Annotated in this window: 201 protein-coding genes, 8 tRNA genes, 3 other RNA genes, 9 pseudogenes and 1 riboswitch (2 of these 222 only partly in view); of the genes and pseudogenes, 97 read left to right on the top strand and 124 right to left on the bottom strand. The window is 63.2% G+C overall.

The window, feature by feature from the left end; genetic code table 11:
* A protein-coding gene (locus KQH60_RS03875; protein WP_237575235.1) for a glycosyltransferase family 4 protein crosses the window boundary here: on the bottom strand, positions 1-6 show its 5' portion. The gene continues 1,059 nt to the left of window position 1, outside the view; only the first 6 of its 1,065 coding nucleotides appear in the window; the start codon lies at positions 4-6; its stop codon lies beyond the left edge, outside the window.
* Positions 7-708: 702 nt separating this feature from the next.
* Between KQH60_RS03875 and KQH60_RS03870 the strand changes: the two genes are divergently transcribed.
* Complete coding sequence (locus KQH60_RS03870; RefSeq protein WP_237575234.1) at positions 709-2,571, top strand: ABC transporter ATP-binding protein; 1,863 nt, start codon at positions 709-711, stop codon at positions 2,569-2,571.
* A 134-nt stretch (positions 2,572-2,705) separates the two neighbouring features.
* Here the strand turns inward: KQH60_RS03870 and otsA are convergent, their stop codons facing one another.
* Both otsA and otsB read right to left on the bottom strand, forming a co-directional pair.
* Entirely contained in the window at positions 2,706-4,106 is a 1,401-nt protein-coding gene (gene otsA / locus KQH60_RS03865; protein WP_237575233.1) for an alpha,alpha-trehalose-phosphate synthase (UDP-forming), read from the bottom strand.
* 34 nt (positions 4,107-4,140) lie between these two features.
* Positions 4,141-4,890: a trehalose-phosphatase gene (otsB, locus tag KQH60_RS03860; RefSeq protein ID WP_237575232.1), complete on the bottom strand. Its 750-nt coding sequence runs from the start codon at positions 4,888-4,890 to the stop codon at positions 4,141-4,143.
* Positions 4,891-5,184: 294 nt separating this feature from the next.
* On the opposite strand from otsB, the gene KQH60_RS03855 reads away from it, so the two are divergent.
* Complete coding sequence (locus KQH60_RS03855; RefSeq protein WP_237575231.1) at positions 5,185-5,814, top strand: SCO family protein; 630 nt, start codon at positions 5,185-5,187, stop codon at positions 5,812-5,814.
* A 202-nt stretch (positions 5,815-6,016) separates the two neighbouring features.
* Here KQH60_RS03855 and KQH60_RS03850 read toward each other — a convergent pair.
* From KQH60_RS03850 to uvrC, 5 genes are all read right to left on the bottom strand, one after another.
* Positions 6,017-6,090: transfer RNA gene (locus tag KQH60_RS03850), tRNA-Cys, on the bottom strand.
* Between the two features lie 8 nt (positions 6,091-6,098).
* Positions 6,099-6,174 (bottom strand) — tRNA-Gly (locus tag KQH60_RS03845).
* A gap of 22 nt (positions 6,175-6,196) precedes the next feature.
* Positions 6,197-6,272, bottom strand: a tRNA-Gly gene (locus KQH60_RS03840).
* Between the two features lie 136 nt (positions 6,273-6,408).
* Positions 6,409-6,996: a CDP-diacylglycerol--glycerol-3-phosphate 3-phosphatidyltransferase gene (gene pgsA / locus KQH60_RS03835; RefSeq protein ID WP_237575230.1), complete on the bottom strand. Its 588-nt coding sequence runs from the start codon at positions 6,994-6,996 to the stop codon at positions 6,409-6,411.
* Positions 6,997-7,094: 98 nt separating this feature from the next.
* Positions 7,095-9,512: an excinuclease ABC subunit UvrC gene (uvrC, locus tag KQH60_RS03830; RefSeq protein WP_237575229.1), complete on the bottom strand. Its 2,418-nt coding sequence runs from the start codon at positions 9,510-9,512 to the stop codon at positions 7,095-7,097.
* A gap of 103 nt (positions 9,513-9,615) precedes the next feature.
* On the opposite strand from uvrC, the gene earP reads away from it, so the two are divergent.
* From earP to KQH60_RS03815, 3 genes are all read left to right on the top strand, one after another.
* The gene (gene earP, locus KQH60_RS03825) at positions 9,616-10,827 is read left to right on the top strand and encodes an elongation factor P maturation arginine rhamnosyltransferase EarP (RefSeq protein WP_237575228.1); all 1,212 of its coding nucleotides are present in this window, start codon (positions 9,616-9,618) and stop codon (positions 10,825-10,827) included.
* 97 nt (positions 10,828-10,924) lie between these two features.
* Positions 10,925-11,482: an elongation factor P gene (efp, locus tag KQH60_RS03820; protein WP_237575227.1), complete on the top strand. Its 558-nt coding sequence runs from the start codon at positions 10,925-10,927 to the stop codon at positions 11,480-11,482.
* Between the two features lie 285 nt (positions 11,483-11,767).
* The gene (locus KQH60_RS03815; protein WP_237575226.1) at positions 11,768-13,126 is read left to right on the top strand and encodes a sigma-54 dependent transcriptional regulator; all 1,359 of its coding nucleotides are present in this window, start codon (positions 11,768-11,770) and stop codon (positions 13,124-13,126) included.
* Between the two features lie 18 nt (positions 13,127-13,144).
* Here the strand turns inward: KQH60_RS03815 and nagZ are convergent, their stop codons facing one another.
* From nagZ to KQH60_RS03705, 22 genes are all read right to left on the bottom strand, one after another.
* Complete coding sequence (gene nagZ / locus KQH60_RS03810) at positions 13,145-14,149, bottom strand: beta-N-acetylhexosaminidase (RefSeq protein WP_237575310.1); 1,005 nt, start codon at positions 14,147-14,149, stop codon at positions 13,145-13,147.
* A 29-nt stretch (positions 14,150-14,178) separates the two neighbouring features.
* Positions 14,179-14,670 carry a holo-ACP synthase gene (gene acpS / locus KQH60_RS03805; RefSeq protein WP_237575225.1) on the bottom strand — a complete coding sequence of 164 codons (492 nt, stop codon included), beginning with the start codon at positions 14,668-14,670 and terminating at the stop codon, positions 14,179-14,181.
* Positions 14,667-15,431 carry a pyridoxine 5'-phosphate synthase gene (gene pdxJ / locus KQH60_RS03800; RefSeq protein WP_237575224.1) on the bottom strand — a complete coding sequence of 255 codons (765 nt, stop codon included), beginning with the start codon at positions 15,429-15,431 and terminating at the stop codon, positions 14,667-14,669. Before pdxJ ends, acpS begins: the two co-directional genes overlap by 4 nt.
* Positions 15,428-16,327, bottom strand: coding sequence for a DNA repair protein RecO (gene recO, locus KQH60_RS03795; RefSeq protein ID WP_237575223.1), 900 nt, complete (start codon positions 16,325-16,327; stop codon positions 15,428-15,430). The genes pdxJ and recO overlap by 4 nt, the downstream gene beginning before the upstream one ends.
* Positions 16,314-17,177, bottom strand: coding sequence for a GTPase Era (gene era, locus KQH60_RS03790; protein ID WP_237575309.1), 864 nt, complete (start codon positions 17,175-17,177; stop codon positions 16,314-16,316). Before era ends, recO begins: the two co-directional genes overlap by 14 nt.
* Positions 17,178-17,337: 160 nt before the next feature.
* On the bottom strand, positions 17,338-18,504 hold the full coding sequence (gene rnc / locus KQH60_RS03785; RefSeq protein ID WP_237575222.1) for a ribonuclease III: 1,167 nt from the start codon (positions 18,502-18,504) through the stop codon (positions 17,338-17,340).
* A 50-nt stretch (positions 18,505-18,554) separates the two neighbouring features.
* On the bottom strand, positions 18,555-19,466 hold the full coding sequence (gene lepB, locus KQH60_RS03780) for a signal peptidase I (protein ID WP_237575221.1): 912 nt from the start codon (positions 19,464-19,466) through the stop codon (positions 18,555-18,557).
* Positions 19,467-19,484: 18 nt separating this feature from the next.
* The gene (gene lepA, locus KQH60_RS03775; RefSeq protein WP_237575220.1) at positions 19,485-21,278 is read right to left on the bottom strand and encodes a translation elongation factor 4; all 1,794 of its coding nucleotides are present in this window, start codon (positions 21,276-21,278) and stop codon (positions 19,485-19,487) included.
* Positions 21,279-21,377: 99 nt separating this feature from the next.
* The gene (locus KQH60_RS03770) at positions 21,378-21,674 is read right to left on the bottom strand and encodes a glutaredoxin family protein (RefSeq protein ID WP_237575219.1); all 297 of its coding nucleotides are present in this window, start codon (positions 21,672-21,674) and stop codon (positions 21,378-21,380) included.
* Positions 21,675-21,690: 16 nt separating this feature from the next.
* On the bottom strand, positions 21,691-23,181 hold the full coding sequence (locus tag KQH60_RS03765) for a DegQ family serine endoprotease (protein ID WP_237575218.1): 1,491 nt from the start codon (positions 23,179-23,181) through the stop codon (positions 21,691-21,693).
* A 31-nt stretch (positions 23,182-23,212) separates the two neighbouring features.
* Entirely contained in the window at positions 23,213-24,178 is a 966-nt protein-coding gene (locus KQH60_RS03760; protein WP_237575308.1) for a MucB/RseB C-terminal domain-containing protein, read from the bottom strand.
* A gap of 85 nt (positions 24,179-24,263) precedes the next feature.
* Complete coding sequence (locus KQH60_RS03755; RefSeq protein WP_237575217.1) at positions 24,264-24,938, bottom strand: sigma-E factor negative regulatory protein; 675 nt, start codon at positions 24,936-24,938, stop codon at positions 24,264-24,266.
* A 51-nt stretch (positions 24,939-24,989) separates the two neighbouring features.
* Entirely contained in the window at positions 24,990-25,589 is a 600-nt protein-coding gene (gene rpoE / locus KQH60_RS03750; protein ID WP_237575216.1) for an RNA polymerase sigma factor RpoE, read from the bottom strand.
* 84 nt (positions 25,590-25,673) lie between these two features.
* Positions 25,674-26,231 (bottom strand): protein YgfX, encoded by a 558-nt coding sequence (locus tag KQH60_RS03745; RefSeq protein WP_237575215.1) that lies wholly within the window; start codon positions 26,229-26,231, stop codon positions 25,674-25,676.
* Positions 26,231-27,469, bottom strand: a complete 1,239-nt coding sequence (gene fabF / locus KQH60_RS03740) for a beta-ketoacyl-ACP synthase II (protein ID WP_237575214.1) — start codon at positions 27,467-27,469, stop codon at positions 26,231-26,233. The genes KQH60_RS03745 and fabF overlap by 1 nt, the downstream gene beginning before the upstream one ends.
* Before the next feature lie 102 nt (positions 27,470-27,571).
* Positions 27,572-27,811 (bottom strand): acyl carrier protein, encoded by a 240-nt coding sequence (gene acpP / locus KQH60_RS03735; protein ID WP_237575213.1) that lies wholly within the window; start codon positions 27,809-27,811, stop codon positions 27,572-27,574.
* Positions 27,812-27,942: 131 nt separating this feature from the next.
* Positions 27,943-28,692 carry a 3-oxoacyl-ACP reductase FabG gene (gene fabG / locus KQH60_RS03730; RefSeq protein WP_237575212.1) on the bottom strand — a complete coding sequence of 250 codons (750 nt, stop codon included), beginning with the start codon at positions 28,690-28,692 and terminating at the stop codon, positions 27,943-27,945.
* A 49-nt stretch (positions 28,693-28,741) separates the two neighbouring features.
* On the bottom strand, positions 28,742-29,674 hold the full coding sequence (fabD, locus tag KQH60_RS03725; RefSeq protein ID WP_237575211.1) for an ACP S-malonyltransferase: 933 nt from the start codon (positions 29,672-29,674) through the stop codon (positions 28,742-28,744).
* An 81-nt stretch (positions 29,675-29,755) separates the two neighbouring features.
* Positions 29,756-30,745 (bottom strand): beta-ketoacyl-ACP synthase III, encoded by a 990-nt coding sequence (locus tag KQH60_RS03720; protein WP_237575307.1) that lies wholly within the window; start codon positions 30,743-30,745, stop codon positions 29,756-29,758.
* Positions 30,745-31,890 carry a phosphate acyltransferase PlsX gene (gene plsX / locus KQH60_RS03715; RefSeq protein ID WP_237575210.1) on the bottom strand — a complete coding sequence of 382 codons (1,146 nt, stop codon included), beginning with the start codon at positions 31,888-31,890 and terminating at the stop codon, positions 30,745-30,747. The genes KQH60_RS03720 and plsX overlap by 1 nt, the downstream gene beginning before the upstream one ends.
* Before the next feature lie 117 nt (positions 31,891-32,007).
* Positions 32,008-32,187 carry a 50S ribosomal protein L32 gene (gene rpmF, locus KQH60_RS03710; protein WP_237575209.1) on the bottom strand — a complete coding sequence of 60 codons (180 nt, stop codon included), beginning with the start codon at positions 32,185-32,187 and terminating at the stop codon, positions 32,008-32,010.
* 118 nt (positions 32,188-32,305) lie between these two features.
* Entirely contained in the window at positions 32,306-32,980 is a 675-nt protein-coding gene (locus KQH60_RS03705) for a DUF177 domain-containing protein (RefSeq protein WP_237575208.1), read from the bottom strand.
* Between the two features lie 212 nt (positions 32,981-33,192).
* On the opposite strand from KQH60_RS03705, the gene KQH60_RS03700 reads away from it, so the two are divergent.
* On the top strand, positions 33,193-33,840 hold the full coding sequence (locus tag KQH60_RS03700; RefSeq protein ID WP_237575207.1) for a Maf-like protein: 648 nt from the start codon (positions 33,193-33,195) through the stop codon (positions 33,838-33,840).
* Positions 33,837-34,547: an SAM-dependent methyltransferase gene (locus KQH60_RS03695; RefSeq protein ID WP_237575206.1), complete on the top strand. Its 711-nt coding sequence runs from the start codon at positions 33,837-33,839 to the stop codon at positions 34,545-34,547. The genes KQH60_RS03700 and KQH60_RS03695 overlap by 4 nt, the downstream gene beginning before the upstream one ends.
* 117 nt (positions 34,548-34,664) lie before the next feature.
* On the opposite strand, the gene KQH60_RS03690 is transcribed toward KQH60_RS03695, so the two are convergent.
* From KQH60_RS03690 to KQH60_RS03675, 4 genes are all read right to left on the bottom strand, one after another.
* On the bottom strand, positions 34,665-35,681 hold the full coding sequence (locus KQH60_RS03690; protein ID WP_237575205.1) for a S49 family peptidase: 1,017 nt from the start codon (positions 35,679-35,681) through the stop codon (positions 34,665-34,667).
* Positions 35,678-36,076 carry a Rieske 2Fe-2S domain-containing protein gene (locus tag KQH60_RS03685; protein WP_237575204.1) on the bottom strand — a complete coding sequence of 133 codons (399 nt, stop codon included), beginning with the start codon at positions 36,074-36,076 and terminating at the stop codon, positions 35,678-35,680. Before KQH60_RS03685 ends, KQH60_RS03690 begins: the two co-directional genes overlap by 4 nt.
* Positions 36,077-36,166: 90 nt before the next feature.
* Positions 36,167-36,826 (bottom strand): HAD-IA family hydrolase, encoded by a 660-nt coding sequence (locus tag KQH60_RS03680; protein WP_237575203.1) that lies wholly within the window; start codon positions 36,824-36,826, stop codon positions 36,167-36,169.
* Positions 36,807-37,817 (bottom strand): RluA family pseudouridine synthase, encoded by a 1,011-nt coding sequence (locus KQH60_RS03675; RefSeq protein ID WP_237575202.1) that lies wholly within the window; start codon positions 37,815-37,817, stop codon positions 36,807-36,809. Before KQH60_RS03675 ends, KQH60_RS03680 begins: the two co-directional genes overlap by 20 nt.
* A gap of 718 nt (positions 37,818-38,535) precedes the next feature.
* Between KQH60_RS03675 and KQH60_RS03670 the strand changes: the two genes are divergently transcribed.
* The 6 genes and pseudogenes from KQH60_RS03670 to KQH60_RS03645 all read left to right on the top strand — a co-directional run bounded on the left by KQH60_RS03670 (position 38,536) and on the right by KQH60_RS03645 (position 46,194).
* Positions 38,536-41,850 carry an Rne/Rng family ribonuclease gene (locus KQH60_RS03670; protein ID WP_237575201.1) on the top strand — a complete coding sequence of 1,105 codons (3,315 nt, stop codon included), beginning with the start codon at positions 38,536-38,538 and terminating at the stop codon, positions 41,848-41,850.
* Between the two features lie 253 nt (positions 41,851-42,103).
* Entirely contained in the window at positions 42,104-43,195 is a 1,092-nt protein-coding gene (moaA, locus tag KQH60_RS03665; protein WP_237575200.1) for a GTP 3',8-cyclase MoaA, read from the top strand.
* 81 nt (positions 43,196-43,276) lie between these two features.
* A complete protein-coding gene (mobA, locus tag KQH60_RS03660; protein WP_237575306.1) occupies positions 43,277-43,897 on the top strand; it encodes a molybdenum cofactor guanylyltransferase MobA in 621 nt (206 codons plus the stop codon).
* A gap of 56 nt (positions 43,898-43,953) precedes the next feature.
* A complete protein-coding gene (gene glp, locus KQH60_RS03655) occupies positions 43,954-45,249 on the top strand; it encodes a gephyrin-like molybdotransferase Glp (protein ID WP_237575199.1) in 1,296 nt (431 codons plus the stop codon).
* Positions 45,250-45,469: 220 nt separating this feature from the next.
* Positions 45,470-45,745, top strand: coding sequence for a hypothetical protein (locus KQH60_RS03650; RefSeq protein WP_237575198.1), 276 nt, complete (start codon positions 45,470-45,472; stop codon positions 45,743-45,745).
* A gap of 68 nt (positions 45,746-45,813) precedes the next feature.
* Positions 45,814-46,194 (top strand): annotated as a pseudogene (locus KQH60_RS03645) (GNAT family N-acetyltransferase).
* 29 nt (positions 46,195-46,223) lie between these two features.
* Here KQH60_RS03645 and rmuC read toward each other — a convergent pair.
* The 5 genes and pseudogenes from rmuC to pncB all read right to left on the bottom strand — a co-directional run bounded on the left by rmuC (position 46,224) and on the right by pncB (position 51,558).
* Positions 46,224-47,651 (bottom strand): DNA recombination protein RmuC, encoded by a 1,428-nt coding sequence (rmuC, locus tag KQH60_RS03640; protein WP_237575305.1) that lies wholly within the window; start codon positions 47,649-47,651, stop codon positions 46,224-46,226.
* Between the two features lie 83 nt (positions 47,652-47,734).
* Positions 47,735-48,031 (bottom strand): annotated as a pseudogene (locus KQH60_RS03635) (D-glycerate dehydrogenase); the annotation flags it as partial.
* A 31-nt stretch (positions 48,032-48,062) separates the two neighbouring features.
* Positions 48,063-49,478 (bottom strand): sodium:proton antiporter, encoded by a 1,416-nt coding sequence (locus KQH60_RS03630; protein ID WP_237575197.1) that lies wholly within the window; start codon positions 49,476-49,478, stop codon positions 48,063-48,065.
* Between the two features lie 23 nt (positions 49,479-49,501).
* Positions 49,502-50,145: pseudogene (locus tag KQH60_RS03625) on the bottom strand (lactate utilization protein C).
* Between the two features lie 219 nt (positions 50,146-50,364).
* On the bottom strand, positions 50,365-51,558 hold the full coding sequence (gene pncB / locus KQH60_RS03620) for a nicotinate phosphoribosyltransferase (protein WP_237575196.1): 1,194 nt from the start codon (positions 51,556-51,558) through the stop codon (positions 50,365-50,367).
* Between the two features lie 259 nt (positions 51,559-51,817).
* Here pncB and fdxA point away from each other — a divergent pair, with 259 nt between their 5' ends.
* The 4 genes from fdxA (at position 51,818) to KQH60_RS03600 (ending at position 53,641) form a co-directional block, all read left to right on the top strand.
* Positions 51,818-52,141 (top strand): ferredoxin FdxA, encoded by a 324-nt coding sequence (gene fdxA / locus KQH60_RS03615; protein WP_237575195.1) that lies wholly within the window; start codon positions 51,818-51,820, stop codon positions 52,139-52,141.
* A gap of 106 nt (positions 52,142-52,247) precedes the next feature.
* Positions 52,248-52,323, top strand: a tRNA-Asn gene (locus tag KQH60_RS03610).
* Positions 52,324-52,794: 471 nt separating this feature from the next.
* On the top strand, positions 52,795-53,478 hold the full coding sequence (locus KQH60_RS03605) for an ImmA/IrrE family metallo-endopeptidase (RefSeq protein ID WP_255779021.1): 684 nt from the start codon (positions 52,795-52,797) through the stop codon (positions 53,476-53,478).
* On the top strand, positions 53,369-53,641 hold the full coding sequence (locus KQH60_RS03600) for a CreA family protein (protein ID WP_237575304.1): 273 nt from the start codon (positions 53,369-53,371) through the stop codon (positions 53,639-53,641). The genes KQH60_RS03605 and KQH60_RS03600 overlap by 110 nt, the downstream gene beginning before the upstream one ends.
* A gap of 279 nt (positions 53,642-53,920) precedes the next feature.
* Here KQH60_RS03600 and KQH60_RS03595 read toward each other — a convergent pair whose 3' ends face one another.
* Positions 53,921-54,328: a hypothetical protein gene (locus KQH60_RS03595; protein WP_237575193.1), complete on the bottom strand. Its 408-nt coding sequence runs from the start codon at positions 54,326-54,328 to the stop codon at positions 53,921-53,923.
* Between the two features lie 306 nt (positions 54,329-54,634).
* Between KQH60_RS03595 and KQH60_RS03590 the strand changes: the two genes are divergently transcribed.
* The 5 genes from KQH60_RS03590 to KQH60_RS03570 all read left to right on the top strand — a co-directional run bounded on the left by KQH60_RS03590 (position 54,635) and on the right by KQH60_RS03570 (position 60,994).
* Positions 54,635-56,041, top strand: coding sequence for an MATE family efflux transporter (locus KQH60_RS03590; RefSeq protein ID WP_237575192.1), 1,407 nt, complete (start codon positions 54,635-54,637; stop codon positions 56,039-56,041).
* Positions 56,042-56,192: 151 nt separating this feature from the next.
* Positions 56,193-57,758, top strand: coding sequence for a phosphatidylserine/phosphatidylglycerophosphate/cardiolipin synthase family protein (locus KQH60_RS03585; RefSeq protein WP_237575303.1), 1,566 nt, complete (start codon positions 56,193-56,195; stop codon positions 57,756-57,758).
* 61 nt (positions 57,759-57,819) lie between these two features.
* Positions 57,820-59,217 carry a class II fumarate hydratase gene (gene fumC / locus KQH60_RS03580; RefSeq protein ID WP_237575191.1) on the top strand — a complete coding sequence of 466 codons (1,398 nt, stop codon included), beginning with the start codon at positions 57,820-57,822 and terminating at the stop codon, positions 59,215-59,217.
* A gap of 162 nt (positions 59,218-59,379) precedes the next feature.
* Positions 59,380-60,216 carry a thymidylate synthase gene (locus KQH60_RS03575; RefSeq protein ID WP_237575190.1) on the top strand — a complete coding sequence of 279 codons (837 nt, stop codon included), beginning with the start codon at positions 59,380-59,382 and terminating at the stop codon, positions 60,214-60,216.
* 280 nt (positions 60,217-60,496) lie between these two features.
* Positions 60,497-60,994 (top strand): dihydrofolate reductase, encoded by a 498-nt coding sequence (locus KQH60_RS03570; protein ID WP_237575189.1) that lies wholly within the window; start codon positions 60,497-60,499, stop codon positions 60,992-60,994.
* A 13-nt stretch (positions 60,995-61,007) separates the two neighbouring features.
* On the opposite strand, the gene pmbA is transcribed toward KQH60_RS03570, so the two are convergent.
* Positions 61,008-62,390 (bottom strand): metalloprotease PmbA, encoded by a 1,383-nt coding sequence (gene pmbA / locus KQH60_RS03565; protein WP_237575188.1) that lies wholly within the window; start codon positions 62,388-62,390, stop codon positions 61,008-61,010.
* A 67-nt stretch (positions 62,391-62,457) separates the two neighbouring features.
* Here pmbA and yjgA point away from each other — a divergent pair, with 67 nt between their 5' ends.
* Together yjgA and mog are read left to right on the top strand one after the other, a co-directional pair.
* Positions 62,458-63,081 (top strand): ribosome biogenesis factor YjgA, encoded by a 624-nt coding sequence (gene yjgA / locus KQH60_RS03560; RefSeq protein WP_237575187.1) that lies wholly within the window; start codon positions 62,458-62,460, stop codon positions 63,079-63,081.
* Positions 63,065-63,694, top strand: a complete 630-nt coding sequence (gene mog / locus KQH60_RS03555) for a molybdopterin adenylyltransferase (protein ID WP_237575186.1) — start codon at positions 63,065-63,067, stop codon at positions 63,692-63,694. The genes yjgA and mog overlap by 17 nt, the downstream gene beginning before the upstream one ends.
* Before the next feature lie 66 nt (positions 63,695-63,760).
* Here the strand turns inward: mog and orn are convergent, their stop codons facing one another.
* Positions 63,761-64,375: an oligoribonuclease gene (orn, locus tag KQH60_RS03550; protein WP_237575185.1), complete on the bottom strand. Its 615-nt coding sequence runs from the start codon at positions 64,373-64,375 to the stop codon at positions 63,761-63,763.
* A 110-nt stretch (positions 64,376-64,485) separates the two neighbouring features.
* Between orn and KQH60_RS03545 the strand changes: the two genes are divergently transcribed.
* Entirely contained in the window at positions 64,486-65,739 is a 1,254-nt protein-coding gene (locus KQH60_RS03545) for a M48 family metallopeptidase (RefSeq protein ID WP_237575184.1), read from the top strand.
* Positions 65,736-66,710, top strand: coding sequence for a ribosome small subunit-dependent GTPase A (gene rsgA / locus KQH60_RS03540; protein WP_237575183.1), 975 nt, complete (start codon positions 65,736-65,738; stop codon positions 66,708-66,710). Before KQH60_RS03545 ends, rsgA begins: the two co-directional genes overlap by 4 nt.
* Positions 66,711-66,741: 31 nt before the next feature.
* Here rsgA and KQH60_RS03535 read toward each other — a convergent pair whose 3' ends face one another.
* The 6 genes from KQH60_RS03535 to rpsP all read right to left on the bottom strand — a co-directional run bounded on the left by KQH60_RS03535 (position 66,742) and on the right by rpsP (position 70,891).
* On the bottom strand, positions 66,742-67,680 hold the full coding sequence (locus KQH60_RS03535) for a CobD/CbiB family protein (protein ID WP_237575182.1): 939 nt from the start codon (positions 67,678-67,680) through the stop codon (positions 66,742-66,744).
* A gap of 167 nt (positions 67,681-67,847) precedes the next feature.
* Positions 67,848-68,522: a CoA pyrophosphatase gene (locus tag KQH60_RS03530; protein WP_237575181.1), complete on the bottom strand. Its 675-nt coding sequence runs from the start codon at positions 68,520-68,522 to the stop codon at positions 67,848-67,850.
* A 62-nt stretch (positions 68,523-68,584) separates the two neighbouring features.
* Positions 68,585-68,974 (bottom strand): 50S ribosomal protein L19, encoded by a 390-nt coding sequence (gene rplS / locus KQH60_RS03525; protein ID WP_237575180.1) that lies wholly within the window; start codon positions 68,972-68,974, stop codon positions 68,585-68,587.
* Positions 68,975-69,098: 124 nt separating this feature from the next.
* Positions 69,099-69,872 (bottom strand): tRNA (guanosine(37)-N1)-methyltransferase TrmD, encoded by a 774-nt coding sequence (trmD, locus tag KQH60_RS03520; protein ID WP_237575179.1) that lies wholly within the window; start codon positions 69,870-69,872, stop codon positions 69,099-69,101.
* Positions 69,873-69,883: 11 nt separating this feature from the next.
* Positions 69,884-70,540 carry a ribosome maturation factor RimM gene (rimM, locus tag KQH60_RS03515; protein WP_237575178.1) on the bottom strand — a complete coding sequence of 219 codons (657 nt, stop codon included), beginning with the start codon at positions 70,538-70,540 and terminating at the stop codon, positions 69,884-69,886.
* A 96-nt stretch (positions 70,541-70,636) separates the two neighbouring features.
* Positions 70,637-70,891 (bottom strand): 30S ribosomal protein S16, encoded by a 255-nt coding sequence (rpsP, locus tag KQH60_RS03510; RefSeq protein ID WP_237575177.1) that lies wholly within the window; start codon positions 70,889-70,891, stop codon positions 70,637-70,639.
* A gap of 154 nt (positions 70,892-71,045) precedes the next feature.
* On the opposite strand from rpsP, the pseudogene KQH60_RS03505 reads away from it, so the two are divergent.
* Both KQH60_RS03505 and KQH60_RS03500 read left to right on the top strand, forming a co-directional pair.
* Positions 71,046-71,141, top strand: a pseudogene (locus KQH60_RS03505) (glucose dehydrogenase); the annotation flags it as partial.
* A gap of 132 nt (positions 71,142-71,273) precedes the next feature.
* Positions 71,274-71,783 carry an NINE protein gene (locus tag KQH60_RS03500; RefSeq protein WP_237575176.1) on the top strand — a complete coding sequence of 170 codons (510 nt, stop codon included), beginning with the start codon at positions 71,274-71,276 and terminating at the stop codon, positions 71,781-71,783.
* Positions 71,784-72,012: 229 nt separating this feature from the next.
* Here KQH60_RS03500 and KQH60_RS03495 read toward each other — a convergent pair whose 3' ends face one another.
* Positions 72,013-72,501: an Lrp/AsnC ligand binding domain-containing protein gene (locus KQH60_RS03495; protein ID WP_237575175.1), complete on the bottom strand. Its 489-nt coding sequence runs from the start codon at positions 72,499-72,501 to the stop codon at positions 72,013-72,015.
* A 128-nt stretch (positions 72,502-72,629) separates the two neighbouring features.
* Between KQH60_RS03495 and KQH60_RS03490 the strand changes: the two genes are divergently transcribed.
* A complete protein-coding gene (locus tag KQH60_RS03490; protein ID WP_237575174.1) occupies positions 72,630-73,922 on the top strand; it encodes a D-amino acid dehydrogenase in 1,293 nt (430 codons plus the stop codon).
* A gap of 185 nt (positions 73,923-74,107) precedes the next feature.
* On the opposite strand, the gene KQH60_RS03485 is transcribed toward KQH60_RS03490, so the two are convergent.
* The 6 genes from KQH60_RS03485 to KQH60_RS03460 all read right to left on the bottom strand — a co-directional run bounded on the left by KQH60_RS03485 (position 74,108) and on the right by KQH60_RS03460 (position 79,999).
* A complete protein-coding gene (locus tag KQH60_RS03485) occupies positions 74,108-75,040 on the bottom strand; it encodes an electron transfer flavoprotein subunit alpha/FixB family protein (RefSeq protein ID WP_237575173.1) in 933 nt (310 codons plus the stop codon).
* Between the two features lie 43 nt (positions 75,041-75,083).
* Complete coding sequence (locus KQH60_RS03480) at positions 75,084-75,833, bottom strand: electron transfer flavoprotein subunit beta/FixA family protein (RefSeq protein ID WP_237575172.1); 750 nt, start codon at positions 75,831-75,833, stop codon at positions 75,084-75,086.
* A gap of 382 nt (positions 75,834-76,215) precedes the next feature.
* Positions 76,216-77,010 carry a MetQ/NlpA family ABC transporter substrate-binding protein gene (locus KQH60_RS03475; RefSeq protein WP_237575171.1) on the bottom strand — a complete coding sequence of 265 codons (795 nt, stop codon included), beginning with the start codon at positions 77,008-77,010 and terminating at the stop codon, positions 76,216-76,218.
* 88 nt (positions 77,011-77,098) lie between these two features.
* On the bottom strand, positions 77,099-77,752 hold the full coding sequence (locus KQH60_RS03470) for a methionine ABC transporter permease (protein WP_237575170.1): 654 nt from the start codon (positions 77,750-77,752) through the stop codon (positions 77,099-77,101).
* The gene (locus KQH60_RS03465; RefSeq protein WP_237575169.1) at positions 77,742-78,776 is read right to left on the bottom strand and encodes a methionine ABC transporter ATP-binding protein; all 1,035 of its coding nucleotides are present in this window, start codon (positions 78,774-78,776) and stop codon (positions 77,742-77,744) included. Before KQH60_RS03465 ends, KQH60_RS03470 begins: the two co-directional genes overlap by 11 nt.
* Positions 78,777-79,075: 299 nt before the next feature.
* Positions 79,076-79,999, bottom strand: coding sequence for a histone deacetylase family protein (locus KQH60_RS03460; RefSeq protein WP_237575168.1), 924 nt, complete (start codon positions 79,997-79,999; stop codon positions 79,076-79,078).
* Between the two features lie 348 nt (positions 80,000-80,347).
* Here KQH60_RS03460 and mltB point away from each other — a divergent pair, with 348 nt between their 5' ends.
* A complete protein-coding gene (mltB, locus tag KQH60_RS03455) occupies positions 80,348-81,511 on the top strand; it encodes a lytic murein transglycosylase B (protein WP_237575302.1) in 1,164 nt (387 codons plus the stop codon).
* 2 nt (positions 81,512-81,513) lie between these two features.
* Here the strand turns inward: mltB and cysM are convergent, their stop codons facing one another.
* The 16 genes from cysM to gyrA form a co-directional block, all read right to left on the bottom strand.
* Positions 81,514-82,416 (bottom strand): cysteine synthase CysM, encoded by a 903-nt coding sequence (cysM, locus tag KQH60_RS03450; RefSeq protein ID WP_237575167.1) that lies wholly within the window; start codon positions 82,414-82,416, stop codon positions 81,514-81,516.
* A gap of 86 nt (positions 82,417-82,502) precedes the next feature.
* Entirely contained in the window at positions 82,503-82,832 is a 330-nt protein-coding gene (locus KQH60_RS03445; protein WP_237575166.1) for a helix-hairpin-helix domain-containing protein, read from the bottom strand.
* Positions 82,833-82,912: 80 nt separating this feature from the next.
* Complete coding sequence (gene rfaD, locus KQH60_RS03440; RefSeq protein ID WP_237575165.1) at positions 82,913-83,899, bottom strand: ADP-glyceromanno-heptose 6-epimerase; 987 nt, start codon at positions 83,897-83,899, stop codon at positions 82,913-82,915.
* 19 nt (positions 83,900-83,918) lie between these two features.
* Positions 83,919-84,962: a D-glycero-beta-D-manno-heptose-7-phosphate kinase gene (rfaE1, locus tag KQH60_RS03435; protein WP_237575301.1), complete on the bottom strand. Its 1,044-nt coding sequence runs from the start codon at positions 84,960-84,962 to the stop codon at positions 83,919-83,921.
* 7 nt (positions 84,963-84,969) lie between these two features.
* On the bottom strand, positions 84,970-86,370 hold the full coding sequence (locus tag KQH60_RS03430) for a UDP-glucose/GDP-mannose dehydrogenase family protein (protein WP_237575164.1): 1,401 nt from the start codon (positions 86,368-86,370) through the stop codon (positions 84,970-84,972).
* A 77-nt stretch (positions 86,371-86,447) separates the two neighbouring features.
* Entirely contained in the window at positions 86,448-87,623 is a 1,176-nt protein-coding gene (gene lapB, locus KQH60_RS03425) for a lipopolysaccharide assembly protein LapB (protein WP_237575163.1), read from the bottom strand.
* A 34-nt stretch (positions 87,624-87,657) separates the two neighbouring features.
* Complete coding sequence (locus KQH60_RS03420) at positions 87,658-87,951, bottom strand: lipopolysaccharide assembly LapA domain-containing protein (protein ID WP_237575162.1); 294 nt, start codon at positions 87,949-87,951, stop codon at positions 87,658-87,660.
* Positions 87,952-88,246: 295 nt separating this feature from the next.
* Positions 88,247-88,576 carry an integration host factor subunit beta gene (locus tag KQH60_RS03415; protein WP_237575161.1) on the bottom strand — a complete coding sequence of 110 codons (330 nt, stop codon included), beginning with the start codon at positions 88,574-88,576 and terminating at the stop codon, positions 88,247-88,249.
* Positions 88,577-88,582: 6 nt separating this feature from the next.
* Positions 88,583-90,316 carry a 30S ribosomal protein S1 gene (rpsA, locus tag KQH60_RS03410; protein ID WP_368669315.1) on the bottom strand — a complete coding sequence of 578 codons (1,734 nt, stop codon included), beginning with the start codon at positions 90,314-90,316 and terminating at the stop codon, positions 88,583-88,585.
* Between the two features lie 194 nt (positions 90,317-90,510).
* Entirely contained in the window at positions 90,511-91,242 is a 732-nt protein-coding gene (gene cmk / locus KQH60_RS03405) for a (d)CMP kinase (protein ID WP_237575160.1), read from the bottom strand.
* A 74-nt stretch (positions 91,243-91,316) separates the two neighbouring features.
* Positions 91,317-92,633, bottom strand: a complete 1,317-nt coding sequence (aroA, locus tag KQH60_RS03400) for a 3-phosphoshikimate 1-carboxyvinyltransferase (protein ID WP_237575159.1) — start codon at positions 92,631-92,633, stop codon at positions 91,317-91,319.
* A 14-nt stretch (positions 92,634-92,647) separates the two neighbouring features.
* Entirely contained in the window at positions 92,648-93,568 is a 921-nt protein-coding gene (locus tag KQH60_RS03395; protein ID WP_237575158.1) for a prephenate dehydrogenase/arogenate dehydrogenase family protein, read from the bottom strand.
* Positions 93,569-93,811: 243 nt separating this feature from the next.
* Positions 93,812-94,894 carry a prephenate dehydratase gene (gene pheA / locus KQH60_RS03390; RefSeq protein ID WP_237575157.1) on the bottom strand — a complete coding sequence of 361 codons (1,083 nt, stop codon included), beginning with the start codon at positions 94,892-94,894 and terminating at the stop codon, positions 93,812-93,814.
* 44 nt (positions 94,895-94,938) lie between these two features.
* Positions 94,939-96,021, bottom strand: coding sequence for a 3-phosphoserine/phosphohydroxythreonine transaminase (gene serC, locus KQH60_RS03385; RefSeq protein WP_237575156.1), 1,083 nt, complete (start codon positions 96,019-96,021; stop codon positions 94,939-94,941).
* A 188-nt stretch (positions 96,022-96,209) separates the two neighbouring features.
* Complete coding sequence (locus KQH60_RS03380; RefSeq protein WP_237575155.1) at positions 96,210-96,809, bottom strand: DUF2059 domain-containing protein; 600 nt, start codon at positions 96,807-96,809, stop codon at positions 96,210-96,212.
* 82 nt (positions 96,810-96,891) lie between these two features.
* Positions 96,892-99,495: a DNA gyrase subunit A gene (gene gyrA, locus KQH60_RS03375; RefSeq protein ID WP_237575154.1), complete on the bottom strand. Its 2,604-nt coding sequence runs from the start codon at positions 99,493-99,495 to the stop codon at positions 96,892-96,894.
* A 579-nt stretch (positions 99,496-100,074) separates the two neighbouring features.
* Between gyrA and ompA the strand changes: the two genes are divergently transcribed.
* The 7 genes and pseudogenes from ompA to ssrA (KQH60_RS03340) all read left to right on the top strand — a co-directional run bounded on the left by ompA (position 100,075) and on the right by ssrA (KQH60_RS03340) (position 105,247).
* Positions 100,075-100,824 (top strand): outer membrane protein OmpA, encoded by a 750-nt coding sequence (gene ompA / locus KQH60_RS03370; protein WP_237575153.1) that lies wholly within the window; start codon positions 100,075-100,077, stop codon positions 100,822-100,824.
* Between the two features lie 252 nt (positions 100,825-101,076).
* A complete protein-coding gene (gene ubiG / locus KQH60_RS03365; RefSeq protein ID WP_237575152.1) occupies positions 101,077-101,781 on the top strand; it encodes a bifunctional 2-polyprenyl-6-hydroxyphenol methylase/3-demethylubiquinol 3-O-methyltransferase UbiG in 705 nt (234 codons plus the stop codon).
* 11 nt (positions 101,782-101,792) lie between these two features.
* Positions 101,793-102,506 carry an HAD family hydrolase gene (locus KQH60_RS03360; protein ID WP_237575151.1) on the top strand — a complete coding sequence of 238 codons (714 nt, stop codon included), beginning with the start codon at positions 101,793-101,795 and terminating at the stop codon, positions 102,504-102,506.
* A 91-nt stretch (positions 102,507-102,597) separates the two neighbouring features.
* Positions 102,598-102,956, top strand: a transfer-messenger RNA (tmRNA) gene (gene ssrA / locus KQH60_RS03355).
* 1,247 nt (positions 102,957-104,203) lie between these two features.
* Positions 104,204-104,386: a hypothetical protein gene (locus tag KQH60_RS03350; RefSeq protein WP_237575150.1), complete on the top strand. Its 183-nt coding sequence runs from the start codon at positions 104,204-104,206 to the stop codon at positions 104,384-104,386.
* Between the two features lie 186 nt (positions 104,387-104,572).
* A pseudogene (locus tag KQH60_RS03345) lies at positions 104,573-104,797 on the top strand (HAD family hydrolase); the annotation flags it as partial.
* Between the two features lie 91 nt (positions 104,798-104,888).
* Positions 104,889-105,247, top strand: a transfer-messenger RNA (tmRNA) gene (ssrA, locus tag KQH60_RS03340).
* A gap of 716 nt (positions 105,248-105,963) precedes the next feature.
* On the opposite strand, the gene KQH60_RS03335 is transcribed toward ssrA (KQH60_RS03340), so the two are convergent.
* A complete protein-coding gene (locus tag KQH60_RS03335; RefSeq protein WP_237575149.1) occupies positions 105,964-106,704 on the bottom strand; it encodes a hypothetical protein in 741 nt (246 codons plus the stop codon).
* 331 nt (positions 106,705-107,035) lie between these two features.
* On the bottom strand, positions 107,036-108,112 hold the full coding sequence (locus KQH60_RS03330) for a substrate-binding domain-containing protein (RefSeq protein WP_237575148.1): 1,077 nt from the start codon (positions 108,110-108,112) through the stop codon (positions 107,036-107,038).
* A 164-nt stretch (positions 108,113-108,276) separates the two neighbouring features.
* Between KQH60_RS03330 and KQH60_RS03325 the strand changes: the two genes are divergently transcribed.
* The 5 genes from KQH60_RS03325 (at position 108,277) to crcB (ending at position 114,216) form a co-directional block, all read left to right on the top strand.
* Positions 108,277-108,828 (top strand): NAD(P)H-dependent oxidoreductase subunit E, encoded by a 552-nt coding sequence (locus tag KQH60_RS03325; protein WP_237575299.1) that lies wholly within the window; start codon positions 108,277-108,279, stop codon positions 108,826-108,828.
* Complete coding sequence (locus KQH60_RS03320; protein ID WP_237575147.1) at positions 108,828-110,447, top strand: NADH-quinone oxidoreductase subunit NuoF; 1,620 nt, start codon at positions 108,828-108,830, stop codon at positions 110,445-110,447. The genes KQH60_RS03325 and KQH60_RS03320 overlap by 1 nt, the downstream gene beginning before the upstream one ends.
* Positions 110,448-110,489: 42 nt before the next feature.
* Positions 110,490-113,429 (top strand): formate dehydrogenase subunit alpha, encoded by a 2,940-nt coding sequence (gene fdhF / locus KQH60_RS03315; protein WP_237575146.1) that lies wholly within the window; start codon positions 110,490-110,492, stop codon positions 113,427-113,429.
* A 21-nt stretch (positions 113,430-113,450) separates the two neighbouring features.
* A complete protein-coding gene (locus tag KQH60_RS03310; RefSeq protein WP_237575298.1) occupies positions 113,451-113,702 on the top strand; it encodes a formate dehydrogenase subunit delta in 252 nt (83 codons plus the stop codon).
* A gap of 133 nt (positions 113,703-113,835) precedes the next feature.
* On the top strand, positions 113,836-114,216 hold the full coding sequence (crcB, locus tag KQH60_RS03305; RefSeq protein ID WP_237575145.1) for a fluoride efflux transporter CrcB: 381 nt from the start codon (positions 113,836-113,838) through the stop codon (positions 114,214-114,216).
* Between the two features lie 8 nt (positions 114,217-114,224).
* On the opposite strand, the gene KQH60_RS03300 is transcribed toward crcB, so the two are convergent.
* Both KQH60_RS03300 and KQH60_RS03295 read right to left on the bottom strand, forming a co-directional pair.
* The gene (locus tag KQH60_RS03300; RefSeq protein WP_237575144.1) at positions 114,225-116,057 is read right to left on the bottom strand and encodes an FAD-dependent monooxygenase; all 1,833 of its coding nucleotides are present in this window, start codon (positions 116,055-116,057) and stop codon (positions 114,225-114,227) included.
* An 86-nt stretch (positions 116,058-116,143) separates the two neighbouring features.
* A pseudogene (locus KQH60_RS03295) lies at positions 116,144-116,439 on the bottom strand (ArsR/SmtB family transcription factor).
* A 182-nt stretch (positions 116,440-116,621) separates the two neighbouring features.
* Here KQH60_RS03295 and KQH60_RS03290 point away from each other — a divergent pair.
* Positions 116,622-118,496, top strand: a complete 1,875-nt coding sequence (locus tag KQH60_RS03290; RefSeq protein ID WP_237575143.1) for a tetratricopeptide repeat protein — start codon at positions 116,622-116,624, stop codon at positions 118,494-118,496.
* Here KQH60_RS03290 and KQH60_RS03285 read toward each other — a convergent pair.
* Together KQH60_RS03285 and KQH60_RS03280 are read right to left on the bottom strand one after the other, a co-directional pair.
* Complete coding sequence (locus tag KQH60_RS03285; RefSeq protein ID WP_237575142.1) at positions 118,493-119,779, bottom strand: MFS transporter; 1,287 nt, start codon at positions 119,777-119,779, stop codon at positions 118,493-118,495. The two genes, KQH60_RS03290 and KQH60_RS03285, sit on opposite strands and share 4 nt — an antisense overlap.
* 28 nt (positions 119,780-119,807) lie before the next feature.
* Positions 119,808-120,785 (bottom strand): annotated as a pseudogene (locus tag KQH60_RS03280) (gamma-glutamyl-gamma-aminobutyrate hydrolase family protein); the annotation flags it as partial.
* A gap of 314 nt (positions 120,786-121,099) precedes the next feature.
* Between KQH60_RS03280 and KQH60_RS03275 the strand changes: the two are divergent.
* From KQH60_RS03275 to KQH60_RS03250, 6 genes are all read left to right on the top strand, one after another.
* Positions 121,100-122,491, top strand: a complete 1,392-nt coding sequence (locus KQH60_RS03275; protein WP_237575141.1) for an amidase — start codon at positions 121,100-121,102, stop codon at positions 122,489-122,491.
* A 55-nt stretch (positions 122,492-122,546) separates the two neighbouring features.
* Positions 122,547-123,065: a disulfide bond formation protein B gene (locus tag KQH60_RS03270; protein WP_237575140.1), complete on the top strand. Its 519-nt coding sequence runs from the start codon at positions 122,547-122,549 to the stop codon at positions 123,063-123,065.
* Positions 123,066-123,443: 378 nt separating this feature from the next.
* Positions 123,444-124,484: an adenosine deaminase gene (locus tag KQH60_RS03265; protein WP_237575139.1), complete on the top strand. Its 1,041-nt coding sequence runs from the start codon at positions 123,444-123,446 to the stop codon at positions 124,482-124,484.
* A 23-nt stretch (positions 124,485-124,507) separates the two neighbouring features.
* Positions 124,508-125,878, top strand: a complete 1,371-nt coding sequence (locus tag KQH60_RS03260; protein ID WP_237575138.1) for an NCS2 family permease — start codon at positions 124,508-124,510, stop codon at positions 125,876-125,878.
* Positions 125,879-125,902: 24 nt separating this feature from the next.
* On the top strand, positions 125,903-127,240 hold the full coding sequence (guaD, locus tag KQH60_RS03255; RefSeq protein WP_237575137.1) for a guanine deaminase: 1,338 nt from the start codon (positions 125,903-125,905) through the stop codon (positions 127,238-127,240).
* Between the two features lie 86 nt (positions 127,241-127,326).
* Entirely contained in the window at positions 127,327-127,908 is a 582-nt protein-coding gene (locus KQH60_RS03250) for a TMEM165/GDT1 family protein (protein WP_237575297.1), read from the top strand.
* A 60-nt stretch (positions 127,909-127,968) separates the two neighbouring features.
* Here the strand turns inward: KQH60_RS03250 and KQH60_RS03245 are convergent, their stop codons facing one another.
* Positions 127,969-128,730 (bottom strand): DUF4136 domain-containing protein, encoded by a 762-nt coding sequence (locus KQH60_RS03245; protein WP_368669314.1) that lies wholly within the window; start codon positions 128,728-128,730, stop codon positions 127,969-127,971.
* Positions 128,731-128,961: 231 nt separating this feature from the next.
* Between KQH60_RS03245 and pepN the strand changes: the two genes are divergently transcribed.
* A complete protein-coding gene (gene pepN / locus KQH60_RS03240) occupies positions 128,962-131,670 on the top strand; it encodes an aminopeptidase N (protein ID WP_237575135.1) in 2,709 nt (902 codons plus the stop codon).
* Positions 131,671-131,763: 93 nt separating this feature from the next.
* Here pepN and metE read toward each other — a convergent pair whose 3' ends face one another.
* Entirely contained in the window at positions 131,764-134,097 is a 2,334-nt protein-coding gene (gene metE, locus KQH60_RS03235; RefSeq protein WP_237575134.1) for a 5-methyltetrahydropteroyltriglutamate--homocysteine S-methyltransferase, read from the bottom strand.
* Positions 134,098-134,194: 97 nt separating this feature from the next.
* Here metE and KQH60_RS03230 point away from each other — a divergent pair, with 97 nt between their 5' ends.
* From KQH60_RS03230 to KQH60_RS03210, 5 genes are all read left to right on the top strand, one after another.
* Positions 134,195-135,136: a LysR family transcriptional regulator gene (locus tag KQH60_RS03230; protein WP_237575133.1), complete on the top strand. Its 942-nt coding sequence runs from the start codon at positions 134,195-134,197 to the stop codon at positions 135,134-135,136.
* Positions 135,137-135,271: 135 nt separating this feature from the next.
* Entirely contained in the window at positions 135,272-136,294 is a 1,023-nt protein-coding gene (locus KQH60_RS03225) for a class 1 fructose-bisphosphatase (RefSeq protein ID WP_237575132.1), read from the top strand.
* Between the two features lie 141 nt (positions 136,295-136,435).
* Positions 136,436-136,511: transfer RNA gene (locus tag KQH60_RS03220), tRNA-Thr, on the top strand.
* Positions 136,512-137,017: 506 nt separating this feature from the next.
* Positions 137,018-137,164, top strand: a complete 147-nt coding sequence (locus KQH60_RS03215) for a hypothetical protein (RefSeq protein WP_237575131.1) — start codon at positions 137,018-137,020, stop codon at positions 137,162-137,164.
* A gap of 158 nt (positions 137,165-137,322) precedes the next feature.
* Positions 137,323-137,622 carry a hypothetical protein gene (locus tag KQH60_RS03210; RefSeq protein ID WP_237575130.1) on the top strand — a complete coding sequence of 100 codons (300 nt, stop codon included), beginning with the start codon at positions 137,323-137,325 and terminating at the stop codon, positions 137,620-137,622.
* Here the strand turns inward: KQH60_RS03210 and KQH60_RS03205 are convergent.
* Both KQH60_RS03205 and KQH60_RS03200 read right to left on the bottom strand, forming a co-directional pair.
* Positions 137,583-138,875 (bottom strand): exonuclease domain-containing protein, encoded by a 1,293-nt coding sequence (locus tag KQH60_RS03205; protein ID WP_237575129.1) that lies wholly within the window; start codon positions 138,873-138,875, stop codon positions 137,583-137,585. The genes KQH60_RS03210 and KQH60_RS03205 overlap by 40 nt on opposite strands.
* Before the next feature lie 196 nt (positions 138,876-139,071).
* The gene (locus tag KQH60_RS03200; protein WP_237575128.1) at positions 139,072-139,275 is read right to left on the bottom strand and encodes a cold-shock protein; all 204 of its coding nucleotides are present in this window, start codon (positions 139,273-139,275) and stop codon (positions 139,072-139,074) included.
* A gap of 797 nt (positions 139,276-140,072) precedes the next feature.
* Between KQH60_RS03200 and KQH60_RS03195 the strand changes: the two genes are divergently transcribed.
* Together KQH60_RS03195 and KQH60_RS03190 are read left to right on the top strand one after the other, a co-directional pair.
* On the top strand, positions 140,073-140,321 hold the full coding sequence (locus tag KQH60_RS03195; RefSeq protein ID WP_237575317.1) for a hypothetical protein: 249 nt from the start codon (positions 140,073-140,075) through the stop codon (positions 140,319-140,321).
* A 351-nt stretch (positions 140,322-140,672) separates the two neighbouring features.
* The gene (locus KQH60_RS03190) at positions 140,673-141,797 is read left to right on the top strand and encodes a porin (protein WP_237575127.1); all 1,125 of its coding nucleotides are present in this window, start codon (positions 140,673-140,675) and stop codon (positions 141,795-141,797) included.
* A gap of 150 nt (positions 141,798-141,947) precedes the next feature.
* Here the strand turns inward: KQH60_RS03190 and greB are convergent, their stop codons facing one another.
* Positions 141,948-142,508, bottom strand: a complete 561-nt coding sequence (gene greB / locus KQH60_RS03185) for a transcription elongation factor GreB (protein ID WP_237575126.1) — start codon at positions 142,506-142,508, stop codon at positions 141,948-141,950.
* A gap of 161 nt (positions 142,509-142,669) precedes the next feature.
* Between greB and KQH60_RS03180 the strand changes: the two genes are divergently transcribed.
* Positions 142,670-142,746, top strand: a tRNA-Arg gene (locus tag KQH60_RS03180).
* Between the two features lie 159 nt (positions 142,747-142,905).
* On the opposite strand, the gene KQH60_RS03175 is transcribed toward KQH60_RS03180, so the two are convergent.
* The 4 genes from KQH60_RS03175 to KQH60_RS03160 form a co-directional block, all read right to left on the bottom strand.
* Positions 142,906-145,233 carry a bifunctional (p)ppGpp synthetase/guanosine-3',5'-bis(diphosphate) 3'-pyrophosphohydrolase gene (locus KQH60_RS03175; RefSeq protein ID WP_237575296.1) on the bottom strand — a complete coding sequence of 776 codons (2,328 nt, stop codon included), beginning with the start codon at positions 145,231-145,233 and terminating at the stop codon, positions 142,906-142,908.
* A gap of 191 nt (positions 145,234-145,424) precedes the next feature.
* Complete coding sequence (rpoZ, locus tag KQH60_RS03170) at positions 145,425-145,628, bottom strand: DNA-directed RNA polymerase subunit omega (RefSeq protein ID WP_076785305.1); 204 nt, start codon at positions 145,626-145,628, stop codon at positions 145,425-145,427.
* Between the two features lie 25 nt (positions 145,629-145,653).
* Positions 145,654-146,337, bottom strand: coding sequence for a guanylate kinase (gmk, locus tag KQH60_RS03165; RefSeq protein WP_237575125.1), 684 nt, complete (start codon positions 146,335-146,337; stop codon positions 145,654-145,656).
* A 9-nt stretch (positions 146,338-146,346) separates the two neighbouring features.
* Complete coding sequence (locus KQH60_RS03160) at positions 146,347-147,288, bottom strand: YicC/YloC family endoribonuclease (protein WP_237575124.1); 942 nt, start codon at positions 147,286-147,288, stop codon at positions 146,347-146,349.
* Between the two features lie 191 nt (positions 147,289-147,479).
* On the opposite strand from KQH60_RS03160, the gene rph reads away from it, so the two are divergent.
* From rph to KQH60_RS03135, 5 genes are all read left to right on the top strand, one after another.
* Positions 147,480-148,211 (top strand): ribonuclease PH, encoded by a 732-nt coding sequence (gene rph / locus KQH60_RS03155; RefSeq protein ID WP_237575123.1) that lies wholly within the window; start codon positions 147,480-147,482, stop codon positions 148,209-148,211.
* Positions 148,208-148,828, top strand: a complete 621-nt coding sequence (gene rdgB / locus KQH60_RS03150; protein WP_237575122.1) for an RdgB/HAM1 family non-canonical purine NTP pyrophosphatase — start codon at positions 148,208-148,210, stop codon at positions 148,826-148,828. The genes rph and rdgB overlap by 4 nt, the downstream gene beginning before the upstream one ends.
* Positions 148,822-150,102, top strand: a complete 1,281-nt coding sequence (gene hemW, locus KQH60_RS03145) for a radical SAM family heme chaperone HemW (RefSeq protein ID WP_237575121.1) — start codon at positions 148,822-148,824, stop codon at positions 150,100-150,102. Before rdgB ends, hemW begins: the two co-directional genes overlap by 7 nt.
* Before the next feature lie 139 nt (positions 150,103-150,241).
* Positions 150,242-150,329 (top strand) — tRNA-Ser (locus KQH60_RS03140).
* A 609-nt stretch (positions 150,330-150,938) separates the two neighbouring features.
* Positions 150,939-151,199, top strand: coding sequence for a hypothetical protein (locus KQH60_RS03135; RefSeq protein WP_237575120.1), 261 nt, complete (start codon positions 150,939-150,941; stop codon positions 151,197-151,199).
* A 326-nt stretch (positions 151,200-151,525) separates the two neighbouring features.
* Here the strand turns inward: KQH60_RS03135 and KQH60_RS03130 are convergent, their stop codons facing one another.
* Positions 151,526-151,684, bottom strand: coding sequence for a hypothetical protein (locus tag KQH60_RS03130; protein ID WP_237575316.1), 159 nt, complete (start codon positions 151,682-151,684; stop codon positions 151,526-151,528).
* Positions 151,685-152,205: 521 nt separating this feature from the next.
* A complete protein-coding gene (locus KQH60_RS03125; RefSeq protein WP_237575119.1) occupies positions 152,206-153,369 on the bottom strand; it encodes an OpgC domain-containing protein in 1,164 nt (387 codons plus the stop codon).
* Positions 153,370-153,736: 367 nt separating this feature from the next.
* Here KQH60_RS03125 and KQH60_RS03120 point away from each other — a divergent pair.
* Positions 153,737-153,961, top strand: a pseudogene (locus KQH60_RS03120) (chloride channel protein); the annotation flags it as partial.
* Between the two features lie 81 nt (positions 153,962-154,042).
* Here KQH60_RS03120 and minE read toward each other — a convergent pair.
* The 3 genes from minE to minC form a co-directional block, all read right to left on the bottom strand.
* On the bottom strand, positions 154,043-154,297 hold the full coding sequence (gene minE, locus KQH60_RS03115; RefSeq protein ID WP_237575118.1) for a cell division topological specificity factor MinE: 255 nt from the start codon (positions 154,295-154,297) through the stop codon (positions 154,043-154,045).
* A gap of 9 nt (positions 154,298-154,306) precedes the next feature.
* The gene (gene minD / locus KQH60_RS03110) at positions 154,307-155,122 is read right to left on the bottom strand and encodes a septum site-determining protein MinD (protein WP_237575117.1); all 816 of its coding nucleotides are present in this window, start codon (positions 155,120-155,122) and stop codon (positions 154,307-154,309) included.
* A 77-nt stretch (positions 155,123-155,199) separates the two neighbouring features.
* On the bottom strand, positions 155,200-155,988 hold the full coding sequence (gene minC / locus KQH60_RS03105; protein WP_237575116.1) for a septum site-determining protein MinC: 789 nt from the start codon (positions 155,986-155,988) through the stop codon (positions 155,200-155,202).
* Positions 155,989-156,166: 178 nt separating this feature from the next.
* Between minC and KQH60_RS03100 the strand changes: the two genes are divergently transcribed.
* Positions 156,167-156,805, top strand: coding sequence for a DUF3005 domain-containing protein (locus KQH60_RS03100; RefSeq protein ID WP_237575115.1), 639 nt, complete (start codon positions 156,167-156,169; stop codon positions 156,803-156,805).
* Positions 156,806-156,895: 90 nt separating this feature from the next.
* On the top strand, positions 156,896-157,072 hold the full coding sequence (locus tag KQH60_RS03095) for a CsbD family protein (protein ID WP_076785315.1): 177 nt from the start codon (positions 156,896-156,898) through the stop codon (positions 157,070-157,072).
* A gap of 575 nt (positions 157,073-157,647) precedes the next feature.
* On the opposite strand, the gene KQH60_RS03090 is transcribed toward KQH60_RS03095, so the two are convergent.
* From KQH60_RS03090 to KQH60_RS03070, 5 genes are all read right to left on the bottom strand, one after another.
* A tRNA-Ser gene (locus KQH60_RS03090) sits at positions 157,648-157,738 on the bottom strand.
* A gap of 113 nt (positions 157,739-157,851) precedes the next feature.
* Complete coding sequence (gene serS, locus KQH60_RS03085; protein WP_237575114.1) at positions 157,852-159,144, bottom strand: serine--tRNA ligase; 1,293 nt, start codon at positions 159,142-159,144, stop codon at positions 157,852-157,854.
* Positions 159,145-159,308: 164 nt separating this feature from the next.
* Positions 159,309-160,625: a replication-associated recombination protein A gene (locus KQH60_RS03080; protein ID WP_237575113.1), complete on the bottom strand. Its 1,317-nt coding sequence runs from the start codon at positions 160,623-160,625 to the stop codon at positions 159,309-159,311.
* A 202-nt stretch (positions 160,626-160,827) separates the two neighbouring features.
* Complete coding sequence (gene lolA / locus KQH60_RS03075) at positions 160,828-161,502, bottom strand: outer membrane lipoprotein chaperone LolA (protein ID WP_255779019.1); 675 nt, start codon at positions 161,500-161,502, stop codon at positions 160,828-160,830.
* 107 nt (positions 161,503-161,609) lie between these two features.
* A complete protein-coding gene (locus KQH60_RS03070; protein WP_237575112.1) occupies positions 161,610-163,925 on the bottom strand; it encodes a DNA translocase FtsK in 2,316 nt (771 codons plus the stop codon).
* 354 nt (positions 163,926-164,279) lie between these two features.
* On the opposite strand from KQH60_RS03070, the gene trxB reads away from it, so the two are divergent.
* Both trxB and KQH60_RS03060 read left to right on the top strand, forming a co-directional pair.
* Complete coding sequence (gene trxB, locus KQH60_RS03065; RefSeq protein WP_237575111.1) at positions 164,280-165,275, top strand: thioredoxin-disulfide reductase; 996 nt, start codon at positions 164,280-164,282, stop codon at positions 165,273-165,275.
* Positions 165,276-165,326: 51 nt separating this feature from the next.
* Complete coding sequence (locus KQH60_RS03060; protein ID WP_237575110.1) at positions 165,327-166,103, top strand: Smr/MutS family protein; 777 nt, start codon at positions 165,327-165,329, stop codon at positions 166,101-166,103.
* 100 nt (positions 166,104-166,203) lie between these two features.
* On the opposite strand, the gene KQH60_RS03055 is transcribed toward KQH60_RS03060, so the two are convergent.
* A complete protein-coding gene (locus tag KQH60_RS03055) occupies positions 166,204-166,542 on the bottom strand; it encodes a P-II family nitrogen regulator (protein WP_237575109.1) in 339 nt (112 codons plus the stop codon).
* A gap of 139 nt (positions 166,543-166,681) precedes the next feature.
* Complete coding sequence (locus tag KQH60_RS03050) at positions 166,682-168,361, bottom strand: NAD+ synthase (protein ID WP_237575108.1); 1,680 nt, start codon at positions 168,359-168,361, stop codon at positions 166,682-166,684.
* Between the two features lie 18 nt (positions 168,362-168,379).
* On the opposite strand from KQH60_RS03050, the gene KQH60_RS03045 reads away from it, so the two are divergent.
* From KQH60_RS03045 to KQH60_RS14975, 3 genes are all read left to right on the top strand, one after another.
* Positions 168,380-169,606, top strand: coding sequence for a GNAT family N-acetyltransferase (locus KQH60_RS03045; protein WP_237575294.1), 1,227 nt, complete (start codon positions 168,380-168,382; stop codon positions 169,604-169,606).
* 1 nt (position 169,607) lies between these two features.
* Complete coding sequence (locus KQH60_RS03040) at positions 169,608-169,907, top strand: GIY-YIG nuclease family protein (RefSeq protein WP_237575107.1); 300 nt, start codon at positions 169,608-169,610, stop codon at positions 169,905-169,907.
* A 161-nt stretch (positions 169,908-170,068) separates the two neighbouring features.
* Positions 170,069-170,551 carry a DUF3331 domain-containing protein gene (locus tag KQH60_RS14975; RefSeq protein ID WP_368669313.1) on the top strand — a complete coding sequence of 161 codons (483 nt, stop codon included), beginning with the start codon at positions 170,069-170,071 and terminating at the stop codon, positions 170,549-170,551.
* 161 nt (positions 170,552-170,712) lie between these two features.
* Here the strand turns inward: KQH60_RS14975 and ppa are convergent, their stop codons facing one another.
* From ppa to hemC, 4 genes are all read right to left on the bottom strand, one after another.
* A complete protein-coding gene (ppa, locus tag KQH60_RS03030) occupies positions 170,713-171,243 on the bottom strand; it encodes an inorganic diphosphatase (RefSeq protein ID WP_237575105.1) in 531 nt (176 codons plus the stop codon).
* 470 nt (positions 171,244-171,713) lie between these two features.
* On the bottom strand, positions 171,714-172,907 hold the full coding sequence (locus KQH60_RS03025; RefSeq protein WP_237575104.1) for a heme biosynthesis protein HemY: 1,194 nt from the start codon (positions 172,905-172,907) through the stop codon (positions 171,714-171,716).
* Between the two features lie 3 nt (positions 172,908-172,910).
* Positions 172,911-175,178: a fused uroporphyrinogen-III synthase HemD/membrane protein HemX gene (gene hemDX / locus KQH60_RS03020; protein WP_237575293.1), complete on the bottom strand. Its 2,268-nt coding sequence runs from the start codon at positions 175,176-175,178 to the stop codon at positions 172,911-172,913.
* A 133-nt stretch (positions 175,179-175,311) separates the two neighbouring features.
* Entirely contained in the window at positions 175,312-176,280 is a 969-nt protein-coding gene (hemC, locus tag KQH60_RS03015; protein WP_237575292.1) for a hydroxymethylbilane synthase, read from the bottom strand.
* A gap of 131 nt (positions 176,281-176,411) precedes the next feature.
* On the opposite strand from hemC, the gene ppc reads away from it, so the two are divergent.
* The 3 genes from ppc to argH all read left to right on the top strand — a co-directional run bounded on the left by ppc (position 176,412) and on the right by argH (position 181,946).
* Positions 176,412-179,414 (top strand): phosphoenolpyruvate carboxylase, encoded by a 3,003-nt coding sequence (gene ppc, locus KQH60_RS03010; RefSeq protein WP_237575103.1) that lies wholly within the window; start codon positions 176,412-176,414, stop codon positions 179,412-179,414.
* 83 nt (positions 179,415-179,497) lie between these two features.
* Complete coding sequence (locus tag KQH60_RS03005; RefSeq protein ID WP_237575102.1) at positions 179,498-180,472, top strand: helix-turn-helix transcriptional regulator; 975 nt, start codon at positions 179,498-179,500, stop codon at positions 180,470-180,472.
* A 64-nt stretch (positions 180,473-180,536) separates the two neighbouring features.
* The gene (gene argH, locus KQH60_RS03000; protein ID WP_237575101.1) at positions 180,537-181,946 is read left to right on the top strand and encodes an argininosuccinate lyase; all 1,410 of its coding nucleotides are present in this window, start codon (positions 180,537-180,539) and stop codon (positions 181,944-181,946) included.
* Positions 181,947-182,089: 143 nt separating this feature from the next.
* Here the strand turns inward: argH and KQH60_RS02995 are convergent, their stop codons facing one another.
* From KQH60_RS02995 to apbC, 4 genes are all read right to left on the bottom strand, one after another.
* Positions 182,090-184,375, bottom strand: a complete 2,286-nt coding sequence (locus tag KQH60_RS02995) for an arginine/lysine/ornithine decarboxylase (RefSeq protein WP_237575100.1) — start codon at positions 184,373-184,375, stop codon at positions 182,090-182,092.
* A gap of 105 nt (positions 184,376-184,480) precedes the next feature.
* A complete protein-coding gene (dcd, locus tag KQH60_RS02990) occupies positions 184,481-185,050 on the bottom strand; it encodes a dCTP deaminase (RefSeq protein ID WP_104076125.1) in 570 nt (189 codons plus the stop codon).
* A 102-nt stretch (positions 185,051-185,152) separates the two neighbouring features.
* Complete coding sequence (locus KQH60_RS02985) at positions 185,153-185,680, bottom strand: superoxide dismutase family protein (protein WP_304611056.1); 528 nt, start codon at positions 185,678-185,680, stop codon at positions 185,153-185,155.
* 89 nt (positions 185,681-185,769) lie between these two features.
* Complete coding sequence (apbC, locus tag KQH60_RS02980) at positions 185,770-186,858, bottom strand: iron-sulfur cluster carrier protein ApbC (RefSeq protein ID WP_237575099.1); 1,089 nt, start codon at positions 186,856-186,858, stop codon at positions 185,770-185,772.
* A 318-nt stretch (positions 186,859-187,176) separates the two neighbouring features.
* Here apbC and KQH60_RS02975 point away from each other — a divergent pair, with 318 nt between their 5' ends.
* Together KQH60_RS02975 and metG are read left to right on the top strand one after the other, a co-directional pair.
* Complete coding sequence (locus KQH60_RS02975; RefSeq protein ID WP_237575098.1) at positions 187,177-187,839, top strand: OmpA family protein; 663 nt, start codon at positions 187,177-187,179, stop codon at positions 187,837-187,839.
* Positions 187,840-188,200: 361 nt separating this feature from the next.
* Positions 188,201-190,309, top strand: coding sequence for a methionine--tRNA ligase (gene metG, locus KQH60_RS02970; RefSeq protein ID WP_237575097.1), 2,109 nt, complete (start codon positions 188,201-188,203; stop codon positions 190,307-190,309).
* Between the two features lie 17 nt (positions 190,310-190,326).
* Here the strand turns inward: metG and KQH60_RS02965 are convergent, their stop codons facing one another.
* Positions 190,327-194,433: a translocation/assembly module TamB domain-containing protein gene (locus KQH60_RS02965; protein WP_237575096.1), complete on the bottom strand. Its 4,107-nt coding sequence runs from the start codon at positions 194,431-194,433 to the stop codon at positions 190,327-190,329.
* A 32-nt stretch (positions 194,434-194,465) separates the two neighbouring features.
* Complete coding sequence (locus KQH60_RS02960) at positions 194,466-196,268, bottom strand: autotransporter assembly complex family protein (protein WP_237575095.1); 1,803 nt, start codon at positions 196,266-196,268, stop codon at positions 194,466-194,468.
* 233 nt (positions 196,269-196,501) lie between these two features.
* Here KQH60_RS02960 and KQH60_RS02955 point away from each other — a divergent pair, with 233 nt between their 5' ends.
* From KQH60_RS02955 to panD, 4 genes are all read left to right on the top strand, one after another.
* The gene (locus tag KQH60_RS02955) at positions 196,502-196,687 is read left to right on the top strand and encodes a DUF3460 family protein (RefSeq protein ID WP_237575094.1); all 186 of its coding nucleotides are present in this window, start codon (positions 196,502-196,504) and stop codon (positions 196,685-196,687) included.
* Between the two features lies 1 nt (position 196,688).
* A complete protein-coding gene (locus KQH60_RS02950; protein ID WP_237575093.1) occupies positions 196,689-197,564 on the top strand; it encodes a ScpA family protein in 876 nt (291 codons plus the stop codon).
* 29 nt (positions 197,565-197,593) lie between these two features.
* A complete protein-coding gene (gene panC / locus KQH60_RS02945) occupies positions 197,594-198,427 on the top strand; it encodes a pantoate--beta-alanine ligase (protein WP_237575092.1) in 834 nt (277 codons plus the stop codon).
* A gap of 92 nt (positions 198,428-198,519) precedes the next feature.
* Entirely contained in the window at positions 198,520-198,912 is a 393-nt protein-coding gene (gene panD, locus KQH60_RS02940; RefSeq protein ID WP_237575091.1) for an aspartate 1-decarboxylase, read from the top strand.
* Between the two features lie 36 nt (positions 198,913-198,948).
* On the opposite strand, the gene KQH60_RS02935 is transcribed toward panD, so the two are convergent.
* Complete coding sequence (locus KQH60_RS02935) at positions 198,949-199,572, bottom strand: ParA family protein (protein WP_237575090.1); 624 nt, start codon at positions 199,570-199,572, stop codon at positions 198,949-198,951.
* A 123-nt stretch (positions 199,573-199,695) separates the two neighbouring features.
* Here KQH60_RS02935 and KQH60_RS02930 point away from each other — a divergent pair.
* Both KQH60_RS02930 and KQH60_RS02925 read left to right on the top strand, forming a co-directional pair.
* A pseudogene (locus KQH60_RS02930) lies at positions 199,696-199,899 on the top strand (PaaI family thioesterase); the annotation flags it as partial.
* A 118-nt stretch (positions 199,900-200,017) separates the two neighbouring features.
* Entirely contained in the window at positions 200,018-200,947 is a 930-nt protein-coding gene (locus tag KQH60_RS02925; protein WP_237575290.1) for a cobalamin-binding protein, read from the top strand.
* A gap of 281 nt (positions 200,948-201,228) precedes the next feature.
* Here KQH60_RS02925 and KQH60_RS02920 read toward each other — a convergent pair whose 3' ends face one another.
* From KQH60_RS02920 to KQH60_RS02910, 3 genes are read right to left on the bottom strand one after another with little or no spacing between them, the layout of a single operon-like run.
* A complete protein-coding gene (locus tag KQH60_RS02920) occupies positions 201,229-202,080 on the bottom strand; it encodes an ABC transporter ATP-binding protein (RefSeq protein ID WP_237575089.1) in 852 nt (283 codons plus the stop codon).
* Positions 202,077-203,066, bottom strand: coding sequence for an iron ABC transporter permease (locus KQH60_RS02915; protein ID WP_237575088.1), 990 nt, complete (start codon positions 203,064-203,066; stop codon positions 202,077-202,079). The genes KQH60_RS02920 and KQH60_RS02915 overlap by 4 nt, the downstream gene beginning before the upstream one ends.
* A gap of 50 nt (positions 203,067-203,116) precedes the next feature.
* Positions 203,117-205,180 carry a TonB-dependent siderophore receptor gene (locus KQH60_RS02910; protein ID WP_237575087.1) on the bottom strand — a complete coding sequence of 688 codons (2,064 nt, stop codon included), beginning with the start codon at positions 205,178-205,180 and terminating at the stop codon, positions 203,117-203,119.
* 90 nt (positions 205,181-205,270) lie between these two features.
* Positions 205,271-205,527: riboswitch (cobalamin riboswitch) on the bottom strand.
* A gap of 119 nt (positions 205,528-205,646) precedes the next feature.
* On the opposite strand from KQH60_RS02910, the gene KQH60_RS02905 reads away from it, so the two are divergent.
* The 5 genes from KQH60_RS02905 to KQH60_RS02885 all read left to right on the top strand — a co-directional run bounded on the left by KQH60_RS02905 (position 205,647) and on the right by KQH60_RS02885 (position 208,004).
* Entirely contained in the window at positions 205,647-205,997 is a 351-nt protein-coding gene (locus KQH60_RS02905) for an ATPase (protein WP_237575086.1), read from the top strand.
* Positions 205,994-206,314: a cell division protein ZapA gene (locus KQH60_RS02900; RefSeq protein ID WP_237575085.1), complete on the top strand. Its 321-nt coding sequence runs from the start codon at positions 205,994-205,996 to the stop codon at positions 206,312-206,314. The genes KQH60_RS02905 and KQH60_RS02900 overlap by 4 nt, the downstream gene beginning before the upstream one ends.
* A 67-nt stretch (positions 206,315-206,381) precedes the next feature.
* Positions 206,382-206,563, top strand: a non-coding RNA gene (gene ssrS, locus KQH60_RS02895) — 6S RNA.
* 57 nt (positions 206,564-206,620) lie between these two features.
* Entirely contained in the window at positions 206,621-207,088 is a 468-nt protein-coding gene (locus KQH60_RS02890; protein ID WP_237575084.1) for an EVE domain-containing protein, read from the top strand.
* A 193-nt stretch (positions 207,089-207,281) separates the two neighbouring features.
* Entirely contained in the window at positions 207,282-208,004 is a 723-nt protein-coding gene (locus KQH60_RS02885; RefSeq protein ID WP_237575289.1) for an SIMPL domain-containing protein, read from the top strand.
* A 96-nt stretch (positions 208,005-208,100) separates the two neighbouring features.
* Here the strand turns inward: KQH60_RS02885 and lgt are convergent, their stop codons facing one another.
* A complete protein-coding gene (gene lgt, locus KQH60_RS02880) occupies positions 208,101-209,012 on the bottom strand; it encodes a prolipoprotein diacylglyceryl transferase (RefSeq protein WP_237575083.1) in 912 nt (303 codons plus the stop codon).
* Between the two features lie 25 nt (positions 209,013-209,037).
* Positions 209,038-209,958 carry a LysR family transcriptional regulator gene (locus tag KQH60_RS02875; protein ID WP_237575082.1) on the bottom strand — a complete coding sequence of 307 codons (921 nt, stop codon included), beginning with the start codon at positions 209,956-209,958 and terminating at the stop codon, positions 209,038-209,040.
* Between the two features lie 119 nt (positions 209,959-210,077).
* Between KQH60_RS02875 and ilvD the strand changes: the two genes are divergently transcribed.
* Entirely contained in the window at positions 210,078-211,751 is a 1,674-nt protein-coding gene (gene ilvD, locus KQH60_RS02870) for a dihydroxy-acid dehydratase (protein ID WP_237575081.1), read from the top strand.
* Between the two features lie 55 nt (positions 211,752-211,806).
* Here ilvD and KQH60_RS02865 read toward each other — a convergent pair whose 3' ends face one another.
* Positions 211,807-212,223 (bottom strand): DNA polymerase III subunit chi, encoded by a 417-nt coding sequence (locus tag KQH60_RS02865; RefSeq protein ID WP_237575288.1) that lies wholly within the window; start codon positions 212,221-212,223, stop codon positions 211,807-211,809.
* Positions 212,224-212,277: 54 nt separating this feature from the next.
* Entirely contained in the window at positions 212,278-213,795 is a 1,518-nt protein-coding gene (locus tag KQH60_RS02860) for a leucyl aminopeptidase (protein WP_237575080.1), read from the bottom strand.
* 220 nt (positions 213,796-214,015) lie between these two features.
* On the opposite strand from KQH60_RS02860, the gene lptF reads away from it, so the two are divergent.
* From lptF to KQH60_RS02845, 3 genes are all read left to right on the top strand, one after another.
* On the top strand, positions 214,016-215,113 hold the full coding sequence (gene lptF / locus KQH60_RS02855) for an LPS export ABC transporter permease LptF (protein WP_237575079.1): 1,098 nt from the start codon (positions 214,016-214,018) through the stop codon (positions 215,111-215,113).
* Between the two features lie 3 nt (positions 215,114-215,116).
* Entirely contained in the window at positions 215,117-216,265 is a 1,149-nt protein-coding gene (gene lptG / locus KQH60_RS02850) for an LPS export ABC transporter permease LptG (RefSeq protein WP_237575078.1), read from the top strand.
* Between the two features lie 70 nt (positions 216,266-216,335).
* A complete protein-coding gene (locus tag KQH60_RS02845; protein ID WP_237575077.1) occupies positions 216,336-216,734 on the top strand; it encodes a sirohydrochlorin chelatase in 399 nt (132 codons plus the stop codon).
* A 147-nt stretch (positions 216,735-216,881) separates the two neighbouring features.
* Here KQH60_RS02845 and cobA read toward each other — a convergent pair whose 3' ends face one another.
* The 6 genes from cobA to KQH60_RS02815 form a co-directional block, all read right to left on the bottom strand.
* A complete protein-coding gene (gene cobA, locus KQH60_RS02840) occupies positions 216,882-217,670 on the bottom strand; it encodes a uroporphyrinogen-III C-methyltransferase (RefSeq protein WP_237575076.1) in 789 nt (262 codons plus the stop codon).
* A gap of 47 nt (positions 217,671-217,717) precedes the next feature.
* The gene (locus KQH60_RS02835) at positions 217,718-219,034 is read right to left on the bottom strand and encodes a sulfate adenylyltransferase subunit 1 (protein WP_237575075.1); all 1,317 of its coding nucleotides are present in this window, start codon (positions 219,032-219,034) and stop codon (positions 217,718-217,720) included.
* A gap of 47 nt (positions 219,035-219,081) precedes the next feature.
* Positions 219,082-220,044: a sulfate adenylyltransferase subunit CysD gene (cysD, locus tag KQH60_RS02830; protein WP_237575074.1), complete on the bottom strand. Its 963-nt coding sequence runs from the start codon at positions 220,042-220,044 to the stop codon at positions 219,082-219,084.
* Positions 220,045-220,070: 26 nt separating this feature from the next.
* Positions 220,071-220,766 carry a phosphoadenylyl-sulfate reductase gene (locus KQH60_RS02825; RefSeq protein ID WP_237575287.1) on the bottom strand — a complete coding sequence of 232 codons (696 nt, stop codon included), beginning with the start codon at positions 220,764-220,766 and terminating at the stop codon, positions 220,071-220,073.
* Positions 220,767-220,831: 65 nt separating this feature from the next.
* Positions 220,832-221,389: a DUF934 domain-containing protein gene (locus KQH60_RS02820; RefSeq protein ID WP_237575286.1), complete on the bottom strand. Its 558-nt coding sequence runs from the start codon at positions 221,387-221,389 to the stop codon at positions 220,832-220,834.
* A 20-nt stretch (positions 221,390-221,409) separates the two neighbouring features.
* Positions 221,410-223,092 carry a nitrite/sulfite reductase gene (locus KQH60_RS02815; RefSeq protein ID WP_237575073.1) on the bottom strand — a complete coding sequence of 561 codons (1,683 nt, stop codon included), beginning with the start codon at positions 223,090-223,092 and terminating at the stop codon, positions 221,410-221,412.
* 219 nt (positions 223,093-223,311) lie between these two features.
* Between KQH60_RS02815 and KQH60_RS02810 the strand changes: the two genes are divergently transcribed.
* Entirely contained in the window at positions 223,312-224,256 is a 945-nt protein-coding gene (locus KQH60_RS02810) for a CysB family HTH-type transcriptional regulator (RefSeq protein WP_237575072.1), read from the top strand.
* Positions 224,257-224,283: 27 nt separating this feature from the next.
* A complete protein-coding gene (locus KQH60_RS02805; RefSeq protein WP_237575071.1) occupies positions 224,284-224,445 on the top strand; it encodes a hypothetical protein in 162 nt (53 codons plus the stop codon).
* A gap of 1,037 nt (positions 224,446-225,482) precedes the next feature.
* Here the strand turns inward: KQH60_RS02805 and KQH60_RS02800 are convergent.
* Complete coding sequence (locus KQH60_RS02800) at positions 225,483-226,796, bottom strand: hemolysin family protein (protein ID WP_237575285.1); 1,314 nt, start codon at positions 226,794-226,796, stop codon at positions 225,483-225,485.
* A 214-nt stretch (positions 226,797-227,010) separates the two neighbouring features.
* Here KQH60_RS02800 and KQH60_RS02795 point away from each other — a divergent pair, with 214 nt between their 5' ends.
* Together KQH60_RS02795 and KQH60_RS02790 are read left to right on the top strand one after the other, a co-directional pair.
* Positions 227,011-227,712 carry a 16S rRNA pseudouridine(516) synthase gene (locus KQH60_RS02795; protein WP_237575070.1) on the top strand — a complete coding sequence of 234 codons (702 nt, stop codon included), beginning with the start codon at positions 227,011-227,013 and terminating at the stop codon, positions 227,710-227,712.
* A gap of 161 nt (positions 227,713-227,873) precedes the next feature.
* Complete coding sequence (locus KQH60_RS02790; protein WP_076787369.1) at positions 227,874-228,065, top strand: hypothetical protein; 192 nt, start codon at positions 227,874-227,876, stop codon at positions 228,063-228,065.
* Between the two features lie 7 nt (positions 228,066-228,072).
* On the opposite strand, the gene KQH60_RS02785 is transcribed toward KQH60_RS02790, so the two are convergent.
* Positions 228,073-229,170 carry an NAD-dependent epimerase/dehydratase family protein gene (locus tag KQH60_RS02785; RefSeq protein WP_237575284.1) on the bottom strand — a complete coding sequence of 366 codons (1,098 nt, stop codon included), beginning with the start codon at positions 229,168-229,170 and terminating at the stop codon, positions 228,073-228,075.
* A gap of 177 nt (positions 229,171-229,347) precedes the next feature.
* Here KQH60_RS02785 and KQH60_RS02780 point away from each other — a divergent pair, with 177 nt between their 5' ends.
* Together KQH60_RS02780 and KQH60_RS02775 are read left to right on the top strand one after the other, a co-directional pair.
* Positions 229,348-230,379 carry a CDP-6-deoxy-delta-3,4-glucoseen reductase gene (locus tag KQH60_RS02780; protein WP_237575069.1) on the top strand — a complete coding sequence of 344 codons (1,032 nt, stop codon included), beginning with the start codon at positions 229,348-229,350 and terminating at the stop codon, positions 230,377-230,379.
* A gap of 302 nt (positions 230,380-230,681) precedes the next feature.
* Positions 230,682-230,686, top strand: the 5' end (the start) of a protein-coding gene (locus KQH60_RS02775; RefSeq protein ID WP_237575068.1) for an acetylornithine transaminase. 1,183 nt of this gene lie beyond the right edge of the window; 5 of the gene's 1,188 nt are visible here — the first part of the coding sequence; its start codon is at positions 230,682-230,684; its stop codon lies off the right edge, out of view.

The following is a 230,686-nucleotide window of genomic DNA, read 5'->3' as shown; positions in this document are numbered from 1 at the left end:
TCGCATGTCGGTAAACTCCTAAAAAAGTCAGGCGAAGTGACTGCTTTGGTTGAATACGGCGCAGGGCCCCCCGGTTTGCCGCCCGGCCCGCCCCACCTGCGCCATCTGCGCGAGCGCGTGCCGGTCTTACTGCAACAGCGCGGTGCAGTTGCCCCATCTCTCGGCCTGATCCGTCTGCTGCGTTCAATGCCATCGCCTTCTGACGGTGCGCAAGCCATAAACGCTCGAAACGTAAAGCCGTTGACTGTTCGGCAAAACTGCCTAGGGACTTAACTGCTTAGGGGCTGACCAGGGCTCGATTATCGATGCCGCATAGCACAAATCCAGACCTGCCTTTCAAAGTCTTTACCTTGTTACAGTATTGATACACTTTGCTAAGCCTTGTTCTAACCGGCTGTTTTAGATTGTTTGCAGGGCTGGCCACGCGGGCCGAGCGTCGGGCTGCGCGATTGAATGCAGTGCAACACGACGCGCGGTCAATCAGCGCAGTCTGCGCCGGTCATTGTATCTTAAAATACAGTGGTATACGGACACGTCATGTCGTTTGCTGACCATGCCCGATCGGCTGCCGTCGGGGCCCATCGCCCTACGTGCCCTGGCCTGCCGATTCGCACGTCGCCCGACTGAACCGTTCCTGGCGCGTTTACAATCCCGCCTTTGGCAGCCCGCCTGCCAGGGTCACCACTGTTCGAGGCCACCGTACTCGCCATGGCAAACACCGATTCGACGCTTTACCCCGACCAGACTGAGCGCCTGACGACGGCCGAACGCAATGCGCGCAATACGCGGCTGGCGAGCTACGCTCATCGTCCGCTGGCATTCCTGTTTCGCTACATCCGGCGTCATCCAGTCGCGCATGCCACCGTACTGGCCAGCGTATTCGCGGCAGTCGGCTGCGCGCTTGCGTCGCAGTATGCGATCAAGCATTTGATCGACGTGCTCAGTCACGGCCGCAATCATCCGCTCGAGCTCTGGGGCGCGTTCGGGCTGCTGGTGGGCCTGATTGCCGCCGACAACCTGCTATGGCGGGTCGGCGGCTGGATCGCCGCGCATACATTCGTGGTCGTCACAGGCGACTTGCGCAAGGACCTGTTCCGCTACCTGAGCGGCCATTCGCCGACCTATTTTGCCGAAAAGCAGCCGGGGATGCTGGCCAGCCGCATCACTGCCACGTCCAATGCCGTCTACACGGCCGAGAACATGATGGCGTGGAATGTGCTGCCGCCTTGTATCGCCGTGTGCGGCGCGATCGTGATGATCTTCGCGGTCAACCCCCTGATGGCCAGCACACTGCTGGTAGCCTCCGCCATTCTGGCGATCGTGCTGTTCAAGCTGGCTCGACACGGCAGCGCGCGTCACCAGGCCTTCGCGACGCGCGCCGCGTCAGTGGACGGTGAACTGGTCGACGTGATCGGCAATATGGCGCTGGTGCGCGCCTTCGGCATGACGCTGCGCGAGCAGCGGCGCTTCGGCATGACCGTGCGCGCCGAGATGACCGCACGCCAGCAAAGCCTGCTGTACCTGGAGAAGCTGCGGCTGTTGCACGCGGTGATCACGGCACTGCTCTCGGCCGGGCTGCTCGGTTGGACACTGTGGCTATGGACGCGCGGGCAGGCAACCCCCGGCGACATCGTGTTGGTGAGCTCGCTGGGCTTCACGATCCTGCACGGCACGCGGGACCTCGCGGTCGCGCTGGTGGATGTCACGCAGCATGTGGCAAGGCTATCCGAAGCTGTGCAGACGCTGCTCGAGCCGCATGAGATGCCCGACCGCAACGACGCCACCGAACTGAACACGAATGGGGGACGCGTCGATTTCGAGCAGGTCACGTTCGCGTATCCGCGACGCCGCCCAATTCTCGATCATTTCGAATTGCATATCGAACCAGGTCAGCGGGTGGGGCTGGTAGGCAAGTCCGGCGCCGGCAAGTCCACCGTACTGACGCTACTGCAGCGCTTCTACGAGCCACAGGGCGGCGTGATCCGGATCGACGGACAGGACATCTCACGCATCACGCAGGACAGCCTGCGCAGTGCCATTGCCCTGGTGCCGCAGGATATTTCGCTGTTCCATCGAACCGTATATGAGAATATCGCCTATGGCCGGCCCGATGCGTCCCGCGAGGAAGTGCTCGCCGCGGCGCGCGAAGCCCGCTGCACGGACTTCATCGACGCGATGCCCGAGGGGTTTGAGACAATCGTTGGCGATCGTGGCGTCAAGCTCTCCGGTGGACAGCGTCAACGCATCGCGATCGCGCGCGCCATCCTGAAGGACGCCCCGATCCTGCTGCTGGATGAAGCGACGTCTGCACTGGACAGCGCATCCGAGGAAGCGATCCAGCAGGCGCTGGACCGGCTGATGCGGGGCCGCACCGTGGTAGCGATCGCGCATCGGCTCTCGACGCTGCAGAACTTTGACCGGATCATCGTGATGAGCGCGGGCAAGGTCATCGACGATGGCACGCCGGACGAGCTGAAGAACCGGCCCGGCCCGTATCGGGATCTGTTGACAAAGCAATCGGGACGCGCAGCGGCCCATGACCCCGAACTGCGACTCGTCGAGCACGCTTAACGAGGCTGGCGCGTCTCTGGCAACACGGCTGGCGCATCTCTGGCGGAGCCCGGCTCGCGCAGTCGTCCCACCGCTACGTGTGGGCGTCGCTGCGTGTGCGTCGCTGCCGTCCTCTTCGACGGCGCGCTAAGCTATCAGCCTGTGCCCGGCGCCGGCAAGCGCAGGTCGCCGAGGAAGTGATCACGCCACACAGACACGTTGTTCTCACGCAACTGCGTCATCATATCCGCGTGACGCTGCCGCCGTTCAACCAACGGCATGCTCAGCGCGCGATCCAATGCCTCAGCCATGCCCGCGAGGTCGGCGGGATTGACGATCAACGCGCCGTGCAGTTCCTGCGCGGCGCCGGCGAAGCGTGACAATACCAAAACGCCCGGATCGTCGGGGTCCTGCGCGGACACATACTCCTTAGCCACCAAATTCATGCCGTCGCGCAGCGGCGTCACGTAGCCCACATCGGATATCCGGAACAACGCGGCCAGCACCTGTCGCTCGTACTGCCGGTGAATGTAGCGGATCGGCGCCCAATCCAATTCGGCGAAACGTCCGTTGATCCGGCCCGCCTCCGCCTCGAGCTGCAGCCGGATGTCTTGGTACGCGTTCATGTCAGCGCGGGTCGGTGGCGCGATCTGCACGAATGACACTTGGTTGCGGCGCGCAGGCTTCGTCTCGAGCAGCTTTTCGAACGCACGGAACCGCTCCACCAGCCCTTTCGAATAGTCCAGCCGATCTACGGCCATGATCAGTTGCCGCTCATGCAGCGTTGCCTTCAAATTACGCACGTAGCTAGCGCTCTCGCCGGCCGCGGCCAATTGCGCGATCTCGTCTGGGTAAACGCCGATCGGATAGGCGCCAACGCGCAGCGTGCGATCATAAGCCCGCACGCTGCATACCCTGGCGTCGATGCTGCGTTCGACCCGCCCATGTGCCTCATGCTCGAGGTAGTCGACGAATGCGCGCAGATCCCCTTCAGTCTGGAAACCCACCAGATCGAAGCAACACAGCGCCCGCATCAGCTCCTCATGCGGCGGGATGGTCAACAGCAACTGCGCGGGCGGAAACGGAATATGAAGGAAAAAGCCGATACGGTTCGCCACGTGCCGCGCACGCAGCGCCTGGGCAAACGGAATCAGATGATAGTCGTGGACCCAAATCACATCATCGGGTCGAATCAATGGCACTAGCTGGTCCGCCAGCCATCGGTTGACCCGGCGGTAGCCGTCAAACTCCTGTCGCTCGAAATGGGCAAGGTCGCAGCGATAGTGGAACGTCGGCCACAGCATCGCGTTCGAAAAGCCGCGATAGTATTGTTCGTAGTCGCGCCGGGACAGCGCGATGGTCGCAAAGGTCACCGGGCCACGCTCGTCGAGCTTAATCGGTCCGATCGGGCCGGACTGCGTGTCGCCGCTCCAGCCGAACCACATGCCGCCGGTCTCTTTTAGCGCGTCATAGACGCCGATCGCCAGTCCGCCGGCGGCGGGCCCCCCCTCAGAAATCGGCGCAACCCGGTTTGAAACGATGATCAGCCGGCTCATACGGCACCGTACAGGTTGCCGGGCATCCGGCGCTTCATGCACGCGTCGGCCGCGCGCCAATCAGCGTCGCGAGCCAATCACGGAACGCGGTGACCGAAGGAAGTCTGGCGCCGGCCCGCGTATCGCCGTCACCAATCTTGATCGACACGCCGCCGCGCGCATTGACCACGTCGAAGCCCTTTTCGTCCGTCAGGTCATCGCCCGCAAAAACCGGTACGCGACCCACGAACGGCGGCTCATCAAGGAATGCTGCGATCGCCCGCCCCTTGTCGACATGCTTTGGCTTGATTTCGTACACCATCTTGCCGGGCTGCAGCACATACGCATCGCTGTACTCAACGCACAACCGCTCGGTCTCGCGTCGTGCCACCGGTTCTCGATCCGGTGCATTCCGATAGTGCAGCGCAAGCGCCGCGCCCTTGGTCTCAAGCAGCATGCCGGGATTGTCACCCACCACGCGCTCGAGTTCCCGTTCGATGCTCGCAAGCCGCGGATCGTTGAACCCCACGCGCAACACGTCGCCATTCGCATCGCGCCGCTCGGCGCCATGCAACCCCGCGATGGGCAGGCTTGCCAGTGCGTCCGACGCGAGCAGCACGTCGATGCTGTCGATGCCGCGCCCGGACACCACCGCGAGCGCGCCGTGCGATGCTTTGCGCAGTCCATCCAGCAACTGGATGAGCACCGGCTCGACGACCACACGATCCGGCGCCCCCGCCAGTTCCACGAGCGTGCCGTCGAAATCGAAAAAAAATGCCGCATCGAGCGGGTTGACCCGAGGCATGGCGGCGAATGAATCGGATAAGCGTTGCATCGAACGGATAGTCTGGATCAAAGAGACAGCGGCACGGGACGATGAACCGGTGACGCGCCTCATGCACATTGCCGCATCGCCCTATTGTCGTGGCATCTTACCGCAACGGCAACGCGCGGCATATTGCCCCACCGCAGCGCATGGGTCGCTGTGCGCAACGAAATGCGCTAAAGTAGCTTATTAGGCGGATGCGTCGATACGCTCCACGCCAAGCCCCTATCCTTGTTCCGTTTTCCGATGTCCATCCCGTTGTCTCAATCGCGTATGCGAATTTTGCACGCGCCCCGCTGTCAATCGGTGCTGCGCCACGTCGTGCTCGCCGCGTGCGTCGGCCTATCGATTGCATTGTCGGCGTGCACGCGGGATGATGGTCAATGGAAACTGACCAACGTCTCCGGCCACCTACCGGATCTCGGCTTCTCGCTGCAGGCGGATAATGGGCAGGCTGCGTCTGGCGCGTCGTTCGCCGGCAAGACCACGTTAGTCTTCTTCGGCTACACGCATTGTCCAGATGTATGTCCGGAGACCATGGCCCGGTTGATGCAGGTTCTCGAGCAACTGGGCGACGATGCCCGCGACGTGCGCATTCTGTTCATTTCGGTCGATCCCCACCGGGACACGCCGCAGACATTACATACCTATGTGCAGGCGTTCGATCCACAGCACGTGGTCGGCCTGAGCGGCTCCGAAAAACAGATTGCTAATTTAGCGCGACGCTATCGCGTCGCGTATCAGACCGAGAAACCCGACGGCAACGGACATTACGAGGTCACGCACAGCTCGGCGATCTATGTGTTCGATCGTACCGGCCGCGCGCGTCTGCTCGCTACCGCATCCGACTCCGCAGACATGATCGCCGACGACCTGAAGCGTCTGATCGAGCAAACGTCCTAACGCCGTTCCATCGTCGGGCTGTGTTCGCGCGACGCACGTCGCATCGCGCGATGCCTGGTTCAGTCATCGATCTCGGATACCTTGAACGTGCCGCCCAGCGACTTGAGTTCCGCGCGCAATGCAGCGACGCAAGGTGACGCAGCACGCGGCCGATGACGCAATCGGCGCAAACAAAAAACCCCCTAAAATCTAGGGGGTTGTCTGGAGGCGCGAGCCGGAGTCGAACCGGCCTAAACGGCTTTGCAGGCCGCTGCATAACCGCTTTGCTATCGCGCCGTGGCACCTGGAGCGGGAGACGAGTCTCGAACTCGCGACCTCAACCTTGGCAAGGTTGCGCTCTACCAACTGAGCTACTCCCGCAAACATCGATTACTGTGCGTCGTGGAGCGGGAGACGAGTCTCGAACTCGCGACCTCAACCTTGGCAAGGTTGCGCTCTACCAACTGAGCTACTCCCGCACGATGCTGTCGCCGTTCACGCGTTGGCGTGTTCAGCAGAGTTCGAGATTATGCTGAAAGTGGCGCGCAGTGTCAAGGACAGAGGCCGATAAAATATCCGTGCAATCAGCATGGATGCCCATTTCACGCCAACCCATCATGCGGCCCGATCGCGGATCTGCGGCCAGGCCAGCTTCATGTAATAGAGCATCGACCAGATCGTCAGCACGGCCGCCAAGTAGATCAACCACTCGCCCACAACGCGCGTGTTGATCGTGAACTGCCCTGGCACGCCAATCGGCGCGTAATACAGCAGCATCGGAATCGCGATCATCTGGCACGCGGTCTTGAACTTGCCCAGCGAGTTGACGGCGACGCTTTTGGATGCACCGATCTGCGCCATCCATTCACGCAGCGCAGAAATCGTAATTTCACGGCCCACGATCACCAACGCAATGGCCGAATCGAGCCGCATCAAGTGCACCAGTACCAGCAATGCGGCGGTCACCATCAGCTTGTCCGCGACCGGGTCGAGAAAGGCGCCGAATGCCGAGGTCTGGTTTAGCTTGCGCGCAAGGAATCCGTCGAACCAGTCGGTCAACGCCGCCAGGATGAAGATGGCCGCAGCCGCTTCGTTCTTGTCCTGCGCGACCAACATCGTGTCTGGCAGATAGTACACGCCAACGATTAACGGGATCAGCACGATCCGTAGCCACGTCAGAAAAATGGGTAAATTGAAAGGCATCGAAGCGAACGGGCGATGAAAGGTTGCGCGAGATTGTCATTGTGCCGCGTGATCCAGCGCGTCACAAGCAAGCGGCTCGCGCGCGCCGGCTGCGATGCTCAGTGCAATTGACGGTAGATCTGCTCGGCTAACGTGCGCGACACGCCTTCAACGCTGGCCAATTCGTCGACGCTGGCGGACATTACGCCACGCAGCCCGCCAAAGCGCGCGAGCAATCGCTGCCGTCGCTTCGCCCCCACCCCCTCGAGTTCCTCCAAACGCGAGCTGTGACGCGCCTTGGCGCGCTTGGCCCGCATCCCGGTGATGGCAAAGCGGTGCGCCTCGTCGCGGATCTGCGCGACCAGCATCAGCGCGGCGCTCCCCTTGCCCAATTCGAGCGGAGCCCGCCCGTTTGCGAAGACCAGGGTCTCAAGACCGACCTTGCGACCCTCACCTTTCGCGACCCCGACCAGCATGCCGGCGTCCAGTCCCAGTTCCGTGAAAACCTGACGGGCGATCTCGACCTGTCCCTTGCCGCCGTCGATCAGCACGATATGCGGCAGCACGCCCGCATCCGCGACCGCGCCCGCCTGCGCCGTGGGCTGCGCGTCACGGGCGGGTGCGGCGCCGCCAGCCGTTTGCACGTCTGCCGGCGAAGCCGATGATGCGCCGGCCAACTGCGATACGATCTTCTCATAGCGCCGCGTGAGCACCTGCCGCATGGCAGCGTAGTCATCGCCCGGCGTGATCCCCGTGATGTTGTAGCGCCGGTACTCGGCGGACTGCATCTTATGATGGTGATAGACGACACATGAGGCCTGGGTGGCCTCGCCCATCGTGTGCGAGATGTCGAAACACTCGATGCGCAACGGTGATAAGTCCTCCAGGTCAATCGACAGCACCTGAGCAAGCGCGCGCGTGCGGGCCTGCTGGGAACCTTGCTCGGACAGCAGCCGAGCGAGCGCGAGTCGTGCATTCTGCTCGGCCATCGATAGCCATGCCCGCTTCTGGCCTTGCGGCTGACGGATCAGTGAGACCTTGTGCCCGCACTGCTGCGCCAGCACGTCGACCAACTCACGCGTGGCCGGCGCATGGCTGACAATGATCACTGGCGGCACCGGGTGGCCGATATAGTGCTGTGCGATGAACGCGTCCAGCACCGCTGCCTCGATGCCGTCCCGCGCCGCCTTCCGTGTGTCACGGTCCGCCGCCAGGACATCAGCGGCTGCCGCAGCGCAGGGTGTCGGGTTGGCGGCGGTCGTCACTTCCGGCCCATCGCCAGCCTCAGACCCATCGCCGACCCTGAACCCATCGCGAACCTCGGACCCATCTCCGGCCTCAGACCCATCTCCGGCCTCAGACCCATCTCCAGCCTCGGACCCATCTCCGGCCTCGGACCCATCTCCAGCCTCGGACCCATCTCCGGCCTCGGACCCATCTCCAGCCTCGGACCCATCGCCGGCTTCCGACCCGTCACCGGCTTCCGTCACCTCGGCAACTTCCGCGCCGTCGTCAGCATCCTGCGCATCGGCGGTTGTCAGCGCCTGACCCACCGGCAGCCTATCGGCGACGCACGCGGTGTTCATGGCCTCCTGCACGCTGAGTTCGTCCGGCGTGGCCAACGCGGTCTCGACGTGGGACGGGAAATAAGCCTTGTCGCCGAGATGGCGGCCGCCACGCACCATGGCCAGGTTCACGCATACGCGCCCTCCTTGTGCGACCACCGCCAGGATGTCGGCATCGCCGCTGCCACGCTCAGTGCCAACCTCGATCGCCTGCTGTTGCAGCACCTTGGACAGCGAACTCATCTGGTTGCGTACCGCGGCCGCCTGTTCGAATTTCAACTCGGCCGCGTAACCATGCATCTTGTCCTCCAGTTCCTTCATGACCTCGCGCTGACGCCCCTGCAGAAAGCGCGCCGCGTTCGTCACGTCGCGCGCATAGTCTTCGTCACTGATTGCGCCGACGCAAGGCGCGGTACACCGGCCGATCTGATGCAACAGGCAGGGGCGGGTACGGTTGTTAAAGACTGAGTCCTCGCAGGTTCGCAATTGGAATACGCGCTGCAGGATCTGGATGCTCTCGCGCACCGCCCAGCCACTTGGGAACGGGCCAAAATACTGGTTATGCTTGTCGACGGCGCCGCGGTAGTACGTGATGCGTGGGAAGCGATGCCCAGTGAGCTTCAGGTACGGATACGACTTGTCGTCGCGGAACAAGATGTTGTAGCGTGGCGTCAACGCCTTGATCAGATTGTTCTCCAGCAGCAGTGCCTCTGTTTCGGAGCGGGTCACCGTGGTTTCGATGCGCGCGATGCGCTGGACCATTAACGCGATGCGCGGCGAGGCCTGCGTCTTGGTGAAATAGCTTGATACACGCTTTTTCAAGTCGCGTGCCTTGCCCACGTACAGCACGGCGCCTTGTACATCGTAGTAGCGATACACGCCGGGCAGGTGCGGCAGCTGCGCAATGACACGCTTAGGGTCGAAATCCACGTCGGACTCGGCAACGGTCGGAGGAACAGACGGTTCAGTCATGTAGCCAATACCGGATCAGTCCCGTGCGGCGCATGGGATCTGTGCTTTAAAATAAGCAGTTTAGATCATTCGTCAAGCGGCCTGCGCGTCGCGCGCGCGTCCTATGTCCTCCTGCCCCGCCCTGCTCGCCAGCACGCGTGCGCTGCTCACATGCGACATTTTCTGCACGGTAATCGACAATTTTGGCGACGCCGGCGTCTGCTGGCGGCTGGCCCGGCAACTGGCGAATGAATACGGCTGGCGGGTGCGTCTGTTCATCGACGAGTTGACCACGCTCGCGCGCCTGGCGCCTGGGTTGGATGTCGGGCGCGAGCGGCAAGTGCTGGCCGGTGTCGCGATCGAGCATTGGCATCAGTCCCCGTTCGCTGAACCCGGCGCGGCGGCACTGAGCATTGCCGATGTCGTCATCGAGGCGTTCGCCTGCGATCTGCCGGCGTCATACCTTGCTGCGATGGCGCGACACTCGTCGCGGGTGGCCTGGATCAACCTTGAATACCTGTCGTCGGAAGACTGGGTGACAAACTTTCACTTGCGCGCATCGCCCCATCCCCGCCATGCGCTGACCAAGACGTTCTTTTTCCCCGGCCTGGGCGCCCACACCGGCGGAGTGCTTCGCGAGCGAGACTTGGACTCGCAGCGTCGCGCGTTCGTCGAATCGGCGGCTGAACGGGCAGGCTGGTGGGCGGCGCTCGGGCTGCCGCGGCCCGATCCAGCCGCCACGGTCGTATCGTTGTTCTGCTACGAGAATCCCGTCCTCGACGCGTTGCTCGAGCAATGGCGCGATGCGACGGATCCGTTGGTGCTACTGGTTCCACAGGGAGCCATCTCCGGCTCCGTGGCGCGGTTCTTCGGCCATCCGGTAGGACCTCGCGCCTTCGCGGCGGGCACGAGCGCGAGCGCAGGCGCGCTGAGCGCGCATGCGTTGCCGTTCACCGACCAGCACGGCTACGACCGACTATTGTGGAGCGCCGATATCAACTTCGTACGTGGCGAGGATTCGTTTGTGCGCGCGCAGTGGGCGCGCAAGCCGTTCGTTTGGCACATTTATCCGCAGGCGGATGATGCGCATCTGCCAAAGCTGGACGCGGCCCTCGCGCATATCGGCTCGGCGTTGGAGCCGCGCGCGCGCGACGCATTGACGCGTTTCTGGCACACATGGAACGGCAATCCAACGCATGGCCTGCCCGATTGGCAAAATTTCATTCAGCACCGACAAGCGTTCGCGACGCGCGCACACGCGTGGGCAGACGAGTTGGCCACCGTTGGCGATCTAGCCGGGCATCTGGCCGCATTTGTCCAAAATACGCTAAAATAATGGGTTTTCAAGAGCTTAGGCTCGCCTGCCGGGCTGCCCAATGCGGGGGCGTGCCGTCAGCCATTCGCCATACCCATTTATCGGACAGGACAGTGTTATGAAGACCGCTCAAGAACTGCGTACGGGCAACGTCATAATGATCGGCAACGATCCCATGGTCGTGCAAAAGACCGAGTACAACAAGTCGGGCCGCAACGCCGCGGTCGTCAAGCTGAAGCTGAAGAACCTGCTGACCGGCGCGGGCAACGAGTCAGTGTACAAGGCCGATGACAAGTTCGACGTGGTCGTACTCGAGCGCAAGGAAGTCACCTATTCGTACTTCGCTGATCCGATGTATGTTTTCATGGATGCGGACTACAACCAGTACGAAGTCGAAAGCGAGATGATGGGCGAGGCATTGCACTATCTCGAGGACGGCATGGCGTGCGAAGTGGTGTTCTACAATGACAAGGCGATCTCGGTCGAGTTGCCGACCACGCTGGTGCGCGAAATCGTCTATACGGAGCCTGCGGTCAAAGGCGATACGTCGTCTGGTAAGGTACTCAAGAATGCTAAGCTAGCTACCGGCTTCGAATTGCAAGTGCCGCTATTTTGCAACATCGGCGACAAGATCGAGATCGACACGCGTACGCACGAGTACCGCAGCCGCGCGTGACAGCGCCTGGCTCATCATCTCCAATGCCGTAATGCAAGCGCTCCGATCGGAGCGCTTTTTGTTTATGGGGGCCAACGCCGCGTATCATGGGGCACTGGTTTGCGGCGGTGGAAAAATTTACGCGCCAAATGAGAAAAATTTGCTGCATCGGAGCCGCGCGCGGATCACCCTGCCACGGCAATGCGTTGATGGGTAAAGCGCTACGAATTGGCACAAAGCATGCTTACTCCGAACCGCCAACGCAGCGCTCAAAAAAATTCGCCGCAGATAATATCTCTTCGCGCTATGCCACACGCCTTGATCGTTGAAGACGACCCTAACAGCTTGTCGGGATTGTCGACCATCCTGAGTACCGATGGTTTCTCCGTCGACACTGCAGCTACGCTCGGAGAAGCGCGCGCCGCGCTGCAGCGGTTTATTCCCGACGTGGTGCTGGTTGACTTGAACCTGCCCGACGGCAGCGGGCTGGACGTGCTGCACTCGCTGCCATCACAGCCGGACGGCGCGACGCCGGTCATCGTGATGACCGGTAACGCGACGGTGGAAAGTGCGATCGAAGGGCTGCGTCACGGCATTTGGGACTACCTACTCAAGCCAGTCAATATCCCGCGATTGCGCAGCCTGCTGGCGCGCATTCCCCGCCCCTACGAGCTCACCGAGGAAGTCCAGAATCTGCGTGCGGCATTGCGGTGCGTCGGTCGCTTCGGCTCAATGATTGGCCGCGGTGCGGCGATGCAACAGGTCTATGACACGATCGAGCGTATCGCGCCAACGGAGGCAGCGGTGCTGATCGTCGGCGAGCCGGGAACCGGCAAGGAGATCGCCGCGCGAACGCTGCACGAGATGAGCCGTCGCAAGAAAGGTCCGTTGGTCAAGCTGGACGGCGCGGCGGCCAGCCACGCAGGCGCCGAGCCGTGGGAAAGCATGCTATTCGGTCACCAGCGCGGCGCATTGGATGGAGCGCAAACGCACGAAGCCGGCGTGCTGGAACGGGCGGCCGGCGGCACGCTGTTCATCGACCGTGTGGATCTGCTGCCGGCCGCCCAACAGGAGGCACTCGCACGAGCACTGGGGGCGCGCACGTTCCGCCGGATGGGCGGCACCACCGATCTAAGCGTCGACTTCCGGGTGGTCGCGGCCACCGTCGAATCGCCGCAACAGGCGCTGGCCCGCGGCACGCTGCGCGCCGACCTACTGCAACGGCTCAACGTGGCGCCGCTGACATTGCCACCGCTGCGCGAGCGCGGCGAGGACATCGAACTGTTGGCCACTTATTTTGTCGACGTGCTGAACCAACGCCACGAGTCGGTCAAGCGGCTCAGCCCGCTGTGCGTGCGCGAACTGCTCGAATACGAGTGGCCGGGCAACGTGCGCGAATTGCGCGACGCGATCGAACGCTCGCATCAGGCGTGCGAGGACATGATCGAAAGCTTGTCGCCGGGCGACGAAAGCAGCCGCCCTGGCCGTTCGCTGTCGAGCAACCAGGTGCAAATCGCGGTCGGCACGCCGCTTGCCGATGTCGAGGAGATGCTGATCCGCGCCACACTCGATGCGGTGGGCGGCACCCGGCATCGTGCGGCGACGCTGCTCGGCATCAGCCCCAAGACGTTGTACAACAAGCTTCAGCGAATGAAGGTGACCTGATGCGCCGGTCCGCCCCATTTACCGTAGACTGTCGATCAGCTTGCGCGCTTGGCAATAGTCGGGTTCGCGCATCAGCTTGCTCCACTCCGGCGCGTCGCCGCGCGGTGCGAGCCGCTTGATGCGACGCCGGGACGCCGTATCGATGACGCGTGCGCGCAGGCGCTGCAGCACATCGTCGGCGTCCTCGGGACGATTGCACGTGAGCACCATGTCGCATCCGGCATCGAGCGCCGCGTGCGCGGCCTCGGCGGTGGTCCCAGCCTGGCGCGCCGCCTCCATCGACAAATCGTCACTGAAGATCACGCCATTGAACCCAAGCCTGCTGCGCAGGATCTGCTGCAGCCACACGGACGAGAAGCCGGCCGGCCGGGCATCGACGGCCGGATAGACGACGTGGGCCGGCATCACCGCGGCCAGCGACAGCCCGAGCCATTGATACGGCTGCGCATCGCAGGCGAGAATCTCGTCGAGCGCGCGGGTGTCGATAGGCGCCTCGACATGCGAATCCGCCTCCACGTAGCCGTGCCCCGGAAAGTGCTTGCCGCAGGCCGCCATCCCGGCCAGCGCCAAGCCATGCGTAACGCTTTTGGCCAACAGCGCGACGACGCGCGGTTCCGCGTGAAACGCGCGATCGCCGATCGCCTTCGAGCGCCCGTAGTCCAGGTCGAGCACCGGCGCAAAGCTCAAGTCGACGCCGCTCGCGCGCAACTCCGATGCCATCACATAACCAATCGCCGTGGCCACTCGGGTCGCCACGAGCGCATCGTCGTTCCATAACGCGCCGAGCGCGCGCATCGGCGGCAGCGACGTGAACCCATCCCCCCGGAAACGCTGCACGCGCCCGCCCTCCTGGTCCACCGCAATGATCACGTCGTCGCGCACATCGCGGATTGCGCCGGTCAACTCGAACAGTTGCGCGCGGCTCGCATAATTGCGGGCGAACAAAATCACGCCGCCGGTCAGCGGATCGGCGATCCGGCGGATATCGTCACGACTCAACGAAGTGCCGACAACGTCGAGCATCACCGGACCATATTGGCACTTGCGGTTGTTCAACTAGGGTTCCTAAGGTCGGTTGCGTGCTGGCCCATCGGCCCGGCACCGGGGCCCTCCATTGACGCGTTGACTTCGACGATGACGAACGACACCGCATAATCGCGTTCGTCGCTGACGGATACGCGTGCGCTAAGTCCGCGCTCCGTTATCCACTGGGCCAACTCGCCAGACGCGACGATCACCGGCTTGCCGCTTTTCTCGTTGAGCGTCTGCACCGCGCGCCACGTCATCGGCCAATGCATGCCGAGCCCGATCGCTTTGGAGAATGCCTCCTTCGCGCTGAAGCGCGTGGCCAAGAACGCCACGCCGCGCGCGTCCGAGCGTGCGGCGCGCATGCGATAGACCGCGAGTTCCTGCGGGCCGAGGATTTTCTCGGCAAAGCGGCCGCCGGTACGCTCCATCACGGCGGCGATGCGGCTGACCTGCACGATGTCCGTGCCGATTCCATAGACGGCGCGGTGCACCATCGGCGCGGCTCCGGTGCTCATGCACGCGCGCCGACACGGGCCGCGACAATGATCGCCTTCATCTCCCGCACGGCGTTGTCCCATCCCGCAAAAATGGCATGCGCGACGATAGCATGGCCGATGTTCAGCTCGGCAATGCCATCGAGCGCGGCAATGCGCTGTACGTTGGTATAGTGCAGGCCATGACCAGCATTGACTTTTAGGCCCAGCGACAGCCCCAGGTCGACACCCGCGGCGATCCGCTCGAATTCCTGTGACTGCCGGGCGTCGTCATCTGCGTCGGCGTAACGTCCGGTATGCAACTCGATCACCGGCGCGCCGCTTTCGTGGGCTGCCCGAATCTGCTCCGGCTCGGCGTCAATGAACAGCGATACGCGCGTGCCCGCATCGGCCAGTTGCCGGCTCGCCGCCTTGACCGCGTCAAAGTGCGTGACCACGTCCAATCCGCCTTCGGTAGTCAGCTCGGCGCGCTTTTCCGGTACCAGGCAAACGTCGTGTGGGCGCACGTCACAGGCGATGTCGAGCATTTCCTGCGTCAACGCACACTCCAAGTTCATTCGGGTCTTGAGCAACGGCCGCAATGCGCGCACGTCGGCATCGACGATATGGCGGCGGTCCTCGCGCAGATGCAGCGTGATCGCGTCGGCGCCGGCGGCCTCAGCTTGCAGCGCCGCGCGCAGCGGGTCAGGATACGAAGTGCCGCGCACGTTACGTAACGTGGCGACATGGTCGATGTTGACACCCAACTCGATGACAGGCGTCGGCGACGAGAAAACGTTCATAGGTTTTGCAGGTCGATCAGAATCTGGCGCGTCGCAAGCGGCGCGCCGCCAAGATAAGTATTCAACAAAAAACGCATCAAGGTCTTGCTTTGCGCGACGGTCTGCGCACGCGAATAATCATCGCGCTCCATGTCGAGCAGCGTTTGCCCGGCGATGACCGGCCCGCGCAACGCGTCCGCCTGGGGCTCGAGCCTCTCGACGTCGCATACGCCCCGCTCAGGGTCGAACACATACGAGCGCCCAGCCACGACATGCTGCCTCGTCACGGTCCGATCGAGCGACATGGCATAACCGGTCTCACGCAGTAAGACGCGTTCGAACGAGCGCAATACCTGCACCGCCGGCTCGTCATGCGCGAGCCGCGTCAACGTCAACAAGTAATGGTCGAACAACGCGGTATGCGGATCTTCCCGTGCACAGAACCTGACAAGCAACTCGTTGACGTAAAAGCCACACAGCAGTGCATCGCCGGCGAGCGGACGCATTCCGCCGACCCATTCAGCCTTAGTCAGCGTCCGCATTTCGGACTTGCCAGCCCATGACAGCGCAAGCGGCTGGAACGTCTGCAGCACGCCGCGCAGCGCCGAATGCGGCCGCTTCGCTCCCTTCGCGACGAGCGCGAGACGGCCGTGCGCGCGCGTGAACACGTCGATGATCAGGCTCGTCTCGCGATACGGGTAGGCGTGCAACACGAAGCCCGGCTGCTCGGCGATACGGTGGTCCGAGCGCGGCGCGGCGGCGCGGCGACGGGTCGGCGCGACGTCACCTGGCGCGGGCTGCGCAACACCGCCCGACGCGCCCGGCGGCGCGCCGTCAGGCGCCAGCCCGGGTGCTGCGCCGGCGTCGAGTTGCCTGGCCTCCTCTGGATGACCCAACCCAACGTCATTCGTACCCATAGGCGCGCAATCTCGCCTCATTGTCCGCCCAGCCGCTCTTAACCTTCACGAACGTCTCCAGATAAACCGGACCATCGAAGAGCTTTTCCATATCGACACGCGCCTCGGTGCTAATCTGCTTCAGCTTCGCGCCCTTCTGCCCGATGATCATTGCCTTGTGGCTGTCACGATCGACGAGAATCGTTGCGAAAACCCGTCGCAGGCGGCCTTCCTGCTCGAATTTGTCGATCAGTACCGTACTCGTGTAAGGCAACTCGTCCCCAGTCCAGCGGAATACTTTCTCCCGCAGGATCTCGGCCGCCAAGAATCGCTCGCTGCGGTCGGTTAGCTCGTCCTCGCCATAGATCGGCTCACCGAGCGGCAACGACGGCCGCAAGATCTTCAACAGCCGCATGATGTCGTCGGGCTGCTTCGCGCTCATCGGTACGACGTCACGGAATGCGCGCAGCGCCGCTGTGCTTTTCAAGAATGGCAGCAGCGCGCTCTTGTCTGAAAGCTTGTCGACCTTGTTCGCTATCAGCACCGTCGGCACCGACGGCGGGATCAATTCCAGCACCCGCTGGTCGTCGGGCCCGTAACGACCGGCCTCGACCACGAACAGCACGACGTCCACCGAGGTCAGCGTCGACGTGACCGCGCGGTTCAACGAGCGGTTCAGCGCCGAGCCGTACCGGGTCTGGAAGCCGGGCGTGTCGACAAAGATGAATTGTGCATCGTCCAGCGTCCGGATGCCCGTAATCCGGTGCCGCGTGGTTTGCGCCTTGCGTGACGTGATGCTGACCTTTTGCCCAACGAGGGCGTTCATCAGCGTCGACTTGCCGACATTGGGGCGCCCGACGATCGCGATCATGCCGCAATGGAAACCGGTTTGTTCAAGAGTCGAATTCATGGCAAGCGGACCTGCAGGAAATACTGCTGACGTGGGCGCGTGGCGCCCGACCTCGGCTGTCGGGTTCAAAGGATAAAGCGCGGCAGGTCATGTGGCGATAGGCCGCATCACGCGGTCGCGCTCACGCGCCAGCATCGGCCTTGCGCGGCGTCGAATGCAACGCCGTATCGCGGCGCTCATCGAGCGCCTGTCCGGGCCCGGCCGGCGCATCGGCAACCACGGTGTTGGCGGCAATCGCTGCCGCCGCCTTGGCTAAGGGTGCATCGGTCCCCGTGACCGCGGCGGCCCCCTTGTCGGCCTGGCGTGACGCCCGCTCGATCGAATGGTCGGCATGCGTGGCGCGCATCATCGCGACGGCGCTCGGCACGCCATGCGACGACGGCGTGCTGCTCGCGCGTTCACGGTCATGATCCCCCCGCTCCATCGGCTGCATCATCCGCTCGGCGAGATGCGCGACGCGCTCGGCGCGGCCCAGCCGCTCGGCCTTGCGATCCAACGTGGGGCGTAAATCGAGCGCGCCCTGCACCCCGGTGCCATGCGACGGTGCGTCCTCGGATTCACGCTTGGCGGCACGTGCCGCGCTCTTCGATCGCTTCGGCTTGCCGAGCAACTGCGGCGCCACCGCCATCACTGCTTCAAGCGCCTTTTTTGCGGCAGCCTGCTCGGCCGCGCGCCGACTGGCGCCGGTGCCAAACACCTTGACCTCGAGCTTCGGCACCGTGCACTCGACCTCGAACTGCTGATTGTGGGCAGCGCCCGTGGTCGCGATCACCGCGTAGCCCGGCAATGCGATCTTGTGGCCCTGCAAATACTCCTGCAACAGCGTCTTGGCATCCTTGCCCAGCGTACGCGGATCGATATGATCCAAAATAGGGACATATAGTCGCTTGATCACCGTTTGCGCCGCGTCGAACCCCCCATCCAGGAAAATCGCGCCGAGCACCGCCTCAAGCGTGTCGGCCAAGATTGACGGCCGCCGGAAGCCGCCGCTGCGCAATTCTCCCTCACCGAGCCGCAGCGCCTCTGCGATATTAAGCGCCTGGGCAATTTCGTACAGTGACTGTTGCTTGACGAGATTCGCCCGCACACGGGACAGGTCGCCTTCGTCGAGCTTGCCAAAACGTTGGAATAAAAGGGCCGCCACCACGCAGTTGAGGACTGAATCGCCAAGGAATTCAAGCCGCTCGTTATGCGTGGCACTGTGGCTTCGGTGGGTCATCGCCTGCCGCAACAATTCCGCATTGCGAAATTCGTAGTGCAGCCGGCTTTCCAGCGGTGACAAAGGCATGGATAGAAGTATAACGCGTGCCGCAGCCTGAGCCGAGCAACGCTCGCGCGTCATTCGAACGAGCCGATTCGCTTCAGGTTTGAGAAGTTTAGCCAGATGAAAAACGCACGGCCGACCAGATTGCGGTCAGGCACGAAGCCCCAGTAACGACTGTCAGCACTATTGTCCCGGTTGTCGCCCATCACGAAATAGTGGCCCGGCGGCACCTTGCAAATCACGCCGCGGTCATTGTAGTGACAATTGTCGCGATAGGGATAATCGTCTGCGCCAATCACGAACGGCGGCACGGCCGGATCGTTGAGCAACGCATGGCGCTTGCCTCCGAGCGTCTCGCTGTACTGCTTGACGTATTTGGCCGGCTGCCCCATCGACAGCCGGTCCTCATCGAGATAATCTGGCAGCGGCGTTTCGAGCACCACCTCGTCATTGATCGTCAGGCGCTTGTCCTGATACGCAACCACGTCGCCCGGCACGCCAACGACGCGCTTGATGTAGTCGATCGACCCGTCCTTCGGGTAGCGGAATACAACGACGTCGCCGCGCTGCGGGTCTCGGTTCGGGATGATCTTCTTATCGATGATCGGCAAGCGCAGCCCGTAATCGTACTTGTTGACCAGGATGAAGTCGCCGACAAGCAGCGTGGGCACCATCGAGCCGGACGGAATCTTGAACGGCTCGACAATGAATGAACGCAGCACGAATACTAGCAGGATCACCGGAAAGAAGCTCGCCGAATACTCGAGCCACCACGGCTGGCGCAGCCGTTCTTCGCGCAGCCTTGCCCGCGTGCGAGCTGCATTTTCGTCGCGAAAGCGCTCGTCCATGCGCTGTTGCTGTTGATCGAACTCGTGCGCGGCGGCATCCGCGGCCCGCCGGCGCTGACGGAGAAAAACCAGTTTGTCCGCTACCCATGCAATGCCGGTCAACACGACCAGGATGAAGAGGATCAGCGCAAAATTCATGGAAATTCCGTTTTTTGGTTATTTGTCTTCGACTTTGAGAATAGCGAGAAATGCCTCTTGAGGAATCTCGACGCTGCCGACTTGCTTCATCCGCTTCTTGCCTTCTTTTTGCTTTTCGAGCAGTTTCTTCTTGCGCGAGATGTCGCCACCGTAGCACTTGGCCAGCACGTTCTTGCGCAGCGCCTTAATGTTTTCGCGCGCAATGATATGCGCGCCGACGGCCGCCTGGATCGCGACATCGTACATCTGCCGGGGAATAATTTCGCGCATCTTCGTGGCCACCTCGCGACCGCGATACTGTGACTGCGATCGATGCACGATCACCGACAACGCATCGACCTTGTCGCCGTTGATGAGCATGTCGACCTTGACCACGTCCGATGCCCGGTATTCCTTGAACTCATAGTCCATCGACGCGTAGCCGCGCGATACGGACTTGAGCCGATCGAAAAAGTCCAGCACGATCTCGGCCATCGGTATCTCATACGTGAGTTGCACCTGGCGGCCGTGGTAGGTCATGTTGACCTGATTGCCGCGCTTGCTCGTGCACAGCGTGATCACCGCGCCGACATAGTCCTGCGGCATATACAGGTTCACCGTCACGATCGGCTCACGGATCTCGGCGGTCTTGGATGGCTCAGGCATCTTCGCCGGGTTCTCGACCATCACCATCGAGCCGTCCTGCATCAGCACCTGGTACACAACGGTCGGCGCCGTCGTGATCAAGTCCATGTTGAATTCGCGCTCGAGCCGCTCCTGCACGATTTCCATGTGCAGCAAGCCTAGGAAGCCACAGCGAAAGCCGAAGCCCAGCGCCTGCGAGACCTCGGGTTCGTATTGCAGCGACGCATCATTGAGCTTGAGTTTCTCGAGCGACTCGCGCAACGCATCATACTGGTTGGCCTCGACCGGATACAGCCCGGCGAACACCTGCGGCTTGACCTCCTTGAAGCCCGGCAAGGGTTCAGCCGCCGGCTTCGCCGAATGGGTGATCGTGTCGCCGACCTTCGCGGCCGTCAACTCCTTGATGCCAGCGATTACAAACCCAACCTCGCCTGCGGACAAGACGTCGCGGTTGTGCGACTTCGGTGTGAACACGCCCACGTGCTCGACCGGATACTGCGCCCCGGTCGCCATCATCCTGATCTTGTCCTTCGGGCGCAACGCGCCATTGATGATGCGCACCAGCATCACGACGCCGACGTAATTGTCGAACCATGAGTCGATGACCAGCGCCTGCAACGGCGCCTGCGCGTCGCCGCGGGGCGGCGGCACCTTGGCGATCAGCGCCTCGAGCACATCCTGCACGCCCAGGCCGGTCTTCGCGCTGCACTGCACTGCGTCCGTGGCGTCAATGCCGATTACATCCTCGATTTCGGCCATCGCATTGTCCGGGTTCGCCGCGGGCAGATCGATCTTGTTGAGCACCGGCACAACCTCGACACCCAACTCGATCGCCGTATAGCAATTTGCGACGGTCTGCGCCTCGACCCCCTGGCTCGCGTCAACGACCAGCAGCGCACCCTCACAGGCGGACAACGAACGGCTCACCTCATAAGAAAAGTCGACGTGGCCCGGTGTGTCGATCAGGTTCAAGTTATAGACACGACCATCCCGCGCCCGGTACGTCAACGCGGCGGTCTGCGCCTTGATTGTGATGCCGCGCTCGCGCTCCAGGTCCATCGAGTCGAGCACTTGCGCTTCCATTTCGCGGTCCGACAAGCCGCCGCACAGCTGGATGATGCGGTCGGCCAGCGTCGATTTACCGTGATCGATGTGCGCGATGATCGAAAAATTACGAATATGATCCATTCAATGCCGATCAAGCGAAAAAGGCGCGCTCAGACAAAAGTGGAGCACGCCTTGCAATAAAATCAAGAATCCGCGCATTTTAGCGGAAAACGCATCCGATCAGGCTCGACCCGCGGGCCATCGCCCCGCATCGAAGCTTGCCAGCGCCCGCGCAACGCGCACAGGGTCGAGCCGGTGGCGGCACAACTCGACGCCGTCCAACAGCAGCACGGGTACCGCCTCGTCATACCGCGCTTGCAGCACCGGGTCCGCGTCGATGTCGACCACCTCGACGGCGATGCCGCTTGTGCTCGGCCACAGCGCATCGAGTTGCGCCCGCATGTCGTCGCACAGATGACACCATGCGCGGCCGTACAGCGTCAGGCGGGGCAAGCGGCGCGAGCCGTGCGCCATCATCGAGCGTCGGCCCGCATTACTTCTTCTGCGCCGGCGCGGGCCGCGGCCTGACCGGGACGAACTGCGTGTTGTCGCCGCGGCGCACCAGCAACGCCGCGGCCTTTTGTGGATTGAGTTGCTGCACGAGCGACTCGAATTGTTTCGTATTTGAGACGTCGGTATCGCCGATTCGCACGATGATGTCGCCCCGCTGCAATCCTGCGCGGGCCGCCGGGCCGTGCACGCCATCGACCTGCACGCCACCTTTCAGATTCATTGATTTGAGTTGCTCCGGCGACAGGTCGCTGACCGCCAGCCCAAGCTGGTTCAATGCACGCTCGGGCGGCAGCGCGCGGCGGCTAGTCGGCGCCTTTGCCGCCTTGTCCGGCTGCATCTCGGCCACGACGACCGACACATCCTTCGTCTGGCCCTTGCGCCAGATCGTCAGCATCGCCTGGGTACCGGGCTTGGTTTCGCCCACCATCCGCGGCAGGTCCGTCGCCGTATCCACAGTGCGCCCATTGAACTTCAGGATAATGTCCCCCGGCTGCACGCCGGCCTTATCGGCCGGGCCGTCCGCTTCGACGCTGGACACCAGCGCGCCTTGCGCCTTAGGCAGACCCAGTGAGTCAGACACGTCCTTGGTCACTTCGCCGACCGCCACCGCGATCCGGCCCCGCACGACCCGCCCGTTGACCTTGAGCTGTTCTGCGACGCGCATGGCTTCGTCGATCGGGATCGCAAACGAGATCCCCATGAAACCGCCGGTACGGCTGTAGATTTGCGAGTTAATGCCGATGACCTCGCCTTGCATGTTGATCAACGGCCCGCCCGAATTGCCAGGATTAACCGCGACATCCGTTTGGATGAACGGCAAATAGTCGCCGGTATCACGCCCCTTCGCGCTGACGATGCCAGCCGTGACCGTGTTGTCCAGCCCGAAGGGGGAGCCGATCGCCACGACCCATTCCCCAACCCGGACCTTGTCCGAATCGCCGATCGTCACCGTCGGCAGGCTCGCCGCATTGATCTTTACGAGCGCCACGTCGGTGCGCTCATCCACGCCAATCAACTTTGCCTTAAATTCACGTTTGTCGGTCAGCGTCACATAGATCGTATCCGCGTCATCCACCACATGCGCATTGGTCATCACATAGCCGTCGGTTGACAGGATAAAGCCGGAGCCCACGCCGCTGCTCTGTTCCGAATCCGACGGATCTAAATCGCCGCCTCCGCGCGGCGGGCTCGGCTTGCCCGGCAACTGTGGCAACGGAATACCGAAGAAGCGCCGGAAAAACTCGGACATGTCGCCGTCATTCAGCCCGGGGGGCAGGCCCGACGGGCCCTGCGGCAGCCCATGCGTCGTGGTACGGATATTGACGACCGCCGGGCCGACTTTGTCGACCAGGTCCGTGAAATCCGGCAGATTGGCGGCGGCTGACGCCGCGGCGGCGCACGGGGGCACCAACGGAATACAGATGGCCATGGCGGCCCCGAGCAGAAATCTGCGCACCGGATGAATACTCATATTGTCGACAAAAAGAAAGAGGCCGCGCGAACTATCGAGGAGCCTTGTATTCTATGGCAGAAGCGAACTGTTGCAGCGTCGTCATCGGTACTTCGCCCAACGCGGTGATCCAATAATCACCATGACGCTTGACCAGGATGTGCGTGGCTCCGCTCGCCCCCGAGCCTTCCTTGCGAGAATTGCGCTCGAATGGCTCGACGAAAATCGAGATCGCACAAAGCCCATCAGAAAACACCGCCTGATCCACGGCGATGGGCGACGACGACGGATCGCGCGCGGCCATCGGCCGGCGCAGTTCCCGCACCTTGCGAAATCCGGGAATCTGATTCGGCCATTGCCAGCCCGCTGCTTCCATGTTGACCGGCTCCACCGGGGGACGCACGCAACCGGATGCTTTGCGCACGGCCTGGGCAATCGCGTTACGGTCCGCCGTCACGCCGAGCCGGACCTGCGAAAAGGCGACCTGCTCAAGCACTTGCCCGTCGCTGCTCAGCGTCTGCTCGCGCAACAGCAGGCCGGTCTTCTGGTCAGCCCACAACTTGTACGTATAGCGCAGCGCGTCCTTCGGACGCAATTCGATCACGGTCGCGTCGAGTCCGGCGACACGGTCTGTCCCCATCAGTTGCGGATCGTAGACAGTCAATACGTGGTCGCTGCTCGCGGACAACAGCGCGGGGAACGAATCCCGGCTCTGCCGATGCTCGAACACGCACAGCTTGCGCTCGGGCACGAACGTGTAGACTTCGTCGTTGTGCCGCAGCATCCTGCGCGGCTTGCCGTCCAGGCTTTCAAGCCTTTCATATTCGCCGTCACCATGATCCGCGACATGCACGATGCTGGACGACTGCACCGCCGAACCGCGCTGGTAGACGAAAATCCCTTCGTAGCTCTGCTGTCGCGCTGCCTGGTGGATCCGGTTCAGCCAATTAGCCGCCTCGCGCCGCGCGATGAGTGGGTCGTCGGTACGCGGCTGAGCGTGGACAGCCGCGCAGACCATCGAAATGAACACGGCTGCGATGAACATGGTTCCCCGCAGCCGCCCCCGTGCGTCGATTGTTTTTGACCGCTGAAGCTGCATCAGATTACTTGCCCTCGGAAACCGCGGCGGCACGGATCCAAGGCGTGCCGGATTGGACCATCGGCTGCTGAGCGAACTGCTGGTGCGCGGCCAGATATTGAGCCAGATCCGCATCGCGAACAATGTTTGCCTCTTGGATGCCTTGCTGCACGCCGCCATTCATCGGCGTGGACGTCAATGCAACGCGCTGCATTGCCTGCCCATCTGAGTCGCTGACCGAAGCGACTTGTGCCGGCGTGCTCACACCGCCAAGGCTCTGCAGTTGCGGCACGACCACCCAACTCAGCGTCGCGGCGGCAGCAGCCACCGCGAACACGGGCAACATGCGGCGCCGTAACGCCAGCCTGCGCCACACGTTAGTTTGCAACGCCGATGGTGCCAGCACGTGCGGCTCATCGGCCAATCGCGCGGAAAACCGGGCAACGAACGCCGCGCTCATCGCGGCATCCTCAGCCAATTCATCGGAGCGCAGCGCATCACCGATCAGATGATAGTCGGTCCACAGGGCCCGCCCGTCGGCATCCAGCGTCGACAGGAACTCGGCAAGCCTGCGCGACACGCGCGCCTGCGCCGCGTGCCCGCCACCTTCCGGCCATTCACCATCCAGCGCCGCGGAAATACGCTCGGCAACCGAAATGTGGCTTGCCGACTCGTTCATTTGCAATGGAACTGACCCCATGATGCTCCCCATCTAACTGACAACCCCGTAGCCCCCGCTTGGCCCTTACCGCTACCACCGCTTTCCTTCGGGGGTATCTAGCAACGGGCGCAACCTTGCCGCAATGGTCTCGCGAGCGCGAAAAATCCGCGACCGGACAGTGCCGATTGGGCACCCCATCATCTCGGCGATTTCCTCATAGCTCAGTCCCTCGATCTCGCGCAACGTGATTGCCGTGCGCAACTCTTCGGGCAACAGCGCCATCGCAGCGTTGACCGTCTGTGCGATCTGTTTGCTCATCAACACTGATTCAGGCGTGTTGATATCCCTTAGTTGGTCGGCATCGGAGAAAGTTTCAGCCTCCTCCGCGTCCGCTTCCGTGGACGTCGGCGCACGCCGGCTCTGCGTCGCAAGGTAATTCTTTGCAGTATTAACGGCTATCCGGTACAACCACGTATAGAACGCGGACTCGCCACGAAATTGCGGCAGCGCGCGATAGGCCTTGATGAACGCGTCCTGCGCAACGTCCTCGACTTCCGCGGGGTCGCGCACGAGGCGCGAAATCAGCCTGATAATCTTGCGGTGGTATTTGGCGACCAGGAGTTCGAACGCGACTTTATCGCCTTTCTGGACGCGCTCGACCAGCGCCTGGTCGATTTCTTTTTCGCTCACCTGAAAAATCCGTTGTCTATATAGATTGCGATGCGAAAGGACGCCTATTGTAGCGCCCCCGTAAGCAGGCAAGCGTTACAACGGTTACAAGGGGCCGCGCGAGCGCGTTGCAGCGCAACGGCTCATCCGGGGCCGCCGGCGCTGACGCGCCAGCGCGATCGCCAACTCGCGGAAATGGGCCGGCTCGATTGCGTCGGCCGCGATCAGCACCGAACCCAGCCGTGCACTGCGCCGCGTCGCCCGCTCGTCATCCGGCGCCAGGCGCAGCACCAGTAGGCCGGCCGCAGGACGCGCGTGTCCGAGAATCCGGTGATAGCGCACCGGCGCACCCTGGCGATGCCACGTGAGCGCACCATCCGGCTCGACTTTGATCGCAACAGGCCTCATGCGTTCCTGCCACTGCGAAAAAACAGCCAACACGAGCGCCACCGCGAGCGCTGCCGCTGCGGCGGCGATGACACCAATGCGCGGCGCCAGCACCAGCATCACCGCCAATGCGCACGCGCACGCGCCGGCCATGCCCAGCGCCGCAAGCATCGACGAGCGCCGCAAAGCCATCGCATCGTCGCGCGCCGTCGGTGCGATGCCGGGGTGCGGCGACGGTGCGAGCAGGGACCCCGCGAAGACGGTGCGATCCGTCATCAGACGCGCTTGAACACCAGCGTACCGTTCGTGCCGCCGAAGCCGAACGAGTTCTTCAGCGCGACGTCGATCTTCATCTGCCGCGCAGTATTCGCGCAGTAATCCAGGTCGCACTCCGGATCCTGATTGAAAATGTTGATCGTCGGCGGCGATACTTGGTGATGCAGCGCCAACACGGTGAACACCGACTCCAGGCCGCCTGCGCCGCCAAGCAGGTGGCCAGTCATCGATTTTGTCGAGTTCACGACCATGTGCTTCACGTGGTCACCGAACGTGCGCTTGATGCCAATGGTCTCCGCCAGGTCACCCAACGGCGTTGACGTGCCGTGCGCATTCAGGTAGTGGACTTCATCCAAGTTCACGCGCGCGTTCTTCAACGCCGCCAGCATGCAGCGGCGCGCGCCGTCGCCATTCTCGAGCGGCGCCGTGATGTGGTATGCGTCAGCGCTCATGCCATAGCCGGCAACTTCGGCATAGATCTTCGCGCCGCGCGCCTTCGCGTGCTCGTATTCTTCGAGCACCATGACGCCAGCGCCCTCGCCTAGCACGAAGCCGTCACGATCCTTGTCCCACGGACGGCTGGCAGTGGCCGGATCATCGTTACGATGCGACAGCGCGCGTGCGGCGGCAAAGCCACCGATGCCCAGCGGCGACACGGTCGCTTCTGCGCCGCCGGCCAGCATCATGTCGGCGTCCCCATATTCGATCAACCGCGCCGCCTCGCCAATGCAATGCAGGCCGGTTGTGCAGGCGGTCACGATCGCCAGGTTTGGCCCCTTGAGACCGTAGCGCATCGACAGGTGACCGGAGATCATGTTAATGATCGAGGCTGGGACGAAAAAAGGAGAAATTCGCCGTGGCCCGCGGTTCAGCATTTCGGTTTGCGTGACTTCGATCATCGGCAAACCGCCAATGCCCGAGCCGACGACTACACCGATACGCTCCAAATCTTCGCTTGCCGTGTCGATGCCCGCGTCCGTCATGGCCTGCACACCAGCCGCAAAGCCGTAGTGGATGAACGTATCCATATGGCGGGCCTCTTTGGCCGCCATGTAGTCCTCGACATTGAAGCCCTTAACTTCACCGGCGAAACGCGTCGAAAAATTCGATGCGTCAAACTTCGTGATGTTTGCGATCCCCGATTTGCCGGCAACCAAGTTCGCCCAACCGTCGGCAACGTTATTGCCAACGGGCGAAATCAGCCCAAGGCCGGTAACTACCACACGACGACGGCTCACGCTATTCCCTTTTTCATACATAACAGAAAATCAAAAGCCACAGCGGCCGCACGGAAACCCGTGAGCCCTGTGGCCGCGACCTGCGACAGAAAACTCAGATGCTTAGGCCTTGACGTTAGCCCGGGCGTAGTCGATTGCTTGCTGGACCGTCGTAATCTTCTCGGCTTCCTCATCCGGAATCTCCATGCCGAACTCGTCTTCCAGCGCCATCACGAGTTCAACGGTGTCCAGCGAATCAGCACCCAAATCGTTGACGAACGAAGCCTCGTTCTTGATTTCCGTGTCAGCCACGCCGAGCTGTTCTGCGACGATCTTCTTGACGCGCTGTTCGATGTTGTCCATGCATCCCTCCAGGGAAAATGAGTTCAAAAATGCAAGTGCGCGCATTTTATCAGGTTTGCCCCGCAAAAATGACGCGCGACCCGTTTCGCCGCAACCATTGCGAGCACCGCGGCAAGCGTAGCCGGCACTCGTCAGGACATGTACATGCCGCCATTGACGTGCAACGTCGTGCCCGTGATGTATCCTGCCTGCGCCGAAGCGAGGAATGCAACCGCGTGGGCAACGTCTTCCGGCGCGCCCAGCCGGCCCAATGGAATCTGCGCGTCGAGCGCCGCGCGCTGCGCTTCGGGCAACACACGGGTCATATCCGTGTCGATGAAGCCCGGCGCCACGCAGTTGACGGTAATATTGCGGCTGCCGATCTCGCGTGCCAGCGCCCGCGTCATGCCAGCCACCCCCGCCTTGGCCGCTGCGTAGTTGACCTGCCCCGGATTACCGGTCGAGCCGACAACGGATGTGATGTTGATGATGCGCCCGCCGCGCGCCTTCATCATCGGCCGCAGCACGGCGCGCGACAGGCGGAACACGGCCTTGAGGTTGGTGTCAATCACCGCATCCCACTCGTCGTCCTTCATCCGCATCGCAAGCTGGTCCTGCGTGATGCCGGCGTTGTTCACTAGGATGTTCAATGCCCCGAACTCCTTGACCACCGAATCGACCAGCGCTTCAGCTGCGAGGCCGTCATTCACGTCCAGCACTACGCCGCGACCGGCCATACCCTCGGCGCGCAACGCGTCACTGATCGCCGCCGCCCCATTGTCAGACGTGGCGGTGCCGATTACCGTCGCGCCGGCACGCCCGAGCACGAGCGCAATCGCGCGGCCAATGCCGCGCGATGCGCCGGTGACCAGCGCAATCTGTTTGTCGAGCGATTTTTCCATCTCGTCTTGGCTCCGAATCAAATGATGAATCCCGAGGACAGTCCGGCATTCAACCCTGCAACAATTTCAGTGTATCGTCGAGCGACGCCGGATCGACGATCACGCCGCCCACCAGGTTGGCATCAATGCGCCGCGTCAGTCCGGCCAACACCTTGCCAGGGCCGCACTCGATCACATGCGTGATCTGCTGCGCAGCGATCGCGCGCACGCATTCGACCCAGCGTACCGGACCGGCGGCCTGGCGCACCAGCGCATCCTTGATGCCGGCCGGCTCCGACACCATCGCCACGTCGATATTGTTGATCACCGGGATTTGCGGCGCGCGCACATCGACATCGGCCAGATACTCGCGCAGGCGCTCAGACGCCGGTTTGAGTAGCGACGAATGAAACGGCGCTGACACTGGCAGCAACACTGCGCGCTTCGCGCCCTTGGCCTTGGCAATCTCGCATGCCTTGTCCACGGCCGCCTTGTGGCCAGCGATCACGACCTGCGCCGGCGCATTGAAGTTGACCGCTTCGACGATGCCGGCCGACCCCGCTTCCGAGCACGCGGCACGCACCGCGTCATCATCGAGCCCCAGGACCGCCGCCATCCCCCCGGCCCCAACCGGCACTGCCTGCTGCATCGCCTGCGCGCGAAAGCGCACCAGCGGCAACGCGTCGCGAAATGTGATCGCGCCCGCGGCGACCAGTGCCGTGTATTCGCCGAGGCTGTGGCCGGCCACGACCGCCGGTGCCGCACCGCCGGCTTGTTGCCACACGCGGTAAATCGCGTATGCGGCGGTGAGCATCACGGGCTGCGTATGAGTGGTCAGGTTGAGTTCGTCAACCGGCCCCTGTGCGATCAGGCGGCCGATATCCTGGCTCAGCGCATCGGACGCTTCCTCGAGCGTCGCCTTTACAACAGGATGATCGCCGAATGCATTGAGCATGCCGATCGATTGCGAGCCTTGCCCGGGGAAAACGAACGCGAACTTCATATCGTCCTCGAATAGAAAAAAGCAGCGAAACGGCATGCAGGCGGACGGCGCAACAAGTACCTGCGCATGCTGTACACGCGTCTACATACGGATGACTGCCGCACCCCAGGTAAATCCACCGCCAACGCCTTCGATCAGCACCCGGTCGCCGGGCTTGATGCGCCCATCGCGCACCGCCACGTCCAGCGCGAGCGGAATCGATGCGGCCGACGTGTTGCCATGCTCGTCGACCGTCACGATCATGCGCTCCGATGGCAACCCGAGCTTACGGCACGTGCCCTGCATGATCCGGATATTGGCCTGATGTGGAATCAGCCAATCGAGCTGGTCCGCGGACATGTCGGCTTTGGCCAGCGCTTCGAGCGCCACCTTCTCGAGCACGTTCACCGCGAGTTTGAATACCGCGGGCCCGTCCATGTGCAGAAACGCACTACCTTGAATCACACCGCCGTTGACGTTGCCTGGTGTGCATAGGATGTGCGCGTGGCTGCCGTCTGCGTGCAGCGCGCTCGCCAGCAGCCCCGGCCGGTCCGATGCGCCGAGCACGACGGCACCGGCGCCGTCGCCGAACAGTACGCAGGTGGTTCGATCCTTGAAATCGAGCAGCCGCGAAAACGTTTCGGCGCCGATCACCAGCGCGTTGCGATGCGCGCCGCTGCGGATCAATCCATCGGCCACCGCCAGCGCATAGGCGAACCCGGAGCACACTGCTTGCACGTCGAATGCCGCGCCGCCGTTACGGATGCCGAGCTTGTCCTGCAGCAGGCAAGCCGTACTCGGAAACACGAAGTCCGGTGTCGACGTGGCGACAATGATCAGCTCGATCGCCTGCAAATCGATGCCAGCCGCTGCGATCGCGCGCTGTGCAGCCACCAATGCAAGGTCGCTGGTGGCTTGCTCGGGCGACGCGAAATAACGGGCACGGATGCCGGTGCGCGCCACGATCCACTCATCGCTTGTCTCGACCCCCTGCTGCGCGAGCCGCTCGGCCAGCGCCTGATTGGTGACGCGCGTCGGCGGTAAGTAGCTGCCGGTACCGAGCACGCGCGAGTAAATAGTGGAATGAACCATCATGCCTTCGGGGATAGCGCGGCCAACGGCTCAGGCGCGGTTCCCGCGGGGCCGTCGGTGGTCGTATTGAAAATGAAAAGCGCTTGTGCGCCGGATACGTCAGGTTCGCCAGAACCGGCGTCGGCGGCGCGAGCGAGCGGGTCGGCATTTTCCTCCAACGCCCGCGTCAGACGCTCGAGAACGCCATTTTTGACGGCATCATACCCGCGTTTGATCGCCCACTCAAACGCGTACGCATCTGCCGAACCGTGACTCTTAATCACCAGATTGCGCAGGCCGAGCAGCGCGGCGCCGTTGTATTGACGCGAATCGACCCGCCTCTTAAAACGCGACAGCACCGGTAGCGCGAGCAGCGCCATGAGCTTCGTGGCCCACGAGCGACTGAACTCTTCGCGAATCATATCGGCAAGCATCCGCGCGAGCCCTTCGGACGTCTTTAACGCAACGTTGCCGACAAAGCCATCGCAAACGATCACATCGACCGTGCCCTTGTAAATGTCGTTGCCCTCGACATTGCCGCGAAAATTAAGCGTGCTCGCGCGCAGCAGTTCGCCGGCGCGCTTGATGATATCGTTGCCCTTGATCATCTCTTCGCCGATGTTAAGCAATCCGATCGACGGGCGGTCCTTGCCCTCGATCGCAGACACCAGCGCGTGCCCCATCTCGGCGAATTGCAACAAGTGCTGCGGCTCGCAGTCGACATTCGCGCCCAGATCAAGCATTGTTGTGTAGCCCCGCTGATTCGGCAGTGCGAACGCGATCGCCGGCCGTTCGATGCCGGCCAGCGTCTTGAGCACGTAGCGCGACACCGCCATCAACGCGCCGGTGTTGCCGGCCGAGATGCACGCTTGCGCATGCCCCTCCTTCACGAGCTTCAACGCGACGCGCATCGACGAGTCCTTCTTCTTGCGCAACGCGACCTCGACGGAATCGTCCATCGCGACGACCTCGCTCGCATTGACGATCGACAGCGTCGGCATGTCGAGCGCCCTGCATCGCTTGAGTTGCGCGCGGATCGAGGCGTCCAAGCCCACCAGCACGAGTTGCGCATCCGGATGCGCACGCGCGAAACTGACCGCAGCGGGAACGGTCACGGTTGGACCGTGGTCGCCTCCCATGCAGTCGATTGTGATCTTTACAGTCATGGGATGCGGCGAATTTCAGGCACAAAAAAGCGGCAGGTCAATGCCGCTTTTTTGACGAACCGATGGCAATTCAATCGCGAACGAAAGGTGAAGCAGGCGACCATTGCCGCCAGGCACTTAGTCGTTCTTGACCTTGACGACCTTCTTGCCGCGATAGTAGCCGTTCGGGCTAATATGGTGGCGCAGATGGGCTTCGCCGGTGCTCGGCTCGACGGCCAGCGGCACGGCACCCAGGAAATCGTGCGAGCGGTGCATGCCGCGCTTCGACGGCGACTTCTTGTTTTGCTGAACTGCCATGGTAACTCCAGAAAAATTTCGTCAATTTTAACACAGGCCCACGCGCCACCCACCACCTGCCAGACAGCTAAGGACAGACCGGCGCGACCGGCCTGTCCTCTGGATCGCGTCCGCCCACTCAATGCGTCGGCCCGGACTTCGATCCGCCACCCTTGAGCGCCTCGAGCGCGGCGAACGGATGCTCGCGTCGCGCTTCGTCACCGGCCGGCGATTCGCCAGCCTCATCGCTGGGATCGCGCGCATGCTCGCCCGCCGCGCCGGTCACCAAGCTCTCGTGTATCTGGGTGCAGACCTCATGCTTGGGCACCAGCGGCAACGACAACAACAATTCTTCCTCGATCAACTCGACGAAATCGAACTGGCGCGAACCTACGATCACATCAAACGACGTGTCGTCGAGCGCGCGTTCATCCGCCTCGTCGTCGCTCTCGACGATCCGGTATTCGGCATCGATGTCCAGTGGCACGCGAAACGGCTCCATGCAACGTTGACACCGCAGCCAGATCGCGCCATGCACGGCCACCCGCAGGTACGGCTCGTCGAGCACGGTGCCATCGGGCCGCAGTTCGCGCACCGATCCACCCTGCGCCTGCCAGCGCAACGCTGGATCATAATCATCGAGCGTCACCGCGTCGGCGGGCACTTCGGCTGACAGCCGGGCCAACTCGCCGACGTCGAACTGTCCCGCCGCTTGCCGACCGGTTCGCACAAACTCGAACAGGTCCAGCGCATGCAGGTTAAGCGCTGCCGCACGGCCAGTCGACGCGCCTCGCTTGTCCGTTGACTCCGCCATCTGAGCCTCCTCTCACGCCATCCCGACCACAGGCGCAGCCGGTATCGCCGGCCACCGCACCGCGACGTTTATAGACCGCGCCGATGAAAAGCCCAGTATCATATCGCTTTTGTCTTTACGAGTCAAACACTTAAACCAGCACCGCGCGCGTTCGCGCCACGCGTCAGGTGCCGGCCGTGGTCAAATCACACATTCCCGGACCGCTTCCGCCCATGCAACCCATATCCACTCCAATCGCCGCGCGTCGGCTGATTCTCGCTTCCAGTTCCCCGTACCGGCGTGCTCTGCTCGAGCGGTTGCGCGTGACTTTCGACGTCGACGTACCCGCCGTCGATGAAACGCCATTGCCGCACGAAGCGCCGGCTGCCACCGCCCTGCGACTGGCCGAGGCCAAGGCCCGCGCCGTGGCTGCGCGCAGCGGCGATGCGCTGGTCATCGGCTCGGATCAGGTTGCCACGCTCGCCGGCCGGCAGATCGGCAAACCTGGAGACCATGCGCGCGCACTCGAGCAGCTACGTGCAATGCGCGGGCGCGACGTCGAGTTTCACACGGCGCTGTGCCTCTATGACCCGCGCGACAACACCGCACGCTGCGCGGACGTCATCACACGGGTACGCTTTCGCAACTTGTCTGATACGGAACTGGACGCTTACTTGCAGCTGGAACGGCCCTACGACGTCGCCGGCAGTGCTAAGTCGGAAGGGCTCGGGATCGCCTTGCTCGAGGCAGTCGAGAGCGACGACCCCACAGCCTTGATCGGCCTACCGCTGATCGCGCTGACCGGCATGCTGCGCCAGGCCGGCGTGATGCTGTTGGGCACCGCCGACGCTGCATCCGAAGCACCGGAGCAAGGGCGATGACCGGCGTGCTGTACCTGGTGCCCAATGCGTTGGGCGGCGCCGCTGCGCTAGCGGACGTGCTGCCCGAACCCGTGCGCGCGCTCGCGGCGCGGCTGACCTATTATGTCGGCGAAAACGCGAAAAGCACGCGAGCGTTCCTGAAAAAAACGGGTGGCACGCTTGCGATCCAGGACATCGAGATTCGCGAATTGAACGTCAACACGCCGGCGAGCGCAATCGATGCGCTGCTCGCGCCGATCATCGCAGGTCGCGACGGCGGGCTGCTGTCAGAAGCCGGGTGTCCGGCTGTGGCCGATCCAGGTGCGCTGCTGGTGCGCCGGGCGCATGAGCGCGGCATTCGGGTCGTGCCACTGGTCGGACCCAGTTCGATCCTGCTAGCGTTGATGGGCTCCGGCTTGAACGGCCAGAGCTTTGCCTTTCACGGCTACCTACCGGTGGATGCCGCGCAACGCACGAAGAAATTGCGCGAGCTAGAGCAACAGTCGCGCCGGGCCCGGCAAACACAGATTTTTATCGAAACCCCTTATCGCAACCGTGCGATGCTCGATGCGCTGTCCGGCGCGTGCGCGCCGGACACGCTCGTGTGCGTGGCCGTCGATTTGACGCTACCCGATGAACAAATCGTCACCCGGCCGGTGTCGGCGTGGCGCAAGGAGCGAATCGAACTGCACAAACGAGCGGCCATTTTTCTGATGTTGGCGAACTGACAGCGACCGACGCGCGGGGCCGTCCGGGCCCCGCGTGTCTATCCCAAGTCAATACGTGGCAGGGCTGTGAGGACTGTGCCCGGTCCACGGCCCAACGCCCCAAGATGACAGCCAGACTTAGCGTATGCTTGGCGCGGCGTCGAGCGCCAGCACACGAAGCGCCGCGCCACTGACCGCCGCGCCGAACTTGCGGGCGACGCGATCGGTGATGCTTTCCTTGACCGTATAGTCGACGATATCCGGTGCCTTGATGACCTCGCGTGCGACATAGTCGGTGCTGCCGAATCCATCGGCCAGCCCGAGTTCGACGCTCTTGTCGCCGGTCCAAAATAACCCGGAGAACACGTCCGGCGTTTCCTTCAGCCGCTTGCCCCGACCTTGCCGCACCGCGGCAATGAACTGCGCATGGATATCATCCAGCATGCGCTGCGCGTGCTGCTTCATTTTGTCGCTCTCGGGCGAGAACGGATCGTAGAACCCCTTGTTCTCACCGGACGTGTGCATCCGGCGCTCGATACCGAGCTTGTCCATCAGCCTGGTGACGCCGAACCCGTCCATCCGCACGCCGATCGAGCCGACGATGCTGGCCTTGTCGACGTAGATCTTGTCGGCAGCGGCCGCCACGTAGTAGCCGCCCGATGCGCAAATATCCTCGACCACTACATACAGCGGCTTGGACGGATACTTGTTGCGCAAACGGCGGATCTCAGCGTGGATAATGCCGGCCTGCACCGGGCTGCCGCCCGGGCTGTTGATCCGCAGGATCACCCCGGCGGTATGCGAGTCGTCGAAGGCATTCTGTAACGCGGTATCGATGTTCTCCGCGCTCGCATTCGAGTTCGTCGCGATCTCACCGTCCAGTGAAACCAGCGCCGTATGGCGTCCGGCCGAAGCCGAACGTTCACCCGACAGGCTGAACACGCTCCAAGTGAGCACGATCAACGCAGCGAGGAACGCGCCGCGAAAAAAAATCCGCCAGCGGCGCGCCGCCCGCTGCTCGCGGATGGCCGCCAGCGCGACGCGCTCGAGCGCATCGCGCTGCCAATCGGCGGGCGTGCGGCCGGCGGCATCGGCTCGTTCCCGCTGGGCGGGCGTAGAGGTTCGCGGGTTGTCGTCAGTCGAATAGTCGGTCATGCGCAATCAGGTCCTGCTTCAAGGGAAAGAGGTCGGATTTCATCGTCGGGCAACCAAAAGACGGCTGGCCCATTGGCCGTGTCGCGCTCCTGAACCTGGAGCGGGCGCAGCCGGCCGCCACGGCAGGGGCCGCCGACACAGTGCCCGGTGTCGGGCGCATAGATTGCGCCGTGCGTAGCGCATATCAAGTATAAGCGCGATCTTTCAAAGAACTCGCCCTCGGCCCAGTCCAGCTCCATCGGCACATGCGCGCACCGGTTCAGATAGCCGTGGACCACGCCGTTGTAGCGGACAAAAAAAACGGTTGCCGGCGCACCGCCTGCCAGCGCGGCGCACCGGATGCCGCGGCCGCGTTCGGCAAGTTCGTGCGAAGCGCAAATCAGAACAGGTTGCATGAGGTCAGCGCAATTTCTGTGAAAACCCCGGCTCGACGCGACGACGGACATCCACTCGCGCCTCGGTCATCCCATAGTCGTGCGCGCCGATCATCCGTGCTCGCGCAGCCAATCGGCCAGCGACGTGACGTCGGCGGCGCAAAAGCGCGGCTCCAACTTGACCAGTTGCTCGGCTGGATGGGCGCCATAGGATACCGCCACGGCGGCAGCCCCGGCGTTAGCCGCCATCTGCAAGTCGTGCGTCGTGTCGCCGATCATCAAGGTACGCGTGGCACCTTGCCCCAATTCCCGTGTCAATTCATGCAGCATTGCCGGATGGGGCTTTGAAAACGTCTCGTCCGCGCAGCGGGTCGCATCGAACATCGTCATCAACCGGACCGAGTCTAGCGCGCGGTTCAGCCCGACCCGCGATTTGCCGGTCGCCACTGCGAGCAGATAGCCCGCGCCGCGTAATTCGTCCAACATCTCGCGCACGCCGGCGAACAACTCGATATGCGGATCACCGCTCAGGTAATGGAAACGGTAGCGCTGCGCAAGGCGTGGATAATCGATCGGATCGAGCGTGGGCGCGGCGATTTGCAGCGCGTCGCGCAACCCCAGCCCGATGACATAGCTCGCCGACAACGCGTCCGGCACTGGCAAGTCGAGGTCGCAACACGCGCGCTGGATGCTACGCGTGATGTGCGCGGTCGAGTCCATCAGCGTGCCGTCCCAGTCGAACACGATCAAGTCAAACTGTTTGCGTGTCATCCGCGCTCAATGTATCCGTCAATTGTTGCAAAAAATCACCGCATTCGGCTGGCAGCGGCGCCTCGAACGCTAGCGGCGTGCCGCTGGTCGGGTGCTTAATGCTCAGCCGCCACGCATGCAGGAACATCCGGCGCAGCCCCGGCCGGGCGCCGGGACGAGCCAGATCCTTATTCAACGAGAAATCCCCATACTTGTCGTCACCGACGATCGGCAAGCCCAGATGCGCGAGATGGACCCGGATCTGATGGGTCCGGCCAGTCTTCAGTTCCGCCTCCAACAATAAATAGTCGCCCAGGCGCCGGCGCAGGTTGAAGACCGTATGCGAGGCCAATCCGTCGGGCTGCACGCGAACCCGCCGCTCGCCGTCGGCGGTCAAGTACTTGTGCAGCGGCGCCTTCACCGCGCGGCGCACGCCCCAGTGCGCGGGCCACGCGCCCCGCGCGCACGCCAGGTAGCGCTTATCCAGCCGGCCCTCGCGGATCTGCTCGTGCAGACTGACGAGCGCAGCGCGCTTCTTGGCCAGCAACAGCACACCGGACGTTTCCCGGTCGAGCCGGTGGACCAGTTCCAGCATGCGGGCAGCAGGACGCGCGGCGCGCATTTGCTCGATCACGCCAAAACTCACCCCACTGCCGCCGTGCACCGCGATGCCGGCCGGCTTGTCCAGCGCGATCAGGCAGTCGTCCTCATACAACACTGGGAACGTCGCAGCCGGCGCACTCACCGGGGAGCCAGCCGGCTGTGCCACCCGTATCGGCGGCACGCGCACGATATCGCCCTGCTCGAGCCGGTACGAGGCGTCGATCCGGCCTTTGTTGACCCGCACTTCGCCGCTTCGCAAAATCCGATAAATATGGCTTTTTGGCACCCCTTTGCATACGCGCAGAAGGAAATTGTCGATGCGCTGGCCGGCTGACGCGTCGTCCACGTTCAGCCACGAAACACGGTCGGCGGCTGCACCCTTTTGCGATATTTTGCCTAACTCATTCATTCTGCATATAATTTGTCAGACAGCCCGTGCGCCGGTGGCGACCCGCCCGGCAAGCGACGGGCTGTTTCGGTGCAAGCGCCCTATGCGTTATTCTACCTTGCACCCCAGGCCGGCTGCTCGCCTGGAAGGCGAGAGCAGCAAGTTGCACGCACGTCGTTGCACGGCGCAGGGATATCGCCCACAGGCGGATTCGGCATCGTCGACGGCAAGCCGGTAACGGAAATTTTGGTCATAAAGAATTTTTTGTGTTCAGCTCACGGCACGCTACGTCGGTCGACGTGGCACGCACGGGCTGGACGGATTGCGAATAACACGCGCGCAGCAGTCGGATCGAGACAGCGCGCGCGAACGAGCGAGACACCCGGGCCACGGCGCCAATGGTCCGCGCACCCGCGCAGGACTCGGTTCGCCCGCGTATTTATTGTGTGACGGCGGCCCGCCGGCAGCAGTGCATCGTACGGTTTGATGCCGCGCGTCACGCGCTTCGATTGCGCGATGCGCGGCTGCACCGCCGTGTTTTGCCGTGGTTTTGGCCTATTCGCAGGTGCCCGCGGCACGCCGCGCCTTGGTTGGCGCGCGTTCCGGTCAAGGCAATTCTCCCCAGCCAGAGTTTCCCGCTCCAGCGTGCTTTTTTTGACAAAAAGAGGCGGCGCGCCGCTGCCCGTTCCGGTTCTACTCTGGACCGTGGCGGGACGCGCAGCCGCACTGGAGCCGTTCAATGAAACGCATGTTGTTCAACGCGACGCAGCAGGAAGAGCTGCGCGTGGCGATCGTCGATGGGCAGAAGCTGATCGACATCGATATCGAAACCGCCGGGCGCGAACAGCGTAAAGGCAATATCTACAAAGGCGTCGTCACGCGGATCGAGCCGTCGCTCGAGGCGTGCTTCGTCAACTATGGCGAGGATCGTCATGGTTTTCTGCCATTCAAGGAGGTCGCCCGACAGTATTTTAAGGATGGCGTCGAAATACGCTCCGCGCGCATTCAGGACGCGCTGCACGAAGGCCAGGAACTCATCGTCCAGGTCGAAAAGGAGGAGCGCGGCAACAAGGGCGCTGCACTGACCACGTTCATCTCGTTGGCCGGCCGCTACCTGGTGCTGATGCCCAATAATCCACGCGGCGGCGGCGTGTCGCGACGCATCGAGGGCGATGACCGGCAGGAATTGCGCGAAACGATGGCGCAGCTCGAATTGCCGGACGGTATGAGCATGATCGCACGCACCGCGGGCATCGGTCGCTGCGCCGAAGAGCTGCAGTGGGACTTGAACTACCTGTTGCAATTGTGGCGTGCGATCGAGGCAGCGGCGAACGGCACGCGCGGGCCACTGTTGATCTATCTGGAATCGAGCTTAGTGATCCGCGCGATCCGGGATTACTTCCAGCCCGACATCGGCGAGATCTTGATCGATACACAGGATATCCACGATCAGGCTCGCGCGTTCATGGAAGTGGTGATGCCGGACAATCTCGGCAAGGTCAAGCGCTACCATGATGACGTGCCGTTGTTCTCCCGGTTCCAAATCGAGCACCAAATCGAGACCGCCTATTCCCGCACCGTGCCACTGCCCTCCGGCGGCGCCGTCGTGATCGACCACACGGAAGCGTTGGTGGCCATCGACGTGAACTCGGCCCGGGCGACTAAGGGCGCCGACATCGAGGAAACAGCGCTGCGCACGAACCTGGAGGCGGCCGATGAAGTGGCGCGCCAGTTGCGGCTGCGCGACTTGGGTGGGCTGATCGTGATCGACTTCATCGACATGGAGGCGACCAAGAGCCAACGTGAAGTCGAGCAACGGCTCAAGGACGCGCTTAAGCACGACCGCGCCCGGGTCCAGATGGGCAAGATCTCCCGCTTCGGCCTGATGGAGCTGTCGCGTCAGCGGCTGCGTCCGGCGCTGTCCGAGGGCAGCCATGTGACCTGTCCGCGCTGCAACGGCACCGGCCACATCCGCGACACCGAATCGTCCGCGCTGCAAGTGCTGCGGATCATTCAAGAAGAAGCGATGAAGGAGCACACCGCGGCAATCTATTGCCAGGTGCCGGTCGAGGTGACCGCCTTCCTGTTGAACGAAAAACGCCAGGAAATCAATAAGATCGAATCGCGTTTCAAGGTCAACGTGGTGCTGATTCCTAATAAGCACCTCGAGACGCCGCACTACAAGCTCGAGCGGCTGCGGCATGACGACGTGCGACTCGACGAGCCGCGCGCGTCGTGGCGCATGGCCGAAGAAGCGGCGCGCGAGCTGGAATCGGAAACCGGCTACAGCAAGCGCGACGGCGACACGAAGCCGAAGCAGGAAGCCGCCGTCAAGGGCATTACGCGGGACATGCCGGCGCCCAGCGCCGCGCCACGCCCGGTGCCACAAGCCCAATCGAGCGCACCGGCCGCGGCAGCCGCGGTGGCCGCGGCAAGTGTCGGATTCATCGGATGGCTCAAGCGCATCTTCAGTGGCGAGCCTCCCGCCCCGCCGGCCCAGGCCACCGTCGAGGCCACGCCGACAAGGCCGGCGCGCGAACGTGCCGGCGGCGAGGCGCGTCAAGGCTCGGAGCGCAACCGGTCCCATCGGCGCGGCCCGCAATCCGGTAGCCGTGACGCGGCGCCACGCGACGTCAATGCTCAACCGGGCCGTGGGCCGCGTCGCGATGAACGCGATACGCGGGACGAGCGGAGCGCCCGTGATACGCGAGCCCCTCGTCAGGAGCGGCAGGCCGATGTCCGCGTGGACGCAGAGCAACCGGCGCGCACCGAACGGCCACCGCGTTTCGAGCGTACCGAGCGCGGCGAGCGCCGTGACCGCAACGAGGCGGCGCGGGGCGAGCGCGCCGAACGAAGCGAACGGGCGGATCGGGGTGAGCGTGGCGGTGAGCGTGCGGATCGGGGCGAACGCGGTGAACGCCACGAGCGCGTTGATCGTGGCGAGCGCAAGCAGCTCGAGCAGCCGCCGGTCGAGTCGCTGCACGACGAGCAGGGAGTCGAACAGGGTCAGGCAGCGGCGCCGGGTGCCAGCGCGGCACCGGAAACCGATCTCGGGCGTGATGGCGAGGAGCGGCGGCGCCGCCGGCGCGGACGCCGCGGCGGTCGCCGCGAACGCGACGAGGATGGCGTCAACCTAACTCATGCCGCAGACGTGGCCGAAGGAGAAGGCGAAACGGGCGCCACTGGGCCGGACGCCGTGTCTGGCACCTCCGCCGCGACGACAGGTGACACAGTAACGGCCCGCGAGTACGAGTACGCGCCAGTGCCAGGATCAGGAGCGGCAGACAAGCACGCCGCGGCCCGCTCCCCCGCGCCGCGGGAAACCGACGAGGCTGGCGGACACCGGGAAACGGCGCAGGTGCCCGTAGCCACGCCCGCACAACCGGCTGCGGTCGCGGCGCAGCCGCGAGTCGTCGAGCCGACGCATGACTTGGGTACAGTCCCCAGCGTCACCGGCGACGTCACACGGCAGCAAACGCGCCTTCCTCAGCCGTCGGTGGCATCAACGGTGGTGACCACCGCCGCGACGGCGGAGCCGGAGCCGCTCGGATCAGCGCCGGTACGACGCGACGAGCCGGCACCGATACGAGGTGATGAACCGACACCGGTAAGCCCGCAGAGGCCAGACGAGCCGACATCGGCGATGCCAGCGCCCCCCCACGCGTCGGCTGCGTCGGCTCAGGTCCTGGCCGTGCAATCAGACGACACGGTAACCGGCCGCGCCGGAGCGGGCCATGGGCAAGCCGCCGTCGGCAGCACACCGGCGGGTGCGCAAGCAGTGCCATCCCAACCGCGCAACGCCGACGAACCGGCTCCGGTCGCCACGCCCGTCTCAACGGCTTCGTCGGCAGGCACGCTGTCGATCGACACGCTGGCACCGATCCTGGAGTCCGCCGGACTGGTATGGGTCAACACCGATGCCGACAAGCTGCGCGCGGCACAGCAGGCCGCGCAAGCTGCCCAGGAGCCGTTGCGCAGCGGCCGTGAACGCAAGCCGTTGCCGCCGCAGTCCACGGAACCGATGCAGCAGGTCGAGACCCAACACGGGGTCTAACCGGACGGGCACGTCGCACCCGTCGTGCGCCGCTTAGCGGCGCATAATCGAGGGCCCTCGCCTTGGCGAGGGCTTTTTATTGGCCCTTCCCGGTTATCCGGCGGTCTCGCGGGGCGCCCTGCCACCGATCATCGCCGCCGCCATATAGGACATTGAGGACATTGCGTCCCAGCAACGCCGTACTCGGCGCATTCGGATAAAATCGTTAGTTGAACCTGGCCTCTCCTTGGCTAAACTGGCTTGCGCGGCAACCATGAATCGACGTGTCATCCCGCTGAACGAACTAAGCGCAGTCCCGGCGTTCTCGAGCGCCCCTGGAGCACCGCGCGGGTCTGTCGTCGACCGGCTCGCTCGTCCGCTGCGCGACCTGCGTATCTCGGTCACCGACCGCTGCAATTTTCGCTGCGTGTACTGCATGCCGCGAACCGTTTTTGGCCATGACTACCCGTTTCTGCCCCACAGCGCGCTGCTGACCTTTGAGGAAATTGAGCGCGTGGCGCGGCTGTTTGTTACGCAGGGGGTCGAGAAGATCCGCCTAACCGGCGGCGAACCGTTGTTGCGCAAGCATCTCGAACGTCTGATCGAACGCCTTGCCGCGTTGCGCACGCCTGACGCGCGGGCGCTCGATCTGACGCTGACGACGAACGGCGCACTGCTCGCCCGCAAGGCGCGTGCGCTGAAAGACGCCGGACTCACACGCGTGACAGTCAGCCTCGACGCACTGGACGATACGTTGTTTAAACGCATGAACGACGTCGATTTCCCGGTCTCAAGCGTGCTGGAAGGAATTGAAGCAGCGCACGCGGCAGGTCTTGGCCCGCTGAAAATCAACATGGTCGTTAAGCGCGGCACCAACGACAGCGAAATCGTGCCGATGGCCCGACATTTTCGCGGATCGGGCACCGTATTGCGCTTCATTGAATATATGGACGTGGGCCGTTCCAATGGCTGGAACATGACTGAAGTGCTGCCGTCCGCGGACGTCATCGACCAAATCAACGCGCATTGGCCGCTTGTGCCCCTGGACGCGCATTATCCGGGCGAGACCGCGCAACGCTGGCAATACGCAGATGGCGCCGGGGAGATCGGCGTGATCTCCAGCGTCACGCGCGCCTTCTGCTCCAGTTGCACGCGCATACGGCTGTCTACTGACGGCAACGCGTATTTATGCCTGTTCGCCGGCACAGGTCACGATCTGCGCGCGCTGTTGCGCGGCGGCGTCTCCGATGAACAGATCGCCGATGCGATCGCGCGGCTGTGGCAAGCCCGCGAGGACCGCTATTCGCAGTTGCGAGGGCAAGCCGCTGGCGGTCCGCGCGTCGAAATGTCGTATATCGGCGGCTAAGCCGATGCACACTGTAATCCGCACGTGATTTCGCGCGCCAATACCATCGGACTGATTCTCGCTGGCGGCCGCGGTACGCGGATGGGTGAACAGGACAAGGGGCTGCAACTGCTGCATGGGCGCCCGCTCGTCGAGCATGTCGCACAGCGCTTACGGCCACAGGTATCGCACCTGATGGTCAGTGCCAATCGCCATGTTGACCAGTATGCCCGGTTTGCCGATCAGGTGCTGACGGACGCCACGCCCGATTTCCTCGGCCCGCTGGCCGGCATTCTCGAAGGGCTGTATGCGCTCGAGCGCCAGGCGCTAAGGCACGGCGCGCTGCTGGTCGCGCCATGCGATTCTCCGTTCGTGCCGCTGGACCTGGCGGAGCGCCTTGCCCAGGCGCTGGAAGTCACGCACGCACCGATCGCCTATGTATGCACCGCATCGCCCGATGCAACTGCGCCGGGTACGCCCGCCACGCCCCCGTCGTCGGCCGACATACCGGCAGCCGGGCACGCTCATTTTGTATTTGCGCTGCTGCGCGCCGGACTGGCAGGCGATCTGGCAACACAGTTGACCCAGGGCGAGCGCCGGGTGCGCGCGTGGTACGCACGCCACATGGCGGTACGAGTACCCTTCGCCGACGAGCGCGCGTTTTACAATGTCAACTCGTTGCAAGAATTATACGAACTCGAGCGGCCGGACATCGAGCGATGAGCGTGCCCGGCGTCCCTTGTCCGATTGTGCCTGCCCCGTTTTCGCCGTTCCATGCCATGACCTCGCTGCAAACAATCGCAAGCTGTATCGCCGACTATGATCCGAACGCACTGCCAGTAAATGCCGCCCAGGCCATTGTGCGCCAGTGGGCAACGCCGGTGGCCACCATCGAGCGACTCGCACTGCGTGACGCGCTGGACCGCGTGCTGGCTGAAGACGTGGTGTCGCCGCTGGACGTACCAGCACACGACAATTCCGCCATGGACGGCTATGCGTTTGACGGCGCCGCCCTTGAGCGCGGCGGAACGATTCGATTGCGCGTGGCGGGCACGGCGCTGGCCGGACGCGCGTACGATGCACGGGTACGCAGCGGCGACTGCATCCGTGTGATGACTGGCGCGATATTGCCGGCCGACTGCGATACCGTGGTCCCGCAGGAGCGGGTTGCACTCGACATCGACGGATCGGTCCAATTCTCGGCCGCCGCGCTAGCCCGCGGTGCCAACCGCCGACGCGCCGGCGAAGATCTGCGCAGCGGACATGCGGCCCTGTTGGCCGGACGTGTGCTGCGCGCGTCCGACCTAGGTCTGCTCGCCTCGCTCGGGCTCGGCGAAGTACCGGTCCGGCGCCGCCTGCGTGCCGCCTTCTTTTCGACCGGCGACGAATTGCGCTCGCTCGGGCAACCGCTTGCGCCCGGATGCGTATACGACAGCAATCGCTATACGCTGTACGGGATGCTGCGCCGCCTGAACGTGGAGGTGATCGATCTCGGCGTGGTGCCCGACGACCGGCACGCGCTGGAAGCAGCGCTACGCAACGCGGCAGCAGCAGCGGACGTCGTACTCAGTTCCGGTGGCGTGTCGGTCGGCGACGCGGACTACACGCGGGAACTGATGGGCCGGCTAGGCGACGTCGCATTCTGGAGTGTTGCGATGCGGCCGGGACGCCCGTTCGCATTTGGCCGCATCTGGTCGAGCGGGCGCGTGGGCGAAGGCCACGATGCGCTCTACTTCGGCTTGCCGGGCAACCCGGTTGCCACGATGGTCGCCTTCTATCAGATCGTGCGCGACGCGCTGATCTCGATGACCGGTGCGCTGCCCCGGCCCGTGCCGCTGATCACAGCGAGCGCGCTGGACCCGATCAGCAAACGTCCCGGACGGACCGAATATCAGCGAGGCGTCGCGCGCCGGCGCGACGACGGACGCTGGGAAGTCGCACTGACCGGCGCACAAGGCTCCGGTATCCTACGCTCGATGAGCGACGCCAATTGTTTTGTTATTCTGGATCATCAACGAGGGCCGGTGGCCGCGGGCGACACGGTCGACATCATGCCTTTTGACGGACTGATCTAGCCTTTGATAGGCTGATTTGGCCTTGGATAGACTGATCTAGCTTTTTGATAGGCTGAACTGGCCTTGGATAGACTGACCTCACCTTTTGACGAGGTGTGCTGGCCTTTTGACGGATCGCTCTAACTTTTGACGGACTCATCTCACGCATACTCGACGTTCTCATACAATTTCCGCGTGCGCCCCGCGCCCCTTTTTCGCGAATGACCGCCAACGCTTCGATATGAAAAAACAAATCTCGCACATTGCCCCGGGGCAAACCGCCAAGGCGTTGATCTTCGTGTACCTGACCTTCAGCGTGCCGATCGTCCTGCTCGGCGTGCTAGTGGCATTCGTGCGCTACGGCCGCGTTGAGCTATCAACGGTGTTCAGCGCGTTGATACTCAACGCCGTGCTTGGCTTCGTCCTGCTATGGATCGCCTGTCACGCATACAATTGGGTAGCATCGCGCTTCGGCGGCATCGAGATCGTGCTCTCCGATGCACCCGAGGAGGCATGACTTCGCCATTGGCCACGCTGTCGGAGGACACGACGATCCGCCATGCGACACCGGCCGACGTGTCTGCGATGCACGCACGGGCCCACGAACTGGCCCAGTTCGAGAAACGGATCGATGTTTTCGTGGCAACCCAATCGGGCTTACACGACGCGCTGTTCGGACCAGCTTCATCGGCTGACGCGGCCTGCATCTGGAGGATCTATACGTGCAACCGGCGCAGCGAGGCACGGGACTGGCCCCCAATGCTGTACGTGCTGGCCACGCTCGACGTCGCGCAGCAATGCACCACTTTGAGTGAACCGTATTGGACTGGAACGCGCCGGCAGTGACCTTCTTATGCGAAGCTGGGCGCGACCGAGCCACCGGATTGGCGCGTCGTGCGCGCGAGCGCAGAGGCCCGGCACCATCTCGCGGGTCTGCCAGCGCCACCTGGCGCTTCGTCGAACTGACGATCCACTTCTGCCACGGTCGCGCTGGCTTATTCGCTGCCGTCGTCTAGCGTCGCTTGCGCTTGCCCGTCATCGCCCAGCAGCTCGGCGGCCTGTTCGCCAGGTAGCGCCTCGACGTCACGCAGCTTTTTATGCATCTGCCGTGTCCGAGTTTCGGCCAGTTCGATAGACCGGGCAACGGTCGCAAGCTGGTTCTTCGTTTTTGCCAGGACGTCGCCGAACTTGCCGAACTCCGTCTTCACCGCGCCGAGCACCTGCCATACTTCGCTCGAGCGCTTTTCGATCGCCAGCGTACGGAAGCCCATCTGCAAGCTGTTCAACAACGCGGTCAGCGTGGTGGGTCCGGCAATCGTGACCCGGTAGTCGCGCTGCAATGCGTCGGTCAGCCCAGGCCGGCGCAAGATTTCCGCATAGAGCCCCTCGGTCGGCAGGAATAGAAGGGCAAAGTCCGTCGTATGCGGCGGCGACACATACTTGTCTGCAATCGCCTTGGCCTCCAGCCTGACGCGTGTCTCCAGCGCGCGGGCCGCCTCCTCGACACCCAGGGGATCAGCCCGATCCTGTGCGTCGATTAACCGCTCGTAGTCCTCACGAGGGAATTTCGCATCGATCGGCAGCCATACCGGCTGCGCATTGCGGTGCTCGCTGTCGCCCCGGCCCGGTAGCCGAATTGCGAATTCAACGCGCTCGCTGCTGCGCGGCACCGTCGCCACGTTCTTCGCATATTGATCGGGCGTGAGCATCTGCTCGAGCAGCGCCTCGAGCTGAACCTCGCCCCAAGTCCCGCGCGTTTTGACATTGGTCAACACCTTCTTCAGGTCACCGACGCCTGCTGCCAGCGTCTGCATCTCACCCAAACCACGATGAACCTGCTCGAGCCGGTCCGACACCAGCTTGAACGACTCGCCCAGACGCTGCTCCAGCGTGGCATGAAGCTTTTCATCGACAATGCGCCGCATCTCATCGAGTTTAGCCGCATTGTTCGCTTCGATATCCTTGAGTTTTCGCTCGAGCGTCGCCCTCACTTCGGCAAGACGTCGCTCGTTGCTCTCCGACAGCACGGCCAACTGCTGGTTCAGCGTATCGCCGAATCGCTTTAATGCAGCAGCCTGCTCCTCGCGCGCATGTTGCGCCTGCTGTTGGCCGGACAAACGAAACGCATCGAGTTGCTGCGCATTGCTTTGCGTCAGTTTGGCCAGTTGCTGCGCGAACCCGTCAATCTGATTGTTTTGCACCGTGGCGATACTCGCGAGTTGCGCCGCGAGCGCCTGTTGTAGCTGCGTGACGCCGGCACCGGCATCGGCGCGCGACACGCGGGCGCTTTCAGTCAGTTCCGCGCGCAACTCGCGCTCCAGCCTTTCCTGGGCGCGCGCGTGCGTGTCGCCCAATTCGCGCATCCGCTCCGTGAGCGCTTGCAGCGATGCCTCAGTCGCGTTGTCGGCATCGCGTTGCCGCATCGCGGCCGCGACAACAAGTAACGCAGCGGCCAATACGGCCACTGCGACTGCCAAGATGATCGTCAGCATGCGCGCATTGCCCCCAGCACGTCACGCGTATTGATGCCGAGTACGCCAGCTCGATTGAACGCGTCCATGTCGAAGTGGTTATAGCCGAGCGCCATGTTCGCCGCCCCCTTCAGTCGCAAAGCGGCAGCCAGCACAGCCGCGTCAATGCGATCGCCCGAGGTCAATGCGCCATTCTTGTCCGCCGCGCGCGCGATCAACTCGTCGCGCGTGAGCAGACGGTCGTCGCGATTCACGACGACATCGAAATACTGCTCAAGCGTTTCGAGTACGTCCAGGAAGATCATCCGCGCCACCCAAACCTTTTGCTTCATCACCGATCCAGTTCAAGTTTGTGTCCGACGTTCAATGCCGGAAAAAGAGCCATGTCGTCATCGCGAATACCGGCAGCAATACGCAGGCCGACCAGCCCATGAAGCCGAAAAAGCTCGGCATGCGCACGCCGCGCGACTCGGCAATGGCCTTGATCATAAAGTTTGGCGCGTTGCCAATGTACGTATTCGCCCCCATGAATACCGCGCCAGCGGAAATCGCCGCGAGTGTCGACGCACCGGACGTCATCAACGTCTGTGCGTCGCCGCCCGCGATGTTGAAGAACACCAGATAGGTCGGCGCATTATCTAGAAACGATGACAACAACCCCGTCACCCAAAAGTACAAGGGCACTTGGCCGTCTTGCAGCGTCCACTGCACCGCGTCGGCGAACACGCCCCGCTGTCCAGCGTGCAGCATCGCGATCACCGGTGCAATCGTCACGAAGATGCCAGCAAAGAGCTTGGCGACCTCATCGATTGGCGCCCAGCTAAAACCATTGCCATCGCGTGCGGAGGATGGCGTCGCGCGCAGCGACACGAACAGCACGACCAGTAGTCCGGCGTCACGAAGCATGTTCTGCAACTGGACTGGCACGCCGAAAATGTCGAATTGCACGCAAGGTTTCCAGATGCCGCTCATCAGCACCAGGACGATGACGCATGCCAGCAATCCAAAGTTCACTTTGCCGTCGATCGCAACGCCGCGCGAATCCGGTGCCAGGTCCGCCCGCGCCGGCCCGGTGTTGCCGTCGCGCCTAAAATAATAGCTATCCAGCACATAAAACACTGACAGCACCGTGGCAGTGACGAACAAGGCCGGCAACGCCAAATGCACAGTCGTCCAGAAAAAATCGACACCGTTCAGGAAGCCGAGAAACAGTGGCGGATCGCCGAGCGGCGACAACGCGCCGCCCGCATTCGCAACCAGGAAAATAAAGAACACCACCACATGCGCAACATGCCGGCGATTGTCATTGGCCCGCAGCAACGGCCGGATCAGCAGCATTGCCGCGCCCGTCGTTCCCATGATGCTCGCGAGCAGCGTGCCAAGCGCAATCAGGCCGGTATTGAGCGCGGGTGATCCATGTAGATTGCCGCGCACGCAGATGCCGCCGGCCACCGTATACAGCGCGGCCAGCAACACGATGAACGGCACATACTCGGCAATGACGGCATGGGCCAGCGACGCGAGCGCTGCGCCGGTGCCGAACGACGCGGCGAACGGCCCCAGGAATGCCAGCGCCCAAGCCGCCGCGATCTTGCCGAAATGGCGGTGCCAGAACGTGGGCGCCAGCAGCGGTAGCAGCGCGATCGACAATAGCATGCCAGCAAACGGCAGTGCCCAATGCAGGCCTAATTGCGAGCCATCGACGTCGGCCGCGCACGCGGCAAGCGGGATACAGGCGAGTACTACACCCGCCGGCAGAACGGCAAAAAACCTCGTCATGTGTCGTATCGGAAAAACAGAAATCACGCGTCACGCACAACGACTGCATGAACGCAGCAGGACCATGCGCACTCAGCACAATGGTGTGTTCGATGTCGCCGGTACGCGACGGACCTGGAATGAAGTTGACCGCGCGCGGTACGCATCAAGGCAAACCCGTCTTCAAGGCCGCCGACGACGCGCGACGCCGGCACGATCGCAATATGCGTCTGCGGCAACAGGCCCGTCGACACGCACGCGTCCTCGCCCGACAACAGGGCTAGCATACCGGTCTCGGCCACCGCGCAAAAGCACTCGGATGCCGGTCAAGTCGCCGTCGCGCGGCATTCTGAATTCGAGTTGGCAGCCGGCATCTGTCCATCCGTAACCAGCGAGCGCGGACCCAAGCGACTGCGGTCGTGGCAAGTTTATGCTCGTGTAGGTAGGCCGCCACCGCAGCCGGCACCTGCTGCGGCCCATCGACGCACGCGACGCTGGTCGCTCTCTTGCGCGATTGCACGGCGAACAGCTCGACGAGATCGCCCGGCAGATCGGGACGCGGGCCGGCCGAGTGCCGCGCCAGATAGTCGGTGAGCGCCTCGCGCTCAACCGCCGCAGGCAGCGCCGGCCGGCGCTGCGCCGCGCGCAGGCGAGCGATGATGTTGCGGCGAGCCGCCGAAGTGTCCATGTAGCGCTCCTCTGTTAGCGTGTTGGCCACGCCTTCGCGCAGATTATACCGGCGCACTATACTGACGAGCGCGGCGCGGCCATTGGCCGGATGGCCATCGAAGATCCCGATGGCCGTGGTGGCATCCAGCTTGCAGTGGGACGCCATCCGCGCGACGCAGTGCGGTGCGATCGCGGGACGCTGCGTGCATGCCGCCGGTGCGTGCCGGCCTGACCTGGTTCAGTGGCTCTCCTCCGATGGCATATCGATCTCGAACACCTGCCGCAAGTACGCGATGTACGCGGGATCGTCGCACATGTTCTTGCCCGGCGAATCGGACAATTTCGCAACGGGCTGGCCATTGCAGCGGACCATTTTCATCACGATCTGCAGCGGCGAATAACCCAGGTCGTTGGTTAGGTTGGTGCCCACGCCAAAAGCGAGTTTGCAACGACTGCGAAAACGCTCGTACAGCTGCAGCACCTTCGGGATATCGAGTGCATCAGAGAAGACCAGGATCTTGGTGTGGGGATCGCAGCGATTCAACTCGTAGTGTTTCAATAGCTGCTCGCCCCATTCGAACGGGTCCCCCGAATCGTGCCGCGCGCCGTCGAAAAGCTTGCAGAAGTACATATCGAAGTCACGCAGGAACGCCTTCATGCCGTAAACGTCGGACAACGCAATGCCGAGATCGCCACGGTATTCTTTGGCCCACATCTCAAAACCGAAGATCTGCGAATCGCGCAGCCGCGGCCCCAGCGCTTGACACGCCTGCAGGTACTCGTGCGCCATCGTGCCCAGTGGCGTCAACCCGTGCTTCATCGCGTAGTAGACATTGCTGGTGCCGGCAAACTGCTCGCCGAGCCCCGCCATCAGCGTCAGGATGACCTCCTCGTGCCACTGCTTCGAAAAGCGTCGCCGCGTACCGTAGTCGGCAATCTTGCAATCAGCGTAGTCGGGCCTCGCGCCGAGCATCGCCATCTTGCCAGTCAGCCGCTCGCGTCCCTCGTGGTACGCCGGCGAGCGCTGCGTATTACGGAAATAGACTTCGTTGACGATCGCCAGCACCGGGATCTCAAACAAGATCGTATGCAGCCACGGCCCGCGCACGACGATCTCGATCTCACCGTTGGCCTTCGGCGACGGCCAGACGCGAATATACTTGTCGTTGAGCTGGAACAGCGCGAGGAAGTCGACGAAGTCGCTCTTGATAAAGCGCAACTGGCGCAAGTAGTCGAGTTCGTCGTCGGTGAAGCGCAACTGGCACAGGCGGCCGATCTGCTCCCGGATCTCGTCCACGTATGGCACCAGGTCGATGCCGCGCGTGCGGCAACGGAACCGGTACTCGACGCTGGCGGCAGGAAAATGATGCAGCACGACTTGCATCATCGTGAATTTGTAGAGATCGGTATCGAGTAACGAAGTGATGATCATGGTCGCACAGCCAGGCACAGGCCGGAAGCTCGGACGGGCCACGGCCGTCTGGCGCGGCACCTCACGTTGATGTTAGCGCAAGCGATGCCACGGCACGTACGCAGCAACCGTGACCGCATATAAAGACATCACCAAAGTGTATAACAGCATCGGGCGGAAGGCGGCGACGCGGTGCGCTACAATAGTTATTTTGCAAAATGGTGGCGTCTGTGGCTACATCGTGTGCCCACATCGCTATACACAGAGTGCAGGAGCTTCAATGACTCACGTTGTGACCGAAAGCTGCATCAAGTGTCGCTATACCGACTGTGTCGACGTATGCCCGGTAGACTGCTTTCGCGAAGGTCCGAACTTCCTCGCGATCGACCCGGATGAGTGCATCGATTGCGCGGTTTGCGTGGCGGAATGCCCGGTCAATGCGATCTATGCGGAAGAAGACGTCCCCGGCGACCAGCAACAATTTATCCAATTGAACGCGGAACTGGCGAAGGACTGGCCCAGCATTACGAGGACCAAGTCTGCTTTACCGGACGCGGAGGAATGGAAAGACGTGAAAGACAAGCTGAAGCTGCTTGAGCGATGAGCGCGACGCGCGCGCGCCGGGTGCGCGATGATCGATGACATCACGCTTTGCGCGCCACCTGTTGACAAGACGATAAAACACCCATAGAATTCCATTTCTCTACTGTTCCCCGATAGCTCAGTCGGTAGAGCGCCGGACTGTTAATCCGTAGGTCCCTGGTTCGAGCCCAGGTCGGGGAGCCAAGAAAATCAAGGGGTTGCATGAAGATGCAACCCCTTTTGCTTTCAGTTAGCCTATTTATATTAGACAGTGTCTAATATTCTTCATAGGAAAACCTCGCCAAATCCTCCTCCTTCGATCTTGCCTAGCAATTTCGTCAAACCCGTCTGTTGCTGACTTCCCACGGATTCGAACTTGAGAACCGCCGTTCTTGCCCGATATCGCATAGGGACCGTGGCCTGACGGCTGAATGTTATACTTGCACCAACTTGGCCGTTGCCCCTCAATAGCACGTTGTTGGAGCGAGCCATGTGTTACAAGTCGCAATTTACTGCACCGCAACGCGCATGGCAGGCACACAGTCTATCTGATAGACCTGCCCGCACTGCGCAGGCCTATCTGAAATCCTATTGGAATCAACAGCTTCCAGTCGACCCAATTGCGATTACTAACGCGGTCGGTGTGCAAGTGTTTGCTAATCGCCCCCTTAAGGCTTGGCCGGATGCTTCAGCTTCGACGACCCATTGAAGCCGGTAATCGAATTCAACGCGAGCGAACCGGCGCTGCGTCAACGCTTCACGATTGCCCACGAACTCGGTCACTTTGCACTGAATCACGGTCCTCGTTTTCGAGACTCCACCGAGAACTTTTCCCTTGCAAACGACGATCTAATTGAAGCAGAAGCGAACAAATTTGCTGCAGAACTCCTGATGCCAGCCGCAGTTGTCAATGGGCTCATTTCCAAGTACGACATTACGGACTTGGACCGGCTAACAGGTATGTTCAAAACCTCAACCGTCGCGATGAAATATTGCTTAAAAAACTTAGATGGCTATGACTCACGACGACTCAAAGACACGACTGGAGTCCTTTCCAAAGGAAAATGGTCAACAGCTTTTTTCGCCGATACCGCCCCTGCTGACGATCTGTCTGCAGGCACCTCTCCGGACATTCCGCAACTGGTTAAAGAAGACCTCTTGGACCGCCAGCGTATTCGCGCCTATCGGCACGTGGCGTTCTATGGGACCGTAACTTTAATCGGCCTCACGTTCTTTGCCCTGTTTAAGCATCAAGCGAACAACGACGGGTGTCGCGCTAGCCACCGCCGCGCTGCTGTGCTGGGGCGCGACAGCCGGTGCAGAAGAGATCGGCAGCGTCAATACGAATTTCCGAATTGAACGAATATCGTTAATCTTCAAGACATTGCATGTCGTGCGCGTGGTCGACCGCAAGCGCAATACGCTAGTCTATTTGATCTACAGCGATCGCGTCGTATCGGGCAGTGCGAAGAACAGCGTGACGGCTGTATCGGTGCAGGGGCAGTCTATCCCGCTCAGGTAACCCGCGCTCGATGCCTAACCTACTGTGGCCGACATCGGGCACGCCACGCCGGGCCAGCCGCTGTGCTGCGCGCGCAAATCGACGACCAGCGCGGCAAACGCCGGCCACACGCGGGCAGGATGAATTCGGCCAATGCGAGCGACGGATCAAACGCACCGCCAGCCCATCGAGGATTCGTGCGGCAATCGCCGAGCCGATGCCAGGCCACTCCAGGCAAGTCGGAGCAGCAGACGACGGGCCGGCGCGCGCCGCCGACGGCGGCGCAACCCGCAATACCGATTAGTTTTGCGCGCCCTTGTCGGCCGCTGCCGCGCCGCCCGATTGCTCATTGAGCGTTTGGGCCGCATCCCGCTTGGCTGCCTTGCGTTGTTCCTTGGCTGCCTTCAACTGGCTGTGGTACTCCTGCTTGAGCGCCTTTTTGTTGGCGCGGTACTGCGCGTTGGCCGCTGCGTCCGTATCGCGCTTCTGCACGAGCGGATCGACGTGACTCGGCGCGACGATACGCTGGCTGGTGCCCGTGCCACCGCTGCCCGCCATGGAATCCGCGCTGCCGTGCGCGCCCACGCCAACGGCTGCGCCAGTGGTCTCGCCGCCGCCTTGAGCCGGCGTTTGTGCAAAAGCGGCAACCGTGGCAGCCACCAGCGCGGTGCCCAGCGCGATACAACGGATTTGACGAATTGCAGTCATTAGATGCCTCCCTATGAAGTCGATCAATGAAACGGCGCAAAGCCGCATGGGCAATCACTCCCACGCACCTGTCGGCCTGCCCGTGCGCGACAGCCTAGCACAGCATGCACGCGTCAGGCCTTTGAACTGACCCGCGCGGGAGCAGGAGGTTCGCCACGGTTTCGATTGTTACCTATCGTTTTGCTTACCAGCGTTTGCTTACAGCCGGTGACCGACCCCGTTATTTCGTATTGCGGACTCACTCAACCGGGGCTCTTCTCAATAGACTGCTGTTAAGATAAACCATTACCTTCCGATCCGCTTTCAATGACCCATCTCGGTACTGCTCAGGACACGCCGGTACACCATCACGGCAAGCCTACACTCGCTCATCATGCGACCGAGACGGCACGCCTGGCAGCGCCGCTCGCCATCGCGCAACTGTCGCAAATGGCGATGGGCGTCACCGACACAATCCTGCTCGGCTCGCTGGGGCCCGACGCGCTGGCAGCCGGAGGACTTGGCGCCATGCTATTTTTCACCATCATGACTCTGCTGCAAGGCGTGCTCCAGTCGGTCAGCGTGACGGTCGCACAAGCGCGCGGCGCCCAGGCAGAGCATCGCGTGCCGTCAATCTACTGGACGGGCCTTGCGCTATCGCTGGTGCTGGCGGTGCCGGCGTTCGTGCTGCTGAGCTTCGCGACACCGCTGCTGGTGATAGCAGGCCAGCCGTCGGCGTTGGCCGAAGATGTCGGCCAATACGCGCGCGTGTTGCGCTGGGCGGCACTGGGCAGCCTGATCGGCATCGGCATGATGCGCGCGTTCCTGCCAGCGATCGGCGCCGCGCGCCGGCTGTTGTGGGTATCGGTGGGGGGCGTCGTGTTGAACGGCTTCCTAAACTACGGGTTGATCCATGGCGCGTGGGGCTTGCCGCGCATGGGGTTTCTCGGCTCCGCGGCGGCCACGGCGATCACGATCTGGCTAACCGCGCTCGTGCTGCTCGCGCTGTTGCACCTGCCCGAACGATTCCGGCACTTTGTCGCCGGCTCGCGCCGCCCGCGTTGGTCCGTGATGTCCGAGTTGCTCGCGGTCGGCTGGCCGGTCGCCGTGACGTACGCCGCCGAGACGATGCTGTTCCTCGCGACAAGCCTGGCGGTAGGCACACTCGGTGCAGCCGCCCTCGCGGCGCACCAGATTGCGCTGAACGTCGCATCGGTCACTTTCATGGTGCCGCTGGCCATTGCGCAGGCCGCCAATGTCCGGGTCGGGTACTGGGCGGGCGCACGCCATCCCGTCGAGGCACGCCGCGCCGGGATCGTCGCGCTGGCGCTGGGAGCCGGCTTCATGGCGGCGTGCGGCACCGTGATGACGTGGATGCCGCACAGCATCATCGCGCTTTATCTGAACCCGCATGAGCCGTCCAATGCGGCGACAATCTCGCTGGCCGCGTCGCTGCTGACGGTGGCGGCCGTGTTCCAGATCGTGGACGGACTACAAACCGTCGGAGCCGGCTGCCTGCGTGGGCTGCGCGACACGCGCGTGCCGATGCTGCTGGCCGCCACCGGCTACTGGGGCATCGGCTATCCAACTGGCTATTGGCTCGCCTTCCATGCGGACCTGGGCGCGAGGGGCTTATGGTGGGGCCTGGCCGCAGGACTGGCCACGGTCGCGTGCCTGATGGTCGCCCGGTTTTACTGGAAAAGCCAGGCGCTCGGACGTGACACCGCGGCATAACAGCGTGGCGGATCGCACCGGCGGCGTCCGCGCGAACGCGCACACCGGCCGACAGACCATACCGGCCCCGGCAACACGCGTGGCCGGGGCCGGCGCGGCGGCACAGCGGCGGGCGATGTTGCCGGCCATGCTGCTGCTCGCGATGTCATCCATGCTGTGTGCCGGCTGCACGACGCATCTACCACAGGCTGACGCGCGTGCGGCGCCGATAACCCATGCACTGTCTGGCGACACCGTCACGCCACTGTCGCGCGCCGTGCAGGCGGCCTCGTTGGCCCATGGCGGCTTGGACGGATTCCGCTTGCTCGCCGACGGCACCGACGCACTGCAGATGCGCGTTGCACTCGCACACGCGGCCACGCGCACATTGGACCTGCAATACTACATCGCTGAAGAAGACAATACCGGCAAGCTGCTGCTGGCTGCGGCGCTCTACGCGGCCGATCACGGTGTGCGCGTACGCATGCTGGTCGATGACTTGAATTTCAAGGACATCGACAAGACGATGGCCGCGCTGAACCTGCATCCGAGCATCGAAATTCGTGTGTTCAATCCGTTCTCGTGCGCTAAGGCCGGCGTGTTGGACAAAATAACGAACCTGCTGACGAATCTGGACAAGCTGACACACCGGATGCATAACAAGGCGATGATCGCCGACAACCAGATCGCGATCATCGGCGGACGCAATCTTGGCGATGCATACTTCAACGCCAACTCAGACCTGAACTTCCGGGACCTGGACGTGTTCGCCGCCGGCCCGATCGTCACCGGCATCTCGGCCAGCTTTGACGAGTACTGGAACAGCGACCTGGCCTATCCGCTTAAAGTGCTCAACCGGCAGCGCTTCAATCCGGACGATGTCGAGAAGGTGCGCGTGGCGCTGCGCCGGCACTGGCGGCAGACGGCCGATGCAATCGGCGCGAGGCCGCTGAACGCGGCACCGCTCGCGCAGCAGATCCGTCTCGGCCAGTTGGGCCTGACGTGGGCACCTGCGCAGTTCGCGGTAGATTCCCCGCGCAAGGCAACGCTGCCGATCGGGCACTATGAGAGTTTGCCGCTCAAGCGCCTGTTGGAGCAGGTTCTTGCCGCGCGCAGCGAAGTGTTGGCGATTTCGCCATACTTCGTGCCCCACGATAGTGTCGTCGCATTGACGCGTCAATTGGTCGGCCGTGGCGTGCGGGTGGCGATACTAACGAATTCGCTGGCGGCGACCGACGCCCCCGCTGTACAGGCGGGTTATGCACCGTACCGCGAGCCGCTGTTGCGCGCCGGCGCACAGCTCTACGAATTCAAGTCAACCGTGCGCAACGGCCGCGTAACGCCTGGCATAAGCGGCTCCCGCTCCCGCTCGAGCCTGCACGCGAAAGCCTATGTGATCGACCGCGAGACGTTGGTCATCGGCTCGATGAACCTCGACCCCCGCTCAGTCCATTTGAATACGGAATTGGCGTTGTTCATCCATAGCAAGGTGCTCGCCGAGCAGCAGGCGCGGCTGTTCGAACGCGCGATCGCCCCAGAATTCAGCTACCCGTTGCGCCTGGCCACGCCCGAGGAACGGGCACAGTTGCGCGCGATCGGCGCGCCGGCTTCACCGCTCATCTGGACCGATTTCGAGGATGGGCATGTCATCACGTATAACTTCGACCCGGACGCCGGCCTTGCACGTAATGTGCTCACCGGCTTGTTTTTCGTCCTGCCGCTGCGTGATCAACTGTGAACGGCCACCGCGGCAGCCCTGTCCGATCACCCTGGACCTCGTGTCCGCACTGGAGCATAAAATGACAGAGAATGTCAGGATGGAACGCGACACGTTTGGCGCCATCGCCGTGCCTGCTGACCGGCTGTGGGGCGCGCAAACCCAACGATCGCTGCAACATTTCAAAATCTCCACGGAGAAGCAGCCATCGGAGTTGATTCACGCGCTGGCGATCGTTAAGCGCGCCGCAGCTGAAGTCAACGAAGCACTTGGCGTGCTACCCGCCAATAAGGCACGCGCGATCATTGCCGCGGCAGACGAAATCCTCGCTGGCGAGCACGCGGTGCAATTCCCACTGGCGGTCTGGCAAACGGGCTCGGGTACACAAACCAACATGAACCTGAACGAGGTCATCGCCAACCGCGCGAGCGAGTATCTGGGCGGTGAACGCGGCGAGGCGCGCCTGGTGCATCCGAACGACGACGTGAATCGCGGCCAGTCGTCCAACGACGTGTTCCCGACCGCGATGCATATCGCCGCCGCACAAGGCATCGCAACGCGGCTCAAGCCGGCGCTGCTCAAGCTACGCGACACGCTCGCGCACAAGTGCACCACTTTCGCCGACATCGTGAAGATAGGCCGCACGCACCTGCAGGATGCCACGCCGCTGACGCTGGGCCAGGAATTTTCAGGCTACGTCGCCCAGCTCGACCAGGGGATGCGCCATCTGGACGCGACGCTGCCCCATCTGTACGAACTCGCGCTTGGCGGCACCGCAGTGGGCACTGGATTGAACGCCCATCCGCAATTCGCGCAAAAGGTCGCCGCGGCCATCGGCCGGCTCACCGGGCTGCCGTTTGTCACCGCGCCGAACAAGTTCGAGGTGATGGCAGCGGCCGACGCGCTAGTGGCCGCACACGGCGCGCTGAAAACGCTCGCCGCAAGCCTGATGAAGATCGCCAACGACATCCGCTGGCTCGCGTCGGGACCCCGCTGCGGGTTAGGTGAACTCACGATCCCCGAAAACGAGCCGGGCAGTTCCATCATGCCGGGCAAGGTCAATCCGACCCAGGCGGAGGCGCTGACGATGCTGTGCTGCCAGGTCTTCGGCAACGACGTGGCAGTCAATTTCGGCGGCGCAAGCGGCAATTTTGAACTCAACGTTTTTCGGCCGATGATCGCGCACAATGTGCTGCAATCGATCCGACTGCTGACGGACGGCATGCTGAGCTTCAACGATCACTGCGCGATCGGCATCGAGCCCAACCGGGCACGGATCGACGCGCTGCTCAACGAGTCGCTGATGCTGGTCACCGCGCTCAACCCGCACATCGGCTATGACAAGGCGGCACAAATCGCCAAGAAGGCACACCACGAAGGCACCACGCTGAAAGCCGCCGCGCTGGCGCTCGGCTATCTGAGCGCTGAGCAGTTCGATGCGTGGGTTCGACCGCGGGACATGGTTGGCACGCGCGGCTAGCCGGCCGCACCGCGGATGCCCGCGCGGCAGTCCTAGGCCTTCGTGCCGCCATTGGCCCGAACACCACTCGTTGATCGGCGCATTGTCCCCGGTCACGTAGAATAATGCATTCGCCGTTTCCAGCCACTTTCCCTGACCGGGTCCGCAACCCGGTTCCAGACCATGGATGCACCGTACCTGTCTATTCTCAAGGATCTGCTCGAACGCGGCACGCTCAAGAGCGACCGCACCGGCACGGGCACGCGCTCACTGTTCGGCGTGTCGTACCGGCATGACTTGTCCACCGGCTTCCCGCTGCTGACCACCAAGAAACTGCACGTGCGCTCGATTCTGCACGAGTTGCTATGGTTCCTGCGCGGGGACACGAACATCCGCTACCTGCATGAGAACGGTGTGACGATCTGGGACGAATGGGCCACGCCCGATGGCGAACTCGGCCCCGTGTACGGCGCGCAGTGGCGGTCGTGGCGCAATCCCGACGGCACCCGGACCGATCAGGTGCAGGCGCTGCTCGACTCGCTGCGCACGAAGCCGGACAGCCGTCGGCACATCATCAACGCATGGAACGTGTCGTTTTTACCCGACGAGTCGAAGTCCCCCGTGCAAAACGCGCTGGAGGGCCGCATGTCGCTGCCGCCATGCCACATCCTGTACCAGTTCTACATCGCCGATGGCAAGCTGAGCTGCATGCTGACCCAGCGTTCCGGCGATTGGTTCCTCGGCATTCCATACAACTGCGCGTCGGTGGCGTTTCTCACCCATATGATCGCGCAGCAACTCGGCTTGCAACCCGGCGAAATCGTCCATTCGATCGGCGACGCTCACCTGTACCTGAACCACGTCGACCAAGCCCGGTTGCAGCTCACCCGCACGCCACGGCCGCTACCGCGGCTGATCATCAAGCGACAGCCGGACACCCTGTTCGACTACCGCTTTGAAGACTTTGAGATCGCCGGCTACGATCCGCATCCCCATATCGTCGCACCCATCGCTGTGTAGCTTGACGGCACCAGGACCTGAGCGATCCCAAGCCCGAGCCGGCCAGCGGCGTCAACCACAATTGCCGTGTTCGTGTCCGCCGCCGCTCGCCGAATGCTGAGCCGCGCCGAGTCGAAGCCACCACCCGTTGGATATCGCTCGTGTCACGCTGTATCGGCTGATGGACGCACACAGGCTTGGGGCCGCTCGGAGCCGAACGATCAACTAAACTGAGCAGTCGGCTACAATCGGGCATGCGGGGCCAGCCCTGCCCCCTGCCTGTCCAACTCACGGTGGATCAATGACGACGCTTTGCCTGATCGTCGCGCGCGCACGCAACGGCGTGATCGGACGCGACAACGCGCTGCCATGGCGGCTGCCCGAGGACCTTGCGCACTTCAAGCGCACCACGATGGGTGCGCCGCTGATCATGGGGCGCAAGACCCACGAGTCGATTGGGCGCGCGCTGCCAGGCCGCCGGAACATCGTCGTGACGCACGATGCGGCGCGACGTTTCGAGGGCTGCGACACCGTCACCAGCCTGGACGCAGCGCTCGCGCTGTGCGAAACGCTGCATGCGCCGCTTGCCTACCTGATCGGCGGCGCCCAGTTGTATCGCGAGGGGATCGGACGCGCCGGGCGATTGATCGTCACCGAGATCGATCACGTGTTTGAAGGCGACGCGACGTTTGCCGCGCCGTCACCGGCGCACTGGCGGGAGGTGTCGCGCGAAACCTATCGCGCAGCCCCACCGAACGACTTCGACTACGCGTTCGTCGAATACGAAAGGCTGCGCTGATCCGTCGCGGGATTCACTGGCCGGCAATCGTCATCTGCTCGATCAGTACCGAGCCCGTTTCTTTCGTCCCGCGCACGATTTTGTCGGCGCCAATCGCGACGATTTGCGCAAACATTCGCTGCAGCGTGCTGGCGACCGTGATCTCCTCGACCGGATACTGGATCTGGCCATTCTCAACCCAGAATCCGGACGCGCCACGCGAGTAGTCGCCCGTGACATAGTTCACACCCTGCCCCATTAACTCAGTCAACAGCAGACCCGTGCCGAGCTTGCGCAACATCGCGCGGAAATCGTCATCCTCGCGCGTCAGCGTGCTGGTCAATGACAGATTGTGCGAGCCGCCGGCATTGCCGGTAGTCTTCATGCCCAGCTTGCGGGCCGAATACGTCGACAGGAAATACCCCTGTACGACGCCGTCGCGCACGACGTCGCGCCGCGTGGTGCGCACACCCTCCTCGTCAAATGGGGCACTGCCCAGCGCGCGGGGCACATGCGGGTCCTCGCGCACCTGCACGTGCGGCGCAAATACAGGCTTGCCCAGCGAGTCGATCAGGAAGCTCGTCTTGCGATATAACGCCCCGCCGCTGGTCGCTTGCACAAACGCCCCCAGCAGCCCAACGGCGAGCGGCGCCTCGAACAGCACCGGGCATTTTCGGGTCTCGAGCCGGCGTGCGCCGATACGCGCCAGCGCACGCTCGGCAGCATAGCGGCCCACCGCTTCGGGCGGGGCCAATTGCGCTGCACAGCGGCGTGACGTGTACCAGTCATCACGCTGCATCTGCTGGCCGCTGCCGGCAATCGGCGCGCATGCGATAGCGTGCCGCGAGTACGGGTAGCCGCCGACAAAGCCGCGGGAGGTGGCCAGCACGAACTGCGAATGCTGCGCGGACACGCTCGCGCCTTCGCTGTTGCGGATGCGCGGGTCGGTGTCGAAGGCCGCCTGTTCGGCGCGGCGTGCGATCTCGACGGCGTCGTCGGCATGCAACTCCCACGGGTGGAACAAATCCAAATCCAGCGGATGCATCTCGAGTAGCTCCGCTTCGGCGAGCCCGGCGCAGTGGTCCTCCGCGGTGAACCGCGCGATGTTGTACGCAGCTGATACCGTATCGCGCAGCGCCGCCGGCGAGAAATCGGACGTGCTCGCATTGCCGCGCTTGTTGCCGATGAAGACGCTCACCCCCATCGTCTTGTCGCGGTTGTGCTCGATCGTCTCGACCTCGCCTCGCCGTACCGACACCGACAAGCCGTCGCCCTCCGAGATCTCAGTCGCGGCATCGGTTGCGCCAAGCGCTTTGGCGTGCCGCAGTATGTCCGCCGCGATGTCCTTCAGTTGCGCCTGGGTGTGCGCAAACACGCGCTGGTGTACTGCCATGTCAGTTCGATCCTCGGTTTTCATGATGCGATCATAACAAGTCGTTTGCCCAACCGCGAGGATGGCACGCGGCACGCGCTAAAATACGCGCATGACGCGCAAGACACGAACCACGGCGGCGACGCAACCGCTCGCCGACCACCAGGGCGGCCGCGATGATACGCGACCGAGCAAATCGCAACTCAAACGGGAAATGACGGCGCTGCAGGCGCTCGGCGCCGAGATTGTTGACCTGCCCAAGGATGCGCTCAAGCGCATGCCGTTACCCGAGGACCTGGCCGACGCGATACACGAGGCGCGCCGCATCACGGACCATGAAGGCAAGCGGCGGCAATTGCAATATGTGGGACGGCTGATGCGCGGCCTTGCGCACACCGACGTGGCGGCGCTGCGCAACGCGCTGGACACCTACAACGGCACGAACAAAGCCGAGACGGCGCGATTGCACTGGATCGAGCGCACCCGCGCGCAGTTGCTCGAGAGCGACGAGGCGCTGACCGAGTTTCTGCGCGCCCATCCGGGCGCCGACGTCCAGCAAGGCCGCACGCTGATCCGCAATGCGCGGCGCGAGGCGGCTCAAGGCAAGCCGCCGCGCTATTTCAGAGAACTGTTCCAGTGGATCAAAGAGGTGACCGGCAATGCAGATCCGCGCGCCGAACACGCTGGAATTTCCGCTTCTTCCGACGACGAGCAAGACGATGACAACACCGCATGAGCGCGCCGACAAACTGGTCGTCGGCCTGGTTTCGATCAGCGACCGCGCCAGTGCCGGGGTCTACGAGGACCAGGGCATCCCCGCGCTACAGGCATGGCTGAGCGACACGCTCACCAGTGCGTGGCGGGCGCACACACGGCTGATCGCCGACGATGCAGCCACCCTCTCACGCACGCTGATCGAGCTCGTGGACGAGGCCCGCTGCAACCTCGTGCTCACTACGGGGGGCACCGGCCCCGCCCGGCGCGACGTCACACCCGAGGCCACGCTGGCGGTGGGCACTCGGACGATGCCCGGTTTTGGCGAGCAAATGCGCCAGATCAGCCTACATTTCGTGCCGACGGCGATTCTGTCGCGCCAAGTAGCGGTCATTCGCGAAACGGCCGATCATGCGGCGCTGATTGTGAACCTGCCTGGTCAACCGAAGTCGATCCGTGAAACGCTCGAAGGGGTGCGCGACGCGCAGGGGAACGTCATCGTCAATGGCATCTTCGCCGCCGTGCCGTACTGCATCGACCTGATCGGCGGCCCGTATATCGAAACCGACCCGGCGCATGTCGTCGCATTCCGGCCCAAGAGCGCGATCCGGCAAAAGTCGCCGGCCGCAACCTGAGCGCGGAACGCACGGTCCCGGCCAGTTCGGCCAGCCCCGACCAGCGCTGCTGACTCAGCCAACGAGTCAGCACACCGGCGGCATTGTGGCGACGTCGGGCGCGCGCAGGAAATGCTCACGGTAGTACTTCAATTCGTCGATCGACTCATGGATGTCGGCCAGCGCGGTATGCAATGCACGCTTCTGGAATCCCCTGTAGACTGCCGGCTGCCAGCGGCGGCACAGCTCCTTGAGCGTGCTCACGTCGAGATTGCGGTAGTGAAAGAATGCCTCGAGCTCCGGCATCCAGCGCGCCATGAAACGACGGTCCTGGCAAATCGAGTTGCCACACATTGGCGACTTACCGGCCGGCACGTATTGCGACAGGAACGCGAGCAATTGCGCGGCCGCGTCAGCTTCGGTGACCGACGATGCACGAACCCGTTCGATCAAGCCCGAGCGGCCATGCGTGCTCTTGTTCCATTGGTCCATCGCATCCAGCGTCGAATCCGACTGATGGATCGCCAGCACCGGACCTTCAACGGCCACCGCCAGGTTCGAATCGGTGACCACCACCGCGACCTCGATGATCCGATCGGTGTTCGGCAGCAAGCCGGTCATCTCCATATCCAGCCATATCAGGTTGAATTCACTCTTGGCCAGCACGGGTTGGCCACCGGGTTGCTGCAGGTCGGGACTCATTCAAACGCCTTAAAATGGATTCCTCGCTATTTTGCCCGAAGCGCCGTAGCGGCGACACTCGTGGCGAACGTGCGAGAATAGACGCATTACAGCCTTCCCACGGATAACGGATGTTTACGATCCTTTTTGTCGTCGCGCTCGTTGCGATGATCGCCACCCGGCTGTGGCTCGCGAGCCGACAGATCCGGCACGTCGCCGGCCATCGTAATGCGGTCCCGGACGGGTTCCGCGACACGATTTCGCTGCAAGCTCACCAGCGGGCGGCCGACTACACGGTGTCGCTGACGCGGCTCGCGATGCTCGAAATCGGCGTGGGCGGCGCATTGCTGGTCGCGTTGACATTGTTGGGCGGCCTGCAATGGTTGGATACCCTACTCAGTGGGTGGCTGGGTCGCGGATATGCGGGTCAAATTGCACTGGTGGCCACGGTCGCCGTCATCATCGGACTGGTCGATTTGCCATTTGATTATGCGCGGCACTTTGTCATCGAGGCACGGTTCGGCTTCAACAGAATGTCACGCAAGCTTTTTTTTGCCGACCTAGTGAAGGGAACGTTGCTCGGCGCGCTGTTCGGCCTGCCGCTGGTGTTCGTCGTGCTGCGGCTCATGCAGCAGGCCGGCGCGATGTGGTGGATCTGGGCGTGGCTCGTCTGGGTCGCGTTTAGCATCGGCGTGCTAATCCTATATCCGAGCGTGATCGCACCGCTGTTCAACAAATTCGAGCCGCTGACCGACGCATCGCTGCGTGAGCGCATCGAATCGTTGATGCACCGCTGCGGCTTCGCCGCCAAAGGGCTGTTCGTGATGGACGGCAGCCGGCGCTCCGCACATGGCAATGCCTACTTTACCGGCTTTGGCACGGCCAAGCGGATCGTGTTCTTCGACACGCTGCTCAGCCGGCTCGATGGCAGCGAGATCGAGGCAGTGCTGGCGCACGAACTCGGTCATTTCAAACACCGGCACGTGCTGAAGCGCATGATCATCACGTTTGCATTGTCATTCTTGCTGCTTGCGTTGCTCGGCTGGCTCGCCCAACGTCCGTGGTTCTACACGAGCCTGGGCGTTATGCCGTCGATGACCGGCTCGAACGACGCGCTTGCCTTGATTCTGTTCTTTCTCGTGATGCCGGTCTTTCTGTTTTTTGTGACGCCGCTCACCAGCCTATCATCGCGCAAGCATGAGTTCGAGGCCGACGCCTTCGCTGCGACGCAGGCACGCGCGCAAGCTTTGGTCAGCGCGCTGGTCAAGCTCTATCAGGACAATGCGTCGACGCTGACACCCGACCCGGTCTACTGCGCGTTCTACTATTCCCACCCGCCCGCGGCGCAGCGCATCGAGCGGCTGCTGGCACACACGCGCGCATGAGCAGCCGTACAGCGCGCGGCGCACCGCATCGCACGGCCTCGGCAACACAACGCGGCAACGATCACGACCGGATAGGGGGAGGCGGCAAGGGCCGGGTCATCGCCGCGCACGGCCGGCATTATGTGGTTCAACCCGACAATGGTAGCTCGCTACTGCAGTGCTTTCCACGCGGCAAAAAAAGCGAAGTCGCAGTGGGCGACCGCGTCAGCTTCGAGGTGACCTCCGCAAACCAGGGCGTCATCGTCGCGGCCGATGCGCGACGCAACCTGCTTTTTCGCTCGGACCAGTTCAAGTCGAAGCGCTTTGCCGCTAATCTCGATCAATTGCTGATCGTACTGGCCACCGAGCCGCATTTCAGCGAGGATCTGCTCGGCCGCGCGCTGGTGGCCGCCGAAGCGCATCAGCTCGAGCCAGTGGTGCTGTTGAACAAAGCCGACTTGCTCACTGCACTGCCGCTTGCCCGTGAACGTATCGCATCCTACGCGGCACTCGGCTACCGGATCGTCGAGGTGTCCGCGACCGGTGCCGCCGACGCCGCGCACGCCGCGCTCGCACCGCTGCTCGCCCATCGCGCTACCCTGCTGCTCGGCCAGTCCGGCATGGGCAAGTCGACGCTGGTGAATCTGCTGGTGCCGCACGCAAACGCCGCGACGCGCGCCATTTCATCGGCACTGAACAGCGGCCGCCATACCACCACGTTCACTCGCTGGTATGCGTTACCGAACGGCGGGGCGTTGATCGACTCGCCGGGCTTCCAGGAGTTCGGGCTGTATCATTTGACCGAAGGCCAACTCGAACGCGCCTTCCCCGAATTCCGCCCGCTGCTCGGCGGTTGCCGCTTCTACAATTGCCATCATTTGCACGAGCCGGGTTGTGCGATATTGGACGCGGTGGCGCAAGGCCGCGTCGCGCCAGCGCGCCATGCGTTGTATGCGCAACTGCTGCACGAAGCAAGCCAGGTGGTCCGATAGCGTGCCGTGGATGCGTCACGATGCCGCTCGTTTAGCCGGCCCACACCGCCACGGTCAGCATCAGCAACAACAGCATCCATAGGATGACGGCGCGCCAGACGAGGCCCACCGCCGATTGCAGTGCCCGCGGCGTGCAATCCTCACCCACCGGCACCGGGCCGCCATCGGTGGAAGACAGCGCGTCGACACTGGACGGCTCGGCTAGCGGGCCCGCCAGCCGAGCCCCTAGTGCGCCGCTGCCGGCAGACAGCAACACGCCCTCGTTGGAATCCGGCCACTGCTGCGAGGTATTGCGCCAAGCGTAAATCGCGTCCTCGAAGTTGCCAACAATCGCGAAACCCATGGCGGTCAGCCGCGCCGGCATCCAGTCGATGAGAAAGAACGCCTGCCGCGCAAACGCGGCAAATGCTGGCGTGCGCTCCGATACCGTATCGTTCCAGGTGCGCGCCAAATGCTCAGCCACCCGATAGAGAACAGCACCGGCAGGTCCGATCGGCACGACGAACCAGAAGAACACACCAAAAACATGCCGGTGCGAAGCGATCACCGCGCGAATCAGCGTATGGCGCACGACCTCGGTCACTGGCATATCGACTGTATCCAGGCCAGTCCATTGCGCGAGGATTTCACGCGCACGCGGCACGTCATCGTTGTTTAGCGCGAGATGAATGTCGGTGAAATAATGGCTGAACTGTCGGAAGCCGAGCGTCAAATAGACGACCACCACATTCCAGAGGAACGCCAGTACGAAACTGATCCGATACAACAGGTAGTAGATCAGCGCGACCACCAAGGTCCACGGAACAGCGACGGAAAGCCACGCAAGCAATCCGTGCTTGCGCTTGCCAGCATCGAACGCTTGCCCCGCACTGGTCGCGTGATAGTGAAGCAGCATCGACACAGGATTGTGCGGCGACAGCGCCCGCAACTGTTCAATGATCAGAGCCAGCAATACGGAAAAAAAGGTCATGCGCAGCGCCGTAATACGGTTTGGGACAAGGGTACCGATAAAGATGGCGTAAAGATAGCACAGTGCCTCGGCCCGACGCTCACTGATCTGGACCCTGTTACGCAAACGCGATAGACAACAGGTGGACAACGCGGATCATGGCGCGACGCGCGGCGGGATACCGGCTGCTATGCGGCTAGGAATCGATATAAGTTGCGCAGCATGCCTGCGGTGGCGCCCCAGATGAAATAGTCACCGCGGCCGTTCAATCGTGGATACGGCATTGCAAAAAAACGGCGCTCCACATTTTCCGAGCGGAAAACGCGTATTTGATGATGGGACGGATTCATCAGAAAGGCGAGCGGCACCTCGAAAATTTCTGCCACTTCATAGCCGTCAGCCACCGTTGAAAAGGGTAGATGGACCAAGCCGACGACCGGCGTGACATGAAATCCCGTGCCGGTCAGATACTCGGGCAACGTCCCCAACACCTCGACGCAATCCCCCGGCAGGCCGACTTCTTCCCGTGCCTCACGCAACGCCGTCGCGGTCGCGTCTGCATCATCCGGCTCGCATCGCCCGCCTGGAAAACTGACTTGCCCAGCATGGTCAGTCAGCCTGTCTCCGCGCTGCGTCAACAACACCGTGACGTCGTCGCGAATCACCAACGGCATGAGCACCGCGGCCTGCCGTGGATCGCCGCGCGTCCATCGCGCCTCATGCGGCTCCGGAGTCCAGTTAAGTTCTTGCTGGAACCGCTCGCGCAAGCCGTGCGGCGTCAACCGACCTGGGGCAACCGGCGCCAAGTGCGTATCGCTCGACTCGACGGGCAGCAACTCAGGATTGAAGATCAGCCGGCTCATGGTGCAATAGGCTCATCAACGAAAAAAGCACCCCGTCGGGGTGCTTTTTTCCGGTGCTGCGCTTACTCTTGGGACGCTGCGCGTTCCTTTTTGTAAGACAGCTTTTCTTTGATCCGAGCGGACTTGCCCGAACGCTCGCGCAGGTAATACAGCTTCGCACGCCGCACGTCGCCACGGCGCTTCACAACAATGCCCGCGATCAATGGCGAGTACGTTTGAAACGTCCGTTCGACGCCTTCGCCCGACGAAATCTTGCGGACGATGAACGACGAGTTCAGGCCACGATTGCGCTTGGCGATCACCACGCCTTCATACGCTTGTACACGCTTGCGATTGCCTTCGACCACGTTCACGTTGACTACGACCGTGTCACCCGGCCCAAAGGCTGGGATGGTCTTGCCCGCGAGCACGCGCTCGATTTCTTCCTGCTCGAGTTTTGCAATCAGATTCATCACTGACTCCTGTAACCATCTTGCCGGCGTTTTCTTACCCCGATCACGATCGAGGTCCCGGTAGAGGATGGGTTGACTTCCGGCAGCCGGCTCCGGCCACCGCCTTGCCCTCGCACACCGGCCATCAATGCTCCGATGCCACGAGGGTTGCGAGCCATGCCTCATCGGCACGACTCAACATCTTGTTACGCCGGGCGCGCTCAATCAGATCGGGGCGCTTGAGCAGCGTATTGCGCAGCGCCTCGCGACGCCGCCACAGTTCGATCTGCGCATGGTGCCCGCCGAGCAGCACGTCCGGCACCCGCATGCCCTGATACTCTTCCGGGCGTGTGTAATGCGGGCAGTCGAGCAGCCCATTGACGAAGCTGTCCTGCATGGCCGACTGCGCATCGTTCAATACACCAGGCAACTGCCGAATCACCGCATCCATCAGGGCCATCGCAGGCAACTCACCCCCCGACAACACAAAATCGCCGAGGCTCACTTCGTCGTCCACCTCGTGATCGATCAGCCGCTGGTCGATCGCCTCGTATCGACCGCACAATACGATCAACCCAGGCAGCGCCGCATACTCGATCACCTTGGCGTGGTTCAGTGGACGGCCTTGCGGCGACATCAGCACGACGCGCGCGCGATACGGCGGTGACCCGGTCTCATCCGCGCATTGCGCCTCCCGGGCGGCAGCGATCGCATCGGCGAGCGGCCGGGCCAGCATCACCATGCCGGGACCACCGCCGTACGGACGATCATCGATCGTCCGGTAGTTGTCCGTCGTGAAGTCGCGGGGATTCCACGTACGCAACGTATAACGCTGTTGCTTGGCGGCCCGGCTGGTAATCCCCCAGTCGGTCAGGGCGCGAAACATTTCCGGGAACAGCGTGATGACATCGAATTGCATCGCGCGCTCCATCAATAGTCCATCCCCCAGTCGACGACGATGCGTCGATCCGACGGATCGACCGTTTTCACGTAAGCGTCGACAAACGGAATCAGCCGCTCCGCCTTCGTGATACGCCCGTCCCGCCCGATCTCATCGTACTGCACGCGCAGAATTGAGTGTGCGCCGTTATCAATCAGGTCTACGACCTGGCCCAGCGCGTCACCGGACGCGCTGACGACCGCCAAGCCAATCAAATCGACCCAGTAGTACTCGTCACGCCCGAGCGCCGGAAAATCCGCGCGACGCACGTGCACCGTGGCGCCGCGCAGCGCAAGCGCCTGATCACGATCCGCGCACCCGGCAAGTTGCACGACCACGGTAACGCCATGCGCCTTGCTCGACACGACCTGTGCCGCACGGCACACGCCGCCTTTGACGAGCCACCACGAGCTTGCGCACAGCAGCGCACCGCCACTCGAACCGACGCCGGCATGCGGCGTGATCTTCAACCAGCCCTTGATACCGTAGGCATCGACAACCGCACCGACCTCGATTGCGTCGTCCGGCAACGACGTCACGCGCTCGATACCGGACTCGGACGAGCCCGCGCGGCCATCCCCTTTCACCGGACGGCGCACAAAAGGGCCAAACGACACAGGCCGACGCGACGACGCACGGGTTGCCATTCGATCACACGCTAGCGCTTGGCCACTCGCGTACCGCGCTCCAACGGATGCCACGATACCGCATTCGGTGTATGCCGCCGGCCCGCATTAAGCTGGTTACGCGGACGGTTGCGCAGCTTGCGCTTGCTTGACCAGGCGGGCCACGGTCGGCGACAGCTGCGCGCCGACACCTTGCCAGTACGCCAGGCGGTCTTGCGTGATACGCAGCGATTCGCCCTTCGTCGCGACCGGATTGTAAAAGCCGACGCGCTCGATGAAACGGCCGTCGCGGCGATTGCGCGAATCGGTTGCAACGATATTGTAGAACGGGCGCTTCTTCGAGCCGCCACGAGCCAAGCGGATGATGACCATGCTGTGTCCTTACCTAAATAGCCTGGGTATTGACCAACAACACCCGGGTTTTCGATCTGCCGAAACGCGCGATTATAACCTGAAAATGGCGCCCCAACCAATACTTACCGCGTCGGTGACGGCGCGGGTGGCCGGCGTGCTTGCGTGCCACCCCACCGCGGCGCTGCCGCCCAAGCGCCAACATGGCTGGAAATTCGTTGCGTTTGGGTCAAACAACCCACGCTATGTGCCAATCGGCGCACCATGCAACGCTACCGCGTCGCGCGGGTAACGCTGGGCGATGCCGGTGTCCTCTAGCCAGCGCCCTCTATCGCGTCACATACGCGAGGCGCTGACGGCACGACGTACAATATCGGCCCTGTCATCGTATTCCTTGCCCGCCATGTCCACCTCTTCCCGCGTGCGCTCCGACGGCCGCGTGCCGCCGGCCCCGCCACCCCGGTTCAAGTCCAAAACCCGCGCCGCCCTTGCCGCGTTCCTGCTCGGTTCGCTCGGCGCCCACCGGTTCTACCTGTATGGCTCGCGCGACGCGCTGGCATACTTGCATATTGCCGCGACGGCGCTCGGCGTCGTCGGCGTGCAATGGCTCGTCACGACGCAGCGAACATCCATCGCCGGGTGGTGGCTCTCGGTACCGGGTGCCGTCTCGCTCTTGGCCGCGTTCCTCGCCGCGATCATCTATGGCTTGCGGCCGGACGATCAGTGGGACGCCCGCTTCAACCCACACGGCGATCACCCGAGCCATTCCGGCTGGGGTGTCGTGTTCGTTGTGATCCTATCGCTGTTCATTGGCGCGATGTTGCTGATGGGCGCGCTGGCGCTGGCGTTCCAGACCTACTTCGAAGCAACCGTCCAGCCGTTGAGCTGTGTCGGCCTCGGCGCGCTAGCTTGATCGTATGATCAGTTGATCGCGGCGCCGCTCATGACGGCGCCGCGCTTTAGCCGAACAGGCGCTTGCGTGCCGCCCGCTCAAAGCGCTGCTTGAGCAACTCGCCCCCGGGCCCTTCATCCGCGTGCCGAACGATGCGTCATCACAGCGGCGCGATGGGCAACGCGTCACCAGCAGGCGATGCTGTCGGTTCGACCCAATACTGGATACTGCACACCTAACCTATACAGCATTACTCACGCGCCGCAACCGTCAACGTCTCCTTGACTTCCTCCATCACGACATAGCTCTTGGACTGCACCGCCCCGGGCAATTGGAGCAAGATGTCACCCAGTAACTTCCGATAGTCGGACATCTCGCCGATGCGCGCCTTGATCAAATAGTCGAACTCGCCGGAGACCAGGTGGCACTCCAATACCTGCGGAATGCGCTCGACCTCGCGTCGGAACTGGCCGAACATGTTGCCGCTTTTGTGATCCAGCGTGAGCTCGACGAAGACGAGCAGACCGGCGCCAAGCTTGGCCGGATCCACCCGGGCATAGTAGCCAGTGATCACACCGTCGCGCTCCATGCGCCTGACGCGCTCGATACACGGTGTAATAGACAATCCAACACGCTCGGCAAGGTCCTTCATCGCCATGCGCCCATCGGACTGCAACAAGTTCACTATTTTGTGGTCGAGCTTGTCGAGCACTCGCACAGGCTGCCTCTGCGTTCTCATGATTTATAACTAAAAACCATAAAAATAAAATAACAATACCTGGATGACTCGCAATAGGATAGGCGCGTTTTCTACTAATCCGCCGACTTGCAGCACTCAGTCGGGATCCAAGCGAATCGGAGCATCGCATGCGTGTCATCGTCCTAGGCAGCGGCGTGGTCGGCGTAGCAAGCGCCTATTATCTGGCGCGGGCAGGCCATGAAGTCACCGTGCTCGACCGCGAGTCAGGCCCCGCCCTGGAGACCAGCTTCGCCAACGCCGGCCAGATCTCACCGGGCTATGCCGCGCCATGGGCGGCGCCGGGCGTGCCGCTGAAGGCGCTCAAATGGATGTTTCAGCGGCACGCGCCACTGGCCATTCGACTCGACGGCAGCGCATTCCAACTCCAATGGATGTGGCACATGCTGCAGAACTGTACCGCCAGCCGGTACGCCACCAACAAGGGCCGGATGGTACGACTGGCCGAGTACAGCCGCGACTGCCTGCAAGCGCTGCGCGCGCAGACTGGCATCGCGTATGAAGGGCGCCAAGGCGGCACGCTGCAGGTATTCCGCACGCAGGCGCAGTTGGACGGTGCCGCGAAGGACATCGCGGTACTCGAAGACGCAGGCGTTCCGTATGAGCTGTTGTCGAGCGCCGAGTTGGGCAAGGCCGAACCGGCGCTGCAGCACGTCGCTCACAAGTTGACCGGCGGATTGCGACTGCCCAACGACGAAACGGGTGATTGTCAGCTTTTCACGACGCGACTGGCGCAATGGGCCATGTCACTGGGCGTGCAATTCCGGTTCGACACGCCAATTGACTCGCTCGCGATCGCCGGCGGCCGAATCGCCGGCGTGCAATGCGGCTCCGAGCTGCTGCGCGCCGACGCTTACGTCGTCGCGCTGGGCGCGTATTCGACCCGCCTGCTGGCCGGCATCGTCAAGATCCCGGTTTATCCGCTCAAAGGCTATTCGATCACCGCACCGATCGTCGACGTTGCCCGTGCGCCCGTGTCCACCGTGCTGGACGAGACGTACAAGGTGGCCATCACCCGGTTCGACGACCGCATCCGCGTCGGCGGCATGGCCGAAATCGTCGGTTTCGATACGTCGCTGCGCGATGCGCGTCGCCACACGCTCGAGAGGTGCGTCAACGACCTGTTCCCGGGCGGCGGCGACACGATGCAGGCAAGCTTTTGGACCGGCTTGCGGCCGATGACCCCCGACGGCACACCGATCGTTGGTCGCACGCCGGTGCCCAACTTGTTCCTCAATACCGGTCACGGCACGCTCGGCTGGACCATGTCGTGCGGATCGGGGCAATTGCTCGCCGATTTCATGTCCGGCAAGCGACCCGCGATTCAGGCCGACGACCTGTCCGTGCATCGCTATCTCGCCGACGGGATCGGCTCGCCCTGCCCCGCCTACGCCGGCGCGTGAGCGTGCAGGTCCGCAGCCGCCAATCGATCATAAGCAACCTGCCATTGGCGGGCGGAACATAACGCATCGCTGCGTCGCCCGATTGAGGTGCGGTCCCGTCATATGGCGGCGCAGAGACGACAACGAGCGCACGATGCGCCCCTTCCGCCAAGGCCGTCGCGTGCATCACGCGACGGGCCAGCCGCTCATAACGCGTTGACCAGTTCCGGCACCAACGTGAACAGATCACCTACGAGGCCATAGTCGGCAACGCTGAAAATTGGCGCCTCCGCGTCCTTGTTGATCGCCACGATGACCTTGCTGTCCTTCATGCCGGCCAAGTGCTGGATCGCACCAGAAATCCCTACCGCGATGTACAGTTGCGGCGCAACGATCTTGCCGGTCTGCCCCACCTGATAGTCGTTCGGTACGTACCCCGCGTCGACTGCCGCGCGCGAAGCGCCCAGCGCGGCGCCGAGCTTGTCAGCCAACGGCTCGAGCACCTGCGTATAGTGTTCGCCGCTGCCCAACCCCCGTCCGCCCGACACGATGATCTGTGCGCTAGTCAGTTCCGGGCGCTCCAGCTGGGTCACCTCGCGACTCACGAAACTCACGCCGGGCACCGCCGGCGCCGCATCGATCGCCTGCACCGGCGCGCTGCCGCCGTCGGCGGCGACCGGATCAAACGCCGTGCCTCGTACTGTGATGACCTTGATCGGATCCGCCGATTGCACCGTTGCGATAGCGTTACCCGCATAAATCGGCCGCTCGAACGTGTCCGTGTTCACTACGGCCGTAATGTCGCTCAGTTGCGCCACGTCCAACTTGGCGGCAAGACGAGGCGCCACGTTCTTGCCATAGGCGGTCGCTGGCAGCACGATGTGCGTGTATTCACGCGCGATCGTCAGCGCCGTCGCCTCGACGTTCTCCGCCAATCCTTCACCGAGTTGCGGCGCATCGGCCAGCAGCACCTTCGCGACTCCAGCCACCTTGGCTGCCGCGTCGGCCGCGCCAAGCGCGTTGTGTCCCGCCACTAGCACGTGGATTTCGTCGCCCAGTTTCTGCGCGGCCGCTACCGTGTTCAGCGTCGCTGCCTTGAGCGCCGCGTTGTCGTGTTCTGCGATGACCAGTATCGTCATGTCTGCCTCTTTGCGCGTTGTCCGTTACAGTACGTTTGCTTCGCTACAGTACTTTTGCTTCGTTCTTGAGCTTATCGATCAGCGTGGTGACATCGGGCACCTTCACACCCGCGCTGCGCTTGGGCGGCTCGGCCACCTTCAGCGTCTTGAGCCGCGGCGCCACGTCCACGTTCAGGGTCTGCGGCGTCACGGTCTCCAGCGGCTTTTTCTTCGCCTTCATGATGTTGGGCAACGTCACATAGCGCGGCTCGTTCAGCCGCAAGTCAGTGGTCACCACCGCCGGCAGCGTCAATGACAGCGTCTCAGCGCCGCCGTCCACTTCACGCGACACTGTGGCGCGTGCGCCTTCAACCGTCATCTTCGATGCAAACGTGGCCTGCGGCCAGCCGGCCAACGCGGCCAGCATTTGCCCGGTCTGATTCGAGTCGTCGTCGATCGCTTGCTTACCGAGGATGACAAGTTGCGGCTGCTCCCGCGCGACCAGCGCGTTAAGCAGCTTGGCGACCGCCAGCGGCTGCAACGCCTCTTGGGTTTCGATCAGGATTGCTCGGTCCGCGCCGATCGCCAGCGCGGTGCGCAGCGTCTCCTGGCACGCCCCTCCCCCCGCTGATACCGCGATCACTTCCGTGGCCACGCCCGCTTCTTTCAACCGCACCGCTTCTTCCACCGCGATCTCGTCAAACGGGTTCATCGACATCTTCACATTCGCCACGTCTACGCCCGTGCCGTCCGATTTCACGCGGACCTTCACGTTGTGGTCGACCACTCTCTTGACCGGCACAAGAACTTTCATTCCACGCTCCAAAGTTACGAATACGGCCATCCATCAACGGCCATTATAACGACGAACGGTCGTTCGAAACCCGTCACATCAGGCTTTCCGAGGGCTGGGCGCGTGCGGCGACACGCGTCACGAGCCCGTCACCGCATTTTAAAGAACGGTCGTTCTATTTTAAGGGTAAAAAAGACCGGCGAGAAGCCGCCAGCCTGACTCGAACCTCTAGCCCGGACGCCCGATTATGGAGGCCACGACGGAGCAATGCGGATTACCGCGGCCCCTTCGACAACCGTAGCCCCTTCGACAACCGTAGCCCCTTCGATAACCGCAGCCCCGATCCAGGCACAGCCGCAGCCATCGTTGCCATTGCCACAAGCATGGGCCGACGACGCAAGGGTCACCACCCGGCCGTCACAGCATCACCGTATCGGCTATCAATGTACTGCTTGACTTCCGGCGAATGGTACGCAGCGACCAGCTTCGCAACCCATGGCTTGTCGCGATCAGCCTGGCGCACCGCGAGAATGTTCACGTATGGACCATTCGCGTCTTCGATTGCGATCGCATCCCGCCTGGGCCGCAGGCCCGCCTCCATTGCGAAATTCATATTGATCGCGGCCGCGTCAACATCGGCTAGCGAGCGCGGGATCTGCGCCGCGTCCAATTCGATGAGCTTGATCTTTTTCGGGTTCTCGACGATGTCTAGCGGCGTGGCCTTCAACCCCGCGTCCGCGCGCAGCTTCAACATGCCGAGCTTTTGCAACAATAGCAGCGCGCGCCCGCCGTTGGTGGGGTCATTCGGCACGGCAATCCGCGCGCCACTGGACAGGTCCCTCAACGAGTTGACCTTTTTCGAGTAGATGCCCATCGGGAACATCACCGTATCGGCGACCTTGACGATTTTGTAGCCACGGTCCTTGACCTGCGCGTCGAGATAGGGCTGATGCTGGTAGCTATTCGCATCGAGGTCGCCGGCAGCCAGGGCGGCATTGGGCTGCACGTAGTCCGAAAATTCAACAATCTGGAGGTTTAGCCCGTTCTTGGCCGCGACCTTCTTCACGACTTCGAGGATCTGCGTGTGCGGGCCGCCGGTCACGCCCACCTTGATCCGATCTTGCGCGCGCGCAGCGCCCATCAAGAGCGCTGTGATCCCCAGTGCCGCAACCAGCTTGATCATGAAACGGCGTTGCATCGATCCTCCCCTTTCTTTGAGTCAGCATGGGACTTCTCACCCCGCGGCGGCGCGTGCTGGCCGACCGCCGCGCATCTGCGCCGTACCGCTATTTGTGGCTAAGCCGGCGCACCAGGTAATCGCCGAAGGACTGTACCAACTGCACGAAGACAATCAACACGAGCACCACGGCGAGCATGACTTCGGGTAGGAAGCGCTGATAGCCATAGCGGATGCCCAGATCGCCCAGGCCTCCACCCCCGATCGCCCCCGCCATCGCCGAGTAACCCACTAGCGATACGAACGTCAACGTCAAGCCCGCGACGATACCGGGCCAGGCCTCAGGCAACAGGACCTTGAACACGACCTGCGACGTGCTTGCCCCCATCGCCTGCGCGGCTTCTATCAGGCCACGATCCACCTCGCGCAACGCGGTCTCGACCAAGCGCGCGACGAACGGCGCGGCGGCGATCGTCAGCGGCACGACGGCGGCGCCGGTGCCGATCGACGAGCCGACCACCAGGCGGGTGAGCGGAATCACCGCCACCAGCAAGATAATAAAGGGCGTGGAGCGTACGGCGTTGATCACCATGCCAAGCACGCGATTGAGCATCACGTTCTGCAGCATGCCACCGCGCTCGCTCAAATGCAGCAGTACGCCGAGCGGCAAACCGATTGCGCCGCCGATCACCCCGGAAATGCCAACCATGATCAGCGTCTCCCAGAACGACTGCACGAACATGTCGAACATCTCACTCCACATAGTTTATTTCCTCGACGATGACACCTTGCTCGCGCAGAAAAGCCATGGCTTTTCCGACATTGCCGGGCTCGCCACTGGCCAGCACGGCAAGCGAGCCGAACGCTTGACCTTGGATCTCGTCGATCTGGCCATGCAGAATGTTGAAATCGAGCGCATATCGCCGGATCGTCTCGGACAGCACCGGCTGCTCGACACCGCGGCCCGAGAACGCGAGCCGGAACAAATGGTCGCGCCCCGCCTCCAGCCGCTGCTGGACCCCAGCCTTGAGCGCAGGCGGCAATTCCTGCGCAATCACGTCGCCGATCAGCGCGCGCGTGACCTCGTGGTGCGGTTTCAGAAAGACATCGATCACGTTGCCCTGTTCGACCACGCGCCCCGCGTCGAGTACCGCGACGCGATCGGCCACTTGCTTGACCACCTCCATCTGGTGAGTGATCAACACGACCGTCAACCCCAATTCCCGATTGATTTGGCGCAGCAGTTCCAGTATCGAGCGCGTGGTTTCCGGGTCCAGCGCCGACGTCGCCTCGTCCGACAGCAACACCTTTGGCTGGCTCGCCAACGCGCGCGCAATACCGACACGTTGCTTCTGCCCACCACTGATCTGCGCCGGGTACCGGTCCCGCTGCGCGGACAATCCGACCAACTCCAGCAACGGTAACACGACCTTGTCGATCTCCATGCGCCGCTTCCCCGCCAACTCCAGCGGCAATGCGACGTTGCCGTAGACCGTGCGCGAGGATAGCAGGTTGAAATGCTGGAAAATCATGCCGATTTCGCGCCGCGCCGCGCGCAGGCCATCGGCGGACAACGCGGTCAAGTCGTGACCATTGACGATCACGCGGCCCTCGCTGGGTCGCGTCAGCAAGTTAATGGTGCGCACCAGCGTACTCTTGCCCGCGCCGCTACGCCCGATGATGCTGAACACTTGGCGCGGCGGCACCGTGAGCGTAACGTTGTGCAGCGCTTGCACCCACCCTCGGGGTCCGGGGAAGCGCTGCGAGATGTTGTGCAGTTCGATCATGGAGAATGAAAAAACGGCGGATGACCGTCTCGTTGCTACAGTCCGCCACCGCAGTGATCCCGTCTTTTCGGCCGACGATTCTATCAAACTGCCACATAGCTGGAAATAATTGTTTTTAGCCCATTTATAACCCACGGAAATTAAACCCGCACACCGATATCCGTCACGCTACAGCCGCGCGTGCAAGCATTGACACGACGCTGCTTGCGCGCGACGACGCGACGCTGCTGGCCTGGCTTGATGCGAAGTTGGGCGCGACCCCATGGCGCTGCAGGCCGCCGACCTACGGATAACAGGCGCTACAGACTGGCCAGCGCTTTCAGGTGCGCAACGACGCTGCGGCCGAGCGCCGACAGGTTGTAGCCACCCTCCAGGCAACTGACGATGCGCCCGTTCGCGTGACGCACGGCGACATCGCGCACTTGCCGCGTGATCCATGCGTAGTCACCCTCGATGAGCCCCATGTTGCCGAGTTCGTCCTCGCGGTGCGCGTCGAAACCGGCCGATACGAATATCATCTGCGGTCGGAACGCATCAAGCCGTGGCAGCCAGATCAAGTCGATGGCCTCGCGTACCTCCATGCCCCGCGTGCGGGCCGGCATGGGCACATTCACCATGTTCGGCGCCTGATTGTCAAAACCACTGAACGGGTAGAAAGGATGCTGGAAGAAGCTGCACATCAATACCCGCTCGTCGCCAGCGAATGCGGCTTCGGTTCCGTTGCCGTGATGGACATCAAAATCAATGATCGCCACGCGCGCCAGCCCGTGCACGTCCAACGCATGACGCGCCGCAATCGCGACATTGTTGAAGAAGCAAAAACCCATTGCCCGAGCCGGTTCGGCATGATGGCCGGGCGGACGCACGCTGCAAAAGGCATTGTCGTAGCGGCCCGCAATGACCGCGTCCGTGGCCGCCACCGACGCGCCGGCGGAGCGCAACGCCGCTCGCCAGCTATGAGGATTCATCTGCGTATCAGCGTCGATTTCCGCATAGCCCTGCTCAGGTGCAGTGCCGCGCACAAAATCGATGTGCGCGCGCGTATGGACTCGAGCAAGCGACGCTTCGTCCGCCAACGGGGCCAACTCGTGTTGGATCAGCGGATTGATGCCGTTGGCAATCAGCTGATCCTCGATTGCGGACAAACGCGCCGGGCATTCCGGATGCCACTGACCCATTTCGTGCAGCCGACATTCCGGGTGGGTGAAGAAACCTGTTGCCATCGCAATACGGTCGGTTGGGTTATAAACGCGCCCGCGACGCGCCGCCTTCTTGACACGCGCCTTCTTGTTGGTCCCGGCCACCGCATACGGCGACCTTTTGATTAAGTTACCACACCACCCTCGGTTATACTGCGTTGACCTTGTCCACCCGGCGTGCCGCCCTTTGCGCACCGACGCATTGCCTAGCCAACACCAACGCACTGCCGTATTCGTTCGCTGCTTTACTTGCCACGCCTTGCCATGACTGTCTTGTCTGTCTTGTTCAACCTACTGTCGTGCCGCCGTTGTCCCCGTTCCCAATCGAGACCCCATCGCGTGATGACCCGCGGGCCACAGGCGTTGCTGCTCATGTTCGCCACCGCGCATGGCGCGGCGCTCGCCGCGCCGATCAGCACGGCGCCAAGCGACGCTCGGCCGATGATCGTCGCCCAGGCGCGAGCGCAGGCACCGGTGCCGCCAGGCCAGACGTTCGAGGAGGAAATCGTACCGCAGCGCTATGCGGCCAATCCGAATGTCGATGCATTCATCAACGACATGGTCGCCCGGTACGATTTCGATTCGAACGCACTGCACGCGCTGTTCAACCAGGCCGTGTATTCGAAAACCGCGGTCAAGCTGGTGCTTCCCGCTGCGACGCCAACGATCAAGGATTGGCAGGCATACCAAGCACGCTTCATAGAACCGATGCGCATCAACGCGGGGGTGAAATTCTGGCAGCAAAACGCGGCGGTACTGCAACGGGCCAGTGAACAATTCGGCGTGCCGCCAGAAGTGATCGTCGGCATTATCGGCGTCGAAACATTGTATGGCCGGTACATGGGCAACTTCCGCGTGCTCGACACGCTGACCACCCTCGCGTTCGATTATCCGGACACGCCCAATCGCACGCAACGCATGGCGCTGTTCCGCAAGAACCTAGAGGACTTCCTGGTCTGGACCCGCAGTGCCGGCATCGACCCGACCACGGTGCTGGGCTCCTATACGGGCGCAATCGGCATCCCGCAGTTCCTGCCGAGCAGCATCATCGAATACGCGCTCGATTATGAGGGCAATCACCGTATCGACTTGCGCAACAGCCCGGCCGATGCAATCGGCAGCATCGCAAACTATCTGAAGCAGCACGGCTGGGAAAGCGGCCGGCCGGTCATATGGCACATTTGCGCGGATGCCGGCAGCATTGGCATTGCGCAGGCCGCCGCGGACGGACAGGCCGCCCCCCGCTGGACGCTGCAACAACTGTTGCGCGCCGGCATGCTGCTCGACGAACACGGCGTCGATACGGCGAGCGAAGCCGGGACACCCGTGGCCGTGGTCGAACTGCCCACCCCCGGGCAACCCACGCAATACCTGCTCGGGTTAAGGAATTTCTACGTGTTAACTCGCTACAACCGCAGCTTCTTTTATGCACTGGCGGTGTATCAACTGGGCGAACGGGTCAAGGCGCAGATGCAAGCCCTTTCCGCGACGACGCTTCGGCCGGCGGCATCCGCTGCGCCGTCCGCGCTGCAGTAGCGCTACGCGGAGAACACGCCTGTGGACAGGTAGCGGTCGCCGCGGTCGCAAACGCAGAACACGATCGTCGCATTCCGCGTTTGCCGCGCGATGCGCAGCGCGACCTCGCAGGCGCCACCGGACGAAATACCACAGAAAATGCCTTCGACGGCGGCCATCCGGCGCGCCATCGCCTCCGATGCCGGCTGGCTCACGTTCTCGATGCGGTCCACTCGCGCGCGCTCGAAGATCTTCGGCAGATACGCGTCTGGCCACTTGCGAATGCCCGGGATACGGGAACCCTCGTCCGGTTGCGCGCCGATGATTTCGATGCGCACGTTCTGCTCCTTCAGGTATTGCGACACGCCCATGATCGTGCCAGTGGTGCCCATAGCCGAGACGAAATGCGTAACACGCCCATCGGTATCACGCCAGATCTCTGGCCCGGTGCCCTCGTAGTGTGCAACCGGGTTATCCGGGTTGGCGAATTGGTCGAGTATCACGCCCTTGCCGTCGCGCTGCATTTGCTCGGCCAGGTCGCGTGCATACTCCATGCCGCCCTTGACCGGCGTCAGCACAATCTGCGCGCCATACGCGGCCATGCTCTGCTGACGCTCGACCGACAGATCCTCCGGCATCAATAGCACCATCTTGTAGCCCCGGATCGCTGCAGCCATTGCTAGCGCGATGCCCGTGTTGCCGCTGGTCGCCTCGATCAGCGTATCCCCGGGCTTGATGCGACCGCGTTGCTCAGCCTTGCTGATCATCGACAGCGCGGGACGGTCCTTCACCGATCCGGCCGGATTATTTCCCTCGAGCTTGGCCAGAATCACGTTGCCCCGGCTGCGGATGTCGTCGTCAGGCAGCCTGACCAATTGAACGAGCGGCGTGTTGCCGATTGTGTCTTGAATTGTTTTATAAGCCATGGCTGCACTTGTACGGGAAGGTAGCAATTTTTTATTGTAAAGCGCAACCCCGCACGCGCGCTCGCACCCCGTGGCGGCCATGCGGGTTACCGCGCGGCCGCGGCTGCAGGCGCGCAGTGCCACTGCGGCGGCGCGGCATCGAAAACCAAGCCCTGTGCCTGCCACTTCGCCACCGACTTCGCACCCACGCGCTTGACGCGTCGCACGAGGTCGTCTGCACTGCTGAACGGTCCGTGCGCGTCCCGGGCCTCGATAATGGCCTGCGCAGTGGACGGACCGATCCCATGGATCGCCTGCAGCATCGCGTCATCCGCGGCGTTGATCTGCACGCGTGGCGACGCTGCGGCTAAGCCCGCGGCCAACCACAGCACCACCGCCATGCGCGGCGCGTTTAGCGTATTCAAAAGCGTACCCATCGAATCCCCCGACGAACTCGCGCCGGCGGACATCGCCGACACAGGCTACCAGTCTACGAAGAACGGGGGTGCCGCCACAGTCAGCCGTTCAGCCAGCGCACGTAGCGCGCCACGCCTTCCTGCACGGTCAAAAACGGCGCCTCATAGCCGGCAGCGCGCAGCTTAGTGAGGTCAGCCTGGGTAAAGCACTGGTACTTGCCGCGCAGTGCGTCCGGAAATGTGATGTACTCGATCGTGCCATCCTGGACCAGTTCGGGAAGCGACAACGCTGGCTTGCCATCCAGCTCGCGCAACGTGTTGACGACAGTCATCGCAATATCGTTGAACGGTTGCGCACGGCCCGTGCCAAGGTTGAAGATGCCCGACTTATCTGGATGATCGAAGAAGAACAGGTTCACCTTGACGACGTCCTCGACGGACACGAAATCCCGCGTCTGTTCGCCGGCCGCATAGCCATTGTATTCACCGAACAGCTTGACGTGGCGTTGCGCACGAAACTCGTTGAAGTTATGGAACGCCACCGACGCCATGCGCCCCTTGTGCGTCTCGCGAGGACCGTAGACGTTGAAATAGCGAAAGCCGACGATCTGGCTTGCTGCGTCGGGCAGCATACGCCGTACGACCTGGTCGAACAGAAACTTTGAATAGCCGTAGACGTTCAACGGGCTTTCAGCGCCCCGCTCCTCGACAAACTTCGTCGAACCGCCGTAGATCGCCGCGGACGATGCGTATAGGAATTGTGCGCGCTGCCCGACGCAGGCCTCCAGCACCGCGCGGCTGTACGTGAAATTGTTGTCCATCATGTAGCGCCCGTCTGTTTCCATTGTGTCGGAGCACGCGCCTTCGTGAAATACCGCACGCACCTTGCCGAAGTCATGACGGCGCAAGCGCTCGACAAACTCGCGCTTGTCGATGTAGTCGTCGATCTCGCAATCGACGAGGTTGCGGAACTTATCCGCGCGCGTCAGATTGTCGACGGCGATGATTCGGCGTTCACCGCGCTCGTTCAATCCTTTGACGATGTTGCTGCCAATGAAGCCGGCCGCGCCGGTAACGATGATGGTCATGAATTGCGCATCCGTGGAATCAGGTCAGACAGGGGCCGCACATCAGTGCCGATGCCGGCTCGTCGGGAAACAGTTCGTCGTAGCTCACGAGCGCGGTACCGAGCTTGCCGACCACGATGCCGGCGGCGCGATTCGCATGGCGAACCGCTTCGGCAAGCGGCACGCCGGCGCCGAGCATGGCCGCCAACGTCGCGATGACCGTGTCGCCCGCGCCCGACACGTCATACACTTCGCGTGCGCGCGCCGATTCGTGCAGCACGCCGGCATCGGTAAACAGCGTCATGCCCTCTTCCGAACGGGTCAGCAGCAATGCGCGAAGCTGCAGCGACGCGCGCAATGCATCCACGCGCGCATGCAGGTCAGCCTCGGACTTCCAGCGGCCAACGATCTCGGTCAATTCCGCCCGGTTCGGCGTGATCAGCGTGGCACCGCGGTAGCGCGCCCAGTCGTCTCCCTTCGGGTCGACCAACACGGGCTTGCCGGCCGCCCGCGCGGTCTCGATCATACGCGTCACGTGGGTTAAGCCGCCTTTCGCGTAATCGGACAACAACACGACATCATGGCCGGGCAGCAGCGTCTCGAACTTCACCAGTCCAGCCAGTAATACCTCGTGCGCCGGCGTCTTTTCAAAATCGATCCGCAGCAATTGTTGCTGGCGTGACAGGATGCGCAGCTTGATCGTCGTCGGCAACGCGGGGTCTCGCTCCAGGTGGGCGTTCACGCTGCTCTCGCCGAGCAACTCGACGATACGCTCGCCCGGCTCGTCATGTCCCACCACACACAGCAGTCCCGCCTGAGCGCCAAGCGCCGATACGTTGCACGCGACGTTTGCGGCACCGCCCAGGCGATCCTCCGTGCGCTGCACGTGGACAACGGGCACCGGCGCCTCTGGCGAGATCCGTGTGACATCACCGAACCAATAGCGATCCAGCATCACGTCGCCGACGACCAGCACGCGCGACGCGGCGAGCCGTGGCCGCCGCACAGTCGGCACCTGCTGCGCTGCGTGCGCCGCGCCGAGGGTAGCGGCTTGGGCCGCGGCATGCAGCGTAGCGCGCGAAATCGGCTTGTCAGACACGCTGCGCCTCGCTGAACGTTGCGTTGGCCGGCACCGCGCCGCGGCCAATCGCGTGGTATTCGATGCCGAGCTCGGCCATCGCATCGGGCTCGTACAGGTTGCGTCCGTCGAACACCAACGGCGCCTTCAGCGCGCGCTTGAGCGCGTTGAAGTCCGGGCTCTTGAACGCCTTCCACTCGGTCATGATCACCAGTGCGTGCGCGCCGTCCACCGCCTCGGCTTGCGTATTGGCGAACGACAGCCGCGCCTGCGCTTGTGGCTCATCCCGCAGATCCAGCGCCAATACCCGCTGCGCCTCCTGCATCGCTACCGGGTCGTACGCGCGCACCGTCGCCCCGCGTCTGAGCAGCGCCGTGATCAACGTGCGGCTCGGCGCCTCGCGCATGTCATCCGTATTCGGTTTGAACGCCAGCCCCCACACCGCCACCGCGCGCCCGCTCAAGTCCTGTCCTAGCCGCGCCGTGATCTTGTCTACCAGCACGCTCTTTTGCGCCTCGTTCACGGCCTCCACCGCCTCCAGGATCCGCAGCGTGCGCCCATACTCGCCTGCCGTGCGCATCAGCGCCTGCACGTCCTTCGGAAAGCACGAGCCGCCGTAGCCCGCCCCCGCGTACAGAAAGCTGTAGCCGATGCGCGGGTCCGAGCCGATCCCCCGGCGCACCGCCTCGATGTCCGCCCCCACCCGGTCCGCTAGGTTCGCCAGTTCGTTCATGAACGAGATCCGCGTGGCCAGCATCGCGTTGGCCGCATACTTAGTGAACTCCGCCGAGCGAACGTCCATGTACATCGTGCGCTCGTGGTTCCGGTTGAACGGCTTGTACAGCCGCTTCATCTGCTCGCGCGCGTACTCGCCGGCCTCGTCCTTGTCGCTGCCGATCACGATCCGGTCCGGACGCATGAAATCGTCCACCGCCGCGCCCTCCTTCAAGAACTCCGGATTGGACACCACCGAGAAACCGTGTCCCACTGCGCGCCGCGCCAACTCCTGGGCCACCACCGCGCCCACCCGCTCGGCCGTGCCCACCGGCACCGTTGATTTGTCCACGATCACCTTGAAGCCCTGCATGTGCCGGCCAATGTTGCGCGCCGCTGCCAGCACGTATTGGAGATCCGCCGAGCCATCCTCGTCCGGCGGCGTGCCCACCGCGATGAACTGCACCTCCCCGTGCGCCACGCTCGCCTCCACCTGCGTGGAGAACTGCAACCGCCCCGCCGCGCGGTTGCGATCGATCAGCTCCTTGAGCCCCGGCTCGTGGATCGGCACGCCCCCGCCATTCAAAGTCTCGATCTTGCGCGGATCCACGTCCAGGCAGAACACGTCGTTACCCAACTCCGCCAGGCACGCGCCCGTGACCAGGCCGACATAGCCCGTGCCAATAATGGTGATTTTCATGCTTATTCAAATCCGATGAGATTCACGGTCCTTTTGCCAGGGCCGCACGCCGATCACGCTCGGCGTGTCGTGCACCGTCAAGTCGCCGACGCGATCGGCTCGACCCGCCGCGGCGCATAGGTTTCCCAGCCGCTGCAGCCGGGGCACTGCCAGTAGAATAACCGCGCCCGGAAGCCGCAATTCTGGCACGTATATCGCGGCAGGTTCTTCGTGCGCTGCCGGATCAACGTGCGCATCAGTTCCAACTCGCCCTTGCGGGGCGGCTCGGCCACTGCGATCTGCGCTTCCAGCAGCCGCGTCATGCCTGCCAAGTTGGGCGACTTCTGCATCTGCGCACGCGCCAGCGCATGCGCAGCATCCGCGCCGCACTGATCGGCGATGTGCGGGTAGGCGGCGTCGAGCAGATCGCTCGACGGATACGACTCGACATAGCGCATCAACAGCGTGGCGCCCTGCGCTGGCTGGCCGGTCGCCGCATACGCTTGCATCAGCTTGTCGGCAACCAGCGGCAAGTAGGCGGGATTCTGCTGCTCGACCTGTCGCCAATGCTCAAGCGCCCGCATCGGCTCGTGACACGCCATCTCAACATCGCCACTCAAGATCGTCGCGCGCACATTGTTCGGGTTACATCGCAGCGCCTGTTGCAATGCGTTGCGCGCATCGTCTATCCGCTTATGCTGCAACGCTTCCTGCGCGAGCTCGCAGTGGAAGTGCGAAATCTCCTTGCCCAGCGGTGGCACGCCCATCGCTTCGATCCGTTGCGCCGCCTCGATCGCCTTGTGCCAGTCCTTCTCAATTTCGAAAAGGGTCAACAGCGCCCGCAACGCACCGAGTGCGTAGCCCCCACTGTGCAACCGCTGGAAAGTCTCTTCCGCCCGATCGAGCAGCCCGGCCTTCAGGAAGTCCTGGCCAAGCTCGTACAACGCATGGTCGCGCTCGTTGGCCGGCAAATCCTCACGCGACAGCAGATTTTGATGAACCCGGATCGCGCGTTCCGTCTCACCGCGCCGACGAAACAAATTACCCAACGCAAAGTGAAGCTCGGTCGTCTCCGGATCTAGCTTCACCACTTCGATGAACGCATCGATTGCTTGATCTGGTTGCTCATTGAGCAGGAAATTCAAGCCCCGGAAGTAAGAGCGCGGCAAGTTCGCGCTCTCGGACAACAGGTGTTTCAGGTCATGGCGGGCCGCGACCCAGCCCAGCCCGAAGGCCATCGGGATGATGAGCAACCACCAAAAATCAAGATCCATGAATGTGATTCGTTGGGCGCGCGCGTCAGACGCGTCAGATGATCGGCGGCATTGGCGGCTCGTCCGCCGTCACCGGTGCCTGCCGGGCGGTCTTCAACTCGCGCTTGAGGCGGCCGTTTTCGAGCCGCAGCCGAAGCACCGCCGGCAGCGCCGACACCAGCCCGGCAAGCAGGCCGACCACGAAGAATGCGAGCCCGATCACGATCAATGGCACATTCCACGTATAGCCAGCCAGGAAGTTCAGTGTCACGCCTTGCGTGTTGGCAAGCGCCAGCACCAGCAGCAACACGAATACGATGACACGGATCAGCCAGACAATGAGCTTCATGGGCAATCTCGATGACGGCGACCTGACAGCGGATCGCCAGCGAATTAGACAAACAACCCGCACCCGCGCATCGGGTGGCCGGCTGTGGCAGGGAACCGGACCGTGGCCGGGGACCGGGAAAATGCCCGTATTGTAATGGAAGCGCTCGCACTCACCTACTAGCGCGCCCAACGGCATGCGTGTTTGGCCACATCCGGCCGCCAGCGCCGTGCAATGCCAGGCCAGTAAAAGAAAAAGCGCCAAATGGCGCTTTTTCCATGATTGCCGAAACAGCAGGTTTTCCCCGATATTGACGTCATGCGTCGTCCGACACCTGAACGCCGTCGGCCTTCATCGGTTGGCCGGCCTTGCCATCGACCCGCTCGCGCAACTCCTTGCCCGGCTTGAAGTGCGGCACCCATTTCTCCGGGACCTGGACTCGTTCGCCAGACTTGGGGTTGCGTCCGACCCGGGCCGGACGACGATTCAGTGCAAAGCTGCCAAAGCCGCGTATCTCGATGCGATGACCATTGGCAAGCGCGTCGGACATCGCATCGAGCATCGCCTTGACTGCGAAATCCGCGTCCTTTAAAACAAGTTGCGGAAATCGCAGCGCCAGTTGAGCGACCAACTCGGATTTGGTCATGCTGCCTTACGGGTTCTGTTGACCGTCCAGCTTTGCCTTGAGCAACGCACCGAGGTTGGTCGTGCCGCTGGCGGCCGCGCTGGTGTCGGCTTGCAGGCCGCGCATCGCTTCCTGCTGCTCGGCGGAATCCTTCGCCTTGATCGACAGCTGGATGCCGCGCGATTTGCGATCAATGTTGATGACCATCGCGTTGACCTTGTCACCTTCCTTCAGCACATTGCGCGCGTCCTCGACACGATCCTGCGCGATCTCCGACGCCCGCAGATAGCCTTCGACGTCAGCGCTCAACTGAATCACGGCCCCCTTCGGATCGACGGCCTTGACCGTACCATCGACGAGGGAGCCCTTGTCGTTCATTGCCACGAAGTTGTTGAACGGATCGCCTTCCAGCTGCTTGATACCCAGCGAGATGCGCTCCTTCTCGACATCGATGCCGAGCACCATGGCCTCGACCTCGTCGCCCTTCTTGTACTTGCGGACCGCTTCCTCACCGGATTCGCTCCACGACAGGTCCGACAAGTGCACCAGGCCATCAATCCCGCCCGGCAGGCCGATGAACACGCCGAAATCGGTAATCGACTTGATTGCGCCGGTGATCTTGTCGCCCTTCTTGAAGTTGCGGCTGAAGTCATCCCACGGGTTTGGCTTGCATTGCTTCATCCCGAGGCTGATACGGCGGCGGTCCTCGTCGATCTCGAGCACCATCACTTCCACTTCATCACCGAGCTGCACCACCTTGCTCGGCGCGACGTTCTTGTTGGTCCAGTCCATCTCGGACACGTGCACGAGGCCTTCAATGCCCGACTCGACCTCAACGAACGCACCGTAGTCGGTGATGTTCGTGACCTTGCCGAACAGCCGCGTGCCGGACGGGTAGCGACGCGAAATGCCTTCCCACGGATCATCGCCAAGTTGCTTGATGCCAAGCGACACACGATTCTTTTCCTGATCAAACTTCAGGATCTTCGCGGTCACTTCCTGGCCCACGGACAGCACCTCGCTCGGATGGCGCACACGACGCCACGCGATATCGGTGATGTGCAGCAAGCCGTCGATGCCGCCGAGGTCGACGAACGCACCGTAGTCAGTGATGTTCTTCACGACGCCATTGACGATCGCGCCTTCCTTCAGCGTCTCGAGCAGCTTCGCGCGCTCTTCGCCTTGCGTGGCTTCGATCACCGCGCGGCGCGACAGCACAACGTTGTTGCGCTTGCGGTCCAGCTTGATCACGCGGAACTCGAGCGTCTTGCCCTCGTACGGCGTCGTGTCCTTGACCGGACGGGTGTCAACCAGCGAGCCGGGCAGGAACGCACGGATGCCGTTGACCATCACGGTCATGCCGCCCTTGACCTTGCCGGTGATCGTGCCGGTCACGAGCTCATTGTTGTCCAGTGCCTTTTCAAGCGCAAGCCACGAAGCAAGGCGCTTGGCCTTGTCGCGTGACAGGATCGTATCGCCATAGCCATTCTCGAGGGCGTCGATCGCGACCGATACGAAATCGCCCGCCTGCACCTCAACCTCGCCCTGATCATTCAGGAACTCTTCGATCGGAATGTAGGCTTCAGACTTCAGACCCGCGTTGACAACCACGAAATTGTGGTCAACGCGCACGACCTCGGCGGAGATCACTTCGCCTGCACGCATGTCCTGGCGGGTCAGCGACTCTTCGAACAGAGCCGCAAAAGATTCGGTATTCGGGTTAGAGGTTTGCAGGTCGGACATAAAAATGAAATGGTGCATAACGGGACTCGGCTTCATGATCACCGACAACCGCATGCGGGGTTAAGGGTTGAAAATACATCCCACGTCACCGTGGAATACCTACGGTACTGCAACTGACTGCCACTGCATCGGGCGCCACGAAGTCTCAGCGCCGACGCATCACTGCCCGGTCCGTCGCGGTACAGCCGCAACGCCCATTACGGCCGCAACGCTCATGCCTGCGAACCTTGCCGGCTATGGCCCGCCTTCGCGGCACCGGTGGCCGACTCGATTTGCTGGTACCAGGCCACGACCCGCTCGACCGCTTCGCCGATCGACAATGCGGACGTATCGAGCAGGCGCGCGTCCGCCGCCGGCTTCAGTGGCGCGCTTGCGCGCGTCGCGTCGCGCGTGTCACGCTCGCGCAGATCCCGCAGAAGGCTATCCATATTAGCAGAAAACCCTTTTTGTATCAATTGTTTATAACGCCTCTGCGCGCGGGCTTCCGCGCTTGCCGTCAAAAACACCTTCAATACCGCGTCAGTAAAAATGACCGTGCCCATGTCGCGCCCGTCCGCGACCAGGCCAGGCGGCTTGCGGAATGCGCGCTGCCGGGCCACCAGCGCGGCGCGCACCGGCGCATGTACCGCAATCGCCGAGGCCAGCTTGCCGACGGCTTCATGCCGAATTTCAGTCGAGACGTCCACGCCATCCAATTGCGCACAGCCTTCGCGAAAGGTGATATGAAGGTCATCGATCAGCGTTACCAGCGCGGCGACATCGTCCTTGCCCACGCCATAGCGCTGCGCCGCCAGCGCCGCCAGCCGGTACAACGCGCCGCTGTCCAGCAAATGAAAGCCCAGGTGCGCCGCCACCAGTTGCGCGACCGTGCCCTTGCCGGATGCCGTCGGCCCGTCAATCGCGATGACGGGCACGGGTTCATGATATGGACGATTGGACTTCATTACTCTGTTTAGAGACTAAAATACTTTAAACGGCCGACTGCACACACGCGGACTGCCCGACCGCCAGCGCTGGATCAAGCACGCGCAATCGCAGCAAATCTGTCGAAATAATCGGGAAACGTCTTGCCGACGCAACTGGGATCGTGAATCCTTACCGGGACATGACCCAAGCTAACCAGAGAGAAACACATTGCCATCCGATGGTCATCATACGTGTCGATCGCGGCATTGGGCGTCAGCGTGGCGGGTGGCGCCACACGCAGGTAGTCCGCGCCTTCCTCAATGTGCGCCCCTAGTTTGCGCAGTTCGTTGGCCATGGCGGCGATCCGGTCCGTTTCCTTGACGCGCCAGCTGCCGATGTTGCGCAGCGTCGTTATGCCACTGGCGAACAACGCGGCGACTGCAATCGTCATCGCGGCATCCGGAATTAGATTGAAATCCATGTCCAGCGATTGCAGCTTGCCATCATCCGATTCGACTCCGCGCACCTCGATCCAGTCGTCGCCCATCATCACGTTCGCGCCCATGCGGACCAATGCGTCAGCAAACCGCACGTCGCCCTGGATACTGGCCCGTCCGACCCCTTCGACACGCACCGGCCCATGGGCGAGCGCGCCGGCTGCGAGGAAATAGGACGCCGACGACGCATCGCCTTCGACAACAATCCGGCCCGGCGAGCGGTAGCGCGCGCGACCGGCGGCCGGCACGATAAAGCGCCGCCAGCCGTCGCGCTGCACATGCACGCCGAAGCGCTCCATCAAGCGGATCGTGATCTCAATATACGGCTTGGAGATGAGCGTGCCCTCGACTTCGACCACCGCCTCGCCGCCAGCCGTCTCCACCAGCGGCAGCGTGATGAGCAGCGCGGTCAGGAACTGGCTCGATACGTCGCCCCGCACGCGAATCGGCGCGTTCGCGCGAATCGATGCCGGATGTACGAGCAACGGCGGAAAGCCCGGATGGCCTTCATAGTCGATTCGCGCCCCGAGTTGCCGCAGGCCATCCACCAGGTCACCGATCGGACGCTCGTGCATTCTCGGTACGCCATGCAGTCGGTACTCGCCGCCCATGACCGCCAACGCCGCGGTCAGCGGCCGCACGGCGGTTCCCGCGTTGCCGAGAAACAACGCCGCCCGCTTGACCGGAAACACGCTCCCAGCGCCTGTCACGGTGCAACGCCACTGCGCGGCGTCATGCCTGAGCGCGACGCCCAGTTGTTCGAGCGCGGCCAGCATGACGCGGGTGTCGTCCGAATCAAGCAGGTTGTCGATCGTCGTGACGCCCTCAGCCAATGCCGCCAGCAGCAGCACGCGGTTCGAGATACTCTTGGAGCCCGGCAAGCGCACCGTGCCGGTCGCGCGCGTGTAGGGTCCGAGGTCGAGGTATTCCATGATAGAAGCTCCTTTCAGCACCGCTTGAGCCCGGACGCCGCGTCACGCTCATGGCCCCATTGCGCTCGCGCACTGCGCGAACGCGCGAACAGCGCTTCGAGCGTCGCACCGTCGCCCGCAGCGATTGCCGCGCGCACTGTCGCGAGCACGGCCGAGTAAGCATCGATCCCATCCAGCAGCGCATCACGGTTGGCCACGCAAATGTCGCGCCACATTTCCGGACTCGACGCCGCGATCCGCGTGAAGTCGCGAAAGCCCCCGCCAGCGAACGAGAGCTTCAACGCCGCGTCCGGCGCACGCAGGATCGTCTCGACGAGCGTGAACGACAACACATGCGGCAAGTGGCTGACGGCGGCGAAAACTGCATCGTGCTGCTGCGCAGTCATCTCATGCAGCGAGGCACCGCTCGCCTCCCACATGGCGGCCACCCGGTCCACCACGGCGCGCGGGTTCTCCGCAAGCGGACACAACACCACGTTGCGTCCCACATACAAGTCGGCAAGCGCCGCCTCGACCCCGCTGGATTCGCGCCCGGCGATCGGATGCCCGGGCACGAACTGCGCAAGCCGCGCGCCTAGCGCGGCGCGGGCGGCAGCAATGACGTCGTGCTTCGTGCTGCCCGCGTCGGTGACGATCGTGAAGCGCTCCAAGTGCGGCGCGATAGCCTCGAGCAGCGCACGGGTCTGCGCAACGGGCGTCGCCAGCACGACCAGATCCGCGCCGCGCAACGCGCCGGCCAGCGCGGCGTTATCGTCAACCCAAACCGCCTCATCGATGACGCGCCGCTCGAGCGCCGTGCGCAGCGAGCCGGCGCTGCGACCGACACCGACGATCTTGCCGGTGCCGCCGTGGCGCTCGCGCAGCGCCAACGCCAATGAGCCGCCGATCAGCCCGACGCCGACGACGACAAGTTTATTAAAAGAGAACACGGCCACGATACGATAGTCTAATGAGGTGCACGGTATGCGCGTGCTGGATTAGCACGGCGCCAGTGCCTTTCGCAGCGCGGCGACGAACACTTCGGTTTGGGGCAAGCGCACGCACGTGGGACAGACCGTATTGCATGGCTGACATGGATTTTCAGGCTCCAGACAAATGACGACGAGGTTGGCCAACGGCCGTGGCAGGCGATGGCGATCAGACGCCGGCTGCCACCGGAGGGCCCGCCGGCGCGGACCCTACCGGGCCCGTGGATAGGAGCCGAGTATCTTCACATAGGCCCCGGCATGCTCCAACTCGGCAAGCGCGGCCGCGACCGCTGCGTCGTGCCGATGGCCTTCGAGATCAATATAGAAAAAATACTCCCACGCACTGCTACGTGCCGGGCGCGATTCGAAACGGCTCATCGATACACGATGCCGTGCCAGCGGCTCGAGCATCCGGAACACGGCGCCCGACTCGTTCTTCACCGAGAAGATCACCGACGTCTTGTCGCAGCCCGTCGCACCCGGCGGATCGCCGCCGATGATCAGAAAACGCGTACGATTGCGTGGATCGTCCTGGATCAACGCGAACGCGGTCTGCAAGCCGTACTGCGTCCCGGCGCGTTCGCTGGCGATCGCCGCGACGGTGGGCTCGGCCGCCGCCACCCGGGCAGCCTCGGCATTGCTTGACACCGCCTGGCGCTCGAGCAGCGGCGCGTTGACACAGAGCCAGTTCTGGCACTGCGCGAGCGCCTGCGCGTGCGCGCACACCCGCGTGACCCCTTGCAACGTGCCACTTTGCGTGAGCAGATGATGTCGGATCGGCAGCGATAGTTCACCGCTGATCTGCAGCGACGTCTCGAGCAACAGGTCCAGCGTGCGCGACACTGCGCCTTCGGTCGAATTCTCGACAGGCACGACGCCAAAATCAGCTGTCCCCGCCTCGGCCGAGCGGAACACCTCGTCGATCGACACGCACGGCAAGCCGATCATTGACTGGCCGAAATAGCCGAGCATCGCCTGCTCGCTATAGGTGCCCTCCGGGCCCAGGTACGCAGCCCGCTGTGCTTTCTCAAGTTGGCGGCTCGCCGCCATGATCTCGCGCCAGATCAACGCGATATGCTCGCTGCCCAACGGCCCGGCGGATAATGCTTGCAGACGCGAGATCACCTGCTGCTCGCGCTCCGGCCGGAACACGGGCGCGTGATACGCCTTCTTGACCTCGCCGACCTCGAGGGCAACTTGCGCGCGCTGGTTCAGCAGCGCGATCAATTGCCGGTCGATCCCGTCGATGCGCTCGCGCAATGGCTTAAGTTTCAGATTCAGTGCTTCGTCCATCGCAACATCGGCCCGTGAAAAACCGGTCCTGGGTCCATGCGACCTCAGGCGCGGCGTTGCTCGAATTCCTTCATGTATTCGACGAGCGCCTTGACGCCGTCCAACGGCACCGCGTTGTAAATCGATGCCCTCATGCCGCCAACGGACCTGTGGCCCTTCAGTTGCAATAGCCCCCGCGCGTTCGCGCCGGCCAGGAAATCGTCGTTGCGCGATTCGTCAGCGAGAAAGAACGGCACGTTCATCCTGGAGCGCGACCCGCGTTCGACCTTGTTCGAGTAAAAATCGCTGCCGTCGATGAAGTCATACAGCAGCGTGGCCTTCTCGATATTGCGCGCCTCGATCGCGGCAAGACCACCCTGACGCTTCAGCCATTGAAACACCAGCCCGGCGACATAGATTGCATACGTGGGGGGCGTGTTGTACATCGAGTTGTTCGCGGCAATCGTCTTCCACTCGAACGCCGACGGGCAAATCGCGAGCGCCCGATCCAGCAGATCCTCGCGCACGATCACGATCGTCAAGCCGGCAATGCCGATGTTCTTCTGCGCGCCGGCAAACAATGCACCGCACTTGGCCACGTCCATCGGACGCGACAGAATGTGCGACGACGCATCGACCACCAGCGGCACATTGCCCAGGTCGGGAAACTCGAACATTTCGACGCCGTCAATCGTTTCGTTCGAGCACACGTGCACGTACGCAGGATCATCGCTGAGCCGCCATTCCGACACTGCCGGCATCCGCGTGAAGCCCGCATGAGTCTTGCCCGATGCGGCAATATGCGCGCTGCAATACTTCTTTGCCTCGTGATAGGATTTCTGCGTCCACGCGCCGGTCAACACGAAATCCGCGCTCGAGCGCGAGCCAAGCAGGTTCATCGGCACAATCGCGTTCGCGCCGAGCCCGCCGCCTTGCAGGAACAGGATCTGGTGGCTGGCCGGCACGGCCAGCAGTTCCCGCAGATCGAGCAATGCCCGCTCGTGGATCGATGAGAACGCCCGGCCGCGGTGGCTCATTTCCATCACGCCCATGCCGCAGCCATGCCAATCGAGCATCTCGTCGGCAGCCTGTTGCAATACCTCTTCAGGCAGCGCCGCGGGGCCCGCCGAAAAATTGAACGCTCGCATTTGGCACTCTGGGTGAAACGGACGCAAACAACGCGTCTGCGTCGAAAAAAGCAATGGCCGCTTGCAGCCTCGCAAACGGCCATGATGACATCGCCATCGCGGCACCGCCAAACGGCTGGCGGCACCCGCCCCACCGTTCACGCGCCGCCACGCCACCTGCATGGGGCGGCGCGCATCCGCGGCCGACGTTACTTCGCCTTGACCGCGGCCACTTCCTTATCGGCTTGCTCGCGCGTCGCCTTGATCGATGCCGGCATGTACTTCTGCATCAGGCCACTGACCACGTCGCGGCCTACCTGATCCTGCACCTCGATGAACTTGCGACCGGTCATGCTCTTGTAGAACGCCGTCAGGTCCTTGATTTCCGATGTCGAATAGTACTTCGCATACGCATCATACTGCGCCTGCATCGCATCCTGGCGGAATGGTTCGCTGCTAAATACCGTGCCGGCGGCTTCTACGAGCTTGGGCACCGCATGCTTTTGCAGTGTTGGCACGGCGGCCTGCTTCTGCTTGTCGTTGAGCGCCTTGTTTTCGGTCAGCGCGTCGGACAGGATCGCCGGCACCAGTTGCTTGGCTTGCATTTGTGCGCTGTTGGCAATAGCGCCGACCAGCTTCGGTGCGTCGATCGCATCGAGCAGGTCCTTGATAGCGGCCTGCTTGGCCGGATCGATCGGCGCTGCACTGGGGGTCGAGGCCGCGCCGCCCTGGGCAGGCAGCGCCTGTGCCATCGCCAATGTCGGCACGAAAAGGGCCAGCAACATCCACTGCTTGAATTGTTTTTGCATCACGACTCCCATGAAAAAGTTGTTCTGTCGACCCAGCGCCCACGCAGCAGCCACACTCAGCCGACCTGGATCCAGCCAGCCGTCATTCGTCGGCGTCACCGGTATCCGCGTCAGATTCGGCATCGGATTCCGCGTCGGTCTCGGCGATCTGCTGCAAGCCCGACAGCTTGGTGCCCTCGTCAAGGCTAATTAGTGTAACACCTTGCGTTGCGCGGCCCATCTCGCGGATTTCGGAAACCCGGGTACGGATCAGCACACCGGCAGTCGTAATCAGCATGATCTCGCTGTCCGGCTCGACCAGCGTCGCGGCGACCACCCGGCCATTGCGCTCCGAGGTCTGGATTGCGATCATACCTTTCGTGCCACGCCCATGCCGCGTGTATTCGGCAATCGGCGTGCGCTTGCCGTAGCCGTTCTCGGTCGCGGTCAGCACCGATTGCGACTCGCCGCCGGCCACCAGCAACGCGATCACCTGCTGGCCGTCTTCGAGCTGCATGCCACGCACGCCGCGTGCCTCCCGCCCCATCGGCCGCACGTCGTTCTCATCGAACCGCACCGCCTTGCCAGCGTCGGAGAACAGCATCACGTCATGCTGCCCGTCGGTGATCTGCGCACCGATCAGGAAATCGCCATCATCGAGCCCCACCGCGATGATGCCCTTCCTGAGCGGCCGCGAGAACGCCTCCAGCGGCGTCTTCTTCACCGTGCCAAGCGACGTGGCAAGGAACACGAACTTGTCGGCCGAAAATTCCTTGACCGGCAGCACCACGTTGATTTTCTCGCCTTCCTGCAACGGGAACATGTTCACAATCGGCCGGCCGCGCGAGTTGCGCGAGCCCTGCGGCACCTCGTAGACCTTGAGCCAGTACACGCGTCCACGGTTCGAGAAGCACAGGATGTAATCATGGGTGTTCGCAATGAACAACGTCTCGATCCAATCGTCGTCCTTCATCACGATCGCCTGTTTACCGCGACCACCGCGCTTTTGTGCACGATACTCGGACAGCGGCTGCGACTTGATGTAGCCAGCGTGCGACATTGTGACGACCATGTCCTGCGGCGTGATCAGGTCCTCGGTACCAAGCTCGGTGGCGTTCAATTCGATCTGAGAGCGCCTCGGGTCGCCGAATTCCGCCTTGATCGCGACCAACTCGTCGGCGATGATCGTGCGGATACGCTCCGGCTTGGCCAGGATATCCAGCAGATCGGCGATCTGCGCCATCACCTCGCGATACTCGGCGGTGATCTTGTCTTGCTCAAGACCGGTCAAGCGCTGCAGGCGCATCTGCAGGATTTCCTGCGCCTGCGTGTCCGATAGCTTGTACAGCCCATCGGATTGCATGCCGAAGATGGGCGCCAGCCCATCGGGGCGGAACGCATCGCGCCCGCCCGGGGTTTCGCCTTGCGCGCGCGACAGCATGTCGCGCACTAGCGCCGAGTCCCACGCGCGCGTCATCAACGCCTGCTTCGCGATCGGCGGCGTCGGCGCCGCCTTGATGATCGCAATGAACTCGTCAATGTTCGCCAGCGCCACCGCCAGGCCTTCCAGCACGTGGCCGCGCTCGCGCGCGCGGCGTAACTCATAAAGGGTGCGGCGCGTGACGACTTCGCGCCGGTGCGACAGGAAGCACTCGAGCAACTCGCGCAGGTTCAGCAGCTTCGGCTGACCGTCAACCAGCGCGACCATGTTCATGCCGAACGTATCCTGCAGCTGCGTGTTCTTGTACAGATTGTTGAGCACGACTTCCGGCACTTCGCCGCGCTTGAGCTCGATCACCACGCGCATGCCACTCTTGTCGGACTCGTCACGGATATCGGAGATGCCCTCGATCTTCTTCTCGTTGACCAGCTCGGCGATGCGCTCGAGCAGCGAGCGCTTGTTCACCTGGTACGGCAACTCGTCGACGATGATCGCCATGCGCTGGCCGCGGTCAATCTCCTCGAAATGGGTCTTGGCACGCATCACGACGCGGCCGCGGCCGGTACGATAGCCGTCGCGCACGCCTTGCACGCCGTAGACGATCCCCGCCGTCGGGAAGTCGGGGGCCGGAACGATCTCAATCAACTCGTCGATCGATGCATGCGGATGGTTTAGCAGGTGCTGGCACGCGTCGACGACTTCGTTCAAGTTATGCGGCGGGATATTCGTCGCCATGCCGACCGCGATACCGGACGAGCCGTTGATTAACAGGTTCGGAATCCGCGCTGGCAACACCTGCGGCTGGGTCTCACTGCCGTCATAGTTCGGCTCAAAGTCCACGGTCTCCTTGTCGATATCGGCCAACAGCTCATGGCCGATCTTTGCGAGTCGGATCTCGGTGTAGCGCATCGCCGCGGCGTTGTCGCCGTCGACCGAACCGAAGTTGCCCTGCCCGTCCACCAGCATGTAGCGCAGCGAGAAGTCCTGCGCCATGCGCACGATGGTCTCGTAGACCGCGCTGTCGCCGTGCGGGTGATATTTACCGATCACATCCCCGACGATCCGCGCGGACTTCTTATACGCGCGATTCCAGTCGTTGTTCAGCTCATGCATCGCATAGAGCACGCGCCGATGCACCGGCTTAAGCCCATCGCGCGCATCGGGCAGCGCGCGGCCCACGATCACGCTCATCGCGTAGTCGAGGTAGGAGCGGCGCATTTCCTCTTCGAGAGAAATAGGCAGGGTCTCTTTGGCGAATTGATCCATTTATTGGTGTCTGTGACGAACTCTGGCGGTGCCGGCCCCGGGCCGCGGGCGTGGCGTGGGCGCATGTACCGGCGTGGCGGTAGCGGACAACGCGTATCACGCGATTCTAGCATGCGAGCCCCAGCGGCCTGCTCGCGCACTGCCGCGCGCGAGCAGGCACACAGCCTCAACGGCGCGCTGCCCCCGAACCTCAAGCGCCGTGCCACGCCAGCGGGCCAGCGGGCACACGAGCCGCAACGACTCGCGCGTGAATGTCGCGATTCGCCGCTCGATTCATCCCCCTTTTCTCAACGCCGTCACCCAATGCTGTTGACCCATGTCGCCCAGCCAAGCCGGACGGTGCTTCGGCGAGTGTTGCGGGCAAACCACAATTGCTGGAGCAGGGCCTAGCGAGGAGGAGAAATTTATCGTTGGATAGGGCCGGTATGGCAAAATGTGGCGCACAAGTCAGACACTGTTCGAAGCGTATACATCGGTTTTCCGCACTGCCATAATGTTATACTTCGCGCAATGTCTGACTTGTCTTCGTCAACAGGCTCGCAGTAAAGCTGCGGTAATCTCAATTTCGAGAGGAGAAATATGAATAAACTTTCAAAGCTCGCGTTCATTGCAGCTACCGCGGTTATGGCTGCATCCGCATCGGCACAGTCGGTGCCGGCTTCGCGACAAGCCGCCAACGACAACTGGGCAAACGGCACCGGCGAATACGTGTGGATGAACGGCACGAGCGAGCTTTGCTGGCGCGATGCGTTCTGGACCCCGGCCACCGCGAACGCGAAGTGCGACGGCGCTCTGGTGGCTCAAGCTCCTACGCCGCCGGCGCCCCCGCCGCCGGTCGTACCGGCACCGATCATCACGAGCCAGAAGGTCACCTATCAAGCGGACACGCTGTTCGACTTCGACAAGGCGGTGCTGAAGCCGGCCGGCACGGAAAAGCTCGATGATCTAGCATCGAAAATCCAGGGCCTGAATCTCGAAGTGGTCGTCGCCACGGGCTACACCGACAAGATCGGCTCGGACAAGTACAACGACCATCTATCTCTGCGCCGTGCGCAAGCGGTGAAGACGTATCTGATCAGCAAAGGCATCCCCGCCAACCGCATCTACACGGAAGGCAAGGGTAAGCGTAATCCGGTCGTGACGGACTGCAACCAGAAGAACCGCAAGGCGCTGATCGAGTGCCTGGCACCGAACCGTCGCGTGGAAGTAGAAGTCGTCGGCACGACGAGCCAGGTCGTCGATCCGTCGAGTCAACCCGTCGGTACGTCGAACCAGCCCGTTGATACGTTGAGCCAGCCCGTCGGTACGTCAAGCCAGCCGCAGCAATAAGTCGGCTTGCTCGCCACCGAGATACCTAGCCCTGCATTGGCAGGGCTTTTTTTCGCCCTCATCCTAGCGTCACGCCCTGCGCCGTACGCTCCGCTCGACGCCAGTCGCGACATCATCGCGCGGGCACCGCTTTGCCGGCACGCCGGCGGCCCGATATACTGGACATTATTAGCCGCGCGATATTAACCGCGCGAGCAGTTCGCGGCGGCGCGTCGCGCCGCCTTGCTGCCGCCTCCTGCCTTGACCGTCATCATGACCAACGCCGATCCACACGAACTACAGAAATTCAGCGATCTCGCCCATCGCTGGTGGGATCCCAAAGCCGAATTCAAGCCGCTTCACGACATGAACCCGCTGCGACTGTCGTGGATCAACTCGCACGCCCATTTGCCCGATAAACGGGTGCTCGACGTCGGCTGCGGCGGCGGCATCCTGTCGGAGTCCATTGCGCAACTGGGCGCCGCGTCGGTCAAGGGAATCGATTTGTCCGAGGACGCCCTGGGCGTCGCCGACCTGCACAGCCTGGAGAGCGGCGTGACGAACGTTGAATACGAAGCAATCTCCGCGGAAGCGCTCGCCGATCGCGAGCCGGCGACCTATGACGTGGTTACCTGCATGGAGATGTTGGAGCACGTGCCGCAGCCGGCAAGCATCGTGCGCGCCTGTGCGCGGCTGGTGAAGCCGGGCGGCTGGGTGTTCTTCTCAACGCTGAACCGGAACCTGAAAGCCTACTTATTCGCAGTGATCGGCGCCGAATACGTGATGCGAATGCTGCCGCGCGGCACACACGACTATCAGCGCTTCATCAAGCCATCGGAACTGGCCACATTCGTTCGCGACGCCGGATTGCTCGCGCACGAGTTCAAGGGGGTTGCCTATCACCCGATCGGCCAGCGCTTCGCGCTGACCGACGATACCCGCATCAATTACATGCTCGCGTGCCGACGCACCGCGTGAGCCGCGATGACATGACAGACACGCTCTCGTCGTGCCCCACGTTGCCCGCCGCCGTGCTCGCGACGTGCTGCGCGGTCTTGTTTGACTTAGACGGCACGATCGCCGATACCGCGCCGGATCTGGCGGCGGCGGTCAACAAGATGCGCCGCGTGCGCGGCTTACCCGAGGTGCCGCTGCAGAGGTTACGTCCGTTGGCATCGGCCGGTGCACGCGGACTGCTCGGCGGCGCATTCGGCATCCGGCCCCAAGACCCCGATTTCAGCGCGATGCGGGAAGAGTTTCTCGCCAACTACGAGGCCGATCTTTGCGTCGACACGACGCTGTTCGACGGCATGCGTCCATTGCTTAATGGACTGTCCGCGCGCGGCATTCCGTGGGGCATCGTCACGAACAAGGTCGAACGGCTGGCATTGCCACTGATCGCTCGGCTGGGCCTAGCCGCCGACGCCGGATGCGTCATCGGCGGCGATACCACCCCGCACCCGAAACCCCACCCGGCGCCGCTGTTGCTGGCCGCGCAGCAGCTCGGTATCGCACCGACCAGCACGGTCTACGTCGGCGACGACCTGCGCGATATCGACGCCGGCAAGGCGGCCGGCATGCTGACCGTTGCGGCGGCCTATGGCTATTGCGGCAATGAAGTGACTCCCTCCGATTGGGCGGCCGATCACGTGGTCGAAACGACAACGGAACTGCAGCGCCTGCTCGGGGTCATGTCGCCGTAACACGGACGCGATATGTCGGGCGTGTCCATCACTTGAAAGCCGACCCATCGACCGCATCTGACGTTCTGTGAGACAATAGTGCTCTACTTTCGGGGCCGACCTGGTTTCGACGTGGGTAGCGAAGCAATTCAGGGCATACCGAGGACCCGTCACCTCGTAAATCAATGGGACTTAAGTAACTGCGAACGACGAAACGTACGCACTGGCCGCTTAACACCGGCCTGCCTCGCACTGGCTCGCTGACGGGCTAGGGTCGCAAGACCGCGCGAGGTCATTTACGTCAGCTAATCCCCGGTGAAGTCACGGCGCCGGGGCCGAAAATTCAGTGACTCGCCGTAGCGAAGCGTGTTCGTCCGCGTCGGTGCGGTTAAAGCAAAAGATTGAACTAAGTATGTAGAACTGGTTGTAGAGTGCTTACGGACGCGGGTTCGATTCCCGCCGGCTCCACCAATCGCATTCCAGCAGTGCCTGCTGGAGTAAAACTTCGGCCGCGGAATCACCGCGCGCATGATATTTCACGACGCCGACACGTTGTTACGCTGCCGATGACGCTTGGTTAGCGAGACGCTGGAGAACCATCGCTTCAACAAAGACGGACGCTGACGTTCGGGCAACGGTAGCACCCGAGTTGCTTCAGACAAAACGGAGGTGCGTTCCGAGACGTTTGACATCGATTGACCGCGCTCGATAACGCGATGGTGCATGACCGGTGTCGCATTCCCGCTCACCGGTACGTCCTGCTGCGAGCTTTGCATGGGTTCCGGCGTCTGATCGTCGCGACTGGGGTACGTGGCACTGAAAAAATCACGCACGTCCTCCCATCTAACATTACGCGGGTTGACTCGATGGAAGTACCGATCCGCTGCCTCTTCTGCAGACTGCGGTTCTTTTTCAGAATTTGCGTTCCCATACTGCGTATTCCATCGGGGGTACGTATTCCTAATGTAATTGATTACATTAGAAGTACGGATGTTTCCATGGGCAAATTGCTCTTCTATAAATTGCGCCGGCGACTGCCTAGGTTTAACGGTACGTTGATCCTCCCTGAGTTGCGCGAGCAATCCTGTGCCGCGCCGTGCACTGGGGGCGGTAAGCCGGTGGGGGTACAGGTTTGCTAGCGGCACAGCATCGTCTGTTTCCAATGTCGACGAGTCACTGACACTGCTCGATTGTTGGTTGTACTTTAGTATTCCGGTGGGACTCGGTGAATTCCGCTGAATCGTCATATTTTGTGTCAACCCTATCTCGTGGCGAAAGCTCACACTACACCAGATCGCCGGCAATCGACGCACATACGCGATCGCACATCAACATCGACGAAACAAGAAAACAACCTGCATTTCTTCAATGACTTGCAAAGTCCCTAATTCAATCTCAAATTTTTAACGCTTGATGAACCACCACGCGACTGCCACAGCGGCGGACATCCGATCCTTCCAGTCGGGCAACCGTGTCTCGAAAGGCCTCACTGCGTAACTCGTCGACGGTCATCGCCAAGGGTGACGTATAAACTGCATCTTCATAGCAATTAAAATAGGAGTTTTTTTAACTATTAGTATAAACTCCACGCCCAATTAGGCAGCCGCCGGCTGCACGCCGAGTCCGACATCGACCTTGTCACTTGCAACGCATGCCGCAATCGCCGAGTCAGTGGGCCCAGTGGACGATTGCCGTTGATGCACGTTGGATCGATACCGATGTCGCGCAGCATCAGGCCAAGTCGATCAAAATCCCTCGACCGGCAAATGGAAACCGGCCAGGCACACTCGCGGCATAACAACGACGCGATCGCATCCACGCTGTCCCAATATTCGAATATTTATCGGCATCTGCGCATCGGCCAGCATTTGCGTCAATGCCGCGCCCCCATGCCCGTGTGATGCATGAATCCGCACACCGCGTCGAGCCGGCATAACGAGCCGCCCCATCTCGTCTGACACTTCGGCACTTAGCGACTGTAGATCGAGCCGCTCCACATGCATGTACTCGGCCCAAAGCCACTTTTCGCCCAGTGGCGACAGCGCCAGGCCTTGACCATGGACATTGACCAACAACAGGCCACCGAGCCGCTGCTGCTGACCGCACAGCGGCTCGGCATCGCGCCGACCAGCACGGTCTACGTCGGCGACGACCTGCGCGATATCGACGCCGGCAAGGCGGCCGGCATGCTGACCGTTGCGGCGGCCTATGGCTATTGCGGCAATGAAGTGACTCCCTCCGATTGGGCGGCCGATCACGTGGTCGAAACGACAACGGAACTGCAGCGCCTGCTCGGGGTCATGTCGCCGTAACACGGACACGATATGTCGGGCGTGTCCGTCACTTGAAAGCCGACCCATCGACCGCATCTGACGTTCTGTGAGACAATAGTGCTCTACTTTCGGGGCCGACCTGGTTTCGACGTGGGTAGCGAAGCAATTCAGGGCATACCGAGGACCCGTCACCTCGTAAATCAATGGGACTTAAGTAACTGCGAACGACGAAACGTACGCACTGGCCGCTTAACACCGGCCTGCCTCGCACTGGCTCGCTGACGGGCTAGGGTCGCAAGACCGCGCGAGGTCATTCACGTCAGCTAATCCCCGGTGAAGTCACGGCGCCGGGGCCGAAAATTCAGTGACTCGCCGTAGCGAAGCGTGTTCGTCCGCGTCGATGCGGTTAAAACAAAAGACTGGACTAAGTATGTAGAACTGGTTGTAGAGTGCTTACGGACGCGGGTTCGATTCCCGCCGGCTCCACCAATATTCCAATTCCAACCACGCTCGGTTGGGTTTTTTCGACGCTCTCTCGGGGCCACGGCTCTCTCCTTCCTCTACGCCAAAAATTGCCAGAAGTCCGTAGGCAAAACGCCTCACACCCATGCAAATTAACGGGTTGAGCGTTGATCAATCAAGCGGTTGACTTCTGGCATTGACTGCCGGAGGAGTTGGCTCGTCAGCGGGACATAGATTGCCTTGCAAGTAACGGTGTAACCGCTCGAGCTTGCCCTTTGCTCTCAGGCCGATGTGGCTGCCGCATGAACTCGCCGTAGAGCAAAGCGAATTGTTCAGGACAGGCTAAGCTAGGGTTATCGCCAGAGTGAGGCTGGTCCAAAACCCGTGCCGTTCAGAAGTGGAAATTTTCGGCTCTTCGAAGTGGGCCGAATCGGCTCAGGACCTGCATTGAGGGACGAACTCGGCAGGCGCCATCCACTGTAATGCACAATGGGGACGCGCCTCATCATCCTTCGCATGAACAGCATGACCCGTTCCTCGCGTGGTACGCGAGCAACTTCGATCCCGACGCGTTCGACCCCGACCTCGCAAATCAGCGGCTCTTCGAGGTCAATTCTGAACATCAACGCAGCCCTGAAATAACACTTACGCTGAGGATAAGCCGACCGTCTCGGCGCCGTATTGCCGCGCGACTCGCGTCCTTGAACGCGTGGCCGTTTTAACCCGGGTTAGGTAGCGCTAAATCAGCGCTTCGGCGTGCGTGCCTTGACGTGGTCCGGCAGCGGGGGGATCGACGGAACAGACGACTCATCGGCGGCCTGCGAGGTGATGGCGGTATCTGACATCGACTTACGGCGCTTCATACTCAATTTTCTCGTCAATGTCGAAAAACCGTTGCGTAAATTGTCCACCGACGCGCTGCGCGTACGAGGCTTGGACGCCTGCTTCGCTGCCGAAGCGGGCGTTGTATCCGCAGCCGCGGCAACAACCGCTGGCACGGTTTGATTGGATTGGTTCGAGCTAGAGCGTCGTCGCCCTATGCTTTGAAGCGAGTTGGCCAAGCTGCTGAAGGCTCCTCCCTGGCGTCTACCCGGCTGCTTAGGCGCCTCGGGTTGGACCTTATATTTCCCATACTCATTTTCCCAGCCGCTCACTACCTCATCGACCATTTTGATCATCAAATCGGTTTGCGCATCGATTCCCTTAGTAAGATGATCAATGAATCGTTTGGCATCCGCCTTTAGCTTCGCGTCCTCTCCTGCGAGATGATCGGCAAACCGCGCTGTAGTCGTCTTTGTCTTCGTCTCCCCAACACCCAGATGATTAACAAACGGCTCCACAGCCGTTTTTTGCTTCGAGTTCTCAGCTGTTTGAGGCCAAGTCTCTTCTAGTAGTTCAACGAACCGGCTCCCCGACTTTGGTGAACTCGTACTTTCGAAGGATTTCCTGCTCGATTCAGCAGGCGAACGCGTCACCTCGCTCAACTCTTCGTTTCCGCGATGCCGGGGACAGAGGCCTGCCAACTCACCCGGCCGCCCAGTACTTGACGCCCTACTCCGACTCTTCGGTGATAGCGAATCTGTATCTTTAATATTTATCAAACGTTCCAAGCCGATGTCCGTCGGCAAGTCGGTCACAGAGAGCTGCTGCAGTGAGTGCACCTTGGTCATAGCGCTTGACATCCTTCTATCGTGCTGAACTCGTACACTACACCAACGCACCACTCGGGCTATTTAGATACGCGATCACATATTGCCGTGCGCGAAGGCCCGTTCACCGCCGCCCTGACGCCCCTTAAATAATAAGATTTCCTCATTAATCCCGTGTTCCTACCCCTTCCTGAATCGGGACGCAGTCGCCGCAGTGCGCGGCATCGTAGCCGTGCAGTTGCGCCACCGCGCCCTTAAATGCGTCGCCGCGCAGCTCGTCAACAATCGCCGATAACGGTGCCGTATCAAGCGCGACTTGCTCGCACGCGAAGTAGTAATCCTCATCGACTATCGGAACGAAGTCCAGCCCGAAATACGCGGCCGCCGGCTGGACGCCGAACCCGACATCAGCCTTGCCGCTCGCCACGAACGCTGCGATCGCCGAATGCGTCAGTTCGGTTGACGCGTAGCCGTTGATGCGCGTCGGATCGATACCGATATCGCGCAGCATCCGCTCGAGCAGCATTCGCGTGCCGGAACCCGGCTGGCGATTGACAAAGCGCAAGCCTTTACGGGATAGGTCGGCGAGACCGCCGATATGCTCCGGATTGCCCTTTGGCACGAACAACCCCTGCTTGCGGCGAGCCAGGTGAATCAGCACGTGACGCCTGTCGTCCAGCCATGGTCGGTAGACAGCCGCGCATACTGCGCGGAACGGTCCAATCGGCAAGTGGAACCCGGCCAGGTCGCATTCACCACGCGACAACGACGCGACGGCATCCGCACTGTCCCGATACCGAATCTCCACCGAGGTGCCGCCTTCGGCGAGCGCTTGTACGAGGGCCGCGACGGCATACCCGTGTGATGCGTGAATCCGCACATCGCGCCGCGCTGGGGCCAGCAGTCGTCGGATTTCATCGTTGACTTCGACGCCGAGCAACTGCGCGAGTGGCCCCAGCCGTTCGATACGCACGCGTTCAGCCCACAGCAGTTTTTCGCCGAGCGGCGACAGCAGCGAACCCTGGCCCCGAACCTTGACGAGCAACGGGCCGCCTAGACGCTGTTCGGCCGCGCGCAGCACGCCCCATGCGTGCCGGTACGAAAAACCGAGCGCCTGCGCCGCGCTCGCAATACTGCCCAACTCGACCAGTCGCGTCAGCAGCAGGATCACGTCCGACAAGCGCACGCCCGGCTGATCGGTACCTGCAATCCGCCACTCGGACACGGCTTCAATCCTGGGCATGTCCATATGCAATTTACTTTCCTATTGAAATCCACACCAGCAACGTCTAACGTTCAGGAACAACATTAATCCAATGAACGGTATATGAAGCTATAAATCATATACCCTCCCCGATCGGAGGCCCCTTGGCAGAATCCGCTACCGGCCACACAACGGGCGCCACATTGGCGCCGGACGAGGCAGCCCGGCTTGTCGCACACCACACTGGTGCGGCAGCGCGCGCCGTACCGGGACATTCACTATTAAGCGTCTTGCACGCGATCCAAGATGACGTCGGTTACCTCCCCGACGGTGTCATCGCCCCGCTTGCCCACGCAATGAACTTGTCGCGCGCCGAAGTCCACGGCGTGATCACGTACTACCATCACTTCCGCACGTCGCCGCCGGCCCCCGTGACCGTCCAGCTATGCCGCGCCGAATCCTGCCGCGCGATGGGCAGCGAATCGCTGGCGCGGCATGCCGAGACCCATACGGGTTGCCGCTTCGATGCGTGCCGCCACGGCAACGACTATCGCGCGTCGCCGCCGGCATCGGCCAGCGACGCGCCGCGGGACGAGAACCAAGCGGTCGAGTTGCAATCCGTGTACTGCCTGGGCTTGTGCAGCACGTCGCCGGCGATGATGGTCAACGGCAAGCCCTATGCCAGCGTCACACCGGCGAAGCTCGATAGGGTGCTTGCCGCGGCGGTGCGTGACGCGCGATCGGGAGCGCGCTGATGACGATTCGCATCCACGTCCCGTCCGATACGACCGCGATCGCGCTCGGAGCAGACGAACTCGCACAGGCCATCGCCGGACAAGCCGCGCGGCACGCAATCGACATCGAGCTAGTACGCAACGGCTCGCGGGGACTGTCCTGGTTGGAGCCACTCGTAGAGGTTGGCACGGCCGCCGGCCGCATCGGCTATGCCAACGTTGCGCTGGAAGACATCGACGCGTTGTTCGACTTGGGTTGGCACATCGACGACGAAGCGGCGCAGGCGCGGGCAGCGGCCCATCCGAAATGCATCGGCCTCGTCGAGGCCATCCCGTACCTGAACAAGCAGCAGCGATTAACCTTTTCCCGGATCGGCATCGTCGATCCGCTGTCGATCGACGACTATGTGGCGCACGGTGGCCTGCAAGGCCTGCACCGCGCGTTGCAGATGGCGCCGGCCGCCGCCTGCCAGTTACTGATCGACGCCGGACTACGCGGACGCGGCGGCGCCGCGTTTCCGGCAGGCATTAAATGGCGCACGGTACTGCAAGCCCAGGCAGACCAAAAATACGTGGTGTGCAACGCGGACGAAGGTGACAGCGGCACGTTCTCGGACCGCCTGTCGATGGAATGCGATCCATTCGGCCTGATTGAAGGCATGATCATCGCCGGCGTGTCGACCGGCGCGACGCAGGGCCACCTCTACGTGCGCAGCGAATACCCGTTGGCGATCGCGCGATTGAACGCGGCGATCGCCAGCGCGCGCGCCGCCGGCTGGCTCGGCCCAGACGTGCTGGGTTCCGGTCGGGCCTTCGATCTGTTCGTCGCAAAGGGCGCCGGCGCGTACGTCTGCGGCGAGGAGACGGCGCTGCTCGAATCGCTCGAAGGCAGGCGCGGCATCGTGCGCGCAAAGCCACCGCTGCCCGCCCTGGCCGGCTACCGGGGCAAGCCGACGGTGATCAATAACGTGATCACCTTGGCATCCGTGCCGATCATTTTCGCGCGCGGCGATGCGTTCTACCGGGACTTCGGCATGGGACGCTCGCGCGGCACGCTGCCGTTCCAGCTCGCCGGCAATGTGCGGCGCGGCGGGCTGGTCGAACTCGCGTTCGGCGTGACGCTGCGCGAGCTGGTGTTCGAATTTGGAGGCGGTACGGCAAGTGGACGCCCTGTGCGCGCGATCCAAGTCGGCGGTCCGCTCGGCACCTATCTGCCGCCGAGCCAGTGGGACGTGCCGCTGGACTATGAAGCCTATATGGCGATCGGCGCCGTCGTGGGCCACGGCGGTATCGTGGTCCACGACGACACTGCCAATCTAGCCGAGCTGGCACGTTACGCAATGCACTTCTGCGCGCTCGAATCCTGCGGCAAGTGCACGCCGTGCCGGATCGGCTCCACGCGCGGCGCGGAGGTCATCGACAGGCTGCGGGCACCGGAGCAGGACGCGCACGCGCGCACGCGCCACGTGACGTTGCTGCGCGAGTTGTGCGACACGATGCTGCATGGCTCGCTGTGCGCGATGGGCGGGATGACCCCCTACCCGGTGCTGTCCGCACTGGACCATTTTCCCGAAGACTTCGGCCTCGTGGCCGCCGGCGGCGACGCGCGATGCGACTCTGAGCGCAGCGCCGCGGCATGATGACACGCGCGCGCCGCTTCGCACGACGCGCAGGAGCAGATAATGAATGACATGAGCCAGAATGGCCTTCATGGTGGGTGCGGGTCCGGATCGTGCGCTTGCCGCGCGAACAACGTGCCACTGGACGACGTCGATTTCGGTACGCCGGCACGCCACGGCCCAAGCGTGTCGCTGCAGATCGACGGCGTGCAGGTGGACGTGCCGGCAGGCACATCGGTCATGCGTGCGGCGATTCACGCCGGCATTCGTGTGCCGAAACTGTGCGCGACCGATTCTCTGGAGGCGTTCGGCTCGTGCCGGCTGTGCCTGGTCGAGATCGAAGGCCGCCGGGGTTATCCGGCCTCCTGCACGACGCCGGTCGAGCCGGGCATGACGGTACGCACGCAGAGCGATAAGCTGCAGGCGCTGCGCCGCAATGTGATGGAGCTGTATATTTCAGATCACCCGTTGGACTGTCTGACGTGCCCGTCCAACGGGCGTTGCGAGTTGCAGGACATGGCGGGCGTCGTGGGGCTACGCGAGGTCCGCTACGGCTACGAGGGCGCCAATCACCTGCGCGACGCGAAGGACGAATCCAACCCGTACTTCACCTATGACGCCAGCAAGTGCATCGTATGCAACCGATGCGTGCGCGCGTGCGAGCAAACGCAAGGCACCTTTGCACTCACCATCGCGGGACGCGGCTTCGAGTCACGCGTCGCGGCAAGCGAAGGCGTCTCGTTCATGGCATCGGAGTGTGTCTCGTGTGGGGCGTGTGTGGCCGCCTGCCCGACCGCGACGCTGCACGAGAAGTCGATTGCCGAACTGGGCCAACCGGAGCATGCCGTCGTCACGACCTGCGCATATTGCGGTGTCGGCTGTTCGCTGAAGGCCGAGATGAAGGGCAACCAGGTGGTGCGGATGGTGCCGCATAAGGACGGCCGCGCCAACGAGGGCCATGCTTGCGTGAAGGGGCGCTTTGCATGGGGTTATGCGACACACCGCGACCGCATCACGCGTCCGATGATCCGCGCGTCGATCGACGCGCCGTGGCGCGAAGTGAGTTGGGACGAGGCGCTGGACTACGCGGCCAGTGCGTTCCGGCGCATCCAGGACAAGTACGGACGCGACTCGATCGGCGGCATCACATCGTCGCGATGCACGAACGAAGAAACGTACCTGGTGCAAAAACTCGTGCGTGCTGCATTTGGCAACAATAACGTCGACACCTGCGCCCGCGTGTGTCACTCGCCGACCGGCTACGGTCTAAAGACCACACTTGGCGAATCGGCCGGCACGCAGACCTTCGCATCGGTCGCGCACAGCGACGTGATCATGGTAATCGGCGCCAACCCGACCGATGGCCATCCGGTGTTCGGCTCACGGCTCAAGCGGCGCCTGCGCGAAGGTGCGAAACTGATCGTCATCGACCCGCGCCGCATTGATCTGGTCCAAGGGCCGCACGTTCATGCGCAGTATCACCTGCCAGTGCGCCCCGGCACAAACGTCGCGATCATCAATGCGTTCGCGCACGTGATTGTCACCGAGGGCCTGCTCGACACAGCCTTCATCGCCCAGCGGTGCGAGCCGCTCGCATTCGAGCAATGGCGGGATTTCGCGGCTCAGCCGCAAAACGCGCCGGAAGCCACCGAGTCGATCACCGGTGTGCCGGCGGCGCAGGTGCGCGAAGCCGCTCGTCTGTATGCCACCGGCGGCAATGCGGCGATTTACTACGGGTTGGGCGTCACCGAGCATTCGCAGGGCTCCACGATGGTGATGGGCATCGCGAACCTGGCGATGGCCACCGGCAACCTCGGCCGCGAAGGCGTTGGCGTCAACCCGCTGCGCGGGCAGAACAACGTGCAGGGCTCCTGCGATATGGGCTCGTTCCCGCATGAATTGCCGGGTTACCGACATATCGGTGACGCCACCACGCGCAGCCTGTTCGAGACCGCTTGGAACGTCACGCTGCAGCCCGAGCCGGGTCTGCGCATTCCGAACATGTTCGACGCCGCGCTGAGCGGCACGTTCAAGGGCCTGTATTGCCAAGGCGAGGACATCGCGCAGTCGGACCCGAACACGCAGCATGTCGCCGCAGCACTGTCGTCGATGGAGTGCATTGTCGTGCAGGATATTTTCCTGAACGAAACGGCCAAGTACGCGCACGTTTTCCTGCCGGGCACATCGTTCCTGGAAAAGGACGGTACGTTTACGAATGCGGAGCGCCGGATTTCCCGCGTGCGGCAGGTGATGCCCCCGCTGCCTGGCATGGCCGACTGGCAGGTGACGATCAAGCTGGCCGGCAAGCTCGGCTACGCGATGGATTATTCCCATCCGAGCCAGATTATGGACGAAATCGCGCGGCTCACGCCCACCTTCCACGGCGTATCGTACGCACGGTTGGACGAACTGGGCAGCATTCAGTGGCCATGCAATGAAGCGGCGCCGGACGGCACCCCAATCATGCACATGGATACATTCGTGCGCGGCAAGGGGCGCTTCGTGATCACGCAGTTCATCCCGACGCGCGAGAAGGTCACCCGCCGGTTCCCGCTGTTGCTGACCACGGGCCGAATCTTGTCACAGTATAACGTCGGCGCGCAGACCCGCCGCACGGACAATTCGCGCTGGCATGAAGAAGACCGGCTGGAGATCCACCCGGTGGACGCAGAGGACCGTGGGATCAAAAGCGGCGACTGGGTCGGCGTGGCCTCGCGCGCGGGACACACGGTACTGCGCGCGCAGGTCACCACGCGGATGCAGCCCGGCGTCGTCTACACGACGTTCCACTTTCCGGAATCCGGCGCCAACGTGGTGACTACCGACTCGTCCGACTGGGCGACCAATTGCCCAGAGTACAAGGTGACCGCGGTGCAGGTCACGCCGGTCGTCGGGCAGTTGTCGGACTGGCAGCAGCGCTATGCCAGCTTCAGCGACCGGCAACTGGCGCTGCTTAACGAACGTACCCTGTTGGACGCATCGAGCGTCGCGGCGGCCAAGTAAGAAGAGGAGTGGACGATGACAATGCCGCTGCACAACCTGGTCGACATGGTCAACCGCATTGGAGAGTTCTTTGAATCGATGCCCGATCGGCACGCCGCGCTCGAAGGTATCGCTGAACACCTGACGCGCTTCTGGGAGCCGCGCATGCGACGCACGCTGCTCGACGCGCTCGAGCGCGGCGTGGATCCGGCATTGGACGAGTTGATGCCGGTCGCGCGCGAGGCCCTTATGCGCTATCGCGACAAATTAATGCCGGCCGCCGCGCCAGCATGACCGGCACCCTCGCAGCCGGGGGAACGCTTGCACATGACGCGCCTGAACGGCGTGCGGCTGGGGCTGCCTGTACATGAAGCGGGGCTAGAATCCAGAATTTAGTCTACCGGGTAGCGCCCGAATGGAACTCGCGATGCTTTCATCGATGGCCGCCGTCGCGCTAGGCGGCGCGCTCGGCTCGCTGCTGCGCTGGGTGCTCAGCACGCGCTACAACAACCTGCTTCCCGCGTTGCCGCTCGGCACGCTCGCCTCGAATCTGATCGCCGGCTATGTGATCGGCATGTCCATTGCGTATTTCGGCAAGCATGCGGATCTCGCTCCGCAATGGCGGCTGTTCGTCATCACCGGCTTGATGGGCGGCTTGTCGACATTTTCGACCTTCTCCGCCGAAATCACCGCGCATCTGCAGGCCGGGCGCATTGGCTGGGCCGTCGGCGAGGCCGCAATCCATCTCGCCGGCTCGGTGCTCATGACACTGGCCGGGCTGGCCAGCGTCGCATGGCTTCGCCGCTAGCCTAGCTGCTAGCGGGTCGATGCCACCGTCGTTTCGCGTGCACGCTGCGCTTGCGGCAGCGCGCCAAACCAATCCTCGCCATAGCGCAGCAGCGCGGGGGCGTCGCTCAGCAGGCGTCCGCGGGCCGCAACGTAGCCGTCCGGACGAACCAGGTAGAAGCACGGGCGCGTGCATCCGTAGCTAAAGGCCAGCGACGAGGCGGTCTCGCCCGCTGCATCGCACGGCTGTGGCGTATCGCTCACCCGCCATGTCCGCACGCGCGCACGAAGCAATACCTCGACCTTAGCGGCAAAACTATCCAGCGCGTCGACCTCCTCGCGTGCGCGCGGCTCGTCATCATCAGCCGACGCAAGCACCAGCAAAGTAAAGCTCGCCGGATCGTACAAGTCGAACAGGCGGGCCACATACGGTACCTGGCCGAGCGGGCCCTCCATCACATGCACCCATGCGTCCGGTGCTCGCTCGCCAGCGCGCACGCCCCCGTCGAGCGGGCGCTCCAACGTCAGTAGACTGCGCCGGTACTGGATCGCAAGCTCGCTCACAGCGCGGCGCGCGGCATCACGAACCGGTCCGAGCGACGCGATCAGCGGCATCAGCTGGTCGCGCATGAGCCGCAGCACGCCGTGATCAGCCTCGACCAGGTGTGTAGCGAAGCTAGTCTGCCGCAACACGCCGCGCTCGATCGGATTGCGTTCGAGATGGTATGTATCGAGCAAGTGATCCGGCGCGCCACCGTTAATTACCTGCGCCAGTTTCCACCCCAGGTTCAGCGCCTCCTGAATCCCGGCGTTCATCCCCTGCGCACCCGCCGGACTATGCACGTGCGCGGCGTCTCCGGCCAGAAATACGTTGCCGATGCGCAGCCGCTCCACCATCCGGCTGTGGACGGGGTAATATGAAGACCACGCCAACTGCGACAGCCGCACCGGCACATGGATACGGCGCTCAACCCACTGTTGGCATTCGTCGAGCGAGGGACTAGCGTTGCCGTCGTCCGTTTCGCGCCCCCGGTCCTCGATGTCACCGACCTGTGCCAAGCGGTCTCCAGCGGGGCGGCGTTCGGGCTGCGCGCCCGCCCCGGCAGCCGGCGCCGATGCGGCATGTAGCAGTCCGGCACGCACCGCGGCCTGGTGCGCCGCGCCGACCGGCGGTCGGTCCGCGATCAGCCGGTAGCGATCACCGCCCAGCGGAAAGATTCCAGCCAACCCCTCGGCGGTGGCAAACAATTGGAATTCGTCGACCGGTAATGTCCAATCCACGCGCAGATCCGCCAGCAGGAAGGACTGCGCAAGCGTTTCGCCGGCGAACGCGACGCCCAGCAAGTGGCGCACCGTGCTGTGTGCGCCGTCGGCGCCGACCAGATACCGTACCCGCTGCGTTTGCACGCGCCCATCGGGCAGCCGCAGTGTCGCATCGACCCCCGCCGCGTCCTGTTGCAGCCCAATCAGCTCGACGCCGCGCTCGATGTCCACGCCGAACGTGTGCAGATGTTCAGTCAGGATGCGCTCCGTCTGCGACTGGTCGACGAACAGCAGGTAAGGAAAGCGGGTCTGCAACGGGTCGAAATCGAGCCGCAGCAGCGTTTGCCCGTTCGAGTACAGATGGGCGGCGCGGCCCCGATGCCCGATCTCAATGAACGGCTCTACCACGCGATGCAACTCGAACAATTCAAGCGTACGCGCCTGTATCCCAATCGCGCGGGACGTGGTTGCGGGACACGGCGCGCGGTCAATGACGCGCAGCGCAATACCCGCGCGCGCCAAGCTCATCGCGGCGGCAAGCCCCGTCGGACCGGCGCCCACGATCAGCACCGGCGGTGGCTGTAGCGAAGAATGGGCCATGCTGCGCTCCATCACTGCTGTTCAGAGTCCAGTTTAGGCTATTCGGCAGCGCTTCCCATGCTGCAACGCAGCAGCAAAAAACACGCTTAGCCCGGTGCGTTCGGGCCGAGATGGCAAGCTAGCCGCGTTACATGCGCATCCGCAGCGGCATAGAAAACGCACTCGCCACGCCGCGCGGTACGGTGCGTAACAGCCGCGCCGCGCGCAGCAACCGCAAAGGGTGGCTGACCAGGGAGGCGGACAGCGCTCACTCCTGTGCAATCGCGCCCACCGGCCTGGGTTCGCCCAGGCACGCCAGCACGATGCGCAAGCGCGTCGTATCGCCGAGTAACTGGAATAAATTGGCCAGCAAAGGAATACGCTGTTCGACGCCCGTCGCCACTGTCCCGCCTCACCCGTCACCGCGCCGCCGACGTGGGCGAAGCAGCGCAACGGGTATCAAACATATGAATACGTGTTCAAAGGTTAGCAATAGAACAATTGCACCGCAAGCGCTGCGCGCCGATCCATTATCATCGCGGCTGACCGGCCGTTCGGCCGGCCACCTTATCGTTGTCCGTGCCGATGACTCTTTCCGACTTTTTTGATCGCGCGCAAGCCGCGCACCGCGCCGGGCGGCTGCTCGAGGCCGAGCGCGACTACCGCGCGATGCTCGAGGCCGACCCGGAACACGTAGACGCGCTGCACTGGCTCGGTGTGCTGCACCACCAGCGAGGCGAGCATCAGCGCGCCGTGCAATGGGTCGTACAAGCGGCCATGCTACGGCCCGGCGACGCAGGCGTGCAGTTGAATCTCGGCACGGTGTTGCGCGCGCTGGGCCGCGTGGGCGACGCCATCGAGCACTTTCGCAACGCATTGTACCTGCAACCCGACTTTGCGCTCGCCCACTACAATCTCGGCAACGCGTATGCCGCCGTCCAACGGCACGCGGACGCGGCCGACAGCTTCCGGCGGGCCATCGGCTTGCAGACACGCGACGTGCGAGCGCGCGTCAATCTCGCCACATCGCTGATCGCGTTGGAGCACCATGCAGCCGCGCTCGATACGCTGCACGAGGCGCTACGACTGGAACCGTGTCATGCGGGCGCCCACAACAACCTGGGCATGGCGCTCAACGGCCTGGGCCGGCCACGGGAGGCGCTCGAAGCATTTCGTGCCTCCCTGGATCTTGAGCCGCGCTACGTCGCGGCGCATTTCAACCTGGCCAATACGCTCGTATCGCTGCAGCGTCATGAGCAGGCCATCGACGCATATCGCGCGGCCTTGCAACTTCAGCCCCGCTTCACCGCCGCGCTGCATGGACTGGGCAACGCCTGTGCGGCGCTCGGCCGCCATGAGGACGCGGTCCGATATCTGGAACGCGCGGTCGGCATCGAACCGCATGCGGCGCCGTGCTGGGTTGCGCTGGGCAACATGCGCGCAGCGCAGGCTCAGCACGACGCGGCCGCGCGCGCCTACGAGCAGGCGCTGCGGCTGCGTCCTGATTTGGCCAGTGTGCACCTCAATCTGGCGATGATGTACCTAACCCGCCGCGATTTCGCACGCGGCTGGCGCGCGTATGAGTGGCGCCATGCAACGTTGGCGTCACCCCGCGCGATCGACTTGCCGCGCTGGCATGGCGATGTGCCGCTGGCGGGCCAAACACTGCTGGTCCACGCGGAACAAGGACTCGGCGACACGTTGCACTTCGTGCGTTATGTGCCGCGGCTAGTGCCACTTGCCGCGCGCGTCGTGCTGCAAGTACAGGTCGAGCTGGCACGCCTGCTCGAGCCGTTCTGCGCACGCCATCGCATCACGCTCGTGGGCGACGGCATGCGGCCGCCACCCTGCGACTGCCATGTTCCATTGCTGAGCCTGCCACGGGTGTTAAATCTTGATGACCAGACGCTGCACGACGCCAACGTGCCGTATCTGCAAGCGCCGCCCGCGTATCGGCACAAGTGGCAAGGCCGTCTCGCACGCCACGCACCGAGCCGCATTGGCATCGCCTGGTCCGGCCGCATACAGCAAGACGAAACCCGAGCAGTACCGTTCAATGCGCTCAGGCCGTTGCTGGCACTGCCGCAGCTCGACTGGTTCGTGCTGCAACGTGACTGGGCCCGCGCCGATCTCGACGCGTTCGATGCGATGCAGGCCACGCACGTGCACCGGCTGGATGGCGTGATCGGCGACTTTGCCGACACCGCCGCCATCATCGAGCAATTGGATGCGGTAGTATCGGTCGACACGTCGATCGCGCATCTAGCCGGCGCGCTGGGCGCGCCGCTGTGGTTAATGCTGCCGTTCGCAGCCGACTGGCGCTGGTTCGAGGACCCACACCACACGCCGTGGTATCCGCACGCACGCCTGGTACGGCAACGCGTGGCCGGCCGATGGGACGATGTGCTCGCCCGGGTCCGAGACGAGATCGCCGCCATGACAGCGCGCGCACGCGCCTAAGCCAGCTTGTACCGGTTGCGCGCCGCCTCGCTGCGGTACAGGATCAGCGTCGCGATCAGGCCGCACAGCGCGGCGGCCGACATCCACAAACCTGGCGCTGCCTTGTTGCCAGTCACATGGATCAGGTAGGTCGAGATCGCCGGCGTGAAGCCGCCGATGGTCGTGGCCAGGCTGTACGCGAGCGAAAACCCGGTGGTACGGACGTCAACGGGCATCACCTCGGTCAAGCCAGCCACCATTGCGCCGTTATAGCATGCGTAGATGAATGAGAGCCACAGCTGCACCGCCAGCAACCGCTCAAACGATGGCTGCGCGACCAGCCATTGCATTGCCGGATACGCGCTCACCAGGGCGATCAGCGTGAACGCGACCAGAACCGCGCGGCGCCCGACTCGGTCCGACAGCGCGCCACTGATCGGCAGCCAGAACAAGTTTGACAGGCCGATGCAAATCGTCACTACGAGCGTATCTACAGCGGATAGCTTAAGCACCTCCTTGCCGAACGTGGGTGTGTACGCGGTGATCAGATAAAAAGACACCGTGGTCATGATGACCAGGCCCATGCCGGCAATCACCGTGCGCCAATTCGCAACCATCGATGCGACAATCTTGCCCATCGTCGGGCGATGCTTACGCGCCATAAACGCGTCCGTCTCCGTCAACGATCGCCGGATCAAGAACAGAAACGGAACGATCAGGCAACCCACCAGGAAGGGTATCCGCCAGCCCCACTCACCCATTTGGTCGGCCGGCAACACGCGGTTCAGGATCACGCCGAGCAACGCGGCAAAGACCACCGCCACCTGCTGGCTGCCCGACTGCCACGCGCAGTAGAAGCCCTTGCGCCCCTTGGTCGCGATCTCCGCCAGATAGACCGATACGCCACCGAGCTCGACCCCGGCGGAGAAGCCTTGCAGCAGCCTGCCGGCCAGCACCAGCGCCGGTGCCGCCAGCCCGATCGTTGCATAGCCGGGCACGAGCGCCACCGCCGCGGTCCCGACCGCCATCAGCGACAAGGTCAAGATGAGGCCCTTGCGGCGCCCATGATGATCGATGTACGCCCCTAACACGATCGCCCCGAGCGGGCGCATTAGGAAGCCAGCGCCGAACACCGACAACGACAGCATCAGCGACGCGAACGCACTGCCGGCCGGGAAATACGTCTTCGCGATCGCCGACGCATAGTAGCCGTAGACCATGAAGTCGTACATCTCCAGGAAATTGCCACTGGTCACGCGGAATACGGCACGCGCTTTCGATTCTGACACGGTTGTCGCAGTCATCTGGCCTCCTGATGGAAAACGTCGACGGTTAGAAGCGGGTCTCGCGCGCCGCGCGCAAGAACGTATCGAGCAGCGGCGTGCAGTCGAGCAGCTCAGCGCCGCCCGAGCGGTGGAATTCGGGATGCCACTGGACGCCGACGACGAACGGCGAACGGCGATAGCGCACGGCCTCCACCAGGCCGTCGTCGGCCGAGATCGCCTCGACGCTCAAGTCGCGCCCGACGGTCTTCACCGCCTGGTGGTGAATCGAGTTGACCAGCGCGTCGCGCTTGCCGGGGAACATGCTAGCCAGCGTCGAGCCTTCCGGGAATAGGATGGCATGACGATGCCGGTCGTATTCGTCGTTCACATGCGGCACGGCGTTGGGCAAATCGGTGGCAATGTCCTGATACAGCGTGCCGCCGAACGCGACGTTGATCAATTGACAACCCCGGCAAATGCCCAGCACCGGCTTGCCCGACTCGATGAATTCGTGCAGCAACTCCAACTCGTACCTATCCCGCACGCGGTCGCCCGGCCACTCGGGCCGCGCGCCACTGTCTACATAGGTTTGCGGCGACACGTCGGCGCCGCCTTGCAGCACCAGGCCATCCAGGTGACGAGCATAATCGCGCAGTCTGATGTTGCTAGAATGCAGCATGCCGGCATGCCCAACTGTGGGGATCATCATCACGAGCACGTCGCTCGACATCACCCAATGCGCAACGGACTCTTCTAGGTATTGCAGCGTCTTGCCACGTAGCCCCTTGCCACCCGGCTCGGGATGGAAGATGCGCGCCGACACCCCGATGCGCAGCGTGCGCTGTATGATGCGCTGGCCCGCACGGTCGAATAGTTGCCGCGCACGCGCGGCAATGATGCGCCCAAACACGCTCCACGCCGAATCGGACTGTTTCAGGTAACTGGGCCGCGACGCCGGCTCGCGCGCAGACGCCTGCGGCGGCGGGTAAGAGGGCGCGCCGAAGTCGGGCACCGTTTGATAGGGACTCGTGGGCGGCGCGCCCGAGGGCACGCCGCCCGCCGTTTCGGCCTCGGGCCGCGGCTTGCCAGATAAGGCATCGGCGGCCGGCGGCGCAGGCGCCGCGCCTTGCGCCACAGGGGCAGCGGTCGCGGATTCAACGAAGCGGGGAATCGAAGGTTCGCTCATGATGAATCGTCAGACGTGCAAATCCGCACATGCTCAGCTAGGGTCCGCGCATTATCCGCCGTTCACCGCGCACGGGCAAACGAGGGCCATCCTTCGCATACAATGCGTACACGGCACGACGTTTTTCACGACGCCGTCACGACCTCGCATGGCTTGCCGGATAAGCTCCGATCATGACTGTTTCCCGCACCGCTGATTTCACGCCTTTGCCACCGTTGTCGGCACTTGCCGCCGCGCTGCAGGCCGGCACGAGCACCAGCCGCGAGTTGGTCGAGACCGCACTCGAGCGGATCGCCGCGCCGCACGGCCAAGGCCGCTCGGTGTTCATCGAGGTGCACGCGCAGGCAGCTCGCCAATGCGCAGATGCGCTGGACAAGCTGCGCGCCGCCGGCACGGTGCTATCGCCGCTGATGGGCGTGCCGGTCTCGATCAAGGACCTGTTCGACATCGCCGGCCAGGTCACTCGCGCGGGCTCGGTCGTATTGTCCGACGCGCCACCCGCCCGCGCCGATGCGAGCACGGTCGCACGGCTACGGCAGGCCGGCGCGGTCATCATCGGGCGCACCAACATGACCGAATTCGCGTTCTCCGGCCTGGGACTCAACCCCCATTACGGCACGCCAGCTTCGCCGTGGCAGCGCACCGCCGGCGATGTCCAACACCGCATTGCCGGCGGCTCGTCGTCGGGGGCAGCCGCCTGCGTGGCCGACGGGATGGCCGCGGTTGCACTCGGCACGGATACCGGCGGCTCGGTCCGCATCCCCGCTGCGTTGTGCGGATTGACCGGCTTCAAGCCCACTGCGCGGCGCATTCCGACCGATGGCGTGCTGCCCCTGTCCACGTCGCTCGACTCGGTCGGCCCCATCGGCTCATCAGTCGCGTGCTGCGCCGTCACTGACCGGATTCTGGCCGGCCTGCCGCCTGTCGTGCCGCCGGCGCGGCCGATCGAAGGCGTGCGACTGGGCACGCTGACCAGCGCAATGCTCGACGACATGGACCTGAGCGTGGCGCGCGCCTACGACGACGCCCTCAAGCACCTCTCGGCAGCCGGCGCGTTGGTCAGCGAGCTGCGTTTTGCGCCGCTCGAGCGCCTTGCGAAAATCAACCGGCTGAGCCTGCCGTCAATCGAGTCGTTCGCGTGGCACCGCAAGCTGCTCGAAAACCACGCCAGCGACTATGACCCGCGCGTGCTGATACGCATCCTCAAGGGCAAGCACGCCAGCGCGGCCGACTATATCGCGTTGCTGCGCGAGCGGGCCGACATGATCGCGCAGTTCGAGCCGCTATGGCACAGCTTCGATGCCCTCATCTGTCCAACTGTGCCCATCGTGCCGCCGCGCATCGCGGAACTGCAAGCGGATGACGCTGTCTATGCGCGCGTCAACGCAACGATGCTGCGCAACCCGAGCATGATCAATTTCCTCGACGGCTGCGCGCTGTCATTGCCGTGCTCGCGTCACGGCGAAGCGCCGGTCGGGCTGATGCTGGCCTCGGGCACCGGCCGCGATACTGCGCTGCTCATGTTGGGCCGCGCGGTCGAAGCCGTGCTCGCACCACTGCGATGACCGCATGCCGGCCTTGTCCGACGTGCCCCGCCGCGTCCTTACTGGGTAAAACACTATGAATGATTCGTTGAGAATGCGCCGTGAGCAACGCCTGCTGGTCCTGCTGGGGCTGGCCTGTATCGCCCTGATCAGCGGCGCGTTGTATCTACAGTACTTTAAGCATGAAGCGCCATGCCCATTGTGCATCATCCAGCGTTACTTCTTCTTGCTGATCGCCGTATTCGCGTTCACCGGCGCGACGCTGCGGGGGTGGCGCGGCATCGCGGTACTGGAGACACTGATCGTCGTTGCGGCGGCCGGCGGAATGGCCGCTGCGATCCAGCATATCGAGGTCCAGGCCAATCCGTCGTTCAGTTGCGGCTCCGACACACTCGAGCCGATCGTCGATGCGCTGCCGCTCGCCAAGCTGTGGCCCAGCGCGTTCAAGGTCTCGGGACTGTGCGAGATACCGTACCCGCCGATCCTCGGCCTGAGCCTGCCGCAATGGGGACTTGTCGCGTTCGGCCTCATGTTCGTGCTCGTCTCGCGCAGTCTGTGGCGCACACGCAAGCTGCGCGCATTGCGCCAAGCATGACGGGCGACGCGTGACGCTGCGCATTCAGTATCCACGTGGACGCTAATGCGCGCAGCACGAGAAGTCACTGCTGCGCGATGCCGCCCCGCCGTCACCGCTATCGCCCCATACTCCGTCCCGGAAATCCTGTCATCGGCTGCCTTGCCTGTGCCTGCGCGGCGGCCGACATGCCCCCACGCGACGCGATCCGCCAAGCGCCGATGGCTAACCCGCGCCTAGACGAGAACGATGTGCCGGTGTCGATAGTCGATGCCGCGCCGGCAGGCATCTTTTTCTCGTGATGGCAAGCAAGGCGCCCGTATCGATTGCAATCGCCGTAGCGGCACAACTGTTGCGTGTGGTAGAACAACGCCATCCCCACACGATGTCACAATCGACATGAACCCGATCCTTGCTGACAAAATCACGCACGCGCCGAAAGCGGAGTTACATATCCATATCGAGGGCTCGCTAGAGCCAGATTTGATTTTTGAGTTGGCCCGCCGCAACGGCGTTGCGCTGCCGTACCCGACAGTCCAGGCGCTGCGCGACGCGTACGCGTTCACCGACCTGCAGTCGTTTCTGGATATTTACTACGCCGGCGCAAGTGTGCTGCTGCACGAACAGGACTTCTACGACATGACTGCGGCGTACGTCGAACGCGCAATGGCCGATCATGTCGTCCATGCGGAAATCTTCTTCGACCCACAGACACATATCGAACGTGGCGTGTCGATCGAGACCATGGTGGCGGGCATGGAGCGGGCGCTGGCGGAGGCTGACGCGCGGGGGTTTTCCAGCAAGCTGATCCCGTGCTTTCTGCGCCATCTGCCGGAAGAACATGCGTTGCAGACGTTCGATGCCGCGCTGCCAATGTTTGAGCAGTATGGGCACAGGCTGATCGGTGTCGGGCTGGATTCATCCGAGTACGGTCATCCCCCGTCCAAGTTTGCGCGCGTGTTCGCCCTCGCGAAGGAGCGGGGCCTGAAGCTGGTCGCCCACGCGGGTGAAGAGGGGCCGCCGGCCTACGTCGTCGAGGCGCTCGACGTACTGGACGTGCATCGCGTCGATCACGGCGTGCGCAGCATCGAGGACGCGGCATTGGTTGCGCGGCTGGCGGACGCGCGCGTTGCGCTAACCGTGTGCCCGCTGTCGAACCTGAAGCTGTGCGTCGTCAACGACATGACTGAGCATACGCTCAAGCGGCTGCTGGATGCCGACGTGATGGTGACGATTAATTCCGACGACCCGGCTTATTTCGGCGGCTACATCAACCAGAATTACCTGGCGATCGCCGATGCGCTGAAGCTGACCGACGACGAGTTATATAAGATCATCCGCAACGGATTCGACGCATCGTTCATCACCGATGCGCAACGCGCGGCCTACCTGTCATTGCTGGACGCGCACTGGCACGCGCCGCAAGCCATAACGCACTGAAGCGAACTTAGGAGAAACAAGCCATGGAAAGTCAACGCGGCGCGGCAGCCAACGCTTCGCTGCCGGAGCGCCTCTTCGGCGTGCGCAAGAACGGTTCAAGCGTGCGCACCGAGGTGGTGGCCGGCATCACGACATTTCTGACATCGATGTACATCATCGTGGTCAATCCTGCCATCTTGTCACAGGCGGGCATCCCCTTTCCGGCCGCGCTCAGCGCCACAGTGCTGGTCAGCTTCGCCGGCAGTTGCGCGATGGGCTTGTACGCGCGCAACCCGGTGCTGGTCGCGCCCGGCATGGGGATGAATGCGCTGTTTGCGTTCGTCATGGTGCACGCCGGCAAGATGCCGTGGCAAACGGCGCTGGGCTGCGTGTTCTGGTCGGGCGTGATCTTCGCGGTGCTGGCCGCGTTCAACGTGCGTCGGCTCGTGGTCGACGCGATCCCGGTCAATCTGCGGCACGCGCTGTCGTGCGGCATCGGTCTGTTCATCTCGCTGATCGGGCTGGTCAATGCGAAATTCGTGGTCTCCGACCCAGTGACCATTGTGCGTGCCGCGTCGCTGAACCCAGTCATCGTCACGTTCCTCACCGGCCTGGCGCTCACCACGGTGCTGGTGGCGCGTCGCATTACCGGTGCGCTGATGATCGGCATTATCGTCACGACGATCCTGGCGATCCCGATCGGGCGCCTGTGGGGCGACGGCAGCGCGTACTGGCCAGCGGCGATGACCACGCCCACGCTGGTGAATTGGCACGGCTTGGTCGCGGCGCCGGACTTCTCCGCGCTGTTTCAACTGGACCTGGTCGGAGCGCTGAAGGTCGCATACTGGCCGTTTATCTTCGTGATGCTGTTCACTTCGTTTTTCGATGCGTTGTCCACCTTCATGGCTGTGTCCAACGCCGGCAACCTGCTGGATGCCGATGGCAACCCGCGCAACATCCGGCAATCGATGATCGTCGATGCGTTCTCGGCATTGGTGTCCGCGCCGCTGGGCACATCGCCGGCTAACGCGTACATCGAGTCGGCTGCGGGCATTTCCGCGGGCGGGCGCACGGGGCTGGTCGCGGTGGTCGCCGCGGTGTGCTTCCTGCCATTTCTGTTCCTCTCTCCGCTACTGTCGCTGGTGCCGGCCATTGCCACCGCTCCAGCGCTCGTGCTGGTTGGCGTGTTCATGATGGAGCCGATCACGCGGATCGAATGGCACCGCTTCGATGAAGCGATACCCGCGTTCATCGCAATGATCCTGATTCCGCTTACGTACTCGATTACCGCTGGCATCGCGTATGGCTTTCTGGCCTTTGTCGTGCTAAAGCTGTTCGTCGGCCGGGCCCGCGAGGTCAAGCCAGCCATGTGGGCGAGCGCGGCGCTGTCGGGGCTGCTACTGGCCCAACTCTGATTGGCTTTGACCCGCAGGACAACCATGGCCCAGACTGTTTATCGTGCCAGGCTCCTTACCTTCGATGCGCCGTTCGATGGTATCTATCCGGGCGCCGAGCAACGGGCGAGTTTCAACGAGGACGGCGCGCTGCTCGTCGAGCATGGCCGCGTCGTCGCCAGCGGCGCCTACGATGCCGTCGCACCGCACATCACCGCGCAGCCGAGCATCATATCGTTGCGCGACAAGCTGATTGTGCCCGGCTTCATCGACACGCACCTGCACTTTGCGCAAACCGAGATTATCGCCTCGCCCGCACCCGGCCTGCTGCCATGGTTGCAGACGTGGACGTTCCCGACCGAGCGCCGCTTCGAGGACGCGGCCTACGCGCGCGAGGTCGCCGACTTTTTCCTGGACCAGCTGCTGGCGGCCGGCACGACCAGCGCGGCAGTGTATTGCAGCGTGCATCCGCAATCGGCGCACGCGTTGTTCGAGGCCAGCCACGCGCGGAATCTGCGGCTGATTGCCGGCAAGGTGCTGATGGACCGCAACTGCCCGCCGTTCCTGCGCGATACCGCGCAAAGCGGCTATGACGACAGCTTGGCGCTGATGACACGCTGGCACGGTACCGGCCGCCAGTTGTACGCGTTGACACCGCGCTTTGCGCCGACCTCGACGCAGGCACAACTGGACGCATGCCGCACGCTGGCCGCCGCCCACCCGGACGTATTTATCCAAAGCCATGTGGCCGAGAACACCGACGAGATCGCCTGGGTCACGCAACTGTTTCCCGGGCACCGCAGCTACCTGGACGTCTACGAGCACTACGGGCTGTTAAGACGCCGCGCGATCTACGGCCATTGCATCCACGTGGATGACGTCGACCGCGCACGCATGGCCGCCTGCGGCGCGCTCGCGTCGCACTGCCCCACCTCGAACCTGTTCCTGGGTAGCGGCCTGTTCGACTTCGAGGCGGCCGACGCCACCAACATGCCGGTCGCTTTGGGTAGCGACGTCGGCGCGGGAACCTCGTTTTCGATGCTGCAAACGATGAACGAGGCCCACAAGATCGCGCGCCTGCGCGGGTACCATCTAAGCGCGCTGCGCATGTTCTGGCTGGCCACCGCCGCGGCCGCGCACGCACTCGAGTTGGCCGGGTGCATTGGCACGCTGGCGGCGGGCACCGAGGCGGATTTTATCGTGCTGGACCCGGCCGCCACCGCGCTGCTCGCGCGCCGCACCGCGCATGCGGACTCGCTCGAAGCGCTGCTGTTCGCGTTCGCGCTGCTCGGCGATGATCGTGCGGTCGCGCACACGTATGCCGCAGGCCGCCTGGTCCATTCAAGGACCGCGCCGCCCGAACCCGCGATCCGGCTACGATAAAACTGATGATCCACGAACTGCCGGAACAGGCCGGGCAGCGCGTGAATCGTCATTCGCGCATCCACGGCCTGCGAATAACCTCATTGATGACCGAAGCTTTCCTCGTTTCCGCCGGCGGCATCGCACTCGCCGAGATCGGCGACAAGACACAACTGCTGTCCCTCGTGCTCGCCGCCCGCTATCGCAAGCCCTGGCCGATCGTGTTCGGCGTGCTGGCCGCCACGCTAGCGAACCATGCCGGCGCCGGCGCGCTCGGCCAATGGCTGTCGTCGCTGCTCACGCCCGGCGCGATGCGCTGGGCGCTTGCGCTGTCGTTCATCGCAATGGGCGCGTGGGTGCTGGTGCCAGATAAATTGCGCCCCGAAGACGCGTGGCCCGCGCGGACCCGGCTGGGCATCTTCGGCACGACCGTGCTGACGTTTTTTATCGCGGAAATGGGCGACAAGACGCAGATTGCGACGATCGCACTGGCCGCACGATTCCACGACCTGCCAAGCGTGGTCTTCGGCACCACGCTCGGCATGATGCTCGCTAACGTGCCAGCGATTTTCCTAGGCGAGCGCTTTGCCCACCGGTTACCCACCACCGCGGTGCACGCAGTGGCCGCGGTCATGTTCATCGTGCTCGGCGTGCTGGCACTGTGCGGCATCGGCCTCGGCAGCCAATGACCCCGTTGGACGGCCAATGACCCCGTTGAGCTGCACGCGCTCGGCGCCCGCGCTTGGCACTCAGCGCCCCGCGCTCGGTGACGCAGCAGGGGCCGACTGCTCGTCGCGCATCGGCGAGGCCGCCGGAACATCGTCGCGCATCGCAGACGCTGCAGCAGCCTTCTCGTTGGACGACAGCGGCGCGCCGCCCGCCGCCTGTTTGTGCAAGTCGGCGGGCAGGCGCACCTGCCGGGTCGTGCCGTTCTGCAACGGGAAATCAGCCAGCGCACTACGTATCAGGTAGGGCATGGCGAGCGGCAGCGACTGGCGCGCAGTCGGCGTCGTCGCAGTGACCTTGTACTGCTCCCTACCGCTCTCGCGCTCCGTTATGCGGATCGTCAAGCGCTGCACGAACACGGGCAGTGCCGTATCGACGTAGGTCGGCATCATGCCGAACGGCCCCCACGGGCCGAATCGTCCCCATCCCGGCCACCAAGGATCAGTATAAATGGGTTGCTGCACGACAATGCTGCCGGCGTGCGTGCCATAGGCCAGTTCGACGTCATAGTGGGCACTGGCTGGCGTCACCTGTCGGAAATGGTAGTGTGATAACTCATCAGCGAGCTGCGCCTCATAGGTGCGCTGCTCGATACTGTTCTGCTGCTGCGCATCGCGCTTGAATGCAAAAGTGCGGTCGCGGTCCGAGGCGCTGTTGCTCCATGCATTGAACGCGATCACGTCCGAAGTCACATAGCTGGCGCATCCCGACAACGCCAGCACCGCAAGCCAGCCCGCCGCCCATTGGCACCCGCGTGTCATGCCCCGCGACAATCGTCTGAACATCATGTTTTTCCTTAGATGTGGCCTTCGTGCCGGCCGCCCGGCGAAACGCCCGCAACGCAACGCCATTATCTATTTTGTACAATCATCGGATCAACGTGTCCACGGCCTCGCCGCGGTCACCCGAAACGTTAGACACCGGATCACGCCATTCTTTCCCGACGCGGCTCGTCACGCCGTGCGACGGCGCGGCCCGGGTCCATTGCCATTGAACCGCCTTTCGACGGATACGCCATGTCCAAGCCTGCTGAAGCCACCGTCATCCGCCGTGCGGATTACACACCGCCCGCGTTTCTAATCGACACCGTGGAACTCGAATTCGATCTCGTGCCGGAACGCACGCTGGTGCGCAGTACGCTACGCGTGCGGCGCAATCCGCAGGCCGGCGACGCTGCCGCCGACCTCGAATTAGCCGGCGAAGCATTAGAGCTGCTGTCGTTGACCGTCGATGCCCGCGCGCACGATGCGGTTACGGTGCACGATGGCGGCCTTGTTGTGTCGAACGTGCCGGAGGCGTTCGAACTGGTGATCGAGAACGCGTGCCACCCCGCCGACAACACGACGTTGTCAGGCCTTTATGTCTCCAACGGCAATTTTTTCACCCAGTGCGAAGCCGAGGGCTTTCGTCGCATCACGTACTTCCTGGACCGGCCCGACGTGATGGCGACCTACCGCGTCACACTACGCGCCGACCAAGCCGCTTATCCGGTGCTGTTGTCCAACGGCAATCTAGTGGACAGCGGCACGCTGCCGCACGGCCGGCATTATGCGAAGTGGGAGGATCCGTTCCGTAAGCCGAGCTACTTGTTCGCGTTAGTCGCCGGCACGCTCGTTGCCCGCGAACAGACGATTACGACGCGCTCGGGCAAGGAAAAGCTGCTGCAAGTATGGGTCGAGCCGCATGAGCTGGACAAGACCGGTCACGCGCTCGATTCGCTGGTGCGCGCGATTCGCTGGGACGAGCAGCGCTTCGGACTCGAGTTGGACCTGGACCGCTTCATGATTGTCGCCGTCGGCGATTTCAACATGGGCGCAATGGAGAACAAAGGACTCAACATCTTCAATACGAAGTACGTGCTCGCGAACGCGCAGACCGCGACCGACATTGACTTTGCGAACATTGAATCGGTCGTTGGGCATGAGTACTTCCATAACTGGACCGGCAATCGCGTGACCTGCCGTGACTGGTTCCAACTCAGCCTCAAGGAAGGGCTCACGGTGTTCCGCGACCAGGAGTTCTCCGCCGACATGGCGGGCGGCGCCACCGATCCGGCCGCCGCCGCGGTCAAGCGCATTGATGACGTACGCGTGCTGCGGCAGATGCAGTTTGCCGAGGATGCCGGCCCGATGGCGCATCCAGTGCGACCGGAAAGCTATGTCGAGATCAATAACTTCTACACGGTCACCGTCTACGAGAAAGGGGCGGAAGTCGTGCGGATGTACCAGACGCTGTTCGGGCGCGACGGCTTGCGCCGAGGCATGGACCTGTATTTCGAGCGGCACGATGGCCAGGCGGTGACCTGTGATGATTTTCGCGCCGCGATGGCGGACGCGAACCACCGGGATCTAGCCCAGTTCGAGCACTGGTACAGCCAGGCCGGCACACCCCGCGTGGCGGTGCGCACCACGTATGATCCGGTAGCCCGCACTTTTACATTAACGCTGACGCAGCACTATGGGGAATCGTCGCCGCAAGCGGCGCAAACGCAAAAGGGGCCACTGCTGATCCCGTTCGCGCTCGGCCTGGTCGACGCGCAAGGGCGCGACATGCCGCTGCGCCTGCAAGGCGAGCCGGCCGACGCCGGTGCGGCAACCACGCGCGTGCTCGAGCTCACCGACACGGAGCAGTCCTTCACGTTTGTCGATGTCACCGAGAAGCCACTGCCGTCGCTGTTGCGCAATTTCTCTGCGCCAGTGATCGTCGAATACGACTATACATCCGACGAACTCGCGTTCCTGCTCGCGCATGACAGCGATCCGTTCAACCGCTGGGAGGCCGGACAGCGCCTGGCCACGCGCGCGCTGCTGTCGCTGGCCACACAAGTGCAGCAGCACGAGCCGCTCGAGCTACCGGCGGCGTTCATTGCCGCATTCGGCGCCGTGCTGCGCGACGCATCGTTGTCGCCAGCGTTCCGCGAACAAGCGCTGACCCTGCCGTCCGAGACCTATTTGGCCGAGCAAATGGACGAAGCCGATCCGGCCGCCGTCCATCAGGCGCGGCAATTCGTGCGCCGCAGGCTGGCGGCCGCGCTGCGCCAGGATTGGCTCGCCGCGTACGACATGCACCGCACACCGGGCGAGTACGACCCGAACCCGGCCGATGCCGGCAAGCGTGCGCTCAAGAACCTGGCGCTACACTACCTTGCGGAACTGGACGATCCGATGGACGCGTTGCGGCTCGCCCGTGCGCAGTTCGACGAGGCCAACAACATGACCGACCGCGCTGCCGCGCTCGCCACACTGATCATGTTGCGCGCGAACGCGCCCGCCCAAGCGCAAGCTGCGGCACAAGCCGCGCTCGACGCGTTCTACCGCCGCCACGAGGACGACGCGCTGGTGATCGACAAGTGGTTCGCGCTGCAGGCTCAGCAACGCGGCGGCGCAGGCCGGCGCACGCTCGATACGGTGCGTGAGTTGATGCGGCACCCGGCCTTCAACCTGAAGAACCCGAACCGGGCCCGCGCGTTGATCTTCACCTTCTGCGCGGCCAACCCGGACCAATTCCATCTGCCGGACGGCTCCGGCTACGCGTTCTGGGCCGAGCAGGTCATCGCGCTCGACGCAATCAATCCGCAGGTTGCCGCCCGCTTGACCCGCTCATTGGAGCGCTGGCGTAAGTTCGTGCCGGCGCTGCGCGAGCCGATGCGCGCGGCGCTGAAAAAGGTCGCCACCCACGCAAGTTCAAAAGACGTGCGCGAGATCGTTGACAAGGCCCTGGCATAGCTGTTGCTTAGTGCGTCGGCGGCGCAGTGTCGCCAACGCCAACGCCAACGCCAACGCCAACGCCAACGCCAACGCCAACGCCAACGCCAACGCTCACGCCGATGCGGTGCAGTGGTGGTCGGCGCGGCGAGCGGGTGAACTGTCGTGCAACGCCGCCCGCGCCGTGCGAGCCGCTGCGACAAGGTTGGACAGCACCGCCTGCACGCGGGGCCAATCGGCCGTTGTCGTCCCACAATCCGCGCTCACCCACAGGCGCGGCGCCGGGATACGCGTAAGCGCGGCGTCGATCGACGCGAGCATCCGCGCGTTGTCCGGAACGCACGCCGCCTGAACGTCATCGATGCCCGTTCCGATCGCGCTCGGAGCCGACAACGCCGCCCATGCGTCGAGCCGAGCCGTTGCAGCGCGCCCAGTGCCGAACAAGATCACATCGGCATCGAGCGCGGCGATCGCCGGCAGCATGTCGTCGATCGCGGCATCACCTAGATGGACGTGGATCTGCGTGTCATTCGCCGCGCCGCCAGTGGCCACCTGGAACGCGCGCACCACCCAGTCCAGATAGACGTCGCGCTCGGTCTGCCGGAGCGGCAAGCCCTCGCCCAGCGCCGGCTCGTCGATCTGGATGATGCCGATGCCCGCGGCCTGGAGCGCGGCGAGTTCGGCACGCAGCACAAGCGCAATTTGCAACGCGGTGATGTCGCGCGGCTGGTCATCACGCACGAACGCGCGTTGCAGCATCGTCGCCGGGCCGGTCAGCATGCCCTTGACGGGCTTGTCGGTCAGCGACTGTGCATACGCTACCCACCCCACGGTCAACGGCTCGGGCGCATAAACGTCGCCGTAGATCAATACAGGCTTGACGCAATGGCAGCCGTCCACTTGCACCCAGCCGCTGTCGGTGACGGCCATGCCCCACAGCTGTTCAGCGAAATACTCGACTGGCTCGTCGCGCTCGGCTTCGCCGTGTACGAGCACGTCCAGACCCAGCGCGTGTTGGCGCTCGACCGCATGACGGATTTCGGCACGCATCGTTTCCAGATAATCGAAATGGGTCAACTCGCGTTGTCGATATGCGACACGTGCGGCGTGGACCGCCTCGGTCCGCGGCCATGAGCCGATCGCCGTGATCGGCAGCACGGGAAGATTGAAGCGCGTTCGCTGCGCCAATTCCCGCACCGCATAAAGGGCAGCGCGCCGTGTGTGCGCGTACTCCAGCCGCGCGACGTCGCGCTGCACTAGCGCATGATGGACCCGTGCCGACGTGCGGCGCGTGTCCAGCGCCGCCGCACAAGCATTGAGCGCGTGCGCGACGTGCGGCGCGGTACGCCCGGCCGTGACCGCATCCCGCAGCAGCGCGATCTCAGTTGTCTTTTGCACAGCGAACGCCATCCAGCTGCGCAATGCGTCGTCCAAGCGAGTCTGCTGCTCAAGATCCAACGGCACGTGCAGCAGCGAGCAGCTGGACGCGACCCAGACGTTGTCGCCCAGCCGCGCATGCACCTGCTCAAACCGCTGTAGTGACGCGGCCAGGTCATTGCGCCACACGTTGCCCCCGTCCACAATGCCGCACGACAGTATCTTGTCGCGCGGCCATTGCTCGATGAAAGCGGACAACTGCTGCGGCGCGCGAACCAGGTCCAGATGCACGCCATCCACCGCCGACGCCTTCAGCCACGATGCATGGCCACTGACATCGCCGAAATACGTCGCGAGCAGGATGCGCGGCGCGCCGCCGCCAAGCTGCCGATAGACGTATTGCGCCGCATCGCACCACGGTGGCGGCAAGTCCACGCTTAAAACGGGTTCGTCGAATTGGACCCATTCCGCACCGGCCAACCGTAGCGCGGCAAGCAACTTCTGGTAGGCCGGCAATAGCCGGTGCAGCAGTTCGAGCCGATCCAGCCCCGCGCCCTGCACGTTGGACAGCCAAAGCAGCGTCAATGGGCCGACAAGCACGACCTTAGCGCGATGGCCCATCTGCTGCGCGTCGCGCAGTTCATCCAGCAACCAGTCCACGCCACCCTCAAAGCGCGTGGCTGCGTTGAACTCGGGCACCAAGTAGTGATAGCGCGTATCGAACCATTGGCGCGTTTGCAACGGCGGCTGTTGCCCATTGCCGCGTGCCAGCGCCAAGTACTGGGCCAGTGTCAGGCTGCGCGCCTCGAAGCCGAATCGGGCGGGCAGCCCGCCCAGATGCACCCACGTCGTCAGCACATGGTCATACCAGGCGAAATCGCCGACTGTCACAAAATCCAGCCCCGCGTCGCGCTGGAGGCGCCAATGCTCACGTCGCAGCGCCCGCCCCGTCTCGATCAGCGCCGCCTGCGCGTGCTCACCCGCCCCAGCCTGCCAGTACCGCTGCAACGCGATTTGTAGTTCGCGCCGAGCACCGATGCGTGGAAAACCCAGTACATGTGCGGCAACCATTGCGGCCTCCGATTTAAGTACCGCACAGTATCGATTGCAGTGATGTATGATTCAAACGAAATATTTTTTGGTTTGTCTTTAATTTTTTTCAAGTACGATGATCCGCTCGCCGCTGGAGTTGCGCCACCTGCAAACTCTGATCGCGCTGCGCGAGGCCGGCAACCTGTCGCGGGCCGCGCAGTGGCTATGCCTGACGCAATCCGCACTGTCGCATCAACTGCGGGCGATCGAGGACCATTTCGGCCTGATCCTGTTCGTGCGCAAGTCGTCGCCACTGGTCTTCACGCCGGCCGGCAAACGGCTACTGGCGCTGGCCGACCACGTCGTGCCCGCGATCGGGGAAGCCGAGCGCGACGTCGCGCGCCTGGTGCAAGGCAGCGGCGGCACGCTGCGCATCGCAGTGGAATGCCACACCTGTTTCGATTGGCTCATGCCCGCCATGGACGCTTTTCGGCAGCGCTGGCCCGACGTGGAGTTGGATATCGTGTCCGGCTTTCATGCCGACCCGATCGGACTGCTGCATTCGGACCGGGCAGACCTGGCGATCGTCGCCGAAGCCGACCCTGACGAGAACGTCGAGCATCGGCCGCTGTTTCGCTTCCAGATCGTCGCGCTGCTCGCGCATGAGCACCCGCTCGCCGTCCGTGACGCGTTGACGGCCGACGACTTTCGCGACGAGACGCTGATCACCTATCCGGTGCCCGACGACATGCTCGACATCGTGCGCCAAGTGCTCCGGCCCGCCGGTATCGAGCCCAAGCGCCGCACGTCGGAATTGACCGTGGCGATCCTGCAGTTGGTCGCCAGCCGCCGTGGGATCGCCGCATTGCCGCTGTGGGCTGTGGCGACCTATCTCGAAAAGCGCTACGTCGCGGCCCGCCCGGTGCGATGCGGGCCGCCGCGAAAGGGCGCGCCACTGTCCGGCGAGCTCTACGCGGCAATGCTGCCCGCATTCGCCCTGCGGCCGTACGCGGCCGACTTCGTGTCGACGATGCGCGAAACCAGTCTACTAAACCTGCCTCAAATCGAATTGCTATAGTGCAGACTCGCCAACGCACCGACGCGCCACACCGCCCATGTAGAATGGCGGCCAATGCAAATCGCGGCGCGGTGCTGGCAACGGTGCCCCAAGACAGCGATCGCGCCTCTTGAACAGCGTTTTTCGGAGCTCATCATGGAAGCGACCCGGCACACCTCACGCCGCACGACTCTCACCCAGTACCTGATCGAACAACAGCGCGAACATAACAACATCCCGGCCGATCTGCGGTTGCTGATCGAGGTCGTGTCCCGCGCCTGCAAGCTCATCAGTTATCACGTCAGCAAGGGCGCGCTGGGTGAGGCGCTCGGCAGTGCCGGCAGCGAGAACGTACAGGGAGAGGTACAGAAAAAACTCGACATCCTGTCCAACGAAATCTTGCTTGAAGCCAACGAGTGGGGCGGCAACCTCGCCGCGATGGCATCGGAGGAAATGGAAAGCATTCATCCGATCCCCACGTTCTTCCCCAAAGGCGAATACCTGCTGCTATTCGATCCGCTCGATGGCTCGTCCAATATTGACGTGAACGTATCGATCGGCACGATTTTCTCAGTTCTGCGCTGCCCAGATGGTGCCCACCCGACCGAGCAATCATTCCTGCAAAAGGGCTCTCGTCAGGTGGCAGCCGGCTTTGCGGTGTACGGCCCGCAAACGCTGCTCGTGCTCACCACGGGCCACGGCGTCAACTGCTTCACGCTCGATCGCGAACTCGGCTCATGGGTACTCACGCATCGCGACCTGCGCATCCCGGTGGACACGCACGAATATGCAATTAATGCGTCGAACCAGCGCCATTGGTACGCACCGGTGCAGCGTTATGTCAGCGAACTGACGCAGGGCGTACACGGCCCCCGCAAGAAGGACTTCAATATGCGCTGGATCGCCTCGATGGTGGCGGACGTGAACCGCATCCTGCATCGTGGCGGCATCTTCATGTATCCGGCCGACAAGCGCACGCCGGACAAGCCCGGCAAGCTGCGCCTCATGTATGAGGCGAATCCGATGGCATTCATCGTCGAGCAGGCAGGCGGCGCCGCGACCAATGGCGAAAAGCGGATACTGGACATCCAGCCCAAGAGCCTGCACGAGCGCGTCGCCGTGTTCCTCGGCTCCAAGCATGAAGTTGACCGCGTGACGCGGTATCACGTTGAGGGCTGAGCACACTATTATTTAGATGCGAGCGCCCCTGACACTGGCGAGCGCCCGCTGACACCGCAGTGAGGCGCAGGGAGCGCTGACACAGGATGTCAGCGGGGGTTGCCAACCCCGGTCATCCACTCTTATAATCTCGCTTCTGTTGCCGGTGTAGCTCAGTTGGTAGAGCAGCGCATTCGTAATGCGAAGGTCGGAAGTTCGAGTCTTCTCTCCGGCACCATGGATTTAGCCCGCAAAACATCAGTTTTGCGGGCTTTTTGTTGTGTTCTGCGCGTCGCATGGCCACACCGCCGCCTTCCGCGGACAGGATGCGTCGCCGCCCTCATCCTAACGCCGCGCGCATGCCACACTGCGTCTGTATGCCGCACACCGCCGGCACGGCCGTCCGTGGGTCAGCCGCCGTTGCGATGCGCTCAATCGCCTCGCGGCACGGACAGCGTCGATGTCTGGCACCGATGTTCGGTGAAAGCCTCGGTACGGTAACGTCCAGTCAACCGCCCACAAATCGCCAACAATAGATCATTCGCTGAACGAAACGCGGCGCGTTGCCCCACTGTTTCCCTGCTTGACGCAATGCGCGCGGATATTTTCCCGCCGCATTGTTTTCTATTAGCCTGCTGTGCTGTTATAGCAACAAAAGGGAGAGAAAAACGCGTCGTGGCCACGTGACACTCACACACGATCGGACTCGAGGCGGATAATCGATTCACAACAAGGAGAGTCGCCATGGAAGCCAAACCCACCAAGATTCCGTCGCCAGACAAGGTCGCTAGCCCAGACCCGGAACCGGTGGGCGTCGAGTTTCTCGCAGACCTGCCCGAGCACGTCCGCGCATTCTTTGACGAACAACGCAAGTCCGGCAACGCGCAGTGAGGGTGCGATACGCGCGTTGGTGTTTGTTGTGTCGGTGCAACTCAACTGCCCGCATGTAAGCACCGCCTGCTCAGGCCCCCTCGCCTCGTCGCCCCTGCCAATGCACGCCGTTGCACCCCGGTCCCCTGCTGCTGTCCCCGAGATTCACGCCATCCGTGATGGCTACCCATGCGTTCCAAGCCGCGCTTTTCGCACAGTGGCGCGATGCGCCGCTCGACGGCCCGGGCCCCGACCTGGGTACAGTGACCCAGCCCCAACTCGATGCACTCGACGCTACCATGCTGCTAGCGCTGGCGTGCGTGCAAGCACGACGCGGCACGCCGGATTGCCCAATCCGTGTGGCCAGGGCGCTCGCCGACAGGAAAACGATGACGGTCTATGACGCATCGCGCTGCGCGACGCTGCGCACCGCGATGTCTCATCTCTGCACGACGGGCGGCGTCGGCGCGGTAGGGTGAGCAGCGTCTGGCGGCGCCGGCTGGCAGTGGCGGCCGTCGGCCAGCGCCACGTCGTCTGCGAGCCGCTCCACGATCAGCCCGCCCCGCGCCAAGCGCTGCGCGAGAATCCGGGCAATCGCTGCGTTAAAGGTCGGCTCCACGACGCCCAGCAAGCCAGGCTGAGCCATCGCGACTTGCGCGGGCTGAACAATATCGCGCGCGTCGCTGCACGCCGCGCGGGACTGCCGATGTGCATCGAGCAACGCGCGCGCACGATCCAAGTCGGTGGTGGACCCGAGATAGTGCCATGCGTCCAGCAAATGTACTCCGTGCGCACGATCGTGGCCTGACCGCTCGATCAGTGCGACAGGTCCGCCGTAGGGCCAAGGCATGGCGCCACGCGGTGGCTGCATCGTTGCCGCCACGCGACGACCGAGCCTCGGGCGCAGCACAGCAGTCCAATGCGCATCCGCCAGCAACAGCCCGACCTCGCCCACCACCGGATAGACGCGCACCTCATGCACGCGCGCGGCCAATTGCGCGTCGCGGCTCGAGCGACGCTCGCCAAACAACTGCGTGCGCACGCGTTGCCGCAGCTTGGCGCTCTTGCCTACGTACAACGGCACGCCATCGCTGTCGAACAGCGCGTAGACGCCTGAGCCAGCCGGTAACGCATCGGTCATCGCGTCGGCCCCGCCCCCGCGAATCAGGCGGCTCAATGCTGCGTCGATGGCGGGGCGTGGATACAGGGCATGGACGCGCTGCCAGAACTGCCACACCAGATCGGCGTCGGCCAACGCCCGATGCCGACCACACGCGGTCAGCTCCAGCCGCTGTGCGAGTGCATCAAGCCCATGTCGGCTTTCGCGCGGAAACAGTGCGCGGGACAGCCGCACCGTGCACAGTACGTCAGGATCGAAGCGGATGCCGACCCGATCGAACGCTTTCTTCAGGAAACCATGATCGAAGCGCGCGTTGTGCGCGACAAACAACTTGCCATCGAGTCGGCACGCGAGTTCAGCAGCAAGCGCATCAAATGTCGGTGCGCCACGGACCATCGTATCCGTGATGCCGGTCAACTGCTGCACAAATAGCGGGATGGGCTGCAGCGGATCGACCAGCGTGCTCCAACGACGAACGCCATCACGGTCCACTTCAATTACGCCCACCTCCGTGATGCGGTCGATCCCGGGGCGCCCACCCGTCGTCTCCAGATCCACAAACGCGAGGGGTCGTGCATCGGCATCGTGGATCAGGCTAGCGAGATCGGTCATGGCAACGCAACAGTGGCATAAGGAACGCAAACGCGCATTGTCGCCCGAAATGACCGGTTCCGCGCGTGTTGTCGTTGCGCGGCACACGGCGGAGAAAAGAAAAGCTCCGACGCGCGGAGCTTTGGGCTACCGCCGACATGCGTCAGCGGCATTGAATCCCGAGTCAGCGACATTGAATCCCGAATCGGGCACCGCGTCACAACGGCCGGATGTTCGCCGCTTGCTTACCCTTCGGGCCATTCTTCACTTCGAACGATACGCGCTGGCTTTCCTTCAACGATTTGAACCCTTCCGAACGGATTTCGGAGAAGTGTGCGAACAGGTCCTCGCCCCCCGAATCCGCGGTGATAAAGCCATAGCCTTTAGCATCGTTAAACCATTTGACGATACCCGTTTCCATAAATCGTGCTTCCCCTCAAGTGTTGACGTAACAAACTTCAATTCATCTGCAGAAAATCATGAAACAAGGATTCCCGCGTTATGCAGCCACCTCGCATCCTGAAAATCCAGCGGTGTTGTTATAAATAGAAACAGGACTGTACGTCAAGCAGAAAATATGCTGCCGCGCGATTGGCACGCTTTTATCAATCCTTCGGAACGCCCGCCCAGTGGGCCACAGCAGTCCGCTCGGGGAAACGCGCAACAATGTCATTCAAGCTTTCGTTATCCGAATTGCACAAGTCGTTTTTACTTGAATCGCGATATTCAATTATGAATTGTCAGAAATTTTTACCGCAAATGTCCAACAAATGTAGGTGTTTATGCTGATTCTATTCCGAAGCGATTCGAGAGACTATTTACAAGAACGATTCGATGTAGCAAGGAAGACATACGATGCTGACGCCCGTTAAGCATCTTTTCAGTTGGCTGCGGCATGATTTACGCCACGCTGCAGATCGGCCCAGCCCTGTGCGGCCCAGCCTATGCGGCCCAGCCCTGTGCGGCCCAGCCCTGTGCGGCCCAGCCTATGCGGCCCAGCCCTGTGCCGACCACCGCGCCCGCCCCCTCGGGCTTGACCCGCTTTGATAGGATTTGGCACGGCGATCACTGGCACAATCTGTTATCGGCGCCGCTCATGGAAGCACGTCATTACGTGACCGAGGATTGGATAGCCAGCGACTGGACATTGCACCGCTCGGCAGTGCCTAGCGCCGTCACGCGTCACTGGAATGAGCCGACGGTCTCGGCGCCGGCTCGATGCCCTACCCATTCACCCGCGACGCTCCGGCCACCGGTGCGATTGCGCACTGGCGCGACGGTGCGATGGCGACGGTGCGATGGGCGACGGCGCAAAAAAAGCGCGATCAAGACGACCGCGCTGATAAGGTTTGGAGATCTTTTTCAGAAGAAAAAGCTGCTAGGGAAAGCAGTGATTGCAGTATAGCCAAACCGGCACGTCCTATTGTTAATCAATCCGACAATCATGTATTGTGGCCGCCGAAATAATGGGCGCGACACACTCATTGCCTATTAGTTCCCTTCATTTAGCTGTCGTACAAACACAACGTCAAGTGCTCGTCTATCACTGTTGAAATTGAGCTGAATCGCCGCTCAGGCTTGCTACACAAGGCTGAGCGGGACGCCGCCCATCATTGCGCAACAGTCAATATATTGTTGCAGAATTCGGAATGTTCGCATCACGACCGGATCTTTACACTTTGTCTTTCCAGGAAACAGGTGCGTCATCTGGCTCATTTCAATGCCGCACCATTTGAAATACACGCTGCCGACTCACCGGCGGCCTCGTTTCCTCAAAGCTTGGGTAAGGTTTCCCATACGTATTTGGAGTTCACAAAGATGAAAAAGACTCTCATGGTTGCGGCCCTGTCGGGCATGTTCGCGACGGCGGCCCACGCGCAGAGCAGCGTGACGCTGTATGGCTTGATCGACGCCGGCATCACGTATACGAACAGCCAAGGCGGTCGTGCGAACTGGCAGGAAACCAGCGGCGCGGTGAACGGCAGCCGTTGGGGCCTGCGTGGCGCTGAAGACCTGGGTGGCGGCTTGAAGGCGATCTTCACGCTGGAGAACGGTTTCAACATCGGCAATGGCGACACAGGCCAAGACCGTCTGTTCGGCCGTCAAGCCTTTGTCGGTCTTGCGTCGGACCAGTACGGCGCCGTCACGCTCGGCCGCCAATATGATTCCGTCGTTGACTACCTCGGCCCGCTGGCATTGACCGGCACGCAATACGGCGGCACGCAGTTCGCGCACCCGTTCGACAACGACAACCTGGATAACTCGTTCCGCGTCAACAATTCGGTGAAGTATCAAAGCCCGGACTTCGAAGGCTTCAAGTTCGGCGCGTTGTACGGCTTCTCGAACCAAGCGGGCAATTTTGCGAACAACCGCGCATACAGCGTCGGCGCATCGTATAACTACGGTCCGTTGAATGTGGCAGCGGCTTACCTGCAACTGAACAACAACGCGACGGGGGCGGTGAACTTGTCCGGCGCCGTCTCGGATGACGACACCACGTTCTTCGCTGGCCGTCAGCGTACCTGGGGCGCAGGCCTGAGCTACGCATTTGGCCCGGCAACGGCAGGCTTCGTGTTCACGCAAACGAAGCTGGACAATGCGTTCGGCATCGCAAACACCAGCGCTATTGGTCTGCCCGCCAACAGCGACCTGCGCTTCAACAACTATGAAGTCAACGGCCGCTACAACCTGACACCGGCATTGAGCGTCGCGGGTGCGTACACTTACACCGACGGCAAGCTGAACGGCGAATCGCCGAAGTGGCATCAATTCAGCCTGCAAACCGCGTACGCGCTGTCCAAGCGTACCGACGTGTACCTGCAGGGTGAGTACCAAAAGGTTATCGAAAGCAAGACCGGCTTTACCGCGACCATCAACGGCCTGGCTCCGTCGTCGTTCGACAAGCAAGTCGCTGTGACCGCTGGCCTGCGTCACCGCTTCTAAAGCGGACAGGACGCCAGTCGTCCTGTGCACCAGCTCAAAAGGCGCCTGCGGGCGCCTTTTTTCTATCTGTCACTGTGCCGCGAGCACTGTCATGGCAGCAGCCTGCGAGCGCTCGCGACAGCAGCCCGCGTGCAGCACACTTGCACACACTCAGTGCGGAGTGGTCGGATAGCGCACGTCGAGGATATCGATTTGTTCAATCCCGCCTGGGGTGTGTAGTGGCACAGTGTCCCCAACCCGCGCTTTCAACAGCGCCCGCGCAATCGGCGAGATCCAGCTGACTCGTCCTCGGTCCAGATCCACCTCGTCAACGCCCACAATGGTGATCTGGTTCTCGGCGCCGTCGGATGTTGCATAGTGGACCGTTGCGCCAAAGAACACCTGGTCGGTGTTTTCTTGCCGGCGGCTGTCGACGACCTCGGCTAAGTCGAGCCGCTTGGTCAGGAAACGGATGCGCCGATCGATCTCGCGCAGACGCCGCTTACCATAAATATAGTCGCCGTTTTCGGACCGGTCGCCGTTGGACGCGGCCCACGACACCGTACGCACGACCTCGGGCCGCTCGACGTCGATCAACTGCAGCAACTCGTCCTTCAGGCGGCGGTAACCTTCGGGCGTCATATAGTTTTTTGCGCCAGCCGGCATGTCCGGTTGCGGCAGGTCGTCGTCTTGCGCCGAATCATCGCTTTCCTTCACAAATGCCTTGTTCATTGTGCAAATCGACTGAAACCATGGAATGCCCTTTTGACTATTATACGAATGGACAAACGCCTCATGGCCAGCATCAGGCGTCCGCTCATCACTGACATGCAAAAAAATCGCGTTAGGGGCTTCACATCTTCGAAGAAGTTGCTATAATCTCACTTCTTCGCGCGGCTGTAGCTCAGTTGGATAGAGTACTTGGCTACGAACCAAGGGGTCGTGGGTTCGAATCCTGCCAGCCGCGCCACTTCTTTAAAAAAGGCCTTCCGATTGGAAGGCCTTTTTGCTTTGTGTAACACGCACGGGCATCGCACCGCACGAAACATCGTCCGGCGGTCCTGCGGCAACCCGCAGCACTAGGGCAGTATGCCGAGAACAGCCGGGGCGCGCGCCGTCCCGTTACGCGTCAATAGTCACCGCGGTCACGCTCGATGCGCATTCCACCGTCGTGCCGATAGTGGCCGTCGTCGAACGCCCGCTCACGGCCAATCCGGATCACATCGGGATTGGTCCGGGTACGCCGAATCACATTCGCCAAATGGACCCGGTCACCGACCTGAATCAGAAAACGCAGCGCCATCGATTCCTGGGCCAGGTCCTCATCCATCGCTACGTGCACAATATTCGCATCGGCAGCCGTGATATCGGCGGCCACGCGTGCAAAAACGCCGCGCGTGTTCTTGACTAGCACCTTGACCGCCACATCGAATAATCGTCCCGGCTGCGGCGCCCACGCGACATCGATCCAGCGCCCGGGATCACGCCGATGAATACGCTGCGCGACACGACAATCGGTCGTATGGATCGACATGCCGAGGCCCATCCCAATGTAGCCCATGATGTCATCGCCGGGAATCGGCCGGCAGCAGGGCGACAGTTGCACCGCCATCCCTTCCGTCCCGGTGATCAGTACCGGCGGTCCGCCGCTGGCATGAGCCGGCGCATCGGGGCGCGAGTTCTCGTCGGAGTCCCCATCGCGGCCGCTGAGCAACAATTCGATCCGCTTGGCGAGCACCGCTGCAACGCGACGTCCCAACCCGATATCGGCGAATACTTCTTGCTGCGACTTATTGCCAGTCGAGTGCGCGATCTTGTCCCAGATCTCCGGCGTGACTTCGGCAAGTGACAGCCCATAGGCCTTGAGCACCTGGTCCACGAGCCGCTCGCCAAGCTGCACCGACTCGTTCAAGCGCATCGTTTTCAGGTAATGGCGAATCGCCGAACGCGCCTTGCCGGTCCGGACAAACCCCAGCCAAGCAGGGTTCGGCTTCGAGTACGGCGCCGTGATGACCTCGACGATATCGCCACTCTTGAGCTCGGTGCGCAACGGCAACAATTCGTTGTTGATCTTGACGGCAACGCACTGGTTCCCCAGATCGCTATGCACCGAATACGCGAAGTCCAGCGCCGTCGCGCCACGCGGCAACGCCATGATCTTCGATTTGGGCGTGAACACGTAGACCGCATCTGGAAACAGGTCGATCTTCACGTGCTCGAGGAACTCGCTGGAGTCGCCTGCCTCGCTCTGGATGTCGAGCAACGACTTAAGCCACTGGTGCGCCCGCTTTTGCACGTCGTTCAGATCCGCGCTGCCGTTTTTGTACATCCAATGTGCCGCAACGCCCGCCTCGGCGATCTCATGCATCTTCAGCGTGCGGATTTGGAACTCGATGGGCGTGCCGAATGGGCCGACCAGCGTGGTATGCAGTGACTGGTATCCGTTGACCTTCGGAATCGCAATGTAGTCCTTAAACTTGCCCGGCACCGGCTTGTACAACGAATGCAATACACCGACCGTCATATAGCATTCCATCGGCGTGTCGACGACCACGCGAAAACCGTATACGTCGAGCACCTGCGAGAACGACAACTGCTTGTCGCGCATCTTTCGATAGATGCTGTAAATCGTTTTTTCACGCCCAGTCACGTCAGCATCGATCTTCGCGTCGGCCAGCGAACGCTGCACCGCCTCGAGGATTTTGCCGACCACCTCTCGCCGGTTGCCGCGCGCCGCCTTGACAGCCTTCTCAAGAGTCGCATACCGACGCGGATTGAAATTCGCGAAACTGAGCTCCTGTAGCTCACGATACGTATTGTTGAGGCCGAGCCGATGCGCAATCGGCGCGTAAATATCGATCGTCTCGCGCGCCACCCGCCGGCGCTTCTCAGGCGGCACCGCACCGAGCGTACGCATATTGTGCCGCCGGTCAGCAAGCTTGATCAGGATGACGCGCACGTCCCGCGCCATCGCAAGCAACATCTTACGGAAATTCTCCGCCTGCGCCTCCTCGCGGTTGCGGAATTCCATCTTGTCCAACTTGGACAGCCCATCGACCAGCTCAGCCACCTTCGGACCGAAACGCTCAGCCAGTTCCGTCTTCGTGACGCCCTGGTCCTCCATCACGTCGTGCAGCAGCGCGGCCATGATCGACTGGGAGTCCAGCTTCCAGCCGGCGCAGATCTCGGCCACCGCCACCGGGTGCGTGATGTACGGCTCGCCACTTTGCCGGTATTGGCCCAGGTGGGCCTCGTCGCTGAAGTGAAACGCGGCCTTGATCTCCTTGATCTCGGCCGGTGTCATGTACGAGCCCAACACTTCGGTCAGCTTCGCGATTGATACGACTTCGTGCTTGCGTGGCTGCTCGGGCGTGGCGGTCGGACCGAACAAGTGCCGAAACGATTGTTCGAGCACTGCATCGATGTACGCACGCGCAGGCGACGTTTTGGTCGCCATGCCAGCGCCGTCCGAGGTGTGCGCGCCGGTCGGCGACGTGGACGAGCGTTTCGCCCCGGCCTGCGGGCGACGCGCCGCGACCTCGTCAGCGGCGCGCGCTGCGGACGACAACGTGGAGGCGTGCGATGGATTGGAACTCATTTGCGCCTCCAGATCTGTTGCGTAGTGTCGTCACATGGCGGGTGTGCCGGTCAGACCGGCACTTTTTTCAACATCTCGATGCCGACCTTCCCTTCGGCAATCTCGCGCAGCGCGAGTACCGTCGGCTTATCCTTGCTTTCGATCTTCGGTGTGTGGCCCTGCGCGAGTTGGCGCGCACGATACGTCGCCGCAAGCGCAAGCTCGAAGCGGTTCGGGATATTTTCCAGGCAGTCTTCGACGGTAATGCGAGCCATATTGGAATTCCTTGTTGCTATAAATCTATTTTAACTCACCGCGCGATCCATCCGCCTGCGATGAGTGGATGCCCAACTCGACGAACAGCTTCTCATGGCGTGCGCGTTGCGATGCGAAACGCAGCCGTGTCGCGGCGACCACGGTCTGCATTTCGGTTAACGCACGATCGAAATGCTCGTTGATCAACACATATTCAAATTCGGGCGCATGCGAGATCTCGCTGCCGGCGGCCAGCAGCCGGCGCACGATCACGTTCGGCTCGTCCTGTCCACGCTTGCGCAGACGCTCCTCAAGCGCATCGAGCGATGGCGGCAGAATAAAGACGCCGACCGCGTTTCGAAACTGCTTGCGCACCTGCTGCGCGCCCTGCCAATCGATTTCCAGCAACACGTCCACGCCACGCTTCATCTGCTCCTCAATCCACACGCGCGACGTGCCGTAGTAGTTGCCATGGACTTCGGCACTCTCGAGGAATTCACCCCGGGCATGGCGCTCGAGGAAGTCGCACGCCGGGATGAAATGATATTGAACGCCGTTCGTCTCGTTCGGCCTCGGTGGCCGGGTGGTGTACGACACTGACAGCCGGATCGACGGGTCGCGCGCCAATAGCGCGTTGACCAGCGTTGACTTGCCCGCGCCGGACGGCGCGACCACCATGAACAGGTTACCGGGATATTCTCCGGCGTAGGGATTGCGATTGTTCGTCATCGTGTTGGACTATTCCAAATTCTGAACCTGCTCGCGCATCTGCTCGATCAGCAGCTTCAGCGTCATCGACGCGTCAGCCAGTTCTTTCGCCGCAGCCTTGGACCCTAGCGTGTTCGCTTCCCGGTTCAGTTCCTGCATCATGAAATCGAGCCGCTTGCCAACCCGGCCACCCTTTTCAATCACGTGGCGAGTCTCGGCCAAATGCGCACCTAGCCGCGACAGCTCCTCGGCGATGTCGATCCGGATGCCGTACATCGTCACCTCTTGACGGATCCGTTCGGCGATTTCCTCACGCGAGACGAGTTGTGGCGAGCCGTCCGACGCCGCCACGCCAAGCGCTGCTTGCAGCCGCTCAACAATCTTTTGCTGATGACGCGCGACCAACTCGGGCACCAACGGCGTAATACGGGTGACGATCGCCTCCATCTCGGTCACGTTGGCCAGCAGCATCGAGGCCAGTTGCGCCCCCTCGCGGCCGCGCACGTTGACCAACTCATCCACGGCCTGCTTACCGCATGCCAGCACCGCGTCGCGCAGCAATGCGGCCGACAGGCCACTATCGGCGATCACGCCGGGCCAACGCAGGATTTCACCGGTGCGCAGGCCGCCCGCGCCGGGAAACACATCGAGCACGCAACGCTCCAGCGCCGCCAATTGCCGCAGCGCGTCGCGGTTGAGCGACCCGACCAGCGCCGCCTGCTCACTGCGTTGCACGTTGATACGGATGTCAACCTTGCCGCGCGAGAGGCGGTTCATCAGCATTTCGCGCAACGTCGGCTCGCACGTGCGCACCTCTTCAGGCATGCGGAAATTGAGGTCGAGAAACCGCGAATTTACGGTGCGCAACTCGACCGATACGCTGGCAGTATGGGTACTGCCGCCGACCTCGGCTACGCCGTCGACGACCAGTTCCCGCGTCACGCTCGCATAGCCCGTCATGCTGTAGATCATTGTGCGTCTCGCGAAAGGTTCCGGTAAAACAACAATTATCGCACTGAACGCCTACCTGCCCCCGGCAACGGCGGCCGGCATAGAGGGAGCGCATCCGGCCCACCGAGGGCAATCCGCGTTTAGCGCTAAGATGCGGGTTTTGGGTCAGCGCAGCTGACCTCCCACTGCATCCACTTTCCGACTGTTCCAATATGAAAGTTTCGACTTCGCGGCCCAGTGGCCGCGCCGCCGACGCACTGCGAGACGTGCGCATCACGCGCCACTATACCAAGCATGCCGAAGGTTCCGTGTTGATCGAATGCGGCGACACGAAAGTGATCTGCACTGCCAGCGTGCTGGAAAAAGTGCCTGAATTCCTGCGCGATCGCGGGCGCGGCTGGCTCACCGCCGAGTACGGCATGCTGCCGCGCGCGACGCACACGCGCAGCGATCGCGAGGCGGCGCGTGGCAAGCAGACCGGCCGCACGCAGGAAATCCAGCGGCTCATCGGTCGCGCGCTGCGCGCGGTATTCGACTTGGAGAAATTGGGCCCACGCACACTGCATATCGACTGTGACGTGATCCAGGCCGACGGTGGCACACGCTGTGCGAGCATCACCGGCGCGTTCATCGCCGCGCACGATGCGGTGGACACGCTACTGGCGCAAGGCAGGCTCACCACGACGCCGATCCTCGACCACGTTGCGGCGGTGTCGGTCGGCATCCACGACGCGACGCCCGTGCTCGATCTGGACTACGCGGAAGACTCACGTTGCGACACCGACATGAATGTGGTGATGACCGGGGCCGGCCGCTTCGTCGAAGTACAGGGCACGGCCGAAGGCGAACCGTTCAGCCGTGACGAGATGAACGCACTGCTCGATCTCGCCGAGTCCGGCATCATGCGACTGATTGAACTGCAAAAAAAGGCACTGCAGCCATGAGCGGCCCCCTCGGACCTGCGCTGTCGCGCATCGTGCTCGCGTCGAACAACCCTGGCAAGCTGCGCGAATTTTCTGCGCTGAACGCGCTTGGCATTGATCTTGTGCCGCAGCACGCATTGCGCGTGGGCGAAGCGCCCGAGCCCCATCCGACGTTCATCGAGAACGCACTGGAAAAAGCGCGCCACGCAGCACGCGTCACCGGCTTGCCCGCGCTCGCCGATGATTCGGGGCTATGCGTGCATGCGCTGGGCGGCGCCCCGGGCGTCTATTCAGCCCGCTATGCGCAATGGGCCGGTGGCGAGAAATCCGATGCGGCCAACAACGCGCGCCTGCTCGACGTCATGCGCGCACATGCCGACCGGCGTGCCTACTACTATTGCGTGCTGGTGCTGGTACGACATGTCGACGATCCCGAGCCGTTGATCGCCGACGGTCGCTGGCACGGCGAAATCCTCACCGAGGCCCGCGGCGGGCACGGTTTCGGCTACGACCCACTGTTCTATGTCCCCGCGCTGCAGGCAAGCGCCGCCCAGTTGCAGCCGGAAGTGAAGAACGCCCATAGCCATCGCGCGCTGGCGCTGGCAGAGTTGATCCGTCGATTGAAGAACTCATGGTGAATCATCCCATAGCGGGACGCGCACCCGCACGTCCCTCACCGCTCGCGCACGCCGACGCGCCAGGATCGAGCGGCGCGGTGTCCGCGTTCATTGCGCCGGGACGCATCCGGCTTACCGCACTGCCGCCGCTGTCCCTGTATGTGCATTTTCCATGGTGCGTGCGCAAGTGCCCGTATTGTGACTTCAATTCGCACGCGTTCACACGCGGCGCAAACGACGCGCAGTTTCCTGAAACCGAGTATCTGGACGCCCTACGCGCCGACCTAGAAGCGGCGTTGCCGTTGATCTGGGGACGGCCGGTCCATACCGTGTTCATTGGCGGTGGGACGCCAAGCCTGCTGTCGGCACAGGCGATTGACCGGCTGTTGTCAGACCTACGTGCGTTGCTGCCACTGGACGCGAATGCGGAAATCACGCTCGAGGCGAATCCCGGCACGTTCGAAGCCGCCAAATTCGCAAGCTTTCGCAGCAGCGGCGTCAACCGGCTCTCGATCGGCATCCAGAGCTTCAACGACGCTCACCTGCAGGCCCTAGGCCGCATTCATGACGCAGCGCAGGCCCGCCGCGCGATAGAGATCGCACGCTCGAGCTTCGACAATTTCAACCTGGACTTGATGTTTGCGCTGCCAGGTCAGACGTTGGCGCAATGTCAGGCAGACGTGGAGAACGCGCTGTCATTCGCGCCGCCTCACTTGTCGCTGTACCACCTCACGCTGGAACCGAACACCTATTTTCACAAGTATCCACCTGCGCTGCCCGACGACGACACGTCGGCCGACATGCAGGAGTGGATCCATGCACGCACGCGTGAAGCCGGCTATCACCGCTACGAAGTGTCAGCGTACGCTAGAGCGCACCGGCAAAGCCGGCACAACCTGAACTACTGGCAATTCGGCGACTATCTAGGCATCGGTGCAGGCGCGCATTCGAAACTGTCCTTTCCGGAACGGATCGTGCGACAAGTGCGCTACAAACACCCCGCCACCTATCTGGCGCAGACCGCCGCGGGCGCACCCATCCAGGAACAGCACGAAGTCAGTGTGCGTGACCTGCCGTTCGAATTCATGCTCAATGCGCTGCGGCTGACCGAAGGCTTCCCGGTGCATCGGTTCATCGAGCGGACCGGGCTGACGATGACATCGATCGAGCCCGCCCTTGCCCAAGCCGAACGGCGTGGCTTGATCCGCCGCGATCATGCGAGTATCGCGCCGACGCTGCTCGGACAACGTTTCCTGAACGACTTACAGGCATTGTTTCTGCAGGACGACGCATGAGCTGGCGCGCATCGCCCGTCTTGGCTGCATGAAACGGCGTGCGCACGCACTCGTAGCAGTTGGCCAAGATGGGCGTGCGCAGCCGCCTGCCAACCAATTTTCAACACGCGCAGCAAATCGGCTACAATATCGCGTTCCGGGAAGCGTGGCCGAGTGGTTTAAGGCACTGGTCTTGAAAACCAGCGACGGGCAACCGTCCGTGAGTTCGAATCTCACCGCTTCCGCCAACATCCCTCTCAAATCCTTGATTTAAAAGGCTTTCAAAGAAAGCCGAATGCTTGTTTTAACTTGGCTTGTGCAAGCAGACCGCCCCCTCCAACCCCAATCAGCCTAAGCGATGCGACATCCGGCCCGGCCCTAAGATTCGGCCGTGCGACAGGCTAAAAAACTGGCTTTGCGAGCTGGTTAAAAGCGGTCGAACCTTCGACCAAGCTTGCAAATGATTTTTATTTGTATAGGGATGCAACGGCAATTTCAACGCTTAGAGCGATGTTATGAACTCGACGCTTAGAGCGATGCTATGAACTTCTGGGAATGCTGTTACGTTTGGCAAGGGCCGATCATGTTTGACGTACTGGCATTCTTTTTTGCGTTACGATGCTGCAACGCAACGCGATTTGGTTCGTAGTGCGGTATATCGTCTTTCCGACTGTTTACTGCTTACCTTTGGCATTGCTTACGATAAGACCTACATAGCAGCGGTAACAGTACAACATTCGTACCATAACAGTCCGATAATGCGTTGCCGCAACTATACTGTAATCGTTCTTGACTGCGGGAATGTAAGATACGACAACGGAGTTGACCTTCCATACATGCCGGAAACGGCACGCGTTTTGAATGCGGTTGCGTTCACGACCCACCTCGCGAACGCGCCGACGGGTGGCTTGCGCGATCTAGAAATCTACAGCATCGGCGCATGCTACGCATTCAGCCCGGCATTGGCATGGGGTCTGTGGACGTATACGCAGTTCCAGCCGATCAGCGACGGTTCGTCGAACCTGGACAACTTCGAGATCGGCGACAAATACGGGGCCACCAGCGCGATGTATACCCAGTTTGGATTACACATACTCGAAGCTCGGCGGCAACTTTGACGGTAAGTGGCACCCGATCAACGGTGTATTCGACTACGCGTTGTCCTAACACACAGATGTAAACCTGCTCGCGATCTGCCAGAAGGCGTCCGGCAATAACACAGTCGCTGGCCAGCGGGTGTCGGTCAACGCGGAAGCCGGCTCGAGCACGAGCTACTTTGGCACCTGCGCGAGCGCAAACAACCCGTTCGCCGTGCGCGGGTATCCGTCATAAGTTCTGGTCAACACCGCGACCGCGCTATGTGCGATAGGCCGCACGAAACCGGCTTGCATTGGGCCTGCGGCGCGATGTAAGTTGGCCTCGTGCAGCACACCGGTGCCGATCGTCAGCCGACCGGCACTTCCCCCTCGCCCGGCGCCTTGCCGGGCTGGTCATGCGGCGCCTGCTTGCGGCCGCTGTCGTGACGCTCTGGCATCCTGCTTTTTTCGTTGTCGCTATGACGCGCGGGTGTGGGATGTTTCGTCGGCACATCGGTTTCCATCATGGCTTCTCCCAATTCCGGAACGGCATGCACCGTCCACCATGTACCTATCCCCCTTAGCAAGCGCCGCTCCCACCGACAGAAACGCGCCACCGCGCATGTGCGCGCAGATGACAGGAGCGCAGACCACAATGCCCAAGGTAGCCTCAGTCCAAAGTGTCCTCAGTCCAAGGTGTCCTCATGCTCACATCGCGCCACACGGTCTGCCGCTCTAGGGCAGTCTCTTCTTCCTCCCGGCCCATCGCCTCGATGGTGTCGGCATGCAAGACGAGGGTTGCTCGGCACACCGACCAAGCCAATGCAAGCCCGGTCGAGACAACCGATCTGCAATAGAGGCTGCGCTCAGTGGTTGTAGTGTCCCTTGCAGCGGACGCGCGCTGACGTGGGTTGGATTCGACGGTGTATCGCACCAACGGTGATGACAACCGCCCCGACAAGGCAACCCTTGAAGCAGACGCTGTCATGCGCCAGTTCAGCGCGATGCGTCCGGCTGCCGGCGTGGCCATGACCCGCCTGCGCCGGCTTCACTCCCTAGCAGGACTCGTGCAGGCTGTGTACCGGGCGGCATCGTCAACGTCTGTCCAGACCGCGATCGCGGGCCCGCCGCGCGTGGCCACCGTGCGCCGCTTCAGTGCTCGGGCCAACCGCGCCGTGGCGATCACCGCGCCGATCGCTAGTGCATCGCCACATAGTCCCGCGACGAACGGCATCCGGTGCGGGCCGCTGACCCGCAGCGCCGTATCGATGACGATCGATATGAACGCGCCGGCCACGAAGCACGGCATCCCTTGCTGTCCGACGTTGACGACGTCCCGCATCCGGCTGGCCAGTGCGCGAAGCCAGCCGCGCTGGACCACGACGGCCACGAGCCACGCCAACGCGGCAAAGCTGACGACTCGCAACGGCGCAAGGTTCTGTTTCATGATGCCCGGCATCGGCTGCGTTTGCAGCACCAGCTTAGAGAACGCAAAGCCGAGCGCAGTGCCAATGGCGATCCGCGTCAATTCGCGAGCTGTGCACGATGCATAAAATGCTGGAGGCACGGGATGCAGCCGTGCCAGCATCCCGCAAACAAACATAAATTGCCACGCGAACGGATTAAATCCCCAGCCGCCCCCTCTGGCGCTGGGCAGCAGCGGCCCCAGCACTGGCGCGAGCAGCCATACCCCCAGGCTACCGAATAACGTGACAATGGGTGCACGGCGTGCGTAGGGCGCCGCAACGCCGGCGCCGAGTGCAAAGAACACGTACATCGGCAGCACGGCGGACAAGTATGGCTGGTGCCGAAACAATGCGATGTCACGCATCATCGACCACGGCTGCGCCGCGAACAACGGCCATTCGCTCTCGGCGAGCATCGGCGTGCGCAAGCGCAGCGCGGCGATTATCGCTCCCGAGGCAAGCATCAACACCGCGGTCAGCCAATAGGCGCGATAGATTTGCATGCCGCGCGACAGGAAGCGCATAGTCGCGGCCCGCCCGCCGCGGTTCGCTTCGATCGCCGCATAGGCAGCCGCTGACGCATAGCCGCCCAAAAACACGAATACCTCCGCGGCATCACAAAACGCGTAGTTATGCAACATGAACTTGGCAAGCGAGCTGCCGTAGATGTGATCGAGCGCGATCACAATCAGTACCACGCCCCGAAGGAAATCGACCTCGATCGAGCGTCGTATAGGCGTCATCATTCACCGCTCCTGCATTGCCGTCACCAACCGCCGTGCTCCATTGCCCAATTCACGTCGTGGAGTCGGATCGGCGGAAAAGATTCCAGAAAAATTTCGGATCGCGCAGGAACACTGCGTTTAATGGAACAATCGTGCGGGTTGGCCACCGATACAGCAAGGTTCTCCGCCCACTCCAGCAGGATCGCATCAGAGGAGAACGCCAATCGTCGGCGTCACCCGCGTGCGCGGACTAACCGACATGGCAAGCTACGATTGGATCGGTAATGACGGCCGTTCTCGCGACTATTTTGTCGCCCTATACGGCAATAAGCCCTTCAACGTGGAGCGTGACAGCGATGCCTATTCATTTGGGCAATGCCATGGAATGATCATCGTCGCGCTGACGATGGTGGGCTACCTGGCCGCGGTCACGCAAAGCCCGATTATCGCCTTTGTGATCGTCATCGAGATGATCAATGGCCATGCGCTCGTGATCTCGTTGATGGCCACCGCGTTGATCGCGGCACGGGTGTCCCGATTCTTCGCGCCACCGCTGTACGATGCGCTATCCACGCGTTTTGGGCACGCAACGCCGCCACACACGGCGCGCTGAGAACGCACCGCGCGCCGGCGGATACGCGCACCCGCAATGAACGCGCGGGCCGCGTGCGGCGCGATGCACGAGCTGTGGCGATCAAAGCTGCGGAATCTCGATCTTGACCTCGAGCACCTCGAGGTCATCCTGCCGCTCGAGATGAACCCTGATGTCGTCGTTCGATATTTTTACGTACTTCGAGATTACCGCGACGAGCTCGCGTTGCAGCGCCGGCAAATAGTCGGCTGGCGCCCGTCCGGCCGCACGCTCATGCGCGATGATCAGTTGCAAGCGCTCCTTCGCAACCGACGCGGACTTGCGTTTCTCGCCAAGCAGAAAAGAAAGAATTGACATTTCCCCCCCTTACTTGCTGCCGAACAGACGTTGCAACAAGCCCGGCTTTTGATAATCAATGTACCGCAACGGCTTTTGCTCCCCAAGGAAACGTGCGATCACGTCCCTGTATGACTCGGCCACGTCGGTCCCGTCCAAATGCACTGCCGGCACGCCTTGGTTCGACGCATGCAGCACCGACTCGGATTCCGGGATCACGCCGATCAACGGGACCCGCAAAATCTCCTGGATGTCGTCCAGCGACAGCATCTCGCCTTCGCTGACACGCTTTGGGTTATAACGCGTGATCAGCAGGTGTTCCTTGACCGGTTGTTTACCCTCGATCGCGCGGCGCGTCTTGGACGCCAGGATGCCGAGGATGCGGTCCGAATCCCGAACCGATGATACCTCGGGATTCGTGACGATCAGCGCTTCATCCGCGAAGTGCATCGCCATCAACGCACCGGACTCGATACCGGCCGGCGAGTCGCAGACGATGGACTCGAAGCCCATTTCGATCAAGTCGTTGATGACCTTCTCGACGCCCTCCAGCGTTAACGCATCCTTGTCGCGCGTCTGCGATGCGGGCAGGATGTACAAATGCTCGCACTTCTTGTCCTTGATCAACGCCTGGTGCAGGTTCGCTTCACCCTGGATCACGTTGATCAGGTCATACACGACACGACGTTCACAGCCCATGATGAGATCGAGATTACGCAGGCCAACGTCGAAATCGATGACGGCCGTCTTGTGCCCGCGTAACGCGAGTCCGGCCGCAAAGCTTGCGCTTGTCGTCGTCTTACCGACCCCGCCCTTGCCCGAAGTCACCACAATGATTTTTGCCATACCGTTACCTTGTATTCGTCAATGTGCTCCGCCACTGTCGATGCGGATCGCTTCCTGTCTTGCAATACGGATTGCCGCTACGTCAACCGCAGCGGCTCGATGATCAACTTCTCGTGCGCCAGCCGAATCTGGACCGACTTGCCAAGCACATCGGGCCCGAGTGGCGTCTCGGTGGTCCGGTAGATACCGGCGATCGAGATCAGTTCCGGCTCCAGGCACGTGCAAAAGATCCGCGCGCCGTGGTTGCCATGCACGCCCGCCAGTGCCCGTCCGCGCAGCGGCGCATAGATGTGGATGTTGCCTTCGGCAATCACTTCCGCCCCGTAGCTAACCAGGCCCAGCACGACGAGGTCGCCCTTTGCGTAGACTTGCTGCCCCGAACGCAGCGGCTTATCGATCACCAGCGCCGCGCTGCTGCCGCCCCGCTCGATGTCGGCTGCGGCATCGCCCTGTGGCTTGGCCATCATGTCGCACGATGTGGACGGCGACACCGTCGATGCGGCCTGTGGCGGCGCCCCGGCTGCGGGCTCGTCGCTGCGTGCCACACGCCGTTCACGTGACTCAACAAACGGCAGTGGATCGAGTTGTGCCCACGGCCGTTGTGCGTCGTTCGCGACGATGCCGGCCGGATGCATGCGAAATGCCTTCAGCATCTCGGCCACTTCTGCGACCGGCACGCGTTGGCCCACCGGCAAGCGCCGCAGGTCGATTGCCACCACATCGTTAGCGAAAAAATCCGGTGTCGCGTCGAAGCGACGACGCAGCTCAGCGCGCATCTCGGCCAGATCAGTTGTCTTCACGACGAACAGGAGCGTGTCCAGCGTGCCGCTGCGCAGCTCAAAAAAGGGCGATTTCTTGGCCAACATAGGAAATTGCAAAAATTTGCCTTATTTTACAGGTCTGCGGGCTACGCCGCGAAAGATTGGCCGCATTGCCCTAAAGGATGGCGTGACGGAGGATGGCGTGACGGCTCGTGGCTTCACTTGCTGTAAAGGCATGAGGCTTGCTTTACGAGGACGGTGATCATTCAATGGGAGCGATCCAATGGACTCGACAGACAAAAACCCGCCCCAGCCCGAGCAACGGCGCCAGGCAGCCGAAAGCCCGTTGAAAAAGCCAGAGACTGAAACGGCGCGCGCGCAAGTGAGCGATATCGAGCGCGCGTCGAGCGGAAAAGAAGCCGGATTGGGCAATCTGCAACCCACGTCGTCGTCGCCCGGTGCAACGTCACGCGAGCCCCGCGCAGGCATCGACGGCCCCGCGGACCCCGTGCTGTCGGCTCATCCACGCGGCACCGACCTGCGCAACAACGATGCGACCGATAACACGGTGGACACCGACGGCAAGAACGCGGAGGCGAAGAAGACCGGCCCAAACATCCAGGCCATTGTGTCGCAGGCCACGCTGGACAACGCTGTCCCCACGCCGGCCCGTGGGCTGGGTGGCTTCGACAGCCGCGTCGGCGGCGAATTGCCGCTCATTGCGCTGCGCGACAACTACGAGCTTGTGGACCATGGCGTTGTCACACCCATCGAATCGCCACACCCGGCCTTCGAGTCGACGATGACTGACCGGGCGTCGCTTGCCAGCGCAGCCGCAGCGCGCGGCGAATCGTACGCCGCGCATCGGCTTCGGCCCGAGCGCTTGATTGAAATACGTCTGCGCGGCGGCGCAAAGCACTGACGACAGTCCAACTCGAGCAGGAACGGCGCTTGCAACGCTACACAGCATACCGGCCTGCGATCAGGTCGGGCAATCAAACAGGAGCAATCTATGAACAAAGACCAAATCAAAGGCGCAACCCAACAGGTCAAGGGGAAAGCAAACGAGGTCGCCGGGAAAGTGACTGGAAACAAGGCCCACGAACTCAAAGGGGATGTTCAGCAGGCCGTCGGCAAGACACAGCGGACGTGGGGCGATGCGAAGGAACAGGTAAAGAAAGGTTCGTGAGTTGCGCATGTCTATCCGCGCCCTTTGGCCGTCGCTTGCCAAGGGGCGCGGCATGTCAAATTTCAGAATCTAGGCGGTCCGGGAGTGCGTGCTGGACCGCTATGTAGGGCTACAAAGCGCTGATTAAGTTTTTCCTGCTCTCGTCATAGCATCACTGGCGACGAAGACATTGCACGATAAATGGGATGCGCTTACCCGTATACAAAGGATGACGTTATGCGTGCGGCTACGAGGCAGCAAGGTGCGGCCGCTGGGTTACGCACGCTGGCGGCGGCTGCTTAATCCACCTTAAGCCTTGCCGTATGTCGTTTGTGAACGACACGTTAGTATGCCGCTTACGTTGCAAAGCCTGTGCGGCGTGCTCATCCGTTGGGGGCATGACGCCAGGCGATCGAACGGGCGTGACGGGAGAATGCGGGAGAACAGCTGATTGCGCCCAATACTGTGTACATTAGGCAACGACGCGCGCAGCCGCACTGGAGGCGAAGCGGTGCTCGGCCATCGTGATGCGCGCTCGGCGCAACGCAAAAAAAAGCCGCGTGGGGGCGGCTCTATTCGGCTAAAAGCCTTATCTGTGGCGGAAAGGGAGGGATTCGAACCCTCGATACGGGAGAACCGTATACCGGATTTCGAGTCCGGCGCATTCGACCACTCTGCCACCTTTCCTGGAGGTTTAATCTTCGCCGATTGGGTCGCTGCTCAGCGAAGTCAAGGATTATAGACAATCCGTCGAGCAATTCCAAGCGGATTTTACGCGCCAGGCTTTTACACCTATCCACTCACGCACCGGGCTCCAGCCGCACAACACCGCCCATGTAGGGGCGCAACGCCGCCGGAATCGTGACCGATCCGTCAGCGTTCTGGCCGTTCTCCAGCATCGCCACCAGCGTGCGGCCGACCGCCAGCCCGGAACCGTTCAACGTATGGACCCATTCGGGCTTGCCTTGTGCATTGCGGAACCGCGCCTGCATGCGGCGCGCCTGGAACGCCTCGGTGTTCGAGCACGACGAAATCTCGCGATAGGCGCACTGCGCCGGCAGCCACACCTCGAGATCGTACGTCTTTGCCGCCGAGAACCCCATATCGCCGGTACACAGCGTAATCACGCGGTATGGCAACTCCAGCCGCTGCAGGATCGTTTCGGCATGCCCCACCATGTCCTCCAGCGCCTGGTATGAGCTGTCCGGCGACGTGATCTGCACCATCTCGACCTTGTCGAACTGATGCTGCCGGATCATGCCGCGCGTATCGCGCCCGTACGCGCCGGCCTCGGACCGAAAGCACGGCGAATGCGCGGTCAGCCGGATCGGCAATCGATCCGCGTCAACGATGCTGTCGCGCACCGTGTTGGTCAACGAGATTTCCGACGTCGAGATCAAGTATTGCGTGATCTTATTGTCGCCGCTCCCCTTCTCGACGCGGAACATGTCGTCGGCGAATTTGGGCAACTGGCCGGTGCCGTACAAGATCTCCGGGTTCACGATGTAGGGGGTATAGCACTCGGTATAACCATGCGTCTGCGTGTGCGTATCGAGCATGAACTGCGCGAGCGCACGATGCAAGCGCGCCGCCTGGCCGCGCAGCAATGTGAAACGCGCGCCGGCCAGCTTTGCGCCGACCTCAAAATCGACGCCCAGCGGCACACCGATATCCACGTGATCCTTTACCGCAAAATCAAACGTGCGCGGCGTGCCCCAGCGCCGCACCTCGACGTTGCCTGCCTCGTCCGCGCCGACCGGCACGGACTCGTGCGGCAGATTCGGGATGCCAAGCACCAGTTCGGATAATTTCGCCTGAACCTCATCCAGTTGCAACGCCGACGCCTTCATCTCGTCGCCAATGCCCGCGACTTGCGCCATCACCGTGGAGGTATCCTCGCCGCGCCCCTTCATCGCACCGATCTGCTTGGACAGGCTGTTGCGGCGCGACTGCAGGTCCTCGGTGTGCGTTTGGAGCCGACGGCGTTCGGATTCGAGCGCCTGAAACGCGGCGACGTCCAGCGTGTAGCCGCGATCGGCCAACCGTTGGGCAACCGCGTCGATGTCCTTGCGGAGCAGCGTGATGTCGAGCATGGGGAGCTTTGCAATACGTTGGATGAACTGCGGATTTTACCTTACCGACAGCACAAAGCGCGGACGTCCAGCGGCCGGGTGGCAGTGTGCCCCTGTGCCGTCGTACCGTCATGCTGCGCTGCTATCATGCCGCAGCGTGCGGCTGCCTGCGGCCGGGCACAGGTTCAACCTCCCCCGTGCTTGTGCTCGCGGCGCCATGCGTGGTCCAGTCCGCGCAGGCGCTCTAGCTTTTCGCCGATCTTCTGCTCCAGTCCGCGGGGCACAGGTGCATACCAGCCGGGCTCGCGCATGCCGTCCGGTAAGTAGGTCTCGCCCGCCGCATAAGCGTCGGGCTCGTCATGCGCGTAGCGGTATGCATGGCCATGGCCGAGCTCCTTCATCAGCGTGGTCGGCGCGTTGCGCAGATGCACTGGCACCGCCCGCGACCTGTCCTGCGAGACGAACCGCCGCGCTGCGTTGTATGCGTTGTAGCCAGCATTCGACTTTGGTGCGACGGCCAAATATAGCACCGCCTGCGCGAGGGCAAGCTCCCCTTCGGGAGTGCCCAGCCGCTCGTACGTTTCCGATGCATCCAGCGCAATGCGCGCGGCGCGGGGATCGGCCAGCCCGATATCCTCCCAGGCCATGCGCACGATGCGGCGCGCGAGGTAACGCGGATCAGCCCCTGCGTCGAGCATCCGGCACAGCCAATACAACGCACCGTCGGGGTGGCTGCCTCGCACCGATTTGTGCAATGCGCTGATTTGGTCGTAGAACGCATCGCCGCCCTTGTCGAAGCGACGTAGATTGTCGGCCAACGCCGAGCCAAGCAGCGTATCGTCGATCGACGTGGTCTTCGCGCGGTGCGCGGCGCGTGCGACGATTTCGACGTTGTTGAGCAACTTGCGACCGTCACCATCGGCAGAGCCAATCAGCGCGTCGCGCGCGCTGTCCGTGATGGTCAACCCGCCGCCCAATTCGGCGAACGCGCGCTCGAGCAATGCGCACTGCTCATCATCGTCCAAGCTCTTGAGGACATAGACCGCCGCGCGGGACAACAAGGCGCTGTTGACCTCGAACGATGGATTCTCGGTCGTGGCGCCGACGAACACGAACAAGCCGGACTCCACGTGCGGCAGAAAGGCGTCCTGCTGACTCTTGTTGAAGCGGTGGACTTCGTCGACAAACACCAATGTCTGCCGCCCGCGCGCGCGATGAGCCTGCGCCAGATCGACCGCCTCGCGGATATCCTTGACGCCGCAGAGCACGGCGGACAGCGCAATGAATTCGGCGTGGAATGCGGCAGCCATCAAGCGCGCCAACGTCGTCTTGCCCACGCCCGGCGGCCCCCACAGAATCATCGAATGCGGCTCGCCGGACTCGAACGCCACCCGCAACGGCTTGTTTTCGCCAAGCAGGTGGCGCTGACCGATAACGTCATCGATCGTCTTCGGGCGCAGCCGTTCCGCCAGCGGGATGGCGGTGCGGGTATCTTCGAACATGGGATTACCGGATCACTTCGCAACGTCGTGCATGCATTATGACAGCCGCCGATGCGCTCGTGCGGGCACGCCCGCCGCAAGCCGCCTCATAGCGGACGCAACAATCGCCGCGCTCATGCGCGTCGGCACACGACATTCGACCCGTTGATCAATGACACGATGTCAGCGTGTCGCGCGCCACCGCGAATCCGCCCGGCACCGGTCAGCCATTGATCACGTCGGCGCCCTTGGGCACCGCGAACTTGAATGTATGGGTGGGCAGCACCGGATTCTTGTGGATGTTCGAGAACGTGAGCAGCGTCACATTGCCGAACACGTCATGCAACTCCATCGCCTCGAGGTTACCATCGCGAAAACCAATGACGACGCGCTCGAACTGCGTATCCTTTGATTTCGGAACCAGCTCGAGCCAGTCGATGCCTTGTTTGACGCCTGCATCGCGCAGCGTGAAGTTCTTTTCCAGGTCGTTGCTGCCGAACAGGATGGCGGCCGGGCTGGCGCCCAGTGCGCCATTGAGTGCCCGCACAGTCACCTGATTCAAGTCCTTGTCCCAGACATACAGCTTGTCGCCGTCGGATTGCAGCAGCTGCTCATACGGTTTCTGATACGCCCACACGAACCGACCCGGCCGCGCAAACTGGAATGTGCCGCTCGACGTGGCCATTGAGGTGCGTGTCGCCTGGCCCTGCGCCTGCGACGCACTGCCAACGGCCGCCTTGATCTGGCGCTGGACGAACGTACCCTCGGCCGAACGCACCTGTGCCACGAACGCCTTCAATTGCGCCGTGCCACTGGCCTGCGCGCACGGCACAGCGGCCAAGGCAATCCATGCGCCTGTCGCCGCGACCCGCATGGCGCGAAAAAGCGATCCCATCATCCAAGCGTTTCCTGTGTTGATTTCATACACGTGGCGCACCCGGCACAGTCGATGGCTCCACCCGAGCGACGACCCTGGCGCCCTTGCCCTCGCACCGCCCGAGGCGCTCAGTCGTCGCCGCTGCGTGCCGGCACCAGTATTTCGCGATTGCCGTTGGACGCCATCGTCGAGACCAGCCCCGACTGCTCCATCTGCTCGAGCAGCCGCGCGGCGCGGTTGTAGCCGATACGCAAGTGACGCTGCACCAGCGAGATCGACGCGCGGCGCTGCTTGAGCACGACTTCGACAGCCTGGTCATACAATGGATCGGACTCACCATCCGCGTTGCCGGTTCCCGCGCCACCTGCTTCGTCGCCTTCACCAGCCAGGCCCCCTTCCAGAATGCCGTCGATGTAGTTCGGCTCGCCCTGCTCCTTGAGCTTCTCGACGACACGGTGAACCTCGTCGTCGGACACGAACGCGCCATGGACGCGGACCGGCAGGCCAGTGCCCGGCGGCAAGTACAACATGTCGCCTTGGCCGAGCAGCGACTCGGCACCCATCTGGTCGAGGATCGTGCGGGAATCGATCTTGGACGATACCTGAAACGCAATGCGCGTGGGCACGTTCGCCTTAATCAACCCGGTGATCACATCGACCGATGGCCGCTGCGTCGCGAGCACGAGGTGGATGCCGGCCGCCCGCGCTTTCTGTGCGATACGCGCGATGAGCTCCTCCACCTTCTTGCCGACGACCATCATCAAGTCGGCCAACTCGTCGATGATCACCACGATGAACGGCAGCTTCTCGAGCGGCTCCGGTGCATCAGGCGTCAGGCTAAACGGATTCGGAATCTTCTCGTCGCGCTTGGCTGCATCGTCGATCTTGCTGTTGTAGCCAGCCAGGTTGCGCACACCGAGCTTGCTCATCAACTTGTAGCGCCGTTCCATCTCGCCGACTGCCCAGTTCAGCGCGTGACCGGCCTGCCGCATATCGGTGACGACTGGACACAGCAGATGTGGGATACCCTCGTAGACCGACAACTCAAGCATCTTCGGGTCGATCATGATGAGGCGGACCTGCTCCGCGCTGGCCTTGTACAGCAGCGACAGGATCATCGCGTTGATGCCGACAGACTTCCCCGAGCCGGTCGTGCCGGCTACCAGCAGGTGCGGCATCTTGGCCAAGTCCGCACACACCGGATTGCCCCCGATATCCTTGCCCAGCCCCATCGTCAGCAGCGACGGCGCGCTCGCATAGACCTCGGAGCCCAGGATTTCCGTCAGCCGCACCGTCTGGCGGCGCTGGTTCGGCAACTCCAGGCCCATGTAGTTCTTGCCGGGAATCGTCTCGACCACGCGGATCGACACGAGCGACAGCGAACGCGCGAGGTCCTTCGCGAGGTTGACGACCTGGCTGCCTTTGACCCCGGTCGCTGGCTCGATTTCGTAGCGGGTGACCACCGGACCGGGATAGGCGGCCACCACGCTGACCTCGACACCGAAGTCCTTCAGCTTCTTTTCGATCAGTCGTGACGTAAATTCGAGCGTGTCGGCCGATACGGTTTCCCGCGTGGCCGGCGGCGCGTCGAGCAGTGCCAGCGGCGGCAACGTGCCGTCGCCCGACAGGTCCTGAAACAGCGGCACCTGCTTTTCCTTTTCGACGCGCTCGGACTTGGTCGGCGTCACCACGGCCGGCACGATCGTCACCGGCTCGTGCTCCTCGAGCCGCACCCGACTGCGCTCGACCTTGCCCTCGCGCTTGACCGCCGCTTGCTGGCCAGCCTTGCGGTCGCGCTTCTCGTCGCGCCGCAACTGCGCAAGCATGACCGCGTTGATGATCGCATCGCCGACGCGCTCGGCCACCGACAGCCACGAAAAGCGGAAAAACAACGACAGGCCGATCGCCAGCGCGAGCAGCAACGCCAGCGTGCCGCCGGTAAACCCGAGCGCGTGCTGCACGCCGTGGGCCACCATATCGCCGACGATGCCGCCAGGCGCCCGGGGCAACTGAGCCTTGAGCGACCACATCCGCAATGCCTCGAGGCCGTCGCTGGCCACGAGCACGAGCGCGAACGACAGCATCTCGGCCAACCAGCCGCCTTCGCGCGGCGCAGTCGGCTCGTCCAGCGCGTCGTGACGCGTGATGCGCCGATAATTGTCGGCGATACGCCGCCCCAGCAGCACGATCCACCAATAGGCGGACAAGCCGAACAGTAGCAACAGAATGTCGGATGTCCACGCACCGACACGGCCACCCCAGTTCGCGATTTGGTCCACCTGCACAGCATGCGTCCAGCTCGGGTCGCGCCGGCTGTAGCTGACCAACGCCATCAGCAGAAACAGGCCGAGCGCGACCTGCAGCAGCCAGCGGATCTCGCTCAGCAAACGCGACAGACGATGCGGTAAAGCTTGTGCCCCGGGAGAATACGTGGATTTCACCATTGAATCGACAAGAGGGCGGCACGCGGCCGCCGGAGTTCGAGCGCCTTCATTGTAAACGGTCGGACCGGCGCGCCACGCAACAAGTTGTAAGACCCGTGTTGCAAGCGCGCACCAGCGCGCCGAGTGAAGCGCCCAAGCGTCGCTGAACGTCGGGGCATCGCACCGATGGGTGGCAAGGTATCACGCCGATGAGTCGCGAGGTATTACGCCGATGGGCATCGAGGCTATCACCCTCATACAAAAGAGCAATCAGGCCGATGCCGGCCAGCCCCTTTATAATATGAACCCGACATCCCCTACGCATTGCCGCGCGGTGCGGCTGTGCGCACCGCCGTCCTACAAGGATTGACCGCCATGTCCGAACGCAAGCACGCGAAAGTCCTGATTCTCGGCTCCGGCCCGGCCGGCTACAGCGCCGCCGTCTACGCGGCGCGGGCCAATCTGTCGCCGATGCTGATCACCGGCCTCGCACAAGGCGGGCAGTTGATGACGACCACCGACGTCGAGAACTGGCCCGGCGACCCGAACGGCGTACAGGGTCCGGAACTGATGCAACGGCTGCTCGACCACGCGCAGCGCTTCAATACTGAGATCGTATTCGATCACATCCACACCGCGAAGCTTGACGAGCGGCCGCTGCGGCTGATCGGCGACTCCGGCGAGTACACGTGCGATGCGCTGATCATCGCGACTGGCGCGTCGGCTCAATACCTGGGCCTGCCGTCGGAGCAGCAGTTCATGGGCAAGGGCGTGTCCGCATGCGCGACCTGCGACGGTTTCTTCTACCGGAATCAGGACGTCGCGGTGGTCGGCGGCGGCAACACCGCCGTCGAGGAAGCGCTGTACCTGTCGGGCATCGCAAAGAAGGTCACGGTGATCCACCGTCGCGATAAGTTCCGCGCCGAGCCGATCCTGATCGATCGGTTGCTCGCGAAGGAACAAGAAGGCATTGTCCAGATCAAGTGGAACCACGTGCTCGATGAAGTCCTCGGCGACGATTCGGGCGTGACCGGCCTGCGCATCAAGCATACGGAGACTGGCGAGGCCACCGAGCTGTCGGTGCACGGCCTGTTCGTGGCGATCGGCCACAAGCCGAATACCGACATCTTCGAGGGCCAATTGGAGATGCGCAACGGCTACATCATCACAAACGCCGGCCTGAACGGCAATGCGACCGCCACGTCGATCGCCGGCGTGTTCGCCGCGGGCGACGTGCAGGACCACATCTATCGGCAGGCGATCACTAGCGCAGGCACCGGATGCATGGCCGCGCTGGACGCACAGCGTTATTTGGAAAGCATCCATGAGACGACCGCGCCACACGTGATGAGCCACGAAGCGGAACGCTGAGCGTCGCGCGGGTACCGTCTCGCAGCAACAGCATCGAGTCAAGAGTGACCCATGCCGAAGGACAAAGCCCACCCGAATGACCGCGTGCGGGCACGACCAACGCCCGCTGCCCGGTCCGCCATCGCGGGGGCCGCGCTTGGCGCGGTGATACCCGCGCCGCTCTCTGCCGGCCCTGCCGCCGGCATGCGCCTGTCCAGCCTGGCGTCACTCGGCACGCTGCGCGACATGCTCAAAAGCGACGCCATGGCGCGCGAGCAAACGCGTTGCCACGCCAAGCGCGAGCAGCGCGCCACGCAAGCGGCCGCCACCGAATTCCGCCGCGAGGTTGGCGACATCACCCCGCTCAAGCCCTCCGGCCGCGCGCCGCTGCCCCGCGTGCAACCACCGCCAGTGCCGCTGCAAACGCAGCGTGACGAGCAGGCCGTGCTCGAGGAGGCGTTGTCCGACGAATTCGATCCGGAAACGCTGCTCGACGTCGATGAATCGCTGTCTTATTGCCGGCCGGGCGTGGCGGCCGACGTCGTGCGCAAGCTGCGCAGCGGCACGTGGGTCGTGCAAGCACAGATCGACCTGCACGGACTGCGCCGCGATGAGGCACGCGAAGCCCTGGCGGCTTTCCTACGCGCGTCGCTCAAGCGAGGGTTGCGCTGCGTGCGCGTGATCCACGGCAAGGGCTTGGGCTCGATCGGTAAGGAACCGGTGCTCAAAGGCAAAGTACGCAGTTGGCTGGCACAAAAGGCCGAGGTGATTGCCTTCTGCCAAGCTCGGGCACACGACGGCGGAGCCGGTGCCGTACTCGTGCTGCTGCAGCCGGAGCCGCGTGGCTGACGCACGCCCGCGTCGCACGCACATCGCCGCCGGTGTTGGACTTGCCGTCGATGCGGTTCATCGCGATCGCCAGCGTCACACACAGCGCGGGCGACACGAATCAGACCGCCGCCTCGTTCTCTTCGCCGGTGCGTATCCGAATCACCCGCTCGATGTCAGCGACGAAGATCTTGCCGTCGCCGATCTTGCCCGTACGCGCGGCGCCGATGATCGCGTCGAGCGTCTGGTCGACCTGGTCGTTCGCGACCACGACCTCGATCTTTACCTTTGGCAGGAAGTCGACCACGTACTCCGCGCCGCGATAGAGTTCGGTATGCCCTTTTTGCCGGCCAAAGCCCTTGACCTCGGTTACGGTCAGTCCGGTCAGGCCCACCTCCGCGAGCGCTTCGCGCACCTCGTCGAGCTTAAAGGGCTTGATGATTGCAGTGATACGCTTCATGTTGTGCCTCACCTGTCCGATAGCAATGGAATGAAGTGATTCTAACCAGCGCGCGCGGGGCACGCGAGCGCGTGCACGACCCATCGACCGCGGCGGCGCGCCGCGCGCCGTTACGGTGCAGCGCCGTTGCCGCGTAGGCTCAGCCGGCCTCGCTGAAACGTGATGTGATCGGATAACGCCAATCCCGGCCGAACGCGCGGTGCGTGACGCGGATCCCAATCGGCGCCTGGCGCCGCTTGTATTCGTTGACCTTGATCAGCCGCGTGACCCGCTGCACATCGTCACGAGCATGGCCGGCCGCAACGATCTCCTCCAGCGACCGGTCCTCCTCCATGTACATCCGCATGATCGCATCCAGCACTTCATACGGCGGCAGGCTGTCCTGGTCGGTCTGGTTCTCGCGCAACTCGGCCGACGGCGCCCGAGTCAGGATCCGTTCCGGGATGATGTCACGCGTGGCAAACGTGGTCGCCGCGTTCCGATAGCGGCACAGCCGATACACCAGTGTCTTGGCGATATCTTTGATCACCGCAAAGCCACCCGCCATGTCCCCGTACAATGTGCAATAGCCTACGGCCATCTCACTCTTGTTGCCAGTGGTCAGTACGATCGAGCCAAATTTGTTCGACAACGCCATCAGCAACGTGCCGCGAATGCGAGCCTGGATATTCTCCTCAGTGGCGTCTTCGGGCAAGCCGGCAAATTGATCGCACAGCGATGTGCGAAACGCATCGAACATCGGACCGATCGCAATCTCGTCATAGCGCACGCCGACGCGCCGCGCCATCTCCGCCGCATCGGACGTGGACATATCCGTGGTATAGCGGGACGGCATCATGACCGCGCGCACGCGCTCGGCACCTAATGCGTCGCACGCGACGGCCAGTACCAGCGCCGAATCCACGCCGCCGGACAACCCGATGATCGCTCCCGGAAAGCCGTTCTTGTTCAAGTAATCGCGCACGCCAAGCACCAGCGCGGCATAGACCTGCGCCTCGACGCATTCGCGCGGTGCAATCTGGCCACGTTGCGCCTGTGCGCCGTCGAACTCGACAATCGCCGTTTGCTCGACAAATTGCGGCAGGCGTGCCACGAGCTCGCCCTGCGCATCGAGCACGAACGAGCCCCCGTCAAACACAAGCTCGTCTTGCGCGCCGACCAGGTTCAAGTAAACGGCCGGCATGCCGGTCTCGCGAATGCGCTCGCGCAGAATATCGACGCGCACCGCCTCCTTATTCATGTGATACGGCGAACCATTGGGCACGAGCAGCACCTGGGCGCCCGCCGCCTTCGCCAGCAACGCGGCCGATGGATGCCACGCATCTTCGCAGATGATGATGCCGAACTTCACGCCCTCCAGCTCGAACACAAACGGTTGTGGATTCGACGCAAAATACCGCTTTTCGTCGAACACCTCAGTATTGGGCAGTTCCTGCTTCAGGTAGGTGCCCGCAATTCGGCCGTCGACCAACAGCGACGCCGCGTTGAACGTGTCTACCGGCGGTACACCGCGCTCAACCGGCCTGTTTGGATTAACATCGCCTGTCGGTGCGCTGCAATGCGGATGGCCGACCAACACGCGCAGTCCGGCAAAGCGCGCAAGCTGAGCGGCCAACTCGCCGAGCGCCGCATGACTTGCCGTGTAAAACGCTGGACGCAGCAGCAGGTCTTCGGGCGGATAGCCGGATAACGCCAGTTCCGGTGCAATCATCAGCGACGCGCCAGCATCGTAGGCGGTGTGCGCGGCGGCGACGATTTTCGCCATATTGCCGGCAAAGTCGCCGACGGTCACGTTGATCTGGGCAAGAGCGATTTTCATGGACGAACGATGAACGAGTTGGCTTCACAGCGCATGAATGATTATCGCACGCGGATTTTGAGCTCACCGGCCGAGGTCGACGCGTCGCAATGGAACGCGCTACTCGCGCAGCAAGCGCAACCCACGCCGTTCCTGCGGCACGAATTCCTCAACGCGTTGCAGGCAACGCGTTGCGCGATTGTGGAAACCGGCTGGTCCGCGCAGTTCATCACACTGTGGCGGGATGCCCACGACGCAAACGGACGCACGCGCGAAGTGCTCGCGGCGGCGGCGCCGCTCTACGTCAAGCAACACAGCTACGGCGAGTACGTGTTTGACTGGGCGTGGGCCGATGCATACCAGCGTCATGGGTTACGCTATTACCCAAAACTGCTATGCGCGGTACCCTTTACGCCCGTGCAAGGCACGCGGCTGATGGCGGATTGCGACGACTCACGCCGCCGCTTGGCCGCCACGCTCGTCGCGGCGGCTGAACACGCCAACGTGTCATCGTTGCACGTACTTTACCCGGAGCCAGGAGACGCCGAACTGCTCGTAGAGGCGGGGATGCTGCTGCGCGAAGGCATGCAGTTCCATTGGCTGAACCGCGGGTATCGCCATTTCGACGACTTTTTGTCTACGCTCGAACAAAAGAAACGCAAGAACATCCGCGCCGAACGACGCAAGGTGCGTAACGCCGGTGTCACGCTACGCCGCGTGCCAGGCGAAGCCATCACCGCCAAGGAATGGGCGTTTTTCTCGCGCTGCTATCGTCAGACTTATCGCGAGCATCATTCGAGCCCCTACCTGAACCTGGACTTTTTCCGGATGATCGGCGCAACCATGCCGGAAAACCTGTTGCTCGTGCTCGCCGAACGCGCCGGTGCGCCGATTGCCAGCTCACTGCTCGTCTACGAACGCAACGCATCACCATTGCGGGGACAGGGCAAAGGTGTGTTGTATGGACGCTACTGGGGAGCGCTTGAACATGTCCCGTGCCTGCACTTCGAGACCGCGTACTATCAACCGCTGGAGTTTTGCATCGAGGCAGGCGTCGCCGCATTCGAGGGCGGCGCGCAGGGCGAGCACAAAATGGCCCGTGGCTTCCTGCCCACCCTGACCCACTCGACGCATTGGCTTGCCCACCCGGCGTTCGCGGATGCGGTCGCACGCTTTCTAGACAGCGAGGCCGGCGGCATCCACCGTTATATGGACGAGTTGCGCGAACACGATCCTTTTCGGTGCGGTGCGCAAGCGGCAGGCTGACATGGCCTGGCATCTGTACTTGATTGAATGCGCAAACGGCAGCATTTACACGGGCATTGCCGTTGACGTACAGGCGCGCTACGCCAAGCATGTTGACGGCACAGGCGCGCGTTACACGCGTGCGCACAAACCAGTGCGACTGCTGGCCACGTTCACCATGCCCGACCGTTCGACGGCATGTCGGACCGAATATCGGGTGAAGCGATTACCTGCGCACGAGAAACGCGCGCTTGCGCAAGGGCTGCGCGCGCTGCCCGACACGTCATCTGACTCACGCGCCTGCCGTAAAGCGGCGGCGTGACGGCTTACGGCAGATACCCCAAACCGGCCCGCCGGCACCCGCATTTCGCGCTTCCCGCCTCGTTCCACGTCCGGCGGCGATTGTTTGCGCAAATAAGACAGTGAATTCACAATATTGATCTTTATCCGCATCTGTCTGTGGCGTAACGTCCGGACTGGAGAATGCACGGAACAATTGCCATGACTGCCATTGCAAAACGCGCGGATCCTTGGCGGCAGACCGTCCGCTGTCTCGGCACCCGTGTGCGTGAAACCGCCGCGGATCGCCATGCTGCCGCCCCGTTCCCGTCAAAGACTGCTCGCCGTATCCGTTCGACTCAGCGCAGCAAAGATACCACCGTGGTAACACTAGGGCAGCAACACACCAACATGGCAGCGGGCAAGCCGACCATTCGTATACTTGATCGGCCTAGCAGCGTGACCGCAATTGTGTACTGGTCCGATGCGGCAACCTGTCATTATGGTTATCAGGGTTGGCGCCTGGCGGGAGCGGAAAAGGACGGCCAATGCGCGCTGAGCGGCCAGCCGGTGCGGCGCGGTGACCTCGTGTACCGACCGGCGCAACGCGAGCCAAGCCCCCGCAACGGCGACGCAATGATCCTGGCTAGCGTGATGCCGGAAACGGTCGAGGCCGAGGCTGCCTAGGCGGATCAGGCCGGTCCCGCCGGACGGCGCGGTCGCCGCAGCCGTACGCGAACGCGCTGCGCCCGCAAAAATCCGCCAAGTCGATCCAACCGCGGCGGGTTATCACCGATGGACGAGCCGGCCAGCGCACGTCGGTACGACGCGTCCGGCACGGCGCGTCGTTATAGCTTGTTGAAGTTCGCGACGCCGCTGGTGATTTCGTTGTGCGCGGCTTCGATACCTTCCCAACCTTCGACCTTGACCCACTTGCCCTTCTCGAGCGCCTTGTACTGCTCGAAGAAATGCGTGATCTGTTCCCTCAGATAGGCCGGCACGTCGTCGGCCGATTTCAGGTGCGCGGTCATCGGGCAGATCTTGTCGGCCGGCACCGCGATCAACTTCGCATCCTGGCCGGATTCATCCGTCATATTCAACATGCCCAACGCGCGGCAGCGCACGACTGAGCCCGCCAGCAACGGAAATGGCGTGATCACCAACACATCGACCGGATCGCCATCACCGGCGAGCGTTTGCGGGATGAATCCGTAGTTGGCCGGATAGCGCATGCCCGTGCCGATGAAACGGTCTACGACGAGCAGGCCCAACTGCATGTCCGCCTCGTACTTGACCGGGTCGCTTTGCGCCGGAATTTCAATAATGACGTTGAAATCTTGCGGCAGGTCCTTGCCGGACGGGACGTGATCGAAGCTCATGTCGAATTTCCTGGTAACGATAGAACGAACGGTGGAGGCGAAAGCCCGATTATATCAACCGACCCGCTGCGATCGCGTAACGAGTGTCCGATTCGGCTGTATTGCTTGACTTTCGTCGATCATCGCAAACTCGGCGCGATAATGGCCGGATTCGCAAGCCCGTACCTGATTGGCTGGCTCAAGGACCTGACCAGCAGCACGGAGTCCGGCCTATACTGAGTGGCGGGTTTCATGGCGCTCGGCTCGCTGGTGACGCTCAGCGCGCCCAAGCGCCGCGTATTGCGCTAGCGGGCACGGCGGCACAGAACGGCCGTCGCCGGCCCGCACATACTGCCCATCGCCAACGGGTCAGCATGGCGGATGCGCCAGCGACTGAATACGGCCGCCATCAGCAGGCAAATACGGACGTCACTGGCAACCTGTGCCTACGATCCGCCAGCGGCCGAATACGGCCGTCCTCGCGACGCCCGCTAGACGACATTCATCGCCGTAGCGCTGGCGCGGTAGTGTTCGGCGGCCTGCTGCGCGTGGCCCAACTGCTCATGCAGGCGTGCGAGCGTCCGGTGCGCACGGATCTTCAGCGGCTCGTTGTCCACGGCGAGCTTGAGCGCCTGCTCGAGGAATGCTTGGGCCTTGCCCCACAGCTTTTGCTGCAGGCACAGGCGGCCCAGCGTAAAGGACAGGTCGGGGTCCTCCTGGCGCTCCTTCTGCCAGGTTTCCGCGCGCTGGATCAACGGCAACGGATCGTCGCCCGCGCAGTCGGCGTAGCGGCGCAGCAGTCTAGGGTCCCAGTGATGCGTGAGCGCCTCTTCGACGATCTTGCGCGCATCGGCTGGGCGGTTCAGCGCGATCAGCAATTCCGCGGCCAAGTCCGCGATGCGGGGCGACTGGCGCTCGGCGGCGCTCAGCGATTGCCATAGTTGCAGCAGCGCATCGGGGTTATGACGCCGATCGCGCAGCAGATGCTCGGCGGCAAGTTGCTTCAGGCGCACCGATACCGCCGGGTGGATCGCCTCGCGCTTTTCCAAGGTCTTCACCAGCTTGAGCACTTCCGCCCAGTTCTTCAGCTGCTGCTGCGCACGCAACGCGATTTGCAACGCATGGATGCGCCGTCCCCCCTGCGCACGCATCTCGGTCAATGCCGCCAACGCCCCGTCGGCGTCGCGCGCATCCGCGCGCAATTCGGCGCTGGCCATCAACCGCGCCTCTTGCCAATCGTCGCCGGTCACCTGCGCCAGCCATTCGTCGCGACGCGCGAATTCGCGCATGCGATGTGCGGCAGCTGCGCCGATCAAGCCAGCCGGCGCCTTATTTGCGTCAAATGCACTGGCCTCGCGCGCGGCTTTCTCCGCGCGAGAGAAACGACCCGCGTACAAGTTGCCAATCGCCTCACGCAGCGCCTGATGCGCGTTGGCAAGCCGCACGCGCGCCCGGTACGCCGTGACCCGTTCGGGCATTTTCAGCACCGCGCGAATCGAGCGCACGACGATATAGAGCACGACGAACGACACGACCAGCGCCGCCACGAACAGGTTCAGCGAGATATCGATCCGATAGGGCGCCCAGACGATGAGCACGTGCCCCGCGTCTTGCGCGCCAACGATCGCCAGCAGCACGGCGACCGCGAACAGCGCCATCAGCCACAAGATTGCTCGAATTGCCATCGGTCAGCCCCGGCTCTTATTCTGATGGATTGCATTCAGGCTCGCGTCCAGGTTCGGCGGCTCGATGTGCGCCGCACCTTTTCGTACCTGCTCGAGCAACTCGCACGCGTTGTGCGTGGCCTGGGCCGACGGATCAAAGTACCGCGCGAGTGCCTGCTGCCCGGCCCGCAGGTCCGCATTCGTCCGCTTCTCGTCGCGCAAAAGCAGCGAGACGCGCGCGGACAGCAGCCGCAGCTTCACATTCTCACGCAACAGATAGCCCTGGTCTGGCGCGACCAGCATCGCGTCCGCGTTGTCGATGCGGCGCACCTGCACGAGACCAGTCAGTTGCGCCATCACGCCGGCCGCGAATGTATGCCACGCTGCCTTCCAGCGCGGCTCGCCATTGGCGGCGGCCTCCTTCGCCACGCCCGCCGGCGTGCCGGCACGCGGCTTGAGCGACGCAGCCGGCGCCTCGCCGGCCAACGGCAGGGTGTCCACCTGCGCGATCACGTCGTCGAGCTTGATAGCGAGTCCCGCCAGGTCCACGCTTGGCGCGGCCTTCAGCTTGTCGATATCCTGCGCGATCGCCTTGCGCACCGCAATGACCTGCGCCCCCGACGATGCCGCGAGCCGCGCGTCCGCGCTTTGCAGCGCGGACAACGCCAGGCCGACATTGCCAGTCAATTGCAGTTGCTGACTAGCGGACGAGATCGTCTGCTCAACTTCGGCCAGCGTCCAATCGTCGCGGTTCTTTGCCAGGTCCTGCAACGACGCCTGCAGCGCCTGATGCTGCGCCTGCACGTCGCCGACCCGGCCGGCGAGTTGAGCCAGCTGCGAATCCAGTTGACGTACCGCGCTCGCGGCCTCGTCGGCCTTGAGCCGAGTGTCGCGGCTTTGCACGTCGCTGGCCTGCTGGCGCGCGGCAAGTTGCTGCTGCAGCCGCTCGAGCTTGCGTTCGAGCGCGTAGCCGCCCGCGCCCGCGCCCGCCAGCACCACCACCGCGACGATCCACGCGAGCGCCGTGCTGACTGAGCGGCGGCGACGCTTCGATTCGTACGCAGGAAATGGCGCATCCGGTGGGACGTTGGCCGCGGCGGGGCGCGCCGGTTGCGCCGCTTGCGGCACCACATCCGGCGCTGGCTGGGAATCTTTGGAGTCTGTCATGCGTGATTGAGCCGATTGCGATTGAAACTTCGAAAAGGAAGCTGCTTGAGTGATCGGTGAAAACACCGCTCGCAGTGCACTGACGATCGCCTGATCGCCCGCGCCGGACACCGTAATCGTATCAAAACCCGCTGTGCGCGCCGTATCGCCAATGCGCGGATGCGGTGTGACGATCGGTGCGCGCTTGAGCGCGACAACCTCGTCGCGATTCAGATGCTCGCGCGCCAACTCCTCTAGGTTGCGCACGCCTTCCGAGCTAGTCAATACCCAAGCGTGCGGCTGGCCGGCGAGCAGCGCGTGCACGCGTTGCCATACGTCAAGGCTCGGCTCAGGCAGCCGTCGCTGGTACGCACCGAGCACCTGGACGATCGCGCCATGTGCACGCAGCGTCTCGGCGAGCAACTCACGGCCGCCGTCGCCGCGCACCAGCAACACGCGTCGTCCTTGCAACGCGGTGAGCCCGTCCGGCGCGAAGGCAGTGGCGAGCGCGCCAATCAACGCCTCGGAATCGTAGCGCGGCGCATTCCCGCCCGCATACGAGTCGGACGAGACCTGCACTGCAGGGGTATCGTCGAGCCACGGCGGCTCGCCAGCGTGAGAAGCGCCCGCGCCACCATCCTTGCTGCCATCCTTGCCGCCGTCGTGCACCGGCACCTGCAGCGCGACGCGCACCGCATCGCCGGGCGCGATAATCCGATGCGTGTGCGGCTGCACGCCGTGGTGCGCCAACGCCCGCACCGTGCCCGGCCCCACGCCGGCGACCGGTACCGTGGCCGGCCACGAGAAAGCGGGCGGCGGCGCGGCGGCGGCCGACGCATGCGTCGAAGACGTATCAGCCGACGACGTATCTGCCAACGATGCATCCGCCGCCGACGTATCCGCCGACAATGCATCGGCAGGCGGTACGTCCACCGCAGATGCGCTTTCCGACGATGCCTTTGACCGAGCTGCGGCGAGCGCCGCAAATGCGCGATCCACCGCGTTCGGCGACACGAATATCACCAGCGCATAACGCTCGAGGTCGAGCAACGCGTCGACCAGCGGCGCATTGTCCGTCGCGTCGGCAATATCGATCAGCGGAAACTCGAAGCCATCGAGCCCAGCCGCGGCAAGCGCGGCCAGCAGTTCGGCGCTTTGTCCCGCCGGGCGCGTAATCACCACGGTCGGATGTGCCGCAACAGGCGCACCGGCCTCGCCCGCGGCCGCCGGCCGTGACGTGGGAGGAAGCAGCGTCTGCGTCACGATTGGCCACCCTCCATCACGCGGCTCCGTCGCGCGACGCGTCAAGCAGTGGCTGCACGATCTGCAGCGCGCCCTGCGCCTGCAACTGCTGTACCACGCGCAGGCCGAGCGCCAATGCACCGGCCATGTCCGTCGGCGCCGCGCTGCCATACGCGGCCAGTACGCGGCTGCCGTCGGGCGTGGCGACCGACGCCCGCAGTTGCAGCACGTCGCCCTGCCACTGCGCATACGCGGCGAGCGGCACCTCGCAGCTGCCGCCCAGCGCGCGCGACACGGCCCGCTCGGCCTCCACGGCCAGCGCGGTGCGCATGTCGAGCAACGGCGCGAGCCACTGGTGCAGGTCGGCACGCGAGGCGCGGATCTCGATGCCGAGCGCCCCCTGCCCGGGCGCCGGCAGGCTATCGGCGGGATCCAGCAGCGTGCGAATCCGCGCCGCGAGGCCAAGCCGCTTGAGCCCGGCGGCCGCGAGGATGATCGCCGCGTAGTCGCCACGGTCGAGCTTCGCCAGCCGGGTGTCCAGATTGCCGCGCAGCGGCTTGATCACCAGATGCGGATAGCGGTGGCGCAACATTGCCTCGCGGCGCAGGCTCGATGTCCCCACCACGGCACCCGCCGGCAATTGCGCCAACGAGGCAAATTGCGACGACACGAACGCATCGCGCGGGTCTTCCCGCGTGAGGACCACCGGCAGCGCAAAGCCATCGGGCAGCATCATCGGTACGTCCTTGAGCGAGTGAACCGCTAGGTCTGCGCGGCCATCCGCCAGCGCATTCTCCAATTCCTTGACGAATAACCCTTTGCCGCCCACCTTGGACAACGCGCGGTCCAGGATCTGGTCGCCGCGTGTGGTCATACCGAGGATCTTCACGTCGCAAGACGGATATAATTTGTGCAGCGCACGGCCCACATGCTCGGCTTGCCACAGCGCAAGCCGGCTCTCACGCGAGGCGATCACCAGCGTCGCGGGCGGTATCGCGCATTGCATCTCGAGACTCAAGTCGACCTCGTATCCAATCGGGATGTGATAACAGATCAAATGGTAGCACGCACCCTTCGGCGTCCCGATGCTGCGCGCGGATGCCGGAACCCTTCAATCGCCAGTTTGAGGAATTGCTTGTGACTGCTTCCGGATCGGCCGCTGCCGCGCGCCACAACGCCAAAACCGCCTCTACCGCCTCTACCGCCTCTACCGCCTCTACCGCCCCCGGCGCCGCGCCCGCACGGCCGACCCCGACCGCGGTGACGCCGCCGGCGCACGCCGCGGCATCGACCGCGCGCAGCCGCACCCGCGAGGACAAGGACGGGCCGCTGTTCGAGGACATCCGCTTCCTCGGCCGGCTGCTTGGCGACGTGGTCCGCGAGCAGGAGGGAGACGCCGTATTCGACGTGGTTGAGACGATCCGCCAATCAGCGGTGAAATTCCGCCGCGAGGACGACATCGACGCGGCCAAGAAGCTGGACAAGATGCTCAAGGGTCTCACACCGGAGCAAACGGTCAGCGTGGTGCGCGCATTCAGCTACTTCTCACATCTAGCAAACATTGCCGAGGATTGCCACCATAACCGCCGCCGGCGCATCCATGCGCTAGCCGGCTCCGCCCCGCAGGCAGGTACCGTCGCATACGCCCTTGCGCGGCTGGCCAAAAGCGGCGGCGAATCGCTGTCCTCGCTGAAGACATGCTTCGACACCGGGCTGATCGTGCCGGTGCTCACCGCGCATCCCACCGAGGTGCAACGCAAGAGCATCCTGGATGCGCAGCACGACATCGCACGCTTGCTGGCCGAGCGTGACCAGCCGCTCACCGCACGCGAGCGCGCAGCCAACGAAGCGCTGCTGCGCGCCCGCGTCACCTCGCTGTGGCAGACCCGCATGCTGCGTGGCTCACGGCTCACGGTTGCCGACGAGATCGAAAACGCGCTGTCGTACTATCGCGCGACCTTCTTGGACGAGATCCCCGCGTTGTACGCGGACATCGAACAGGCACTGGCCGAGCACGGCCTGCCCACCCGACTGCCGCCGTTCTTGCAAATGGGCAGTTGGATCGGCGGTGACCGCGACGGCAATCCGAACGTGACGGCGGCCACGCTCGAGCGGGCGATCACGCGCCAGGCGGCGGTGATCTTCCAACACTATTTAGAGCAGGTGCACCGGCTCGGCGCGGAGCTGTCCGTCTCAGAGCTGCTGGCAGGCTCCAGCGACGCGCTGAAGCAACTGGCGGATACCTCGCCCGATACTTCCCCGCACCGCGTGGACGAGCCGTATCGGCGCGCGCTGATCGGCGTCTATGCGCGGCTGGCCGCCACCGCGCGCGCACTGCTCGGCGACGCAGCCGTCTTGATCCGTGGCGAACACCGCGACGCGGTGCCCTACGCGTCGCCCGACGCATTGCGCGCCGACCTGCAGGTGTTGATCGACTCACTGCAGGCGCGCCATGGCGCGTCGCTCGCCGCCCCCCGGCTGTCACCGCTCGCGCGCGCGGTCGAAGTCTTCGGCTTTCATCTTGCGAGCATCGACCTGCGGCAAAGTTCGGATGTCCACGAAGCCGTGCTGACCGAACTGTTTGCCCGTGCCGGCGTGGTCGACGACTATGCCGCGCTGTCCGAGGATGACAAGCTGGCGCTGCTGCTGGCTGAACTGGCGCAGCCTCGCGCTTTGCGCCTGCCGTACGCGGAATACTCGCCGCTAGTGCATAGCGAGCTTGCCGTGCTGGAAGCCACGCGTGTAATACGGCAGCGCTTTGGCGAGCGGGCCGTACGCAACTACATTATCTCCCATACCGAGACTGTCTCAGACCTGGTCGAAGTGATGCTGCTGCAAAAGGAAACCGGCCTGATGCATGGCAGCATGCCCGCCGCGGCCCCACAGGCCGGCAACGGCCGGCACGCGCCACATGCCAGGCAGGGCGCGCCGCGCGTCAGTTTGATGGTGATTCCCCTGTTCGAGACAATTGCCGACCTGCGTCACGCGCCGCGCATCATGGAAGCGCTGCTGGCGCTGCCGGGCATGGACTCGATCGTGCGCCACCAGGGCGGCGAACAGGAAGTGATGCTCGGCTACTCGGACAGCAACAAGGACGGCGGCTTCCTCACGTCGAACTGGGAACTGTATCGGGCCGAACTCGCGCTGGTCGCGCTGTTCCGCGAACACGGCATGAGACTGCGTCTGTTTCACGGCCGAGGCGGCACGGTCGGGCGCGGCGGCGGCCCGACCTATCAGGCGATCCTGTCGCAGCCACCGGGCACCGTGGATGGGCAGATCCGGTTGACCGAACAGGGCGAGGTGATCGCCAGCAAGTTTGGCAATCCGGAAATTGGCCGCCGCAATCTCGAAACCGTGGTTGCTGCGACGCTGGAGGCGACGTTGCAGCCGCATGCTCAGTCCCCCCGCGCGCTGCCGCAGTTCGAGGCCCTGATGCAGACGCTGTCGGACACGGCGATGTCGGCATACCGCGCGCTCGTGTACGAGACCCCGGGTTTCACCGATTATTTTTTTGAGTCCACGCCGATTGCCGAGATCGCGGAACTCAATATCGGCAGCCGCCCCGCGTCGCGCAAACTGCACGATCCCAAGCATCGCCGCATTGAAGACTTGCGCGCGATTCCATGGGGCTTCTCGTGGGGTCAATGCCGTCTGCTGCTCACCGGCTGGTACGGCTTTGGCAGCGCGATCAGCGCGTACCTGGATGCCGCGCCGGATGCGGTGGACCGGGAAAAACGCGTGGCGCTGCTGCGCAAAATGGTCAAGACGTGGCCGTTCTTCTCGAACCTGCTGTCCAACATGGACATGGTGCTCGCCAAATCGGATCTGGCGGTCGCGTCACGCTACGCGCAACTGGTATCGGACAAGAAGCTTCGCAAACAGGTATTCGGTCGGATCGTCGCCGAATGGCATCGCACCACGGACGCGCTCGCGCAGATCACCGGCCATTCATCGCGGCTGGCGGACAATCCGCTGCTCGCCCGCTCGATCAAGAACCGCTTCCCGTACCTCGATCCGCTGAACCACTTGCAGGTCGAACTGCTGCGCCGGCACCGCGCGGGCACCACGAACGCCCGGCTGCGCCGCGGCATTCACTTAACGATCAACGGGATCGCCGCAGGGTTGCGCAACACGGGCTGACGCCGATGCTGGCAATACGGCGTGAGCTGTACAATACGCATCTGCGTTGTACCAGTACAAGATCGCTCGCTATCCTGGTATCGATGACTTCCCGGATCATGACGACCGCTTCGCCTGCTGCATCGGGTGCCGCACGTCGCGGCGCTCGCGAATTCGCTTCGCGCGCCGACGCGTCAGCCGCGCGCGCGCTCGGCGATTTCATCCGCTCGCATCGTGAACGGCTCACGCCGGCCGACGTCGGCCTGCCGCGCGGGACGCGGCGCCGCACGCCGGGCCTGCGACGCGAGGAAGTGGCGCAATTGTGCGACGTCAGCGCCACGTGGTACACGTGGATCGAGCAGGGTCGTCCCGTGTCGGCGTCCGCCGACGCGCTGGCGCGGATTGCCGTCGCATTGCGGCTGTCGCGCGCGGAACGGGCCTATCTGTTTGAGCTTGCTGCGCAGCGCGATCCCGCCGAGCCGGACGCGAGCGCGGCCGACGTGCCCGCGGCGCTGCTGGCCAGCGTCGGGCTGATCGCCGCCCCCGCCTACGTGCTAAACCCGCAGTGGAACGCGCTCGCCTGGAACGCGGCGGCAGCGGAATTGTTCATCGGCTGGCTCGACGCGGCCAAGCCGACCGCGACCGCCGGCGTGCTGGTCCCGCGGGACGCGCAAGGCCACGGCACCAATCTGCTGCGTTATACCTTCACATCGCCGGCCGCGCGCACGCTGATCGTCGACTGGGAAACCCGCGCACGCCGGCTCGTCGCCGAATTCCGCGCCGACTCGATCCGACACTTGAACGATGCCCCCACGCGCGCGCTACTCGACGCGCTGATTGCGCAATGCGACCCGTTCGCGCGCTTCTGGGCATCGCAGGATGTGTTTGAGCGCGAGGGCGGCCGGCGCGAGTTCGATCATCCGGCACGCGGGCGCCTCGCCTACGATCAGATCACCTTCGTGCCGGCCCAGCGCGACGACATGAAACTCGTGGTGCTCATCGCGCAACACGAGCCGCACGGCGAAGCGCCCACCGCGGCCGCCGCGCACGACGCCAATACCACGCTGCCGCGATGCTAGAATGCTCGTCTTTGCCGCACGGCGGTGCGGCAAGCGGCATCCTCCACTATTGCGGCATCCTGTCATGACTTCCCAATTGCACAAAAAGGGCGAAGCCTGGTCGGCGCGTTTTTCTGAGCCGATGTCCGAGCTTGTCAAGCGCTATACGTCGTCCGTGTTCTTCGATAAGCGGCTCGCGCTCGTCGACATCGAGGGCTCGCTCGCGCACGCGGCGATGCTCGGCGCGCAACGGATCATCAGCGACGACGACGTCGCAGCGATCCGCACAGGCATGGAACAAATCCGCGGCGAGATCGAGCGCGGCGAATTCGAATGGCAGCTAGACCTCGAAGACGTCCACCTGAATATCGAGGCCCGACTGACCGCACTGATCGGCAACGCGGGCAAGCGGCTGCACACCGGGCGCTCACGCAACGACCAGGTCGCCACCGATATCCGGCTCTGGCTGCGCGGCGAGATCGACCGGATCAGCGCGCTGCTCAAGGGTTTGCGACGCGCGCTGCTCGAGCTCGCGGAACGGTATGCCGACACGATCCTGCCGGGCTTCACGCACCTGCAAGTCGCGCAACCGGTGACCTTTGGCCACCATCTGCTGGCGTACGTGGAGATGTTTACACGCGACACCGAGCGGATGCTCGACTGCCGCAAGCGGGTCAACCGGCTGCCGTTGGGCGCGGCGGCGCTCGCGGGCACCAGCTATCCGATCGACCGCGAGCAAGTCGCCAGGACGCTCGGTTTCGACGGCGTCTGCGCAAATTCACTCGATGCGGTGTCAGACCGGGACTTCGCGATCGAATTCACGGCGGCCGCAGCGCTGGTCATGACGCACGTGTCGCGGCTGTCCGAGGAGCTGGTACTGTGGATGAGCCCGCGCGTTGGCTTCATCGACCTGGCCGATCGTTTCTGCACCGGCTCGTCGATCATGCCGCAGAAGAAAAACCCCGACGTGCCCGAGCTTGCGCGCGGCAAGACCGGCCGCGTGAACGGACACCTGATCGCACTGCTCACGCTCATGAAGGGCCAACCGCTCGCGTACAACAAGGACAATCAGGAAGACAAGGAGCCGCTGTTTGATACCGTTGACACGGTGGCCGATACGCTGCGCATCTTCACCGAAATGGTCGCCGGCATCACAGTCAAGCCGGATACGATGCGGGCTGCAGCACTGCAGGGCTTTTCGACTGCGACCGACCTGGCCGATTACCTCGTCAAGCGTGGCTTGCCGTTTCGCGACGCACACGAAGCGGTGGCGCATGCGGTACGAGTCTGCGTGGACCGGCACTGTGACCTGGCGGACCTGACGCTTGACCAGTTGCGCGCCGAGCTGCCGAAAGTCGCGTCGCTGTTGGGTGACGACGTGTTCGACTACCTGACACTGGAAGGCTCGGTCGCCAGCCGCAATCACGTGGGCGGCACGGCGCCGCAGCAGGTGCGTGCCGCTATCGCGGCTGCACGCGCCGCGCTGTCCCAGTAGCGGCGGCGCGCGGCTATTGGCCGACTATCGCACCATTGATCACCTGCCCGCTATCGAGCCGCTGAGCACCTGTCGCGCCATCGGCCATCGTCCCACTGCCGCGCGATCGGCGGCGGCCGCCGGCCCGATGGCCGGTGCGCCGCTCAGGGCCGCACGCAATCCACGAAGTACTCGACGTTGCCACCGACCACGTCGGTGACCAGCCCGTGAATATCGGTATGAAAGCCGGGGAACCGCGCATTGAAGTCGCGCGCGAACCTTAGATAGCGCACGATGGTCTCGTTGAACCGCTCGCCCGGGATCAGCAGCGGAATGCCCGGAGGATACGGCGTGAGCAGGATGCTGGTGACACGACCCTCGAGGTCGTCGATCGGCACGCGGTCGATCTCGCGGTGCGCGATCTTCGAGAACGCGTCGGTCGGGCGCATCGCCGGCTCCATGTCGGACAGGTACATCTCGGTCGTCAGCCGCGCGATGTCATTGTCACGGTACACGCTGTGAATCTGCTCGCAGAGGTCGCGCAGCCCGACGCGCTCGTACATCGGATACTGTGTGACGAACTCCGGCAGCACGCGCCATAGCGGCTGGTTTCGATCGTAGTCGTCCTTGAACTGCTGCAACTCGGTGACCATCGAGTTCCAACGGCCCTTGGTGATGCCGATCGTGAACATGATGAAGAACGAGTACAGTCCGGTCTTCTCGACGATGATGCCGTGCTCGGCTAGATAGCGGGTGACGATCGCCGCCGGAATGCCCGTCTCGCCAAACTCGCCGTCCACGTCCAGCCCGGGCGTGATGATCGTCGCCTTGATCGGGTCTAGCATGTTGAAGCCTTCGGCCAGGTTGCCGAAACCATGCCAGCGGTCGTTCGGCCGCAACATCCAGTCCTCGCGCGAACCAATGCCCTCGGTGACGAGCGGGTCGGGCCCCCACACCTTGAAGAACCAATCGTCGCCATATTCGGCATCGACCTTGCGCATCGCACGACGGAAATCAAGCGCCTCGGCAATCGACTCCTCGACGAGCGCGGTGCCGCCGGGCGGCTCCATCATCGCCGCAGCCACGTCGCACGACGCAATGATCGCGTATTGCGGGCTGGTCGACGTGTGCATCAGATACGCCTCGTTAAAGCGATGCCGGTCAAAGCGCGGCAGTTGCGAATCGTGCACCAGGATCTGTGACGCCTGCGAGATGCCAGCCAGCAGCTTGTGCGTCGAATGGGTCGCGAACACCAGCGCGTCGGTCCGGCGGGCGTTCTGCCCAATCGCATGCATGTCCTGATAGAACGGGTGAAACTCGGCGTGCGGCAGCCAGGCCTCGTCAAAGTGCAGCGTATCGATCGTGTCGCCCAGCAGGTCCTTGATCATCTCGACGTTGTAGACGACACCATCGTAGGTGCTTTGCGTGATCGTTAGAATCCGCGGCTTGAGTTTCGGGTTTTTCGCGAGCGCCTCGCGTGCGAACGGATTCGCGTCGATCTTGCGGCGGATGTTCTCCGGTTGGAATTCATCGCGCGGGATCGGCCCGATGATGCCGAAATGGTTGCGAGTGGGCGTCAGGAAGACCGGGATCGCGCCGGTCATCGTGATCGCGTGCAGGATTGACTTGTGGCAGTTGCGGTCCACCACGACGATGTCGCCCGGCGCGACAGTGGCGTGCCAGACGATCTTGTTCGACGTGGACGTGCCATTAGTCACGAAGAACAGGTGATCAGCGCTGAAGATACGCGCCGCATTGCGCTCGGACGCAGCCACCGGCCCAGTATGGTCCAGCAGTTGCCCGAGCTCATCCACGGCATTGCACACGTCCGCACGCAGCATGTTCTCGCCGAAGAACTGGTGAAACATCTGGCCAAGCGGACTCTTCAGGAACGCAACGCCTCCAGAGTGGCCCGGGCAATGCCACGAATACGAGCCTTCGTCCGCGTATTTGACCAGTTCTTTAAAGAATGGCGGTGCCAACGAATCCAAGTACACCTTCGCCTCGCGAATGATATGCCGCGCAACGAACTCAGGCGTATCCTCGAACATATGAATGAAACCGTGCAGTTCGCGCAGGATGTCGTTCGGAATGTGACGCGACGTGCGCGTCTCGCCGTACAGGAAAATGGGGATGTCAGCGTTGCGACGCCGCACCTCGGTGACAAACGAGCGCAGCGCCAGGATCGCGTGGGCAAGTTCGGGTACCTGATCGTGCGTTGCGGCGACCTCGTCGACCAGCGCGATCTCGTCGTCGTCGATCGACAGGATGAAGCAAGACGCGCGGCTGGACTGCTGCGCGAATGAGGTCAAATCACCGTAGCTCGTCAAACCGAGCACCTCGGCCCCCTCGCGCTCGATCGCCTCGGCAAGCGCGCGGATACCCGAGCCGGAGATATTCTCCGAGCGAAAATCCTCGTCGATGATGACGACAGGGTAGCGAAACTTCATCGGTGACTCTCCAAAAACAAACCGCTGCACTCTACCGTTCGAGTATGCAGCGGCCGTGACATGCTGGAATGCGCGACGCCGCGTGGCGCGGCGGCGCGCAAAAACTCAGGTCTTGGGCAGCGTGACGCCATGCTGGCCTTGATATTTGCCACCACGGTCCGCATAGGACGTCTCGCAGACTTCATCGCTCTCGAAAAACAGCACCTGCGCCACGCCCTCGTTCGCGTAAATCTTCGCCGGCAGTGGCGTCGTGTTCGAAAACTCCAGCGTCACGTGCCCTTCCCATTCGGGCTCGAACGGCGTGACGTTGACGATGATCCCGCAGCGCGCATACGTTGACTTACCCAGGCACACAGTCAGCACGTTGCGCGGGATGCGGAAGTACTCGACGGTGCGTGCCAGCGCAAACGAGTTTGGCGGGATGATGCACACGTCGCCCTTGAAGTCGACAAAGGATTTCTCGTCGAAGTTCTTCGGATCGACGATCGTCGAGTTGATGTTAGTGAAGATCTTGAATTCGTCCGCACAGCGAATGTCGTAGCCGTAGCTCGACGTGCCGTAGCTAACGATCTTATGACCATCCGGCGCAACGCGCACCTGATCCGGCGCGAATGGCTCGATCATGCTGTACTGCTCGGCCATGCGCCGGATCCATTTATCGGATTTGATCGTCATACGTGCAATCGAAAGGCGGCAGGGCCGCGGGTTGAAAACGAGCGAATGGGGCGTGGCGCCGCCGCCTCATCGTAGCGTGGCCATTTCATCGCAGCGTGGCCATTATTTGCGAATGATGCCGCAGCCCAGCGCGGGACCGGCGTCGCGAGGCGGAAACGCATAATAGTCCTGCGCGTCGCGGTGCACGATCAGCGCGCGGCCCACTACCGAGCGCACGCCGTCCAGCGACACGTACGGCGACACGATGAACCCGGCCGCCACGCCGTTCGCGTCCGCGCGCAGGTTCACCAGGTCGCCTTCGAGCCGGATCCCTTGCTTCAGGCGCTCGGCCCCGGGGCTGAACACCCCGCCTGCGGCGTTCGGCGAATGGCAGTCGCCACGCTCATGGATCTGTAGCGCATGATCACTGTCCGGCGGCAGCCCACTAAGGTTGTAGGTGACCTGCACACCATCGGCATGCTCGATCAATGTGACCGTGCCGCGTGCGGCATGGCCGGCCGCCGGCACGATCTGGACGTCGGCACGCTTGTCGTGACTGCCGAAGATCGACGCACAACCGACCAGCATCATGCTGGTTGCGACTAGCGTGCTCATCGTGCCGGCAAGACGCCATCCCAATCGCGGTTCCATTAAGCCTCAGAGTACTGAACAAGCCGCAATGATACCGCGTCTGGCACATCTAGCGAGACGGCCGCCATAGAGGATGTCACAGAGCCATATCAGGTGTTCTGAACGACGATGGTCGGGAACTTCGAACTCATGTCGCGCGACAGCTTCGCAATCCGGATCGCGACCTGGCGGGCAATGTCGTGATACAGGCCGGCGACGCGTCCGTGCGGGTCGGCCACTACTGTCGGACGTCCCGAATCGGCCTGCTCGCGGATGCCGATATCCAGCGGCAGGCTGCCTAGGAACGGCACGCCATACTGTGCGCAGAGGCGCTCGCCGCCGCCTGCACCGAAGATCGGCTCGGCGTGGCCGCAGTGGGAGCAGATATGAATGCTCATGTTCTCGACAACGCCTAGGATCGGCACGCCGACCTTCTCGAACATTTTCAGACCTTTTCGCGCGTCCAGCAGCGCAATGTCTTGCGGCGTCGTGACGATCACCGCACCGGTCACGGGCACCCGCTGCGCGAGCGTCAGTTGGATATCGCCCGTGCCGGGTGGCATGTCGACGATCAGATAGTCCAGGTCGCGCCAATTCGTCTGCCGCAGCAACTGCTCGAGCGCGGACGTGGCCATCGGCCCCCGCCACACCATTGGATTGTCCTGCTCGACCAGGAAGCCGATTGAGTTAGCCTGTACGCCATGGCCTTCGAGCGGAATCATCGTCTTGCCGTCCTCGGATGCCGGACGGCCGTCGATGCCGAGCATCGTCGGCTGCGATGGGCCATAGATGTCCGCATCCAGCACGCCGACCGACGCGCCTTCGGCGGCCAGCGCCAGCGCGAGGTTCGCGGCCGTGGTGCTCTTGCCGACCCCGCCCTTGCCGGAGGCGACCGCGACAATATTGCGGACGTTCGGCAGCAACTGCACGCCGCGTTGCACCGCGTGCGCCACGATCTGGTGAGAGACCGCCACGTGCAGATGCGCCACGCCCGGCACGGCGCGCAGCGCCTGCTCGACACGCGCTTGGATTAGCGCATACTGACTCTTGGCCGGATAGCCCAGCACGACCTCGAGTGATACCGTGTCGCCGTCAATCGCGACGTTGCGCACCCCTTTGCCCGCCGTTACCGGCTCTGCGGTGTTCGGGTCGATCACGCTGTGCAGCACGGCGTCGATCTGGGCCCTGTCGATTGTCATCGTTGCTCCGTTACTTGAAATGTTCCATCCGATCGCCAAACGCCTGCCGCGTGCATCGAACCTTGCGCGCGGGGTCGCGTCGAACCTGACGCCGGACATTGCAAAAAATGGTTGCGTGGCGTTGCCAAACGGCGCTTTGCGCGGCACGCTCTGCGACCCGCAGCTATTCCGACATTGTAGTGGCATGAAGCCTGCGATGCTGCGGGCGCGCCCGTCGAGCAATCGCGCTTAGATGCCGCACGCAAGCGTCGCTCCCGGCGGTGTGCGATGCACATCGGTCCACTATCCATTCAATCCATCTAACCCATGAGGTGTCATATGAACGCGAAACTCACTTTCCGCCTTCCGCTGCAAGTATCGGCCCTCGCAGTCACAGGCGCGCTGCTGGCCGGCTGCCAGACGCCGCAAGGCAGCAACGCGGCGGTTGGCACCGGCGTCGGCGCGGCCACCGGCGCCGGACTCGGGGCGATCTTCGGCGGCAGCAACGGGGCGGCGATCGGCGCGGCGACCGGCGCCGCGGTCGGAGGCATTACCGGGTACAACTGGCAGGCGATCAAGAACAAGCTGTCGGGCGCCACCGCAGGCACCGGCACCCAGGTGTCCGAGCAACCGGACGGCTCGCTGAAGGTCAATATCCCGAGCTCGATCTCGTTCGACACGAACAGCTACGCGATCAAACCTTCGTTCACACTGGTACTCGATCAGGTTGCGCAAACCCTGACCCAGCATCCCGAGTTGGTGGCACACGTGGTCGGACACACCGACAGCACCGGCCAGCCGCAGTACAATCAGATGCTGTCGCAGGAACGGGCGCAAAGCGTCGCCCAATACCTGGCGCAGCACGGCGTCGCCGCGCAACGGCTGGCCGCCGAAGGCCGCGGACAAGCGCAGCCGATCGCGGACAACAGCACGCAGATCGGCCGCGCGCAGAACCGGCGCGTGGAGATCTACCTGCGGGCCACATCACAACCGCGCGGATGATGCACGCTCATTCTCTGCCGCCGCGATGACTGCCGCCACGACACGCGGCGACAAACGGGCCGTTGTCCAATCTCGAAATTTTTTCGAACTTCGCAGCCGATTCGATGTCTGTTCATATGGTACGTGACGGCGATACCGTTGCGTCACCATTCTCCTCTTGTCGTTGTTGCTCCGGGGCTTGAAGCCCCGGTTTTTTTGCGTTGCACGATGACCGTCTGCGCCCGTCGGTCTACGGCGCAGCGCGGACGATGTGGGCCCACGCGTGCGTCGCGCGTTTGCTCTGGCGGCCGTGTCATCACCGTCGCGCCTGCTAAAATCGGCGCTCCATCCCGTTTTCGTCGAATCAAACGCTCTATCCGCCATGTCAGCTCCCGTCTCCGCCGGCGCGCCGCGCCGCATGCTCGTCACATCCGCGCTGCCGTACGCGAACGGCCCGATCCACATCGGCCATCTCGTTGAATATATCCAGACCGACATCTGGGTGCGCGCGATGCGAATGCACGGTCACGAGGTGTACTACGTCGGCGCGGACGATACGCATGGCACGCCGATCATGCTGCGCGCACAGTCCGAGGGCATCACGCCGCGGCAGTTGATCGAGCGCGTCTGGCAGGAGCATAAGCGCGATTTCGACCATTTCGGCATCTCGTTCGACCATTATTATTCGACGGACTCGGACGAGAACCGGGTGTTGTCCGAGACCATTTTCGCCGCGCTCCGCGATGCCGGATTGATCGCGGCGCGCGATATCGAACAAGCGTATGACCCGGTCAAGGAGATGTTCCTGCCAGACCGCTTCATCAAGGGCGAATGCCCGAAATGCGGCGCGAAGGATCAGTATGGCGACAGTTGCGAGGTATGTGGGGCGACGTACCAGCCAACCGAACTGGTCAAGCCGTATTCGGTGTTGTCCGGCGCGACGCCGGTGAAAAAAACGTCGACGCACTATTTCTTCAAGCTGTCCGATCCGCGCTGCGAGACCTTCCTGCGCGGCTGGGTCAGCCAGCTCGCGCAGCAGGAAGCCACCAACAAGATGCGCGAGTGGCTCGGCGAGGACGGCGACGCGAAGCTCGCCGACTGGGACATCTCGCGCGATGCGCCGTACTTCGGCTTCGAGATCCCGGGCGCGCCCGGCAAGTACTTCTACGTGTGGCTCGATGCACCGGTCGGCTACTATGCAAGCTTCAAGAACCTGTGCGAGCGACGTGGCTTAGATTTCAACGAATGGGTCCGTCCGGACTCGACCGCCGAGCAATACCACTTTATCGGCAAGGACATTCTGTATTTCCACACGCTGTTCTGGCCTGCAATGCTGCAATTCTCCGGCCACCGCACGCCGACCAACGTGTTCGCGCATGGCTTCCTGACCGTGGACGGCACGAAGATGTCCAAGTCGCGCGGCACCTTCATCAACGCGAACAGCTACATCACGACCGGTTTGGATCCGCAATGGCTGCGGTACTACCTCGCCGCGAAGCTCAACAGCACGATGGAGGACATCGACCTGAACCTCGATGACTTCCAGGCGCGCGTCAACAGCGACCTGATCGGCAAATACGTGAACATCGCGAGCCGCGCCGCCGGTTTCCTGGTCAAGCGGTTCGATGCACGCGTGCAAGATAGCGCGATGAACCATCCGCTGCTGGCCCGGCTGCGCGACGCGATCCCGACGATCGCGGCGCACTACGAAAGCCGCGAATACAGCCGCGCACTGCGCCAGACCATGGAGTGGGCGGACGCCGTCAACGCGTACGTGGATGCCGCCAAGCCTTGGGAACAGGCCAAGGTTCCCGCCAATGCGGTGGCGTTGCACGAGACGTGCAGCGTCAGCCTCGAGGCATTCCGGTTGCTCACGCTGGCGCTCAAGCCCGTATTGCCGAAGCTCGCCGAATCGGTTGAGACATTCCTGTCGATCGAGCCGCTCAAATGGGCCGACGTCTCGGTGCCGCTGTCGTCGGCGCGGCCGATCCGGCCGTACCAGCACCTGATGCAGCGCGTGGACCCCAAGCAGATCGACGCGCTGCTTGCCGCCAACCGCCAGTCATTGCAGCCGCACGCGGCTACGGCCGCCACCGCAGCGGACGCGGCCAAGTCGTCGGGCGCCCGCAACACAGCGGCAAACGGCGAAGGCTTCATCACAATCGACGATTTTGCCAAGATCGACCTGCGCATTGCGCGCATCGTCGACTGCCAAGCGGTGGAAGGGTCCGATAAACTGTTGCAACTGACGCTGGACGTGGGCGAGGCGAGCACGCGCAATGTGTTCTCCGGCATCAAGGCGGCCTACCGCCCCGAGGAATTGATCGGCAAGCTGACCGTAATGGTCGCGAACCTCGCGCCGCGCAAGATGAAGTTTGGCGTGTCCGAAGGCATGGTATTGGCCGCGTCGGCAGCGGATGAGAAAAAGGAGCCCGGCCTCTACGTGCTCGAGCCGCACAGCGGTGCAAAGCCCGGCATGCGGGTCAAATAGCGCACTGGCGCGCGCCGCTACTTTTTCCAAAAGCCGTCAAAGCGGCGGGTGAACTGCAGGTCCACGCCGTTATAGGTGCCGGCGTAGGACATGATGGCCCAAAACCGGGACAGGTTCACCGTTACCTTGAACGCGTTGTTCGCCGTCTCAATGCCTTGCTCATAGCCGAGGACGAGCCGCTCGGTGATGGCCTTCGAGAGCATCACCACTTGCGGGTCCGTTAGGCCGACCTCACTTTGGCCGACCGAGACTTCGTCCAGCCCAAAGGTCTGCGCGATCCGCTTGCCGGTCGCGCTGCCCAGCAGCGCGATCGCCGCATTCATCGTGTTCTGCTGCCCCAGGTTCGCGCCGGTATCGGTGCCATGCCCGAGCAGCAGCCATGACAGCTTCTCGTTGTCATTCACGTTGGGTTCCGACACCAGCTTGACCTTGGATGACTGCACAGTGCCGGTCACCTGTACGCCGGCTTCAACCTCCTGATTACGCCGCATCGCGAGGATGTTGATGCCCGGGTTGTTGACCGGCCCATTGAACGTGAAATAGCCGTTCTCGATACCCAGCTTGCGGCCAAAGGCGGTATAGGTGGATCCTTCCACGACCCGCACATCGCCCACGGCGCGCAACGGCTGATTCGGCGCGCTGACGACGTTGATCACACCACGCAGCCCCAAATCGGCGCCGGCGCCGCGAAAGCGAAAATGCTGACCCAGGTCCACGTCGATGTTGGCGCGCGGCGCGAACGGGCCCGCCGGCTTGTCGGCATCGGCGCGCGCCGCAGCGTGCTCGCCTTCGACCGTGCCGTCCGATCGCACGATCACGACGTCGTCGGACAAGCTTGGCGCCGATTGCTCCGGCAAATCGAACAGTGCCTTGTTGACGAAAAACCGGCCATTGATCGTCATCCCGCCCTGTGCGCCGGCATTGGCCACCGTCGCGTCACCGGACAACGACAGCTGGCGATACGGCGACGCGAACAGCTCAAGCTTGTCGGCCACGATATGCGCGCTCAAATCAGGGTTCTGTTGGTCGAGCATCACGTTGCCGGTCGCGCGCAGCGTGCCTTGAGCGCCATGAAACTGAACCTGTTGGAATTCGACCTGGTTCTCGGTCAGCACCACGCGCACGATCCCGTCCTTGAGCGTGATGCCTTGGTCGACGACGGTCGCCGACAAGCCGTCGCCGGTCAGCATGCCGGAGACCTTCGGGTGCGATACCTGGCCCGCAATCGCCAGCTTCAGTAACATCTGCCCATCGAGCCGGTAGCTGGGTCCGAGCAGCCCGCCGGTGGTACGCAGCGACGGCAGCTCGAACACAACCGTGCCGTCTAACGGTGCGTCGCCGGCCACCACTGGCACGCCGTCCCGCACGGCAACCGGCATGCGCAGCGTCGCGTCCAGCGTGCCAAGGCGCTCGGCCACCGCATGGACCGTTGCATTCAGGCGGCGGCCCGCTGCGAAGTCGATGCGCGCCATTGCGTCGCTGATGCCCAGCGACGCAATGCCGCGTCCCGCATCGATCGTGACGTCCCCCGAGCGCCGCTTGATCTGCGCATAGCCCGCGGCACGCTGCCCGAACGACACGTCCCACTGCGCATCGAACACCAGATCGGTCCTAAACGACGCCTGCTGGTGCGTGAGTTGCTCGTGAAGCTGCAACAGTCGCGCCACGTCGACATGCGTCAGCGAGCCGCTCGATTGCAAGCGCCCGCCCGCATACTGAAACGACTTCAAGTCCAGCAGCGCGCGCTCCACGCTCAAACGCGTGGCGCCGATCACCCAATGCCCGGCGCTGGCGCTCACGGTCACCGGCGCGGCCAGCTTGACCTCGGGCAGGCCGCGGTTTTCCAGTTGGCTGATCGTGCCATCCCAGCCGATGCCCCTGCGCGCGTCGGTTAGCTTGCCGCTCGCCGCCACGTTGAAATTGACCGGCTGTCCACCGACGCTGCCGCTCCCGCTAGCAATCAACGTGTGGTGCGCGCGCACCCCGTCCAGCCGTAGCGACAGCGCATTGAACCGCACCTGCGGCGTGGTTACCGCTCGCGCGTCCAGGGTGGCGATCATCGCGCCCTGCGCCCCGTCGCGCAACTCGACACGGCCCGCGGCATGGCCGATCCGGTTGCCGCCCATGACCACGCCGTCTGCCTGATAACTGGCGACCACATTCGGATGCGCGAGCGAGCCGGTCACGTCGCCATTAGCACGTGCCGCGCCCGCCATGCCAAAGCCAAGCCGCTCCAGCGCGGGCGCATCGACATGGAACAGCAACCGGTCGCCGGCCGCGCCCAAGCTGCCGCGTAATTGGATGTCGTTGCCGGCCACGCTCACGCGCACGTCACTGGGCATGATCCGCGTGCCGGCCAGCACTAGCGTACCGCCGCCGCTCAGCGGCAAGCCGTGGTAGACGCTGTCGCGCAACGCAAAGTCGGCCCGCACGGTCAGCGCGGGCGTCAATGCGCCTTTTGCGTTGAGCGTGCCGCTCACGCGCGTATCAAACCGCTGGGCAGCGCCCTTGCCGGCGGCCTTGCCCGAACCGCTGCCGGCAGTCTGGGGTGCCATACGGCTGCCGTTGTGCTGAACCGGCCGGCCCATGCGGCCTGTCTGCAGGCTGTCACGCGCCAACAGCGCGAACGGATCGAGCGCCGCCAGCGTGGCCTTCAATTCGTAGCTCGCGTGCCCATCGCGACGCAACACACCGGCAAGCTCTGCGTGCCCGTCGCCCGCTGTCAGCCTCACGCGCTCGAGCGCGACCTGCGTGGGATCGATCGCGACGGCCCCCTGCACACGCAGCTTGGCGCCGGCGTCCGCCAGGTCAACCTGCACCTGTTGGCGACCGGCATCGAGCTCGACGCCGATGGGTCCGGTAAACCGGGTCGCGCGCAACGTGGCGCTCAACACGCTCAGGTCCAGGCCCGACGTGCGCAGGTCAACACGACCGCGGCCATGCTCCAGCGCGCCCGTTCCGCTCACCGTCGCGCCACCGAGCAGACGGACCTTCAGCGCGCAAAGGGCTTGCCGGCTCGCGTCCAGACGCACGTTGGCACGCGCGTCGATCAGCGGCAGGCGTTGCTGTGCGGACAATCCGGGCACCGCATTGACGACAGATACGTCACCGGCAACGACTAGCGGCATGTCGGGCGCAGCAGCGACGCGCGCCTGCGCGGTCGGCGCAGGCTCGACCGGTTGCAGGCGCACGCGTACTGATAGGTCCGCATGCGGCGCGCCCGGATTGAATGCCCGTGGATCGAGATGGTCGGCATCGAGCGTGACGACCTTCAGCGGCACGTCTGCAAATGGGGTAGCCTCCACGTGCGCGACCCCATTCAATGGCATGCCACTGGCCTGCAAGTCGGCGACGAGCGCCTGCAGCGAACCGGACACTTGCATGCCAAGCTGCATCTCACGCCCGCCGAACTGGCCTACCAGCCCTGCATCGCCACGCACGGCGAACGGCCGTACGCCGTCCAGCGCCACGTCCGCATGGAGCGCGCCATACGGTGTCTGCAGCCTATCGAGCACAAGATGATGACGCCGCCCGTCGCTACCGCCGTGCGCGTGCAACGCCGAGAGCTCAATCATCGATTCCGGTGCGTGGATGCGGATCGCCGCCACGTCCAGCGCATGGATCTGCAGCGGCAGCGGCACGGTCAACCGCTGCGGCAACGTCGCACGCGTGGCGGGTTTGCCGGTCGGCGCGAGCCGAGCATCGACCGTGCCGAGCCGTAGCGATTGCACAGAAAATCGCCACGGCGAGTGCGTCACCCCCCACTGTCCGTCGATACGATCGAGCCGGATATTCGTGCCCGCGCGCTGCCACCTGACATCGTGCGCCCGCAGCCCGTGCGCAAGCGTGCCCCCGTCGAGTGTCCCGGAGAACGCACCGGCCGTGGCTCGACTTGCGATCTGCCACAGCGCGCGCGTGCCCAGTTCGGTATGCATGGCCACCAGCAGTGCGACCACCGCCAGCACGAGACCGAGCCCCACGCCGCTGGCCCAGCGCAGCGCGCGCCAGCCGCGTCCACGCCGTCCTGGTGCGCGATCGCCGGGCAGCCCGGCAGCGCCACGCGCGCGCGGCTCGCCGCCGGGACGGGAGGGTTCACGGTCGGCAGGCTTGTGGTCGTCGCTCATGCGTCAAGAATCGGGTAGTACTGCAAGGTGAATCAGAACGCGATGCCCAGCGTCAAATAGGGGCGCCAGCTATGGTTGCGCAGGCCATACGCAAGATCGACATTGATCGGTCCGACGGGGCTGCGCCAGCGTGCGCCGACGCCCACGCCCTGGTAAACAATCTTTTCGGACCAGTTATCGGTCGCCGTGCCGATATCCCAAAAGGCCGCCGCGCCCCAGTCGTGGTTGAACCAGTGCTGGTACTCGGTGCCGCCGCTGAGCAGATATTTGGTCGGCAGCACCGAGCCGCTCACATTGTTGCCAATGCTGTCGTAGCCATAGCCGCGTATTGTCTCCACGCCACCGGCGCGAAACAGCAGCGATGCCGGCACGCCGCGCGAGCCACCAGCCGTGAGGACACCACCCGCTTGCAGCCGCAGCAGCACGATGTCGCGCCGGCCGATCGGCACATACTGCCGTGCGTTCGCGTAGGCCCGCCCGAACGTTTGATCCGTCATCACGCCCTTGATCGCCAAACCGGCCTCCAAGCGCAGCAGGTTGCCCGCTCGCGGAAACACCGGATCGTCAACGTTGCGCCGCGTCCACAACCACGCCGGCACGAGCGCGCGGCTCACGGTGGGCCCGGCGCTGTTCTGGCCCAGGCGATCCAGGTAGAACAGCACCTGGTAGTTGTAATCGATGTTCTGCGACGTGCGCGTGCGCTGTGCGCCGACCCGCGCGCTATGGATATCGGTGCCCGACACGTCGGTGCGCGTGTACGAGCCGAGCAGCGTGTTGGTCCACGCGCGCGGACCCGGTGGCATCGACAGCTGCACCTGCCCGTATTGCTGCGTCTGGTCCAACCGGCCCGAGAAGCTAAAGGGCCAGGCAGCGCCGAACATGTCTAGGTACGAGTATGCCCCCTGGATGTGTCCGCCGGTATCGGACGAATAGCCGATGCCGGTACGCACCGCGTTGTACTGGTATTCGCTGACCTTGACGTGCACGGGGGTGTACCACGGCTTGCTAACGTCGTCATCGACCGAGATGCCGACGCTGGCATAGTACGGCGTGTTCTGCACTTGCCGCTGCAGCTCGGCGATGCGCTCGGCGCTGTAGATTTCGCCGGGACCCAGCGGGTTCACATTCGTGATAATCGATTGCGGATAGCGCCGCGTGCCGGCCACATCAAGCGGCCCGACGGTAAACGTTGGCCCGCTCTCATAGGTGATGCTCAATCGCGCCTCGTGGGTACGGGGATCGATCCGCGCTTGCGAATGTGCAATCATCGCGCCCAGGTAGCGGTACGACTGCAGCGTCTTGAGCGAGGCCTTCTTGGCCTCGTCCCACGCCGCCTGCGTGAACGGCTCGCCGCTCGTCAGCCCGAATGCGTCCCGTACCGCCTTTTCCTGTTCGGGCGCCTCGGTCAGCATCGGCCCAGTGAACGACAACTGGACCGCCGACACGTGCGTGCGCGGGCCCGGCTCCACATGCACGGTCACCGCGCGACGCTTGCCGGCGCGCACGTCGGTGCGCACCACCGGCTCGAAATATCCTTCAGTGGACAGTAGGTCGCGCACTTGCTGCGGCACTGCCGTCACAAGAAATTCGAATTGCTCGTCCGAGAGATCATTTCGCTTGGCGAAACGCGACACATCTAAATGAGCGCGCAGCAGCTTGCGCAGTGAATAGGACGGCGCGTCAATATCCACATCGTACTTGGCCAGGGCGGCGCCAGGCGCCATCAGTGGCACGACTATTACGGCGCATTGCAGCGCTCGGCGCGCCGCGTGCGTGCGTATCGCTCGCGCACACCGCGCAACGCCGCAAGGCAGCCCAGGAGAACTACGTGGCAAATCGAACTCCGTCGTTGAACATGGCGGTCAGCGTGTGTGGCAGCGGCGGTGGCGCGAATCGGAAAACCCATATTGGAACATATCACACGCACCAGACACTCAGGTATGAATGACGCAATGCGATGACGCGGGTCGGGTTGCGCCATTGGAACGGCGGCCCACTCCCTTTGTTCCGGGTCGGGAAGCTTGCGGTAAAATTCGGAATCGGATTTTTTGGTTCGTGGAGTATTGCCATGTATCAGTCGGACATCACCCAATTCCTGATCCAGCTCAAGCAGCAACATCCGGAACTCGACGAACAGCAACGCAACGGCCGCGCACTGCTGTGGGACAAGGCGCCGATCGATCTGGACGAGCGTACGCGTCAGCAACAGGCACGCGTGCCGCAGACGCCCTACGTGTACTACCAGAATTTCTGACGTGAGCGCCGTTGCGGCACCGGACGAGCCGAGCCAGCAGGCATCCGAGGTCGCGCTGTGCGCGCCGGCCACCGACTCGACGCCGGGTACGGTTGACGGCGTCGCGTTCGCTCGCCTATACGGCGAGCCGCTATTCAAGGTGCCGCAGGACTTATACATTCCGCCGGACGCACTCGAAGTTTTTCTGGAAACATTCGAGGGTCCGCTTGACCTGCTGCTCTACCTGATCCGCAAGCAGAATTTCAACGTGCTTGACATTCCGATGGCGGACGTGACCGCGCAGTACTTGGGCTACGTTGAGCAGATCCGCACGACGAACCTAGAGCTAGCGGCCGAATACTTGCTAATGGCGGCCATGCTGATCGAGATCAAGTCACGGATGTTGCTGCCGGTGAAAAAGGCCGACACCGGCGAGGATGCCCAGGACCCGCGCGCCGAGTTGGTACGCCGGCTGCTCGAGTACGAGCAAATGAAGCTTGCCGCGCAGCAGTTGGACCGCTTGCCGCAGCACGGGCGTGACTTCCTGCACGCACAGGTGTACATCGAGCAAAACCTGGCGCCACGCTGGCCGGATGTCAACGCGGATGACCTGCGCGGCGCGTGGGCCGATGTGCTCAAGCGCGCCAAGCTCGTGCAGCATCACAAGATCACCCGCGAGGAACTCTCGGTGCGCGAGCACATGAGCCAGATCCTGCGCAAGCTGCAACACGCGCGCTTCATGGAATTCACCGAACTGTTCGATGTCTCGCGTGGCGTGCCCGTGGTGGTCGTCAACTTCATTGCGATGCTGGAACTCTCTCGCGAATCGTTGCTCGAGATCACGCAGGCCGAGCCGTTCGCACCGATCTACGTCCGGCTGGCGTACTCACCGACTTAAGGACCCACTCAACGGTCCTTTTCCGCTACATGAAAGTCATCAGCTCAATCAACGAATTGCGCGACCAGCTGCGCGGACAGAACCGCGTCGCATTCGTGCCCACGATGGGCAACTTGCACGAAGGACACCTGTCGCTGATGCGCGTGGCGCGCCAGCACGGCGACCCAGTGGTCGCCAGCATCTTCGTGAACCGGCTGCAATTCGGGCCAAGCGAGGACTTCGACAAGTATCCGCGCACGCTCGATGCCGACATCGACAAACTACAGCGGGAAAACGTCTACGTGCTGTTCGCGCCAACCGAGCAGGACATGTACCCGCGTGCGCAGGAATATCGCGTGCACCCACCGCACGATCTGGGTGACATTCTCGAGGGTGAGTTCCGACCGGGGTTCTTTCACGGCGTCTGCACGGTCGTGATGAAACTGATGTCGTGCGTGCAACCGCGCGTCGCGGTGTTCGGCAAGAAAGACTATCAGCAGTTGATGATCGTGCGGCAGATGTGTGAGCAATTCGCGCTGCCGGTCGAAGTGGTCGCCGCCGAGACGGTGCGCGACACGGACGGGCTCGCGCTGTCGTCACGCAATAGGTATCTGACGCCATCTGAGCGTGCCGAGGCGCCAACGCTGTATCGCACATTGCAGCACGTGCGCGACAGCGTGCTCGCGGGTCACCGCGATTTCGCCAAGATCGAGCTGGCCGCGTTCGAGACCTTGATCGAGCGCGGCTGGAAGCCCGACTATATTGCGATTCGCAAGCGCGCTACGCTGCGCTCGCCGCAACCCCACGAAGGGCATGAGCCGCTGGTCGTGCTCGCCGCCGCGCGGCTTGGCGCGACCCGGCTCATCGACAACCTGGAGATCTAACCGCCCGCGCCGATCCGCTGGCCCCCTTGTTCGCGCGCCGTGCCCTATCCGCGACGCACGGCGCGGTGCACACCGCAGGCCCGGAGACCCCCATGCAACGTACGATGCTCAAATCGAAGATTCACCGCGCCACCGTCACGCACTGTGAATTGCACTATGAAGGTTCCTGCGCGATCGACGAAAATCTGCTCGAGGCCGCCAACATCGCGGAAAATGAGCAAATCGACATCTGGAACATCAATAACGGCGAGCGCTTGACCACCTACGCGATCCGCGGCGAACGGGGCAGCAGCATGATCTCGCTGAACGGATCTGCCGCGCGCCGCGCGCAAGTGGGTGACCTGATCATCATCGCTGCGTTCGCGCTGGTCGACGACGCCGACGTGCGTCATGGCTTCAAGCCGAACCTGGTATTCTGCGACGAACGCAATACGATCAAGGGCACCCGGGACCATGTACCAACGCAGAATTGGGACGCGCGCTAAGCGATGCGCCCGGGCGCCCCGCGCCGTCCCCGCGGCTCATTGCTCGGCCCACGCGACGACCGACTGCCATTGCTCCAGGTCCTTGTCGACCCGGCTCGATGCCACATCCCATAACGTCAGGCCATGCGCGGCCAGTTGCACATAGTTTTGCGTATCGCGCAGGTAGCCCAGCACTGGCAGTCCAAGCTCGCCGACGAATCGATGCAACTGCTCCGCCGAACGGGTGCGGGCGTCCACGCGCATGCCGACCACGCCGATCTGGATGTCGCCGTTGCGAGCGCCCTTCTCATGTGCCAGCCGCTGCAGGAAGTGCTGCGTGGCGAGAATGTCGAACATCGACGGTTGCAGCGGCACCAGCACCTTGTCGGCGACAGACAGCGCTAGGTTCAAGCGTGTGCCATGCAAGCCGGCCGGTGTATCGACGATCGCATGCTCGAATCCCTTTGGCAGCCGGGCACCGCGCGCCCCGCTCAGGTCCCACGGCTCGATCCTGGGCAGTGTGTCGGGCCGCAGATCCAGCCAGGATCGCGACGATTGCTGCTTATCCAGGTCGGCCAGCGCCACCCACTCGCCGCGCCACGCGAAATAGCCTGCCAGATTCGTCGACAGCGTGCTCTTGCCCACACCGCCTTTGGGATTAGCGACAACGATGACTGTCATGAATTCCCCCAGGGTCAATGGCTTGACATAGCCGTTAGCCTATCCAATTACTCAGTCGAATCCAGCTATTATCAAAGAACTTGACCCATTGGGCACTTTTTTCAAGATCTTCGATGAAGTTCATTGCGCCCGGACGTTTCCATCGAATCGCTGGCGGCGCGCCAGCCAGGCCGGCTTCCCGAGTTGCTCGGCGTGCGCGTGCGCGAGTTGCAGCAAGGCCGCTTGGTCGCCGAGTTGGCGGTGCGCGCCGAACTGCTTACGCCGAACGGGTCCTTGCATGCTGCCACGCTCGTCACACTGGCGGACACCGCATGCGGCTATGCGTGCGAATGGTCGCCGGCATTCCGATCACGGTGAAGGCGTGATCGCCCGCTGGTCCGCTGTCGTGCCGCCCCGACGCCGCGCACGGCGCGCAAGCGGCGTGTTGGCGAGTCTGCTGCTCGCGCTGTCGGGCGCCGGCGTACCCGTAGCTTGCGCGGCCGCACCGGTGCAGGTGTTGGACGACAGCGGTGCGCGGGTGACACTGAATGCACCGGCACAGCGCGTCGTGAGCCTAGCGCCCAGCATCACGGAACTGATCTACGCAGCCGGCGGCGGCAGCCGGCTGGTCGGCACGGTTAGTTTCAGCGATTACCCGAGCGCCGCTCGCGACGTACCGGTCATCGGCAGCAACACGGCGCTGGACCTCGAACGCATTGCGGCAACGCACCCAGATTTGATCGTCGTCTGGTGGCATGGCAATCCACCACGCCAGGTTGAACGGTTGAAGTCGCTACACGTGCCGCTGTTTTACAGTGAACCACGCCGGCTGGCCGACATCAGTTCGACGCTGATCCGCCTGGGCACGCTGCTTGGCACCGCGCCGCAGGCGCGCGAGGCCGCCCGGGCATTCGACACGCGTATCGCCGCGCTGCGGCAGCGCTACGCGAGCCGGCCGCCCGTCTCGGTTTTTTTCCAGGTATGGGATGACCCGCTGATGACGCTGAACGGCACGCATATCATTAGCGACGTGATCTCCGTCTGCGGCGGACGTAATCTGTTCGGCTCACAGGGCGAACGGGTGCCGACGGTATCGACCGAAGCGGTGATCGCCGCCGATCCTGACGCGATCGTTGCCGCGCGGCCGGAACCTGCGCGGGCGCACCGGGTCGCGCATCCCACGGAACCAAGCGGCGGCGACCCGGCGCTGCGCGAATGGCGGCGCTGGCCGGGCATGCGCGCAGTCTCGCGCGACAACTTGTTCACCGTCGACGCGGACTTGATCAGCCGTCCCGGCCCGCGGTTGGCCGACGCCACGGCGTTACTGTGCCAGGAATTAGAACAGATCCGCCGGCGCACCCCGTCGCGAAACCCCGCCGGCTCACGCCGTCCCTAACGGTCCCAACGGCCCAACGTCCAACACAAAAGCGGGGTGGACATTCGGCAGCGCAACGCCGCGACGCTGTCACCGTGGGAGATCGAGCGCAACCAGGCCAGCGCACCGGTGGCCAACGGTCAGTCGAGGCAGGCACGCGGCGCTATGCCCAGCACTAGTGCCAGAGCATCACGCGAAGCGGGCCCGCATCGGCTGCACCCCATGCGGCCCCGCTGCGCGCGGCAGCGGCATATGCAGCGCGGTGCCAGATGGGTCGAGGGGCTCGAGCCGCGCACGCATCCTCAGCGAGCATCGTCATCTCGCCCATTCAAAACAACCGGCTCATCGCCCCGAGCCGGCGCCAGCGCGGGTATCAGCGCCTCGTGCGCGCCGTCGCGCAACAGCACCAGCGGATAGCCGAACGCGTGACTGGCAAGGGTCGGTGTCAGCACGTCACGCACGGGCCCGGCCCACGCGCGCCCCCGCCCGTCGATCAACAACGCGTGCGTCGCGAACCGTCGTGCCAGCGTGAGATCGTGGCATGAGAACACCACAGTGCGGGGTGCCGCACCGACCCATGCCGCCAGCAATGTCACCGCATCGATCTGGTGGTGCAAATCCAGATGCGCCAACGGCTCATCCAACAACAGCAGCGGCACGTCCTGGCAGAGGGCGGCGGCAAGGGCCACACGTTGCCGCTCGCCGCCGGACAGCGACAGCACGTCGCGCGCGGCAAACTCGGCCAGGCCAACCGCCGCTAGCGCGTCATAGGCTGCGGCGCGATCCACGTCGCGCTCCCAGCCCCAGCCCGACAGGTGGGGATAGCGTGCCAGCAGTACCGTATCGAGTACCGTTGCGCTGAACGCATCGTGAAGCTGCTGGGTCATCCACGCACGATGCCGCGCGAGCCGATGGACTGGCCACCGGGTGAGCGGCACGCCATCGAATGCGACGCTGCCGTGCGTGGGCACACGCAATCCGGCGAGGGTCATCAACAAGGTTGACTTGCCGGCGCCGTTCGGTCCGGCAATGCACCACAGTTCGCCGGGTTCGAAGCGCTGCGACAGCGTGTCGAGCAACGTGCGACCGCCCACCTGCAGCGTCAGTGCCTGTACGCTCAACAGCGCCGGCCCCGGCACGCCCGTCCGATTCATCGCTTGCGCCCCAACAGCATCCAGAGGAATAGCGGCACACCGACCAATGCGGTCACCACGCCCACTGGCAATTGCGTCGGCGCGAATGCACTGCGCGCGGCCAGGTCCGCACCCATCACGGCAGCGCCACCGCCGAGCATCGACGCGGGCACCAGCATACGCTGGTCGTTGCCCCACGCCAGCCGCACTAAATGCGGCACCACCAGACCGACAAAGCCGAGCGTGCCGGCCGTGGTGACGGCCGCCGCCGCAGCCAGCGACGCCATCACATAGACGCGCGCGCGCAACGCGACGACCGGCACGCCCAGCGCCTGCGCAAACGGGTCACCGCGGGCCAGCGCATTGAGTTGGCGCATGGTCGGCACGCACAAAGCGACCAGCATCGCCAACACGGCCAACGCGAACCACGGCATGCCGGCGCCGTTCAAGTCGCCTTGCAGCCAGAACACGATGCCGCGCAATGCGCGTTCGGGGCTGATCGTCATCATGAACGCGGTGACCGCACTGAAGCCCGCGGCCACGACGACGCCGGTCAGCAGCAGCCGTGGCGATGCGTCGCGCAGCTCACCCAGCCACAACGCGCGGCGCGCCAGGCCGAACACGATGCCCATCGCCGCCAGCGAGCCGGCGAACGCGGCCAACTGCGTGCCCCACCACGGCACGCCCAGCAACATCGCGGCCACCGCGAATGCCGCCGCGCCGCCTGATACGCCGAGCACGTACGGATCGGCGAGCGGATTGCGCAACAACACCTGCAGCAACGCACCGGCCAGCGACAGCAGCGCGCCGCAGGCAAAGCCCGCGAGCGAGCGCGGCAGCCGCAGCGCGCGCACGATATCCGCGTCAAAGCCGGGGCTGCCGGCCAACGCGGCGAGCACGCGCGCTGGCGCGATCCGCACGCTACCGGTGGCAAGCGAGATCACCAGCAGCAAGCCAGCGACGGCGGCCAGCGCGAGCCAGATCGCCGCCGCGCGGCGCGGCGACATCGTGCAGGTGCTGCCGCTAGGCCCCGCGTCCATGGCTCGCGCGCCCCGTGCTATTGCTGCTGCCAACCCAGCGTGAGATACGCGCCACGCTTTGGCGTGTTGTATGTATAGAGCGTCTCATAGTCCTTATCAAACAGGTTTTCGACGCGCGCCGCGACATACCATGACTGGGTGATATTGTATCGGGCACTCAGATTGACCACGCCATGTCCGCCCAGCGGCTGGCCGTTGTCGTGGCGCGCACCGGTCAACAGCCATTGTCCACCGATCCGCCAACCGCCGAAGCTGTGGTTCGCCAACACGGTGGCAAAGCGACGTGGCCGCCGCATCAAATCCCGGACCGACACCTCATCGACGGGGTTCTGGAACGTGAAGCTGGCGCGCACGTCGGTACGGCCCACATGGCCCGACCATGAGGCTTCGATACCCTGGACTTTTGCACGACCCACGTTCTGCGCAACATACAGCCCATTGCCCGCCAGCGCATACTGGATCAAATTCCGATAGCGGGTCTGGAACGCGGTGACGCGCGTCACACCCAGCGCCGGCGACGCGTATTGCAACGCCGCTTCAAGCGAATGCGCCTGCTCCGGTTTCAAGCTCGGATCGCCGGAAAAAGGAAAGTACAGGTCGTCGAAAGTCGGTGCGCGAAATGCATCGGAATAATTGACGATGGCTTTCCAGTGATCGGTGAATCGGTAGCCATAGCCGATGAAGTAGCTGTTGGCGCCGCCGAAATCCGAATACTGGTCGCGCCGCAGATTCAGTTGCACTTCGTTGCGGCCCAGCTCGCCGTTGTAGCCGGCGTAGCCGGAATTCACACGCCGAGCGGGCGTGGTGAAGCCCGATGCGTCCAGGTCCTGATTGACGTGCTGGTAGCCGAACACCAGCTTGTGGCCAGCGGCGATCGCATAGTCGTTCTGCCAGTCCAGTTGGTCGTTCGTCGTGTCGTAGCGGCTAGTCTGCCGCCCGTTCGCCAGGATCTGCGAGCGGTCGGTGCCCTGCGCAACATTCAGATGCGTGTTCCAACGCTCAGTCAGGCTGCCGTTGACGAATACCGATACTTGCCCGACGCGATCTCGTTCGTCGTTCAAGTCAGTTGGCATGCCGAACGGATTGTCGAAACTCGTCTTCGACAATGATTGAAAGTAGCGGATACCCGCGTCCCAGCCCGGAGTGAAGCGGTGCTTTAGCGACGCGCTCACGCTCTCGTTGAACGTGCCGTTCGCATTCGGATTCACCGGAACCCGGTTCGAATCGATCGAAGAGAACCCATCGGTCTTCATGCGCGACGCATCAACGCTGAACGTTGTCGCGCCGGCCGCGTCGAGCGCCCCGTTCACGCCCGCATGCTGGCGCTGCGTGTGATAGCTGCCATACTCGCCATCCAACGTGAAGCGCGGCGGATGGGTGCCGCCGTCACGCGTGAATACCTGCACGACGCCACCAATCGCACTCGATCCATACAGCGCCGACACATTGCCGTTGACGACCTCGACGCGCTCGACCTGATCCAGTGGAATCTGAGCGATTTGCGTCGCGCCCAGCGACGCAGAGTCCACGCGCACGCCGTCGATCATCACCAATGTCTGCGCGATCGACGCGCCGCGCATGAATAGCCCCGCCGTCTGGCCCGCGCCGCCGTTGCGGGTAATCTGCACACCCGGCGCAAGTTGAAGCAGCCCGGCCAGATCCGTTGCGCTGCTGTCCTCGATGGCGCGCCGATCAAACAGCGTCGTTTGCGGCAGCGTGTCCGGTAATGCTTGCGCATTGCGCGCGGCGGTCACCACGATCGGCAACAGCGCACCGCGCCGTGCTGCGTCATCGCCGGCGCCAAGCCGGGTTTCGGTTGCCGGGACGCCGGTGCTCACAGCAGTGCCGGCGTTCGCCGCAGTGTCGGTGTGCGTCGCAATGCTGATGTCCGCCGCAGTGCCGGCATTCTTCGCTGGGTCGAGGTTAGCCGCCATGCCGAAGCGCGTGGCAGAGCCGAGGTCGCTGTCGGCGCGCGCACCTGTCCGGCGGTCATTGTCAATGGTCTGGGCAAGCTGCGCCATGGCCACGTGCGGCAAGCTGGCGAACGCGAGCAGCGCTGCCGCTGCAATAGGCGTACGCATAGTGTTTTCCTTGTTGTGCGACTGCGCGATGCCCGTCCCCCGCGGGTCACGCGCTACTATGAAGCGCGGCGCGGCAATCCACCGCCACGCCATGCGCTTCGCGCTCTCGGCCGGTATCCGGGCTGGCGACGCATCGGCCCGGCCTTCCCACGCTCCACGCGCAGTGGCACGCACCGCTGCACGCTAGCGCATGCGGCGGTGGGCAGTTCGATGTGCAAAAAAGCGGGTCGCTTACCGTTGCGGGGACAGCACAGGTTGGCCGGTTCGTGGCGAACTTCGCTCCCTGTTTCCCGTTAACCCCGCGCGCGAGAACCGTGCGCATGGGCACCGAAAGTGCCGCAAGTGTAGGTAGCGCCATGCGGGGCGTCAATGACCGGAACACGCCACTGTTACGTCTGGATACGAGCTCGGGCGTCGAATGCCACCCGAACCGCGCTAAAATGCTGGTTCTGCAGAGGACGCCACGATGCTTACCGAACTTGAAAATTTGTCCCAGAACATCGGTCGACTGGTCGAGATCAGCGACCGGAACCGTCAAGCGCGGCTAGCCGTCGAGCAGCAACTCGAGGCCACACGTGCGCAACGCGACGCGCTGCAGGCACAACTCGAGCAGGCGCAGCGCGAGCGCGACGCGCTGCGCATCGAACGCGACACGTTGTCCGCGAAGATCGACGATGCTCAGGTCCGCTTGAACGCGATCCTGGAAAAACTGCCACACACGCGACTGCCGAATCCCCCGCTCGACGTGCAGCCATCGCAATCCGGTGACATACCGTCGCCCGCGTCCGGGGACGAGCGCCAAGGAGAAAGCGCATGACGACAAAACAGATCGAAGTGTCGATCCTCGGCCAATCGTACCGACTCGCCACCTCACCCGAAAACGAGCCCGCGCTGCGCGAAGCGGCCGAGCGCGTGGACCGAGAAATGAACAAGGTCCGCGCCGCAAGCAGCGTGCGCGGCCAGGACCGGATCGCGGTGATGGCCGCGCTGTCGATCGCCTCCGAACTGCGGCAATTGCAAAAGAGCGTGCAGCACGGCGAGGCATTCCCCGCGGAGGAAATCCAGCGTACAATGCGTCACATGAATGATCAGCTCGCGGCAGTCATCCGCCAGCATGATCTGACGCAAGCATAGGTTGCGCCACGTTGTGTTGCTCGTGCAGCCTGCGGTTCATGAGCGATACGGCTTATACGTTTTTTTGGCTTCCCTGCCTGGTTCGCCAAGGTCATAGATTCCTTGAACCAATGCCATGTGCACGGTTGCGGAAATTTGTAGCATGGGCGTGCGCGTCACTCTGTCTGACGTACCCGAAGTGCTGCTAACTGCGACCAATTCTGAACCTCAGGTTCAGGATGCCGGCCTAGCGGCCAAGGCGGGGACCTTATTCGGCGGCATCGAACTTCGGTTCGATGCCGTTTTTCATTCGAGCGTCCCACGGCGATGCGCTACTGGCTAATGAAGTCCGAACCCGACGAAGCGAGCATCGACGATCTCGCTGCGTCCCCTACCCGCACGTTGCCGTGGACCGGCGTGCGCAACTACCAGGCGCGTAATTTCATGCGCGACGGCATGCAGCCCGGCGACGGTGTGCTGTTCTATCACAGCAGTTGTGCCGACCCCGGCATCGCGGGCCTGGCCGAAGTCGCCTCCGGCCCGTATGCGGACCCGACACAATTCGATGCCGCGAGTCCTTACTATGATCCCAAGTCGCGTCGCGACGCACCACGTTGGCTCCTGGTCGATGTGCGCTTCGTCAAGAAGCTGCGACTGATTCCGTTGGGCGAGCTGCGCGCGCACGCCGCGCTGGCAGACATGCGGGTGCTGGCACGCGGCAACCGTCTGTCGATCACACCGGTTACGCCCGATCAATGGCGCTATATCACCGACACGCTGGTTGAGACCGGATAGCGAAATCGCGACGCGCCACACCCGCTCAAAATCGGCGCGGTACGACCCCGCCTTCGTTTCGTGGAACTTTGCATCGCGCACGCTCAACTAATAGGGCACGGTCCGCCACGCGTATCGCGATGGAGCCGACAACCTCGTTGGGAGCCCAAGAATGATGAGTCAATCCATACCCTCGCGGCGCGTCGCGCGTCGGATGCGCGGCATCGCGGCCGCATGTGCGCTTGCAAGTGTTCCGCTGACGCTGAGCCTAGCGCCCGGCGCCGCGCTTGCGCAGGCCGCGCTAGTGGCACCGCCGTCCGGCGTGCTATCGCTAAGCGCCGAGCGAAGCATCGACGTGCAAGAGGACGTCGTGCGTATCACGCTGTTCTATGAGCAGGAAAGCCAGGATGCCGCCACCCTGACCCGAGCACTGAACAAGCGCGCCGACGATGCGCTGCGGCAAGCGCGGAGCGACGGCAAGGTAACCGTGCAAACCGGCGCCTTCACCATCTATCCGTCGACTAACCGCGACGGCAAGATCGCCGCCTGGCGCGGTCGCACCGAGATCGTGCTCGAGTCGCGCGACTTTGGTGCCGCGTCGCGGCTCGCGGGCCAGTTGAGCAACACGATGCAAGTGGACAATGTGGCGTTCTCGTTATCACCGGAGGCGCGCCGCGACGCGGAAACCCAGCTGACCTCGGGTGCCATTGCGGCGTTCCGCGACCAGGCGCAAGCCGCCGCGCAGGCGTTCGGCTATGGTGGCTATACGATTCGGGAAGTGCACATTCACCAGGGAGCCGGCAGTAGCCCGCGGCCATTCATGATGATGGCCACGGCCACGAGGGCCGATGCGAAGGCCGCAGCGCCGTTGCCGATCGAGGCGGGCAAAAGCACGGTAACGGTCGACGTATCCGGTTCGATCCAGATGACGCGTTGATGCTGACGTATCATCGTCAGCCGGCCGCTACCCGCCCCCGCTGCGCACGCGTGTCGCGGGCGCCGACACACGAGCGTGCGCTGTGCGCAGCGTGCATCAGCCGGCCGAGTCCACCGAGCGGGTGCGGGGCACACGGGCATTCCGCCTGTAGGACCAGACGAGCACCAGTGCGCCGACAACGATCATCGGCAGAGAAAGCCACTGCCCCATCGACAGATTGAACGCGAGCAATCCGAGAAAGTCGTCCGGCTCGCGCGCGAACTCGACCGTAAAGCGCGCCATACCATAGCCGAGCAGGAAGAGCGCCGAGGCGGCGCCGACCGGACGCGGCTTGCGTGCGAAGCACCAGAGCACGACGAACAGCACACCGCCCTCCAGCGCGATCTCATAAAGCTGAGACGGGTGGCGCGGCAGCATAGGGTAGCGCTGGAACACTTCCAGCAAGTGCCATTGCGCGGCTTGCAGCGGATGCGACGCGAGCCACCCCAGATCTTCATTGACTGCGCCGGGGAATCCCATGGCCCACGGGGCATTGGGCGCCGTGACGCGCCCCCACAGCTCGCCGTTGATGAAATTGCCGAACCGGCCGGCTGCCAACCCTATCGGCACCATCGGTGCGACAAAATCGGTGACCTGCAGCCACGTGCGGTTGCGTTGGTACGCGAACACGACCATCGCGAGCGTCACGCCGAGGAAGCCACCGTGAAACGACATCCCGCCTTCCCAAACCTTGAAGATGTCAACCGGATGGGCCAAGTAAAAGTGGGCTTTGTAAAACAGCACGTAGCCGAGGCGGCCGCCAAGGATCGTGCCTAGCACACCATAAAACAGCATGTCGTCGATGTCGCGCAATGTCCAGCCTTGCGCCGCGACATGCGGCAAGCGCAGCCGCAACCGGCCGACAACGATCGCTGCGATGAACGCGACCAGGTACATCAACCCGTACCAGCGCACCGCGAGCGGACCGAGATGGATCGCGACGGGGTCAAAATTCGGATGGATCAGCACGATAGGAATCTGAGATCAGTGGATGTCAGGGGATCGATAGCGCATGCGCGCGCACGACGTCGATGAAACCCGCCAGCACCGGGCTGACGTCACCCGTGCGCCATACCAGGCCCGTTTCGATGACCGGCAGCGCACCGCGCAGCGCCCGGTAGACGACGCCCGTGCGCTGCAAGTTGTGAAGCGATTGCGGCACCAACGCAACGCCCATGCCGGCCGACACGAGGCTGACGATCGTCTGCATCTGGATCGCTTCCTGGCCGATCCGCGGCACGACGCCCGCAGCCTTGTAGCAGCCCATTATGATGTCATAAAACGCAGGCGCCAAACGCCGCGGGAAGATCACCAGCGGCACGTCGGCAAACTGCGCCAACTCGATTTCCGCCTGGTCGTACGCCGTGCCCAGCGCCTGAGCCAGTTCGCACGACATGGCGACGATCAATGGCTCACGCGCGATCGGCAAGTACGACAGCACGGCCGCATGACGGGGCGGAATCGGCGGGATCACGATGCCCGCGTCGATGCGTCCGGCCACCAGTTCGTCAATCTGCACGTCACTGGTCGCCTCGAGCAACTGGAGCCTGACGCGCGGAAAACGTTCGCCGAATTGCCGCAACAGGCCGGGCAGCAGCCCATAGTCGGCGCTCGACACGAACGCCAGCGCGAGCACCCCGGTCTCGCCTTGCGCCAGACTGTGCGCGAGTGGCGCCAACGCATCGGCGGCGGCCAGCACCCGACGCACTTCGGGCAGCAGCGCAGCGCCCACCGGTGTCAGCTCGACCGAGCGTTTGGTGCGCTCGAACAAACGCACGCCGAGCGCGTCCTCCAGCAAGCGAATCGCCTGCGACAGCGGTGGCTGCGTCATCGCAAGCCGGGCCGCCGCCCGGCTGAAGTGCTGTTCCTCGGCCAGGGTGACAAAGTAGCGCAATTGGCGCAAATCGAAGGACATACGCAGATGCAGAGTGGCAGCTGATACATTTTACGACTTTATTAGCTTCAAATAATATATTGGACATTTGATTCGCGCCGCTGCATGCTGTCACGCAAAGTTATAGGAGGTGCCCCACCATGCCGTACAACCGTCGTTCGAAGAACATCACTGAAGGCGTCGCCCGTGCGCCGAACCGCTCGATGTATTACGCGCTCGGCTATAAGAAGGAAGATTTTGACAAGCCGATGATCGGCATCGCCAACGGTCACTCAACGATCACGCCGTGCAACGCGGGGTTGCAACGGCTCGCCGACGCGGCAGTCGGCGCGATCAAGAACGCCGGCGCCAATGCGCAGACGTTCGGCACGCCGACCATCTCGGACGGCATGTCGATGGGCACGGAAGGCATGAAGTACTCGCTGGTGTCACGCGAAGTGATCTCCGATTGCATCGAGACCTGCGTGCAGGGGCAGTGGATGGACGGCGTGGTGGTCATCGGCGGCTGCGACAAGAACATGCCGGGTGGCATGATGGCATTGGCCCGGATGAACGTGCCAGGCATCTACGTCTACGGCGGCACGATCCGTCCGGGTCACTGGAAGGGCAAGGATTTGACGATCGTGTCGTCGTTCGAAGCGGTCGGCGAGTTCACCGCGGGACGCATGACGCAGGAAGACTTTGACGGGGTCGAGCGCAACGCGTGTCCGAGCACCGGTTCGTGCGGCGGCATGTACACCGCGAACACGATGAGCTCGTCGTTCGAGGCGCTGGGCATGTCGCTGCTGTACTCGTCGACGATGGCCAATCCGGACGACGAGAAAGTCGCATCCGCCGCCGAATCGGCGCGCGTGCTCGTCGAAGCGGTGAAAAACGATTTGAAGCCGCGTGACATCATCACGCGCCAATCGATCGAGAACGCCGTCTCGCTGATCATGGCAACCGGTGGCTCAACGAACGCGGTGCTGCACTATCTGGCCATCGCGCACGCCGCCGAGGTCGAGTGGACGATCGATGACTTCGAGCGCATCCGCAAGCGCGTGCCGGTGATCTGCAATCTGAAGCCGTCCGGCCAATACGTGGCCACCGACCTGCATCGCGCCGGCGGCGTTCCGCAAGTGCTGAAGATCCTGCTGGACGCCGGCCTGCTACACGGCGACTGCATGACAATCACCGGTAAAACGATCGCCGAGGCACTGAAGGACGTGTCGAGCCCGCCCCGCGCGGACCAGCAGGTGATCTTCCCGATCGACAAGGCGCTGTATAGCGAGGGGCACCTGGCGATCCTGAAAGGTAACTTGGCCGAGTCTGGCGCGGTCGCAAAGATCACCGGCCTGAAAAACCCCGTCATCACAGGACCGGCCCGTGTGTTCGATGACGAGCAAAGTGCGCTCGAAGCGATTCTGGCGGACCGGATCAAGGCCGGTGACGTGATGGTGCTGCGCTATCTCGGTCCCAAGGGTGGGCCCGGCATGCCGGAAATGCTCGCGCCGACCTCCGCCATCATCGGCAAGGGGCTGGGCGAATCGGTCGGGCTGATCACCGACGGACGCTTCTCCGGCGGCACCTGGGGCATGGTGGTCGGCCACGTAGCGCCGGAAGCCTTCGTGGGCGGCACGATTGCGCTGGTGCAGGAAGGCGACTCGATCACGATCGACGCGCACCAACTGCTGCTGCAATTAAACGTTGACGAGGTCGAACTGGCGCGCCGCCGCGCCGCATGGACTCCACCCAAGCCGCGCTACACCCGCGGCGTGCTTGCCAAGTATGCCGAGCTTGCGCGCCCGGCTGACAAAGGCGCAGTCACAGGCTGAACCGCGCAGAGCGGGTTCCGGCGGCCCCGCGCCGGGACCCGCGAACCGGCGCGCGTCACCCGCCCTGTTTGTACATGTTCAACGTGTAGCCGCGGTCCCGATAAAAACGATACCGCTCGCGCCCAGCCGCGAGCCCGTGTTCGTCATTGCCGATCACCTCGAGCAACCGCTCGAAACGCGCGAAGTGCGGCGGCACCGCGCTGCCCAGATTGAGCAGGATCGCGTAGTGCGGCGCCTGATCCAGGTCGGTAGTCAGCACCACTGGCGTCTCGTTGGCCAGTGCTGAATCAGCCATGCAATGCGGGATGAAGTCCAGCGGCGAGAACGTCCACAGCCGCTCGTCGAAGGCGCGCAACACGGCAGGCTCGCCCAGCACGACGAGCGGCTGCACGGCCTGGTAGGCTTTGCGCGCCAGCCGGCACGCATAGCTCAGTGGATCTGCGACGTGGGTGTGAAAGTCCACACGGGTCATCGACAGTTCGAGCCTCACTGGTTCATTGATGCGGCGCGGTGCACTGTGCTGGCATCACTTCGCGCGATCGATCAGGAATTGCGTGAGCAGTGGCACGGGACGTCCGGTTGCGCCCTTTGCGCTGCCGCTCTTCCATGCGGTGCCAGCGATGTCCAGGTGCGCCCACGGGTAGGCCTGTGCAAAACGCGCCAGAAAGCACGCGGCCGTCACGCTGCCAGCCGGACGCCCACCAATGTTGGCCATGTCTGCGAAATTCGACTTCAACTGCTCCTGGTATTCATCATCCAGCGGCAACCGCCACGCGGGGTCCGACGCATGGCGGCCGGCCGCGAGCAACGCGTCGGCCAACGCGTCATCCTTCGAGAACAACCCACTGTTATGGTGCCCCAGCGCAATCACGCAAGCACCGGTCAGCGTCGCGATGTCGATCACAGCGGCTGGCTTGAAGCGCTGCGCGTACGTGAGCGCGTCGCACAGGATCAGTCGTCCCTCGGCGTCAGTGTTCAAGATCTCGATCGTCTGGCCGGACAGGCTGGTCACGATGTCGCCCGGCTTGTTCGCATTGCCGCTCGGCATGTTCTCGCAAGTCGGAATCAGGCCGACGACGTTCAGCTTCAGGCCCATTTCGGCAATCGCGCGGAACGTGCCAAGCACCGAGCCGGCACCGCACATGTCGTACTTCATCTCGTCCATGCCTTCACCCGGCTTAATCGAGATGCCGCCCGAGTCGAATGTGATGCCCTTGCCGACCAGCACCACCGGCGCCTGCTTCGCCCCAGCACCCTGGTGCTGCAGCACGATGAACTGCGGCGGCTGCGCCGAGCCCTTGGCGACCGACAGGAACGCGCCCATCTTCAACGCCTCGATCCGCTTCTGGCCCAGCACCTCGACCTTCAGCTTCCAGTCCTTCGCCAGTTGCTTCGCAACACCGGCCAGATACGTTGGCGTGCAAATATTGCCGGGCAGGTTGCCCAACTCGCGGGTCAGGTCCATGCCATTGGCGATCGCCGCCCCCTCCTTCAACGCGACGCGCGCCGCCTTCTCGTGTGCCGGGTCCATCACCACGACCACCTTCTTCACTGCGCCGCCATGGGCGGCGTTGACCGCCAGCTTGGATTTGGTTTGTGTGTACTGGTAGGTCAGCTCGCGCAGCGTCAACACGCTCACGCGCGTGCTCCAACGGGCATCGCGGTCGTTGACCGCCACCTGCGCGAGCGCCCATGTCACGCTGGCTGCGCGCGTGGCCAACACCGCGCGCCACGCCGCGCGCGCCGCATCGGTGAACGTCTTCGGGCTCAGTGCATCCTGCTTGCCGAGGCTCACTAGCAACACGCGCGATGCGCCAATGCCGGCCACTGCATGCAGCATCAGCGTCGAGCCGGCCTTGCCATCCAGGTCACCGCTCTTGACCAGGCGGCTGACCAGCCCCTGGGTCGCGGCATCAAGCTTTTGTGCGGCGCCGGACAGCGTCCGCGCATCGAATACGCCGACCACGATGCAATCCGACTTTGCGTTGAGCAAGGCGCTGTCCGCGGCTTTGTTCCAATCACAGGCTTTTGTGCTAAAGTCCATCGCGCTCGTCCTTGGCTAGAATCCTGGGCTGTTAGTCAAACCAAGCCGCAATTATCCGCTATTTTTTCTACCGCGGCGTTGCTGGCGCCGGATGTCCTGCTTCGACGGACCGGTCCACGTGCGTCATGCGCGTGGAAACGCCCATCGTGAACGGGCTGTGAATCCCGACTCGCCATCGTGGTCCAAGCCGGCAGCCGGGACACGAACATGATGTGACCAGATGATTCTTGAACGCTCCTTGCAGCGCGAACTCGCCTATACGGCCGGCGCGGTTTTCCTCGTGCTGCTCACCCTCGTGCTGACGACGATGATGATCCGCATCGTTGGCTTTGCCGCCTCGGGCGAGATCGATCCCCGCGACGTCGTCGTGCTGATCGGCTTGACGATGATCAGCTATGTGGCGGTGATGCTGATTGCGACGCTGTTCGTGTCGATCCTGTTTGTACTGACGCGCTGGTACCGCGACTCCGAGATGGTGGTCTGGCTCTCGTCCGGCGTGAGTCTGACCCGGCTGATCAAACCGATCGCGACGTTTGCCGCGCCGATCGTCGTGCTGATCGCCTTTTTTGCATTCGTCGGCTGGCCGTGGGCGAACGAGCAAAGCAAGCTGATCCGTGAGCGCTTCCAACAGCGCGACGAGGTGTCGCTGCTCGCGCCCGGCCAGTTTCGCGAGTCCGCATCGAACCATCGGGTGTTCTTCATTGAGAAGGTGAGCCCCGACCAAAAACGCGTCGAAAACGTCTTTGTGACGAGCACGGAAAACGGCAAGGTCAACGTCGTCGTATCCAAAACCGGTCATACGGAGATCCACCCAAATGGCGACCGCTTCGTGGTGTTGGAGAACGGGCGCCGCTACGATGGCGAACCGGGCAAGCCCGATTTTCGCATCATGGAATTCGCGCGCTACGGGGTCAAGATCCAGAGCCAACAACTGGTGAACCGGCCGACCACCACCAGCCTGCCGACGGCCACGCTGCTGCGCGAGCCGAACAATACCCATCTAGCCGAGTTCGCGTGGCGGGCTGGCCTGCCTTTGACTGCGCTGAACCTCATGCTGCTGGCGATCCCGCTCGCGTATCAGAACCCACGGCGCGGGCGCACGATCAACCTGGTACTCGCGGTACTCATCTACCTAACGTATTCGAACCTAATGAACCTGGTGCAAGCCTGGATCGAGCAAGGCAAGATCACGTTCGTGCCTGGGCTGCTGGGATTACACCTGATCGTCTTGGCGATCGTCGCCTTCATGTTTTGGTTGCGCGTGCGCAACCGTGCGCTGCTGCGGCGCCCGGCGCGGCGCGCGGCATCCGGAGGCTGACCGATGCGCATCTACGAAAGATACTTCGCCAAGCAGGTCTACCTAACCTTTGCATTCATCCTATTCGCGTTCTCGGGGTTGTTTTTCTTCTTCGACCTGATCAGCGAACTGAACGCTGTCGGGCACGGCAACTACAAGTTCAGCTATGCGGTGCTGCGCGTGATGCTGCAAACGCCGTCGCGGTTCTACGAAATCATCCCGGTCGCCGCGCTGATCAGCGCGATCTATGTGTTCGCGCAGATGGCGGCCAGTTCTGAGTTCACGATTTTTCGCGTCTCGGGGCTATCCACGCATCGTGCGCTCAGTTCACTGCTGAAAATCGGCGTGCCGATCGTCGTGCTGACCTTCGTGATCGGCGAAGTCGTCGGCCCCTACACCGACCAGTTGTCCGAGCGCGTGCGCCTGGAGGCGCTCGGCTCCTCGGTCTCGAGCCATTTCCAATCGGGCGTGTGGGTCAAGGATACGGTGCCGGGCAGTGGCACCACCGAGCAGGTCACGCGCTTTGTGAACGTAGGCGAACTGAAGCCGGACGCGACCATTTCGAACGTGCGGATCTACGAATTCGATTCACAGTTCCGTCTTGCGGACGTGCGCACGGCCGACAGCGGCCGCTACGTGCGGCCGGGCCAGTGGCTGCTCAAGGGCGTGACGGAAACGCAGCTGCACGACGTGGCGCCGGCCGCCGCGACAGCCAAGGACGTACTCAATCCCGTGTACAAGTCCGCACAAATCTCGATGCCGGAGTACCCGATGCGCTCCGAGCTGACACCGCAGATCCTGTCGGTGTTGCTGGTCGCGCCGGACCGGATGTCGATGACGAACCTGTTTTCGTACGTGCAGCATTTGCGCGAGAATCACCAGGATGCGCAACGCTATATGATTGCACTGTGGCGCAAGGTGCTTTATCCGTTCGCCGTATTGGTGATGCTGGTGCTGTCGCTGCCGTTTGCCTACTTGCATACGCGCGCGGGCGTCGTCGGCGTCAAGGTGTTCGGCGGCATCATGCTCGGCATGAGCTTCCAGCTGTTCAACACGCTGTTCTCGCACATCGGCACGCTCAACACCTGGCCCGCGCCGTTGACGGCCGCGACACCCGGCCTGATCTATCTTGCGTTGGGATTGTTCGCGTTGCGCTGGGTCGACCGCCACTGACGTCCACGCCGGTGTCATCTGAATAGCCTCATCGTGCCAGCGCGGTGCGGGATCGACCAGGAGTATCGTCATGTCAGCATCAAGCCGCGGATTGATTCTGCTCGGCCACGGCGCGCGCGATTCGCGCTGGGCCGCGCCGTTTGAGCGGGTCGCGTCGCTAGTGCGGGCGCGCCGCCGCGCGCAGCACGACGAGGGCCCGGTGTCGCTCGCGTTCCTGGAATGGATGCAACCGTCGCTTCAGGCCGCGATTGCAGCGCACGTCGCTCACGGATGCGACCGGATCGTCATCGTGCCGATGTTCATGGGTCAGGGCAGCCACGTGCGGCGCGACTTGCCGCAGTGGCTCGATCAGGCTCGCGCCGCCCATCCGCACGTGCGAATCGATTGCGCGTCGCCCATCGGCGAGGACGAAGCGGTGTTGCTCGCGCTTGCGGCATGCTGCGAGCGCGCGTTGCGCGAATCCCGCTGACGCTGATCGCTATGCAACATGGCACCGCGCAAGCGCGCAACCGATGAAGCATGCAATTGGTGAAACATGTCATCGATGAAGCATGCCATCGGTGAAGCGCGCAACGGGTGAAACGTCACCGCGCCGGCGCGGCGATGCGCGCACGGCTCATGCGGCGAACTGCAGCGCCGGCAGTGTGCCCGGACGTGCGTGCGATGCGGTATCCATGGCCTCGCCTATACCGACAGCCTCGCGCGGCGCAAACGCGTCGCCGATCATCAGCAGACTCGGCTGGGATGGGTCGAGCCAAGGCTGTGCGCGGCCGTGCGCCATCTCGTCGAGCGTCAATGTTAGCGTACGCTCACGTTCGGTGGTCGCCGCCTCGACGATCGCCACCGGCGTGCGCGGCGAACGGCCGGCATCAATCAGTTGTCGCGCGATCGTCACCGCACTGTCGCGCCCCATGTAGTAGACCAGCGAATCGGCATTGACGCGCTCGCGGGTCTCGTCGGACCCGGGCGCCCGGCTGTGCGTCGCGAATGCGACACTGCGCGCAACACCGCGCAGCGTCAATGGGCGGCGCAGCGTCGCCGCGCTGGCCAGTGCAGCGGTGATACCGGGCACGATCTCGTAGTCGATACCAGCGACCTCCAGCGCGCGGATTTCTTCGTCGGCGCGGCCAAACAACATGGGGTCGCCGCCCTTGAGCCGCACGACCAGCGCGTGTTCGCGCGCCGCATCGAGAATCTGCTTGTTGATGAAATGCTGTGCGCTTGAGCGCTGGCCGCACCGCTTGCCGACCGCGATCTTGCGGGCCTGCGGCGCGTGTTCGAGCATGCCCGGCTCAACCAGCGCATCATGCAGCACCACATCGGCCATGCCCAGAATGCGCGCGCCGCGCACCGTAATGAGATCCGCGGCACCGGGCCCCGCACCGATCAAGTACACTTTGCCCATCATCGTTCCTGTCCGTTCGCGCGATCACTGGATCACAGTGTGATCTATCACGCCGAGTATGTACGGATCATGCCAGCGGCGACCGTATGGTGGGTCGCGTCATCGATCAGCACGAACGCCCCGGTACCCGGATGGGTATCGTACGTGTCCACGACCAGCGGCTTTTGCAGCGTCAGGGACACCGTGCCGATATCGTTCATCGCCAATGCGTCCCGCCCGGTGGCATGCGACAACGTATGCACGTCGAGCACCCGCTCGATCGCACTCACGCGTGCCAATACGGTCGCGCTCGTCTGCTTGAGCAGGTACTTGCGCTGCGGCGACAATGGCGCGTCGTCGAACCAGCACAGGTCCGCCTGCAACTTGCGGGCCGGCGTCGGAACGTCGTGCGCGGCCACCAGCGTATCGCCACGCGATACGTCGATATCCTCGGCCAAACACACCGTCACGCATTGGCCAGCAAACGCGCGATCGACCGAGGCGGTGCCACCTGGCACCGGCGCGATGATCTGCGCCACGCTCGCCCGGCGCTGGGCCGGCAACACGGTCACACTCTGCCCGACCTCGATCTCGCCGGATTCGATGCGCCCCATGTAGCCGCGAAAATCGTCCGCCTGCGCGCCGTCCTGGCGCGCGACCCACTGCACCGGCAAGCGCAGCGCCGCGTTCACCTGCTGGCCCACCGGCAGCGACTCCAGCATGTCCAGTAGCGGCTCGCCGGCATACCACGGCATACGCTCGCTCGCCACGACAATGTTGTCGCCCTTGAGCGCCGAGACCGGCACAAAGCGCACGTTAGCCAGGCCCAGTTGCGCGGCCAGCTCCACGTACGCATCGCGAATCTGGTTGAAGCGTTCCTCGCTGAACCCGATTAGATCCATCTTGTTGACCGCGACAATCACGTGCGGCAAGCCCAGCAACTTGACGATCGCGCTATGGCGCTTGGTCTGCGGCAGCAACTGCGTGTGCGCCGCGTCGTCCACGCTCACCCGCGTCGCGTCCACCAGGATGATCGCCGCGTGCGCGGTTGACGCGCCAGTCACCATGTTGCGCGTGTATTGCTCATGCCCCGGCGTGTCCGCGATGATGAACTTGCGCTTGGACGTGGCGAAGTACCGGTATGCCACATCGATCGTGATACCCTGCTCGCGCTCGGCCTCCAGCCCATCGGTCAACAGCGACAGGTCGATGTCCTCGCCGACGGCGCGCTTGTTCTTCGCGCGCGACAGCGCCGACAACTGGTCGGACAACACGGCCTTGCTGTCATACAGCAAGCGCCCGATCAGCGTGCTCTTGCCGTCATCGACACTGCCGGCGGTGATAAAACGCAGTACGCCGAGGTCTTCGGTCTGGTTCAGGCTCATGGTATTTTGCGTCAATTCGTATCGAGTCAGGGAACCGGTGAGCGCGCTCAGAAATACCCTTGCTTCTTGCGCTGCTCCATCGCCGCCTCGCCGGTTTGGTCATCCATTCGGGTCGCGCCACGTTCGGTGATCTGCGTCACCGCGGTCTCGGCAATGATCTTCTCAACCGTGTCCGCGTCACTGACGACGGGACAGGTGCAACTGATGTCGCCGACGGTGCGGAATCGCACCAGCAAAGACTCGCTGATCTCTGTGTCGCGCTTGGGCGTGAGCGACGTGACCGGCACCAGCAGCCCGTTGCGTCGAACGATCTCGCGCTCGTGTGCATAGTAGATCGACGGCAACTCGAGTTTTTCGCGCGCGATGTACTGCCAGACGTCAAGTTCGGTCCAGTTCGAGATCGGGAACACACGCAGGTGCTCGCCCGAATGCAGGCGCGTGTTGAACACACTCCACAACTCCGGCCGTTGCGCTTTCGGGTCCCATTGTCCGAATTCGTCTCGGAACGAGAAAATTCGCTCCTTTGCCCGAGCCTTCTCCTCGTCGCGGCGCGCGCCGCCGATCATCGCGTCGTAGCGGTGTGCTTCAATCGTCTCCAGCAACGTCACCGCCTGCGCGGCGTTGCGCGAATCGTTTTCACGCCGCAGCCGCACCGTGCCGCGCCGGATCGAGTCCTCGACGTGGCCCACAACCAGTTGCGCGCCGATCTGCGCGACGCGGCGGTCCCGGAACTCAATGACCTCCGGGTAGTTGTGCCCCGTGTCGATGTGCACCAGCGGAAAAGGCAACTGCGTGCGGCGCCCGGCACCGAGGCCGAACGCCTTGAGCGCGAGATGCAGCACGACGACCGAATCCTTGCCGCCGGAGAACAGCAGCGCCGGCCTTGCGCATTCGGCCACCAGCTCCCGCAGGATATGGATCGATTCCGCCTCGAGCCAATCCAGGTGGTCCAGGCGCGTGGCCGTATTGTGGCGCAAAGTGATGTCCGTCGGTCCGAGCAACGTGCTCATATTCGTCCTCAATGCTTCGATGCGGTTCAAGATTGGGCCGGCGCGCCTGGATGCAGCCCGCATTCCTTCGAGTCGCGGCTTTCCCACCACCAGCGTCCGGCGCGGCTATCTTCGCCAGCGCGGATCGCGCGCGTGCACGGCTCGCAGCCGATGCTTGGGTAACCGCGCGCATGCAAGGGATTGACCGGCACGTCGTACGCCTTCAGGTATGCCCAGACGTCGGCCTCGGTCCAGTCGGCGAGCGGGTTGTACTTCGCGATGCCGCGCGCCCCATCCTGCTCTCGTTCAGGCAGTTGCGCACGGGTGATCGATTGCTCGCGCCGTTGCCCAGTCACCCACGCTTGCGCGCCAGCCAGCGCGCGATTTAATGGCTCGACCTTGCGGATCTCGCAACACCGCTTGCGCAACTCGATGCTGTCGTAAAACGCATTCAGCCCATGCTCGCTGACATACGCGTCGATCGCCTCCTGCCGCGGATGCCATTGTTCGATGACATAGCCATAGCGCCGCCGAACCTGCTCGATCATGCCGAGCGTCTCGGCATGCAGCCGGCCGGTATTCAGCGAGAAAATGGTAATGGACAGTTTGCGCGACAGGATCGCGTGGGTCAGCAACATGTCCTCGGCGGCCAGGCTGCTGGCAAACTTCACACGCGCGTGGCTCGCCGCAATCGTGGCGAGCAGCGCATCGAGCCTTTCGATGCGCTGCTCGCGCTGTGGCATGAGCGGCTCGGCGTGTACGAGCGGATCGCGTGGCGCCACACGCCCGAACGTGACGACGGCTTCGCTCATGGCTGACCCGCCGCGCTCGCGTGGCTGACCGCCGCCGCTTGCGCGCGGCGCCGGAACAACGGGCGCGGCTCGTCGAACGCACCCTGATAGCGCACGCTCAACTCGTCGAACGCCTTCAACGCGTCATGGATGTCCTTGTCCGCGCGCACCGCAAACGCATCGAAGCCGCAGCGTGACATATACAGCAGTTGATCGCGCAACACATCGCCAATCGCCCGTAATTGCCCGTTCCAGCCATAGCGCTCGCGCAACAGCCGCCCGATGCTATAGCCCCGCCCGTCGCGGAATACCGGAAAATCCACGGCGACCAGCGCAATGTGCTCCAGCTCGTTGGCCAACTCGGCCGGCTCGCTGTCCGGCGCGAGCCACACGCCGCGCTGCGACTTGTCGCGCGCGGCGAGCAGCGCGCCGCGCTCGGCTTGCCAATAGGGCAACGGCACGATGATGCGGCCCGCCGGCAAAGACTGGACGGCCGGCAGCGAGCCATCCTGCGCGGCACGCACGACACTCCAGTCGTCGTCCACGACCTGGCGTTGCCGGATGATTTTTTCAATGGCTTGAGTCATCTTCCACCTCACGCGTGCGCCGGTTGACGCGCCGCGTACACCCGTTCCTTGAACGGCGCAATGCCGATCCGCTTATACGTATCGATGAAACGTTCGTCCTCGACGCGATGCGCGACAAACGTATCAATCACCTGGGTGATGACCTCCGGCACCTCGTCGGCGGCAAACGACGGCCCAATCACCCGGCCCAGCGCCGACGCGTTGCCCTGCTCGCCGCCAAGCGAGACCTGGTACCACTCGGAGCCATCCTTATCCACGCCCAAAATGCCGATATTGCCGACGTGGTGGTGACCGCACGAGTTCATGCAGCCAGAGATGTTCAACGACAGCTCGCCTAGGTCGTACACGTCATCCAGGTCGTCGAAGCGCTGCTGGATGGCCTGCGCGATCGGGATCGACTTCGCGTTAGCCAGCGAGCAGAAATCGCCGCCCGGACAGGCGATGATGTCAGTGAGCAACCCGATGTTCGGCGCGCCGCAGCCGATCTCGCGGGCCTTTTCCCACAGCGTATACAAATCGCGCTTCTTCACGTTCGCCAGGATCAGGTTCTGCTCGTGCGACACGCGGAGTTGACCGAAACTGTACGCATCGGCCCAATCGGCGAGCGCTTCCATCTGCGTATCGGTCACGTCGCCCGGCGGCTGATATTTCCACATGGCACCGGGCTTCAATGACAACGTCACCGCGGCATAGCCCGGCACGCGATGGGGGTGCACATTGCGCTCGACCCAGCGCGCGAATGCCCGGTTCTCCAGCAAGTGCTTCTCGAACGACGCGTCGGTGTCGGACAGCTGTTCATACGGGGGCGGCGCGAAATGCCGCGCGACGCGCTGCACCTCGTCGCGGGTCAGCGCCGACGGGCCGTCCTTCAAGTGTTGCCACTCCTGCTCCACCTGCTGCGAGAACTTGTCCTTGCCGAGCGCCTTGACCAGGATCTTGATCCGCGCCTTAAACAAATTGTCGCGACGGCCGAACCGGTTATACACGCGCAGCACGGCCTCGCAGTACGTCAGTAGGTGCTGCCAGGGCAGATCTTCCTTGATGATCGAGCCCAGAATGGGCGTGCGGCCCATGCCGCCACCCACCAGCACGCTGCACACCACCTCACCCTCAGCGTCGCGTTTCAGATAAACGCCCAAGTCGTGCAACTGCACAGCGGCACGATCCTGCGTCGCACCGGCCACGGCGATCTTGAACTTGCGCGGCAGCCATGCAAATTCGGGATGGAACGTGGACCATTGGCGCAGCAACTCGGCCCATGGACGCGGATCGACGATCTCGTCCGGCGCGACGCCGGCGAACTGGTCAGCGGTGATGTTACGGATGCAGTTGCCTGAGGTCTGGATCGCGTGCATCTGCACCGACGCGAGCTTGCGCAAGATCTCCGGCGTGTCCTCCAGTTTGATCCAGTTGAATTGCATGTTCGAGCGCGTCGAGAAATGGCCGTAGCCGCGATCGTGCTCGCGTGCGATGCGCGCCAGCATCCGCAACTGGTCGCTGCGCAGGTTACCGTACGGAACCGCAATACGATGCATATAGGCGTGCCGCTGCAGATACAACCCGTTTTGCAGTCGCAACGGGCGGAATTCTTCCTCGGTCAGTTCTCCAGACAAACGCCGGCGGACCTGGTCGGCGTACTGTCGGACACGCTCGTTGACGATCGTCTGGTCGTACTGGTCGTATTGATACATGGGGAGCCCCAGTCTTTCGTGTGCGTTGCGCGCCGACGGTGCACTGCGCCGGCCCATCCTTGCTGGGACACCCCGCGCGCCGCTGTCCCATTCAAATAATCCGCCATTTGCAAAGCACAAAAACAGATATCGATATTGGAAAAGCTGCGGAAATCGTAATAGACTCGCCTTATACGTCAAACGACTAAAAAATTTTGCCCATATGCGGAAGGGTTATATATGAACCTGCATCAATTCCGGTTCGTGCGGGAGGCCGTCCGTCAGAATTTCAATTTAACCGAGGCGGCCAAGGCCCTATACACTTCGCAACCTGGCGTATCAAAGGCGATCATCGAGTTGGAGGACGAACTCGGCGTCGAGATCTTCACCCGTCACGGCAAGCGCGTGCGCTCGTTGACCGAACCTGGCAGGATCATCTTGTCGTCGGTGGAAAAAATCCTGCAAGAGGTCGAAAGCCTAAAAAGAGTCGGGATGGATTACGCCGCGCAGGACCAAGGCAATCTGGTGATCGCCGCGACCCACACGCAGGCGCGGTATTCATTGCCGCAGGCGGTGGCCGAGTTCAAAAAGCGGTTTCCGAAGGTGCATCTGTCGATTCTGCAAGGCAACCCGACCCAGGTCGCCGACCTGGTCCTGCACGACCAGGCCGACCTAGCCATCGCCACTGAGGCCATCTCGACGTACAAGGACCTGGTCTCGCTGCCGGCATTCCAGTGGCATCACTTGGCGGTTACGCCGCCCGAACATGCATTGCTTGACAGAAAGGAACAGATCACGCTGGACGATCTTGCGCAATTTCCGCTGATTACCTATGACAACGCGTTCGCGGGGCGCTCGAAGATCAACCAGGCGTTCGCTTTGCACGGACTCACGCCGGACATTATCCTCGAGGCGATCGACGCGGATGTCATTAAGACCTATGTAGAACTGGGCCTGGGCGTGGGGATCATGGCCGACGTCGCATTCAACACGGAGCGCGACCGGCCACTACGCGCGATTGCCGTTGGCCATCTGTTCGGCACCAACACCACACGGGTTGCAGTGAAGCAAGGCACCTACCTACGCGGCTACGTCTATACATTCATCGAATTGCTCTCGCCGGCGCTGAATCGCAAGCTGATCGAGCAGACGATGCGGGGCAACGCCGATTCGTATGAATGGTGAGCGGGCCGCTTGCGGCGTCAGTGCGCTATGCAACGTTGCGCTACAAACTATCGCCACCCTCGGGAAAAACGCCTGACTGAATACAACAAGGGACGCCGCACGGTGACGATTGTGGCATGGCTTGGCGTAGCGGCCGCGTCGTGGATCGGCGGCGCGCATGCGCAAGGCGACGCGTCGGCTCGACGGTGACGCCCTACCGCAGTGCAAAGCAATGGGTTGTCGCTGATCACTGGCGCATGCGCCGCGAGCGCTTGTGCGAGACTTGACCTAGCCGTTTGTCGGTTAGCCCGCGCAGGCCGTCGGTCTCGTAACGTCCCATCTGCCGCCAAAACGTGCGCTCGCCCCTCAATAGCGATGCCGCCTCGGCCTGCGTGAGCCGCTTGTCCTGCCAGTCGCTGTAGATTGCTTTGAATCTCGTCTTCCAGGCGCCCTGTCACCCACGTGCCCGGCTCACGGGTGGCTCCATACGACACGCCAAACCGGACACATGACAGGCTACAGCCCCGGACAATGGATGGGCTCACGACACTCATGACAGACATGCTTGCCGAGCGTGTTGAATTACGACATAATCACGGCTTGCGCCGCGTGGTGATTTCGGTCCTACGCGGATTAGCATCACTCACGGATAGTGAGTGTGAGGTAGTGTTGCAAGCTGCTTCACCGTTTTGCCCGGGTGGTGAAATTGGTAGACGCAGGGGACTCAGACCAAATTTGAGCCCTTCGGGGGAAACCTCGGAGGTGAAGCCCGTCAAACTCGGTGAAGGCCCTGGACGCGAGTCCGAGCTAATGCCGAGCCAAGCCTTGGCGCCGTAAGGCGCCTTGGAAGGTGTAGAGAGCAGACGGCGGGCACCTAAGGCCACAGGCTAAGGTGAAGGCGTGCTCCAGACCACGAACGTCCACTCTCCGAATGGGCGGCGGCGAAAGCCGAAGTGGGAAGAAAATCCCCCGCCGCAAGGCGTGCCGGTTCGATTCCGGCCCCGGGCACCAACCGTATTCGGCGTACACCACAGTATGTGGAGGAACCCCGTGAGATGAACGTCTCACGGGGTTTTTTCGTCGGTACGCCAACTCGACGCATGGACAGCCGGTGGTAGCCCTACATTGCAAGCCGCCAACGCGACGTCCCAATTGCTGTGCGTGGTTCGACCACGATTGTGCGGGCCACGCGGTCGTTTTCGCCGCAGCCCGGCACGAAGGCGAGATCGCATTGACGATCGGCGCTGCTAAGCTTGCGCGCCCTGCGGCGTTTTCGGCCAGACCTTGACCGTCACGATTCGCGGACCGACCCGTTCGTTGACGGTGATCAGACATGAGCCAAAGTCCACGCTCTGCCCCTGCTGCGGCAATTCGCCCAGTTTGTCCAGGATCATGCCGCCAACCGACTCGGCCGACTGTTCACCAAAGTCCACGCCCAGCAGGTGCTCAAGCGAGACGATCGACAGGCTGCCGCGACCGATCACGCTGCCATCCGGCTGCCGTTGCCATTCAACGTCAGTGGTACGCGTATCGTCCCGGATCTGGCCGACCAGCGCCGCAAGCAGGTCCGGCAACGTGACGAAGCCGACCGGCTTCAGCCCGGGACGCCCGATCACCGCAAAGTGAGGCGCACCCGAGCGAAAGCGCCGCAGCAACTCGAGTGCGGGCATCTCCGGCAACACCTCGAGCACGGGGCGCGCGAGTTCGCGCAGGTCGCGCGATGTATGCCCTTCGAGACGACGAAACAGCAAGTCCTTCACATCGACCATGCCAAGCACCTTGTCGCCGCTTTCGTCAAATAGCGGATACCGGCTGTAGCGGCTCTTTGCCGCCAACGCTAGATTCGCGTCGAATGACAGGCCCACATTGAAGCTCACCGCGTCGCGCAGCGGACGCATCAGGTCCGATGCAGTCAGTTCGCCGAACTCCAGCGAATGCGACAATGTACTGAGCTCGTCGCTCGAGAACTGCCGATGGGACCGGCTCGCACGCACGATCAGCTTCAACTCGTCACGACCATACGGGGCTTCAGCCTGCCCAGCGTCCGACAGGCCAAACCACGCGAGCATCCGGTTCGAGCTGACATTGAGCAGTGCAATGGCCGGATACATGATCCAGTAAAATAGGTATAACGGCACGGCGGTCAGCAGGCCGGCGCGCTCCGGCATCCGGATGGCGAGCGATTTCGGCGCAAGCTCACCGGCCACGATATGCAGGAACGAAATGATCAGGAACGCCAGCGCCAGTGCGATTGCGTCGGCAAGCGGCGGCACGATTTGTAGCATGCCGAACAGCGGGGCTAGCAAATGGGCAAACGCCGGCTCTCCCAACCAGCCCAGGCCAAGCGACGCAAGCGTGATGCCAAGTTGGCAGGCTGACAGGTAAGCGTCCAGGTGGCCATGCACGCGCGACAATACGCGGCCCCGCCAGCCATATTGCCGGGAAATGGCCGCGACCCGCGTGCCGCGCAGTTTGACCAGCGAGAATTCCGCGGCAACGAAGAAACCATTGAGAAAGACCAGCAGCAGGGCAGCAACAAACGCGAGAAATGTCTGCATCAGAAAAATCGAACCGGCTCACCGACGCGCGGGAACAAAGGGCCATTGTATGTCAGCATGGTGACGATGTCGGATTGGCCTGGCACACAAGTGTTGCGCAGTCACTCTCACGGCCCGCACACCGGCAAGCCGCGACGCGCCAGTGTGCGGGCACGGGATAATGGACACGGCCTACACCGACCACGGCGCGACGATGGCATTGTTAGAATCCCGGCGCATGAACCTTGAAAGCATTCTTTTTTCCCAAGGCTTCGGATCACGACGCGAGTGCAGAGCGCTCGTCATCCGAGGCGCGATCACGATTGGCGAACAGCGCTGCGACGATCCGAATGCCGTGTTCGAGACGGCGGGGCTGGTGTTCCACGTGGACGGCGTACGCTGGGAGTATCGGCACAAGGCCTATCTGGTCTTGCACAAGCCATCCGGCTATGAGTGCTCGCACGCGCCACAGCACCATTCAAGCGTCTATAGCCTGCTTCCCCCCGCGCTGATCACGCGCGGCGTGCAATGTGTCGGCCGTCTCGATGCGGATACGACGGGCCTGTTGCTGCTCTCCGACGATGGGGCCTTTATCCATCGGCTGGGCTCGCCCAAACGCAAGATACCGAAGACGTACGTCGCCACCACGCGCCATCCGGTGCACAACGCCCAACTCGATGCGCTGCGTCAGGGGGTGCAGTTGCACGGCGAGCCGGCGGTGAGCATGGCGCGCTCGGCGCGGCGGCGCGATGAACGCACGATTGAGTTGGTGCTCACCGAGGGAAAGTACCATCAGGTCAAGCGGATGATCGCCGCCGCGGGTAACCGCGTCGAGCAACTCCATCGCGAGGCTATCGGGGCGTTTGTACTGCCCCCGGCGCTCGCGCAGGGGCAGTGGCGGTGGCTCGAAACCGAGGAACTCGGCAAGTTGACGGGATAAAGCGAACGGCATAACCGAACTTCGGCACACCGGCAGGCTGCGGTCCCCCGTAAGCGTCAGCCCAGGCGTGCCACTGCTGCAGTGCAGCATGCTTTCCGCAATCATGTGTCTATACTGACAAATAAGGACGCCATCGGGCGTAGGCTTTGGAGGACGGCACCATGATCACCGGCGACACCTTCGAGATCACCTATATGATGATTGCGTTCGCGCTGCTCGGCGCAATCCTGATCGGGGCATTGCTGACTGCGCTTCATCTCAAGCGCAAGTACCATCCTAACCTGATCGGCGCGATCCTTGGCGCACTGCTGTGTTTCGCGATCATCGAGGCCATGCCGATGCTCGCGTTGTGAGCGGCGCTCAACGGTGCGCGCTTGACAATTGGCGCGCGTGTTCGCGCAAGAAGTCCTCGACGCTCGGGTAGCGCAACTTGATCGCAAATTCATCGCGCAAACGCCGGTTGGCTAGGCGGCGGGATTCGCGCATAAACGACAACAATGCCGCGTTGAGCGTGGCCTCGGCCTGTTGCCGGGTGATGCGCGGCACCGGGCGCAAGCCGCATGCGTGGGCGATACGGTCGAAATACTCGCCCATTTTCCAATGCGTAGCGTCGACCGCATGAACGACGCGCTGCGGGCGGCCGCGGAACAACGCTCGGACCGTGATAGCGGCGAGGTCGTCCGCATGGACGTGACCGGTATAGACATCGTCCACATCGCACAAAGCCGGCGTACCGCGTCGCAGTCGCTGCACGGGCAGCCGGTCGATGGCATAGATGCCGGGCACCCTGAGAATCGACACCCTGACAGCCCCTCGTGAGCCGGCGCGACGCAATTGGCGCTCGGCCGATACACGGCGCACCGCGCGCGCATTGACCGGCCGCACGGGCCGCGTCTCATCGATGAGCGCACCATCACAATCGCCGTAGACCCCTGTGGTGCTTATATAGACCATGCGTACCGGCGGCGGCTGGCGCAGCGAGCCCGGCGGCCACCGCCGGTGCCGCGAGGCGCGCGGTGGCCGCTCGGGTACAATGGCGCTCTCGGTCATGACGCGCCCGACAATCGCGTGCGTCCTGCCAGCGACGCGACGCGTGACGATGCGCTGCGCACCCATGGCGACGCGCGGTGCACGGGCGGTGCGCCGCAGATCCCGCCGCGCGCCCAACGCAGCCAATAGCGCGGCGGTGCGGCGATCTGTCGCGCCCTGGGCTTGCGGCGGCGCCAAATGCAGCATTTGTCGCGCCACGCGTGCGGCGCGCGCCAGCGAGCGCCGGTCGTCGAGATCGCCGAGCAGCGGCACGAGCCCGGCCGCTCGCAGCGATGCGAAACGGGCCGGCTGAGTCGTCAGCGCGAACACGCGAAAGCGCTCGCGCAGCCTTGCCGCGCAGCGCAACCCGACATCGCCGCAGCCGACCACTAGGATGCGGGGGCGGCCAAAAGCACGGCGGCGCGGCAGTACGGCCCGCCCCACAGGCGCACCACCGCCACTGCGCACAGGCAACGCGGCGGTGGAAACAGCGGCCACTGCATGCGGCGGCGTAGCGCACAATTGGAAAGATCGGCTGGAAAGGGTCATCGGGTGCATTGTAGCGGGCCGGCCGATCAGACGTTTTTGTTATTACTCGATTGAACTATGGCATTCAACGTAACGATCCGACAGAGCGGCAAGCAATTTCAAGTCGAAGCCGACGAACCGGTTCTGACCGCGGCGCTGCGTCAGGGCATCGGCTTGCCGTACGGCTGCAAGAACGGCGCATGCGGCTCATGCAAGGGCCAGCTCGTGAACGGCAGTATCGAGCAGCGTTCGCATTCGTCATCGGCGCTGTCGAACGACGAAAAAACCCGCGGCATGGCGCTATTTTGCTGCGCCACCGCACAATCGGACCTGGAAATCGATATCCGTGAGATCGCCGGCGTGGGCGACATGCAAGTGAAGAAGTTGCCGTGCCGCGTCAATGCACTGGAGCGCGTGGCGCACGACGTGATCGTGCTCAAGCTGCAACTGCCGGCCAATGAGCGGCTGCAATATCTGGCGGGCCAGTACATCGAGTTCATCCTGAAGGACGGCACGCGCCGCAGCTATTCAATGGCGAGCGCGCCCCACCATGAAGGCCCGCTTGAGCTACATATCAGGCACATGCCGGGCGGCGTTTTCACCGACCACGTGTTCGGTGCGATGAAGGAACGCGACATCCTTCGCTTCGAGGGCCCGCTCGGCACGTTCTTCCTGCGCGAGGACGCCGACAAGCCGATCGTGCTGCTCGCATCGGGAACAGGCTTTGCGCCTATCAAGGCGATCATCGAGCATGCACGCTTCAAGAACATCACACGACCCATGACGCTGTATTGGGGCGGCCGTCGGCGCGGCGATCTGTATCTGGCAAGCCTAGCCGAACAATGGGCGCGCGAAGTGCCCGGCTTCAAGTTCGTGCCGGTGCTCTCCGAACCCGATCCGGCCGACAACTGGCAGGGCCGCACGGGTTTTGTTCATCGGGCCGTCATCGAGGATCTGCCAGACTTGTCCGGGTATCAGGTATATGCATGCGGCGCCCCGGTGATGGTCGAGGCCGCGCAGCGCGATTTCACCGCGCATCACGGCTTGCCGGCCAACGAGTTCTATGCGGACTCGTTCACCAGCGCAGCGGATTTGGCGAACGCGGTCTGACCGGGTCCCACGGCGGCGTGCCCGCAGCGAGCCGCGTGTTGAACAAGCGCGACGCAATTTCCGGTTTACAACCGACACTTGCGTCGCGTATTCTTCGCGGATGATTCGCGCTCGAGCCCATCTCCGACGTCGCCGCTCGCTGCTTCCATAGGGAAGACGCTGGCTCGTTACGGACTGTCGCGTTGAATTGCCGCGCACCGGATTACCAAGCCACGGACTTCCGTGGCTTTTGTTTTTTCCGGATCCTTTGTCCCGTTGATCGTTGCGTGCGATCGCATTTCCGTTGAGCGGAGAGACTTGCCATGAA

Origin of the sequence: Mycetohabitans sp. B8, from assembly GCF_021991875.1 — a bacterium.
Lineage (GTDB): Bacteria > Pseudomonadota > Gammaproteobacteria > Burkholderiales > Burkholderiaceae > Mycetohabitans.
Note: the sequence above shows the minus strand (reverse complement) of the source record. Positions and strands in the feature narration are given on the sequence as shown.

What these genes read in the sequence shown, in the direction of transcription:
- KQH60_RS03870 (WP_237575234.1), top strand. Translation starts at nt 709, where the DNA reads ATGGCAAACACCGATTCGACGCTTTACCCCGACCAGACTGAGCGCCTG.
- otsA (WP_237575233.1), bottom strand. Translation starts at nt 4,106, where the DNA reads ATGAGCCGGCTGATCATCGTTTCAAACCGGGTTGCGCCGATTTCTGAG.
- otsB (WP_237575232.1), bottom strand. Translation starts at nt 4,890, where the DNA reads ATGCCTCGGGTCAACCCGCTCGATGCGGCATTTTTTTTCGATTTCGAC.
- KQH60_RS03855 (WP_237575231.1), top strand. Translation starts at nt 5,185, where the DNA reads ATGCGAATTTTGCACGCGCCCCGCTGTCAATCGGTGCTGCGCCACGTC.
- pgsA (WP_237575230.1), bottom strand. Translation starts at nt 6,996, where the DNA reads ATGCCTTTCAATTTACCCATTTTTCTGACGTGGCTACGGATCGTGCTG.
- uvrC (WP_237575229.1), bottom strand. Translation starts at nt 9,512, where the DNA reads ATGACTGAACCGTCTGTTCCTCCGACCGTTGCCGAGTCCGACGTGGAT.
- earP (WP_237575228.1), top strand. Translation starts at nt 9,616, where the DNA reads ATGTCCTCCTGCCCCGCCCTGCTCGCCAGCACGCGTGCGCTGCTCACA.
- efp (WP_237575227.1), top strand. Translation starts at nt 10,925, where the DNA reads ATGAAGACCGCTCAAGAACTGCGTACGGGCAACGTCATAATGATCGGC.
- KQH60_RS03815 (WP_237575226.1), top strand. Translation starts at nt 11,768, where the DNA reads ATGCCACACGCCTTGATCGTTGAAGACGACCCTAACAGCTTGTCGGGA.
- nagZ (WP_237575310.1), bottom strand. Translation starts at nt 14,149, where the DNA reads ATGCTCGACGTTGTCGGCACTTCGTTGAGTCGTGACGATATCCGCCGG.
- acpS (WP_237575225.1), bottom strand. Translation starts at nt 14,670, where the DNA reads ATGAGCACCGGAGCCGCGCCGATGGTGCACCGCGCCGTCTATGGAATC.
- pdxJ (WP_237575224.1), bottom strand. Translation starts at nt 15,431, where the DNA reads ATGAACGTTTTCTCGTCGCCGACGCCTGTCATCGAGTTGGGTGTCAAC.
- recO (WP_237575223.1), bottom strand. Translation starts at nt 16,327, where the DNA reads ATGGGTACGAATGACGTTGGGTTGGGTCATCCAGAGGAGGCCAGGCAA.
- era (WP_237575309.1), bottom strand. Translation starts at nt 17,177, where the DNA reads ATGATCGCGATCGTCGGGCGCCCCAATGTCGGCAAGTCGACGCTGATG.
- rnc (WP_237575222.1), bottom strand. Translation starts at nt 18,504, where the DNA reads ATGCCTTTGTCACCGCTGGAAAGCCGGCTGCACTACGAATTTCGCAAT.
- lepB (WP_237575221.1), bottom strand. Translation starts at nt 19,466, where the DNA reads ATGAATTTTGCGCTGATCCTCTTCATCCTGGTCGTGTTGACCGGCATT.
- lepA (WP_237575220.1), bottom strand. Translation starts at nt 21,278, where the DNA reads ATGGATCATATTCGTAATTTTTCGATCATCGCGCACATCGATCACGGT.
- KQH60_RS03770 (WP_237575219.1), bottom strand. Translation starts at nt 21,674, where the DNA reads ATGATGGCGCACGGCTCGCGCCGCTTGCCCCGCCTGACGCTGTACGGC.
- KQH60_RS03765 (WP_237575218.1), bottom strand. Translation starts at nt 23,181, where the DNA reads ATGAGTATTCATCCGGTGCGCAGATTTCTGCTCGGGGCCGCCATGGCC.
- KQH60_RS03760 (WP_237575308.1), bottom strand. Translation starts at nt 24,178, where the DNA reads ATGGTCTGCGCGGCTGTCCACGCTCAGCCGCGTACCGACGACCCACTC.
- KQH60_RS03755 (WP_237575217.1), bottom strand. Translation starts at nt 24,938, where the DNA reads ATGGGGTCAGTTCCATTGCAAATGAACGAGTCGGCAAGCCACATTTCG.
- KQH60_RS03745 (WP_237575215.1), bottom strand. Translation starts at nt 26,231, where the DNA reads ATGACGGATCGCACCGTCTTCGCGGGGTCCCTGCTCGCACCGTCGCCG.
- acpP (WP_237575213.1), bottom strand. Translation starts at nt 27,811, where the DNA reads ATGGACAACATCGAACAGCGCGTCAAGAAGATCGTCGCAGAACAGCTC.
- fabG (WP_237575212.1), bottom strand. Translation starts at nt 28,692, where the DNA reads ATGGAAAAATCGCTCGACAAACAGATTGCGCTGGTCACCGGCGCATCG.
- fabD (WP_237575211.1), bottom strand. Translation starts at nt 29,674, where the DNA reads ATGAAGTTCGCGTTCGTTTTCCCCGGGCAAGGCTCGCAATCGATCGGC.
- KQH60_RS03720 (WP_237575307.1), bottom strand. Translation starts at nt 30,745, where the DNA reads ATGGTTCATTCCACTATTTACTCGCGCGTGCTCGGTACCGGCAGCTAC.
- plsX (WP_237575210.1), bottom strand. Translation starts at nt 31,890, where the DNA reads ATGACTGTAAAGATCACAATCGACTGCATGGGAGGCGACCACGGTCCA.
- rpmF (WP_237575209.1), bottom strand. Translation starts at nt 32,187, where the DNA reads ATGGCAGTTCAGCAAAACAAGAAGTCGCCGTCGAAGCGCGGCATGCAC.
- KQH60_RS03705 (WP_237575208.1), bottom strand. Translation starts at nt 32,980, where the DNA reads ATGGCGGAGTCAACGGACAAGCGAGGCGCGTCGACTGGCCGTGCGGCA.
- KQH60_RS03700 (WP_237575207.1), top strand. Translation starts at nt 33,193, where the DNA reads ATGCAACCCATATCCACTCCAATCGCCGCGCGTCGGCTGATTCTCGCT.
- KQH60_RS03695 (WP_237575206.1), top strand. Translation starts at nt 33,837, where the DNA reads ATGACCGGCGTGCTGTACCTGGTGCCCAATGCGTTGGGCGGCGCCGCT.
- KQH60_RS03690 (WP_237575205.1), bottom strand. Translation starts at nt 35,681, where the DNA reads ATGACCGACTATTCGACTGACGACAACCCGCGAACCTCTACGCCCGCC.
- KQH60_RS03685 (WP_237575204.1), bottom strand. Translation starts at nt 36,076, where the DNA reads ATGCAACCTGTTCTGATTTGCGCTTCGCACGAACTTGCCGAACGCGGC.
- KQH60_RS03680 (WP_237575203.1), bottom strand. Translation starts at nt 36,826, where the DNA reads ATGACACGCAAACAGTTTGACTTGATCGTGTTCGACTGGGACGGCACG.
- KQH60_RS03675 (WP_237575202.1), bottom strand. Translation starts at nt 37,817, where the DNA reads ATGAATGAGTTAGGCAAAATATCGCAAAAGGGTGCAGCCGCCGACCGT.
- KQH60_RS03670 (WP_237575201.1), top strand. Translation starts at nt 38,536, where the DNA reads ATGAAACGCATGTTGTTCAACGCGACGCAGCAGGAAGAGCTGCGCGTG.
- moaA (WP_237575200.1), top strand. Translation starts at nt 42,104, where the DNA reads ATGAATCGACGTGTCATCCCGCTGAACGAACTAAGCGCAGTCCCGGCG.
- mobA (WP_237575306.1), top strand. Translation starts at nt 43,277, where the DNA reads ATGGGTGAACAGGACAAGGGGCTGCAACTGCTGCATGGGCGCCCGCTC.
- glp (WP_237575199.1), top strand. Translation starts at nt 43,954, where the DNA reads ATGACCTCGCTGCAAACAATCGCAAGCTGTATCGCCGACTATGATCCG.
- KQH60_RS03650 (WP_237575198.1), top strand. Translation starts at nt 45,470, where the DNA reads ATGAAAAAACAAATCTCGCACATTGCCCCGGGGCAAACCGCCAAGGCG.
- rmuC (WP_237575305.1), bottom strand. Translation starts at nt 47,651, where the DNA reads ATGCGGCAACGCGATGCCGACAACGCGACTGAGGCATCGCTGCAAGCG.
- KQH60_RS03630 (WP_237575197.1), bottom strand. Translation starts at nt 49,478, where the DNA reads ATGACGAGGTTTTTTGCCGTTCTGCCGGCGGGTGTAGTACTCGCCTGT.
- pncB (WP_237575196.1), bottom strand. Translation starts at nt 51,558, where the DNA reads ATGATCATCACTTCGTTACTCGATACCGATCTCTACAAATTCACGATG.
- fdxA (WP_237575195.1), top strand. Translation starts at nt 51,818, where the DNA reads ATGACTCACGTTGTGACCGAAAGCTGCATCAAGTGTCGCTATACCGAC.
- KQH60_RS03595 (WP_237575193.1), bottom strand. Translation starts at nt 54,328, where the DNA reads ATGACTGCAATTCGTCAAATCCGTTGTATCGCGCTGGGCACCGCGCTG.
- KQH60_RS03590 (WP_237575192.1), top strand. Translation starts at nt 54,635, where the DNA reads ATGACCCATCTCGGTACTGCTCAGGACACGCCGGTACACCATCACGGC.
- KQH60_RS03585 (WP_237575303.1), top strand. Translation starts at nt 56,193, where the DNA reads ATGCTGTGTGCCGGCTGCACGACGCATCTACCACAGGCTGACGCGCGT.
- fumC (WP_237575191.1), top strand. Translation starts at nt 57,820, where the DNA reads ATGACAGAGAATGTCAGGATGGAACGCGACACGTTTGGCGCCATCGCC.
- KQH60_RS03575 (WP_237575190.1), top strand. Translation starts at nt 59,380, where the DNA reads ATGGATGCACCGTACCTGTCTATTCTCAAGGATCTGCTCGAACGCGGC.
- KQH60_RS03570 (WP_237575189.1), top strand. Translation starts at nt 60,497, where the DNA reads ATGACGACGCTTTGCCTGATCGTCGCGCGCGCACGCAACGGCGTGATC.
- pmbA (WP_237575188.1), bottom strand. Translation starts at nt 62,390, where the DNA reads ATGAAAACCGAGGATCGAACTGACATGGCAGTACACCAGCGCGTGTTT.
- yjgA (WP_237575187.1), top strand. Translation starts at nt 62,458, where the DNA reads ATGACGCGCAAGACACGAACCACGGCGGCGACGCAACCGCTCGCCGAC.
- mog (WP_237575186.1), top strand. Translation starts at nt 63,065, where the DNA reads ATGACAACACCGCATGAGCGCGCCGACAAACTGGTCGTCGGCCTGGTT.
- orn (WP_237575185.1), bottom strand. Translation starts at nt 64,375, where the DNA reads ATGAGTCCCGACCTGCAGCAACCCGGTGGCCAACCCGTGCTGGCCAAG.
- KQH60_RS03545 (WP_237575184.1), top strand. Translation starts at nt 64,486, where the DNA reads ATGTTTACGATCCTTTTTGTCGTCGCGCTCGTTGCGATGATCGCCACC.
- rsgA (WP_237575183.1), top strand. Translation starts at nt 65,736, where the DNA reads ATGAGCAGCCGTACAGCGCGCGGCGCACCGCATCGCACGGCCTCGGCA.
- KQH60_RS03535 (WP_237575182.1), bottom strand. Translation starts at nt 67,680, where the DNA reads ATGACCTTTTTTTCCGTATTGCTGGCTCTGATCATTGAACAGTTGCGG.
- KQH60_RS03530 (WP_237575181.1), bottom strand. Translation starts at nt 68,522, where the DNA reads ATGAGCCGGCTGATCTTCAATCCTGAGTTGCTGCCCGTCGAGTCGAGC.
- rplS (WP_237575180.1), bottom strand. Translation starts at nt 68,974, where the DNA reads ATGAATCTGATTGCAAAACTCGAGCAGGAAGAAATCGAGCGCGTGCTC.
- trmD (WP_237575179.1), bottom strand. Translation starts at nt 69,872, where the DNA reads ATGCAATTCGATGTCATCACGCTGTTCCCGGAAATGTTTCGCGCCCTG.
- rimM (WP_237575178.1), bottom strand. Translation starts at nt 70,540, where the DNA reads ATGGCAACCCGTGCGTCGTCGCGTCGGCCTGTGTCGTTTGGCCCTTTT.
- rpsP (WP_237575177.1), bottom strand. Translation starts at nt 70,891, where the DNA reads ATGGTCATCATCCGCTTGGCTCGTGGCGGCTCGAAGAAGCGCCCGTTC.
- KQH60_RS03500 (WP_237575176.1), top strand. Translation starts at nt 71,274, where the DNA reads ATGTCCACCTCTTCCCGCGTGCGCTCCGACGGCCGCGTGCCGCCGGCC.
- KQH60_RS03495 (WP_237575175.1), bottom strand. Translation starts at nt 72,501, where the DNA reads ATGAGAACGCAGAGGCAGCCTGTGCGAGTGCTCGACAAGCTCGACCAC.
- KQH60_RS03490 (WP_237575174.1), top strand. Translation starts at nt 72,630, where the DNA reads ATGCGTGTCATCGTCCTAGGCAGCGGCGTGGTCGGCGTAGCAAGCGCC.
- KQH60_RS03485 (WP_237575173.1), bottom strand. Translation starts at nt 75,040, where the DNA reads ATGACGATACTGGTCATCGCAGAACACGACAACGCGGCGCTCAAGGCA.
- KQH60_RS03480 (WP_237575172.1), bottom strand. Translation starts at nt 75,833, where the DNA reads ATGAAAGTTCTTGTGCCGGTCAAGAGAGTGGTCGACCACAACGTGAAG.
- KQH60_RS03475 (WP_237575171.1), bottom strand. Translation starts at nt 77,010, where the DNA reads ATGCAACGCCGTTTCATGATCAAGCTGGTTGCGGCACTGGGGATCACA.
- KQH60_RS03470 (WP_237575170.1), bottom strand. Translation starts at nt 77,752, where the DNA reads ATGTGGAGTGAGATGTTCGACATGTTCGTGCAGTCGTTCTGGGAGACG.
- KQH60_RS03465 (WP_237575169.1), bottom strand. Translation starts at nt 78,776, where the DNA reads ATGATCGAACTGCACAACATCTCGCAGCGCTTCCCCGGACCCCGAGGG.
- KQH60_RS03460 (WP_237575168.1), bottom strand. Translation starts at nt 79,999, where the DNA reads ATGGCAACAGGTTTCTTCACCCACCCGGAATGTCGGCTGCACGAAATG.
- mltB (WP_237575302.1), top strand. Translation starts at nt 80,348, where the DNA reads ATGTTCGCCACCGCGCATGGCGCGGCGCTCGCCGCGCCGATCAGCACG.
- cysM (WP_237575167.1), bottom strand. Translation starts at nt 82,416, where the DNA reads ATGGCTTATAAAACAATTCAAGACACAATCGGCAACACGCCGCTCGTT.
- KQH60_RS03445 (WP_237575166.1), bottom strand. Translation starts at nt 82,832, where the DNA reads ATGGGTACGCTTTTGAATACGCTAAACGCGCCGCGCATGGCGGTGGTG.
- rfaD (WP_237575165.1), bottom strand. Translation starts at nt 83,899, where the DNA reads ATGACCATCATCGTTACCGGCGCGGCCGGCTTCATTGGCAGCAACATC.
- KQH60_RS03430 (WP_237575164.1), bottom strand. Translation starts at nt 86,370, where the DNA reads ATGAAAATCACCATTATTGGCACGGGCTATGTCGGCCTGGTCACGGGC.
- lapB (WP_237575163.1), bottom strand. Translation starts at nt 87,623, where the DNA reads ATGGATCTTGATTTTTGGTGGTTGCTCATCATCCCGATGGCCTTCGGG.
- KQH60_RS03420 (WP_237575162.1), bottom strand. Translation starts at nt 87,951, where the DNA reads ATGAAGCTCATTGTCTGGCTGATCCGTGTCATCGTATTCGTGTTGCTG.
- KQH60_RS03415 (WP_237575161.1), bottom strand. Translation starts at nt 88,576, where the DNA reads ATGACCAAATCCGAGTTGGTCGCTCAACTGGCGCTGCGATTTCCGCAA.
- rpsA (WP_368669315.1), bottom strand. Translation starts at nt 90,316, where the DNA reads ATGCACCATTTCATTTTTATGTCCGACCTGCAAACCTCTAACCCGAAT.
- cmk (WP_237575160.1), bottom strand. Translation starts at nt 91,242, where the DNA reads ATGAAGTCCAATCGTCCATATCATGAACCCGTGCCCGTCATCGCGATT.
- aroA (WP_237575159.1), bottom strand. Translation starts at nt 92,633, where the DNA reads ATGGAATACCTCGACCTCGGACCCTACACGCGCGCGACCGGCACGGTG.
- pheA (WP_237575157.1), bottom strand. Translation starts at nt 94,894, where the DNA reads ATGGACGAAGCACTGAATCTGAAACTTAAGCCATTGCGCGAGCGCATC.
- serC (WP_237575156.1), bottom strand. Translation starts at nt 96,021, where the DNA reads ATGCGAGCGTTCAATTTTTCGGCGGGCCCCGCGGCGCTGCCTGAAGAG.
- KQH60_RS03380 (WP_237575155.1), bottom strand. Translation starts at nt 96,809, where the DNA reads ATGCAAAAACAATTCAAGCAGTGGATGTTGCTGGCCCTTTTCGTGCCG.
- gyrA (WP_237575154.1), bottom strand. Translation starts at nt 99,495, where the DNA reads ATGGATCAATTCGCCAAAGAGACCCTGCCTATTTCTCTCGAAGAGGAA.
- ompA (WP_237575153.1), top strand. Translation starts at nt 100,075, where the DNA reads ATGAATAAACTTTCAAAGCTCGCGTTCATTGCAGCTACCGCGGTTATG.
- ubiG (WP_237575152.1), top strand. Translation starts at nt 101,077, where the DNA reads ATGACCAACGCCGATCCACACGAACTACAGAAATTCAGCGATCTCGCC.
- KQH60_RS03360 (WP_237575151.1), top strand. Translation starts at nt 101,793, where the DNA reads ATGACAGACACGCTCTCGTCGTGCCCCACGTTGCCCGCCGCCGTGCTC.
- KQH60_RS03350 (WP_237575150.1), top strand. Translation starts at nt 104,204, where the DNA reads ATGTCGCGCAGCATCAGGCCAAGTCGATCAAAATCCCTCGACCGGCAA.
- KQH60_RS03330 (WP_237575148.1), bottom strand. Translation starts at nt 108,112, where the DNA reads ATGCCCAGGATTGAAGCCGTGTCCGAGTGGCGGATTGCAGGTACCGAT.
- KQH60_RS03320 (WP_237575147.1), top strand. Translation starts at nt 108,828, where the DNA reads ATGACGATTCGCATCCACGTCCCGTCCGATACGACCGCGATCGCGCTC.
- fdhF (WP_237575146.1), top strand. Translation starts at nt 110,490, where the DNA reads ATGAATGACATGAGCCAGAATGGCCTTCATGGTGGGTGCGGGTCCGGA.
- KQH60_RS03310 (WP_237575298.1), top strand. Translation starts at nt 113,451, where the DNA reads ATGCCGCTGCACAACCTGGTCGACATGGTCAACCGCATTGGAGAGTTC.
- crcB (WP_237575145.1), top strand. Translation starts at nt 113,836, where the DNA reads ATGCTTTCATCGATGGCCGCCGTCGCGCTAGGCGGCGCGCTCGGCTCG.
- KQH60_RS03300 (WP_237575144.1), bottom strand. Translation starts at nt 116,057, where the DNA reads ATGGCCCATTCTTCGCTACAGCCACCGCCGGTGCTGATCGTGGGCGCC.
- KQH60_RS03290 (WP_237575143.1), top strand. Translation starts at nt 116,622, where the DNA reads ATGACTCTTTCCGACTTTTTTGATCGCGCGCAAGCCGCGCACCGCGCC.
- KQH60_RS03285 (WP_237575142.1), bottom strand. Translation starts at nt 119,779, where the DNA reads ATGACTGCGACAACCGTGTCAGAATCGAAAGCGCGTGCCGTATTCCGC.
- KQH60_RS03275 (WP_237575141.1), top strand. Translation starts at nt 121,100, where the DNA reads ATGACTGTTTCCCGCACCGCTGATTTCACGCCTTTGCCACCGTTGTCG.
- KQH60_RS03270 (WP_237575140.1), top strand. Translation starts at nt 122,547, where the DNA reads ATGAATGATTCGTTGAGAATGCGCCGTGAGCAACGCCTGCTGGTCCTG.
- KQH60_RS03265 (WP_237575139.1), top strand. Translation starts at nt 123,444, where the DNA reads ATGAACCCGATCCTTGCTGACAAAATCACGCACGCGCCGAAAGCGGAG.
- KQH60_RS03260 (WP_237575138.1), top strand. Translation starts at nt 124,508, where the DNA reads ATGGAAAGTCAACGCGGCGCGGCAGCCAACGCTTCGCTGCCGGAGCGC.
- guaD (WP_237575137.1), top strand. Translation starts at nt 125,903, where the DNA reads ATGGCCCAGACTGTTTATCGTGCCAGGCTCCTTACCTTCGATGCGCCG.
- KQH60_RS03250 (WP_237575297.1), top strand. Translation starts at nt 127,327, where the DNA reads ATGACCGAAGCTTTCCTCGTTTCCGCCGGCGGCATCGCACTCGCCGAG.
- KQH60_RS03245 (WP_368669314.1), bottom strand. Translation starts at nt 128,730, where the DNA reads ATGTTCAGACGATTGTCGCGGGGCATGACACGCGGGTGCCAATGGGCG.
- pepN (WP_237575135.1), top strand. Translation starts at nt 128,962, where the DNA reads ATGTCCAAGCCTGCTGAAGCCACCGTCATCCGCCGTGCGGATTACACA.
- metE (WP_237575134.1), bottom strand. Translation starts at nt 134,097, where the DNA reads ATGGTTGCCGCACATGTACTGGGTTTTCCACGCATCGGTGCTCGGCGC.
- KQH60_RS03230 (WP_237575133.1), top strand. Translation starts at nt 134,195, where the DNA reads ATGATCCGCTCGCCGCTGGAGTTGCGCCACCTGCAAACTCTGATCGCG.
- KQH60_RS03225 (WP_237575132.1), top strand. Translation starts at nt 135,272, where the DNA reads ATGGAAGCGACCCGGCACACCTCACGCCGCACGACTCTCACCCAGTAC.
- KQH60_RS03215 (WP_237575131.1), top strand. Translation starts at nt 137,018, where the DNA reads ATGGAAGCCAAACCCACCAAGATTCCGTCGCCAGACAAGGTCGCTAGC.
- KQH60_RS03210 (WP_237575130.1), top strand. Translation starts at nt 137,323, where the DNA reads ATGGCTACCCATGCGTTCCAAGCCGCGCTTTTCGCACAGTGGCGCGAT.
- KQH60_RS03205 (WP_237575129.1), bottom strand. Translation starts at nt 138,875, where the DNA reads ATGACCGATCTCGCTAGCCTGATCCACGATGCCGATGCACGACCCCTC.
- KQH60_RS03200 (WP_237575128.1), bottom strand. Translation starts at nt 139,275, where the DNA reads ATGGAAACGGGTATCGTCAAATGGTTTAACGATGCTAAAGGCTATGGC.
- KQH60_RS03195 (WP_237575317.1), top strand. Translation starts at nt 140,073, where the DNA reads ATGCCCTACCCATTCACCCGCGACGCTCCGGCCACCGGTGCGATTGCG.
- KQH60_RS03190 (WP_237575127.1), top strand. Translation starts at nt 140,673, where the DNA reads ATGAAAAAGACTCTCATGGTTGCGGCCCTGTCGGGCATGTTCGCGACG.
- greB (WP_237575126.1), bottom strand. Translation starts at nt 142,508, where the DNA reads ATGAACAAGGCATTTGTGAAGGAAAGCGATGATTCGGCGCAAGACGAC.
- KQH60_RS03175 (WP_237575296.1), bottom strand. Translation starts at nt 145,233, where the DNA reads ATGGCGACCAAAACGTCGCCTGCGCGTGCGTACATCGATGCAGTGCTC.
- rpoZ (WP_076785305.1), bottom strand. Translation starts at nt 145,628, where the DNA reads ATGGCTCGCATTACCGTCGAAGACTGCCTGGAAAATATCCCGAACCGC.
- gmk (WP_237575125.1), bottom strand. Translation starts at nt 146,337, where the DNA reads ATGACGAACAATCGCAATCCCTACGCCGGAGAATATCCCGGTAACCTG.
- KQH60_RS03160 (WP_237575124.1), bottom strand. Translation starts at nt 147,288, where the DNA reads ATGATCTACAGCATGACGGGCTATGCGAGCGTGACGCGGGAACTGGTC.
- rph (WP_237575123.1), top strand. Translation starts at nt 147,480, where the DNA reads ATGAAAGTTTCGACTTCGCGGCCCAGTGGCCGCGCCGCCGACGCACTG.
- rdgB (WP_237575122.1), top strand. Translation starts at nt 148,208, where the DNA reads ATGAGCGGCCCCCTCGGACCTGCGCTGTCGCGCATCGTGCTCGCGTCG.
- hemW (WP_237575121.1), top strand. Translation starts at nt 148,822, where the DNA reads ATGGTGAATCATCCCATAGCGGGACGCGCACCCGCACGTCCCTCACCG.
- KQH60_RS03130 (WP_237575316.1), bottom strand. Translation starts at nt 151,684, where the DNA reads ATGATGGAAACCGATGTGCCGACGAAACATCCCACACCCGCGCGTCAT.
- KQH60_RS03125 (WP_237575119.1), bottom strand. Translation starts at nt 153,369, where the DNA reads ATGATGACGCCTATACGACGCTCGATCGAGGTCGATTTCCTTCGGGGC.
- minE (WP_237575118.1), bottom strand. Translation starts at nt 154,297, where the DNA reads ATGTCAATTCTTTCTTTTCTGCTTGGCGAGAAACGCAAGTCCGCGTCG.
- minD (WP_237575117.1), bottom strand. Translation starts at nt 155,122, where the DNA reads ATGGCAAAAATCATTGTGGTGACTTCGGGCAAGGGCGGGGTCGGTAAG.
- minC (WP_237575116.1), bottom strand. Translation starts at nt 155,988, where the DNA reads ATGTTGGCCAAGAAATCGCCCTTTTTTGAGCTGCGCAGCGGCACGCTG.
- KQH60_RS03100 (WP_237575115.1), top strand. Translation starts at nt 156,167, where the DNA reads ATGGACTCGACAGACAAAAACCCGCCCCAGCCCGAGCAACGGCGCCAG.
- KQH60_RS03095 (WP_076785315.1), top strand. Translation starts at nt 156,896, where the DNA reads ATGAACAAAGACCAAATCAAAGGCGCAACCCAACAGGTCAAGGGGAAA.
- serS (WP_237575114.1), bottom strand. Translation starts at nt 159,144, where the DNA reads ATGCTCGACATCACGCTGCTCCGCAAGGACATCGACGCGGTTGCCCAA.
- KQH60_RS03080 (WP_237575113.1), bottom strand. Translation starts at nt 160,625, where the DNA reads ATGTTCGAAGATACCCGCACCGCCATCCCGCTGGCGGAACGGCTGCGC.
- lolA (WP_255779019.1), bottom strand. Translation starts at nt 161,502, where the DNA reads ATGATGGGATCGCTTTTTCGCGCCATGCGGGTCGCGGCGACAGGCGCA.
- KQH60_RS03070 (WP_237575112.1), bottom strand. Translation starts at nt 163,925, where the DNA reads ATGGTGAAATCCACGTATTCTCCCGGGGCACAAGCTTTACCGCATCGT.
- trxB (WP_237575111.1), top strand. Translation starts at nt 164,280, where the DNA reads ATGTCCGAACGCAAGCACGCGAAAGTCCTGATTCTCGGCTCCGGCCCG.
- KQH60_RS03060 (WP_237575110.1), top strand. Translation starts at nt 165,327, where the DNA reads ATGCCGAAGGACAAAGCCCACCCGAATGACCGCGTGCGGGCACGACCA.
- KQH60_RS03055 (WP_237575109.1), bottom strand. Translation starts at nt 166,542, where the DNA reads ATGAAGCGTATCACTGCAATCATCAAGCCCTTTAAGCTCGACGAGGTG.
- KQH60_RS03050 (WP_237575108.1), bottom strand. Translation starts at nt 168,361, where the DNA reads ATGAAAATCGCTCTTGCCCAGATCAACGTGACCGTCGGCGACTTTGCC.
- KQH60_RS03040 (WP_237575107.1), top strand. Translation starts at nt 169,608, where the DNA reads ATGGCCTGGCATCTGTACTTGATTGAATGCGCAAACGGCAGCATTTAC.
- KQH60_RS14975 (WP_368669313.1), top strand. Translation starts at nt 170,069, where the DNA reads ATGCACGGAACAATTGCCATGACTGCCATTGCAAAACGCGCGGATCCT.
- ppa (WP_237575105.1), bottom strand. Translation starts at nt 171,243, where the DNA reads ATGAGCTTCGATCACGTCCCGTCCGGCAAGGACCTGCCGCAAGATTTC.
- KQH60_RS03025 (WP_237575104.1), bottom strand. Translation starts at nt 172,907, where the DNA reads ATGGCAATTCGAGCAATCTTGTGGCTGATGGCGCTGTTCGCGGTCGCC.
- hemC (WP_237575292.1), bottom strand. Translation starts at nt 176,280, where the DNA reads ATGCAATGCGCGATACCGCCCGCGACGCTGGTGATCGCCTCGCGTGAG.
- KQH60_RS03005 (WP_237575102.1), top strand. Translation starts at nt 179,498, where the DNA reads ATGACTTCCCGGATCATGACGACCGCTTCGCCTGCTGCATCGGGTGCC.
- argH (WP_237575101.1), top strand. Translation starts at nt 180,537, where the DNA reads ATGACTTCCCAATTGCACAAAAAGGGCGAAGCCTGGTCGGCGCGTTTT.
- KQH60_RS02995 (WP_237575100.1), bottom strand. Translation starts at nt 184,375, where the DNA reads ATGAAGTTTCGCTACCCTGTCGTCATCATCGACGAGGATTTTCGCTCG.
- dcd (WP_104076125.1), bottom strand. Translation starts at nt 185,050, where the DNA reads ATGACGATCAAATCCGATAAATGGATCCGGCGCATGGCCGAGCAGTAC.
- KQH60_RS02985 (WP_304611056.1), bottom strand. Translation starts at nt 185,680, where the DNA reads ATGGAACCGCGATTGGGATGGCGTCTTGCCGGCACGATGAGCACGCTA.
- apbC (WP_237575099.1), bottom strand. Translation starts at nt 186,858, where the DNA reads ATGACAATCGACAGGGCCCAGATCGACGCCGTGCTGCACAGCGTGATC.
- KQH60_RS02975 (WP_237575098.1), top strand. Translation starts at nt 187,177, where the DNA reads ATGAACGCGAAACTCACTTTCCGCCTTCCGCTGCAAGTATCGGCCCTC.
- metG (WP_237575097.1), top strand. Translation starts at nt 188,201, where the DNA reads ATGTCAGCTCCCGTCTCCGCCGGCGCGCCGCGCCGCATGCTCGTCACA.
- KQH60_RS02965 (WP_237575096.1), bottom strand. Translation starts at nt 194,433, where the DNA reads ATGAGCGACGACCACAAGCCTGCCGACCGTGAACCCTCCCGTCCCGGC.
- KQH60_RS02955 (WP_237575094.1), top strand. Translation starts at nt 196,502, where the DNA reads ATGTATCAGTCGGACATCACCCAATTCCTGATCCAGCTCAAGCAGCAA.
- panC (WP_237575092.1), top strand. Translation starts at nt 197,594, where the DNA reads ATGAAAGTCATCAGCTCAATCAACGAATTGCGCGACCAGCTGCGCGGA.
- panD (WP_237575091.1), top strand. Translation starts at nt 198,520, where the DNA reads ATGCAACGTACGATGCTCAAATCGAAGATTCACCGCGCCACCGTCACG.
- KQH60_RS02935 (WP_237575090.1), bottom strand. Translation starts at nt 199,572, where the DNA reads ATGACAGTCATCGTTGTCGCTAATCCCAAAGGCGGTGTGGGCAAGAGC.
- KQH60_RS02920 (WP_237575089.1), bottom strand. Translation starts at nt 202,080, where the DNA reads ATGAATCGGACGGGCGTGCCGGGGCCGGCGCTGTTGAGCGTACAGGCA.
- KQH60_RS02915 (WP_237575088.1), bottom strand. Translation starts at nt 203,066, where the DNA reads ATGTCGCCGCGCCGCGCGGCGGCGATCTGGCTCGCGCTGGCCGCCGTC.
- KQH60_RS02910 (WP_237575087.1), bottom strand. Translation starts at nt 205,180, where the DNA reads ATGCGTACGCCTATTGCAGCGGCAGCGCTGCTCGCGTTCGCCAGCTTG.
- KQH60_RS02905 (WP_237575086.1), top strand. Translation starts at nt 205,647, where the DNA reads ATGCTTACCGAACTTGAAAATTTGTCCCAGAACATCGGTCGACTGGTC.
- KQH60_RS02900 (WP_237575085.1), top strand. Translation starts at nt 205,994, where the DNA reads ATGACGACAAAACAGATCGAAGTGTCGATCCTCGGCCAATCGTACCGA.
- KQH60_RS02890 (WP_237575084.1), top strand. Translation starts at nt 206,621, where the DNA reads ATGCGCTACTGGCTAATGAAGTCCGAACCCGACGAAGCGAGCATCGAC.
- KQH60_RS02885 (WP_237575289.1), top strand. Translation starts at nt 207,282, where the DNA reads ATGCGCGGCATCGCGGCCGCATGTGCGCTTGCAAGTGTTCCGCTGACG.
- KQH60_RS02875 (WP_237575082.1), bottom strand. Translation starts at nt 209,958, where the DNA reads ATGTCCTTCGATTTGCGCCAATTGCGCTACTTTGTCACCCTGGCCGAG.
- ilvD (WP_237575081.1), top strand. Translation starts at nt 210,078, where the DNA reads ATGCCGTACAACCGTCGTTCGAAGAACATCACTGAAGGCGTCGCCCGT.
- KQH60_RS02865 (WP_237575288.1), bottom strand. Translation starts at nt 212,223, where the DNA reads ATGACCCGTGTGGACTTTCACACCCACGTCGCAGATCCACTGAGCTAT.
- KQH60_RS02860 (WP_237575080.1), bottom strand. Translation starts at nt 213,795, where the DNA reads ATGGACTTTAGCACAAAAGCCTGTGATTGGAACAAAGCCGCGGACAGC.
- lptF (WP_237575079.1), top strand. Translation starts at nt 214,016, where the DNA reads ATGATTCTTGAACGCTCCTTGCAGCGCGAACTCGCCTATACGGCCGGC.
- lptG (WP_237575078.1), top strand. Translation starts at nt 215,117, where the DNA reads ATGCGCATCTACGAAAGATACTTCGCCAAGCAGGTCTACCTAACCTTT.
- KQH60_RS02845 (WP_237575077.1), top strand. Translation starts at nt 216,336, where the DNA reads ATGTCAGCATCAAGCCGCGGATTGATTCTGCTCGGCCACGGCGCGCGC.
- cobA (WP_237575076.1), bottom strand. Translation starts at nt 217,670, where the DNA reads ATGGGCAAAGTGTACTTGATCGGTGCGGGGCCCGGTGCCGCGGATCTC.
- KQH60_RS02835 (WP_237575075.1), bottom strand. Translation starts at nt 219,034, where the DNA reads ATGAGCCTGAACCAGACCGAAGACCTCGGCGTACTGCGTTTTATCACC.
- cysD (WP_237575074.1), bottom strand. Translation starts at nt 220,044, where the DNA reads ATGAGCACGTTGCTCGGACCGACGGACATCACTTTGCGCCACAATACG.
- KQH60_RS02825 (WP_237575287.1), bottom strand. Translation starts at nt 220,766, where the DNA reads ATGCCACAGCGCGAGCAGCGCATCGAAAGGCTCGATGCGCTGCTCGCC.
- KQH60_RS02815 (WP_237575073.1), bottom strand. Translation starts at nt 223,092, where the DNA reads ATGTATCAATACGACCAGTACGACCAGACGATCGTCAACGAGCGTGTC.
- KQH60_RS02810 (WP_237575072.1), top strand. Translation starts at nt 223,312, where the DNA reads ATGAACCTGCATCAATTCCGGTTCGTGCGGGAGGCCGTCCGTCAGAAT.
- KQH60_RS02805 (WP_237575071.1), top strand. Translation starts at nt 224,284, where the DNA reads ATGCAACGTTGCGCTACAAACTATCGCCACCCTCGGGAAAAACGCCTG.
- KQH60_RS02795 (WP_237575070.1), top strand. Translation starts at nt 227,011, where the DNA reads ATGAACCTTGAAAGCATTCTTTTTTCCCAAGGCTTCGGATCACGACGC.
- KQH60_RS02790 (WP_076787369.1), top strand. Translation starts at nt 227,874, where the DNA reads ATGATCACCGGCGACACCTTCGAGATCACCTATATGATGATTGCGTTC.
- KQH60_RS02780 (WP_237575069.1), top strand. Translation starts at nt 229,348, where the DNA reads ATGGCATTCAACGTAACGATCCGACAGAGCGGCAAGCAATTTCAAGTC.